The organism is Micromonospora ureilytica (assembly GCF_015751765.1).
Classification (GTDB): Bacteria; Actinomycetota; Actinomycetes; order Mycobacteriales; family Micromonosporaceae; genus Micromonospora; species Micromonospora ureilytica.
On sequence record NZ_JADOTX010000001.1, the window covers coordinates 2,407,455 to 2,631,207 of the forward strand.

At 71.6% G+C, this 223,753-nt stretch carries 223 protein-coding genes and 3 pseudogenes (1 of these 226 running past the window's edge); 108 read left to right on the forward strand and 118 right to left on the reverse strand.

The annotated features are described in order from the left end of the window. The 6 genes from IW248_RS10675 to IW248_RS10700 form a co-directional block, all read right to left on the reverse strand. A protein-coding gene (locus IW248_RS10675; protein ID WP_307788369.1) for a diacylglycerol kinase crosses the window boundary here: on the reverse strand, positions 1-475 show its 5' portion. 449 nt of this gene lie to the left of the window's left edge; only the first 475 of its 924 coding nucleotides appear in the window; its start codon is at positions 473-475; the stop codon falls past the left edge of the window. A 135-nt stretch (positions 476-610) separates the two neighbouring features. Continuing rightward, positions 611-1,561, reverse strand: coding sequence for a twin-arginine translocase subunit TatC (gene tatC, locus IW248_RS10680; protein WP_196926837.1), 951 nt, complete (start codon positions 1,559-1,561; stop codon positions 611-613). A gap of 18 nt (positions 1,562-1,579) precedes the next feature. After that, positions 1,580-1,900 carry a Sec-independent protein translocase subunit TatA gene (tatA, locus tag IW248_RS10685; RefSeq protein ID WP_124821653.1) on the reverse strand — a complete coding sequence of 107 codons (321 nt, stop codon included), beginning with the start codon at positions 1,898-1,900 and terminating at the stop codon, positions 1,580-1,582. A gap of 159 nt (positions 1,901-2,059) precedes the next feature. Continuing rightward, a complete protein-coding gene (locus IW248_RS10690) occupies positions 2,060-2,305 on the reverse strand; it encodes a hypothetical protein (protein WP_196926838.1) in 246 nt (81 codons plus the stop codon). Positions 2,306-2,315: 10 nt separating this feature from the next. Further along, a complete protein-coding gene (locus IW248_RS10695; RefSeq protein WP_196926839.1) occupies positions 2,316-3,371 on the reverse strand; it encodes a helix-turn-helix transcriptional regulator in 1,056 nt (351 codons plus the stop codon). Next, positions 3,368-4,366, reverse strand: coding sequence for a helix-turn-helix transcriptional regulator (locus IW248_RS10700; protein WP_124821650.1), 999 nt, complete (start codon positions 4,364-4,366; stop codon positions 3,368-3,370). Before IW248_RS10700 ends, IW248_RS10695 begins: the two co-directional genes overlap by 4 nt. Before the next feature lie 117 nt (positions 4,367-4,483). Between IW248_RS10700 and IW248_RS10705 the strand changes: the two genes are divergently transcribed. Further along, positions 4,484-5,488 (forward strand): cation diffusion facilitator family transporter, encoded by a 1,005-nt coding sequence (locus IW248_RS10705; protein WP_196926840.1) that lies wholly within the window; start codon positions 4,484-4,486, stop codon positions 5,486-5,488. Between the two features lie 49 nt (positions 5,489-5,537). After that, entirely contained in the window at positions 5,538-6,623 is a 1,086-nt protein-coding gene (locus IW248_RS10710) for a DUF3866 family protein (protein ID WP_196926841.1), read from the forward strand. Positions 6,624-6,846: 223 nt separating this feature from the next. Here IW248_RS10710 and IW248_RS10715 read toward each other — a convergent pair whose 3' ends face one another. The 4 genes from IW248_RS10715 to rfbA all read right to left on the reverse strand — a co-directional run bounded on the left by IW248_RS10715 (position 6,847) and on the right by rfbA (position 10,058). Beyond that, a complete protein-coding gene (locus IW248_RS10715; protein WP_196926842.1) occupies positions 6,847-7,041 on the reverse strand; it encodes a hypothetical protein in 195 nt (64 codons plus the stop codon). A gap of 79 nt (positions 7,042-7,120) precedes the next feature. Continuing rightward, positions 7,121-8,479: a Pup--protein ligase gene (gene pafA, locus IW248_RS10720; RefSeq protein WP_124816920.1), complete on the reverse strand. Its 1,359-nt coding sequence runs from the start codon at positions 8,477-8,479 to the stop codon at positions 7,121-7,123. A 68-nt stretch (positions 8,480-8,547) separates the two neighbouring features. Beyond that, positions 8,548-9,171 (reverse strand): dTDP-4-dehydrorhamnose 3,5-epimerase, encoded by a 624-nt coding sequence (gene rfbC / locus IW248_RS10725; RefSeq protein WP_196926843.1) that lies wholly within the window; start codon positions 9,169-9,171, stop codon positions 8,548-8,550. Beyond that, a complete protein-coding gene (gene rfbA / locus IW248_RS10730; RefSeq protein ID WP_124816924.1) occupies positions 9,168-10,058 on the reverse strand; it encodes a glucose-1-phosphate thymidylyltransferase RfbA in 891 nt (296 codons plus the stop codon). The genes rfbC and rfbA overlap by 4 nt, the downstream gene beginning before the upstream one ends. Positions 10,059-10,143: 85 nt before the next feature. On the opposite strand from rfbA, the gene rfbB reads away from it, so the two are divergent. From rfbB to IW248_RS10760, 6 genes are read left to right on the forward strand one after another with little or no spacing between them, the layout of a single operon-like run. Continuing rightward, entirely contained in the window at positions 10,144-11,145 is a 1,002-nt protein-coding gene (gene rfbB / locus IW248_RS10735; protein ID WP_196926844.1) for a dTDP-glucose 4,6-dehydratase, read from the forward strand. After that, positions 11,142-12,029, forward strand: coding sequence for a dTDP-4-dehydrorhamnose reductase (gene rfbD / locus IW248_RS10740; RefSeq protein WP_196926845.1), 888 nt, complete (start codon positions 11,142-11,144; stop codon positions 12,027-12,029). The genes rfbB and rfbD overlap by 4 nt, the downstream gene beginning before the upstream one ends. Beyond that, positions 12,026-12,397, forward strand: a complete 372-nt coding sequence (locus IW248_RS10745) for a DUF2304 domain-containing protein (protein WP_124816929.1) — start codon at positions 12,026-12,028, stop codon at positions 12,395-12,397. The genes rfbD and IW248_RS10745 overlap by 4 nt, the downstream gene beginning before the upstream one ends. Further along, the gene (locus tag IW248_RS10750; protein WP_124816931.1) at positions 12,390-13,091 is read left to right on the forward strand and encodes a glycosyltransferase family 2 protein; all 702 of its coding nucleotides are present in this window, start codon (positions 12,390-12,392) and stop codon (positions 13,089-13,091) included. The genes IW248_RS10745 and IW248_RS10750 overlap by 8 nt, the downstream gene beginning before the upstream one ends. Then, on the forward strand, positions 13,088-14,401 hold the full coding sequence (locus IW248_RS10755; protein ID WP_307787901.1) for a lipopolysaccharide biosynthesis protein: 1,314 nt from the start codon (positions 13,088-13,090) through the stop codon (positions 14,399-14,401). The genes IW248_RS10750 and IW248_RS10755 overlap by 4 nt, the downstream gene beginning before the upstream one ends. Further along, positions 14,398-15,426, forward strand: coding sequence for a glycosyltransferase family 2 protein (locus IW248_RS10760; protein WP_196926846.1), 1,029 nt, complete (start codon positions 14,398-14,400; stop codon positions 15,424-15,426). Before IW248_RS10755 ends, IW248_RS10760 begins: the two co-directional genes overlap by 4 nt. Before the next feature lie 65 nt (positions 15,427-15,491). On the opposite strand, the gene prcA is transcribed toward IW248_RS10760, so the two are convergent. The 10 genes from prcA to IW248_RS10810 all read right to left on the reverse strand — a co-directional run bounded on the left by prcA (position 15,492) and on the right by IW248_RS10810 (position 24,971). After that, positions 15,492-16,313: a proteasome subunit alpha gene (gene prcA / locus IW248_RS10765; RefSeq protein ID WP_124816937.1), complete on the reverse strand. Its 822-nt coding sequence runs from the start codon at positions 16,311-16,313 to the stop codon at positions 15,492-15,494. A 64-nt stretch (positions 16,314-16,377) separates the two neighbouring features. Next, positions 16,378-17,217 (reverse strand): proteasome subunit beta, encoded by an 840-nt coding sequence (gene prcB, locus IW248_RS10770; RefSeq protein WP_196926847.1) that lies wholly within the window; start codon positions 17,215-17,217, stop codon positions 16,378-16,380. Then, positions 17,136-17,657, reverse strand: coding sequence for an endonuclease VII domain-containing protein (locus IW248_RS10775; RefSeq protein WP_307787902.1), 522 nt, complete (start codon positions 17,655-17,657; stop codon positions 17,136-17,138). Before IW248_RS10775 ends, prcB begins: the two co-directional genes overlap by 82 nt. Before the next feature lie 186 nt (positions 17,658-17,843). After that, entirely contained in the window at positions 17,844-18,059 is a 216-nt protein-coding gene (locus IW248_RS10780) for a ubiquitin-like protein Pup (protein ID WP_030332902.1), read from the reverse strand. A gap of 104 nt (positions 18,060-18,163) precedes the next feature. Next, a complete protein-coding gene (gene dop, locus IW248_RS10785; protein ID WP_372432136.1) occupies positions 18,164-19,681 on the reverse strand; it encodes a depupylase/deamidase Dop in 1,518 nt (505 codons plus the stop codon). Between the two features lie 142 nt (positions 19,682-19,823). After that, positions 19,824-21,383 (reverse strand): DUF2142 domain-containing protein, encoded by a 1,560-nt coding sequence (locus IW248_RS10790; protein ID WP_196926849.1) that lies wholly within the window; start codon positions 21,381-21,383, stop codon positions 19,824-19,826. A gap of 57 nt (positions 21,384-21,440) precedes the next feature. Then, positions 21,441-22,373: a glycosyltransferase family 2 protein gene (locus IW248_RS10795; protein ID WP_124816947.1), complete on the reverse strand. Its 933-nt coding sequence runs from the start codon at positions 22,371-22,373 to the stop codon at positions 21,441-21,443. A gap of 2 nt (positions 22,374-22,375) precedes the next feature. Then, the gene (locus IW248_RS10800; protein ID WP_196926850.1) at positions 22,376-23,323 is read right to left on the reverse strand and encodes a Gfo/Idh/MocA family protein; all 948 of its coding nucleotides are present in this window, start codon (positions 23,321-23,323) and stop codon (positions 22,376-22,378) included. Continuing rightward, on the reverse strand, positions 23,316-24,416 hold the full coding sequence (locus IW248_RS10805) for a DegT/DnrJ/EryC1/StrS family aminotransferase (RefSeq protein WP_196926851.1): 1,101 nt from the start codon (positions 24,414-24,416) through the stop codon (positions 23,316-23,318). The genes IW248_RS10800 and IW248_RS10805 overlap by 8 nt, the downstream gene beginning before the upstream one ends. Before the next feature lie 21 nt (positions 24,417-24,437). Continuing rightward, on the reverse strand, positions 24,438-24,971 hold the full coding sequence (locus tag IW248_RS10810; RefSeq protein ID WP_196930130.1) for an acyltransferase: 534 nt from the start codon (positions 24,969-24,971) through the stop codon (positions 24,438-24,440). A 108-nt stretch (positions 24,972-25,079) separates the two neighbouring features. Here IW248_RS10810 and IW248_RS10815 point away from each other — a divergent pair, with 108 nt between their 5' ends. Then, positions 25,080-25,493 (forward strand): GtrA family protein, encoded by a 414-nt coding sequence (locus IW248_RS10815; RefSeq protein ID WP_196926852.1) that lies wholly within the window; start codon positions 25,080-25,082, stop codon positions 25,491-25,493. 84 nt (positions 25,494-25,577) lie between these two features. On the opposite strand, the gene arc is transcribed toward IW248_RS10815, so the two are convergent. After that, complete coding sequence (gene arc / locus IW248_RS10820) at positions 25,578-27,362, reverse strand: proteasome ATPase (RefSeq protein WP_124816954.1); 1,785 nt, start codon at positions 27,360-27,362, stop codon at positions 25,578-25,580. Positions 27,363-27,540: 178 nt separating this feature from the next. Here arc and IW248_RS10825 point away from each other — a divergent pair, with 178 nt between their 5' ends. Further along, positions 27,541-27,834, forward strand: a complete 294-nt coding sequence (locus tag IW248_RS10825) for a ferredoxin (RefSeq protein ID WP_091408893.1) — start codon at positions 27,541-27,543, stop codon at positions 27,832-27,834. 49 nt (positions 27,835-27,883) lie between these two features. Here IW248_RS10825 and IW248_RS10830 read toward each other — a convergent pair whose 3' ends face one another. From IW248_RS10830 to IW248_RS10840, 3 genes are read right to left on the reverse strand one after another with little or no spacing between them, the layout of a single operon-like run. After that, positions 27,884-28,456, reverse strand: coding sequence for a hypothetical protein (locus tag IW248_RS10830; protein WP_124816956.1), 573 nt, complete (start codon positions 28,454-28,456; stop codon positions 27,884-27,886). A gap of 46 nt (positions 28,457-28,502) precedes the next feature. After that, entirely contained in the window at positions 28,503-29,504 is a 1,002-nt protein-coding gene (locus tag IW248_RS10835) for a tRNA (adenine-N1)-methyltransferase (RefSeq protein ID WP_372432140.1), read from the reverse strand. Next, a complete protein-coding gene (locus IW248_RS10840) occupies positions 29,501-30,592 on the reverse strand; it encodes a site-2 protease family protein (protein WP_372432760.1) in 1,092 nt (363 codons plus the stop codon). Before IW248_RS10840 ends, IW248_RS10835 begins: the two co-directional genes overlap by 4 nt. A 140-nt stretch (positions 30,593-30,732) precedes the next feature. Between IW248_RS10840 and IW248_RS10845 the strand changes: the two genes are divergently transcribed. From IW248_RS10845 to IW248_RS10865, 5 genes are all read left to right on the forward strand, one after another. Next, positions 30,733-31,647 (forward strand): RecB family exonuclease, encoded by a 915-nt coding sequence (locus tag IW248_RS10845; RefSeq protein ID WP_196926853.1) that lies wholly within the window; start codon positions 30,733-30,735, stop codon positions 31,645-31,647. Between the two features lie 167 nt (positions 31,648-31,814). Continuing rightward, positions 31,815-32,543 (forward strand): response regulator, encoded by a 729-nt coding sequence (locus IW248_RS10850; protein ID WP_372432142.1) that lies wholly within the window; start codon positions 31,815-31,817, stop codon positions 32,541-32,543. A gap of 352 nt (positions 32,544-32,895) precedes the next feature. Further along, entirely contained in the window at positions 32,896-33,663 is a 768-nt protein-coding gene (locus tag IW248_RS10855) for an ABC transporter ATP-binding protein (RefSeq protein WP_196926855.1), read from the forward strand. Continuing rightward, positions 33,663-36,218, forward strand: a complete 2,556-nt coding sequence (locus tag IW248_RS10860) for an ABC transporter permease (protein WP_196926856.1) — start codon at positions 33,663-33,665, stop codon at positions 36,216-36,218. Before IW248_RS10855 ends, IW248_RS10860 begins: the two co-directional genes overlap by 1 nt. Positions 36,219-36,388: 170 nt before the next feature. Then, a complete protein-coding gene (locus IW248_RS10865) occupies positions 36,389-36,766 on the forward strand; it encodes a carboxymuconolactone decarboxylase family protein (RefSeq protein ID WP_196926857.1) in 378 nt (125 codons plus the stop codon). Positions 36,767-36,781: 15 nt separating this feature from the next. Here the strand turns inward: IW248_RS10865 and IW248_RS10870 are convergent, their stop codons facing one another. Next, positions 36,782-37,438 (reverse strand): HAD family hydrolase, encoded by a 657-nt coding sequence (locus tag IW248_RS10870; RefSeq protein ID WP_196930131.1) that lies wholly within the window; start codon positions 37,436-37,438, stop codon positions 36,782-36,784. Positions 37,439-37,559: 121 nt separating this feature from the next. Next, entirely contained in the window at positions 37,560-38,303 is a 744-nt protein-coding gene (locus tag IW248_RS10875) for a neutral zinc metallopeptidase (protein ID WP_307787903.1), read from the reverse strand. Positions 38,304-38,868: 565 nt separating this feature from the next. Here IW248_RS10875 and IW248_RS10880 point away from each other — a divergent pair. Together IW248_RS10880 and IW248_RS10885 are read left to right on the forward strand one after the other, a co-directional pair. Further along, positions 38,869-39,261, forward strand: coding sequence for a YciI family protein (locus IW248_RS10880; protein ID WP_231397050.1), 393 nt, complete (start codon positions 38,869-38,871; stop codon positions 39,259-39,261). Position 39,262: 1 nt separating this feature from the next. Beyond that, positions 39,263-40,519 (forward strand): RNA polymerase sigma factor, encoded by a 1,257-nt coding sequence (locus IW248_RS10885; RefSeq protein ID WP_196926858.1) that lies wholly within the window; start codon positions 39,263-39,265, stop codon positions 40,517-40,519. 134 nt (positions 40,520-40,653) lie between these two features. Here IW248_RS10885 and IW248_RS10890 read toward each other — a convergent pair whose 3' ends face one another. Continuing rightward, positions 40,654-41,754: a calcium:cation antiporter gene (locus IW248_RS10890; protein WP_196926859.1), complete on the reverse strand. Its 1,101-nt coding sequence runs from the start codon at positions 41,752-41,754 to the stop codon at positions 40,654-40,656. Between the two features lie 113 nt (positions 41,755-41,867). Here IW248_RS10890 and IW248_RS10895 point away from each other — a divergent pair, with 113 nt between their 5' ends. Together IW248_RS10895 and IW248_RS10900 are read left to right on the forward strand one after the other, a co-directional pair. Beyond that, positions 41,868-42,230 carry a metalloregulator ArsR/SmtB family transcription factor gene (locus IW248_RS10895; RefSeq protein ID WP_307787904.1) on the forward strand — a complete coding sequence of 121 codons (363 nt, stop codon included), beginning with the start codon at positions 41,868-41,870 and terminating at the stop codon, positions 42,228-42,230. Beyond that, the gene (locus tag IW248_RS10900; protein WP_196926861.1) at positions 42,227-42,730 is read left to right on the forward strand and encodes an SRPBCC family protein; all 504 of its coding nucleotides are present in this window, start codon (positions 42,227-42,229) and stop codon (positions 42,728-42,730) included. Before IW248_RS10895 ends, IW248_RS10900 begins: the two co-directional genes overlap by 4 nt. Positions 42,731-42,742: 12 nt before the next feature. On the opposite strand, the gene mug is transcribed toward IW248_RS10900, so the two are convergent. Continuing rightward, a complete protein-coding gene (mug, locus tag IW248_RS10905) occupies positions 42,743-43,312 on the reverse strand; it encodes a G/U mismatch-specific DNA glycosylase (RefSeq protein ID WP_196930133.1) in 570 nt (189 codons plus the stop codon). Between the two features lie 62 nt (positions 43,313-43,374). On the opposite strand from mug, the gene IW248_RS10910 reads away from it, so the two are divergent. The 4 genes from IW248_RS10910 (at position 43,375) to IW248_RS10925 (ending at position 49,469) form a co-directional block, all read left to right on the forward strand. Further along, complete coding sequence (locus tag IW248_RS10910; protein ID WP_196926862.1) at positions 43,375-44,118, forward strand: SAM-dependent methyltransferase; 744 nt, start codon at positions 43,375-43,377, stop codon at positions 44,116-44,118. Positions 44,119-44,155: 37 nt separating this feature from the next. Further along, entirely contained in the window at positions 44,156-44,965 is an 810-nt protein-coding gene (locus tag IW248_RS10915) for a CPBP family intramembrane glutamic endopeptidase (RefSeq protein WP_196926863.1), read from the forward strand. 447 nt (positions 44,966-45,412) lie between these two features. Beyond that, positions 45,413-46,549 carry a ThuA domain-containing protein gene (locus IW248_RS10920; RefSeq protein WP_231397053.1) on the forward strand — a complete coding sequence of 379 codons (1,137 nt, stop codon included), beginning with the start codon at positions 45,413-45,415 and terminating at the stop codon, positions 46,547-46,549. Between the two features lie 88 nt (positions 46,550-46,637). Next, positions 46,638-49,469 (forward strand): PQQ-dependent sugar dehydrogenase, encoded by a 2,832-nt coding sequence (locus tag IW248_RS10925; RefSeq protein WP_196926865.1) that lies wholly within the window; start codon positions 46,638-46,640, stop codon positions 49,467-49,469. Positions 49,470-49,510: 41 nt separating this feature from the next. Here IW248_RS10925 and IW248_RS10930 read toward each other — a convergent pair whose 3' ends face one another. Further along, positions 49,511-50,278, reverse strand: coding sequence for a helix-turn-helix domain-containing protein (locus IW248_RS10930; protein ID WP_196926866.1), 768 nt, complete (start codon positions 50,276-50,278; stop codon positions 49,511-49,513). A gap of 80 nt (positions 50,279-50,358) precedes the next feature. On the opposite strand from IW248_RS10930, the gene IW248_RS10935 reads away from it, so the two are divergent. After that, on the forward strand, positions 50,359-50,745 hold the full coding sequence (locus IW248_RS10935) for a nuclear transport factor 2 family protein (RefSeq protein ID WP_231396267.1): 387 nt from the start codon (positions 50,359-50,361) through the stop codon (positions 50,743-50,745). Here IW248_RS10935 and IW248_RS10940 read toward each other — a convergent pair. From IW248_RS10940 to IW248_RS10950, 3 genes are all read right to left on the reverse strand, one after another. Next, the gene (locus tag IW248_RS10940) at positions 50,742-51,686 is read right to left on the reverse strand and encodes an acyltransferase domain-containing protein (RefSeq protein ID WP_196926867.1); all 945 of its coding nucleotides are present in this window, start codon (positions 51,684-51,686) and stop codon (positions 50,742-50,744) included. The genes IW248_RS10935 and IW248_RS10940 overlap by 4 nt on opposite strands. A 29-nt stretch (positions 51,687-51,715) precedes the next feature. Then, on the reverse strand, positions 51,716-52,300 hold the full coding sequence (locus IW248_RS10945; protein WP_231396268.1) for a hypothetical protein: 585 nt from the start codon (positions 52,298-52,300) through the stop codon (positions 51,716-51,718). A gap of 119 nt (positions 52,301-52,419) precedes the next feature. After that, the gene (locus IW248_RS10950) at positions 52,420-52,848 is read right to left on the reverse strand and encodes a VOC family protein (RefSeq protein ID WP_196926869.1); all 429 of its coding nucleotides are present in this window, start codon (positions 52,846-52,848) and stop codon (positions 52,420-52,422) included. Positions 52,849-52,943: 95 nt separating this feature from the next. Here IW248_RS10950 and IW248_RS10955 point away from each other — a divergent pair, with 95 nt between their 5' ends. After that, positions 52,944-53,861: an NAD-dependent epimerase/dehydratase family protein gene (locus tag IW248_RS10955; protein WP_196926870.1), complete on the forward strand. Its 918-nt coding sequence runs from the start codon at positions 52,944-52,946 to the stop codon at positions 53,859-53,861. Positions 53,862-53,981: 120 nt separating this feature from the next. On the opposite strand, the gene IW248_RS10960 is transcribed toward IW248_RS10955, so the two are convergent. The 3 genes from IW248_RS10960 to IW248_RS10970 all read right to left on the reverse strand — a co-directional run bounded on the left by IW248_RS10960 (position 53,982) and on the right by IW248_RS10970 (position 56,331). Further along, entirely contained in the window at positions 53,982-54,422 is a 441-nt protein-coding gene (locus tag IW248_RS10960; protein ID WP_196926871.1) for a VOC family protein, read from the reverse strand. Positions 54,423-54,566: 144 nt separating this feature from the next. Beyond that, positions 54,567-55,319, reverse strand: a complete 753-nt coding sequence (locus tag IW248_RS10965) for an MBL fold metallo-hydrolase (protein WP_196926872.1) — start codon at positions 55,317-55,319, stop codon at positions 54,567-54,569. Between the two features lie 46 nt (positions 55,320-55,365). After that, positions 55,366-56,331, reverse strand: a complete 966-nt coding sequence (locus tag IW248_RS10970; RefSeq protein WP_231396269.1) for an alpha/beta fold hydrolase — start codon at positions 56,329-56,331, stop codon at positions 55,366-55,368. A gap of 56 nt (positions 56,332-56,387) precedes the next feature. Here IW248_RS10970 and IW248_RS10975 point away from each other — a divergent pair, with 56 nt between their 5' ends. Continuing rightward, on the forward strand, positions 56,388-56,975 hold the full coding sequence (locus IW248_RS10975) for a TetR/AcrR family transcriptional regulator (protein WP_196926873.1): 588 nt from the start codon (positions 56,388-56,390) through the stop codon (positions 56,973-56,975). A gap of 109 nt (positions 56,976-57,084) precedes the next feature. Next, on the forward strand, positions 57,085-58,599 hold the full coding sequence (locus IW248_RS10980; RefSeq protein ID WP_196926874.1) for a cellulose binding domain-containing protein: 1,515 nt from the start codon (positions 57,085-57,087) through the stop codon (positions 58,597-58,599). A gap of 57 nt (positions 58,600-58,656) precedes the next feature. On the opposite strand, the gene IW248_RS10985 is transcribed toward IW248_RS10980, so the two are convergent. Further along, a complete protein-coding gene (locus IW248_RS10985) occupies positions 58,657-61,146 on the reverse strand; it encodes an ATP-binding protein (protein WP_196926875.1) in 2,490 nt (829 codons plus the stop codon). Between the two features lie 145 nt (positions 61,147-61,291). Next, positions 61,292-61,933, reverse strand: coding sequence for a DoxX family protein (locus IW248_RS10990; protein ID WP_196926876.1), 642 nt, complete (start codon positions 61,931-61,933; stop codon positions 61,292-61,294). Positions 61,934-62,122: 189 nt separating this feature from the next. On the opposite strand from IW248_RS10990, the gene sigJ (IW248_RS10995) reads away from it, so the two are divergent. Further along, positions 62,123-63,091 carry an RNA polymerase sigma factor SigJ gene (gene sigJ / locus IW248_RS10995; protein WP_307787905.1) on the forward strand — a complete coding sequence of 323 codons (969 nt, stop codon included), beginning with the start codon at positions 62,123-62,125 and terminating at the stop codon, positions 63,089-63,091. Between the two features lie 118 nt (positions 63,092-63,209). Here sigJ (IW248_RS10995) and IW248_RS11000 read toward each other — a convergent pair whose 3' ends face one another. Beyond that, positions 63,210-63,578 carry a DoxX family protein gene (locus IW248_RS11000; RefSeq protein WP_196926877.1) on the reverse strand — a complete coding sequence of 123 codons (369 nt, stop codon included), beginning with the start codon at positions 63,576-63,578 and terminating at the stop codon, positions 63,210-63,212. A gap of 120 nt (positions 63,579-63,698) precedes the next feature. On the opposite strand from IW248_RS11000, the gene IW248_RS11005 reads away from it, so the two are divergent. From IW248_RS11005 to IW248_RS11020, 4 genes are all read left to right on the forward strand, one after another. Further along, positions 63,699-64,616: a sigma-70 family RNA polymerase sigma factor gene (locus IW248_RS11005; RefSeq protein ID WP_196926878.1), complete on the forward strand. Its 918-nt coding sequence runs from the start codon at positions 63,699-63,701 to the stop codon at positions 64,614-64,616. Continuing rightward, positions 64,603-65,142, forward strand: coding sequence for a TetR/AcrR family transcriptional regulator (locus IW248_RS11010; RefSeq protein ID WP_196926879.1), 540 nt, complete (start codon positions 64,603-64,605; stop codon positions 65,140-65,142). The genes IW248_RS11005 and IW248_RS11010 overlap by 14 nt, the downstream gene beginning before the upstream one ends. Beyond that, a complete protein-coding gene (locus IW248_RS11015) occupies positions 65,135-66,841 on the forward strand; it encodes an FAD-dependent monooxygenase (protein ID WP_196926880.1) in 1,707 nt (568 codons plus the stop codon). Before IW248_RS11010 ends, IW248_RS11015 begins: the two co-directional genes overlap by 8 nt. A 155-nt stretch (positions 66,842-66,996) precedes the next feature. Further along, positions 66,997-67,350 (forward strand): DoxX family protein, encoded by a 354-nt coding sequence (locus IW248_RS11020; protein WP_196926881.1) that lies wholly within the window; start codon positions 66,997-66,999, stop codon positions 67,348-67,350. An 88-nt stretch (positions 67,351-67,438) separates the two neighbouring features. Here IW248_RS11020 and IW248_RS11025 read toward each other — a convergent pair whose 3' ends face one another. The 6 genes from IW248_RS11025 to IW248_RS11050 form a co-directional block, all read right to left on the reverse strand. After that, positions 67,439-69,928: an excinuclease ABC subunit UvrA gene (locus IW248_RS11025; RefSeq protein WP_196926882.1), complete on the reverse strand. Its 2,490-nt coding sequence runs from the start codon at positions 69,926-69,928 to the stop codon at positions 67,439-67,441. 26 nt (positions 69,929-69,954) lie between these two features. Beyond that, complete coding sequence (locus IW248_RS11030) at positions 69,955-70,500, reverse strand: pyridoxamine 5'-phosphate oxidase family protein (protein ID WP_196926883.1); 546 nt, start codon at positions 70,498-70,500, stop codon at positions 69,955-69,957. 157 nt (positions 70,501-70,657) lie between these two features. Then, complete coding sequence (locus IW248_RS11035) at positions 70,658-72,718, reverse strand: MMPL family transporter (RefSeq protein WP_307787906.1); 2,061 nt, start codon at positions 72,716-72,718, stop codon at positions 70,658-70,660. A 148-nt stretch (positions 72,719-72,866) separates the two neighbouring features. Next, positions 72,867-73,838, reverse strand: coding sequence for an RNA polymerase sigma factor SigJ (gene sigJ / locus IW248_RS11040; protein WP_196926884.1), 972 nt, complete (start codon positions 73,836-73,838; stop codon positions 72,867-72,869). Between the two features lie 174 nt (positions 73,839-74,012). Further along, positions 74,013-75,074 carry an amidohydrolase family protein gene (locus IW248_RS11045; protein ID WP_196926885.1) on the reverse strand — a complete coding sequence of 354 codons (1,062 nt, stop codon included), beginning with the start codon at positions 75,072-75,074 and terminating at the stop codon, positions 74,013-74,015. An 80-nt stretch (positions 75,075-75,154) separates the two neighbouring features. Then, entirely contained in the window at positions 75,155-75,802 is a 648-nt protein-coding gene (locus tag IW248_RS11050) for a TetR/AcrR family transcriptional regulator (protein ID WP_196926886.1), read from the reverse strand. 331 nt (positions 75,803-76,133) lie between these two features. On the opposite strand from IW248_RS11050, the gene IW248_RS11055 reads away from it, so the two are divergent. After that, a complete protein-coding gene (locus IW248_RS11055) occupies positions 76,134-77,693 on the forward strand; it encodes an OmpA family protein (RefSeq protein WP_196926887.1) in 1,560 nt (519 codons plus the stop codon). A gap of 292 nt (positions 77,694-77,985) precedes the next feature. On the opposite strand, the gene IW248_RS11060 is transcribed toward IW248_RS11055, so the two are convergent. Beyond that, on the reverse strand, positions 77,986-78,783 hold the full coding sequence (locus IW248_RS11060) for an NAD(P)H-binding protein (protein WP_307787907.1): 798 nt from the start codon (positions 78,781-78,783) through the stop codon (positions 77,986-77,988). A gap of 8 nt (positions 78,784-78,791) precedes the next feature. On the opposite strand from IW248_RS11060, the gene IW248_RS33010 reads away from it, so the two are divergent. Genes IW248_RS33010 through IW248_RS11070 form a run of 4 tightly spaced genes read left to right on the forward strand, consistent with a single transcriptional unit; the run spans position 78,792 to position 81,739 of the window. Next, on the forward strand, positions 78,792-78,893 hold the full coding sequence (locus IW248_RS33010; protein ID WP_307787908.1) for a helix-turn-helix domain-containing protein: 102 nt from the start codon (positions 78,792-78,794) through the stop codon (positions 78,891-78,893). A gap of 15 nt (positions 78,894-78,908) precedes the next feature. Then, positions 78,909-79,298 carry a hypothetical protein gene (locus IW248_RS11065; protein WP_196926889.1) on the forward strand — a complete coding sequence of 130 codons (390 nt, stop codon included), beginning with the start codon at positions 78,909-78,911 and terminating at the stop codon, positions 79,296-79,298. A gap of 54 nt (positions 79,299-79,352) precedes the next feature. Continuing rightward, positions 79,353-79,595: an aromatic-ring hydroxylase C-terminal domain-containing protein gene (locus IW248_RS33875; protein ID WP_372432156.1), complete on the forward strand. Its 243-nt coding sequence runs from the start codon at positions 79,353-79,355 to the stop codon at positions 79,593-79,595. Positions 79,596-79,597: 2 nt separating this feature from the next. Further along, positions 79,598-81,739 (forward strand): MMPL family transporter, encoded by a 2,142-nt coding sequence (locus tag IW248_RS11070; protein WP_196926890.1) that lies wholly within the window; start codon positions 79,598-79,600, stop codon positions 81,737-81,739. Positions 81,740-81,843: 104 nt separating this feature from the next. On the opposite strand, the gene IW248_RS11075 is transcribed toward IW248_RS11070, so the two are convergent. The 3 genes from IW248_RS11075 to metH form a co-directional block, all read right to left on the reverse strand. Further along, on the reverse strand, positions 81,844-83,295 hold the full coding sequence (locus IW248_RS11075) for a HAMP domain-containing sensor histidine kinase (protein WP_196926891.1): 1,452 nt from the start codon (positions 83,293-83,295) through the stop codon (positions 81,844-81,846). Next, the gene (locus IW248_RS11080; RefSeq protein WP_231396270.1) at positions 83,292-83,975 is read right to left on the reverse strand and encodes a response regulator transcription factor; all 684 of its coding nucleotides are present in this window, start codon (positions 83,973-83,975) and stop codon (positions 83,292-83,294) included. Before IW248_RS11080 ends, IW248_RS11075 begins: the two co-directional genes overlap by 4 nt. A gap of 309 nt (positions 83,976-84,284) precedes the next feature. Continuing rightward, positions 84,285-87,785 (reverse strand): methionine synthase, encoded by a 3,501-nt coding sequence (metH, locus tag IW248_RS11085; protein ID WP_231397061.1) that lies wholly within the window; start codon positions 87,783-87,785, stop codon positions 84,285-84,287. Positions 87,786-88,061: 276 nt separating this feature from the next. Here metH and IW248_RS11090 point away from each other — a divergent pair, with 276 nt between their 5' ends. Both IW248_RS11090 and IW248_RS11095 read left to right on the forward strand, forming a co-directional pair. After that, positions 88,062-88,931 carry a PAC2 family protein gene (locus IW248_RS11090; protein WP_030332815.1) on the forward strand — a complete coding sequence of 290 codons (870 nt, stop codon included), beginning with the start codon at positions 88,062-88,064 and terminating at the stop codon, positions 88,929-88,931. 123 nt (positions 88,932-89,054) lie between these two features. Next, positions 89,055-89,846 (forward strand): GntR family transcriptional regulator, encoded by a 792-nt coding sequence (locus IW248_RS11095; protein WP_196926894.1) that lies wholly within the window; start codon positions 89,055-89,057, stop codon positions 89,844-89,846. 212 nt (positions 89,847-90,058) lie between these two features. On the opposite strand, the gene mshC is transcribed toward IW248_RS11095, so the two are convergent. From mshC to IW248_RS11125, 6 genes are all read right to left on the reverse strand, one after another. Continuing rightward, positions 90,059-91,297 carry a cysteine--1-D-myo-inosityl 2-amino-2-deoxy-alpha-D-glucopyranoside ligase gene (mshC, locus tag IW248_RS11100; protein WP_196926895.1) on the reverse strand — a complete coding sequence of 413 codons (1,239 nt, stop codon included), beginning with the start codon at positions 91,295-91,297 and terminating at the stop codon, positions 90,059-90,061. 66 nt (positions 91,298-91,363) lie between these two features. Further along, a complete protein-coding gene (locus IW248_RS11105; protein WP_124822545.1) occupies positions 91,364-92,182 on the reverse strand; it encodes an SCO1664 family protein in 819 nt (272 codons plus the stop codon). Further along, positions 92,179-92,763, reverse strand: a complete 585-nt coding sequence (locus tag IW248_RS11110) for a DUF3090 domain-containing protein (RefSeq protein WP_196926896.1) — start codon at positions 92,761-92,763, stop codon at positions 92,179-92,181. The genes IW248_RS11105 and IW248_RS11110 overlap by 4 nt, the downstream gene beginning before the upstream one ends. A gap of 157 nt (positions 92,764-92,920) precedes the next feature. Continuing rightward, positions 92,921-93,634: an MSMEG_4193 family putative phosphomutase gene (locus tag IW248_RS11115; RefSeq protein ID WP_196926897.1), complete on the reverse strand. Its 714-nt coding sequence runs from the start codon at positions 93,632-93,634 to the stop codon at positions 92,921-92,923. Positions 93,635-93,736: 102 nt separating this feature from the next. Next, positions 93,737-94,573 carry an undecaprenyl-diphosphate phosphatase gene (locus IW248_RS11120; RefSeq protein ID WP_124822548.1) on the reverse strand — a complete coding sequence of 279 codons (837 nt, stop codon included), beginning with the start codon at positions 94,571-94,573 and terminating at the stop codon, positions 93,737-93,739. Then, positions 94,570-95,622 (reverse strand): LLM class F420-dependent oxidoreductase, encoded by a 1,053-nt coding sequence (locus IW248_RS11125; RefSeq protein WP_030332780.1) that lies wholly within the window; start codon positions 95,620-95,622, stop codon positions 94,570-94,572. Before IW248_RS11125 ends, IW248_RS11120 begins: the two co-directional genes overlap by 4 nt. Positions 95,623-95,808: 186 nt before the next feature. Here IW248_RS11125 and IW248_RS11130 point away from each other — a divergent pair, with 186 nt between their 5' ends. After that, positions 95,809-96,780 carry an aldo/keto reductase gene (locus IW248_RS11130; RefSeq protein WP_196926898.1) on the forward strand — a complete coding sequence of 324 codons (972 nt, stop codon included), beginning with the start codon at positions 95,809-95,811 and terminating at the stop codon, positions 96,778-96,780. A 105-nt stretch (positions 96,781-96,885) separates the two neighbouring features. On the opposite strand, the gene IW248_RS11135 is transcribed toward IW248_RS11130, so the two are convergent. Genes IW248_RS11135 through IW248_RS11145 form a run of 3 tightly spaced genes read right to left on the reverse strand, consistent with a single transcriptional unit; the run spans position 96,886 to position 99,195 of the window. Next, on the reverse strand, positions 96,886-97,794 hold the full coding sequence (locus IW248_RS11135; protein ID WP_196926899.1) for a hypothetical protein: 909 nt from the start codon (positions 97,792-97,794) through the stop codon (positions 96,886-96,888). 10 nt (positions 97,795-97,804) lie between these two features. After that, a complete protein-coding gene (locus IW248_RS11140; RefSeq protein ID WP_196926900.1) occupies positions 97,805-98,866 on the reverse strand; it encodes a WXG100 family type VII secretion target in 1,062 nt (353 codons plus the stop codon). Next, positions 98,863-99,195 carry a hypothetical protein gene (locus IW248_RS11145; protein WP_124822552.1) on the reverse strand — a complete coding sequence of 111 codons (333 nt, stop codon included), beginning with the start codon at positions 99,193-99,195 and terminating at the stop codon, positions 98,863-98,865. The genes IW248_RS11140 and IW248_RS11145 overlap by 4 nt, the downstream gene beginning before the upstream one ends. Before the next feature lie 92 nt (positions 99,196-99,287). Between IW248_RS11145 and IW248_RS11150 the strand changes: the two genes are divergently transcribed. From IW248_RS11150 to IW248_RS11160, 3 genes are all read left to right on the forward strand, one after another. Next, positions 99,288-99,707 carry a YbaB/EbfC family nucleoid-associated protein gene (locus IW248_RS11150; protein WP_196926901.1) on the forward strand — a complete coding sequence of 140 codons (420 nt, stop codon included), beginning with the start codon at positions 99,288-99,290 and terminating at the stop codon, positions 99,705-99,707. Next, positions 99,704-100,555, forward strand: coding sequence for an SseB family protein (locus tag IW248_RS33695; protein ID WP_196926902.1), 852 nt, complete (start codon positions 99,704-99,706; stop codon positions 100,553-100,555). The genes IW248_RS11150 and IW248_RS33695 overlap by 4 nt, the downstream gene beginning before the upstream one ends. 220 nt (positions 100,556-100,775) lie before the next feature. Then, entirely contained in the window at positions 100,776-100,967 is a 192-nt protein-coding gene (locus tag IW248_RS11160) for a DUF5703 family protein (RefSeq protein WP_013734349.1), read from the forward strand. A 57-nt stretch (positions 100,968-101,024) separates the two neighbouring features. Here IW248_RS11160 and IW248_RS11165 read toward each other — a convergent pair whose 3' ends face one another. Then, on the reverse strand, positions 101,025-101,687 hold the full coding sequence (locus IW248_RS11165; protein WP_124821703.1) for a hypothetical protein: 663 nt from the start codon (positions 101,685-101,687) through the stop codon (positions 101,025-101,027). Positions 101,688-101,745: 58 nt separating this feature from the next. Further along, positions 101,746-103,074 carry a M20/M25/M40 family metallo-hydrolase gene (locus IW248_RS11170; RefSeq protein WP_124821704.1) on the reverse strand — a complete coding sequence of 443 codons (1,329 nt, stop codon included), beginning with the start codon at positions 103,072-103,074 and terminating at the stop codon, positions 101,746-101,748. A gap of 148 nt (positions 103,075-103,222) precedes the next feature. Here IW248_RS11170 and IW248_RS11175 point away from each other — a divergent pair, with 148 nt between their 5' ends. From IW248_RS11175 to IW248_RS11185, 3 genes are all read left to right on the forward strand, one after another. Continuing rightward, positions 103,223-103,834 (forward strand): hemerythrin domain-containing protein, encoded by a 612-nt coding sequence (locus IW248_RS11175; protein WP_196926903.1) that lies wholly within the window; start codon positions 103,223-103,225, stop codon positions 103,832-103,834. Positions 103,835-103,917: 83 nt separating this feature from the next. Continuing rightward, positions 103,918-104,898 carry a LysR family transcriptional regulator gene (locus IW248_RS11180; protein WP_196926904.1) on the forward strand — a complete coding sequence of 327 codons (981 nt, stop codon included), beginning with the start codon at positions 103,918-103,920 and terminating at the stop codon, positions 104,896-104,898. Between the two features lie 60 nt (positions 104,899-104,958). Continuing rightward, complete coding sequence (locus IW248_RS11185) at positions 104,959-105,204, forward strand: hypothetical protein (RefSeq protein WP_124821707.1); 246 nt, start codon at positions 104,959-104,961, stop codon at positions 105,202-105,204. 57 nt (positions 105,205-105,261) lie between these two features. Here the strand turns inward: IW248_RS11185 and IW248_RS11190 are convergent, their stop codons facing one another. The 3 genes from IW248_RS11190 to IW248_RS11200 are packed head-to-tail and all read right to left on the reverse strand — an operon-like array spanning position 105,262 to position 108,379. Further along, positions 105,262-105,612 carry a DUF3140 domain-containing protein gene (locus IW248_RS11190; RefSeq protein ID WP_124821708.1) on the reverse strand — a complete coding sequence of 117 codons (351 nt, stop codon included), beginning with the start codon at positions 105,610-105,612 and terminating at the stop codon, positions 105,262-105,264. Then, positions 105,612-105,824, reverse strand: a complete 213-nt coding sequence (locus IW248_RS11195) for a hypothetical protein (protein WP_196926905.1) — start codon at positions 105,822-105,824, stop codon at positions 105,612-105,614. The genes IW248_RS11190 and IW248_RS11195 overlap by 1 nt, the downstream gene beginning before the upstream one ends. Further along, positions 105,821-108,379: an ATP-dependent Clp protease ATP-binding subunit gene (locus tag IW248_RS11200; RefSeq protein WP_196926906.1), complete on the reverse strand. Its 2,559-nt coding sequence runs from the start codon at positions 108,377-108,379 to the stop codon at positions 105,821-105,823. Before IW248_RS11200 ends, IW248_RS11195 begins: the two co-directional genes overlap by 4 nt. A 140-nt stretch (positions 108,380-108,519) precedes the next feature. On the opposite strand from IW248_RS11200, the gene IW248_RS11205 reads away from it, so the two are divergent. The 7 genes from IW248_RS11205 to IW248_RS11235 all read left to right on the forward strand — a co-directional run bounded on the left by IW248_RS11205 (position 108,520) and on the right by IW248_RS11235 (position 116,912). Continuing rightward, positions 108,520-108,912, forward strand: a complete 393-nt coding sequence (locus tag IW248_RS11205) for a PIN domain-containing protein (RefSeq protein WP_196926907.1) — start codon at positions 108,520-108,522, stop codon at positions 108,910-108,912. Between the two features lie 152 nt (positions 108,913-109,064). Further along, complete coding sequence (locus IW248_RS11210; protein ID WP_030332749.1) at positions 109,065-109,325, forward strand: hypothetical protein; 261 nt, start codon at positions 109,065-109,067, stop codon at positions 109,323-109,325. A gap of 6 nt (positions 109,326-109,331) precedes the next feature. Next, positions 109,332-110,444, forward strand: coding sequence for a hypothetical protein (locus tag IW248_RS11215; protein ID WP_196926908.1), 1,113 nt, complete (start codon positions 109,332-109,334; stop codon positions 110,442-110,444). After that, complete coding sequence (locus tag IW248_RS11220; RefSeq protein ID WP_196926909.1) at positions 110,437-113,112, forward strand: FtsK/SpoIIIE domain-containing protein; 2,676 nt, start codon at positions 110,437-110,439, stop codon at positions 113,110-113,112. The genes IW248_RS11215 and IW248_RS11220 overlap by 8 nt, the downstream gene beginning before the upstream one ends. Beyond that, positions 113,109-113,771, forward strand: coding sequence for a hypothetical protein (locus IW248_RS11225; RefSeq protein ID WP_196926910.1), 663 nt, complete (start codon positions 113,109-113,111; stop codon positions 113,769-113,771). The genes IW248_RS11220 and IW248_RS11225 overlap by 4 nt, the downstream gene beginning before the upstream one ends. A 77-nt stretch (positions 113,772-113,848) precedes the next feature. After that, positions 113,849-116,356, forward strand: coding sequence for a CHAT domain-containing protein (locus IW248_RS11230; RefSeq protein ID WP_196926911.1), 2,508 nt, complete (start codon positions 113,849-113,851; stop codon positions 116,354-116,356). Positions 116,357-116,396: 40 nt separating this feature from the next. After that, positions 116,397-116,912, forward strand: a complete 516-nt coding sequence (locus tag IW248_RS11235) for a trypco2 family protein (RefSeq protein ID WP_196926912.1) — start codon at positions 116,397-116,399, stop codon at positions 116,910-116,912. Positions 116,913-116,915: 3 nt separating this feature from the next. On the opposite strand, the gene IW248_RS11240 is transcribed toward IW248_RS11235, so the two are convergent. Beyond that, on the reverse strand, positions 116,916-118,190 hold the full coding sequence (locus IW248_RS11240) for a cupin domain-containing protein (protein ID WP_196926913.1): 1,275 nt from the start codon (positions 118,188-118,190) through the stop codon (positions 116,916-116,918). A 9-nt stretch (positions 118,191-118,199) separates the two neighbouring features. Further along, on the reverse strand, positions 118,200-118,505 hold the full coding sequence (locus IW248_RS11245) for a hypothetical protein (protein ID WP_196926914.1): 306 nt from the start codon (positions 118,503-118,505) through the stop codon (positions 118,200-118,202). On the opposite strand from IW248_RS11245, the pseudogene IW248_RS33020 reads away from it, so the two are divergent. Next, positions 118,483-118,887, forward strand: a pseudogene (locus tag IW248_RS33020) (DUF72 domain-containing protein); the annotation flags it as partial. The gene IW248_RS11245 and the pseudogene IW248_RS33020 sit on opposite strands and share 23 nt — an antisense overlap. A gap of 20 nt (positions 118,888-118,907) precedes the next feature. Here IW248_RS33020 and IW248_RS33025 read toward each other — a convergent pair. Both IW248_RS33025 and IW248_RS11255 read right to left on the reverse strand, forming a co-directional pair. Next, a pseudogene (locus IW248_RS33025) lies at positions 118,908-119,279 on the reverse strand (TerC family protein); the annotation flags it as partial. Positions 119,280-119,498: 219 nt separating this feature from the next. After that, positions 119,499-119,909, reverse strand: coding sequence for a DUF2267 domain-containing protein (locus IW248_RS11255; protein WP_196926915.1), 411 nt, complete (start codon positions 119,907-119,909; stop codon positions 119,499-119,501). A gap of 154 nt (positions 119,910-120,063) precedes the next feature. On the opposite strand from IW248_RS11255, the gene IW248_RS11260 reads away from it, so the two are divergent. Beyond that, on the forward strand, positions 120,064-120,336 hold the full coding sequence (locus tag IW248_RS11260; RefSeq protein ID WP_030332551.1) for a DUF2795 domain-containing protein: 273 nt from the start codon (positions 120,064-120,066) through the stop codon (positions 120,334-120,336). Between the two features lie 42 nt (positions 120,337-120,378). Continuing rightward, complete coding sequence (locus tag IW248_RS11265; RefSeq protein ID WP_196926916.1) at positions 120,379-121,047, forward strand: DUF1345 domain-containing protein; 669 nt, start codon at positions 120,379-120,381, stop codon at positions 121,045-121,047. 302 nt (positions 121,048-121,349) lie between these two features. Here the strand turns inward: IW248_RS11265 and IW248_RS11270 are convergent, their stop codons facing one another. The 4 genes from IW248_RS11270 to IW248_RS11285 all read right to left on the reverse strand — a co-directional run bounded on the left by IW248_RS11270 (position 121,350) and on the right by IW248_RS11285 (position 125,244). Then, positions 121,350-122,324, reverse strand: a complete 975-nt coding sequence (locus IW248_RS11270) for a pirin family protein (protein ID WP_196926917.1) — start codon at positions 122,322-122,324, stop codon at positions 121,350-121,352. 119 nt (positions 122,325-122,443) lie between these two features. Next, positions 122,444-123,406: a hypothetical protein gene (locus IW248_RS11275; protein WP_196926918.1), complete on the reverse strand. Its 963-nt coding sequence runs from the start codon at positions 123,404-123,406 to the stop codon at positions 122,444-122,446. A gap of 272 nt (positions 123,407-123,678) precedes the next feature. Then, the gene (locus IW248_RS11280) at positions 123,679-124,263 is read right to left on the reverse strand and encodes a hypothetical protein (protein ID WP_196926919.1); all 585 of its coding nucleotides are present in this window, start codon (positions 124,261-124,263) and stop codon (positions 123,679-123,681) included. Positions 124,264-124,920: 657 nt separating this feature from the next. Next, on the reverse strand, positions 124,921-125,244 hold the full coding sequence (locus IW248_RS11285) for a MazG-like family protein (protein ID WP_196926920.1): 324 nt from the start codon (positions 125,242-125,244) through the stop codon (positions 124,921-124,923). A 201-nt stretch (positions 125,245-125,445) separates the two neighbouring features. On the opposite strand from IW248_RS11285, the gene IW248_RS11290 reads away from it, so the two are divergent. Beyond that, entirely contained in the window at positions 125,446-126,813 is a 1,368-nt protein-coding gene (locus IW248_RS11290) for an alpha/beta hydrolase family protein (RefSeq protein WP_196926921.1), read from the forward strand. Between the two features lie 67 nt (positions 126,814-126,880). On the opposite strand, the gene IW248_RS11295 is transcribed toward IW248_RS11290, so the two are convergent. The 4 genes from IW248_RS11295 to IW248_RS11310 all read right to left on the reverse strand — a co-directional run bounded on the left by IW248_RS11295 (position 126,881) and on the right by IW248_RS11310 (position 130,377). Next, positions 126,881-127,594: a hypothetical protein gene (locus IW248_RS11295; protein WP_196926922.1), complete on the reverse strand. Its 714-nt coding sequence runs from the start codon at positions 127,592-127,594 to the stop codon at positions 126,881-126,883. A 496-nt stretch (positions 127,595-128,090) separates the two neighbouring features. Next, entirely contained in the window at positions 128,091-128,561 is a 471-nt protein-coding gene (locus tag IW248_RS11300; RefSeq protein ID WP_196926923.1) for a VOC family protein, read from the reverse strand. Positions 128,562-128,662: 101 nt separating this feature from the next. Further along, positions 128,663-129,292: an MBL fold metallo-hydrolase gene (locus tag IW248_RS11305; protein WP_124822558.1), complete on the reverse strand. Its 630-nt coding sequence runs from the start codon at positions 129,290-129,292 to the stop codon at positions 128,663-128,665. Continuing rightward, positions 129,289-130,377, reverse strand: coding sequence for an S-(hydroxymethyl)mycothiol dehydrogenase (locus IW248_RS11310; protein WP_196926924.1), 1,089 nt, complete (start codon positions 130,375-130,377; stop codon positions 129,289-129,291). Before IW248_RS11310 ends, IW248_RS11305 begins: the two co-directional genes overlap by 4 nt. Positions 130,378-130,562: 185 nt before the next feature. On the opposite strand from IW248_RS11310, the gene IW248_RS11315 reads away from it, so the two are divergent. Genes IW248_RS11315 through IW248_RS11325 form a run of 3 tightly spaced genes read left to right on the forward strand, consistent with a single transcriptional unit; the run spans position 130,563 to position 132,564 of the window. Further along, a complete protein-coding gene (locus tag IW248_RS11315) occupies positions 130,563-130,982 on the forward strand; it encodes a DoxX family membrane protein (protein WP_124822560.1) in 420 nt (139 codons plus the stop codon). Between the two features lie 24 nt (positions 130,983-131,006). After that, on the forward strand, positions 131,007-132,188 hold the full coding sequence (locus IW248_RS11320; protein ID WP_196926925.1) for a low temperature requirement protein A: 1,182 nt from the start codon (positions 131,007-131,009) through the stop codon (positions 132,186-132,188). 34 nt (positions 132,189-132,222) lie between these two features. Next, complete coding sequence (locus IW248_RS11325; protein WP_196926926.1) at positions 132,223-132,564, forward strand: cupin domain-containing protein; 342 nt, start codon at positions 132,223-132,225, stop codon at positions 132,562-132,564. On the opposite strand, the gene IW248_RS11330 is transcribed toward IW248_RS11325, so the two are convergent. Continuing rightward, positions 132,561-133,016: a hypothetical protein gene (locus tag IW248_RS11330; RefSeq protein ID WP_196926927.1), complete on the reverse strand. Its 456-nt coding sequence runs from the start codon at positions 133,014-133,016 to the stop codon at positions 132,561-132,563. The two genes, IW248_RS11325 and IW248_RS11330, sit on opposite strands and share 4 nt — an antisense overlap. Beyond that, the gene (locus IW248_RS11335) at positions 133,016-133,495 is read right to left on the reverse strand and encodes a hypothetical protein (protein WP_196926928.1); all 480 of its coding nucleotides are present in this window, start codon (positions 133,493-133,495) and stop codon (positions 133,016-133,018) included. The genes IW248_RS11330 and IW248_RS11335 overlap by 1 nt, the downstream gene beginning before the upstream one ends. Positions 133,496-133,539: 44 nt before the next feature. Here IW248_RS11335 and IW248_RS11340 point away from each other — a divergent pair, with 44 nt between their 5' ends. From IW248_RS11340 to IW248_RS11370, 7 genes are all read left to right on the forward strand, one after another. Then, a complete protein-coding gene (locus tag IW248_RS11340; protein WP_196926929.1) occupies positions 133,540-134,517 on the forward strand; it encodes a helix-turn-helix transcriptional regulator in 978 nt (325 codons plus the stop codon). A gap of 92 nt (positions 134,518-134,609) precedes the next feature. Then, positions 134,610-135,242: an ATP-binding cassette domain-containing protein gene (locus IW248_RS11345; protein WP_196926930.1), complete on the forward strand. Its 633-nt coding sequence runs from the start codon at positions 134,610-134,612 to the stop codon at positions 135,240-135,242. Next, a complete protein-coding gene (locus IW248_RS11350; protein WP_196926931.1) occupies positions 135,239-136,519 on the forward strand; it encodes a type 2 periplasmic-binding domain-containing protein in 1,281 nt (426 codons plus the stop codon). The genes IW248_RS11345 and IW248_RS11350 overlap by 4 nt, the downstream gene beginning before the upstream one ends. Continuing rightward, a complete protein-coding gene (locus IW248_RS11355; RefSeq protein ID WP_196926932.1) occupies positions 136,516-138,282 on the forward strand; it encodes an ABC transporter permease in 1,767 nt (588 codons plus the stop codon). Before IW248_RS11350 ends, IW248_RS11355 begins: the two co-directional genes overlap by 4 nt. After that, positions 138,279-140,663 (forward strand): tetratricopeptide repeat protein, encoded by a 2,385-nt coding sequence (locus IW248_RS11360; RefSeq protein WP_196926933.1) that lies wholly within the window; start codon positions 138,279-138,281, stop codon positions 140,661-140,663. Before IW248_RS11355 ends, IW248_RS11360 begins: the two co-directional genes overlap by 4 nt. Positions 140,664-140,703: 40 nt before the next feature. Next, positions 140,704-141,327, forward strand: a complete 624-nt coding sequence (locus IW248_RS11365) for an ABC transporter ATP-binding protein (protein ID WP_196926934.1) — start codon at positions 140,704-140,706, stop codon at positions 141,325-141,327. Beyond that, positions 141,324-142,745 carry a DUF6297 family protein gene (locus tag IW248_RS11370; protein WP_196926935.1) on the forward strand — a complete coding sequence of 474 codons (1,422 nt, stop codon included), beginning with the start codon at positions 141,324-141,326 and terminating at the stop codon, positions 142,743-142,745. The genes IW248_RS11365 and IW248_RS11370 overlap by 4 nt, the downstream gene beginning before the upstream one ends. Positions 142,746-142,769: 24 nt before the next feature. On the opposite strand, the gene pdxR is transcribed toward IW248_RS11370, so the two are convergent. Beyond that, a complete protein-coding gene (gene pdxR / locus IW248_RS11375; protein WP_196926936.1) occupies positions 142,770-144,242 on the reverse strand; it encodes a MocR-like pyridoxine biosynthesis transcription factor PdxR in 1,473 nt (490 codons plus the stop codon). 62 nt (positions 144,243-144,304) lie between these two features. Here pdxR and IW248_RS11380 point away from each other — a divergent pair, with 62 nt between their 5' ends. Further along, entirely contained in the window at positions 144,305-144,916 is a 612-nt protein-coding gene (locus IW248_RS11380) for a LysE family translocator (protein WP_196926937.1), read from the forward strand. A 7-nt stretch (positions 144,917-144,923) separates the two neighbouring features. Next, complete coding sequence (locus tag IW248_RS11385; protein WP_196926938.1) at positions 144,924-145,655, forward strand: B3/B4 domain-containing protein; 732 nt, start codon at positions 144,924-144,926, stop codon at positions 145,653-145,655. On the opposite strand, the gene IW248_RS11390 is transcribed toward IW248_RS11385, so the two are convergent. Further along, complete coding sequence (locus IW248_RS11390; RefSeq protein ID WP_196926939.1) at positions 145,628-146,230, reverse strand: MBL fold metallo-hydrolase; 603 nt, start codon at positions 146,228-146,230, stop codon at positions 145,628-145,630. The genes IW248_RS11385 and IW248_RS11390 overlap by 28 nt on opposite strands. A gap of 23 nt (positions 146,231-146,253) precedes the next feature. Next, positions 146,254-146,862, reverse strand: coding sequence for a hypothetical protein (locus IW248_RS33700; protein WP_196926940.1), 609 nt, complete (start codon positions 146,860-146,862; stop codon positions 146,254-146,256). A 72-nt stretch (positions 146,863-146,934) separates the two neighbouring features. Between IW248_RS33700 and IW248_RS11400 the strand changes: the two genes are divergently transcribed. From IW248_RS11400 to IW248_RS11410, 3 genes are all read left to right on the forward strand, one after another. After that, complete coding sequence (locus IW248_RS11400; protein ID WP_196926941.1) at positions 146,935-148,032, forward strand: DUF5919 domain-containing protein; 1,098 nt, start codon at positions 146,935-146,937, stop codon at positions 148,030-148,032. Positions 148,033-148,105: 73 nt separating this feature from the next. After that, complete coding sequence (locus tag IW248_RS11405) at positions 148,106-148,993, forward strand: pentapeptide repeat-containing protein (RefSeq protein ID WP_196926942.1); 888 nt, start codon at positions 148,106-148,108, stop codon at positions 148,991-148,993. A 72-nt stretch (positions 148,994-149,065) separates the two neighbouring features. Then, the gene (locus IW248_RS11410; protein ID WP_196926943.1) at positions 149,066-149,302 is read left to right on the forward strand and encodes a preprotein translocase YidC; all 237 of its coding nucleotides are present in this window, start codon (positions 149,066-149,068) and stop codon (positions 149,300-149,302) included. Between the two features lie 7 nt (positions 149,303-149,309). Here IW248_RS11410 and rnhA read toward each other — a convergent pair whose 3' ends face one another. The 3 genes from rnhA to IW248_RS11425 are packed head-to-tail and all read right to left on the reverse strand — an operon-like array spanning position 149,310 to position 152,410. Further along, positions 149,310-149,783, reverse strand: coding sequence for a ribonuclease HI (gene rnhA, locus IW248_RS11415; RefSeq protein WP_091406604.1), 474 nt, complete (start codon positions 149,781-149,783; stop codon positions 149,310-149,312). Between the two features lie 10 nt (positions 149,784-149,793). After that, complete coding sequence (locus tag IW248_RS11420) at positions 149,794-151,086, reverse strand: lycopene cyclase family protein (protein WP_196926944.1); 1,293 nt, start codon at positions 151,084-151,086, stop codon at positions 149,794-149,796. A gap of 55 nt (positions 151,087-151,141) precedes the next feature. After that, positions 151,142-152,410, reverse strand: coding sequence for an MFS transporter (locus IW248_RS11425; protein WP_307787909.1), 1,269 nt, complete (start codon positions 152,408-152,410; stop codon positions 151,142-151,144). A 145-nt stretch (positions 152,411-152,555) separates the two neighbouring features. Between IW248_RS11425 and IW248_RS11430 the strand changes: the two genes are divergently transcribed. The 4 genes from IW248_RS11430 to IW248_RS11445 all read left to right on the forward strand — a co-directional run bounded on the left by IW248_RS11430 (position 152,556) and on the right by IW248_RS11445 (position 156,164). After that, positions 152,556-153,389 carry an ArsR/SmtB family transcription factor gene (locus IW248_RS11430; protein ID WP_196926945.1) on the forward strand — a complete coding sequence of 278 codons (834 nt, stop codon included), beginning with the start codon at positions 152,556-152,558 and terminating at the stop codon, positions 153,387-153,389. 337 nt (positions 153,390-153,726) lie between these two features. Then, positions 153,727-154,212, forward strand: coding sequence for a hypothetical protein (locus tag IW248_RS11435; RefSeq protein ID WP_124821057.1), 486 nt, complete (start codon positions 153,727-153,729; stop codon positions 154,210-154,212). A gap of 86 nt (positions 154,213-154,298) precedes the next feature. Continuing rightward, a complete protein-coding gene (locus tag IW248_RS11440; RefSeq protein WP_196926946.1) occupies positions 154,299-154,910 on the forward strand; it encodes a class F sortase in 612 nt (203 codons plus the stop codon). 96 nt (positions 154,911-155,006) lie between these two features. After that, positions 155,007-156,164, forward strand: a complete 1,158-nt coding sequence (locus IW248_RS11445) for a magnesium and cobalt transport protein CorA (protein WP_231396276.1) — start codon at positions 155,007-155,009, stop codon at positions 156,162-156,164. A gap of 18 nt (positions 156,165-156,182) precedes the next feature. Here the strand turns inward: IW248_RS11445 and IW248_RS11450 are convergent, their stop codons facing one another. Next, positions 156,183-156,893: an MBL fold metallo-hydrolase gene (locus IW248_RS11450; RefSeq protein ID WP_196926948.1), complete on the reverse strand. Its 711-nt coding sequence runs from the start codon at positions 156,891-156,893 to the stop codon at positions 156,183-156,185. A gap of 88 nt (positions 156,894-156,981) precedes the next feature. Here IW248_RS11450 and IW248_RS11455 point away from each other — a divergent pair, with 88 nt between their 5' ends. From IW248_RS11455 to IW248_RS11470, 4 genes are all read left to right on the forward strand, one after another. After that, entirely contained in the window at positions 156,982-157,749 is a 768-nt protein-coding gene (locus IW248_RS11455) for an SGNH/GDSL hydrolase family protein (RefSeq protein ID WP_231397082.1), read from the forward strand. A gap of 24 nt (positions 157,750-157,773) precedes the next feature. After that, on the forward strand, positions 157,774-158,190 hold the full coding sequence (locus tag IW248_RS11460; protein WP_196926950.1) for a YchJ family protein: 417 nt from the start codon (positions 157,774-157,776) through the stop codon (positions 158,188-158,190). A gap of 188 nt (positions 158,191-158,378) precedes the next feature. Then, entirely contained in the window at positions 158,379-159,104 is a 726-nt protein-coding gene (locus tag IW248_RS11465; RefSeq protein WP_231396277.1) for a hypothetical protein, read from the forward strand. Beyond that, a complete protein-coding gene (locus tag IW248_RS11470) occupies positions 159,101-159,487 on the forward strand; it encodes a VOC family protein (protein ID WP_124821052.1) in 387 nt (128 codons plus the stop codon). Before IW248_RS11465 ends, IW248_RS11470 begins: the two co-directional genes overlap by 4 nt. 46 nt (positions 159,488-159,533) lie before the next feature. On the opposite strand, the pseudogene IW248_RS11475 reads toward IW248_RS11470, so the two are convergent. Further along, a pseudogene (locus IW248_RS11475) lies at positions 159,534-160,895 on the reverse strand (MFS transporter). Positions 160,896-161,090: 195 nt separating this feature from the next. Then, positions 161,091-162,095 (reverse strand): mechanosensitive ion channel family protein, encoded by a 1,005-nt coding sequence (locus tag IW248_RS11480; RefSeq protein WP_196926951.1) that lies wholly within the window; start codon positions 162,093-162,095, stop codon positions 161,091-161,093. Between the two features lie 196 nt (positions 162,096-162,291). On the opposite strand from IW248_RS11480, the gene IW248_RS11485 reads away from it, so the two are divergent. The 4 genes from IW248_RS11485 to IW248_RS11500 all read left to right on the forward strand — a co-directional run bounded on the left by IW248_RS11485 (position 162,292) and on the right by IW248_RS11500 (position 166,283). Continuing rightward, positions 162,292-163,422 carry a peptidoglycan recognition protein family protein gene (locus IW248_RS11485; protein WP_196926952.1) on the forward strand — a complete coding sequence of 377 codons (1,131 nt, stop codon included), beginning with the start codon at positions 162,292-162,294 and terminating at the stop codon, positions 163,420-163,422. Positions 163,423-163,509: 87 nt separating this feature from the next. Further along, positions 163,510-165,084, forward strand: coding sequence for an FMN-binding glutamate synthase family protein (locus IW248_RS11490; protein WP_196926953.1), 1,575 nt, complete (start codon positions 163,510-163,512; stop codon positions 165,082-165,084). 90 nt (positions 165,085-165,174) lie between these two features. Beyond that, on the forward strand, positions 165,175-165,699 hold the full coding sequence (locus IW248_RS11495) for a GNAT family N-acetyltransferase (protein ID WP_196926954.1): 525 nt from the start codon (positions 165,175-165,177) through the stop codon (positions 165,697-165,699). Then, the gene (locus IW248_RS11500) at positions 165,696-166,283 is read left to right on the forward strand and encodes a GNAT family N-acetyltransferase (RefSeq protein ID WP_196926955.1); all 588 of its coding nucleotides are present in this window, start codon (positions 165,696-165,698) and stop codon (positions 166,281-166,283) included. The genes IW248_RS11495 and IW248_RS11500 overlap by 4 nt, the downstream gene beginning before the upstream one ends. Here IW248_RS11500 and IW248_RS11505 read toward each other — a convergent pair. Beyond that, entirely contained in the window at positions 166,175-167,152 is a 978-nt protein-coding gene (locus tag IW248_RS11505) for a helix-turn-helix transcriptional regulator (RefSeq protein ID WP_196926956.1), read from the reverse strand. The two genes, IW248_RS11500 and IW248_RS11505, sit on opposite strands and share 109 nt — an antisense overlap. A 61-nt stretch (positions 167,153-167,213) precedes the next feature. Between IW248_RS11505 and IW248_RS11510 the strand changes: the two genes are divergently transcribed. The 3 genes from IW248_RS11510 (at position 167,214) to IW248_RS11520 (ending at position 169,417) form a co-directional block, all read left to right on the forward strand. Continuing rightward, positions 167,214-167,684, forward strand: coding sequence for a VOC family protein (locus tag IW248_RS11510; RefSeq protein ID WP_196926957.1), 471 nt, complete (start codon positions 167,214-167,216; stop codon positions 167,682-167,684). Positions 167,685-167,741: 57 nt separating this feature from the next. Next, entirely contained in the window at positions 167,742-168,929 is a 1,188-nt protein-coding gene (dinB, locus tag IW248_RS11515; RefSeq protein ID WP_196926958.1) for a DNA polymerase IV, read from the forward strand. 122 nt (positions 168,930-169,051) lie between these two features. Beyond that, positions 169,052-169,417: a hypothetical protein gene (locus IW248_RS11520; protein WP_196926959.1), complete on the forward strand. Its 366-nt coding sequence runs from the start codon at positions 169,052-169,054 to the stop codon at positions 169,415-169,417. A 66-nt stretch (positions 169,418-169,483) separates the two neighbouring features. Here IW248_RS11520 and IW248_RS11525 read toward each other — a convergent pair whose 3' ends face one another. After that, positions 169,484-170,146: a ThuA domain-containing protein gene (locus IW248_RS11525; RefSeq protein ID WP_196926960.1), complete on the reverse strand. Its 663-nt coding sequence runs from the start codon at positions 170,144-170,146 to the stop codon at positions 169,484-169,486. A 65-nt stretch (positions 170,147-170,211) separates the two neighbouring features. On the opposite strand from IW248_RS11525, the gene IW248_RS11530 reads away from it, so the two are divergent. Further along, the gene (locus IW248_RS11530) at positions 170,212-170,547 is read left to right on the forward strand and encodes an ArsR/SmtB family transcription factor (protein WP_196926961.1); all 336 of its coding nucleotides are present in this window, start codon (positions 170,212-170,214) and stop codon (positions 170,545-170,547) included. After that, the gene (locus tag IW248_RS11535; RefSeq protein ID WP_196926962.1) at positions 170,544-171,236 is read left to right on the forward strand and encodes a nitroreductase family protein; all 693 of its coding nucleotides are present in this window, start codon (positions 170,544-170,546) and stop codon (positions 171,234-171,236) included. The genes IW248_RS11530 and IW248_RS11535 overlap by 4 nt, the downstream gene beginning before the upstream one ends. Before the next feature lie 66 nt (positions 171,237-171,302). On the opposite strand, the gene htpG is transcribed toward IW248_RS11535, so the two are convergent. After that, positions 171,303-173,219: a molecular chaperone HtpG gene (htpG, locus tag IW248_RS11540; RefSeq protein ID WP_307787911.1), complete on the reverse strand. Its 1,917-nt coding sequence runs from the start codon at positions 173,217-173,219 to the stop codon at positions 171,303-171,305. A 161-nt stretch (positions 173,220-173,380) separates the two neighbouring features. On the opposite strand from htpG, the gene IW248_RS11545 reads away from it, so the two are divergent. Continuing rightward, positions 173,381-174,079: an SDR family oxidoreductase gene (locus IW248_RS11545; RefSeq protein WP_196926964.1), complete on the forward strand. Its 699-nt coding sequence runs from the start codon at positions 173,381-173,383 to the stop codon at positions 174,077-174,079. A 60-nt stretch (positions 174,080-174,139) separates the two neighbouring features. On the opposite strand, the gene IW248_RS11550 is transcribed toward IW248_RS11545, so the two are convergent. Next, positions 174,140-175,591 (reverse strand): M28 family metallopeptidase, encoded by a 1,452-nt coding sequence (locus IW248_RS11550; protein WP_196926965.1) that lies wholly within the window; start codon positions 175,589-175,591, stop codon positions 174,140-174,142. Positions 175,592-175,793: 202 nt separating this feature from the next. Between IW248_RS11550 and IW248_RS11555 the strand changes: the two genes are divergently transcribed. Next, positions 175,794-178,571, forward strand: a complete 2,778-nt coding sequence (locus IW248_RS11555; RefSeq protein ID WP_307787912.1) for an ATP-binding protein — start codon at positions 175,794-175,796, stop codon at positions 178,569-178,571. Between the two features lie 14 nt (positions 178,572-178,585). Here IW248_RS11555 and IW248_RS11560 read toward each other — a convergent pair whose 3' ends face one another. Both IW248_RS11560 and IW248_RS11565 read right to left on the reverse strand, forming a co-directional pair. Next, positions 178,586-179,344 (reverse strand): hypothetical protein, encoded by a 759-nt coding sequence (locus tag IW248_RS11560; RefSeq protein ID WP_196926966.1) that lies wholly within the window; start codon positions 179,342-179,344, stop codon positions 178,586-178,588. Continuing rightward, positions 179,341-179,841 carry a SigE family RNA polymerase sigma factor gene (locus IW248_RS11565; RefSeq protein WP_196926967.1) on the reverse strand — a complete coding sequence of 167 codons (501 nt, stop codon included), beginning with the start codon at positions 179,839-179,841 and terminating at the stop codon, positions 179,341-179,343. Before IW248_RS11565 ends, IW248_RS11560 begins: the two co-directional genes overlap by 4 nt. Before the next feature lie 138 nt (positions 179,842-179,979). Here IW248_RS11565 and IW248_RS11570 point away from each other — a divergent pair, with 138 nt between their 5' ends. Continuing rightward, entirely contained in the window at positions 179,980-180,810 is an 831-nt protein-coding gene (locus tag IW248_RS11570; RefSeq protein WP_196926968.1) for a DUF3152 domain-containing protein, read from the forward strand. Between the two features lie 17 nt (positions 180,811-180,827). Here IW248_RS11570 and IW248_RS11575 read toward each other — a convergent pair whose 3' ends face one another. From IW248_RS11575 to IW248_RS11585, 3 genes are all read right to left on the reverse strand, one after another. Beyond that, the gene (locus IW248_RS11575) at positions 180,828-181,481 is read right to left on the reverse strand and encodes a hypothetical protein (RefSeq protein WP_196926969.1); all 654 of its coding nucleotides are present in this window, start codon (positions 181,479-181,481) and stop codon (positions 180,828-180,830) included. Positions 181,482-181,606: 125 nt separating this feature from the next. Then, positions 181,607-182,893: a snapalysin family zinc-dependent metalloprotease gene (locus IW248_RS11580; RefSeq protein ID WP_372432184.1), complete on the reverse strand. Its 1,287-nt coding sequence runs from the start codon at positions 182,891-182,893 to the stop codon at positions 181,607-181,609. Between the two features lie 45 nt (positions 182,894-182,938). Continuing rightward, positions 182,939-183,919, reverse strand: coding sequence for an ArsR/SmtB family transcription factor (locus IW248_RS11585; protein ID WP_196926971.1), 981 nt, complete (start codon positions 183,917-183,919; stop codon positions 182,939-182,941). Positions 183,920-183,995: 76 nt separating this feature from the next. Between IW248_RS11585 and IW248_RS11590 the strand changes: the two genes are divergently transcribed. The 3 genes from IW248_RS11590 (at position 183,996) to IW248_RS11600 (ending at position 186,788) form a co-directional block, all read left to right on the forward strand. After that, positions 183,996-185,258 carry an MFS transporter gene (locus IW248_RS11590; protein WP_231396278.1) on the forward strand — a complete coding sequence of 421 codons (1,263 nt, stop codon included), beginning with the start codon at positions 183,996-183,998 and terminating at the stop codon, positions 185,256-185,258. Between the two features lie 130 nt (positions 185,259-185,388). After that, on the forward strand, positions 185,389-185,952 hold the full coding sequence (locus IW248_RS11595; RefSeq protein ID WP_196926972.1) for an AMIN-like domain-containing (lipo)protein: 564 nt from the start codon (positions 185,389-185,391) through the stop codon (positions 185,950-185,952). A gap of 101 nt (positions 185,953-186,053) precedes the next feature. After that, entirely contained in the window at positions 186,054-186,788 is a 735-nt protein-coding gene (locus IW248_RS11600; RefSeq protein ID WP_196926973.1) for a DUF8817 family protein, read from the forward strand. Between the two features lie 7 nt (positions 186,789-186,795). On the opposite strand, the gene IW248_RS11605 is transcribed toward IW248_RS11600, so the two are convergent. From IW248_RS11605 to IW248_RS11620, 4 genes are all read right to left on the reverse strand, one after another. Then, positions 186,796-187,995, reverse strand: coding sequence for an RNA polymerase sigma factor (locus tag IW248_RS11605; protein ID WP_196926974.1), 1,200 nt, complete (start codon positions 187,993-187,995; stop codon positions 186,796-186,798). A gap of 20 nt (positions 187,996-188,015) precedes the next feature. Next, the gene (locus IW248_RS11610) at positions 188,016-188,369 is read right to left on the reverse strand and encodes a YciI family protein (protein ID WP_196926975.1); all 354 of its coding nucleotides are present in this window, start codon (positions 188,367-188,369) and stop codon (positions 188,016-188,018) included. Positions 188,370-188,408: 39 nt separating this feature from the next. Continuing rightward, positions 188,409-188,822 (reverse strand): DUF6069 family protein, encoded by a 414-nt coding sequence (locus tag IW248_RS11615; RefSeq protein ID WP_196926976.1) that lies wholly within the window; start codon positions 188,820-188,822, stop codon positions 188,409-188,411. A gap of 240 nt (positions 188,823-189,062) precedes the next feature. Then, complete coding sequence (locus IW248_RS11620) at positions 189,063-189,395, reverse strand: L-rhamnose mutarotase (protein WP_196926977.1); 333 nt, start codon at positions 189,393-189,395, stop codon at positions 189,063-189,065. 146 nt (positions 189,396-189,541) lie between these two features. On the opposite strand from IW248_RS11620, the gene IW248_RS11625 reads away from it, so the two are divergent. From IW248_RS11625 to IW248_RS11650, 6 genes are all read left to right on the forward strand, one after another. Then, positions 189,542-190,222, forward strand: coding sequence for a response regulator (locus tag IW248_RS11625; RefSeq protein WP_196926978.1), 681 nt, complete (start codon positions 189,542-189,544; stop codon positions 190,220-190,222). 12 nt (positions 190,223-190,234) lie between these two features. Next, entirely contained in the window at positions 190,235-191,638 is a 1,404-nt protein-coding gene (locus tag IW248_RS11630; protein ID WP_196926979.1) for a sensor histidine kinase, read from the forward strand. Then, entirely contained in the window at positions 191,635-192,534 is a 900-nt protein-coding gene (locus IW248_RS11635) for a Gmad2 immunoglobulin-like domain-containing protein (protein WP_231396279.1), read from the forward strand. The genes IW248_RS11630 and IW248_RS11635 overlap by 4 nt, the downstream gene beginning before the upstream one ends. A gap of 136 nt (positions 192,535-192,670) precedes the next feature. Then, positions 192,671-193,300: a TetR/AcrR family transcriptional regulator gene (locus tag IW248_RS11640; RefSeq protein WP_124821018.1), complete on the forward strand. Its 630-nt coding sequence runs from the start codon at positions 192,671-192,673 to the stop codon at positions 193,298-193,300. A 34-nt stretch (positions 193,301-193,334) separates the two neighbouring features. Beyond that, positions 193,335-194,828 (forward strand): MFS transporter, encoded by a 1,494-nt coding sequence (locus IW248_RS11645; RefSeq protein WP_124821017.1) that lies wholly within the window; start codon positions 193,335-193,337, stop codon positions 194,826-194,828. Positions 194,829-194,938: 110 nt separating this feature from the next. Then, the gene (locus IW248_RS11650) at positions 194,939-195,727 is read left to right on the forward strand and encodes a maleylpyruvate isomerase family mycothiol-dependent enzyme (protein ID WP_124821016.1); all 789 of its coding nucleotides are present in this window, start codon (positions 194,939-194,941) and stop codon (positions 195,725-195,727) included. Positions 195,728-195,768: 41 nt separating this feature from the next. Here IW248_RS11650 and IW248_RS11655 read toward each other — a convergent pair whose 3' ends face one another. Beyond that, the gene (locus IW248_RS11655) at positions 195,769-196,968 is read right to left on the reverse strand and encodes an RtcB family protein (protein ID WP_196926980.1); all 1,200 of its coding nucleotides are present in this window, start codon (positions 196,966-196,968) and stop codon (positions 195,769-195,771) included. 367 nt (positions 196,969-197,335) lie between these two features. Here IW248_RS11655 and IW248_RS11660 point away from each other — a divergent pair, with 367 nt between their 5' ends. Continuing rightward, positions 197,336-198,301 (forward strand): helix-turn-helix transcriptional regulator, encoded by a 966-nt coding sequence (locus tag IW248_RS11660; RefSeq protein WP_196926981.1) that lies wholly within the window; start codon positions 197,336-197,338, stop codon positions 198,299-198,301. 37 nt (positions 198,302-198,338) lie between these two features. Here the strand turns inward: IW248_RS11660 and IW248_RS11665 are convergent, their stop codons facing one another. After that, positions 198,339-199,610, reverse strand: a complete 1,272-nt coding sequence (locus IW248_RS11665) for an RICIN domain-containing protein (RefSeq protein ID WP_231396280.1) — start codon at positions 199,608-199,610, stop codon at positions 198,339-198,341. Between the two features lie 194 nt (positions 199,611-199,804). Here IW248_RS11665 and IW248_RS11670 point away from each other — a divergent pair, with 194 nt between their 5' ends. Next, on the forward strand, positions 199,805-200,992 hold the full coding sequence (locus IW248_RS11670; protein ID WP_196926982.1) for a spore photoproduct lyase family protein: 1,188 nt from the start codon (positions 199,805-199,807) through the stop codon (positions 200,990-200,992). Here the strand turns inward: IW248_RS11670 and IW248_RS11675 are convergent, their stop codons facing one another. Then, complete coding sequence (locus IW248_RS11675; protein WP_307787913.1) at positions 200,993-201,841, reverse strand: M15 family metallopeptidase; 849 nt, start codon at positions 201,839-201,841, stop codon at positions 200,993-200,995. Positions 201,842-202,081: 240 nt separating this feature from the next. Between IW248_RS11675 and IW248_RS11680 the strand changes: the two genes are divergently transcribed. Further along, the gene (locus tag IW248_RS11680) at positions 202,082-203,119 is read left to right on the forward strand and encodes a LacI family DNA-binding transcriptional regulator (protein ID WP_196926983.1); all 1,038 of its coding nucleotides are present in this window, start codon (positions 202,082-202,084) and stop codon (positions 203,117-203,119) included. Positions 203,120-203,239: 120 nt separating this feature from the next. Here IW248_RS11680 and IW248_RS11685 read toward each other — a convergent pair whose 3' ends face one another. The 3 genes from IW248_RS11685 to IW248_RS11695 form a co-directional block, all read right to left on the reverse strand. After that, on the reverse strand, positions 203,240-204,088 hold the full coding sequence (locus tag IW248_RS11685) for a peptidylprolyl isomerase (RefSeq protein ID WP_372432191.1): 849 nt from the start codon (positions 204,086-204,088) through the stop codon (positions 203,240-203,242). Positions 204,089-204,158: 70 nt separating this feature from the next. Then, a complete protein-coding gene (locus tag IW248_RS11690; protein ID WP_196926984.1) occupies positions 204,159-205,367 on the reverse strand; it encodes a D-alanyl-D-alanine carboxypeptidase family protein in 1,209 nt (402 codons plus the stop codon). 47 nt (positions 205,368-205,414) lie between these two features. Further along, a complete protein-coding gene (locus IW248_RS11695) occupies positions 205,415-206,143 on the reverse strand; it encodes a MerR family transcriptional regulator (RefSeq protein WP_196926986.1) in 729 nt (242 codons plus the stop codon). A gap of 167 nt (positions 206,144-206,310) precedes the next feature. Between IW248_RS11695 and IW248_RS11700 the strand changes: the two genes are divergently transcribed. Then, on the forward strand, positions 206,311-208,605 hold the full coding sequence (locus IW248_RS11700) for an ATP-binding cassette domain-containing protein (protein ID WP_196926987.1): 2,295 nt from the start codon (positions 206,311-206,313) through the stop codon (positions 208,603-208,605). Between the two features lie 169 nt (positions 208,606-208,774). Here IW248_RS11700 and IW248_RS11705 read toward each other — a convergent pair whose 3' ends face one another. The 5 genes from IW248_RS11705 to IW248_RS11725 all read right to left on the reverse strand — a co-directional run bounded on the left by IW248_RS11705 (position 208,775) and on the right by IW248_RS11725 (position 213,964). Continuing rightward, positions 208,775-209,194, reverse strand: a complete 420-nt coding sequence (locus IW248_RS11705) for a protein-tyrosine phosphatase family protein (RefSeq protein WP_196926988.1) — start codon at positions 209,192-209,194, stop codon at positions 208,775-208,777. Positions 209,195-210,111: 917 nt separating this feature from the next. Continuing rightward, positions 210,112-210,672, reverse strand: coding sequence for a hypothetical protein (locus tag IW248_RS11710; RefSeq protein ID WP_196926989.1), 561 nt, complete (start codon positions 210,670-210,672; stop codon positions 210,112-210,114). 601 nt (positions 210,673-211,273) lie between these two features. Continuing rightward, positions 211,274-211,918, reverse strand: a complete 645-nt coding sequence (locus IW248_RS11715; protein WP_124815376.1) for a response regulator — start codon at positions 211,916-211,918, stop codon at positions 211,274-211,276. Beyond that, on the reverse strand, positions 211,909-213,069 hold the full coding sequence (locus IW248_RS11720; RefSeq protein ID WP_196926991.1) for a sensor histidine kinase: 1,161 nt from the start codon (positions 213,067-213,069) through the stop codon (positions 211,909-211,911). The genes IW248_RS11715 and IW248_RS11720 overlap by 10 nt, the downstream gene beginning before the upstream one ends. A gap of 112 nt (positions 213,070-213,181) precedes the next feature. Beyond that, positions 213,182-213,964 carry a DedA family protein gene (locus IW248_RS11725; RefSeq protein WP_196926992.1) on the reverse strand — a complete coding sequence of 261 codons (783 nt, stop codon included), beginning with the start codon at positions 213,962-213,964 and terminating at the stop codon, positions 213,182-213,184. On the opposite strand from IW248_RS11725, the gene IW248_RS11730 reads away from it, so the two are divergent. Both IW248_RS11730 and IW248_RS11735 read left to right on the forward strand, forming a co-directional pair. Beyond that, a complete protein-coding gene (locus IW248_RS11730; protein ID WP_196926994.1) occupies positions 213,963-214,778 on the forward strand; it encodes a carbon-nitrogen hydrolase family protein in 816 nt (271 codons plus the stop codon). The two genes, IW248_RS11725 and IW248_RS11730, sit on opposite strands and share 2 nt — an antisense overlap. A gap of 39 nt (positions 214,779-214,817) precedes the next feature. Next, on the forward strand, positions 214,818-215,318 hold the full coding sequence (locus IW248_RS11735) for a DinB family protein (protein WP_124815368.1): 501 nt from the start codon (positions 214,818-214,820) through the stop codon (positions 215,316-215,318). 43 nt (positions 215,319-215,361) lie between these two features. On the opposite strand, the gene IW248_RS11740 is transcribed toward IW248_RS11735, so the two are convergent. The 6 genes from IW248_RS11740 to IW248_RS11765 all read right to left on the reverse strand — a co-directional run bounded on the left by IW248_RS11740 (position 215,362) and on the right by IW248_RS11765 (position 220,238). Continuing rightward, positions 215,362-216,003 (reverse strand): histidine phosphatase family protein, encoded by a 642-nt coding sequence (locus IW248_RS11740; RefSeq protein WP_196926995.1) that lies wholly within the window; start codon positions 216,001-216,003, stop codon positions 215,362-215,364. A 33-nt stretch (positions 216,004-216,036) separates the two neighbouring features. Further along, entirely contained in the window at positions 216,037-217,485 is a 1,449-nt protein-coding gene (locus tag IW248_RS11745; RefSeq protein ID WP_196926996.1) for a serine/threonine-protein kinase, read from the reverse strand. 99 nt (positions 217,486-217,584) lie between these two features. Next, entirely contained in the window at positions 217,585-217,788 is a 204-nt protein-coding gene (locus IW248_RS11750; protein ID WP_231396281.1) for a hypothetical protein, read from the reverse strand. Positions 217,789-217,790: 2 nt separating this feature from the next. Continuing rightward, positions 217,791-218,834: a LacI family DNA-binding transcriptional regulator gene (locus IW248_RS11755; protein ID WP_307787914.1), complete on the reverse strand. Its 1,044-nt coding sequence runs from the start codon at positions 218,832-218,834 to the stop codon at positions 217,791-217,793. Positions 218,835-218,968: 134 nt separating this feature from the next. After that, complete coding sequence (locus IW248_RS11760; RefSeq protein ID WP_124816914.1) at positions 218,969-219,856, reverse strand: Sco1979 family transcriptional regulator; 888 nt, start codon at positions 219,854-219,856, stop codon at positions 218,969-218,971. 142 nt (positions 219,857-219,998) lie between these two features. Next, positions 219,999-220,238 (reverse strand): DUF397 domain-containing protein, encoded by a 240-nt coding sequence (locus IW248_RS11765; RefSeq protein ID WP_088947853.1) that lies wholly within the window; start codon positions 220,236-220,238, stop codon positions 219,999-220,001. A 264-nt stretch (positions 220,239-220,502) separates the two neighbouring features. Here IW248_RS11765 and IW248_RS11770 point away from each other — a divergent pair, with 264 nt between their 5' ends. Further along, positions 220,503-221,153: a GGDEF domain-containing protein gene (locus tag IW248_RS11770; RefSeq protein WP_196927000.1), complete on the forward strand. Its 651-nt coding sequence runs from the start codon at positions 220,503-220,505 to the stop codon at positions 221,151-221,153. 35 nt (positions 221,154-221,188) lie between these two features. On the opposite strand, the gene IW248_RS11775 is transcribed toward IW248_RS11770, so the two are convergent. The 3 genes from IW248_RS11775 to IW248_RS11785 form a co-directional block, all read right to left on the reverse strand. Then, the gene (locus IW248_RS11775) at positions 221,189-221,383 is read right to left on the reverse strand and encodes a DUF397 domain-containing protein (protein WP_196927002.1); all 195 of its coding nucleotides are present in this window, start codon (positions 221,381-221,383) and stop codon (positions 221,189-221,191) included. After that, entirely contained in the window at positions 221,374-222,117 is a 744-nt protein-coding gene (locus IW248_RS11780) for a helix-turn-helix domain-containing protein (protein ID WP_196930145.1), read from the reverse strand. Before IW248_RS11780 ends, IW248_RS11775 begins: the two co-directional genes overlap by 10 nt. A gap of 612 nt (positions 222,118-222,729) precedes the next feature. Next, positions 222,730-223,752, reverse strand: coding sequence for a phosphotransferase enzyme family protein (locus IW248_RS11785; protein WP_196927003.1), 1,023 nt, complete (start codon positions 223,750-223,752; stop codon positions 222,730-222,732). Position 223,753 lies beyond the last annotated feature (1 nt).

The following is a 223,753-nucleotide window of genomic DNA, read 5'->3' on the forward strand; positions in this document are numbered from 1 at the left end:
CGTCGAACCCGGCCGCGAGGACCGCCCCGTACCAGCGCTCGGCCCCGTCGACCCCGACCATCCGGGCCAGGTCGACCTGTCGACTGCGGCCGTCGCGCACCGCCTCGGCGATCACCGCCGCCGCCGCGAGGGGGTCGGCCGGGAAGCCGACGTCCAGGGCGAAGTCGTTGCCGGTGCCGGCCGGGATCGGGCCGAACGGCACGTCGGTGCCGGCGACCGCCTGCAACGCCCGATGCACGGTGCCGTCCCCACCGACCGCCACCAAGGCGCCGGCACCGTCGGCTACGGCGGCCCGGCACACCGCCTCCGCCTCGGCGGGGCTGGACACCGGCAGCAGCCGGACCGGCCGTCCACCGGCGGCCAAGCGCTCCAGCAGTTGGGGCAGCAGAGCGCGGTGCCGTCCGCGACCAGCGGTCGGGTTGGCGAGCACGGCGACCGGGCCGGGCAGGTGATCGTCTGCGGTCACGGGCAGCACCGTACCGGTCGGACACCTGTTGTTCACCATGGGCAGATGCCGTCACCACCGGTTCCGCTACCGGCGCTAAATGTGACGCAACGACGCCGCCCCCGGAGCGGGGACGGCGTCGGTGGACCGGGCGGCGCGGGGCCGTCAGGTCATGTCGTCGTAGCGGCGTTCGATCGGTGCCGGTGGGGCGATCGGATCGGGTACGCCGACCGGCGCCGTCGAGTCGACCCGCTGCCCGGCCACGACCGGGTCCGCGTCGAACTCCAGCGGCGACACCTCGTCGTCGTCGATGCCGGCGTAGATCTCCTTGCCCCGCCCACGCCGCCGGTCGTTCAGGAACGCGATGCCCACCGCACCGAAGTAGAGCGCGGAGAGACAGATCGCCAGGGCCGTCATCCCGAACGGGTCCGGGGTGGGGGTGACCACGGCGGAGAACGCGAAGAACACGAAGATCGCCACCCGCCACCAGCTGAGCAGCCGCTTCGCGCTGGCGATGCCCACGAAGTTGAGCATCAGCACGACAAGCGGGAACTCGAACGCCACACCGAACAACAGGATCAGGTTGGTGACGAAGGAGATGTACTTGGTGATCTCCAGTGTCGTGCTGATCTCGCTGTCCGAGATGCTGAGCAGGAACTCCAGGCCCTTGGCCGTAACGAAGTACGCCAGCACCGCACCGGCCGCGAACAGCGGCGCGGCAAGGGCGGTGAAGAAGTACGCGTAGCGCCGCTCGTGCCGGTGCAGGCCGGGCGCGATGAACGCCCAGAGCTGGTAGAGCCACACCGGTGCGGCCGCGATCAACCCGACCCAGAGCGCGACCTTCAGCTGGAGCAGGAACAGGTCTGCCGGCCCGAGCTGCACGAACTCACACTTGCCGTCGACATATCTGGCCTGCGGCAGGTCGCAGTAGGGCTGCTGGAGCAGGTGCAGCACCGGACCCGCCAGCCAGACACCGAGGCCGAACCCGATGAGGATGGCCACGGACGCGCGGAAGAGACGATTGCGCAGCTCACGGACGTGCTCGATGAGCGTCATCGAACCGTCGGCGGCCCGCTCGAAGCTGCTCGGGCCGCGTTTACGCAGTGCGAAGGCCACGGTGGTGGGGCCCTTCGGTCAGTTGTCGCGGACGCGGTGCACCGGGTCGACGACCGGCTGCTGCGGCGGCGTCTGCTGGTACGGCGCCTGCTGCGGCTGACCGGCGTACGGCGCCTGCTGCCCGGTGTGCGGCGGCAGCGGCTGGTAGCCGGCCTGCGCGTCGGCCTTCTCGGCGAGGTCGCGGTCGCGGTCGTCGTCCTGCAGGCTCTTGGTCTCGGCCTTGATGATCCGCAGCGACCGACCCAGCGAACGGGCCGCGTCGGGGAGCCGCTTCGCACCGAAGAGCAGGATCAGCACAACCACGAGAACAGCGATGTGCCACGGCTTGAGGGCACCCATGAGAAGCTCCAGTCGCTCTGTGTCCGGGGGGTGGTACGCAGCCCATCGTACGTGCGGATCGGCTGCCCGCCACCCGCTGGGTGGTGGTGGTCTGGCCGGAAGGGTGAAGTCTTGACCAACCCGCGATGATCCGTCAACCACCGCCGGGTGCGTGCTCGATCAGCCGCGCTTGGCCTTGATCACCGCGAGCCGCCGGGATGTGGTGTCGAGCCGATGTTGGACTTCCTCGGCACGCTGTTGCAGCGCCTCGGCGGTCTCCCGCAGCGCCTCGGCCTCGGCGGCCCGCCGTTGCAACGCCACGGCGGCCCGGCGCAGTCGGGGCAGCCGGGCCAGCACCGGGCGCACGGCCAGCGCGAGCGCCACGAGGGGTAGCAGCACCACCGCGAGCACGATCCAGATCAGCACGGCGGTCAGCCTACTGGGTGCGGCCGGCCACCGCCGGGTCACCCGACGGCGTGCGCTCCGGGTCGACCTCGGGCCGTCGCGGCACGGCCGCGGGCGTGGGCACGGCGTACGCGTCCAGCGCGGCGGCCGCCGTCGCCCGCACCTGATCGGCCAACTCGACCGGGGCGACCACCGTCACCTCCGGGCCGAGGCCCAGCACGAACCGGCGGGCCCAGCCCAGGTCGGTCACCCGCAGGGAGACCAGCCACTGGTCGCCGTCGCCGGCCTCCACCCGCTCACACGGGTAGTACTCGGTGATCCACCGCTCGCCCCGGCCGATCCGCAGGGTGATCAACGGCAGGTCGGCCGTGGGGCGGAACACGCCCTCGGTGAGGTCGTGCGGAACGGCCTGCGGCGGCACCGTGGCCGGCTCGTCCAACTCGGTGATCGCGTCGATCCGGTCGGCGCGGAACAACCGGACGGCCTCCGCGCGTCGACACCACGCCTCCACGTACGCCCGGCCGCCGACCATGAGCATCCGCAACGGGTCGATGACACGCTCGGTGGTCTCGTCCCGGGCGGCTGTGTAGTAGGTGATCCGCAGGGCCTTCCCGCCCTCCACAGCGGTGCGCAGCGCCTCGACCCGAGGGGTGTCCCCGGGCAACCGGACCGCCACCGGGGCGCCCACCAGGTCGCCCGCGGCCTCGATCTTGGCGAGGGCTCGTTCGACGGCCTCCCGGTTGGCCACTCCGGGCGTCTCGGCCAGCATCCGCAGCGCCACCACGAGCGCGAGGGCCTCGTCGGGAGTCAGCCGCAACGGCCGGTCGATGCCGGCGTCGTAGGTGATGGTCACCCGGTCACCGTCGAACGCCATGTCGATCAGGTCACCGGGGCCGTACCCTGGCAGCCCGCACACCCAGAGCAACTCCAGGTCCTCGCGGAGCTGACGCTCGGTGACGCCCAGGTCACCGGCCGCCTCGGCGATCTCGATGCCGGGCCGGGCCAGCAGGTAGGGCACCAGGTTGAGCAGTCGGGCCAGCCGGTCGGCGGACGCGCGTGAACCGTTACGGGCGGCCGGGCGGGTCACCGGGCACCCCCGCTGACGGCCAGCTCGTCGTGGCGCACGGCGATCTCCTTGAGTCGTTGGATGACCGCCTCGCGGACCTCCGGTGGGTCGAGGACCCGCACGTCCGGGCCGTAGCCGACGAGATGACCGGCCAGCCCGTCCGGGTCCGCGTACGGCAGGACCAACCGGTCGCCGTCCGGGCCTGCGGTCACCTCCACCGCCCAGCGGCGCAGCCCGGCGGCCCGCCCCGGCGCGGCCAGCACGGTGGCCCGACCGGTGCGCTCCACCGGACCCGACCAGCGGGCCACGTGGCTGATCAGGTCGACGTTGGGCGGTGGCTCGTACGCGCCGGGGGCGCCGGTCACCCGGACCGCGCCGACGACCCGGGACAGCCGGAAGCAGCGGGTCGCCTCCCGGTCCTGGTCGTGGCCGACCACATACCACCGGCCGCGCCAGCAGACCACGCCCCACGGCTGCAGGCGCCGCCGGCTGGGCGCGTCGCGGTCGGGCACCCGGTAGTCGAACCCCACCTCGCGGCGGTCCCGGGCGGCGGCGGTCAGCGGCGCGAACGCCGGATCGACAGTGACCATCGGCTCCAGGCCGAGGGTCGCCTGCGGGTCCACGTCCACCCCGGCGGCACGGAGCTTGGCCAGCCCGGACGACGCGGCGGCGGCCAACCCGGCGTGCTGCCACAGCCGTGCGGCGATGCCGACCGCGGCGGCCTCGTCCGGTTCGAGCAGGATGTCGGGCAGCGCGTATTCGCGGTGGGCGATCCGGTAGCCGGGCTCGGCGTCGAAGGCGCTCGCCGTGCCGGTCTCCAGTGGCACGCCCAGCTCACGCAGCTCGGCCTTGTCCCGTTCGAACTTGCGCTGGAACGCCTCGTGGTCGCGCGCGTCGTCCGGATCGTGCTCGTAACCGGGCACGGTCGCGGCGATCTGCGCGGCGGTCAGGAACCGTCGCGTGGACAGCAGGCAGATCACCAGGTTGACCAGGCGTTCGGTGCGGGTCCGCGACACGCGGTAGACGCTAGCAGCCGACACGCCCGCACCGTGCACCCACGCGGGCGTGCCGCACACTTGTTCGGATCGGGCCTCCTCCGGCGCGTCGCCGTCTCCGGTCATAGGGTGAGGCTCATGTCGCAAGCGGACGCCAGGCCCGAGAGCGAGAGCGTCGGCACCGTCGTCGTCGCCGGCGCCGCCAACCTCGCCATCGCGGTCGCCAAGCTGATCGCCGGGCTGATCTCCGGATCCGCCGCGATGCTCTCCGAGGCGGCCCACTCGATCGCCGACACCACCACCGAGGTGCTGCTCTTCCAGGCGTTGCGCCGCGGCGCCCGGCCGGCCGACCAGCGACACCCCTTCGGGTACGGCAAGGAGAGCTACGTCTGGGCGTTCTTCGCGGCCATGTTCACGTTCGTCGCCGGCGCCGGTTTCGCCGTCACCCACGGCGTCACCACGATCCTGGTGCACGAGCACAGCGGCGACTACCTCATCTCGTACATCGTGCTCGGGGTGTCGTTCGTCATCGAGTCGATCTCACTGGCCCGGGCCGTGCGGCAGGTCCGCCGCGAGTCGCGACGCTGGCAGACCACTCCTCGGCGGTTCCTGCGACTGACCGCCGACACCACGGTCAAGGCGGTCTTCCTGGAGGACAGCGCGGCCCTGATCGGTCTGGTGCTGGCCGGGCTCGGCGTCGGCCTGTCGCACGCCACCGGCGACGAGGTGTGGGACGGCGTCGCGTCGATCCTGATCGGGCTCCTGCTGCTGACCGTCGCCGGAGTCCTCGCCGGCAACAACCTGTCGCTGCTGGTCGGCCGGGCCGTCCCGGAGCGGCTGCGCCGCGAGATCGAGCAGGAGCTGGCCGGGCTGCCGGAGGTGGAGCGCATCGACACCCTGTTGACCATGCAGCTCGGCCCGCAGGACATCCTGGTCGCCGCGAAGGTCGACTTCCGCGACGAGGCCACCGGCGCGCAGATCGAGGCCACCGCCGACGACGCCGAACGGCGGCTCACCGAGCGCTACCCGGAGATCCGGTTCGTCTTCCTCGACCCCACCCGCTCGCTGCCGGGCGCCACCGGCACCGCCCGGGACACCCAGGCCGGGCCGAGCCCGGACGCCGGCGGCCCCGAGCCGACCTGAACCACACCCGGGCGCGGGCCGCCGGGCCCGCGCGGCTAGCGTGCCCGTCATGGTGCGATGGCGTACGGGGACGGTGGCGACGCTGCGACGGCAGTGGACCGGGGCGGTGGAGTTGGACGTCGACCTGCCCGACGGCACGCGGATGCGGGCGCTGGCCTACCCGGAACTGGTCGGCACGCCCGAGCCCGGCGACCGGGTGCTGCTCAACGCCGGCGCGCTGCTGATGGGGTTGGGCACCGGCGGGTACGCCCTGGTGGTCGCCCTGCCGGACCGGCTGCCGCCGGACCCGCCGGACGTCGCCGACACCCGCGACGCCGGGCACCTGGTCAAGGCCCGCTACACGCCGCTGCAGCCGATCCTCCTCGGCGTCGACGAGGAGGCGTCCCCGCACCGCGACGTGCTGGCCGACGCGGACGACCTGGGCGGCCTGCCGGTGGTCACCGCCGACCTGCACTCGGCGCTCCCGGCGATCCTGGCCGGAATCCGGGCCGACGCCCCGCGGGCGCGGGTGGCGTACCTGCTCACCGACGGTGGGGCGCTGCCCGCCTGGTTCTCCCGCACCCTCGCCGGGCTGCGGAGCGAGTTGGCCGGCACGATCACCGTCGGGCAGGCGTTCGGTGGCGACCTGGAGGCCACCACAGTGCACGGCGGTCTGCTCGCCGCCCGGTACGTGCTCCACGCGGACGTGGCGATCGTCGCCCAGGGACCCGGCAACCTGGGCACCGGCACCCGTTGGGGCTTCTCCGGCGTCGCCGTCGGCGAGGCGGTCAACGCGGTAGCCACGCTGGGCGGTCGACCGGTCGGCTCGTTGCGCATCTCCGACGCCGACGCCCGCCCCCGACACCGGGGCGTGTCACACCACAGCCTCACCGCGTACGGCCGGGTGGCGCTCGCCCCGGCGGAGCTGGTGGTGCCCGACGACCTCGACCCGGCCCTCGCGGCCGAGGTGGACGCGGCGCTGGCCCCCCTGGCGGCCCGACACCGGATCGTCCGGGTGCCCACCGACGGTCTCGACGCCGCGCTCCGCGCCAGCGCCGTACCGCTGTCCACCATGGGCCGTGGCCTCGACGCCGACCACGCGTACTTCCTGGCGGCAGCCGCCGCCGGCCGCCACGCGGCAACCCTGCTCCCCTAACGCCCGCCCCACTCCCGGAACCCGCGCCCGGCCCGGCCCCGGCCCGGCCCCGGCCCGGCCCCGGCCCGGTCCGCCCCGGCCCCGCCCCGTTGATCATGAGGTTATTGCGCGCCGCCTCGGCGTGTCGCCGCAATAACCTCATGATCAACGCGCGGAAGGCGCGGGCGCGCGGGCGCGCGGGCAGGGCGGGGTGCGGGGTGGGGGTGGGGGTGGGCAGCCGGGGTTAGGCCAGGAAGATCAGGGCTAGCCAGCCGCCCACGATGAGCGCCAGGGCCAGGGCCAGCACCCAGGTGGGCACCGTGTATTCACCGCGCCGGTTACGGTCGACCTCGGCGCGGATCTTCTCCCGCCGGCGCTCGATCCAGTTCTGCCGCTCGGTGCCGCGCTCGGGGCGGTCGGAAGGTCCAGAAGTCGTCATGGCGCGCTCAGCTTAACCGCTCAGCGCAGCGGGCCGACCGGCCCCGTCGGCGCAGAGCACCGCCGGGGCCGGCAACCCGTCACATGCTGGCGATCAGCCGCTCCACCCGCTCGTCGTACGCACGGAACGGGTCCTTGCAGAGCACTGTGCGCTGCGCCTGGTCGTTGAGCTTCAGGTGCACCCAGTCGACGGTGAAGTCCCGGCGCTTCTCCTGGGCGTGCCGGATGAACTCGCCCCGCAGCCGGGCCCGGGTGGTCTGCGGCGGCGTTTCCTTGGCCTCGAAGATCTCCGGGTCGGTGGCCACCCGGTCGACCTCACCGCGGCGCTCCAGGAGCCCGTAGAGGCCCCGGCCACGGCGCACGTCGTGGTAGGCCAGATCCATCTGCGCCACCCGGGGGTGCGACAGCGGCAGGTCGTGCTTGCGCTGGTAGCGCTCGATCAGCCGCAGCTTGCTGACCCAGTCGATCTCCCGGGAGACCGGCTCCAGGTCACCGGACTCCACAGCGTTGAGCACCCGGCCCCACAGTTCGACGACCCGCTTGGCGGCCTGGTCGCCACCGCGCCGCTCGACGAACTCGGTGGCCTTGGACAGGTACTCCTGCTGGATGTCCAGGGCGCTGACCTCCTTGCCGTTGGCCAGCCGCACCTTGCGCCGGCCGGTGATGTCGTGCGACACCTCCCGGATGGCCCGGATCGGGTTCTCCAGGGACAGGTCGCGCATCACCACCCCGGCCTCGATCATCCGCAGCACGATGTCGGCGGTGCCGACCTTGAGCAGCGTCGTGACCTCGTTCATGTTGGAGTCACCCACGATCACGTGCAGCCGCCGGTAGCGCTCGGCGTCGGCGTGCGGCTCGTCGCGGGTGTTGATGATCGGGCGGCTGCGGGTGGTCGCCGAGGAGACGCCCTCCCAGATGTGCTCGGCCCGCTGCGAAAGGCAGTAGACCGCGCCGCGTGGGGTTTGCAGAACCTTGCCGGCCCCGCAGATCAACTGCCGGGTGACCAGGAACGGGATGAGCACGTCGGCGAGCCGGCCGAACTCACCGTGCCGGGAGACCAGGTAGTTCTCGTGGCACCCGTACGAGTTGCCGGCCGAGTCGGTGTTGTTCTTGAACAGGTAGATCTCACCCGCGATGCCCTCGTCGTGCAGTCGCTTCTCCGCGTCGACGAGCAGGCCCTCCAGGATCCGCTCGCCGGCCCGGTCGTGGGCGACGAGATCGGTCACCGAGTCGCACTCCGGTGTTGCGTACTCCGGATGCGACCCGACGTCCAGGTAGAGCCGGGCCCCATTGCGCAGGAAGACATTGCTCGACCGACCCCAGGACACGACGCGACGGAACAGATACCGCGCGACCTCGTCCGGGGACAGCCGCCGCTGCCCGCGATAGGTGCAGGTGACGCCGTACTCGGTCTCGAGGCCGAAGATTCGCCGCTCCATGGTGTGACATTAGCCGCCCGGAGGCCCGGTTCGTCACTGTCGGACCACAGGTCGTGCCCCGAGCGCGGTCACATACCGGTTGAGTGCGACATTCCGTCCGCGCCGAGGCTCGCCACGAACCGCCGGCAGCTGTCGTACTCCGGGAGCAGCCCCCGCTCGCGGGCCTGCGCCAGAGTCGGCGCCGCGTCGTCGCGCGCGGACAGCAGCGGAACCTCGGCGGGCCACTCGATGCCCAACTCCTCGTCCAGCGGGTGCACCGCGTGCTCGCCGGTCGGGTTGTAGGTGGCCGAGCAGAGATAGTTCAACGTCGCGTCGTCGGTCAACGCGCAGAACCCGTGCCCCAGCCCCTCGCTGAGGTAGACGGCGCGCCGGTCGGTGTCGTCCAGCCGCACGCCCTCCCAACGGCCGAAGGTCGGCGAACCCACCCGCAGGTCGACGATCACGTCGAGGACCGCTCCCCGCACGCAGGTGACGTACTTGGCCTGCCCGGGCGGCACGTCGGCGAAGTGCACGCCGCGCACCACGCCGCGCGCGGAGACCGACAGGTTGGCCTGGGCCAGCCGCAGCGGATGCCCCACCGACTCGGCGAGCTTGTCGAAGCGGTACCACTCCATGAACATGCCGCGCGGGTCACCGTGCTGCTGGGGGGTGATCTCCCAGGCGCCCTCGATGCCCAGCTCCCGGACCTTCACCAGGAACCCCCGTCGCCGCCGGCCTGCTCGCTCAGCAGACGCAGCAGGTAGTCGCCGTAACCGCTCTTGGTCAGCGGCTCGGCGAGCGCGCGCAGCTGCGCGTCGTCGATCAGGCCAGCCCGCCAGGCGACCTCCTCGACACAACCGATCTTGAGACCCTGCCGCTCCTCGACCACCCGGACGAACTCGGCGGCCTGCATCATCGAGGTGAACGTGCCGGTGTCCAGCCAGGCGGTGCCCCGATCCAGCACGGTCACCGACAGCTCCCCGGTCTCCCGGTACACCTCGTTGACCCCCGTGATCTCCAGCTCGCCGCGGGCGCTCGGGGTGAGCTTGCGGGCGATGTCCACGACCCGGTTGTCGTAGAAGTAAAGGCCGGGCACCGCGTAGCGGGACTTCGGCCGGGCCGGCTTCTCCTCGATCGAGAGCACCCGACCATCGGCGTCGAAGTCGACCACGCCGTAGTCCTGCGGGTTGGCCACCTGGTAGGCGAAGACCCGCCCACCGACCGGGTCACCGTGGTCGGCGAGCTGCCGACCCAGACCCACGCCGTGGAAGATGTTGTCGCCGAGGACCAACGCCACCGACTCGGTGCCGATGAAGTCCGCGCCGAGGATGAACGCCTGCGCGATGCCCTCCGGGCGCTCCTGGCTGACGTACTCCAGCCGCAGCCCGAACTGGCTGCCGTCGCCGAGCAACCGACGGAACTGGTCCTGGTCGTCCGGAGTCGTGATCACCAGGATCTCCCGCACCCCGGACATCACGAGGGTGGAGAGCGGATAGTAGATCATCGGCTTGTCGAAGATCGGCATCAGCTGCTTCGAGACCGCCCGGGTGATCGGCCAGAGCCGGGACCCGGTGCCGCCGGCAAGTAGGATTCCGCGCACCGGGGAAGCCTAGCCGCACCCGGACAGGTTCTGTGGGGGTCGCATGGCAGGCGCCGCGCCGCCCGTCGCGTATACTTCCGGACCCGTGAGGATCCTCGTCACCGGCGGAGCCGGATTCATCGGGTCGGAGTACGTCCGCCTGCTGCTGGGCAAGCCCCTCGGCAGTGCCGACGGCGTGCCGCCGCTCGAGCCGGCCGTCGTGACCGTGCTGGACAAGCTGACCTACTCGGGCAACCTGGCCAACCTCGAGCCCGTCCGCGACGACCCGCGACTGCGGTTCGTGCAGGGCGACATCTGCGACCCGGTCGTGGTCGACCAGGTCGTGGCCGAGCACGACGTGATCGTGCACTTCGCCGCCGAGTCACACGTCGACCGTTCGATCGCCGGCGCCGCGCCGTTCGTCACCACAAACGTGCTGGGCACCCAGACGCTGCTCGACGCGGCGCTGCGCCACGGCACCGGCCGGTTCGTACACGTCTCCACCGACGAGGTCTACGGCTCGATCGACGAGGGCTCCTGGACCGAGACCTGGCCCCTCGCCCCCAACTCGCCGTACTCGGCGTCCAAGGCCGGCTCCGACCTGCTCGCGCTGTCGTACCACCGCACCCACGGCATGGACGTGGTCGTCACCCGCTGCTCCAACAACTACGGCCCGTACCAGTTCCCCGAGAAGGTCATCCCGCTGTTCGTCACCAACCTCCTCGACGGTGGCACCGTGCCCCTCTACGGCGACGGCGGCAACATCCGCGACTGGCTGCACGTGCACGACCACTGCCGCGGCATCGCCCTCGTCCAGCAGAAGGGCCGCGCCGGCGAGGTCTACAACATCGGTGGCGGCACCGAGTTGACCAACAAGGAACTCACCGGTCTGCTCCTGGACGCCTGCGGCGCCGGGTGGGACCGGGTCGTCCCGGTCACCGACCGCAAGGGCCACGACCGGCGGTACTCCCTCGACATCACCAAGATCAGCGAAGAGCTCGGCTACCACCCCAGCATCACCCTGGACCAGGGCCTCGCCGACACCGTCCGCTGGTACCGGGACAACCGCAGCTGGTGGGAACCCCTCAAGTCCGCGCCGACCGCATGACCCGACTCCTCGTCACCGGCGCGGGCGGGATGCTCGGCCGGGACCTGGTCACCGTGCTGAGGACACGGCCCGACCTCAAGGTGACCGCCGCCACCCGCGCCGACCTGGACGTCACCGACCGCGCGGCGGTGAGCGCCGCCGTCGCCGGGCACGACCTGGTGATCAACGCGGCCGCGTGGACCAACGTCGACGCCGCCGAGGCCGACGAGGCCGCGGCGACCGCCGTCAACGGCGACGCCGTGGCCAACCTTGCCGCGGCGTGCGCCACCGACGGAACCCGGCTGATCCAGGTCTCCACCGACTACGTCCTCGCCGGCAACGCGGACACCCCCTACCCGGAGGACGCGCCCACCGCGCCGGTCAACGCCTACGGCCGCGGCAAGCTGGTCGGCGAGCAGGCCGTCGCGCGGCTGCTACCCGACACCGGGTACGTCGTACGCACCGCCTGGCTGTACGGCGCCCATGGCCCGAACTTCGTGGCCACCATGCTCCGACTGGCCGACCAGCGCGAACACCTCGACGTGGTCGACGACCAGCACGGCCAGCCCACCTGGTCCCACGCGCTCGCCGAACGACTCGTCGCGCTCGCCGACGCGGCGCTGGCCGGTCACGCCGCGCCCGGCGTCTACCACGGCACCTGCGCCGGGCAGACGACCTGGTACGGGCTGGCCCGCGCCGCGTTCACGCTGGCCGGACTGGACCCCGAGCGGATCCGACCCACCACCAGCGACCGGTATCCGCGTCCCGCCCCCCGGCCTGCGTACAGTGTGCTAGGGCACAGCCGCTGGGCAGCCGTGGGTCTGCCCCCGCTTCCGGACTGGCACAGCGCCCTGGTTGACGCGTTCCACTCCCCCGCTCCACCCGCCCCGTGGAAGGTCGCATGAAGCTCACCCTCGTCACCGGCCTGACCGGCCTGCTGCTCCTCGGCACCATCGTCGAGCTGTTGCGCCGCCGTCAGCTGCGCGAGAAGTACGGCATGCTCTGGCTCGCCGTGCTGATCATCGTGATTCCGCTGTCCCTGTTCCCCCGGCTGCTCGACAACGTCGCCGAACTCCTCGGTGTCGCCTCCGGTGTCAGCCTGGTGCTCTTCCTCGGCATCGTCTTCCTGCTGCTGGTGTGCGTGCACCTCAGCTGGGAGGTCAGCGCCCTCGAAGAAGAGACCCGCACCCTGGCCGAAGACTTCGCCCTGCTCCGCGCGGAGATCAACGCGGACCGGGCGGCCCGTGACGAACTGGTGTCGACCGATGGTTAACGGCAAGCGCACACTGATCATCATTCCGGCCCTCAACGAGTCGGGTTCCATCGCCGACGTCGTCGGCGAGGTCCGCGGCGAGCTGCCCGGCGTCGACGTGCTCGTCGTCGACGACGGCTCCACCGACCGCACCGCCGCCGTCGCCGCCGCCGCCGGCGCGAAGGTCGCCAAACTGCCGTACAACCTCGGCGTCGGTGGGGCCATGCGCCTCGGTTACCGCTACGCCCGCGACCACGACTACGAGGTCGCCATCCAGATCGACGCCGACGGCCAGCACGACCCCCGGTACGTGCCGAAGCTCGTCGACCTCCTCGACGACAACGACCTCGTCATCGGCGCCCGCTTCGCCGGCGAGGGCGACTACATGGTCCGCGGCCCCCGCCGCTGGGCCATGGTGATGCTCTCCGCCGTGCTGTCCCGGGTCGCCCACACCAAGCTCACCGACACCACGTCCGGTTTCCGGGCCGCCAACCGGCGGGTCATCGAAATGTTCGCCACCTGGTACCCGGCCGAGTACCTCGGCGACACGGTGGAGACCCTGGTACACACCGCCCGCCGGGGCTACCGCATCCGGCAGGTGCCGGTCGCCATGCGCAAGCGGATGGCCGGCACACCCAGCCACTCCCCCGCCCGGGCGATGATCTACCTCGGCCGCGCGTTCGCCGTCCTCACGCTGGCGCTCATTCGCCGGTGATCCAACGCCTGCTACGCCTGATCCCGCCCGGCACCATCGCTGTTGGTGCCGGGCTGGGCCTTCTTGGCCTCGCCTCCTACGTCCACCTCGCGGTCGCCGGCCACAGCCTCAGCAAGGCCGACTACTCGTCCCTGTCGGTGCTCTGGTCGATCGTGTTCACCCTCGGCATCGGCGTGTTCATGCCGATCGAGCAGGAGGTCGCCCGGGTCGTCGCCGCCCGGCACAGCCAGGGGCTGCCCCCGGGCCCGGTGCTGGCCCGCGGCGTCACCGTCGCCGCCGTGCTGCTCGCCGTGCTGGTGTTGGCAGTCACCATCGGTCGTCAGCCGCTCGCCGACAAGCTCTTCGCCGGTGACGGCAACCTGGTCACCGTGCTGATCGGCGCACTCGCCGCGATGGCCGTCGCCTACGCCACCCGCGGTGTCCTCTCCGGCCTGCAACTGTTCCCCTGGTACGGCACCCAACTCGGGATCGACGGCGGCCTGCGCATCATCATGGTGGCCCTCCTCGGGCTGGCCGGAGTGACCTCCCCCGTCTGGTACGGGCTGGTGCTCGTCGCCGCCCCACTGGTCAGCGTCCTGCTCACCCTGCCGCCGGTGCTACGCGTCATCGGTGCAGGCCCGCCGGTCGCCTGGGCCACCCTGCTGCGCGGCCTCGGCCTGCTCACCGCCTCCAGCCTGCTCTCCCAGGTCGTGGTGAACATCGGCGTGATCAACGTGCAGCTGCTCGCCCCCGCCGACGCGGCGGCCGCCGGCGCGCTGCTCTCCGCCCTCGTGCTGGTCCGCATCCCCCTGTTCGTCTTCGGCTCCCTCCAGGCGTCACTGCTGCCCGGCCTGGCCACCACCGCCACCACCGGCGACCAGGCCGGCTTCCACAGCCTGCTGCGGCGGGCGCTCGGCATCGTCACCGCGCTCGGCCTCACCGGAGCCCTCGGCGCCGTGCTGCTCGGCCCGTGGCTGGTCGGCACACTCTTCGACGCACCAGGCGTTCTCGGCCACGGCGACTTCGCCTGGTTGGCGGCCGCCACGCTCGCCTACCTGTGGGCGATGGTGCTCGGCCAGGCCCTGCTCGCCCTCGACCGGCACCGCGCCCAGGCCCTCGCCTGGACCGTCGGCGTCGCCGCCCTGATCGCCGTGACGCTGACCCCGGCTCCGGTCACCCTGCGAGTCGAGTTGGCGTACACCATCGGCTCCGTCATCGTCGCCGCCACCATGGCGACACTGCTGCTACGCGGCGGCGTCCACCGACCCACCACCCCCACCCGGCCGATCGCCGAGGCCGTCGCCCCTGCCACATCCGGAGGCCTCCGATGACCCGCCCACAGGTGACCGCCGTCATGCTCGCCTACGGCGCCGAGCCGTACCTGGTCAACGCCGCCCGAGCGGTCCTGGCCAGCACCGACGTCGACATCGAGCTCGTCGTCGTCGACAACGGTTGCACCGGCGACGGCATCGACATCGTCAAGGGCTTCCCCCAGGTCCGGGTGGTCCGCCCCGAACAGAACACCGGCTACTCCGGCGGCTGCCGGATCGGCGCCGCCGAGGCCACCGGAGACTGGCTCGCCTTCGTCAACTCCGACGCCGTCGTCGCCCCCGACGCCATCGCCAAGACGGTGGCGGTCGCCGCCGAACCGGGCGTCGGTGCCGCCATGGCCTCCATCCGGCTCGCCGACACTCCCGAGCTGATCAACACCTCCGGCAACCCACTGCACTTCACCGGGCTGTCCTGGGCCGGCGGCAACGGCGAGCCGGCCACCGCCCACGCCGTACGCAGCAGGGTGCCGTCGCTCAGCGGCTGCTGCTTCGTGATCAGCCGCCAGCGTTGGCAGGAACTCGACGGCTTCGCCGCCGAGTACTTCGCCTACCACGAGGACACCGAGCTGAGCCTGCGGCTCTGGCAACGCGGCCTGCGCCTGGAGTACGTACCCGACGCCGTCGTGCGCCACCACTACGAGTTCTCCCGCAACGACCTCAAGCTCTACCTGGTGGAACGCAACCGGCTGGTCACCCTGCTCACGGCGTACCAGACCCGGACGCTGGTGGTGCTCGCCCCGATGCTGCTGCTCACCGAAGCCGCCATGCTCGCCGCCGCGCTCGCCGGCGGTTGGACCCGGCAGAAGACCCGCGGCTGGGGTTGGCTGTGGCGCAACCGGTCCTGGGTCGGCGCCCGCCGCCGTCAACTCCAGGCCGAACGCACAGTGCCCGACGGGGTGATCGCCGAGCTGATGACCGCCCGGGTCGCCCCCTCGAACGTCGACTCGCCGCCCGGCATGGGCGTGTTCAACGCCGTCGCCGCCGGCTACTGGGCCCTCGCGCGGCCCCTGCTCCAGCGCCGCTGACCCCCCGACAGACAACAGCGGCGGGGCCCGCGCGTGCGGGCCCCGGGCGCTGTCTCGTCACCTGATCAGCTGTCGGGTTGACCCGGCCGGTCCTCCAGGTCAGCGGAACCCGCGGAGCTGGTCGGCTTGCCGGCATCCCCGGTCGGCACGCTCGGCGTGTCCGGCCGGTCGCTGGTCGGCGGCGCCGACTCCCCGTCCAACAGCGCGGTCAGCGCAGCCCCGGTGATCCGCCGGAACGTCCGGCCGACCCGCTGCCGGTCCAGCACCGCCACCTCGAGCTGGTTCGCGGCGATCGTCCGGGCGGCGCCACCCTCACCACCGACAGTGCTCAGTGCCTGCACCGCGACCTGGACCGCCTCCCCGAGCGACATGTCCGGCCGGTGGTTGGACTTCAGCACACCGGTGATGGCCTCAGCCTGACCACCCATCGCCATCCGCCCAGGCTCGTCGTTGACCGAACCGTCGTAGGTGAGCCGGTACAGCTCGTCGTCAGCGGCAGTGGCCCCGACCTCCGCCACACAGATCTCCACCTCGAACGGCTTCGACTGCTCGGTGAAGATCGCGCCAAGGGTCTGCGCGAACGCGTTGGCCAGGGCCCGACCGGTGACGTCCCGTCGGTCGTAGCTGAGCCCGTTCAGGTCGGCCATCCGCACGCCGGCCCGCCGGAGGTTCTCGAACTCGTTGTAACGGCCGACCGCGGCGAAGCCGATCCGGTCGTAGATCTCACTGACCTTGTGCAGGGCGCTGGAGAGGTTCTCCGCGACGAAGAGCACCCCGCCGGAGTAGCTCAGGACCACTGCGCTCCGCCCGCGAGCAATGCCCTTACGGGCCAACTCGGAGCGGTCACGCATGATCTGTTCGGGCGAGGCGTAGAACTGCATGGCCACGGCGGCGGTTCTCCTAACGGCGCTGTGCTGACGACTGCTGGCTGGTGGGGGTGGTCGGGCGGAACTAACCGCCCGGGTTTTCCATCCGGCCGGCGACCACGCCCTCGGCGATCGTCGCCGTCTCGGCGTCGGTGAGCCGGTAGGTGCCCTCGGCAGTCGCGGTCATCACCACGGGGTAGATCCGCCGGGTCAGGTCGGGCCCGCCGGTCGCGGTGTCGTCATCGGCCGCGTCGTAGAGCGCCTCGACCGCCAGCCGCGTCGCGTCCTCGACGGACAGCCCCACCCGGTACCGCTTCTTCAACGCGGACTTCGCGAACAACGACCCGGACCCGATCGCGTCGTAGCCGGTCTCCTCGTACGGGCCACCGGTCACATCGAAGCTGAAGATCCGACCGGCCCGCGCCGGGTCGGCGGCGGCCAGGTCGAACCCGGCGAAGAGCGGCACCACTGCCAACCCCTGCATGGCCGCCCCCAGGTTGCCCCGGATCATCGAGGCCAACCGGTTGGCCTTACCGTCCAGCGAGAGCATCGCGCCCTCGATCTTCTCGTAGTGCTCCAACTCCACCTGGAACAGTCGCATCAGCTCGATGCCGATACCGGCGGTGCCCGCGATGCCGACCAGCGAGTACGCGTCGGCCGGATGCACCTTCTCGATGTCGCGCTGGGCGATCAGGTTGCCCATGGTGGCCCGCCGGTCACCCGCCATCACCACACCCTCGGCGGCCGCGATGGCCACGATGGTGGTCGCGTGCGGCGCCAGGTCGGCTGCCATGCCCGGCGGCAGCGGTCGCCGACCGGGCAACATCTCGGGGGCCACCCGACTCAGAAACGTCGTGAAAGAGGACGTCCCCGCGTTGGTGAAGACATCTGGTAGACGCCCGGATGGATCAAAGCCCGCTGCCACGTGGTTCCTCTCAGGTACGTGATCGCCCTGGCCAGCCTCATGGGACTGTCACGGAACTGGCCAAGACCACCGTTGCAGTTGAAGCAGAGTATCCCGCGCACCCACCCGGTGCGATGATCGTGGTCCAGATGTTGCGGGTCGGCACCGCCACAGACCGCGCAGACGCCGCCCTGCTCGGCCAGGAGCTCCTGAAACTCCTTCTCACCCACGCCGTACCGCTGCCGCAGGTGGTACTCGCGATTGCCTCCATAGAGGCGTTCTTTGGTCTCCCTGGTCTTCGTGTTGTGGCAGGGCTTGCAGTAAGTGGCATAACCGGAGGCATCCGCCCGGTTACGGGGAAAGGCATCGAACGGCTTGACCGCGTTGCAGGCCGGACAGAACCTGTGCCCCTCCGGCACGACACGACCTTCGCGCACCTCGCGGTCAAACTTGGCTCTCACCCGACGCGCGTAACTCGCCTTGGATCGCTCGTTGAAGCAGAGCTTGCAGTAACTACCCCGACCGCCTGGCCGCTTGGAGCTCGCGCAGAACTGATCGAGGGCCTTCCATTCGCTGCAATCTCGGCAACGGCGGAGTCCGTCTCGATCATCGTTCGTTCTAGGCATGTCCGAATTGACCTTATATGCTCACTGACCTCCTTTTTGTACGTAGCCCCTCACAAATTCCTCTGCGTTTTCCTCGAGGACGGAGTCGATCTCGTCGAGGAGGTCGTCGACGTCCTCGGTGATCTCGGCGTGCCGCTCGGCCACCTCGGGGTTGGCCTCGGTGGTGACGTCCTCGATTTCCTCGCCCTGACGGGACTTGCCGGACTGCGACTGGCCGCCGCTGTCATGAGTGGCCACTGCTGCCTCCTCCACGATCGTCTGCGATGAACTTACCTCGCGCGGGCGACGAAAAGCCCGCCGCGCGCCGGCTTGCGGCACACGACGGGCTGACGAATCCGGAATCAGCCCCCGGTCAGTGTCTCCAACAGGTCCTTGGCGCTGGCGCAACGGTCGAACAGCGCCCCGACGTGCGCGCGGGTGCCCCGCTCCGGCTCCATCATCGGGACCCGGACCAGCGACTCCCGGCCCACGTCGAAGATCACCGAGTCCCAGCTCGCGGCGACCACCTCGGAGGCGTACTGGGCGAGGCAGCGACCGCGGAAGTAGGCCCGGGTGTCCTCCGGGGGCTCGGTCATCGCGGTGCGGGTCTCGTCGTCGGTGAGCAGCGTCTTCATCGCCCCCCGGCTGACCAGGCGGTGGTAGAGGCCCTTCTCCGGCCGGACGTCGGAGTACTGAAGATCGACGAGCTGGAGCTTGTGCGAGCCCCAACCGAGCTTCTCCCGCTCCCGGTAACCCTCCAGCAGCCGCAGCTTGGCCACCCAGTCCAGCTCGTCGGCGCAGAGCATCGGATCCCGTCCCAGCCGGTCCAGGACGCTCTCCCAGCGGTCGAGCACGTCGATGGTCTGCTCGTCGGCGTCGGTGCCGTACCTGTCGTCGACAAAGGACCGGACCCGCTCCAGGTAGGCCCATTGCAGGTCCAGTGCGGTGAGCCGGCGGCCGTCGCGCAGTCGCATGCGGTGCGTCAGGGAGGGGTCGTGGCTGACGGCGCGCAGCTCGCTGACCGGGTCGGCGATGCCGAGGTCGGCGCCGAGCACCTTCTCCTCGATCATGGTGAGGATCAGCGCGGTGGTGCCGACCTTGAGGTAGGTGGAGATCTCGGAAAGGTTGGCGTCGCCGATGATGACGTGCAGCCGGCGGTACTTGTCGGCGTCGGCGTGCGGCTCGTCGCGAGTGTTGATGATCGGGCGCTTGAGGGTGGTCTCCAGCCCCACCTCGACCTCGAAGAAGTCGGCGCGTTGGGAGATCTGGAAACCGCTCTGGCCGCCGTCCTGGCCGATGCCGACCCGGCCGGCGCCGCAGACGATCTGCCGGGTGACGAAGAACGGCGTCAGGTACGCCACGATGTCGGCGAACGGCGTCTGCCGGCGCATCAGATAGTTTTCGTGGGCGCCGTAGCTGGCGCCCTTGTTGTCGGTGTTGTTCTTGTAAAGGTGGATCGGCTGGGTGCCCGGGATGGTGGCGGCCCGGCGGGACGCCTCGGCCATCACCCGCTCGCCGGCCTTGTCCCAGCGCACGATGTCCCGGGGGGTGGTGACCTCCGGGGTGGAGTATTCGGGGTGGGCGTGGTCGACGTAGAGGCGTGCGCCGTTGGTGAGTATCACGTTGGCCAGGCCGAGGTCTTCGTCCGCGAGGGCCTCGGCGGGGTCGTACGCGGCACCGGAGTAGGTAAAGCCGCGGGCGTCGCGCAGCGGCGACTCTTCCTCGTAGTCCCACCGTGCCCGGCCGCCCCGGTTGAGCTCCGGACGTGCCCCGTAGGCGTTCACCACCTGCGATGAGGTGACCATCGGGTTGGCTCCGGCCTGCCCGGGCACGGAGATGCCGTACTCGACCTCGGTGCCCATGATTCGCCGTACGCTCATGCCGCGCCCCGCTTCAGCTCGCTGACGTACCGGTCGACGCCCACCGCCGGCCGGCGCGTTACCGCTCGATCGGCCCTGCATCCCAGCCTAGTCCGAATTCGACAGCAACGCCCGCACCGGGCGTGGTCGGCCGGTCGGCCGATCAGCGCAGATCCGTCGCCGGTGTCTGCTCGGCGATCGCGGGCGTCGGCTCGTCAGGCTCGTTCAGTGGGCGCATCGAGACCCGCCAGGCGAGAACGCCGAGCAGGGTCAGGCCGAGCACGCTCGCCAACAGGGGCGTGATCGAGCCCAGTGGCGGGTGCCAGTCGCCGGCGAACGGGTTGAAGGTGCGGAAGGTCAGGTATCTGGGCAGCCCGTCCTGCCACCGCACCATCGTCAGGATCAGCGTGAAGAGTTGGATCGGCATGAGCAGGATGACGCTGAGGCGGACCAGGGTGCGGCTGCGGGCGGCGTCGAGCCCTCGCTCCTCCCAGACGTACGCGGCGAACAGCATCACCCCGCCGAGCATCGGCAGCATGTAGCGGCCCTGGGTGACGAACCCGGTCTGCTTGACCAGGGCCACCTGCATCAGGGACGGCACGACGGTGCCGGCGACGACCAGGACGAACAGGCGCCAACGGTCGACCAACCGGCCGAAGACGAACGCCCCGATCAGCAGCGTCACGGCGACGAACTGCCAGGTCAGGTAGATCGGCGCGGGCATCCGGGTGTCCAGCCATGACGTCACTCCGACCATCTGGTCGAGGTAGCTGCGCCACCGGTCGGCCTCGGCGAGGGCGGCCTGGCCGTAGGTGTACACGTGGCCGCCGTAGTTGCCGAGGTCGGAGGACTTCATCACGACGCCCCAGCCGACCGCGGTGAGGGCCGCGACGGCGATGCCGCCAACCCACCACCAGACGGCCTTCTCGCGCACCAGCCGGCCGACGTTGCTCTGCCGCCACGGGAAGGCGAAGGCGACGAACGCCGCGGCCAGCCAGAGCGGCCCGGTCTGCCGCAGCATCGCGAGGAGCAGGCCGCTGATGCCGGCCAGGACGAGCAGCCCGTGGTGCGGCTTCGGCCGGCGGTCCAGGAACAGCGGGATGGTCGCCGCGAAGAACGCCACCCCGGCGGCGATCTCCACGCCGTTGGGGTTGACGGCGCTGGCCATCTGGGCGGCCATCGGGGTGACGGCGACCAGGAGGCCGGCGACCATCAGACGACGCCGGGACCAGTTCACGGCCACGACGAACGCGCTGGCCAGCAGCGCGGCGGCGATGCCGGCGCTGATGAACCGGGCGAGCAGCACCCCGGACCAGCCCGGCCAGAGGTCGAGCGGCCAGCCCACCAGGGCGTAGTAGACGGGGTGGTAGCGACCGGCGCCGGTGCCGGCGCGTACGGGGGTGTCGTCGCTGCCCGGTGGGACCGCGCAGGCGGCGGAGACCGCCGGCTTGAACTGCCAGCACTGTTCCCTGACCAGGCCGGCGGGCACGTCCTGGAAGGCTCCGGAGCCCTTCTTGGCGGCTGCCGGCGGCGGGGCGATCTCCCCCGCCGCCACACCGGCGGCGCGGATGATGTGTTCCCGCTCGTCCGGTGTGCCGTCGTAGGGGGCGGCGACCGACCAGGCCCCGATGGTCAGCAGGAAGCCGACGAACGCCAGGATCCAGACCCGGCGGGCGACGGCGACCGCGCGGTCGCCGTCGCCGGCCGCAGGTTGTTCGGTCATCGCGGTTCTCTGCGCTGCCTTTCAGGGGGCGTGGATCGGATCAGGGCCCGGTACCGGTCAGTCCGGCGTCGACTGGATGTCCAGGGTGAGCGCGGAGATCAGCATGTGGATGCCGGTCAGCAGCGGCCCGACGCAGAGCAGGACGCTGCCGGTGGTGGCGACCGGTGGGCCGAGCGTCTCGGCCAGCACCCAGATCCCCCAGCCGCCGCCGAACAGGATGAGGAACAGGCCGGTGAAGAAGAGCAGCGCGACGGCGGAGAAGGAGGCGAGCACGTGCTTGAGCAGCATCCGCCGCCAGAAGCCGCGGAACAGGAGGCTGGCGATGCGGGGGGCCACCCGGTGGATGCGCATCGTCGACACCTCCTCGCCGTAGCTGGCGGGGATCGGCACGTCCTTGGCTCGGGCGTTGGCGATGTTGAGCCAGATCAGGAGGTCGTTCTCGAATTCGTAGCCGCGGGCCACGGCGGCGACGTTCAGCCGCAGCAGGGCCGAGCGGGACACCGCGGTGTAGCCGTTCTGCGGGTCGAAGAGGTTCCAGTAGCCGCTGGCGACCTTGGTCGCGAACGACAGGGCGACGCTCCCCAGCATCCGTACGGCCGGCATGTCGGCGAACGACGTGCGGGAGAAGAAGCGGTTCGCCTTGGTGAACTCGTAGCCGTCGTCGCAGATCGGGTCGAGCAGCGCCGGCAGGTAGGCCGGGTCCATCTGGGCGTCACCGGCCATCACGACGTTGATGTCGGCGCCCAGGGCGAGGGCCCGCTCGTGCCCGTCCATGATCGAACCACCGACACCGGTGTTCTTCACGTGGTCGATGACGACGACCCGCGGGTCGCCCACCGCGCGGGCACGCTCGGAGGTGTCGTCGGTGGAGCAGTCGTTGATCACCACGATGAAGTCCACGAAGTCGGGCATCGTGGTGATCGTCTTGCCGATCAGCCGGCTCTCGTTGTAGGCCGGGACGACGGCGGCGACCTTCTGACCCTTGTACATGCTCAGCCGACCAGGGCGGTGTCGCGGATCTGGAGGCACACCTCGAGCGCGGCCAGACCGTCTTCGCCGCTGACAACGGGTCGGCGACGGTTGACGACGCAGTCGGCGAAGTGCCGCAGCTCGTGCATGAGCGGCTCACCGTGCTGGGAGAGGAAGGGGATCTCGACCCGCCCGCTCTGCCGGTAGCGCACGCCGCCTTCGGAGAGGAACTCGGAGTGCTCGATCCGGTGCACCTCGACCTGCTGGCGCAGCAGGTCGGCGATGACGCAGTCATTGCGCTGGGTGAGGGTGACGCGGCGGATCTTGTTCTGGCTGACTCGGCTCGCCGTGATGTTGGCGATCATGCCGTTCTCGAACATGAGCAGGGCGAAGGCCAGGTCCTGCTCGGCGGAGCGGACGATCCGGGTCGCCGCGCGGTGCGCGACGATCTCCGAGCCGGCCACCGTCCGTGCCAGGTCGACGTCGTGGATCATGAGGTCCAGCAGGACGTCGGCGAGGGCGCGGTTGGAGAACGGGCCGACCCGGGTGATCTCCAACGACAGCGGGTCGTCCACCAGTTGGAGGAGCTCGGTGACCGCCGGGTTGAAGCGCTCGACGTGGCCGACCATCAGCACCCGATTGTGCTTTTCCGCGAGGTCGATGAGGTGCTGCGCGTCGGCGACGGAGGTCGCGATGGGCTTCTCGACGAGCAGGTCGCGGCCGCTGCGCAGGATGCGCGCGCCCAGCTCGCCGTGCGTCTCGCTCGGGGTCGCCAGGATGGCCGCGTCCACGCCGACCAGCGCCTCGTCGAGGTCGGTCGTGTACTCCGCGCCGATGGCCTTGGCCAGGGTGGCGGCCCGCTGGGGGTCGGGGTCGCAGACGGTGGTGACGGTGACGTCCGGCGTGGCGCGGGCCACGCGACCGTGGTTCGCGCCCATGATGCCCGCGCCGATGATCGCCAAATTAGGCATTGAACGCACCTCGTACGGCCTCGATCACCTGGTCGACGTCGTCGTCGGCCAGGTGCTGGTGAACAGGAAGGGAGAGCGCCTCTTCGGCTGCGCGAAGGGCACGAGGGGTCTCGTCGGTGCCGATCTGGGGGTGACCCACGTAGCAGTCGTAGTGGTGCATGAGGCGGGGGTAGTACAGACCGTAGCCGATCTCCCGCTCGTCGAGCCGCTTGCCGAGGTCGTCGCGGCTCAGTGGCGCGTCGGCGCCGATACGCACCGTGTACTGGTGCCAGACGTGGCTACGCCCGGCCGGCACCGACGGGGTGGTCAGCCCGGGCAGGTCGGCGAGGCCGGCGGTCAGCCTCGCGGCGTTCGAGGCCCGCCGGGCCGTGGTCTCGGCCAGCCGGCCGACCTGCGGCACGGCGATGGCCGCCTGCAGGTCGGTCAGTCGCCAGTTGTGGCCCGGCGCCTCGTACTGGTAGCGCACCCGCATGCCCTGGTTGCGCAGCAGCCGGAGCCGGTCGGCGATGGCGTCGTCGGAGGTGGTGATCAGGCCGCCTTCGCCGCACTGCAGGTTCTTCGTGGCGTACATGGAGAAGCAGCCGACGCCGAACGAGCCGACCGCCCGGTCACCGACGCGGGCGCCGTGCGCCTGGGCGGCGTCCTCGACGATCGCGAGCCCGGCGGCGTCGGCGATCGCGGTGAGGGCCGTCATGTCGGCGGGCAGGCCGTAGAGGTGCACCGGGAGGATCGCCTTGGTCCGTGCGTTGACCAGCGCCTGGACCGAGTCCGGGTCGATGGTGAAATCGTCACGGATGTCGGCGAAGCGGACCGTCGCTCCGGACTCGAGAATCGCGTTCAGGGTCGCCGCGAAGCTGAAGGGAGTGGTGATCACCTCGTCGCCGGGCTGCAGACCGAGCGCTTCGAGCGCGGCCACCAGGGCCACTGTGCCGTTGCTGACGGCCACGGCGTGGGGGACGCCGCACAGTTCAGCGAAGGACCGCTCCAATTCGGCGACCATCGGCCCCTGAGCCAGCCTGCCGGACCGCAGGACCGAGAGGACCGCGGCCTCTTCCTCGGGGCCGATGACCACCGAAGTGATGGGAATAGACATGGGGGTTATCTCCTGAGAGGTTCAGCGGCCTTCGAGTACGTCGGCGGGCACCTGCTCGTCGCCGCGGGCGACCACCTCGCCGTTGCGGTTGACCCAGCCGAGATGCCGGGCCGGGTTGCCGGCCACGAGTTGGTACGGCTGCACATCCCGCGTGACGACGGCACCCGCGGCCACGAGGGCGAACTCCCCGATCTCGGTGCCGCAGACGATCGTGGCGTTGGCGCCGATCGAGGCGCCCGTGCGGACCACTGTCGGCGTGACCTTCCAGTCCGGGTTCTGGGCGCGCGGGTTGAGGTCGTTGGTGAAGACCGCGCTCGGGCCGACGAACACCTCGTCCTCGAGCGTGACACCGTGGTAGACCGAGACGTTGTTCTGCACCTTGACGCGGTCGCCGATGGTGACCCCGGCGTCGACGAACACGTTGCGGCCGAGCGTGCAGTCGGCGCCGATGCGGGCGGTCGACCGGACGTGCGTCAGATGCCAGATCCGAGTCCCGGCTCCGACCTCGGCCCCGGCTTCCACCTCGGCTGTCGGGTGGACGGAGACGCTCGGCATGTCGGTCACTGAACACCTTCGGGGGGTCTCGGGGCGATCGCGGGACGGGGAGACGATAGCGTGCTCCACCGTGACGACACATGGCGGGTCCGCAGCCAAGGTTCAGCGATGAAGGCGGCGGCCTCGGCGACGCTCGCCGGCCTGACACGCCGCAGCGAGGTGCGGTTTCTGATCGTCGGTGGTCTCAGCGCGATCACCGACACCAGCGCGCTCTACCTGTTCCACGGTGTGCTGGGGGTGTGGCTGCCGTTCGCCACGGTGCTCGCCTTCGCCGTGGCGTTCGTGGTCAACTTCGGGCTCAACCGCGCATGGTCGTTCGGCTCGACCGGCGACGTCGGCGGTCAGGCCTGGCGGTATCTACTGCTGGTGATCGTCAACCTGGCTCTCACTGTCGCCCTCGTGCAGGGGTTGACCTGGGCCGGCCTTCCGTACCTGGTCGCGAAGGTGCTCACCACCGGGGGCCTGGCGGTGCTGAATCTCTTCGTCTCCCGCAGGTGGATCTTCACCGACGGTCGGGGCTGACCCCCCAGCACAGCCCGCCGGACGCCGACGGAACGACAACCGGGGCGGCGCGTCGAAACGCGTCGCCCCGGTTGAACGCTGGTACTACAGGTACTGGCCGGTGTTGCTGGCGGTCTCGATGGACCGGCCGGCCTCGGCGCCCTTGCCGCCGGAGACGAGCGTGCGGATGTAAACGATCCGCTCGCCCTTCTTGCCGGAGATGCGCGCCCAGTCGTCGGGGTTTGTCGTGTTGGGGAGGTCTTCGTTCTCGCGGAACTCGTCGACGCAGGCGTCGAGCAGGTGCTGCAGGCGCAGCCCCTTGCGACCCGAGGTGAGGAACTCCTTGATGGCCATCTTCTTGCTCCGGTCGACGATGTTCTGGATCATCGCGCCGGAGTTGAAGTCCTTGAAGTAGAGGACTTCCTTGTCACCGTTGGCGTAGGTGACCTCGAGGAACCGGTTCTCCTCGGTTTCGGAGTACATCCGCAGCACCACGGCGTCGATCATCGCCGCGACGGTGGCCTGGGCGTCGCTGCCGTGCTCGGCCAGGTCGTCCGGGTGCAGGGGCAGCCCGGAGAGGATGTACTTGGAGAAGATGTCCTTGGCCGCTTCGGCGTCCGGTCGCTCGATCTTGATTTTCACGTCGAGGCGACCGGGGCGCAGGATCGCCGGGTCGATCATGTCTTCCCGGTTGGAGGCGCCGATGACGATGACGTTCTCCAGCCCCTCCACGCCGTCGATCTCGCTGAGCAGCTGCGGGACGATGGTGTTCTCCACGTCGGAGGAGACACCGGAGCCGCGGGTCCGGAAGATCGAGTCCATCTCGTCGAAGAACACGATCACCGGCGTGCCCTCGCCGGCCTTCTCCCGGGCGCGCTGGAAGATCAGCCGGATGTGCCGCTCGGTCTCACCGACGTACTTGTTGAGCAGCTCGGGGCCCTTGATGTTGAGGAAGAAGCTGGTGTGCTTCTCCTTGCCCTGGCGCTCGGCGATCTTCTTGGCCAGCGAGTTGGCCACCGCCTTGGCGATGAGCGTCTTGCCACAGCCAGGCGGGCCGTAGAGCAGGATGCCCTTGGGTGGGCGGAGCTGGTGCTCACGGAACAGGTCCGCGTGCAGGAACGGCAGCTCCACCGCGTCGCGGATCTGCTCGATCTGCGACTGGAGGCCACCGATGTCGCCGTAGTCGACGTCGGGCACCTCCTCCAGGACCAGCTCCTCGACCTCGCTCTTCGGGATCCGCTCGTACGCGTACGCCGAGCGGGGCTCGATCATGAGCGAGTCGCCGGCCCGGATCGCCGAGCCGATGAGCGTCTCGGCGAGGTGCACGATGCGCTCCTCGTCGGAGTGGGAGACCACCAGCGCCCGGTCGCCCGGCCCGCCGTCCGGCCCCTCCAGGATCTCCTTGAGCATCACCACTTCGCCGACCCGCTCGTAGCCGAACGCGTCCACGATGTTGAGCGCGTCGTTGAGCAGGACCTCCTGGCCGCGCCGCAGGTCACCCACGTCGAGCGAGGGCGAGACCGCGACCCGTAGTTTGCGGCCGCCGGTGAAGACGTCCACCGTGCCGTCCTCGTGCTTGGCCAGGAAGACGCCGTACCCACTCGGCGGTTGCGCGAGCCGGTCGATCTCCTCCTTGAGCGTCACGATCTGCGTGCGAGCCTCCTTGAGGGTGCTCACCAGCCGGTCGTTGTTCTCGGTCAGCCGCGACAACTGTGCCTGGGTGGCCGCCAGCCGCTCTTCGAGCTGCCGGACGTGTCGGGGGCTTTCGGTCAACTTGCGCCGCACCAGGGCGAGTTCCTCTTGCAGGAACGCGACCTGCGTGGAGAGATCGTGGGCTTCCTTCTCCCACCGTGCGGCGCGCGAGTCCGCGTCGTCGCTACGTGCTGCCACGTCCCACCTCCCCGGGGGGCTTGAACGTTCTGCCCTAACACTAGCCGCTATGAGGCCGATTCGGTCCCACGCAACACCCTCGTCACCGAACCTTGATCGCCAAGGGTGGCCTGACGGGCCGTTACCGGCGTTCGGGTACCGTCGGAGCGTGGCACGGGAGAACATGGGGGGTGCACAGGTGGCCGAGGTCGCGACCGACGAGTTGCAGGTCTGGGTCGACCAGGATCTCTGCACGGGCGACGGGCTCTGCGTTCAGTACGCGCCGGAGGTGTTCGAGTTCGACATCGACGGCCTGGCCTACGTCAAGGGCGTCGACGGTGAGCTGCGAATGGCGCCGGGCAGCCGGGTCGACGTCCCCGCGCACCTGCGACTCGAGGTGATCGACTCCGCGAAGGAGTGCCCGGGCGACTGCATCCACGTGGTGCGCGGCGACGGCGTCGAGGTCGCCGGCCCGGACGCCGAGGAAGACTGACCCACCGGCCGGGCCGCGCGGCCCGGCCGGCCCCAGAACGGGGTACGCCTCAGAGCATCGGACGGCCGACCACCGAGGCGACCAACCGCGCGAACTCCTCCAACCGGGCGATCTGCCCGGCCCCGCCGTCGTCGAGGGTCTTGCCGAAGCGCAGCGCGTCGTGCCGGGGCGTGCCGACCATCTCCTCGCTCGGCGGCGCCTCGTCCAACGAGGTGAGCAACAGGTAGACGTCGATGCTGTCGACCCGGATCTCGCCGCTCTCCGAACGGTTGAGCCGCCGCCGGCAGCCCACCTCGGTGACTGTGGAGATCGGCACCACCCGCAGCGACGATGTCATCGAGCCCGGCGGGCCCTCCTCCGGCGGCACGTCCTCGCCGTGCCAGAGGATGAGCCGGCTGCCGTCGCACACGACGACCTCCTGCCACACCCCGTTGACCTCGTTGACGAAGCGTTCCAGGGTGAAGCCGAGCACCGACGCGCCGCGCAGCACGCCGCCGAGCGCCTCCAGGGCGACGTCCGGGTCGCGCAGGTAGGCCCGCGCCGCCGACTCCAGGTCCTGGTAGGGCGACCAGTCGGGAAAGACCGCGGGGAGGTCTCCACCGCCGTAGCCCGGTCGGCTCATGCCAGCGTCTCCCCCTGCTCGGCGGTGCCGACACCCAGCTCGATGGTCACGGCCTGTCCATCTCCCCCGTACCGTTGGGCTGCGCGCCTGCCGCCTGGGCGGCAGCGGCCTGTCGGGCCGCCTCCGCCTCGCGCAGGTCCTGGCGGCGCTGCACGTACGCCTCGGTGCCCTTGCTCGGTTTGCGGCGGCGCGGCGGCGCGGTGACCCCCGGGGCCAACTTGCGCGCGGACACCAGGAAGGCGGTGTGCGCGATCATCCGGTGGTCCGGGCGGACGGCGAGGCCCTCGGCGTGCCAGTCGCGCACCAGCGACTCCCAGGCCCGCGGCTCGGTCCAGCCGCCGCGCTCGCGCAACGCCTCCACCAGCTCGGAGAGCTGCGGTGTGGTCGCGACGTAGCCGATGAACACCCCACCGGGCACCAGCGCCCGCTCGACCATGTCGAGGGTCTCCCAGGGGGTCAGCATGTCCAGGATGATCCGGTCGAAGCCGGTCTCCTGGCATTGCGCCACGTCACCGACGTGCAGGTTCCACGAGGGGTGCGGCCCGTTGAAGAACGCCTCGACGTTGCGCTTGGCGATCTGGGCGAAGTCGTCGCGCAGCTCGAACGAGTGCAGCTCGCCCTCGGTGCCGACGGCACGCAGCAGGGAGCAGCTCAGCGCGCCGGAGCCGGCGCCGGCCTCGAGGACCTTGGCGCCGGGGAAGATGTCGCCCATCGCCACGATCTGCGCCGAGTCCTTCGGGTAGATCACCTGGGCGCCGCGCGGCATGGACAGCACATAGTCCGACAGGAGCGGCCGCAGGGCCAGGAACGCGGTGCCGCCACCGGAGGTGGTCACCACGCTGCCGTCGGGGAGCCCGATCAGCGCGTCGTGCGCCAGGATGCCGCGGTGGGTGTGGAACTCCTTGCCGGGCTCCAGCGTCACGGTGTGCATCCGCCCCTTGGGGTCGGTCAGCTGGACCCGGTCGCCGGGCCGGAACGGCCCCCGGTGCACGGGTGTCAGCGCCGGGGTGGTGGGGTCGGCGGCGACGGTGGAGGGAGTTGCGGTCACGGTGTCATCTTCCGGTTGGGTTCGAGGAGCTGTGCCAGGTCCGCGATGTGCAGAATGCCGACGACATCTTCGCCTGACGTCACCACGTACTGCGCGCCCGGGTGGGTCTGTACGGCCTCCATCACCCGCTCGCCGTCCCACCCGACCGGCAACGTGGGAAGTGTGCCCAGCGACCGGGCGACGGCGTCCACCGCCAGCCACGGTCGGCGCTCGACCGGCACCGCGTCGGCGGCGACCGGGTCGACCAGCGCCACCGGTCGACCGGTGGAGTCGGTGACCAGCAGCGCCGCGTCGGGCTGCCCGCTCTCGGCGCGTCTGCGCTGGGCCTCGGCCAGGGGCGTACCGGTGGCCACGGGCCAGACCGCACGGGCCAGCCGGGCGAGGTCGATCAGTGGGAATCGGCGGCTGACCCGGGCGGCCCGGATCGACTGCCCGGCGCCGCGCCAGAGGGTGACGGCGACCAGCAGCATCAGCGGCAGCGCCAGCGGCGCCAGACGCCGCTCGACGGTGAGGAGCACGACCAGGGCCGCGGTGCCGACGGCGACGATCCGGCCGGCCCACCCGGCGACCTCGGTGCCGAGGTGCCGGTCCTGGGTCAGCCCCCACACCGCGGCGCGCAACGCCCGACCACCGTCGAGCGGCAGCCCGGGCAGGCTGTTGAACAGCGCCACGATGACGTTGCTGACCGCGAGCTGGAAGGCGAGCTGGTGGGCCACGGTCCCCTCGGGCAGGGCGAGCGTGGCGGCGACCGCCAGGACGCCGAGCACCGCGGAGACCGCCGGGCCGGCCAGCGAGACCAGCAGGTCGACGCGGGGCGACGGGGCGTCCCGGTCCATCTCGGTGTAGCCGCCGAGCAGCTCCAGGGTGATCCCGCGCACACCGATGCCGTACCGGCGGGCGGTGAGGGCGTGGCCCAGCTCGTGCAGCAGCACCGAACCGAGCAGCGAGACGACGAACCCGAAGCCGATCAGGTAGCCGCTGAGCTGCGGCAGGTCCAGTTGTCGGCGGGCGAACTCGCCGTACAGCACCGCGATGAGCACCGCGAGCAGGACCATGGAGCCGTTGAGGTGCAGCGGCACCCCGAACACCCGGCCGACGTTCAGGCCGAGGCGTCGGTCTGGTCGGCGCGGCGGCCGGGTTGTCTGCTCCATCGCCACGATGCTACGGACCATCCCTGTGCGGGGCGGGCGGCGGTCGGTGTCACACCGGTGCCCTAACCTTTGCCGACATGACGGCGGAATCGGTCACCACCTCCCAACCCTCCCCCGCGGCGCAGGCGCCGCCGACGGTGCGGGCCTCGCTGTCCCCGTCGCGGGCGGCGGATTTCAAGACCTGCCCGCTGCTCTACCGGTTCCGCAGCATCGACCGGCTGCCCGAGCGCACCACCATCGAGCAGGCCCGGGGCACGTTGGTGCACGCGGTGCTGGAGCGCCTGTTCGACCTGCCCGCCACCGGCCGCACCCCGGAGGCGGCCGGTGACCTGGTGGCACCCCAGTGGGACCGGCTGGTCGCCGAGCAGCCGGAGCTGGCCGCGATCTTCGACGGCGCGGAGCCGGCCGGCCCGGTGGAGTTCCTCCGCTCCGCCGCCGGGCTGTTGCAGGGTTACTTCGCGGTGGAGGACCCGACCCGGCTGGAGCCGGCCGAGCGCGAGAGCCTGATCTCCGCGGTCGTCGACGAGGAGTTGCTGATCCGGGGCTACCTCGACCGGCTCGACGTCGCTCCGGACGGCGCGCTGCGGGTGGTCGACTACAAGACCGGCGGCGCTCCGCGGGAGGCGTTCGAGGCGCGGGCGCTGTTCCAGCTGAAGTTCTACGCCCTGGTGCTGTGGCGCACCCGGGGGGTGGTGCCCCGGGTGCTGCGGCTGCTCTACCTGCGCGACGCCGAGGTGTTGGATTACACCCCGGACGCCGACGAGCTGGTCCGCTTCGAGCGCACCGTGGTGGCGCTGTGGCGGGCGATCGAGCAGGCCACCGCCCGGCAGGATTTCCGGCCCCGGCCGAGCCGGCTCTGCGACTGGTGCAGCCACCAGGCGCTGTGTCCCAGCTTCGGCGGCACCCCGCCGCCGTTCCCGGTCGCTGCGGCGAGCGCCGACCCGCTGCGTGACTCCCGGTCCACCCCGGTGGTGCCGGGCGCCGACGAGTGACGGTCCGCTGACCGACGCGCACGCCCGGCGCGGCGATTCGGGCCGCCGGGGTCGCCCGCCGCGGGCCGACGCCGGAGACCCGACCGCAACGGTGCCGCCGCGGTCGGGACAGGGCGACCGGCCGGCCTCTACGGTGATCCGCGACGCACCTGCTCCGGTACGCGAGGATGACCGGTGCGCGCCACGACGTCGGCGGGACGGAGGACGAGATGAGCGATCAGGCGCCCTCGGCGCGGCCGGTACGGATCCTGCTCGCCGACGACCAGCCGCTGCTGCGGACCGGGTTCCGGATGGTGCTGGGCGCCGAGAGCGACCTGGACGTGGTGGCGGAGGCCGGTGACGGCGTGGAGGCGGTGGAGTTGTCCCGCCGGCTGCTGCCCGACGTCGTTCTGATGGACATCCGGATGCCCCGGATGGACGGGGTGGCGGCGACCCGGGCGATCGTCGACGCCCGACTGCCGGTACGGGTGTTGGTGCTCACCACCTTCGACCTGGACGAGTACGTGGTGGGCGCGTTGCGGGCCGGTGCCAGCGGGTTCCTGGCCAAGGACGTGCCGGCCGAGGACCTGATCGCGGCGATCCGCACGGTCGCCGGTGGGGACGCGGTGGTGACACCTCGGATCCTGCGGCGACTGCTGGACCGCTTCGCCGAGCTGCTGCCTGACCCGGCGGCGACGCCGTCGGCGGCGCTCAGCGCGCTCACCGACCGGGAGCGCGAGGTGCTCGTGCAGGTGGCCCGAGGGCTGTCCAACGCCGAGATCGCGAGGGTCCTGTCGGTGAGCGAGACCACCATCAAGACCCACGTCGGGCACGTGCTGACCAAGCTCCGGCTGCGCGACCGGGTGCAGGCGGTGGTGCTGGCGTACGAGTCGGGACTGGTCCGCCCCCGGGCGTAGCCGAACCGGCCCGGGTACCTCACCCGGCGTACTCGAAGATCCCTCCGTGGGGGGACGGCCGCCGTTGCCATCGTCACCTACCGTGACCGGAGATGGCTCAGTTCGGTTGACCCTCCTGTGGCGTCAGGTGCAAGTGTCGGTGCTGCCGCCCGCCGTGGGGAAAAACGGTCGACCGGCCGTCGACTCAGGGGCAACCCTGATTCGACATGGGGGTGCACCCGCAGCGGGAAATCCGCGCCGGGTCCCCCCTGGGTCGGACGGGGCGGGCCTTTGCAGCACCGATGATTGAACAGTCGCGCCGGACCATCGGGGGGCGGCGTGCATTTTCGGACAGACGGAAGAGGTAGATGACGTGACCGCGACGGTAGGCCAGCATGCGCAGGCCGCGGCCCGGGCGAACGACGTGTGGAAGGTGTACGGCAGCGGCGAGGCTCAGGTCATCGCGCTGCGGGGGGTCAGCGCCGAGTTCGAACGTGGCCGCTTCACTGCGATCATGGGTCCGTCGGGTTCCGGTAAGTCGACGCTGATGCACTGCCTGGCCGGCCTGGATTCGGTGACCCGGGGGACGGTGGCGATCGGTGAGACGACCGTCACCGGGCTGGGCGACGCGGGGCTGACGAAGCTGCGGCGCGACAAGGTGGGCTTCATCTTCCAGCAGTTCAACCTGCTGCCGACGCTGACCGCCAAGGAGAACATCCTGTTGCCGCTGTCGATCGCCGGGCGCAAGCCGGACCCGGCCTGGTACGACACGGTGATCGAGACGGTGGGTCTGAAGGACCGGCTGGACCACCGGCCGGCGCAGCTCTCCGGTGGGCAGCAGCAGCGGGTGGCGTGCGCGCGGGCGCTGGTCTCCCGCCCCGAGGTGATCTTCGCGGACGAGCCGACGGGCAACCTGGACTCGCGCTCCGGCGCGGAGGTGCTCAACTTCCTGCGCAACTCGGTGCGGGAGCACGGCCAGACCATCGTGATGGTCACCCACGACCCGACGGCCGCCGCGTACGCCGATCGGGTGGTCTTCCTCGCCGACGGCGAGATCGTCTCGGAGCTGATCGAGCCGACCGCCGAGACGGTGCTGGACACCATGAAGAAGCTGGACACTGCGGCCGAGGTGGGCAACTGATGTTCCGCGCGACGCTGAAGAGTCTGCTGGCCCGTAAGGTCCGGCTGATCCTGTCCGGCCTGGCGGTGGTGCTCGGGGTGATGTTCGTCTCCGGCGCGTTCGTGCTCACCGACACGTTGGGTCGTTCCTTCGACTCGGTCTTCGCCGACGGTTTCTCCGAGATCGACGTGAACGTCGCGGCGAAGCCGAAGGTGCAGGTCAACGAGATGGAGGGCGAGCAGACCGTCGCCCCGTTGCCGGCCGCGCTGGTGGACCGGGTGAAGCAGGTGCCGGGGGCGGCCTCGGCGACCGGCATCGTGAACGCCGACGGCGCCCGGGTGATCGGCAGCAACGGCAAGGTGGTCACCTCGTTCGGCCCGCCGCAGTTGGGCGAGAACTGGACCGGCGAGAGCGAGCTGCTGCGACTGCGCGAGGGGCGCGCGCCGCAGGCCGAGGACGAGATCGTCATCAACAAGGCGTTGGCCACGGCCGCGAAGGTGCAGGTTGGCCAGAAGGTCGGCGTGCTCACCGCGTTCGAGTCGAAGAAGCGGGATTTCACACTGGTTGGCGTCTTCGGTTACAGCGGTGACCGGGACTCGATCGGCGGGGTCAACGAGGTCTTCTTCACCACGCCTGTGGCGCAGCGACTGATGCTGGGCGAGCCGGATGTGTACAGCAGCATCACCGTGCAGGCCGCGGGCGGGGTCTCCGACGAGACGCTGCGCGACGACGTGGCCCGCACCCTGGGCGCGGACTTCGAGGTGAAGACCGGTAAGCAGGTGGCCGCGGACGCCTCGGCCAGCCTGAAGGAGGGCCTGGCCTTCTTCAACAAGATCCTGCTCGGCTTCGCCGCGGTGGCGCTGCTGGTGGGCACCTTCCTGATCCTGAACACCTTCTCGATCATCGTGGCGCAGCGGACCCGGGAGTTGGCGCTGATGCGCGCCATCGGGGCCAGCGGCCGGCAGATCATCGGTTCGGTGGTCCTGGAGGCCATCGCGGTGGGGTTGATCGCGTCGGTGCTCGGCCTGGCGGCCGGCATCGGGGTGGGCGCGCTGCTGGCGTTCCTGTTCGGCAAGCTCGCCGGTGGGCTCACCCTGGCCGGGATCGGCGTGCCGGCGGCGGCGGTGATCGGTTCGTTCGGCGTCGGTCTGGTGATCACCGTGGTGGCGGCGTTGCTGCCGGCGCTGCGGGCGTCCCGCATCCCGCCGATCGCGGCCATGCAGGACGTGGCCACCCCGGACCGACCGCTGACCAAGATCACCGTGGCCGGCTCGTTGGTCACCGGTATCGGCGCGGTGCTGCTGTTCCTCGGGCTCAGCGGCAACGCGGGCGGTCAGACGCTGTCCACCATCCTCGGTGGGGTGCTGTTCGCCTTCATCGGGGTGGCGCTGCTGACCCCGCTGATCAGCCGACCGGTGGTGAGCCTGCTCGGGGCGATCTTCTCCTGGTCGGTGCCGGGCAAGCTGGGCCGGCTCAACTCCGGGCGCAACCCGCGCCGGACGGCCATCACGGCCGCCGCGCTGATGGTCGGCATCGCACTGGTCACCGGCGTCACGGTCATCCTCGACTCGGCCAAGGGCAGCATCAGCGCCCTCGCCCAGGACACCATCAAGGCCGAACTGGTGATCGCCGGCCAGCAGGGTGGCCCGCGTCCGCCGACCTTCGACCCGGGTGTACTGGACCGGGTCAAGACCCTGCCCGGTGTGCGGATGGTCGACGGCGAGTACGGCGACATGGGAAGGATCGACGGCGAGAGCACCTGGGTGGCGGCGAGCAGCGACGTGGCGTCGCTGCGGCAGATCTTCGGCGCGAAGGCCACCGCCGGTGACATCGACCGACTCGGGCCGACCCAGATGCTGGCGAGTTCCGACACTGCCACGTCCCGTGGCTGGTCCGTGGGCTCGACGGTGAAGGTGCAGCTGACCCGGGGCGAGGAGCGCACGTACACGATCAGCGGCATCTACGAGTCGTCGCAGCTGACCAACCCGGTGACGTTGCCGGCGACGGCGGCGAAGGACTTCGCGATCCCGCAGCCCATCCAGGGCTTCATCCAGCTGGCCCCGGGCGCCCGCGTGGCCGACATTCAGCCGCAGGTGGAGACGCTCCTCGCGGACAGCCCCGAGGTGTCGGTGGCCGACCGGGACGCGTTCATCAAGCAGCAGACGAGTTCGCTCGACGGCCTGCTCACGATGATCCAGATCCTGCTCGCGTTGGCCATCGTGATCGCCGTTCTCGGCATCATCAACACCCTGGCGCTGTCGGTGCTGGAGCGGACCCGCGAGTTGGGTCTGCTGCGGGCGATCGGCCTACGCCGGTCGCAGACCATGGGCATGATCACCGTGGAGGCGGTGGTGATCTCGGTGTTCGGCGCGCTGCTCGGCGTCGCTGTCGGCACCGGCCTCGGCGCCGCGGTGGTCGAGGCACTCAAGGACGAGGGCATCACCGACCTGATCCTGCCCTGGGGGCAGATGGGAGTCTTCCTCGGTCTCGCCGCCATCATCGGCGTGGTGGCCGCGGTGCTCCCGGCCATCCGGGCGGCCCGGATCAACGTCCTGGGCGCCATCGCCCACGACTGAGCCACGAGCTGATCGGCACTGCCGAGGCCCCCGGTCGCCATCCGCGCGACCGGGGGCCTCGGCCTGTCCCATTCGGCCACGACTGCCCGCACGCGACTGCCAGGCTGGTGCTGCCGGCAGGGCGCCGGCCCGCCCGCCACCCGGGCGGCCGGAGAGCCGGGGCCGGTGACATGACCGATCAGGACCCGTACCAACGGGCACTCGACAACGCCGAGCGACTGCTCGGGCAGCCGCTGGTCCTACCGCTCGGCGAGGGCGAGCCGTCGGTGGGGCACGACTTCCGTCGTCTCGCCACCGTGCAGACCTTCGGCGCGGCGTGGCCCCGGGAGGGCCTGGACCTGCGCAGCCGGTGCCTGGTCTCGGTGGCGATCGCCGCCGCCCTCGGCACCCACGAGCCGCTGCGCGGGCAGTTGCGCATCGCCCTGACCTCGGGCGTGACCAGGGAGGAGATCGTCGAGCTTTTCATCCACCTGGCCGCGTACGCGGGAGCCGCGCGGGCGTTCGACAGCTACCAGGTGGTCGCCGCGGTCTTCGCCGAGCGCCCCTGACCCGCGCCGGGCGCGTCAGCCGGTGGCCGCGGCCCGATCGGTCAGCAGCGCCGCGAGCAGGTCGAGGTCCGCGCCGGTCAGGCTCTCCATCTGGTGTACGCCCACAGTGCTCGGCAATGCCACCTCCGCCGGTACGGCCAGCACCGCCGCGCCCGAGGCGAGCGCGCTGGCCACCCCGGTCGGTGAGTCCTCGATCGCCACGCAACGCTCGATCGGCACGCCCAGCAGCCGGGCCGCGGTCAGGTAGGGCTCGGGGTGCGGCTTGGCCGCCACCACCTCGTCGCCGGCGACGACTGTGTCGAAGTTGTCCCGACCGAGCGTGTCCAGGGCGATCTCGACAAGCGCCCGAGGGCTGGAGGTGACCAGCGCCGTGGGGATTCCCGCCGCGCGAACCGCGCGCAACAGGTCGAAGGCTCCCGGCCGCCAGGGCAGACCGCTACGGAACAGCTCCAGGATCCGGGTGTTGATCCACGCCGCGCTGATCTCCGGATCCCGTTCGGGCTGCCCCAGGTCGTCGTGCAGGATGCGCATCGACTCGGCCATGGCGGTGCCGATGATCGACTGGCGGGCGTCGACGGAGAGTTCCCCGCCGTACTCCTTCGCGAGTTCCTGCAACGCGACGTCCCACAGCTTCTCGCTGTCGACCAGCGTGCCGTCCATGTCGAAGAGCACAGCGGCGGGGTGATGGCTGCTCAGCGGAACCTCCAGGGTCGTGACCGACACCGGCGATCCTGCCAGCACCGCCGGTGGCGGGTGGCGGCAACGGGCGCCAGGGTGATCCGGGCAACCCCGCTCAGCCCAGGTCGCACTCCTTCAGGGAACCCTCGTACCCCCGGAAGAACATGTCGGTGCGCTGCTCGGCGGTGCCGTGCGCCCCTTCCGCGAACCACGGCTGGTCCGGGTCGTCACCGACCGCCGCCACCCCCTCCCGGAACTCGTCCAGGTCGCCCTCGGCGAGGGTCAGGGCACCCGAGCGCACCGAGTCGCCGAGGTACGCCCCGGCCATGCAGTCGGCCTGCAACTCCTGCTGGATGGTGAAGCTGTAGTTGATGCCGAGCCGCACCTGGATGGCGTGCGCGTACTCGTGCCCGAGCAGGTAGAACACGAACGCGTCGCCGACCTGGCGGAACGCCGCCACCGACCAGGCGACGTCGTACGCGATGAAGTCGCCCTGCGAGCAGTAGACGGCGTTGTTACGGGGCAACGGCTGGCCGCCGCAGGACACCTCGCCCTCGCGCTGGTACGGGGTGATCCGTCGGATCGGTCGGAACCGCTCCCCGGATTCCTTGAACTGGGCCGCCCAGTACCGCTCGGCGACCGCCTGCGCGTCGGCGACGTCCTGCTCGAACTCGGCGACGCTTGTGGTGCTGTCGGCTCGGGTGGTGCTCGGCCCGGGCGAGGCGGCCGGCGGCTTCGCCCCGGGGCGCTCGGCCTCGGGCTCGGCCAGCCCACCGCCGGCGCAGGCGAGCGAGACCAGGGCGGCGATCAGCAGACCCGCCAACGGGCCCCGCGTGTCGCGTCCGAACCGTGCCGCCACTGTGCCTCCCCAGACGTCGGTGCTCGCGCTGCGCTGTACCCCGACGATACGACCGCCACGCCCATCACCGATTCACGCACGAGGTGGCCGAACGGTTCACGCCCGGTGGGTCCGAGCCGGCTGCGCCTCTCGTACGGCCAGTAGGGTCGCTCAACCGCCCGACTCCCGACCGCGCTGCCACGTGTCACCCTGGTCGCCGTGCCGCTCGGCCTCGTACCGCTGCTGCCGCGCCCGAGCGTCCCGCCCAGCCCCACGATCGAAACCAACCCCGCCCGACTCCCCCCGCCCCCGCAAGACCAGAACTCCCCCAGCCAACCCCGCCACCACCACAAAAAACCCGACCACCACCCACACCACAGTCATCCCGCCAACCTAGGCCCCACCCACCACCCCCGAACCTCGTTGATCATGAAGTTAGCGTCATCCCGCCCGGCGTGTCGTGACGCTAACTTCATGATCAACGGTTCGGGTGGGGGTGGGGTGTCCGGGTTGGGGGGTGGGGTTCGACGTTTCTTGTGGGCGCTGGGGTGGCGCCTTCAGGAGGAAGGGGAGAACCGTGAAGTACATGATTTTGCTCTACGGGTCGCAGCAGGACTATGACGTGCTGTCCGGGCGGGCTTCCGACCGGCCGGCGATGTCGGCCGAGCAGATCGCGGCGATGCACCGGCACATGGAGACCTTCCACCAGGCGCTGGCCGAGTCCGGGGAGCTGGTCGACGCCCGGGGTCTGAGCGAGCCGGTGCACGCCCGCCGGGTGCAGGTGCGCGAGGGAGCACCAGTTGTCACCGACGGCCCGTACCCGGAGACGCAGGAGGTCCTCGCCGGTTACACCATCGTGGAGTGCGCCAGCTTCGACCGGGCCACCGAGATCGCCGCCGGCCTGGTCGACCCGGACGCCCCCGGTGGGTACGTGGACGTCCGGCCGGTGCTCGACGGTGTCGAGGACCTGGCCGGCTGACGTGCCGGAAACACCCGCCGAGGACCTGCTGCGCGAGCTGGCGCCGCAGGTCCTCGGCGCGCTGGTCCGCCGCTACGGGCACTTCGACACGGCCGAGGACGCGGTGCAGGAGGCGCTGATCGCGGCAGCGGACGGGTGGCCGCGCGACGGCGTACCGGAGAATCCGCGCGCCTGGCTCATCACCGTGGCGTCCCGTCGACTGACCGACCTGCTGCGTCGCGAGCAGGCCCGGATGCGGCGGGAGGACACGGTCGCGCGGTGGGTGCTGCCGGAGCAGTGGCGCGCCCCCGCCGCCGATCGTCCGCCGGCGGACGCCGACGACACGCTCATCCTGCTGTTCCTGTGCTGCCACCCGGCGCTGTCGGCGGCGTCGCAGATCGCGCTCACCCTGCGGGCGGTGGGCGGGTTGAGCACCGCCGAGGTGGCGCGCGCGTTCCTGGTGCCGGAGGCGACGATGACCCGGCGGATCAGTAGGGGCAAACAGCGGATCCGCGACAGTGGGTTGCGGTTCGCGCCACCCACCGGCCCGGAGCGCGCCGACCGGCTCGCCGCCGCGCTGCACGTGCTCTACCTGATCTTCACGGAGGGGTACGCCCGCACGGCCGGGCCGGGGTTGCTGCGCGCCGACCTGACCGCCGAGGCGATCCGGCTGACCCGCCTGCTGCACCGGCTGTTGCCCGAGGACCCCGAGGTCACCGGGCTGCTGGCGTTGATGCTGCTCACCGACGCCCGTGCGCCGGCGCGGATCGGCCCGCACGGCGAGCTGGTGCCGATGGCCGAGCAGGACCGCTCCCGGTGGCGGGCCGACCAGATCGCCGAGGGGGTCGAGCTGATCACCGGGGCGCTGCCGCGCGGGGTGGTCGGCGCGTACCAGGTCCAGGCCGCCATCGCGGCCGTGCACGACGAGGCGCCCAGCGCGGCGGCCACCGACTGGGCGCAGATCACCGCCCTGTACGAGGTGCTCCTGACGATGTCCGACAACCCGGTGGTGGCGCTCAACCACGCGGTGGCGGTCGCGATGAGTCGGGGCGCGCCGGCCGGGTTGGCGCTGCTCGCCGACCTGGCCGACGACCCCCGCCTCGCCGACGACCCTCGACTGCCGGCCGCCCGCGCCCACCTGTGGGAGTTGGAGGGTGAGCGGGTCGCGGCGCGGGAGGCGTACCGCATGGCGGCGGCGCGCTCGACGAACCTGGCGCAGCAGCGCTACCTGAACGCCCGCGCGGAGCGTCTCGCGGGCGACCCACCGCCCGCCGGCTGAACCGGCGGGCCATGCGGGTCACGGGCACAGCCGGCGGGCCGTGCGGGTCACGGGCTGAGCCGGCGGGCCGTGCGGGTCACGGGCTGAGCCGGCGGGCCGTGCGGGTCACGGGCTGAGCCGGCGGGCCATGCGGGTCACGGGCTGGCGGCCAGGAAGACGAAGGCGGCCATCAGCACCAGGTGTACGCCGCCCTGCAACACGTTGGCCCGGCCGGGGACCACGGTGAGTACGGCGGTCACGGCGGTGAGCGCGAGCAGGGCGAGTTGGGTGCCGCCGAGGCCGAGCAGCAGCGGGCCGTCCAGCCAGATCGAGGCGATCGCGATGGCCGGGATGGTCAGGCCGATGCTGGCCATCGCCGAGCCGAGCGCGAGGTTCAGGCTGATCTGCACGCGGTCGCGGCGGGCGGCGCGGGCGGCGGCCAGGGTCTCCGGCAGCAGCACCAGCAGGGCGATGATGACGCCGACGAAGGCGTGCGGGAGGTTCGCCGCGGCGACGCCGGCCTCGATGGTCGGGGAGACCGTCTTGGCGTCGCCGACCACCGCTACCAGCGCCACCAGCAGCAGCCCCAGACTGACCAGCGCCGCGCGGGTGGTCGGCGGCTTGGCGTGCTCCTCCGCGTCGATCACCTGGCCCCGGCTGTCGACAGGCAGGAAGTAGTCGCGGTGCCGGCCGGTCTGCACGAGCACGAAGAGCCCGTAGAGCGCCAACGAGGCGACGGCGGCGAAGGCGAGCTGGGCCGGGCTGAACTCGGGGCCGGGTCGGGCCGTGGTGAAGGTCGGGATGACCAGACTCAGGGTGGCCAGGGTGATCACGGTGGCCAGGGCCCCGCCGGTGCCCTCCGGGTTGAACACCGCGACGCGACGGCGCAGCGCCCCGAGCAGCAGGGACAGGCCGAGTATCCCGTTGCAGGTGATCATGATGGCGGCGAAGACGGTGTCCCGGGCGAGCGACTGGGTCTTCTCCGGCCCGCTGATCATCAGCGTGACGATGAGGGCTACCTCGATCACGGTGACCGCGACGGCGAGCACCAGCGACCCGTACGGCTCCCCCACCCGGTGGGCGACCACCTCCGCGTGGTGCACGGCCGCGAGCACGGCACCCCCGAGGAGCACCGCGACCACCACGATGATCGGGCCGGGCAGGCTCCGTCCCCAGGTCACGATCAACACCAGGACAGCGAGCACGGGTACGGCGATGGTCCAGTCGGTCAGGCGGGAGCGAAGCAGGGCGGCCATGCCGTCCAGCGTGCCAGGTCAGGTGATCATGTGCCCACCATCGACGCAGGGACCCGCGCGGTGTCGCAGGTCCACAACGGGCAGACCCGTAACCTATGGGTTACGCTTCGGGGGTGGACGAGGTGGCCGTCGCGATCGCGGACCCGGTGCGGCGGCACATCCTGACCATGTTGCGCGACGAACCCCTCTCCGCCGGCGACATCGCCCAGCGGTTCACGATCAGCCGGCCCGCCATCAGCCGCCACCTGCGGGTGTTGCGCGAGAGCGGGCTGGTCCGTGACGAGCTGGTCGGACGACAGCGGATCTACCGGCTCGACCCGGGCCCGCTCGCCCCACTGCTCGACTGGCTCACCGGGCTCACCACAGTCGACAGGTGGGAGCGGCAGCTCGACGCGTTGGAAACCGAGGTCTATCGCACCCGCCGAGAGCGCCGCAGCCGCGGCCCGGCGGAACACCGAAGGGAGCACACGGCATGACCCGCACACCCGCCGGACGCCTGTTTCGCACCGCCACCGGGCACGATCTCGTCCTCACCCGGACCTTCCGCGCCCCGCTCGCGGACGTCTGGGCCAGCCTGACCGAATCGGAACGCACGGCCCGCTGGTTCGGCCCGTGGGAGGGCGAGGCCGGGCCCGGACGGAGCATCCGGGTCCAGATGGCGTACGAGGAGGAGAAGCCCTGGTGTGAGGTCCGCATCGACGCGTGCGAACCGCCACAGCGCCTCGCCGTTTCGATGATCGACAGCTACGGCACCTGGCTGCTGGAGCTGTCGCTGACCGAAACCGACGGCACCACCGAGCTGCGGTTCGTGCAGCACCTGAGCAGCGTGGAGGGCATCGCCGAGGTGGGCGCCGGTTGGGAGTACTACCTGGACATGCTGGTCGCCTCCCGGGACGGTTCGCCCCGCCCGGAGTTCGACGACTACCACCCGGCCATGCAGCCCTACTACCAGGGGCTGGCCGCCGCGGCAGGCTAGGAGTGCGGCCGGCTAAGGGTCGAGCTCCCGCCGCAGCTTGGCGAACTCGTCGGTCAACGCCGGCAGGGGGAAGTGCGCGTTCAGGCCACTGGGGTTCGGCAGCACCCACACCTGGGCCGGGCCCAGCAGATCCGGTCGCGGACCCAGCCCGGCCTTCGGTCGGGCGAAGGCGATCCGGTACGCGGTCACTCCCAGGATCGCGACCCAGCGCGGCCGGTAGCGCTCGGCCTTCACCGCCAACCCGGTGACCCCGGCCACCAGCTCCTCCGACGTCAGCTCGGCGGCGCGGGCGGTGGCACGGTTACTCAGGCTGGTGATGCCCAGGCCGTGCCGCAACAGCTCGTCACGCTCCCACGAGCGCAGCTGGCGGTCGGTGAAGCCGGCCCCGTGCAGGGCCGGCCAGAAGCGGCTGCCCCGGCGGGCGAACGGCTCTCCCACCGCGGCCGAGTAGAGGCCGGGGTTGTAGCCGCAGAACAACACGCGCAGCCCGGGGCCGATGATGTCCGGCAGACCTCGGCCAGCCGCCGCCGCCACCTCCTGCGGGGTCGGCCGCCGCGCCGGCCCCGCACGCTCCGCGTCCATCCCACCGATCCTGCCGTACGCCCCGGTGCCGGCACCGGCACACGCCTTGACACCATCAACGGATGCAGTCAACCGACCACCTCGCCGCCAGCCGTTACGCGCGGATGCGCTGGAACACTCCGCTCTCGCCGGAGCACGCCGCGCTGCTGCTGCAACGGCTCGACGTCCGCCCCGGCACGCGCGTGCTCGACCTCGGCTGCGGCTGGGGTGAGCTGCTGCTGCGGGCGGTCGCCGCCGGCGGTGTGTCCGGCCCGGTCGCCACCCGGGGCGTCGGCGTCGACACCGACGACGCCGCGCTCGCCCGGGGTCGACGGCTGGCCGCGAGTCGGTCACTCAACCGGCACGTCGCCTTCGTGATGGGGGAAGCGGCGGCCTGGCAGGAGCCCGCCGACCGGGTCCTCTGCATCGGCTCGGCACATGCCTTCGGCGGCACCGAGGCCGCCCTCGACGCCCTCGCCGCCGTGGTCCGGCCCGGTGGGCGGCTGCTGTTCGGCGACGCGTACTGGGAACGGTCCCCCACCGCGGAGATCGCCGAGGTCTTCGGCCCGGACGTCCCGACCCTTCCCGGTCTGGTCGAGGCCGCCCGCGAGCGAGGCTGGCGGTTGCTGCACCTGAGCACCGCCGACCAGCGGGAATGGGACGACTTCGAGTCCACCTGGCTCGCCGGCCGGCAGGAGTGGCTGCTGGCGTACCCGGAGGATCCTCGTGCGGCCGAGGTCCGCGCGGAACTCGACGACCGGTTGCGCGAGTACGTCGGCGGTTACCGGGGTGTCCTCGGCCTTGGCTACCTCGTCCTCGGCCGCTGACCGTCCGCAATTGACGCCGCTGGCTACGCTGCGCGTGGTGAGCGCCGGATCTCGTCTCGCAGTGCCCTGGCGGGTCCTCGTCGTGGCCACCGGCGCCGTGCTGGTGTGGCTGTTCCTGGGCGCCCTGCTCGACAGTGACTACGACCGACCCACCCATGCGGTCGGGGCGGTCCTCACCTCCGCTGTCGTCGTACCCCTGGTGGTTGTCGCCCGTCGCGTCCTGGACCGACGCCCGTGGGCCGGCCTCGGGCTGCCGTCGCTGCGCTCCGGCTGGCGGCGTCTGCTGTTCGGCATGGCCTGCTGGCTCGTGCCCGCCGCGGCGGGGTTCGCGCTCTGCCTCGGCCTCGGCTGGGTCGAGATCAGCGTCCGGACGTCCGTCGGGGACGCGCTGCGCGTGGCGGCGCTGCTGGTCGTCCTCGTCTTCCTGAAGGAGGCGCTGCCGGAGGAGCTGATCTTCCGGGGGTACCTGCAACACAACCTCGCCACGCGGCTGCCGGCCTGGCAGGCGGCCGTCGGGCAGGCCGCGCTGTTCACAGTGTTCGGCTTCCTCGTCGGGGCGGCCCGATCCGTCGACCGACTGGCGCTCTTCTTCGTCTTCGCGCTGCTGCTGGGCGCCTTTCGCGCCGCCACCGGCGACGTCTGGGCCGGCATCGGCCTGCACGTCGCCTTCCAGACGGTCGCTCAGCTGTTCGGCGACGTCGGGGCGGTCTTCGACGTGGTCGGCGCGAACGTCCTGGGAGTGGTGGCCATGGGGGCGATCCCGTTCTCGGTCAGCTGGATCGTCCTGCGGCACCGCTACCGGGACTACCTGGACTGGCGGGCCCTCGCGCCGGAGCCGGTGCGCTGAGCGGCTGAAGCCTGGGCGTCTGGCCCACCTGCGGGGGCCGATCGCCACAGCCCCGCGAGCCGTTCTCGATCTTCGTCGATAACCATGCCATCGACCATACGTCATACGTCTCACCTCCACACCACCGAGGCCCGTTCGCGGGCCCACTCGGGACCGAGCACGTGGGCTTGACGGGGCACAGACATCGGAGGTTTACTGCGTCAACGATGCCAGTCGATGAATTCTGACCGTCCATTTTGAATGGTTCGAATCGTCGGTTGGTTTCACCGCCCCATCCCCCACCACCCCGCACCACCTCAGCCGAGCATCGGCGGCCCGGCTTCCGCACCACCGCCACTGTGGCCTCCGGCCTGCCCGTGTGCACAGCCTGAGGTCGACGCTCAGCAGAGGAGCAAGACCATGCGTTCCCGTCCCCGCCTGTTGGCACTCGTCACCGGCTTGGCCGTCATGCTGGCCAGCCTGGTCGCCATGCCGACCCCCGCCTCGGCGGCACCGCTGACCAAGGTCCTGGTGTTCAGCAAGACCGCCGGTTTCCGGCACTCGGCCATCCCCAACGGCATCGCCGCGATCCAGCAGCTCGGCTCCGCCAACGGCTTCAGCGTGACCGCGACCGAGGATGCCGGCCAGTTCACCACCTCCAACCTGGCCCAATACCAGGCGGTGGTCTTCATGTCGACGACCGGCGACGTCCTCAACGCCAGCCAGCAGACGGCCTTCGAGTCGTACATCGCCGCCGGCGGCGGGTACGTCGGCGTGCACGCCGCCGCCGACACCGAGTACAGCTGGCCGTGGTACGGCGCGCTGGTCGGAGCATGGTTCGACTCGCACCCGGCGATCCAGACCGCCACCGTGAAGATCGAGGACCAGACCAACCCGTCGACCGCGCACCTCGGCACGACCTGGGTCCGCTCCGACGAGTGGTACAACTACCGCACCAACCCCCGGTCCAGCGCGCGGGTCCTGGCCAGCCTCGACGAGTCGTCGTACAGCGGCGGCAACATGAGCGGCGACCACCCGATCACCTGGTGCAAGGCGTACGGCGGCGGGCGTGCCTGGTACACCGGCCTCGGGCACACCGAGGCGTCGTACACCGACCCGAACTTCACCAAGATGCTGCTCGGCGGTCTCCAGGTCGCCGCGGGTTCCGTGACGGCCGACTGCTCGCCGCGCACGACCACCCCGCCGCCCGCCAGCGGCTCCACCCTGCGGGCCCGCGCCAACAACCAGTACGTGAGCGCGCCGAACTCCACCACCGCGCTGATCGCCAACAAGACCTCCGTCGGGACCACCGAGCGGTTCGACCTGGTCAACCTCGCCAACGGCAACGTGGCGCTGCGCGCCAAGGGCAACGGGCAGTTCGTCGCGGCCGAGAACTCCGGGTCCTCCCCGCTGATCGCCAACCGGGCCAGCGCCGGCGCCTGGGAGACGTTCCAGCTCGTCCGCAACTCCGACGGCACGGTGAGCCTGCGGGCCACTGTGAACAACCGCTACGTCGCCGCCGACAACGCGGGCTCGTCCCCGCTGATCGCCAACCGGACCTCCATCGGTCAGTGGGAGAAGTTCGACCTGGTCACCACCAACTGACCTGGTTCCCCCGCACGTTCTCCACCACCCCACCTGGTCGTGGTGCGCCCCTGCGCGCCCGTCCCCCGGTCGTCGAGAAAGGACGATCATGCTCTCGTACCCCCGGCGCTGGCCCCGGGCGCTCTTCGCGGCGGTCCTCACCGTCGCGAGCGCGGCCCTCGCTGTGGCTGCTCCGTCCACCGCCCAGGCGGCGGTGATCCCCGCCTCCGACTATCAGCAGGTCAAGCTCGCCACCGGTTCGGGCGAGCTGGGTGAGGCCATGTCCCTGGCCGTCCTGCCCAACCGCTCGGTGCTGCACACCGCCCGCAACGGCGTGCTGCGGGTGACCGACGTGGCCGGCAACACCAAGACCTCCGGCACCCTGTCCGTCTACACGCACGACGAGGAGGGGTTGCAGGGCGTCGCCGTCGACCCCAACTTCGCCACCAACCGGTGGATCTACCTGTACTACTCCCCCACGCTGAGCACCCCGTCCGGGGACGCCCCGACCACCGGCTCGCAGTCCGACTGGGACCGGTGGAAGGGGCACCTGCGGCTGTCCCGGTTCACCCTGAACAGCGACGACACGCTCAACCTGGGCAGCGAGAAGATCGTGCTCCAGGTCGCCAACGACCGTGGGCAGTGCTGCCACGTCGGCGGTGACCTGGACTTCGACGCCGCCGGCAACCTGTACCTGACCACCGGCGACGACACCAACCCGTTCGAGTCGTCCGGCTACGCGCCACTTGACGAACGGACCAACCGCAACCCGCAGTTCGACGCCCAGCGCACGGCGGGCAACACCAACGACCTGCGGGGCAAGCTGCTGCGGATCAAGCCGCAGGCGGACGGCACGTACACCATCCCGTCGGGCAACCTGTTCGCCCCCGGCACGTCGGGCACCCGCCCGGAGATCTACGCCATGGGCCTGCGCAACCCGTTCCGGATGAGCGTCGACAAGGCGACCAGCGTGGTCTACCTCGGTGACTACGGCCCCGACGCCGGCAGCACGAACTCCAGCCGGGGCCCCCAGGGTCAGGTCGAGTTCAACCGCATCGCGTCGCCGGGCAATTACGGCTGGCCGTACTGCACCGGTGCCAACACCAGCACCGAAACATACAATGAATACACCTTCCCGTCCGGGCCGTCGCAGTCCAAGTACAACTGCTCGGGCGGGCCGACCAACAACTCGTTCCGCAACACCGGGCTCGGCACGCTGCCCGGGGCGAGGGCGGCCTGGATCAAGTACGCCGGCGACTCCGGCTCGCCGTCGGAGTTCGGCAGCGGCTCGGAGTCGCCAATGGGCGGGCCGGTCTACCGGTACGACGCCTCGCTCAACTCCAGCATCAAGTTCCCGTCGTCGCTGAACGGTCAGTTCTTCGCCGGCGAGTACGGCCGCCGCTGGATCAAGGCCATCGCGGTCAACTCCGACGGCTCGCGTGGGGAGATCTCCAACTTCCCGTGGACCGGCACCCAGGTCATGGACATGGCCTTCGGCCCGGACGGCGCCCTGTACGTGCTGGACTACGGCACCGGCTCGAACAACCAGGCGCTCTTCCGGATCGAGTACATCGGTGGTGGCAACCGCAGCCCGATCGCGGTCGCCTCGGCGAACCCCACGTCGGGGGCCAACCCGCTGACTGTCAACTTCTCGTCGGCCGGCAGCTCCGACCCCGAGGGCGGCGCGCTCAGCTACCTGTGGACCTTCGGTGACGGCACCACGTCGACGGCGGCCAACCCGACGAAGACGTACACCACGAACGGCACGTACTCCCCCACGTTGAAGGTCACCGACCCGACCGGCCTGTCCGGAACGGCGAGCCTGATCGTCACAGTGGGCAACACCGCGCCGACGGTGTCGCTCACCACGCCCGCCGACGGGCAACTGTTCACCTTCGGTGACACGGTGCCGTACCAGATCTCGGTGAGCGACCCGCAGGACGGCACGATCGACTGTTCCAAGGTGAGCCTGACGTACGCGCTGGGCCACGACAGCCACGCCCACCAGATCACCTCGAAGACCGGTTGCAGCGGCTCCATCACCGTCCCGACGGACGGGGAGCACGACTCCGCGGCCAACATCTACGGAGTCTTCGACGCCGCCTACACCGACAACGGTGGGCTCACCACGCACAGCATCAAGACTCTGCAACCCAAGCACCGCCAGGGTGAGCACTTCGGCGCCCAGTCCGGTGTCCAGGCCACCGACCACACCAACGCCGAGGGTGGCCGCACGGCCGGGTTCATCGAGAACAACGACTGGATCTCCTACCAGCCGTACAACCTGGCCAACGCCAACCGCATCACCGTAAGGGCGTCGTCGGCCGGCGCCGGTGGCACCATCGAGGTCCGGGCCGGGTCGGCCACCGGCACCCTGCTGGGCACCGTCACGGTTCCGGTGACCGGCAACTGGGAGACCTTCGTCGAGGCGTCCGCCACGATCAGCAACCCACCCACCGCGTCGACGACGTTGTACCTGGTCTTCAAGGGTGGGTCCGGCTACCTGTTCGATGTCGACGCGTTCACCTTCGCGACCGGCACCGGTAGCAGCGCACCGGCGAGCACCCTTCGGGCGCAGGTCAACAGCCAGTACGTGTCGGCGGTCGGCAGCACCGCGTTGATCGCCAACAAGGCCAGCGTCTCGACGACCGAGCAGTTCGACCGGGTGGACGCTGGCAACGGTGCCATCGCCCTTCGGTCGCGCGCCAACGGGCTCTACGTCTCCGCCGAGAACGCGGGCGCGGAGCCGTTGATCGCCAACCGCACGTCCGTGGGTGCGTGGGAGACCTTCCAGCTCATCACCAACTCCGACGGGACGGTCAGTCTGCGCGCCACGATCAACAACCAGATCGTGGCCGCCGAGAACGCCGGAGCGGGATCGCTCATCGCCAACCGCACCTCGGTCGGCGCCTGGGAGAGGTTCATCCTGACCACCAGCTGACGAGTGGTGGGGCCCGGTCTGGTCGGTGACCAGGCCGGGCCCTACCGTGTGAAGTAGGCGGCGCTCTCCGGGTCTGCCGGGTAGTAGGACTCCACCGCGATCTCCTCGATGGTGATGTCCATCGGGGTGCCGAACGTGGTGATGGTCGAGAACAGCCGCAGCTCGCGTCCACCGATCCGCAGGATCATCGGGATCACCACGTCGGCGTCGACCCGTTGGCCCATCGGGTCCTCGGGCAGCGGGTTCAGCAGTTCTTCGTAGAGCGCCGCGAGTTCCGCGTCGGGAGCCGCGGCGAGCTGGCGCGAGATCCGACTGCGGAACACCGCCCGCACGTCCGCCAGGTTGACGACCAGGGGGGCGAGCCCGCGCGGGTCCAGGCCCAGCCGGACCAGGTTCACCGGCGGCCGCAACAGGTCGGGCGCCGCGTACGCGAAGAAGGGGTCGACCGCGCGGTTGGTCAGCACGATGTTCCACCGGCGGTCGAAGACCAGCGCCGGGTACGGCTCGTGCGCCCGGAGCACCCTGCGGACCGCGTCGAGGGCACCCGACAGGGCGGTGTCGTCGAGCGGACGCCGCGCGTACCGGGGCGCGAAGCCGGCGGCGAGCAACAGCTGGTTGCGATCACGCAGCGGCACGTGGAGCTGATCGGCGAGCCGCAGGATCATGTCCGCGCTCGGCGTGGACTTGCCGGTCTCGACCAGGCTGACATGCCGAGCCGACACATCCGCGGCGATCGCCAGGTCGAGTTGGCTGAGCCCCCGGCGCTTGCGCCACTGGCGTAGGAGCTGCCCGACCGCGTGCACGATCATGAGCCTACTCATCGTCGCTCGGGACGCCATGAAGTGCGATGTCATCGACAAGCATCCGGGCCGGAGAAACACTTGCGGCCATGACCACCGAGAACAAGAGCATCGTCGGACGTGCGTTGGCCGGGCTGGTCGACACCGGCGACGTCGACACGCTCGCCTCGTACCTGAGCGAGGACTTCACCCATCACCGGTCGGATTCGACGACCTCGACCAAGGCGCAGTGGCTCGCCGCGGTCCGCGCCGCGCTGGGCCCGACCGCCGGCATGCGTGTCGACATCCTGCACCTGCTGGCCGACGGTGACCACGTCGTGGTGCACTCCCGGCGCCGACTCCCCGACGCGGAGCCGGAGATCGTGGTCGTCGACGTCCTGCGGATCGCCGACGGATTCATCGCGGAGGTGTGGGAAATCATCGAACCGGCAGGCCAGGCGACCGCCAACGGTGCGTGGTGGGCCGCGGCTGCCTAGATCGGGAAGCGGCCGTGGCGCCAGTGCCAATGACCGCCGGCCCGCAGGTGGTCGACGATCGCGCGCTGGAGCAGCGTACGGCGCGGCAGCTCGTCGAGCGGCGTGGTCAGGGTGCGGAACCCGAACCGCAGCACCTCGACGTCGGCGTCCGGCCCGTCCGACTCCTGGTAGGGCTCCAGCTCGAACCGGCGCTGGAACCGCACGATGTTGGAGCTCTCGGGAAGGTACTCCCGCAGCTGCGGGTCGAGCAGCCACGAGGCGCAGGAGAACGCGGTGTAGCGCTCGTCCGGGAAGTGTCGGGGGAAGAACGCCCGGGCCTCGTCGAGCGACGCCTCGACGGCCTCCGGGGTCAACGGCCCCGAATCGGGGACGTGCAGACCGATCGCGCCGTCGCCGCGCTGGTGCTGGAGCCGGCCCAGCTCGTAGACGCTGCCGCGCGAGTGCAGCGTCAGCCAGCTCTGCATGATCGGCCAGCCCTCGCCGCGCATCCGTCGGTCGATCGCGAGGTTGCGGCCCAGGTCGGCGAGGGTCACCCAGGACACGGTGTCGGGGACGCCGTGGTCGCGGTGGTACCCGCGCACGACGTCGACCAGGGCCAGGTACGCGTACACGTAGAGGTGCCGCCAGGCCGGCCCTCGCTCCCGCGGCAACTCCGGGCCGGGCGACATCCAGTCGTATCCCGCGAGGTCGGCGCGGACCAGGGCGATCGAGCGGTCGAGCAGCCAGCGCAGCTCCGGAGTCCACAGCGGGGAGCCGGGGTCGGGCCAACCCGCCATGATCTCGGCGGCGTCGTCCGGCCGCACGGCGAGCCGGTCGAGGATCGCGGGCGCGTCGGCCTTGGCTGGCAGCGGCGCGGACGGCCCGTCACCGGCGAGCCGGTGCACACGGTCGACCTCCTCGACGGGCACCCCGAGTCGGGCGGCGATGTCGTCCAGATCCACGCCGACGACCCTACCGGCCGGCGGGCAGCTCAGGAGTCCGCCGGCACTCCGGCGTCGAGCTGCCCGATCATCGGCGCGAGGAGGTCGTTGAGCTCCCGGGCCAGCACCACCACGGCCCGGCGCGCCGCGGCGGCGACGTCGTCGTCCGGACCGCCGGGCGACGGCGGCAGATCGCCGAGCGGGACCGGCGCCTCCACCTGAAGCAACGCGCGCAGATGCGGGCGACGCGTCTGGTCCTGCTCGGTGGGTGTGGTGAACTGGCCGAACAGCTGCGGCCAGTCCTGCCAACCACGGTCGCGCTGCCACTGCTTGGTCCAGGTCAGCTCGGCCGGCCAGCGGGAGGCCACTGTCACCGCGCAGACCAGGCTGCCGTCCCACGGGCTGCGCGCGCAGGTCGCCGTGATGATCCGCCGGTGCCAGCGGACGAAGCCCGGCGACAGTTCGGTAGCCAGCCGCCAGGCCGTCACCGCGAACGCCACCGGCGCGAAGTCATCCCAGGTGTCGGCGAACTCGTCGATCCGCCGAAACACCTCGGCCTCGTACCGGCCGCGCCCGTCGACACCGTGTTCGCGGTCGAACTGCTCGTCCAACCAGAAGGCGCGCGACTCCGGCATGCTCAACCCCGTTTCACAGCGATGGTGTTGCGTACCTCGAACCTATGCGAATGTCGGGGTTGCGGACGCCATCCTCGCCCGTTGTCAACCTGCGCTCCGGCGAGGTCGCGGCAACCCGCTCAGCCGACGAGGACGCAGAAGGGATGCCCGGCCAGGTCGGCGTACACGCGAAGAGGCTCGTCCGGGTCGTCGATGCGGTCGTACAACAACCGGCCGCCGAGGCGCAGCACGCGCTCATGCTGGACCAGCAACTCCTCGACGGACTCCACGGTCAGGTCCAGGTGCAGCTGCTGGGGCACGGTGTTCGTCGGCCACGTCGCCTGCGGCAGATGCTCCACCTGCTGAAACGCGACCTGGGGTCCGCCGCCGGGTGACCGCAGCACCAGCCAGTCACGGCCGCGTTCGTCGGCCTGGCCGGCCTCCGGCGGTTCGTCACCGGGCCGGTAGACGAGGCCCAGTAGCTGTCGATAGAACTCCGCCAGCGCCCTCGCATCGGTGCAGTCGAGCACCACCGAACACAGCTTGGGCACGCTCTCCTGGTCAACCACGCTCGATCACCTCCGGGTGCCATTCTGGTCGAACCGCACCGCCGCCGCAGCGGCGGCGCTTGACAAACAGCCTGCTCCAGAGTGGACGATGCATCGTGCGAATTCTTGTGGTGGGTGGCAGCGGTCTGATCGGCGCTCACGTCGTGGACGTGCTTCGGGGGCGTGGTCACGCCGTGACCACTGTGGCGCGTACCGCCCAACTGGGCGTCGACCACCTGCTCGATGTCGGGTCCGCCTCGATCGACGAGCTGCGGCCGCTGCTCGCCGGTCACGACGGCGTCGTGTACGCCACCCGCACCGAGGAGCAGCGGCCGCTGCCCAAGCCGATCTATCCCGAGTTCCGCCGCGACAACGTCGACCCGGTGGTACGCCTGTTCACCGCCGCCCGCCTCGAAGGTCTCACCCGGGGCGTCCTGATGGGCTCCTACTACACCTACTTCGACCGGCTCCACCCGCAGTGGCGCCTCGCCGAACGGCACACGTACATCCGGTGCCGGCTGGAGCAGGCCCGGGAGGGGCGGGCGGCCGCCGGCGAGGGCCTGCCGGTCGCCGTACTCGAACTGCCCTTCGTCTTCGGTCGGGCCGGTGACCGGCTGCCCAACTGGTCCGGTCCGCTGGACCGGTGGGCCCGCTCGCGTACCCCTCTGGTCGCCCCGACCGGCGGCAGCGCCGCAGCCTCGGCCCGCAGCGTGGCCGAGGTCGCGGTCGACGCCCTGGAGCAGGCCAGCGGCGCGGACATCCCGGTCGCCGACGAGAACCTCACCTGGCACGACATGATCGCGCGCATCGCCGCGGCGGTCGGCCGGCCCCGCCGGGTCAGCCGCCTACCGGCCGGCGCGGCGCGGACCGCGCTGCGACTCGGCGGCGCGGTGCAGGCCCTCGGCCGCAAGGAGTCGGGTGTGAACCCCAGCTACCTCGCCGACCTGCTGCTCGCCGACCTGTTCATCGAGCCGACGAGCGGCCGCCCGCTGGACCCGGCCCTCCGCGAGACCTTCCCGACCGGCACCGCCTGACCCCCCTTTGACGTCGATCATGGAGTTGTGGTGCCTGAAAGGTGGTAGGGGGTCACTTTTGTCACCCACCACAACTCCATGATCGACGCCGGGCCTGGGGCAGGGACCTGGTGGCGGTCCTCAGCGGAGCTGTTCGGCCAGGCCGACGACGATGCCCTCGGGGCCGCGGACGTAGCAGAGCCGGTAGATGTCCTCGTACTGCGCCAACTCACCGACGAGTTCGGCGCCGTTGCCGCGCAGCCGGGCGATCACGTCCTCGATGTCGTCGACGGCGAACATGATGCGCCGAATGCCCAGCGTGTTCGTCGGCGCGTTCTTCGGTGCCGCGCTGATCGCCGCCGGCCGGTGAAACATCGCCAGCTCAACCTTGCCGTGGCCGTCCGGGGTCCGCAGCATCGCGACCTCCTGCCGGACGTCGTCGAGCCCGATGACACGCTCCACCCACCGCCCCTCGACCGGGCCTCGCCCCTCCAACTCCATGCCGAGTTCGACGAAGAACGCGATGACCGCGTCAAGGTCCTCGACAACGATGAGGACGTTGTCCAACCGCTGGATCGCCATGCTGGATCTCCCTGCTCTGGTGCGGTCACAGTGACCGCATCCTCCCCGAGGACGGAGCCACCCGGCCGTTCTCGACATCCAGGGCGCACTGCCTTTTCGCGTGGAGGGCCCGAAAGCCGTCGGCGAGCCTCAAACGAGGGGCGTTTAGCTGTCCGGCGTCCCGAGGATCAGGGTGAGCCCTTCCTCAGCCGCCAGCACGGCATCGCCGAACTCCACCCGCGCGGCGGCCACCGCGGCCGCCCGGTCGTTGCCCGGCCAGAAGTGGGTGAGCATCAGACGGCGGGCACCCGCACGGCGAGCCCACAGACCGGCCTCGGTGGAGGTCAGGAGGTTTCGGGTGGGACGGCTGGTCTCACCGTCGTAGTCCGTCGCCTCGACGATGAACAGATCCGCGCCACGACCCAGTTCGGCCAACGCGGAAGTCGGCCCCGTGTCCCCCGAGTAGGCCAGGGCAATCCCGTCGGCCTGAATCCGGATGCCGGCGTTGGGCACGAAGTGCGGCAGGGACAGCCCGGTGAGATCGAACGGCCCGACCCGGTAGCTGCCGGGTAGTGGGTGCACGTCGAATACCGCATGCAGGTCGACATCGGGCTCCAGGCCGCCGAGCCGGTCGAGCACACCAGGCGGGCAGAACAATGGCAGCCGTGGTCCCCCGGGCTGACCGTAGAACCGCATCCTGAACAGACCGTGCAGGTCGATGCAGTGATCCGGGTGTTCATGGGTGATGACGACAGCGTCCACCGCGCCATCCGGCCAGTGCCCGAGCAACCGCGGCAGCGTGGCGTAGCCCAGGTCAAGCACCAAACGGTAGCCGTCCCAGTCCACCGCGAAGCCGCTGCAGGCACGGCCTGGCTCGGGAAAGGCACCGGAACTGCCGAGCACGGTGACCTGTCGCATCGATACAGCGTCTCACCTGGCCGGGCCTGCCTCCGCCACGAATGTGTCAGCCGTTCGACACGTGTGCCACCGGTTTGCCACCGAGGAAGTCCTCCAGGATCTCGGTGAACCGCGCCGGTTGCTCCTCGGCCACGTAATGGCCGCAGTCGTCGATGATCACCCCGGTGACGTCGTCGGCCGCCAGCCGCATCGTCTCGGCCGGCGCCGCGCCGCTGTAGCGCGCGCCGCCGACGGCGAGCACCGGCAACGCCAGGCTGGTCTTCCTGCGCTGCTCGTTCTGCGCGATCGTCTCGTCCAGCGCCCGGTAGTACGCGAAGCTCGCCGGCAGCCCGCGAGGGTCCGCGACGATCGCGTCGACGTACACGTCGATGGCGTACGCGGGGATCGCGTCCGGAGTGGCTGCCTTCTTGGCGAACTGGTAGCCGAAGAAGAGCCTCTCCCGCCCCCGGACCAGCTCCTCGTTGAGGTCGGTGAGCCGGTTGAAGCCAAAGTGCCAGAGCCGCTGGTTGACCGCGTCCGGGCTGAAGAACGACGGGGTCGGCGTGAGACCGGGGATGATGGCGTCGACGACGGCGAGCCGGCCCACCCACTCGGGGTGATCGGCAGCGAGGGCGTATCCGGTCCACATGCCGATGTCGTGGCCGACCACGTCGAATCGGTCGTGCCCGAGCGCGGCCATCAGAGCGACCAGATCGGCGGCCAGGGTGCCGGCGTCGTAACCGTCGTCGGGCTTGTCGGAAAGTCCGGCCCCGCGCGAGTCGACGGCGACGACTGTGTGTTCGCGGGCGAGCGCGGGCATCACTTCCCGCCAGGCGTACCAGGTCTGTGGCCACCCGCCGACCAGCAGCAGCGGCGGGCCGTCCCCGCCGGTGACCGCGTGCAGCCGCAGTCCGTTCACTTCCACGAGCCGGCTGGTGAAGACGTCGGTGAATCCGTCGGGCAGCCGCAGCGAACTCAAGCCTGTCGTACCGTCGGCCGTACTCATCATGGAGCGATCGGTGCAACTTGTCATGCCGGTGACCGTACACATGTTGGAACGATCGGTGCAAGATGTGTAGGCTGCGAACCATGGCGGGCCGTAAGCAATTCGACGTGGACGAGGCGCTACGACGCGCGATGCACGTCTTCTGGCGCTGGGGCTATTCGGAGGCCTCGATCGACCGCCTGACCGAGGGCACGGGCCTGGGCCGGAGCTCGCTCTACGGCACCTTCGGCGACAAGAGCACCCTCTTCCGCGAAAGCCTCCGACGGTACGCGCAGACCTACCACCCGCTGTACGACCAGGCACTGTCCGGCCCCCACCCGAGCCCGAGCGCCGTTGTGGCCGCCTACCTGCAGGTCACCCTGAACCGCATCGCCGACCCGACGGTCCCGGATGGCTGCCTGCTCACGGTGTCGGCAACACAGTTCCCGGCCCTCGACGCGCAGGGCCAGGCAATGGTCCGATCCATGATCGACGGTTTGCGGGCGATGCTGCACCAGGCGTTGCTGGCGGCGGGGGCCGATGAACGGGAGGCGGCAGAGCTGGCGCTGTGCACGCTGGCAACGAACAAATCCCTGGCGGTGCTGAGCCGCGCCGGCTTCTCCAGCGAAGACCTGGCAACCGTCGCCGCAGCCGCCGCCCGCATCCCCGGAAGACCACACCCACTACCTTGAGCAGTCCGATCGGCCCCCATGGACGACTGCCGGCAGGATCGCCGGCATGTTGACTCCTGCCGGGCGTCCTGCCTGTCTCCCGGCAGCGGACGTTGCTTGACTCAGCGGCATGACATCAATACGGAAAGCGATCACCCGTACGGTGGTCGTCGGGGCACTGATCGGCGCGACGGCGCTCACCGGTCCCACCTCCGCGTACGCGGAGTCCGGCCAATCGGGGGCCGCCGGGGGCGCCGAGTCCCTCCTCGACATCATCCCGGCACAGATCCTGGACCAGATGGTCGCCCAGGCCCCACTTGTCGACGCGGCCAATGTCATCCGCACCGCTGTGGAACGCGCGCCGGCACGCGGCTATGCCGGCATCGGCCTGGTCGACGACCACGTCACCCTGTGGTGGAAGGGTGCGCCGCCCACCGACATCGCCGCAGCCGTCACCGCCGCCCGCCGCGCCGCGCCGGTCGAGGTGGCCAACGCCACCTACTCCCGCGCCGAACTGCGCAAGGCGGCCGCCAGACTCACCCCGGTGGTGGAAGCCGACCCGGCGGACGCCAGCCACGCGGTCAGGCTGCGCACAGATGGCACCGGCATCGAGATCGCCGTTGACCACACCCCGGGCGCCAAGCTGCCGAAGCTACCGGCCACCGGCGTCCGTACCAGCGTGGTCGAACGCGACCGGATGGTCGAACGGTCACGGGCCAACGACTCCGCGCCGTTCGACGGCGGGGCGGGCATCGGGTTCACCACGCCCGGGTGTACCGCGGGGTTCGGCGTACGCAACGCGGACACCAACGCCGGTTACCTCCTCACCGCCGAACACTGCGGAGCCATCGGATCGCCCTGGCACGTCGGCTGGAACACCACCACCGGCACCGGCACCCTGGTCGGCTACGCGGTCGACAGCAACGACAACCACGACACGATGATCATTTCGACGTCGACGCCCGGCGGTCACCTCTACGTCGGCGGTCAACATGACGAGGTCCGCACCCAGGTGGTGGGCTGGACCGAGGTCTTCCCCGGCCAGCTGCTGTGCCAGTCCGGGTACACCTCCGCAGGTGCGATCGGCGGTCCGGTCTGCAACCTGCGGGTCGACTTCCACTACGACGACATCGAGGACCTCGTCGAGGCCACCCAGCTCGACGGCCAGGAGTCCGCACGGGGCGGCGACAGTGGCGGCCCGGTCTACTCGGTCAACGCCAACGGCACCGTGCTCGCCGCCGGCACCACCACCCGGTCGGCCGGTCGGGGCTTCGGGTTCCAGGACTTCGCCACCGCCCGCGACGACTACGGCAACATCGTGCCGGCGACGCCGATCGTCAGCACCTGCCGGGTGTCCTTCGTCGTCACCAACTCGTGGGGCACCGGCTACAGCGCCAGCGTCACCGTCTACAACGACGGCACGGCCACCAACGGCTGGTTGCTGGGCTTTGCCTTCCCGGGTGGACAACTCGTCCAGGGCCACTGGAACGGCATCTTCCAGCAGACCGGCGCGGCGGTGACTGTCACCAACGAGAACCACAACGCCAGCATCCCGACCGGCGGCGCCGTCAACTTCGGTTTCACCGCGAACGGCTCCCCCGCCACCCCGGCCCCGTTCACCCTCAACGGCACCACCTGTAACTGACCCCGTCCACCGACACCGGGCCCCGCCGCATCGCCGGCGGGGCCCGGTGCGTGTCGGTCAGAACTCGGCCAGTTCCCGTCGCAGGGTGGCGCGCAGGGTCCGCACCTCCGGTGCGTCCAGTTCGCCGCACCGGTCGAGCGCCCGCTCGCGCAGCTGGCGGGCGTCGGCGGCCCCGCCCGCAGCCGAGCCGGCCAGCGCCGCGAGCGCGTACAGGGTCTGCGCCTCCCACCACGGGCAGGACAGCGCGGCATACAGGGCCAGCGCCGCCCCCAGCGCCTCGGCCGCCGCGTCGACCTCACCCAACGCCTGGAGCGCGAGCCCGTACCGGTGGATGGCGTTGGCCTCGCTGAACGTCGCGCCGCACCTGTGGAACAGCCGCCGGGCGTGGGCGTACTCGTCGGCGGCGGCCCGCCACTGGCCCATCCCGGCCAGGTCCGCCCCGAGACTCATCATCGCCCCGGCCCTGGCCACCACCGCGCCGGTACGGCTGAGACCGCTGCCGTGGCCGTAGAACGCCAGCACGTCGCGGTGCAGGTCGGCCGCTTCGGCGAACCGGCCGAGCGCGGCCAGCGCCCCGCCCTGCACGCTCGCCGCGCCGTTCTCGCCGAGGGCGTACCCGATCTCGCGGAACAGACCGACGGCCCGCCGGCAATGGTCGACGGCCAGCACACCGCTGCCGATCCGAATGAAGATCGCGGCGGTGTAGGTCAGCGCCCACGCCTCCTCCCGGCGGTCCCCGATCAGCCGGGCCAACTCCAGCGCCCGATCCAGGGCAGCCAGCCCGTCGGTGTTGCGGTCCCGGCAGAAGTACCGGGCCCAGCCCAGGAAGTTCAGCAGGACGGCCTCGTCGCGAGGGCTACCGGCGGCCCGGGCCGCGGCCACTCCCAGCGAGAAGATCTCGTCCCAGGAGTGCCGGTGACTGTTGGCGTCCGAGTACCAGTGCAGAGCCCTGGTGACCGCGACCACGTCGGCGTGCCGACCGCGCCGCGCCGCGTCGCGCAGCGCCGCCAGCCAGTTGCCCGACTCCCGATCCAACCAGTGCGCCGCCGCCCGATCGTCGTCGAACGGGGAATCGACCCGACAGGCGACCGGTTCGAACATCAAGCCGGCCTGCCGGGTACGCCGCAGCAGCCAACCGACCATCTGATCGTGCGCCCTCGTCCGGCAGTCCTGTTGTTCCTCGGCGTCGAGGCGTTCCTGGGCGTAGAGCCGGACCAGGTCGTGGAACTGGTACCGGTCTCCCAGGGTCAGGAGGACACCGGCCTCGACCAACTCCTCCAGGGCCGCCGCCGCGGTCTCCTCGGCGGTGCCGGCCACGGCGGCGACCAGCGCGGGTTCGAAGTCGGTGCCGGGAATCAGCGAGGCCCGCCGGAACACTCGCGCGGTCATCGGGTCCAACTGCCGGTAGGAAACCTCGAACGCGGATCGGACGCCCAGGTCTCCAGCGGTCAACGCGGTCAGCCGCTGACGCTGGTCGTGGAGCAGGTCCACCAACCAACCGACCGACCATTGCGGTCGGCTGGCGAGGCGGTTGCCGGCGATCCGGACGGCCAGCGGCAGCCGGCCGCAGAGTTTGACGAGTTGGTCGGCCGCGACCGGCTCGGCGGCGATCCGGTCGGCACCGACGATCGCCGCGAGCAGCAGTCGACCGGCTGCCGGGGTGAGCAGGTCGAGCGGCAGGCGGACCGCACCGGCAAGGCCCGTCAGTGGACGCCGGCAGGTGACCAGCGCGAGGCATCCCCGCCCGGCCGGCAGCAGTGGGCGTACCTGTGCCTCGCTTGCGGCGTTGTCCAGGACCACCAACAGCGGCCGGTCCCGGGTGAGGGTCCGGAACAGACCGCCCCGCTCGGCCAGCGACACCGGCACCCGGTTGTCCGGCACCCCGAGCGACCGCAGCAATCCGGCCAGCGCCTCGGCCGGGTCGACCGGCCCGTCCGGCGAGACGCCCTGCAGGTCGACGAAGAGCTGCCCGCCGGCGAAGGCCGGGCTGAGTCGATGTCCGGCGACGACGGCGAGGCTGGTCTTGCCGATCCCCGGCGGCCCGTGCAGCACCACCACCGAGGCCGTGTCCGGCCGCCCTGCTGTGACGTCGGCGGCCAGCGCCGAGAGCCGTTCCAGGATCTCCGCCCGGCCGGCCAGGTCCGGAACGGCGGTGGGCAGTTCCCCGGGTACGACCACCGCCGGGCGGTCGTGCGGCACCGGCACTCGATCGTCCGGCACCTCCGCGCGGTCGCCCGGCACCGCGACGCGATCGTCCGGCACCGCCGCTCGGTCGTCCGGCACCGCCCCTCGGTCGTGCGGCTGCCGCTCGACCCGGGCCAGGGCGACGAAACGGTCGCGGTCCGCCCCGGCCAGCCGCAGGGCGTCGGCGAGCAGCACCACCGTCCGTCGTTGCGGGCTACGCACCCGGCCGCGCTCCATCTCCCGGATGCCGCGGACACTGGAACCGGCCGCTTCGGCAAGCTCCTCCTGGGTCAGCCGCCGCTCCAAGCGGAGGGTCCTGAGGAGCCCTCCGAACTGGTCACGCTGCACCTGACTCTTGGGCATGTTCCCCCAACCACCCAACGGCCGCACTTACGTAGCGTGCGTCGATGCTCGCATATGCGTGACGGATTACCGGCCACTGTGCACCGAGTGTGAGTATCGCCATGGCGAATCCTCGATGAGTCAGCGTGACGCGGTCGACCCGGTCCTACTCGTTGATCCAGCCGAGCTCGACTGCCTGCTCGCGCATGACGTCTTCCATCACGGGCAGCGTGAGGAACGAGACGGCATACAGCACAACGAGGAGCCCGATTGGAACAACCCAGGCGCGAGGACGGATGTCCGGCGAGGTGGCGCCATCCTGCCCAGCGCCGGCAGAGCGGTCGCGACGGAGCCGCGTCTGCGGGAGCCGACGGTCGGCTGGCCTCAACACCCAGGACGCGACAGCGCACGCACCGAACATCAGCGGCACCCCCCACGATTGAAGACCGTCACCGACTGACAGGTGCGACACCACCGCACCCGACCACAGGAAGAAGGCACCCACGTAAGCCCATTCCTTGAGCAGCGGGAGCCCGGGCGCGATGATCGCGACGGCCGCACCCGCCTGCCACGCGCCAAGGACGTAGGCGAAGAAGTGCGGGTATCCCAGGTGGTGTAACTGGACCTCGATCCATTCGATCGTCAGAAGGTTCCACACCGATCCGGCAGTCAACTCGAAAACGATGACGAACGTGGTGACCCAGAAGGCGACGGAGCGGATCCGGCTCCAGGTCCAGCCGCTTCGTGTGATGGTGGCCGACTTCCCGTCGGCGGAATGCTGGAGAGCTTTGGCCAGGTGAGTCTGCATCTCATCCTTCTCGTCACATCGATCTCATACGTGCAAAGAACTTCTCGCCTGCTCGCTGGATGTGTTCGTCTCAGTAGTACGACAACAGAGCCCCTCGGAATGTGAGGCGATGCGCGAACCTCACAGTTCGCTGTGCTGTCTTGTCGAACCAACTGAGGGCAGACGCGACCAGAAGGAGCCGGCGACATCGTGACCACCCGATCCGAGCCAGGACATGCTCGACCCGATCCGAGCCTGACCGCGGTCATGAACGAACGGCGTCAGCTGATCAATCTTGCCTACCGACTCCTCGGCTCCCTGGCCGACGCCGAGGATTCAGTCCAAGAGACCTACGCTCGCTGGTACGCCATGCCCCGAGAACAGCAGGAAGCCATCAAGGCCCCCGGCGCCTGGTTGACAAAGGTCGCCAGCCGCATCTGCCTCAACGTGCTCTCCTCGGCACGAGCCAGGCGAGAGACCTACGTGGGCGAATGGATCCCCGAGCCGCTACCCGAACCTACGGAGTGGATCACCGGACGGACGGACGTCGCCACCATCGACCCGGCCGACCGAGTCACCCTCGACGAATCGATCAACATGGCCTTCCTCGTCGTGCTCGAATCGATGACCCCGGCCGAGCGCGTCGCGTTCATCCTGCACGATGTCTTCCGCTACTCCTTCGCGGAAGTCGGCGACATCGTCGGCCGTACCCCGGCGGCATGCCGCCAGCTCGCCTCCTCGGCCCGCCGACGCGTTCGCACGGCGCAGGCCCCCACGACCTCGACAGTCCGGCGCGCCGACATCGTCAGGCGCTTCAAGCAGGCCTGGGAAGCCAAGGACATCGACGCCCTCATCGGCCTTCTCGACCCCGACGCGACGGCGATCGCCGACGGCGGTGGCGTCGTCGGCGCCCTGCTTCGCCCGATCGAAGGCGCCGAGGAGATCGTGCGTTCCCTGGTCCATCTCGAGGGCAGGCTTCGCGTCCTGACGATCCTGGAGCGCACGGTCAACGGCCAACCTGGCCTGATCGCCCAGCAGGACGGCGTCACCGTCTCGGTGTACGCGTTCGAGGTCGTAGGCGACCGGATCAAGCGCATCTGGGCGGTACGCCACCCCGACAAGCTCCGGCCGTGGACGGCTCGTCGGCCGGGAGGTAGCGGTCGCGCAGGATCGGCGTGAACTCCGCCCCTTCGGGCACGTGCAGGGGCGTACAGCCGTTTCCCCTCCAGCGGCACGGATCGGCGAGCCCGGCACGCGGACCCTCAGCCCCGCACCGCAAAGGCCGAGCGGCGATTGATCAGGCGGTCGTCGACGCGAAATGCCCCACAGCGGCGACGGCGAGGACGAGGAAGACCGCGGGAAACGCGATGTTGTGGAACACCCGCGCGCGGGTGTGAGCCAGGATCGCGCCGACGAAGAACAGGACGAGGCCGACGGCTGCGGCCAATCCGAGGGGACGTACGCCGAAAAGGCCGAGCAACAGACCGGCGACGCCGGCCCCCTCGACCACCGCGAGGTAGGGGATCCATCGCGCGGACAGCCCGACCTCGGTGCAGTTGCGCATCACGAAGTCCGCCCTGATCGCCTTGGCGGTCACCTCGATGGCGTTGGCGAGGGCGCAAAGGATGGTCGCGACGACCAGGACGCCCTCCAGTACGGCGATCATGACGCGCGCTGGCGCGATCGAGCAATCGGTAAGCTCATAGGTGCCTCCACGTGGACGGGTTCATCAGGTTGTGGTCTCTCGCCCCTTCTGACGCCCGGCACGTATGAAAGGTGACCAGACGTGGAACTCGTCGAACACTTCGAGGCTTCGAGGGCCCGACTGATGTCGTTGGCCTATCGCATCGTCGGCTCGCACAACGATGCCGAGGACGCGGTGCAGGCCGCCTGGTTGCGGGCGCGGTCGGCCGACCCGGCGCAACTGGTCAACCCCGAGGGCTGGCTGACCACGGTGACGGCACGCGTGTGCCTCGACCAGCTTCGCGCCCGCCATCGCCGGCGCGAGGTCCCGTTCACGGCCGACGACATCCCCGGCGTGCAACTGGCGGCCGACGAGGCGTTCGTCCGTCGTGAGGACGTCTCCCGGGCGCTGCTGGTCGTGCTCGACGAACTGTCTCCCCCGCAGCGGGTGGCCTACGTGCTGCATGACCTCTTCGCCGTGCCGTTCGACGAGATCGGGCCCGTGCTCGACACGACGGTGGCCGCGGCGAAGAAGCTCGCGAGTCGAGCGCGGATCCGGCTCAGGGACGCTCGTGCGGCCGACCTGCCGGGGTCCGCCCACCAGATGGAGATCATCGATGCGTTCCTCGCCGCGGCGCGTGGCGGCGATATCGCGCGGCTCGTCACGCTCCTGGCGCCTGACGTCGTCCGTACGGCCGACCTCGGATTCCTCGCGGACGGCACCGCGCCTGTCGTCCGGGGCGCCTGGGCGGTCGCGAAGGAGACCAGGTCGTTCGTGGACCGCATCGCCGCCGCCGCCCCGGTCCTCGTTGAGGGTCGCCCGGGAGCGGTGATCGCCCCTGGTGGGCACCCGTTCGCGTTGATCCGGATCGGCGTCCACGACGGCCTCGTCAGGAGCATCGACATCACGCCCTACGAGCGCGGGATCGTGTCCCTCCCGGCTGCCTCGGTGCGTGATTCTCAGTTCACTCAAGGCTGCATACCATACCGTATGGTACGGTCGATTGATGGGAACACGTGAACTCTGGCTCGACGAGGGCGTCGTGGTACTGGCCGACGAGGGGCCGGCGGGTGTGCGGATCGACCGTCTGGCTGCCCGCCTCGGCCTGACGAAGGGGTCGTTCCATCACCACTTCACGGGGGTCGCCGACTACCACGCGGCGTTGTTGAGTCATATCGAGCATGGACAGGTCACTCTGCTCGACGGGCTGTCAGACGAGCTCGCGACCGTCGATCCGGTCGACGCCCTGCGGGCCCTTCCCTCGCGGCTCGACGAGCTGTTCGACGCCGAGCTGGATCGGGCCCTGCGGGCGTGGGCGATCGGGAACGACGGTGCGCGTGGCGTGGTCGAACGCGTCGACAGCGCACGGCTCACTTTCCTCGAGACCCTCTGGAACCGCGCTGTGCCCGACCCGACCCGGGCGCGCGCCGCCGCCCTGCTGCCGCATCTTCTCCTGATCGGAGCGAACGCCACCCGCCCGCCGCTCGACGCCGCCAGTCGACGTGCGGTGTTCGACCTGCTGCCAGACCTGATTCCCCATGTCTGAGGTCCCGTTCGGGCGTCCCCACCTGCGGACGGACGCCGTGCCCGCCGTCGATGTGTTGATCGTCGGGGCCGGCCCGACCGGGCTCACCCTCGCGGTCGATCTGACCCGCCGTGGAGTTCGCGCCGTGCTGATCGAGGCCGCGCCCGCACTGCCTCGTCAGTCCCGAGGCAAGGGCCTGCAACCTCGAAGCCTGGAGGTGCTTGACGATCTCGGTGTTGTCGACGCGGTTCTGGGACACGGCCAGTCGCGCCAGGACATCACCCTGTACCGCGATGGCCGGCGCCTTGCGCGGATACCCGCCGGTCTCGCCGAGCCGCGCGCGGATCTGCCGTACCCCAACATCGTGATGATTCCCCAGTGGCGCACCACCACGCTGCTCGCACGACGGCTGCACGAACTCGGTTCCGCGATTCGGTTCAACACCCGCCTCGAGTCCTTCTCCGCTGGTAACGACGCGGTGCGCGCCGTCGTCACCACACCGGACGGCGGCCGGGAGGATCTGACCGCCCGCTACCTCGTCGGCTGCGACGGCGCGCACAGCATCGTGCGCCGCACACTCGACCTGGAGTTCGCCGGCTCGTCCGACGAGACGCAGCGCTACCTGCTCGGTGATGTCACAGTTCCCGGCTGGCACCCCGAAGTCGACGGAGCCGTTCGCTCACACGCATGGCTCGGCACGGACGGATCGTTCCTCGGCCTGGCTGGCCTGCCCGAGACCGGGCAGTGGCAGATCGGCGCGAGCATCACCGCCGGCGACGACCTCGAGCCCACCCTGGAGGCCCTCCAGCGGCTTTGGGACGAACGCACCGGCCACCCGCAGGTCCGCCTGTCCGACGCGACCTGGTTGTCGAACTTCCGGGTCAACGTTCGCATGGTCGAGGACTACCGCCGCGGCCGAGTCCTGCTTGCCGGCGACGCCGCGCACGTGCACCCGCCCACTGGAGGGCAGGGAATGAACACCGGCATCCAAGATGCCTACAACCTGGGATGGAAGCTTGCCGCCTGCCTCAACGGCCACGACGACACCCTGCTCGACACCTACCCGGCCGAACGCCTTCCCGTCGCCCGTCGTGCGTTGGCGCAAAGCACCAACATCCTCGACGTGGTCACCAACCGCAACCCACTCGTCCGGTTCGCCGTGCAACGACTGCTCCTGCCGCTACTCAGCCGACCCTCGATCAACCGCAGGCTCACCGCTCGTGTGTCCCAGATCGACATCGGCTACCACGACGGGCCCCTGGCAGACGACGAGTTGTCCGGCGGCCGCGTCCGACCCGGCGATCGGGCCCCCGATGCCCACCTCGTCGATACCGCCACCGGGCAGCCGCTGCGGCTGTTCGACCTGCTCCGCGGGCCACAATGGACGCTGCTCCTCGTCGGCGACGCCTCCGCCGGCCGCCTCGACTGTGATGCTCTTCCCGACGAGGTGCACACCTGCTTGATCACGCCCGCGCGATCGACGTCGTTCTCCGGCCGGGTGGTCATCGACCGCGACGGGACGTTTCGCCGGGCCTACCGAGCAAAGCCCGGTACAGCGTTGCTCATTCGCCCGGACGGCTACCTGCACTGGCGCGCGCACACCCCCCGCGCCGACGCGGTGGCCAAGCACGTCCTCGGCGCGGGCGCGCACCCCCCACCCGCTGCCGCTACCCGACGACAGGCGGGCACCGGAGAAGGCCACGACACGGAGGAGGGCTGAGCCTTTCCGCTGAGGCAGGGTGGCTGACTGGCACGGCAGCAGGAGTCGGGAACGGGTCGCAGACGATGGCGGATCACCGTTGTCCGAACTGGTGAGGCTCCCATTCACGTCCGGTGTGGTTGATTGCGACCCATTTACCTGAGGAGTCCTTCGAGATGGTGCAACCCTGGTGGCCGCTGGCCTTGTTGGCAGTGATCCAGCTCTGCGACGCGGTGTTATGCGTAAGGCCGGTCGCCTTCATTCGGCAATGTTTGATCGACGTCCGGTTCCCCGAATACTTCTGGAAGTTTCTCCCTCCGCTCAAGGCTGCCGCAGCGGCTGGGCTCATCGTCGGGATCTGGGTTCCGCCGTTGGCGGTGCTCGTGTGTGCGGCGCTGGTCTGCTACTTCGTGGTGGCGGTCTCGGCGCATGTCCGCGCCCGCGATTTCGGCCGCAATCTGTTCCTGAACGCGACGGCGATGTTGGTCATCTGCTCGGCGACGCTGGCCTTCACCGTCCAGTTCGCGTGATCGAACACACGACGGCGCGGGGGTTGGGTCATCGCGCGGAGAGAGGCGGGAGACAGCGCAGCCATGACGTAATGCGCGTTCCGACCCCTCAGCAGCGTGCACCGTCCCGCGCCGCCAGGAGCGGAAGGCCCGCCGCGTACCGCCGGAAGAAGCCTGCGGTCGGAGTGTCCGCCGTCGCGACGTCGTCCGGGGTGCCCTCCGCGACCACCGCGCCCCCGCTCGGACCGGCTCCCGGCCCGAGGTCGATCACCCAGTCCGCCGACGCGGCGGCGGGGATGTCATGTTCGGCCATGACGACGGTGTTGCCCGAGTCCAGCAACACATCGAGTGCGTCCACCACTCGCTGGATGTCGGACGGGTGCAAGCCAGAGACCGGCTCGTCGAGAATGACGAGACCGGCCTTGCGGCTCGCCGCGCCGCGCTGGATCGCGGAGGCCAGCTTCAGCCGCTGCGCCTCGCCGCCGGACAACTCTGTGGCGCTCTGCCCGAGTTGAAGGTAGCCAAGCCCGACCCGGTCCAGTGCCCCCAAGGTCTCGGCGAGCTGCCGGGGCTCGGAGAACCGCTGCACGGCCTCGGCGACAGTCAGGTCGAGCACCTCGTCGATGACCAACCCGTTGTACCTGATGTCCAAGGCCTCCGGCTGGTAGCGCCGGCCCTCGCACGCGTCACAGACCACCCACACATCCGGCAGAAAGTGCATGTCGACCAGCTTGCGACCATAACCGGTGCAGCTCTCGCAGCGACCGCCGCCCGCGGCGTTGAAGCTGAACCAGGAGGCGTTGACCCCGCGCCCACGTGCGATGTCGGTCTCGGCGAACAGCTTGCGGATGATGTCGAACGCCTTGCTGTAAGTCGCCGGGTTGGACCGCGGCGTCCGCCCAAGCGGTTCCTGATCGACGACGGCGACCCAACTGAACTCCCCGACGCCGGTGACCTCCCGCACCGTGTCCGTCACCGTCCCGTTCAGAACGGCCTCCACACCCGACCCGAGCGCACCGAGCAAGCTGCTCTTGCCGCTGCCGCTCACCCCGGTCAGGCAGGTGAGCCGATTGGCCGGGAAACTCACCAGGTCCGCAGTCACGTTGTGCGCACGCAGACCGTGCAGCTTCACCCAGCCGGTGTCGTCCCCGGCCGGGCGGCGGGTCCGGTGCAGCCGCGGCCCCCTACCGGCCAGATAGCGCCCAGTCAGCGACGTCGGGTGGGCGGCCACGTCGGCGGGAGGCCCCGACACGAGGACCTCACCGCCGAGACGGCCCGCGCCGGGGCCCATGTCGATCACCCAGTCGGCTCGGGCGATCAGCTCGGGGTCGTGCTCGACGAGGAGCACCGTGTTGCCAGCCCCACGCAGGTCCAGGGCGATGTCGAGCAGGTGCGCCTTGTCCGCCGGATGCAGCCCGGTCCCGGGCTCGTCCAGGACGAAGATGATGCCACTCAACTCGGTGCTGAGCTGCGCGGCGAGCCGGGTCCGCTGCAACTCACCCGCGGACAGCGACGCCGCGCTCCGGGACAGCTGGAGATGGGCCAGGCCGAGCCGGTCGAGGATTCCGAGCCTGCGACCGAGGTCCTGCAGCAGCGGCTCACCCACCTCCCGCTGCCGGGCGCCCAGCTCGTCCGCCATGCGCTTCGCCCAGCGGCGCACCTCCCGTACTTCCACCTCGAGCAGGCCGGGGTACGTCAGCCCGCCGAACCGCACCGACCGCGCCACCTGGTCGTACCCGCTGCCGTCGCAGGTGCCGCAGGGCTGCTTGCGCATGTACGGCAGGTAGCGCTGCTTGGCGCTGGACGTCTGGGCGTTCACGAACACCCGCTCCACCTCAGCGAGCGCGCCCCGCAGCGGCTGGCTCGACGTGTAGGTCACCAGGGCCGTCTCATTCTTGTTCGTCATTTCCACGGTCGCCTCGATGTTCTCGACACCCGTGCCGTGGAGCACGCAGTGACGGAACTCCTCGGGCAGCGACTGCCACGACCGGCCGAGGTCCACGCCCCGCTTCTCGGCAAGCGCCGGTACGAACGCGTGTTCCCCCGAGCGCCATTTCGCGTACCAGGGCGAGGCCCCCTCGAAGAGCGGAAGCTCCGGGTTGGTGATGATCAGGTCCTCCGCGGCCTGCCAGCGCCCACCCACACCGTGGCAGTCCGCACAACTCCCTTCCGGAGTATTGCGGTCGAAGTGAGCGGTCGTCAGATACCCGTCCTCGACCGCCGCCGCCGAGTCTGTGCCGATCCCCGGAAGGCGCGAGTACAGCAGCCCCAGGTGCCCGTCGATGCCGGTGATCGTCGCAACCGTGGAGCGGGGATTGCGGTTCAGACGGCGCTGGTCGACCGCGAGCGTCGCGCCGAGGCCCAGGATTCGATCGACCTTCGGCCGATTACGCTGGGTAATATATTGTCGTACGAACGGCGACAGTCCCTCCAGGTACCGCAGTTGGGCTTCGTTGTGCAGGGTGTCGATGGCCAGCGAAGTCTTGCCGCTGCCACTCACGCCGGTGAAGGCGACGAGCCGCCCCTTGGGGATACTCACGGACACGTCCCGCAGATTGTTGGTCCGAGCCCCCACCACGTCGATCGTCTCGCGTCCCATACTCGCGAGGTCCCGTGCGAAGGCAGTCAACCTTTGTTCACCCTCTCGCTACGCGCCGCAGTGAGCTTCGCGGTGTCGGGGGCGAAGACGGTCATCCAGTGCGGATGCAGCCGGTAGTAGACGACGTCGTTGTCCCAGTCGAAGAAGTCATCGCCGTAGAAATCCTTGAGGTACCCCAACAGTTCCGGCCAGGCCGCGGCCGGTTCACTGTCCCGAGGGTTGAGGGTCTCCACCCTGCCGTGCGTGAACACGCCCAGGTCCTCACCGCGCATGTGTGCGGCGCTGACGGCGGACCGCGCCGCGAGGTGGCGAGCCTTGGCAGCGTCGCGCGCCGTGCCGAAGTGCCACTTCCCGTGCAGGAAGTGCCCATCCACACCGCTGATCCGGGGCTCGCCTTTCGCCGTCACGGTGGACAGGGCGAGAGTGCACATGCCGGTGAGGACCTGGGTGAGCTGCTGCGCGGTCAGGGTGCGCTCGGTGTTGATGATCGAGCGGAGGTGCGCAGCGGAGCGGGAGAGGGAGTCGTCAAGGAGGGCCTGAAGTTCATCGAGCTCTTCTGGAGTTTCGCGCACGGAGTTCCTCATCTGTCTGTCCGTCCATGGTGTCGGACCACGCGGACCGTCGACGCCGGCCCGATGAACCCCATCCTCAATCCGAACCCTGACACCTTGTGTCACATATCCTCATCCACCTTGCGGATGCCAGCGGAACGCCGGTGCCGGACGGATGTCACCCGCCCGCGCCCGCGAGAGCGGGTTCGGGGTTGGATCCGCCCGCCGCCGGCAGGGGCTCGCGGCGCTTGGACAGCTTGCTGGGCCACCACATCCATCGACCCACGTCCAGAGTCAGCGCGGTGACCAGGACCGAGCGGACGATCATGGTGTCCAGCAGCACGCCGAACGCCACCGCGAACCCCAGCTGCGCCGCGAAGACCAACGGCAGCGATCCCAGCGCCGCGAAGGTACCGGCCAGCACCAGACCCGCCGAGGTGATCACACCGCCGGTGGCGGACAGTCCGGTCAGCGCGCCGTATCGGGTGCCCCGCAGCTGTGCCTCTTCCCGCACCCGGGTAACCAGGAAGATGTTGTAGTCGATCCCGAGGGCGACCAGGAACACGAACACCAGGAGTGGGAAGTTCGCGTCCGCCCCGGCGAAGTCGAACACATGGTTGAACATCAACGCGCTTACGCCGAGGGCCGCTCCGAACGACAGCACCACAGTTGCCATGAGCAGCAGAGGTGCGACGATGGCCCGGAGCAGCAGCACGAGGATGAGAAAGACCACGATCAGTACGACGGGAATGATCACCTTGGCGTCGCGGGCCGCCGCCTGTTGTGTATCGAGTGCGATCGCCGTACTGCCGCCGAGCCGGGCATCCGCGCCCTCGATCTGGTGAATCGCGGTTCTGGCCCGCTCGACGGTACGCATCGCGGCCTCGCTGCCGGGAGGGTCGTTGAGCGTCCCGAGCACGAACACCTGTCCATCCCTGATCGTTGGCGCCGCGACGTCGGCGATCCCCGGGATGCCTGAGAGCGCACTCCTGACCTGCTCCGCCGAGGCGGCCTTGGCCACGACGTAGATGGGGTCACCCGATCCGGCAGGGAAGTGCCTGGACTGGATCTCCTCGCCCACGACCGCCTGCGCCTCGTTGGTGAACTGGCCCTTGCCCGGAATCCCGTCGGCCTTGAGCCCCGTCACGCCGATCGCCATCACGCCGAGGACGAGTGCGGTGCCGACCCACACCATTCGCGGCCGGCTGGAGATGGCGGTGCCGATCCGCGTCCAGATGCCGTTCTTAGTCGTCCCGACCGAACCGTACGACGGCTTGGCTGGCCAGAAGATCCAACGGCCACAGATGACCAGGAGGGCCGGCATCAGGGTGACCATAGCGAGCAGCGCGATGAGTATGCCGATGGCGCAGGCCGGGCCGAGACCTTGCGTGGAGTTGAGGGTGGCAAGCACCAGCACCAGCAGACTGACAGCGACCGTCGCTGCGCTGGCGACGATCGCGGGGCTGGAGCGGTACAGGGCCTCAGCCATCGCCTCGTGCCGGTCCTCGTGTCGCCGCAACTCCTCCCGGTACCGCGAGATGAGAAGCAGCGCGTAGTCGGTGGCGGCGCCGAACACCAGTACGGTCAGGATGAGGCTGGTCTGCGTGTTGACGACGAGTCCGGCGTTCTTTGCCAGCAGGTAGATCACCGCTTCTGCCGTGACCAGGGCGCCGCCTGCGGTCAGGAGCGGCAGCAGTGGTAGCAGCGGACTGCGGTAGGTGAGCAGCAGGATGACGACCACCACCAAAGCCGTGATCATCCCCAGGGCCCCGCCTCCACTGAAGGCCGTTATGGAGTCGGATGCGTAGCCGGCCGGTCCGGTGACGTGGAACCCGAGACCGTTGGCGCTCTGTCGACCTACCGTGGTCATTTCTCCGACCACCGTGTGGGCCCCGTCCCAGCCCTCATTACCGTCGTCGACCTGGACCACGGTCAGGATGGCCTTGCCATCCTGGGACATCGACGGCCCCTGTGGCTGCCCCACGACCTTCTCGATGCCCTGGAAGGCTTCGGCGTCGGCTTGGGCCTTGGCCATGTCCGCAGAGGTGACGCCCTCGGGCCGGTCGTAGATCACAATCGCGGGCAGGGTCTCGGCGGGCTGGAACTTCTTTGCCTGGTCGAGGACCCTGGTCGCCTCCGCGTTGCTGGGCAGCCAGGCAGAGTTGTCGTTCTTCTCAACATCGCCCAGGTTGCCCGCCAGCAGGAAGGCCGGCACCATCAGGGCGGCCCAGACGGCCACGATTGCCCACTTCGCAATCCTGCCACTGGGCAAGGTCATTACTTTTCGCAGCATGAATTTCCTTAGTGTTCGATCGACGTGGGAGAGCTTTTCGGAATGGATGGCGGCATGGATCTCCGCGCACCGGCTGCCGCCCGACGTGAGAGCGTTACCTGCTGATCTGACGCGGGACCGTCATCGCCACGAGCTTGTCCGGGTTGCGGATGACGTAGAAGTTGGTGATCATCCCGTCGATGGCCTCGATCAGGAGGACGCCCTGAGGACGGTCGCCGATGTGGGCGACCACCGCCGGCGCGCTGTTGCAGTTGGCCATCCGGATATGCAAGGCCGCCATCTGTCGGCTTGTGCGGAAGAGGCGCATGAGGAGATCGGCCACGTTCTGCGCACCGACCACCGGATGGCGCGCCGCGGTGGCCTTGCCGCCGCTGTCTGCGGTCCAGACGATGTGTGGAGCGAGCAGGGTGAGCAGCCCTGCCATGTCACCGGTGGCCGTCGCGGTCATGAACTGCTCAGTGATCTGCGCGGCCTTCCTGGCGTCGAGGGGTTGGAATCGCCTGCGTCGCGCCTGCACATGCTCGCGGGCACGATGCGCCACCTGGTGCACCGTCGGCACGGACTTGCCCACCGCCGCGGCGATTTCGTCGTAGTCGAAACCGAACACCTCGCGCAGTACGAAAACCGCACGCTCATCGGGGGTGAGGGTTTCGAGCAGTACGAGCATCGCCATCGACACCGACTCGGCGAGGACCACATCGGCGGACGGGTCGTTCTCATCGAGCAGCAGCGGTTCGGGCAGCCACGGGCCGACGTAGTCCTCCCGACGACGCGCGCTCGCCCGCAAGGCGTTGAGCGCCTGCCGGGTCACCAGCCGCGCCAGGTACGACCTGGTGTCTCGCACCGTCGCCAGATCCACCTGGGACCACCGCAGATAGCTGTCCTGCAGCACGTCGTCGGATTCGGTGGCCGAGCCGAGAATTTCGTACACGATCGTGAACAGCAGCGGCCGCAACAGGACGAACCGCTCGGCATGCTCGTCAGTGGTCACGGGACGGGACCACCCGTACTCGTTCGACGAGGTCTGGCCGGGCGTTGAAAGAGTGATGTCCACGCCGGCACCCATGCGCAGATGGTTGACCGCGTGCGTTGCGGCATGACCACCGCCGATGACAACGACCTTGTGGCGTGCGTTGTGCTGTCATGCCCCCAAGACACCGCGGAACACCGACACCTGACACGACGTGACACGCGTCACCCCAGGTCATGACGCCGCTGAACAGACGGTCCACAGTGGCGATCACGGGATCCGTCTCTCCCCGTTGCCGGATTGGACGAGTCGGAAGAAGAGCCGGGCGGCGCCCCGCTGCGCTGCCCGTTGCAGGCGCGCGGCCACCCCATGGTCGGGGTCTGCCGTGCCAGCGGTGGCAAGGCGCGGGAAGAGGGCTTCGGCGTTGGTGCGGTTGACCGCCCGCAGTTGCCCGAGTCCGAGGCAGGTGTCGATTCCGTTGGCGAAGTACTGCCCGGCCGGGATGGGCGCGAAGGGCCAGTCACTGCCGAAAAGCACATGCCCGGGTCGGGCGAAGGCAAGCAGGGTGGGCAGGGCGGCCGGGCTCGAGGACAAAGCGGTGTCGAAGTAGAAGGCGCGAAAGTCGTCCAGGATGTCCAGCGGGCTGCGTGCCGTGTCGGCGGCGATGGCCAGCGCCATGCGGTGCGAGGCGTAGGGCAGGAAACCTCCGGCGTGGCTGAGGACGAACCGGATTCTGGGGTATCGCCGGAGGACGCCGGTTCGGACGAGGAGGTAGGCCGCTCGGGTGGTGTCGAGCAGGAAGTCGGCGGCGAACGGAGGGATGCCGTCGATGGCTGGTCCGGGCAGGTCAGCGGGGTGGACGAAGACGACGGCCGCACGCTCGTCCAGGGTCTGCCACAGCGCGTCCTGGTCGGGGCCACCAAGGTAGTCGCCGTTGCTGTTGGCGAGCAGAGTGACGCCGTCGGCGCGGAGTTCGTCGAGGACGCGACGGGCCTCGGTGGCGGCGGCCGTGATGTGGGGCATCGGCAGGGTGGCGAAGTACCCGAATCGGGTTGGATGCTCGGCGGCCAGCCCCGCGGCGTAGTCGTTGAGCTGCCGCGCAAGGTCGCCGGCTTCGGTCGGGCTGGCGAGGAAGCTGGTGCCGGGGGTCGAGACGGAGAGCAGGGCCACGGCGGTGCCGAGCAGGTCCATCTGGTCCAATGCGGACTCGGGTGTCCAGGTGGGCAGCGCCCGACCGCCCGCCGCCGCAATGCCAGCCTCGGCGAGCAGGGCGCGGTAGAAGGGCGGCAGGATGTGCTGATGGACGTCGATCCTGGTCAACTGGCCGGTCATGCTGCGGTTCCTCTCGACGCGCCAGACACTGCTGCTGCGGGACGGCCGTGAACTCCATCCCCCACCACCGCTGACCGCAGCTACGGCTTGGTGTGGTCGTGGGAAGCCCCTGGGGCCATCCGGAGGGCCGCCTCGTAGACCAGCCGCGCGTGCAGCTCGAACATCGCCGTGAGATCGACGGCATCGCCGTGGATCTCACGCTGCAGGAACAGTCCGTCGGCCCCGGCCAGGGCGTACGTCACGACGGTCCGCACGTCCGCCGGATCGAGGTCCGGCAGCAGTGTCTCGATCACCTCGGTGAACTTCTGTCGGGCGACCTCGCGGACCTGGAGAAACACGGCCCGCCCGCGGGGCTCCTCGGGCCGCCGCTCCAAGGCGAGCATGAGGCCCAGGCGCAGGAAGTCGGGGGCGGCGACGAGCGATGCGGCCACCGCCGCGCCGACGGCGACGACTCGCTGCAGTGGCGTACCGGTCTCCTCGCCGGGCAGGTCGACGGCCGCCAGCCAGGTTTCGAAGCTGCGCTCGATCACTGCGGCGAGCAGGTCGTCCTTGTCCCTGAAATGCCAGTAGATCGAGCTCGCGGGCAACCCGCAGCGGGCACTCACCGCCGCGATCGAGGTCCCCTCATACCCGCGCTCACTCGCGATCTGCACGGCGGCGTCGAGGATGCGTTGCCGCGACTCCACGCCGTTGGCGCGCTTCCTGCGCGTGGGCCGTGTCCCTGTCATTCCGCACACCTCTCGCCTCACCGCGGCCTTGACGATGCCGCCGCCACAAATCTACCGTAGCGATCGTTCTAGTTGTAGTGGGCGCTACAGGATGCGCCGGCAATTCCGCCCTGGACAGTCCCGCCGCCGCCGGAGGCGGTCGTGGCTCGTGGCTGTCACAGAACGGGGTGGGGCTCCGTCCAGTGCATGTGGTGAGACCAATGTTGGAAGGCAGGAGTCGGGCACAGCCCGGACAACGGACGCCGCCGATCCGAGCAACCGCGTGCGCTACAACCTGCTGAGCCACCGTGGGTCCACTCGCGACCAACCGCATCGACCGCAAACGAGGATCATGACCAAGCTCCGTCCATCCCGATCTCAGAACGCCTCCCCCAGGTCTAGCCGGAGGCTGGCCCTGAGCGCCGTACTCACCCTGGCGATGGTCGGGTGCGGCGGACCGCCGAACAAGGACTCCCCGTCCCCGCCCGCCTCCAACACTCCGGTCGTCACCGCCACCGCCACCGTCGACACCGGCACAAGCACCGGCACGGCTCTGGCCGAGACTCGCAGCACGATGACCGAGAACCTCAAGGTCGAGGTTGTCGGTCTCAACCGCGTCAAGGGCAGGCACCTCGTCGTTCAGGTTCGTCTGTCCAACACCGGTACGGACAGGCGTCTGTCCTGGGCCGGTGAGTTGGGTGACCACACGCGCCCGCTCGGCGAGATCACGTGGGCTTCCGGTATCGGCGTCCTGGACGCGTTGGCCCGCACCTGGCTCCTGCCGTACAAACCCGCCGGCGCTGCCTGCCTGTGCAGTAACCGCGACCGCGACGGCCTCGGCCAGTTCATCGACCCCGGGAGGTCGATCACCGTCTACGCGGTGCTGCCCGCACCGTCGGGCAACCCCACGACGACCACCGTCGTCACCCCGGTGGGCCCGCCGATGCTCGACGTGCCCATCACCGACGACCCTCCGGCCGGTGACTTCCCCGACCCCGACGCCGAACCCGTCACCCCGATCACCCGCCGCCTCATCCTCGCCTCCGAATCCCTGGACAAATCCGAGGAGACCGCCGACGACGGCAAGGACCTCCAGATCAACCTCTCCGCCGACGTGCTGTTCGCCGTGGACAAAGCCACCCTCACCCCCAAAGCCCGCTCAGTCATCGCCCGCACGGCGAAGCTCATCGACGCTTCCCCCGCCACGGTGGTGACGGTGGCGGGCCACGCCGACTCCTCCGGCACCGACGCCATCAACAACCCACTCTCGCTGCGCCGCGCCCACGCCGTCCAACACGCCCTGACGGCCCTGCTGACCAGAAAAGGCGTCCGCTTCCACACCGAGGGACACGGCTCACACCGCCCGCTCTACCGCAACGACACCGACGAGGGAAAACGCCGCAACCGCCGCGTCACGGTGACCTTCCCCAAACCTCAACCAGCTGCCCAGGAACCCGGGGCCACGACCACCACCGGCACCACCGACCTGACCGGCACCACCACCGCCGACGGCCAACCCATCACCATGAACGTCACCGGCCTACGCCGGCTACCCGCAGGCCTCGGTCTACTCACCTACACCATCACCAACGAAGGCTCATCCGAAGCCTGGTTCAGAGAACTCCACCACGCCCAAGACTGGGAGGCCTACAAGTACCAGGCCGCCACCAACGTCCGCCTGACCGACGTCACCGCCCGCCGCCAATACCTCCCCGGCCGCCTCGAAGTCCCCACCGACAACCGCACCGACTTCTACTGCGCATGCACAGCCGTCTCCGGCGTCCGCATCAGCACCGAAAAGTTCGCACCAGGCCAAACCCGCGAGTTCTGGAACCTCTTCGCCCTACCCGACACCACCACCATCAACGCCAAGATCGGCCCATTCCGCGACCTCCACATCCCCATCCGATGAGGACACGGTTCGTAGGCGACAGCCGCTCGACCGACACCCCGCTGTCTCCGGTCGCCGGCGCTGCCACACCGGCCGCCGCAGTTCATCGCGTAGCCGGCACGCATGTGGTCCAGACCAGACGCTCACGACAAGCGATCTACGCACCGCCATCAGCACCCACGACCACTTCCAGGTCATCGCCACGGCTCGCAACGGTGCTGGCGACAGGGTCTCTCATGATCTTGACGGTCGCAGTGGCGAATCCGCCAAGATCATGAGAAGCGGCTCGATTGCGGCGACCCGGTGGGGTTGTTCAGTTTGTCGGGTGGGGGTCCTCGGTGAACGCTGTGGCGTGGTCGGTGGCCCACTGCCGGAACGTTCGCGGTGACGTTCCGAGGATGTCTGCCACCGTGGAGGTGACGTACGCCGGCTGCCCCATCGTGGCGTTCCATGCGGCCAGGAGCATGTCCACCGCCGGGCGCGCGGCTTCCGGGGTTTCGCGCCGGAACTCGTCGGGCGGCAGTTCCTCGAACACGATCGGGCGGCCCAGGACGTCTCCGATGATGCCCACCTGTTCGGCCTGACTGACGGACTCGGGGCCGGTCAGGACGTAGTCGCCGCCGGCGTGTCCGTCCTCGTGCAGCGTCCGCGCGACAACCGCCGCCACGTCTCGATCGTCGATGGGGGCCGTCTCGGCCGCGCCATACGGCCACCGGACCGGGCCGTCGGCACGGATCGCGGCAGCCCACCAGAGCAGGGTGTTCGACGCGAACATTCCCGGCCGGATGATCGTCGAGTCGAGTCCGGTGCCGGCGATGAGCCGCTCGATCTCGGCGTGCAGCGCCGCCATCGGGTTCGGTTGCCGGAAGAACGGGTGCGGGGTCCGGTGCGGCGCGGACAGGTAGACGACCCGTTGCGCGTGGGCGGCCAGTCGGTCGACGACGGCCGCCGCGGTCTGCGGCGGGGCGGTCCAGACCAGGAAGACCGTGCTGACGGCGCGCAGCGCGGCGTCGAGCGATTCGGGCTCGGTGAGATCGCCGGTGACGATCTCGATGTTGGTGGGCAGCGTCGCCGCCGCCTCGGAGCGGCGCACGAGGGCGCGGACCGGCACGGGTGTCGGTGTCCGACATCGCCGCGGCGGCCGAGGTGTCGAAGCCGACCCTGTTCCGCTACTTCGCGACGAAGGAAGACCTGATCCTGCACCGGTTCGTGGACCACTAGGGCGAGGCCGCACGCGTGATACGCGACCGCCAGTCCGACCTGGCGCCGATGACGGCGTTGCACAGGCGCTTCCGAGCCGGTCTCGATCGCTTTGAGCCGGTCACCGGCCTCAACGATCACCCCGAGGTGGTGGCGTTTCACCGGCTGGTGTTCACCACACCGAGCCTGGCGGGACGGCTCATGCAGTACATGCTCGACGACGAGGACGCGCTGGCCGCCGTCCTCGACGGAAGCATCGGGGCCCGACTACAAGCCGCCCAGGTGATCGCGGTTCAACGCGTACTGGCCCGGACCAACTGGCAGAAGATCGCCGACGGGCGGACCGCACGCGATGTCCAGCCCGAGGCAGTCGCCGACGCGGACCGGGCCTTCGCCCAACTACGCCAGGGAACGGGCGGCTCCTAGCCCCGCTGCGGCAACAGCTCACGATCGCGCGGAGGTCCGCGACGCCGCGGCCGGGTGGACCGGACGGGTCAACACCGTCACCGCCCGCACGGACCGGGTGACGTCGACGCGTCGCTCATCATCCGGCCCGACGGCTGCGTCGCCTGGGCCTTGCCGACCGGGCAGGGCCTCGTCGCCACCACGCTGGTGCGTGCGCTGGGCACCTGGATCGGCCGCGCCGCATTAACGGTCGTCTCAGATTCGCTCGGTATGAAGCAGGCATCAGATGAGCGATGCAACCCGTATGTAGGAGGCTAGTGATGGCAGTCAACGCAGCGCCGTCCGGGGAAGCGCCGGCCGGTCGGTTGGCAGGCCGATGGGTGCCGTGGTTGGTGATTGGCTTGTGGGTGGCGCTGGCAGCGGTCATGGTGCCGTTGAGCGGAAAGTTGAGCTCGGTCACCACCGACAGTGCCGTGGACACCCTGCCGGCCAGTGCCGAGTCCACCAAGGTGGCGGTGCTGGAGGACAGTCTCCCCGGCGGGGACGACAACACGTTCGTCTTCGTGTACCACCGCGCCGGCGGCATGAACGACGCCGACCGCGCGACGGTCGAGCGCCACTACAACACCCTTGCCGAGCGGTACCCGCCGAAGATGGCGGCCGGCGAGGACGACGAGGACCCGGCGACGAGACTTTCCACCGACGGCAAGGCGATGATGTTCACCCTCGACGTGAGCACGACCTACGGCGCACCGGAGGCCATCGTCGGCCCGTTGCGTGACGCCGCGAAGGACCGCCCCTCCGGCCTGGAACTCGACGTGACCGGCCCGGCCGCGATCGACGGCGACATGGACGCTGTCTTCGACGGCATCGACCTGCAGGTCTTCCTCACCACCGTCGTCGTCGTCACGCTCCTGCTCATCCTCACCTACCGCAGCCCGGTGTTGTGGTTCATCCCGCTGGTGGCCGTGGGCGCGGCCGCACTGACCGCGATGGCGACCGTCTACCTGCTCGTCAAGGGCTTCGGCATCGTGGTCAACGACCAGAACTCGGCGCTGCTGACGATCCTGGTATTCGGCGTCGGCACGGACTACGCGCTGTTGCTCATCGCTCGATATCGGGAGGCACTGCACCACCACGAGAACGTCCGGGTTGCGATGGTCCACGCGCTACGCGGCGCGGCACCGGCCATCGTCGCGTCCGCGGCCACCGTGGTCGCCGGCCTACTCTGCCTGCTCGTCGCGGACCTGAACAGCACCAGCGGGTTGGGCCCGATCGGCGCGGCCGGCATCCTGTGCGCCTTGGTGGCCATGCTGACGCTGTTCCCGGCGGTACTCGTGGTGCTCGGCAGGCGGATCTTCTGGCCGGCCATCCCGCGGTTCAGCAAGGCCGTGGAGGAGAAGCCGGGGCTGTGGGGACGGCTTGGCACCGCCATCAGCCGCCGCCGGTGGGTGGCGACGCTCGGCTCGCTCGGAGTCCTCGGCGTTCTCGCCATCGGGCTGGCCGGCAACACCGGCGCCCTGCGGGAGCAGGACCAGTTCCTGTCCGCGCCGGAGTCGGTCACCGGCTTCACCGTTCTCCGCCAGCACTTCCCGGAGCTCGGCGGCCAGCCGATGACGATCTTCACGCGGCCGGCGTACCAGGAGCGGGTGCTCGACCTCGTCAAGGGCACTCACGGTGTGGCCCTGGCCGTCCCGGGTCAGACCAGCGGTGGCTGGGCCGACATCTCCGTGTTCCCGACGGACGCGCCGGACACCGTCGCAGAGTACGACACGATCAAGCGGGTGCGCACCGCCGTGCACGCGGTGAGCGGGGCGGAGGCGATCGTCGGCGGGCCGAGTGCGGAGAACCTCGACACCGAGGTGACCACCAGCCGCGACGAGAAGCTGGTGATCCCGCTGGTGCTCGCCGTCGTCCTGATCATCCTCGGGCTGCTGCTGCGCGCGATCGTGGCCCCCCTGGTCCTGATGGCCACCGTGATCGTCTCATTCGCCGCAGCCTTCGGCGGCAGCGTGTTCGTCTTCGACACGATCCTCGGGTTCAAAGGTATCGACTATTCGGTGCCGCTACTGGCATTCCTGTTCCTGGTGGCGCTCGGCGTCGACTACAACATCTTCCTGGCCAGCCGGGCCCGGGAGGAGACCGTGCGTCTCGGCACCAGAGAGGGCATGCTCAAAGCCCTCTCCGCCACCGGTGGCGTCATCACCTCGGCAGGCGTGGTCCTGGCGGCCACATTCGCGGTCCTCGCCACACTTCCGCTGGTGATGCTGATCGAGGTCGGGTTCCTGGTCGCCTTCGGCGTGCTGCTCGACGCCCTGCTGGTGCGGTCGGTCCTGGTGCCCGCCCTCACCCTGCTGATCGGTCGGCGGATCTGGTGGCCGAGTCGGCTATCACGTCCGACGGTGGAGCCGCCGGACGGTCAACAGTCGCTCGCCGACGAGGAGCCCGCGCTGCGACGGTGAGCGCGGCGGCACGGACGAGATCCGGGACGGGGACCCAGTCCCGTCCCGGATCTTTCCATGGGCCCGACGGTCGCCGCCCTTTGGTCCTGCGCCGCCGGGGCGGGTCAGCTCACCGCGGTGTCCTCCCCGGCGGTGAGCCGCGCGATCGGGGCGGGCGGGGCCGCGGCCGGAAGGTCGACCCGAAGCAGCGCCCCACCGCGTACGGAGCGGGCGACGGTGGCCCGACCGCCGTGAGCGTCGACGACCCGCTGCACGATCGACAGCCCCAAACCGGATCCCGGCAACGCCCGGGCGCTGTCGGCACGGTAGAACCGGTCGAACACCCGCGGTACGTCGGCGGCGTCGATGCCCGGCCCGGCGTCGTCGACCTCGAGCACCGCCGACGCGCTCTCGGCACGGAGCCGGACCTGGACCGGCTGGTCCGCGGGAGACCACTTGCCGGCGTTGTCGATGAGGTTGAGCACCGCCCGCTGGAGCGCGGCGGGACGCCCGCTCACCCACACGGAGGTCACGTCGAGCGCGACCTCGATGTCGGGCAGGCGGGAACGCGCCCGGGTCGCGGCGGCCACCACCACGTCGGCGAGGTCGAGCAGCTCGGTGCTCTCGTCGCTGACGTCACCGCGCGCCAGGTCGGTCAGCTCGGCGGCAAGGGTGCTCAACTCGGCGACCTGGGCACCGAGATCGTTGAGCAGCCGGCTCCGACTCTCCGCCGGCAGTGCGCTGTCCAGGGTGCCGCGCCGATCGAGCCGGATCAGCAGCTCGACGTTGAGGCGCAGGCTGGTGAGCGGGGTCTTGAGCTCGTGGGCGGCGTCCTCAGCGAGCAGCCGCTGGGCCCGCCGGGAGTCCCGGAGCGCGGTGAGCATGTCGTTGATCGACTGGATCAGCCGCCGTATCTCCCCACCGCCCTCATCCGGGATGTCGGCGTCGAGATCCTGGGTGCGCGCGACACGTACCGCGGCGGCGGTCAGCCGGTCGATCGGTGCCAGCCCGGTCCGCGCCACGGTCCGCCCGACAAGGGCGCCACCGACCACGCAGAACAGCCCGATCAGCAGCACGCCCAACCCGAACCGGGTGATCGGGCTGTCGTCGGCGACGCGGGCCACCTGGACCGCGCCGTCGCCAGCCCGCAGCGTGTAGATGAGGTAACCGTCGTCGTCGCTGTCGTTCGACTCCATCAGGTCGGCCGACGCGCCCTGCGCCACGCGTCCGGCGTGCGCGCTGACCGGGGGCAGCGCGGGTTGGCCGGCCGGCGTCCGGGTCGAGCCGTCGGGCAGGACGACCCGCACCAGCCGACCGGATCCGGGATACGGGGGTAGCTGGACCTGCGTCAGACCGGCCCGCTCCGCGTTCGTCGCCAGGACGCGGGAGTCGGCGCGCAGCTGATCCTCGGCGGTGTCCTGCAACTCCCAGTCCAGCAGCTCGATGGCCACCTGCAAGGCCACGAACACGCTGACCGCGATGGCCGTAGCCGCGATCACCGTCAGCCTGGTCCGCAGAGACCGCCGCCGCCACCATCGGGTCAGACCGCGCGGTTCCCGGCCGGCGGGCCTGCTCACGGAGGAGTCTCCCGCAACGTGTATCCCAGGCCGCGCAGCGTGTAGATCAATCGCGGCTCACCCTCAGCCTCCATCTTGCGACGTAGGTAGCTCACGTATACCTGGAGGTTGTTGGCGGTGGTGCTCATGTCGAAGCCCCAGATCGCCTCGAACAGCGCGTCGCGGGTCAAGACCCGGGTCGCGTTGCGCAGGAGGACCTGCAGGAGGGAGAACTCGGTCCGGGTCAGGCGCAGCGGCCGCCCGCCACGCCACGCCTCGAACCTGTCGGGATCGAGCCGGACGTCGGCGAACGACAGGATCTGCGACTCCCCGTCGGTCGGCGTCCGCCGGCGCAGCAGGGCCCGCACCCGGGCCAGCAACTCCTCGGTGGCGAACGGCTTGGGCAGGTAGTCGTCGGCGCCCGCGTCCAGCCCCGCGACCCGGTCGGCGACCTGGTCACGGGCGGTCAGCATCAGCACCGGCAGATCCCGACCCGCGGCCCGCAACCGCCGGCAGGTCTCCAGCCCGCCGAGGCGGGGCATCATCACGTCGAGGATCAGCAGATCCAGCGTGTCACCGCCGGCCTCACCGACCCCGTCGAGCACGGCGAGACCGTTGGCGACGGTGCTTGTGTCGTAACCCTCGACCTGAAGCACCCGCTCCAGCGACTCACGGATGGCCGCGTCATCATCCGCGATCATGATCCGCACGCCGGACCGCCCCCTTCCAGCCGATGCTTTTGCCGCTCATCGTCCCCGATCAACCTGAGGCCAGGATTAGAGCGTCGCCGGGGACCGCGCTCTTACGGAACCTGAGAAATGGACCAGGCTTCACCCTGCGGACCTACACGCATCTCCTGCCGACCAGCGAGGACCGAACGCGGCGCGCCATCGACACCGCGTTCGGTGCGGACCAGGCCGCCGAGGACGGCCCGGAAGCCGCTCACGGCCTGATCATCGTTCAGCGGCCTTCCGGACGACCTCAGGTGCAGGTCAGGCCACCTGCCCCCGTTACTTGGCGTTGAAGTAGTTGGCCTCCGGGTGGTGGACCACGATCGCGTCGGTGGCCTGCTCCGGCATGAGCTGGAACTCCTCGGACAGCTCGACCCCGATCCGGTCCGCGCCGAGCAGGTCCACGATCTTCGCCCGGTCCTCCAGGTCGGGGCAGGCCGGGTAGCCGAACGCGTACCGGCAGCCCCGGTAGTCGTTGTGCAGGATGCCGGCCAGATCCGCCGGGTCGTCGTGCCCCAGCGGACGGCCGTCGGGCAGGGTCATCTCGGCGCGGATGCGCTGGTGCCAGTATTCGGCGAGGGCCTCGGTGAGCTGCACGGAGAGCCCGTGGACCTCCAGGTAGTCGCGGTACTCGTTGCGGGCGAACAGCTTCGCCGCGTACTCGCTGACCGGCTGGCCGACGGTGACCAGTTGCAACGCGACCACATCGAGCTGGTCGCCCTGGGGTTTGAAGAAGTCCGCCAGGCAGAGCCGCCGCTCCTGCCGCTGGCGGGGGAAGGAGAACCGGGCGCGCTCCGCGTGCCCGTTCTCATCGAGCACCACCAGGTCATTGCCTTCGGAGTACGCGGGGAAGTAGCCGTACACCACGGCTGCCTCAAGGACCTGGTCGGCGATCAGCCGGTCCAGCCAGTACCGCAGGCGCGGCCGGCCCTCGGTCTCGACCAGTTCATCGTAGGAGGGTCCGCTACCGCCCCGGGCGCCGCGCAGCCCCCACTGCCCGGAGAAGGTGGCCCGCTCGTCGAGCAGCGCCGCGTAGTCGGCCATCGGCACGCCCTTGACGACGCGGGTGCCGAAGAACGGCGGGGCGGGCACCGCCACGTCGGCGGCCACGTCGGAGCGGACCGAGGAGTCGTGCAGCTCCGGCAGCGACGTGGTGACCATCGAGCGCTGCCGTTCCCGGCGCGCCCGCCGGGCCGCGAGAGCCGCCTCCCGCTCCGGGTCGATCACCGGGGCGCCGCCGCGCTTTGCGGTCATCACCCGGTCCATCAGGGACAGACCCTCGAACGCGTCGCGCGCGTAATGCACCTGCCCGGGGAACGTCGACCGCAGGTCGTCCTCGACGTACGCGCGGGTCAGCGCCGCCCCGCCCAGCAGGACGGGCCAACGTTCCGCGACCCCGCGGGTGGCCATCTCGGCCAGGTTCTCCTTCATGATGACTGTGCTCTTCACCAGCAGCCCGGACATGCCGATCGCGTCGGCTCGGTGCTGCTCGGCGGCGTCCAGGATGGCGCTGATCGGCTGCTTGATGCCGATGTTCACCACCTCGTAGCCGTTGTTGGACAGGATGATGTCGACCAGGTTCTTGCCGATGTCGTGCACGTCGCCGCGCACGGTGGCGAGCACGATGCGGCCCTTGCCGCCGTCCTCGAGGGTCTCCATGTGCGGTTCCAGGTAGGCGACCGCGGTCTTCATCACCTCGGCGGACTGGAGCACGAACGGCAACTGCATCTGGCCGGAGCCGAACAGCTCGCCGACCACCTTCATGCCGTCCAGCAGGATGTCGTTGATGATCGACAGCGGGGATCGGCCGCCGGCCATCGCCTCGTCCAGGTCGGCCTCCAGGCCGTTGCGCTCACCGTCGATGATCCGCCGCTTGAGCCGCTCGTCCAGTGGCAGCGCCGCCAGCTCCTGTGCCCGGCTGGCCCGGGCGCTTGTCACGTCGACGCCCTCGAAGAGCTCCAGGAAACGCTGCACCGGGTCGTACCCCTCGCGGCGCCGGTCGTACACCAGGTCCAGGGCGACCTCGCGCTGCTCGTCGGGGATCTTCGACATCGGCAGGATCTTGCTGGCGTGCACGATCGCCGAGGTCAGGCCGGCCTGCACGCACTCGTGCAGGAACACCGAGTTGAGCACCTGCCGGGCCGCCGGGTTGAGCCCGAAGGAGATGTTCGAGATGCCCAGGGTGAAGTTGACACCCGGGTAACGGCGGGAGATCTCCCGGATCGCCTCGATCGTCTCGAGGCCGTCGCGGCGGGTCTCCTCCTGCCCGGTGGCGATCGGGAAGGTCAGCGCGTCGATCAGGATGTCGGCGCGGTCCATGCCCCACCGGCCGGTCAGATCGTCGATCAGCCGGGCCGCGACCCGGACCTTCCACTCCTGGGTACGGGCCTGCCCCTCCTCGTCGATGAGCAGCGCCACCACCGACGCGCCGTGCTCGCGGACGATCGGCATCACCCGCGCGTACCGGGATTCGGGGCCGTCGCCGTCCTCGAAGTTCACCGAGTTGACCACACAGCGGCCGCCGAGCATCTCCAACCCGGCCTCCACCACGTTCGGCTCGGTGGAGTCCAACATGATCGGCAGGGTGGACGCGGTGGCGAACCGGCCGGCCAACTCCCGCATGTCCTGCGTGCCGTCGCGGCCGACGTAGTCCACGCAGAGGTCGAGTAGGTGCGAGCCGTCGCGCGCCTGGCTGCGGGCGATCTCCACACAGGCGCGCCAGTCGCCGGCGAGCATCGCCTCCCGGAACGCCTTCGAACCGTTGGCGTTGGTCCGCTCCCCCACCATCAGCACCGACGCGTCCTGGGCGAACGGCACCGGGTGGTACACCGAGGAGACGCCCGCCTCGTGCTGGGGTTCGCGGGCCGGGGCGGTGACGCCGTGCAGCCGCTCGGACAGCACCCGGATGTGCTCCGGGGTGGTGCCGCAGCAGCCGCCGACCAGCCCCACGCCGTACTCGGTGATGAACCGGTCCAGGGCCTCGCCCAGCTCCACGGGGCTCAGTGGGAAGTACGCCCCGTCGGCGGTCAGCACCGGCAGGCCGGCGTTCGGCATCACCGACAGCGGGATGCGGGAGTGTTGCGACAGATAGCGCAGGTGCTCGCTCATCTCGGCCGGGCCGGTCGAGCAGTTGAGCCCGATCAGGTCCACGCCGAGCGGCTCGATCGCCGCGAGGGCCGCCCCGATCTCGCTGCCGACCAGCATCGTGCCGGTGGTCTCCACTGCCACGTGACAGATGATCGGCACCGACTGACCCAGCTCGGCCATCGCCCGCTTCGACCCGACCACGGCCGCCTTGACCTGGAGCAGGTCCTGGCAGGTCTCGATGATCAGCGCGTCCGCGCCACCGACGATCAGACCCGCGGCGTTCTCCTGGTAGGCGTCGCGCAGCGTCGAGTAGTCGGCGTGCCCCAGGGTGGGCAGCTTGGTGCCAGGCCCGATCGAGCCGAGCACGAACCGGGGACGCTCCGGGGTGCTGGCCGCGTCGGCGGCCTCCCGGGCGATCCGGGCGCCCGCCTCGGACAACTCCCGGATGCGCTGCGGGATGTCGTACTCGGCGAGGTTGGCGAGGTTGGCGCCGAAGGTGTTGGTCTCCACGCAGTCCGCGCCGGCGGCCAGGTAGGCGTCGTGCACCCCGCGCACCACGTCCGGGCGCGTGACGTTGAGGATCTCGTTGCAGCCCTCCAGCCCGTCGAAGTCGTCGAGCGTGAGGTCTGCGGCCTGCAGCATCGTGCCCATCGCGCCGTCGGCGATGAGAATTCGCTCGGCCAGCACATCCATCAATGAAGTCCGCACCCGTTCAGGTTAGTGCGATTCGGCCGGACTCCAGGCCCACACTCGGGCGATCCCCTATTGTGTCAGCGGGATCACCCTGTCTGGTTCGTTCGGGTATGACCGGCTGTCGGAGCGGCCGACCGGCGCGGCCAGCGGGCCGCACCCTCGCCCTGCACGTAGGCTGGCGGACGTGAAGGACAACAGGGACGCCGCCGTGCCCCACGGTATGACGACCGGGCACGGTCCCGGCGCCAGCCGCGACGAGCAGGGTGAGGTGACGGCGTGACCGAGTTCGACGGACTGCCGGTGCTGCGGTCCCCGGTGGCGATCGCCGCGTTCGAGGGCTGGAATGACGCCGCCGACGCGTCCACCGCGGCGGTCGAGCACCTGGAGCAGGTCTGGAACGCCCGGCAGATCGCCGAGCTGGATCCGGAGGACTTCTACGACTTCCAGGTCAGCCGGCCCACCATCACCATGGCCGACGGGGAGACCCGCCGGGTGGAGTGGCCGACGACCCGCTTCATGGTGGCCAGCCCGGAGGGCACCGACCGGGACGTGGTGCTGATCCGCGGCATCGAGCCGAGCATGCGCTGGCGGACGTTCTGCGAGCAGGTGCTGGAGATCTGCCACAGCCTGGAGGTGGAACGGGTGGTGCTGCTCGGCGCGTTGCTGGCCGACGTGCCGTACACCCGGCCACTGCCGATCAGCGGCAGCGCCTCCGACGCACAGGCCGCCGAGCGCTACCAGCTCACCCCCACCCGGTACGACGGGCCGACCGGCATCGTCGGCGTGCTGCACGACGCCTGCACCCGCGCCGAGGTGGACGCCGTCTCGTTCTGGGTGCACGTGCCGCACTACGCCAACAACCCGCCCTGCCCGAAGGCCACCCTCGCGCTGCTGCACCGCGTCGAGGAGGTCGTCGACCTGCCGGTGCCGATGGCCGACCTGGCCGAGGAGTCGGCCGAGTGGGAGCAGCGGGTGCGCAGCGCCGCCGAGCAGGACGCCGAGCTGGGCGAGTACGTCCGTGAGCTGGAGGAACGGGTCGGCGACGAGGGGATCACCCCGTTGACCGGTGACGAGATCGCCCAGGAGTTCGAGAAGTACCTGCGCCGCCGGGGCGGTTCCGCCGGCCCCACCGCCGGCTCCTGGTAGCACTGTTTCGCTGCGGGCCTTCGGACCTTTTGTGGTTCGAAGGCCCGTTTTCGCGTGTCCGGGGTAGCGCCGTCACACCCGCTGGGGCATCCTAGGAACCTAGATGTGATCAAGGAGGCGGGTGTGCAGATCAATCCCGGGGCCGCCGAGTTCCCGCACCGACAGATCGCCGCGCAGCTCAAGGCCCAGGTCCGCCGCGGCGACTGGGGGCCGGGCGAGCGGCTGCCGTCCATCCCGGCCATCGCCGAGATGTTCGGCGTCGCCAAGCAGACCGTGCAACGCGCCGTCGACCAGCTGCGGGTCGAGGGCATCCTGATCACCAAACCCGGCTCCGGTACGTACGTCCGGGGCACCCGCCGCCGCCTCAACCGCCTCTCCCGAGGCCGGTACGGCGGCTTCCGCGGCTACCACACCGATCTGGCCGCCCGATACCGTCAACAACTCGTCTCCGTCGGGCACGCCCCCGCCCCCGCCGAGGTGGCCGACGCCTTCGGCGTGTCCGACGGCACCAACCTGCTCTGCCGCCGACACCTCGTCCGCACCGACGACTCCCCCGTCGAGGTGGGCGCCTCGTGGTTCCTGCCCCGCGACACCGCCGGCACCTCGCTGGAGCGCACCGAGGCGTTCGGCCGGCCGCTCTACCAGGAGGCTGAGGAAGCCACCGGACGGCGGTACGCCTCGGCCACCGACACGATCAGCGCCCGCCAGCCGAGCCGGGAGGAGGCCGAGACCCTCCAGATCCGACCCGACACCCCCGTGCTGCACCTGCTGCACGTCGCGTACGACGCGCACCACAAGCCGATCGAGGTGTCCCAGGCGACCTGGCCCGGCCCGATGACCACCCTCACCGAGGAGTACAAGATCCCCGGCCCAACGCCCGACCCGGAACCCGACCCCGGCCTGGTCCTGGGCTAGCAAGCGCCCCGCTGCCACTCCCGTTGATCATGAGGTTGACGGGGCCCGCAGAGATCGAAATGACCGCCAACCTCATGATCAACGGAGGTCTAGGGGATCGGCGCGGGGTCTTGGCCGGGGTGATCGGCTCGGTTTTCTGGAAGTCGGGGCATCGCACCGCCCTGGACACCACTACTTCCTGCAAGCCGAGTCGATCAGCGGGCGCGCGGGGGCTAGAGGCGGATGCCCAGGAGGGCGTCCACCGTCTTGGCGAAGAGGGCGGGCGCTTCGGGGTCGTCCGTGGCGCCGGCGAGGGTCGCCTCGGCCCAGCGGTCGGCTGCGGCCAGGGCGCCGGGGGTGTCCAGGTCGTCGGCCAGGCGTGCGCGTACCTCGGCCAGCAGCTCAGCCCCGGACGGCCCGGCGGGCGCGGCGGCGGCCCGCCGCCAACGGTCCAGGCGCTCGTACGCGGCGGTGAGCAGGTCGTCGGTCCAGGTGCGGTCGCTGCGGTAGTGCCCGGAGATCAGCGCCAGCCGGATCGCCATCGGGTCGACCTTGTCGGCGCGCAGCCGGGACACGAAGACCAGGTTGCCGCGGGACTTGGACATCTTCTCGCCGTCCAGGCCGATCATGCCGGCGTGGACGTAGTGCTCGGCGAACGGCGCCTGGCCGGTGAGCCGCTCGGCGTGCGCGGCGGACGCCTCGTGGTGCGGGAACAGCAGGTCGTTGCCGCCACCCTGCACGTCGATCCGGTCGCCGAGCAGGTTGAGCGCGATCACCGCGCACTCGATGTGCCAGCCAGGGCGGCCCGGGCCCAGCTCGCCGCCCGGCCAGGACGGCTCGCCCTCGCGGGCGCCGCGCCACAGCAGCGGGTCCAGTGGGTCGCGCTTACCGGCCCGGTCGGGGTCGCCGCCGCGCTCGGGGAAGATCTCCAGCATCTGTTCACGGGTCAGGTTCGACTCGTAGCCGAAGCGGGGCGTGGCGGAGATGTCGAAGTAGACGTCGCCGGTGCCGTCGTCGAGCCGGTACGCCGCGCCGTCCTTGAGCAGCACCTCGACCTTGTCGGCGATGTCCGGGATCGACTCGACAGCGCCCACGTAGTGCGCCGGCGGGATGATCCGCAGCGCCTCCATGTCCTCCCGGAACAGCGCCGTCTCGCGCATCGCCAGGACCACCCAGTCCTCGCCGTCGCGGGCGGCCCGCTCCAGCAGCGGGTCGTCGATGTCGGTGACGTTCTGCACGTAGCGCACCGGGCGGCCGGCGTCGCGCCACATCCGCTGCACCAGGTCGAACGTGATCATGGTGGCGGCGTGGCCGAGGTGGGTGGCGTCGTACGGGGTGATGCCGCAGACGTACATGCTCCCCGCGTCGGCTGGCTCACTCGGGTGGACACCCTGCCGTGCCGAGTCGTACAACGCCAGCGGCTCGCCCCTGCCCGGCAGCCGTGGCACCTCGTGTCCCGCCCAAGACTCCATGGGATCAGCCTAGCCAGCCCGGCGACGACGCCGGAGCACCCCACGGGTGATCAAGATGACAGCGGATCACATGGGCGGCCAGGGCATCGCCGGCCAGTCCTCCGGAGGCTGGGGGAAGCTGCCGGTCTCGCGCAGCCTGTCGACCCGGGCGGCCACCTCGGCCACCTCGCTGATCGTCAGGTGGTCGGCCAACTCCGCGCCGAGCGCCCCGGCGACCTGCCCGGACAGCGCGTCGAGCATCTCCACGGCGTCCGGGGGCAACTGCTTACCGGCCCAACCCCAGAGCACCGTACGCAGCTTGTCCTCCACGTGGAAGCTCACCCCGTGGTCCACGCCGTAGATCCGGTCGTCGGCGCCGACGAGCACGTGACCGCCCTTGCGGTCGGCGTTGTTGAGCACCGCGTCGAGCACCGCGAGCCGGGCCAGCCTCGGGTCGTCGGCGTGGGCCAGGGCGTACGCGGCGCCGTCGTCGTCCCGGGCCGCGGCGATCGGGATCCAGCGCGGCGGCAACTCCCCGGCGGGCAGGAAACCGACGAGCGGTTCGGCGTCCTCCGGCTCGTCGATCCACAGCTGGCAGGAGCCGGGGCCGAACGGGCCGTCGCGCAGCACTGTGGGCGGCACGAGGCCCCACCCGGTGGCCCGGGAGACCAGGTACGCCGAGACTTCCCGACCGGCCAGGGTGCCGTCGGGGAAGTCCCAGAGTGGGCGCTCGCCACGAACCGGCTTGTAGACGCAGCGGGCGGTCACCCCGTCCAGGGTCAGGATGCCGCGCAGCGTCGTGTTCGACGCGTCGACCAACCGACCCTCCAGGTCGAGGACGCCGTCACGCAGCAGCCGCAGCGCGGCGTCGCCGTCCTGGCGAGGCTGGAGGCCGGACGAGGTCACCGGTGATAACCGTTGTGCCGCGGGCAGAGGTGCCCGGCGGGGTCCAACGGTTGGCCGCAGAGCGGGCACGGTGGCCGGCCCGCGTTGACCACTCGCCGGGCCCGCTCGATGAACTGGCGGGTCGCCTGCGGGGTGAGCCGGACCCGGAGTCGATCCAGGTCCTCGTCCGGCTCGTCGTCCTCGTCGTCGTCCTCGTCGTCCTCGTCCTCGTCGCCGAGCTCGACCTCGGGCTCCACCTCGCCCGCCGCGATCGCCTCGATCACCACGGTCGCGGTGTCCACGTCGAAGGCCAGCCCGAGGGTCCCGACCCGGAACTCCTCGTCGACCGGAGTGTCCAGCGGCTCGTTGTCGCCGATCACCGGCGCCAGCTCGGGCAGGTCCACCCCGAAGCGACGCTGCGCCTCGGTGAGCAGCTCCTCCAGCTTCTCGGCGAGCAGGGACACCTGGACCTTCTCCAGCGCGACGCTGACCAGCCTGCCGCCGCCGCGGGCCTGCAGGAAGAACGTGCGCTCCCCCGGCGGCCCGACAGTCCCGGCGACGAACCGCTCCGGCGGTTCGAAGGCGTGCACCTGGTGGGTCATACCCACGACCCTATCCGGCCCGCCTTGGCCTCGCGCACCCCACCGACGCGAATCGCCGCGGCGACGGCGCGCCCGGCGTACCAGGGGCTATACCCGGGCGTGGCGGCCTCTGTGGCGTGCGTTGACGCCCCGGCCGGGGGTGCTGTCGTGACGCGCCTCACCGCGACCCACCCGCCCCGCCGCCGACGGCCGCGTCCGAGTCGGCCACGCGGTTCGCGCGCCGGCGCCGCTTGGCCGGAGGCGACACCAGCGCCGCCAGGTCGCCACCGGTGTCGTTGAGCCGCACCAGAAACGGACGCAGCGGCGTGAACCGGATCGCCGTCACCGACGCCGGGTCGGCCACGATCCGCTGGAAGGCATCCAGGTGTACGCCGAGCGCGTCCGCCACGATGGCCTTGATCACGTCGCCATGGCTACACGCCAGCCAGACCGCCTCCGGCCCGTGTTCGGCGCTCACCCGGGCGTCCCAGGCGCGCACCGCCGCCACGGCACGCGCCGCCATCGCCGCCATCGCCTCCCCACCCGGGAAGACCGCCGCGCTGGGGTGCTGCTGGACGACAGGCCAGAGCGGCTCCTTGGCGAGCTTCTTCAACGGCTGCCCCTCCCAGCTGCCGTAGTCGCACTCGATCAGCCCGTCCTCGACCACCGGGGCGGCCTGCGGGAGCGCCAGCTCCAGGGTCTGCCGGCACCGGATGAGCGGGCTGGTCACCACGGCCGCCAGTGGCACCGCCCGCAGCCGCTCGCCGACCGCGGTGGCCTGGGCACGGCCGGTGTCGTCCAACTCGACCGGCTGGCGGCCGGCGAGGCCGCCGTCGGCGTTCGCCGTGGTTCGGCCGTGTCGCAGAAGCAGAAGGGTCGCCACGGGGACCACCCTATGACCTGGGCTCCGCCCCGGGCCGCCGCGGGCCGCGACCCGACGACCGCGGCCCCCGGCTCCGCCCGCAGGCGGAGCCGAGGGCCGTCGGCAGGTCGGTCAGGTGGCGTCGATCGTGCCGGTCAGCAGCAGGGCCAGGACCAGGGTGCCCAGCGCGACCCGGTACAGCACGAAGACGTACAGGGTGTGGTGGGCGACGTAGCGCAGCAGCCAGGCGATGGCCGCGTAGCCGATGGCGAACGCGATGACGGTGGCCACCAGCGTCTGGGCCACGGTGGGCACGGACGTGCCCGGGGCGGACGGCTCGAAGACGTCACCGAGGCTGAACACGCCGGACATCACCACCGCCGGGATGGCCAGCAGGAACGAGTACCGTGCCGCCGCCTCCCGGGTCAGGTTGAGCAGCAGGCCGGCGGTGAGCGTGCCGCCGGAGCGGGACACCCCGGGGACCAGCGCCATGGCCTGGGCGAAGCCCATCACGACGCCGTCCTTCATCCGGAAGTTCTCCAGGGTGCGGGTCTGCCGCCCCCAGTACTCGGCGAACGCCAACACGAACGCGAACACGATGAGCGTGGTCGCCACCACCCACAGGTTGCGCCCGGCGGTCTTGATCTGGTCCTTGAACAGGAAGCCGAACAGCCCGATCGGAATCGAGCCGACGATCACGTACCAGCCCATCCGGTAGTCGAGGCTGGAGCGCACCGACTTGTCCCTGATGCCGACCAGCCACGTCCGGGTGATCCGCCAGATGTCCTTCGCGAAGTAGATCAACACGGCCGCTTCCGTGCCGAGCTGCGTGACCGCTGTGAACGACGCGCCGGCGTCCCGGTCGAAGAAGATCGCCGAAGTGATCCGCAGATGCCCCGACGAGCTGACCGGAAGAAACTCGGTCAGTCCCTGGACGATGCCCAGGACGATGGCCTCGACCCAGGTCACTCGCCGACTCCCGAGAGGTCGAGAGCCTCGGCGACGGTACGCAGGGTCTGCACACCGCTGTCCCGGTCGGCCACGAAAAGGGTCACCGACAGCGTGGTGACGCCGGCGGCGGCGTACTCCCGCATCCGCTCGGCGATGCGCTCCTTCGGGCCGAGCAGCGAGGTGCGGTCGATGAACTCCATGGGCACGGCGGCGGCGGCGTCGCGCTGCCGCTTGGCCAGGTACAGGTCCTGCACCTCGCGGGCGGCGTCGCCGTAGCCCATCCGGGTGGCGAGCTGGTTGTAGAAGTTCTGCTGCCGACTGCCCATACCGCCCACGTAGAGCGCGGCGTACCAGCGGACGAGTTCGGCGCAGGAGGCCACGTCGTCGCCGATCACCACGGGCACCGACGGCACCACGTCGAACCCGGCCAGCTCCTTGCCGACCTTCGCCCGGCCGGCGCGCACCGAGGCGAGCTGCTCCTCGGCGAACTCCGGGGCGTAGAACACGGCCAGCCAGCCGTCGGCGATCTCGCCGGCCAGCTCCAGGTTCTTCGGGCCGACAGCGGCCAGGTAGATCGGTATGTGCTCGCGTGGTGGGTGGAAGCCCAGACGCAGGGCCTTGCCCGGGCCGTCCGGTAGCGGCAACGTGTAGTGCTCGCCGTCGTACGCCACCTCCTTGCGGGCGATGGCCAGCTTGACGATGTCGACGAACTCGCGGGTCCGGGCCAGCGGCTTGGCGAAGCGCACGCCGTGCCAGCCCTCGGACACCTGCGGGCCGGAGACGCCCAGGCCGAGCCGGAACCGGCCGCCGGAGAGCGCGTCGATCGTCGCGGCGGTCATGGCAGTGGCCGCCGGCGTACGGGCGGGGATCTGCATCACCGCGGCGCCGACGTCGATCCGTTCGGTCTGCCCGGCCATCCAGGCGAGCATGCTGGGCGAGTCGGAGCCGTACGCCTCCGCCGCCCACACCACCGAATAGCCCAGCCGGTCCGCCTCCTGGGCCAGCGCCAGGTGATCGGCAGGTGTGCTCCACGCCGTCTGGTATCCAAGACTGAGCCCGAGTCGCACTGGTCCTCCCCCATCCGTGGCACAGGTCGCCCCAGGTTACGCAATGCCGATAACGGACTCGATCACCGGCTCGACCCCTTTGATCCCCCCTCCATCGGGGCAGCCCGGGGCGGCGGAACCGGCAGAACCGGCAGAGATACGGGAGCGAGGATATCGGTGGCGGCAGGTTCGAAATAAGGTTCACCCATGCAACAGCGACCGCTCGGCCGAAGCGGGCTGGCGGTTTCCCGGCTCGCGCTCGGCACCATGACCTGGGGCCGGGACACCGACGCCGACGATGCGGCCGCTCAGCTGAAGAGTTACCTGGACGCGGGCGGCAACCTGATCGACACCGCCGACGTGTACGGCGACGGCGACGCCGAGTCGGTGATCGGCTCGCTACTGGGCTCCCTCGTCCCCCGCGAGGAGCTGCTGATCGCCACCAAGGCCGGGTTGCGCCCCGGCAGTGGCCGACGCCGGGACGGCTCCCGGGGGCACCTGCTGCGGACGTTGGACGCGTCGCTGCGCCGGCTCGGCACCGACCACGTCGACCTGTTCCAGGTGCACGGGTACGACCCGGACACCCCCCTCGAAGAGACCCTGGCCGCCCTGGACCACGCGGTAGCCAGCGGCAAGGTCCGTTACGTCGGGGTGTCGAACTTCTCCGGCTGGCAGACCGCGCGGGCCGCCGCCTGGCAGGCCGCCTGGCCGGGGCGTGCGCCAGTGGTCGCGTCCCAGGTGGAATATTCGCTGCTGGAGCGGGGCGTGGAGCGGGAGGTGCTGCCCGCGTGTGACGCGCTCGGCCTCGGCGTGCTGCCCTGGTCCCCGTTGGGCCGGGGAGTGCTCACCGGCAAGTACCGGCACGGCCGTCCGGGCGACTCCCGGGCCGCGTCGCCGCACTTCGAACGGTTCGTCTCGACCTACCTGGAGCCGCGCTGCTCCAGCATCGTCGAGGCGGTGGCCACCGCGGCCGGCGGGCTGGGGGTGTCGCCGCTGGAGGTGGCGTTGGCGTGGATCCGGGACCGGCCCGGCGTGACCGCGCCGATCCTCGGCGCCCGCACGGTGGGGCAACTGCTCGGCGCGCTCCAGGTGGAACGGATCACCCTGCCCGAGGAGATCACCACCGCGCTGGACGACGTCTCCGCGGTGCCGGTCGGCTACCCCGAACGCGACGGCTGACCGGCCGACCGGGTCACGGCTGGCCTGCGCGCCGGGTCACGGCTGGCCCACGCGCCGGGTCACGGCTGGCCTGCGCGCCGGGTCACGGCTGGCCTGCGCGCCGGGTCACGGCTGAGGGCGCTGCCCGGGGAGGTCGTGGATCGCGGTCAGGAAGCGCGACTGGTCGTCGCGGAGCGCGGGCTGGGTGAGCCGGATCCACGAGCCGTCGTCGAAGACGATCGTGGACGTCAGCTGCACGAGCCCGGTCGCGCCGCGCTCCGAGTCGACCCGGGCCACCCGGTCGCGTCGCACACTCCACAGCACCCGCGGTTGCCGTCGGTCGGGCCGGTCGGCGTCCGGCCGGGGGCCCATCCGCAGCAGGTGCAGGTGGGTGTCGGTCACCGCCAGCGGGGTGCCGCTGTAACGCTCCAGGAAGAGCAACAGGCTGCCGGCGAGGGTGGCGAGGTCGCCGCTGAAGACGAACCGACGACGGTACGCGATCTCGGCCAACTGCTCGGCCAGCGGGCGGTACAGGCTGAGCCGGAACAGGGCGCGGAACGCCTCCTGCTCCTCGGTGAGCGGAATGGGATCCCGCTGCACCAGCTGGTGCGGTGGGGTCGGCTCCGGTTCGGCCGCCTCCGGCACGCCGGCGGCGATGGCGCCGGCGTTGCCGGGCAGCAGCAGCACGCCCGCGGCCAGCCGGACCGGCGTCAGCACCGCGTCCACCCAGACCACCGGGTTGACGATGTTGAGCAGACCGAACAGCACCTTCGGGTCGAGCGAGTGGACGAACTCGTCGGCCATCACATCGGCAAGCTGCCGACCGGCCTTTGCGGTCTGCGGGGCGCGGACCGGGCCGAGCCCCACATAACGCAGCTCCTGACCGGGCAGCAGTGGCGCGACGAGAGCGCGTTCTGGTTCGTCGCTGGTGCGGAGTTCATCGCGCAGCTCACGGGCCTTGTCCCGGGCGGCCCGCGCGCCGCCGAGCACCGCGTCGGTGAACCGACCGAGCCGGCCTCGCTCCCCTGCCGTCACTCGTTCCTCCCTAACGGCCCGCCGGCTGACCCGCCGGCGGTTGCCCGAAGACATTCTGGTCGATCCAGTCCGCCCCGCCCTGCACCGCCTGGTCGACCTGGTCGCCGATCTGCTCGCTGCCGGGAACGGAGAGCCCGCTGGTCAACGCGACGGTCCCCCAGGTGACGCCGTGCACGACCGAGTTCGGCACGTTCCACGGCAGGTTCGTCGCCCAGTCCCGGGCGATCACCCGGGCGCCGTCGGCGACCCCGTGCGCCCGCAGCGCGGCGGCCCGATCGAGGGCGCCCATGTCGAACGGGGAACCGGACTTGCCCAGCTTGTAGGTGCCCTTGGTGGGGTCGAGAATCTTGTGGAACCACTTGTCGGCCTTGCCGGCGGCGTGCCGCTTGTCGGCGTACTTCTGGCCGGTGCGCAGCTTCTTCTGCATGTCGACAAGCTTGTCGAGGTGCGTACGCAGCTTGCGCAGATACAGCATGACCCGCTGGAGCAGACGGATGACCTTCTGTAGATGCGTCGCCAGCGGCCGGATGACCTTCAGCATCCGGGTGAGCACGATCAGGCCCCTGGCTACGGCGACGCCCATGCCGGCCACCCAGGACGCCCCGGCGGTGAACGGCGCCATCAGCAACGCCGTCACCAGCGTGACCAGCAGGAAATTCACGAATTCGACGCAGAGGTCGACGAGCACGTCGTGCACGGTCTGCAGGCCGTCAGCGACACTGCGCAGGTACTCGGCGGTCGCGGCGAACTGCTCGGCGACGTCGAGCATCTGCTGTTCGACCTCGGCCAGCCGCTGCCCGTACGCCACCCCGGAGGGTGAGCGCCACCCAACCTGCGCGGACTCGCGGACGCCGCGGTGCCCCTGCGCCAGGTCACGCACCTGCGCGGCCAGCGCGTCCCACTCGGCGGCCTTCGCGCGCAGCACGGCGGGCTCGCCGTCGACCATGTCGACGAGCTGGATGAGTGGCCAGGCCAGGGTCCGGCAGACGCTGTTGACGGCGTCCTCCACCCCGGACAGCGCGCTGTCCAGGCCGTTCCACAGTTGGACGGCGCTGCCGGCCGGCCCGCTCATCCGGGCAGCCCCGACTGGATGGCCTTGAACCCGGCGTCGAGGTCCCGTTCGTTGTGCTCGTACGCCTCGGCCGTGTCGGCCAATGCCGTGGCGACCCGGCCGAACGCGGCGTTCGCGGCGGCGAACAGCTCCTTGCCGCCGGTGACCTGCTCGGCGTACTTGTCGCGGAGCATGTCGCTGGCGAACGGCAGGTGACCGAAGGCGTCCGACGGCACGTCGCCGGCCGAGACGATCTGCCCCTCCAGTGCGGCGAGCGAGCTGGCGACCTGCTTGGCGGCTGTCTCCAGTCGACGGACCGCCTGCACGTCGACATCGATATCCGGTGGCATGCCGTTCCTCCCCCATGAGTCGAGCGCACCGACGATACGATCTCCCGGCCGCCGGGCACCACCCGGTCGCACGATTCACGGGGAGGAATCTCATGACGGACCCGACGTCAGCGTTCGACGCGCTCGCCGGGCGGATCGCCGACATCGAGCGCCGGTTCGCGGGCCTCCGCGACGACCTGGCCGAGCTGTCCGGCACCGCGGCCGACGAGAGCGGACTGGTCTCGGCAACCGTCGACGCCACCGGCGCGCTGACCGGCCTCACCCTCACGCCCGCCGCCCTGCGCACCGGCACGGAGGGGGTGGCCGAGTTGGTGCTCGACGCGTACCGGCGGGCACGCGAGGTCGCCTCCGGGCACGTCGACGAGCACACCGAGGGGTTGGACGTTGCGCTCGGCGCGGGGCTCGGCGACCTGTTCGGCACGCCTGGCGACTTCTCGGCACTGGGCCGGCTGGAGGAGACCGTGGCCCGGCTCGGGAGGCTGGACGACCGCCTGCCCGGCCCACCGGCGTGACGTCGCCGTCGCCGACCTGGCCGGAGATCGCCGCTCGGCTGCGGGACACCGTCGCCCGCTGCGACCGGGACACCGACCTGGAGCTCACCGCCGGTCCGCGCGGGATCCGGCTGCTGGTGCGCCGCCACACGGTGCGGGTGGTCTGCCCCGGCCACGACGACGCACGCCTGGCCGCGCTCGGCTGGCGCCGCCCGACCGGCGACGAGGGCTGGTGGTACGAGGCACCGCGCACCCCGGAGCAGGTGGAGCGGCTCAGCGCGTTCGTGGCCCGTACCGCCGCCGAGGTGTTGACCGACGACCCCGGCGCACTCTCCTGCCGGGCGGTGCCACCGGCTGCGAGCCCTGGCCCGGCGATGCCACCGGCCCGGCCCGGCCCGACGGCGCCGACCGGGCGACCTGGCCCGGCGGTGCCGGCCGCACGACCTGGCCCGGCGGTGCCGGCCGCACGACCTGGCCCGGCGCCCGCCGAGGCGGCGGAGCCGGCGGTGGTGGCGGTGCTCGCCGCGGCCGTCGGCCGGCGTGACCTGCCCGGCTACCTCGCAGCGTTGGCCGGCGCCCCGGTGTGCGTGCCCCTCTCCGGGGAACCGGCGCCGGATGCCGGCTTCCCGTGGACGGTGGTCGGCGACGCGACCGGCGCGCCGCTGCTGCCGGTCTTCACCTCGCCCGGGGCGCTCGCCGCGTTCGCCGGGGACGGGGTGCCGTTCGTCGCGCTGCCCTGCGCCGAACTGTTCGAGGATTGGCCGGACCCGTCCTGGGGGCTGGCCGTCGACCCGGGCAGCAGCCGGGCGGTCGCCCTGGCCGCGCCGGCCCTCGCCGCCCTGCTGACGGCCAACACCCCCACCGACTGACGTCCCGGCTCAGCCGCACTGCCTCGGCGGGCCAGGGGCGGTCCTCTTCAGCGATCTTGCACTTGCGGTGGCGACATAGGGGGCGTTCCACTCATGTCGGCGACCGGAAGTGCAAGATCGGCGCGGCGGGGGGCACGGAGGCACGGACCGGGCGGGGTGGCGTTGTTGGTCACCCTGGAGGGGGTGGCGAACGGCTGCTGGGCTGGGCAGCATGGAGGGCATGGACTACGAGTACGCGCCACTGCGGCTGCCGCCGAACGTCGACCGGTTGACCGCCGCGGCGCAGTTGGCGATCCAGGCGGAGTTCTCCGGATGGGAGTTGGCCCGGGTGCGGCTGTACCGGGACGGCACGCGCCAGGTGGTGCTGCGCCGTCGGCGGGTCAACCAGCCGCAGCCGGGTCTGTCGTACTGACGACCGGGCGGTGCCGCCCGGGGCCGGAGTCGGCCCCGGGCGGCACCCGGCCAGTGGCTAGTGCTGGTGCCCGGCGTGGTCGTGGTCGTCGTCGAGTTCCAGGAACGGGTGCTCGTCGAGCCGACCGACCAGCCGGTCGTCGGCCGCCGGCTGGAACGGGCCGACCGCGTCGTCGTCGTCGAACGACTCCAGGTCGACAGGGGTGCCGACCTCGCTGACCATGACCACCCCGTCGAGCGGCTCCAACTCGGGGACGTCCAACGCGCCGAGCGAGCCGTCGCCGCTCTGCAGCAGCTCCAGCACCGCCTCGCCGACGCCCTCCACCGGCGCCGGCTCGTCGTCCTCCGGGGTGCCCTCGCGGCGGGCCGCCTCGGCCACGCGCAGCAGCGCGGACACGCTCGGCACCCGGTAGTCACGACGCTGACGCACCGAGATCACCCGGGGGTGCGGGTCGCTGGCCTCGGCTCCCTCGCCGCCGCCGAAACGCTCGTCGGCCTCGTCCGGGTCGATCGAGTCGACATCCCACGGCGTCACCTCGCCGAAGGCGTCGAGCAGCCGCTCGTCGTACGCGAAGGAGGCGTTGTTCAACGCCACGTACGCCTGCCAGACGTCGTCGTCGTCGACGCGGCCCTGGGCGGCGCGTACGGCGGCCAGGTGGTGGCGGGCCGCTTCGATCACCCGCTCGAGAGCGGCGTCCAGCTCACCATGCTGGTCGGTCATGTGGGGCAGTCCCTTCACGTTGGGGAGGTTGCGCGCCGGCGGACACGGCCGGACACGGCTAGCAGGTGCGGAGGAACCGGTCGAGAACCCGCACGCCGAACTGTAGTCCGTCCACCGGAACGCGCTCGTCGATGCCGTGGAACAACGCCGAGAAGTTCAGGTCGGCGGGCAGCCGGAGCGGGGCGAACCCGAAGCAGCGGATGCCGAGCTGCGAGAACGCCTTGGCGTCGGTGCCCCCGGAGAGCATGTACGGAACGGGCCGCGCCCCCGGGTCCTCCGCGCGCAGGGCCGCCGACATGGCCTCGACCAGGTCACCGTCGAAGGTGGTCTCCAGCGCCGGCTGCCGCTGCACGTACTCGATCGCGATGTCCGGGCCGACCAGTTCGCGCAGTTGCCGCTCCAGCAGCTCGGACTGGCCGGGCAGGCTGCGGCAGTCGATGGTGGCGGTGGCCCGGCCGGGGATGACGTTGTCCTTGTAGCCGGCGCTCAACCGGGTCGGGTTGGCGGTGTTGCGGATGGTCGCGCCGATGATGTTGGCGATGGGGCCGAGCTTGGCGATGGCCGTCTCCGGGTCGTCCGGGTCCAGCTCGATGCCGAGCAGGTCGGAGACCTCGGTCAGGAAGGCCCGCACGGTGTCGGTGACCACGACCGGGAAGCGGTGCCGGCCGATCCGGGCGACCGCCTCGGCGAGCGCGGTGACGGCGTTGTCGTCGTGCATCATCGAGCCGTGCCCGGGGCGGCCCTTGGCGTGCAGCCGCAGCCAGTCGATGCCCTTCTCGGCGGTCTCAATGAGGTAGAGCCGCTGGTTGTCGTTGACCGAGTAGGAGAAGCCGCCGACCTCACCGATCGCCTCGGTGCAGCCGTCGAAGAGGCCGCGGTGGTTGTCCACCAGGAAGCGCGCGCCGTAGTCGCTGCCCGCCTCCTCGTCGGCGGTGTACGCGAGCACGATGTCGCGCGGGGGTCGTACGCCGGTGCGCTGCCAGTGCCGCACCACGGCGAGCACCATCGCGTCGAAGTCCTTCATGTCGATCGCGCCCCGGCCCCAGAGGTAGCCGTCACGCAGCTCGCCGGAGAACGGGCCCACCGACCACTCGTCGGCGTCGGCGGGCACCACGTCCAGGTGGCCGTGCACCAGCAGCGCGCCCCGGCTCGGGTCGGTGCCCGGGATGCGGGCCACCACGTTCGCCCGGCCCGGCGCGGACTCGTGCAGGACGGACTCCACGCCCACCTCGGCGAGCTTCTCCGCCACGTACTCGGCCGCGTGGCGCTCGCCGACGCTCGTGTCGTTGTCGCCCGTGTTGGTGGTGTCGATGCGCAGCAGGTCGCGGCAGAGGTCCACGACCTCTGCGGTGGGGTCGGGTCGGGCGGAGGCGGCATCGCTCGTCATCGCCTCTTCATACCAGCCCGAGCTGGTCGACAGGCCGGCGCGGGGGGACGCATCGACGGGTCGGTTTCGCCGTGGCCGCGTTCGGGTACCGCCGCCCACGACCGTACGTCCCTGCCGGAGCTTCCGCCCGCCAGTCGAGGAGGGCACCATGTCCGCCGTTCCCCTGCCGCCGCTGCCGCCCGCGCCCGCACCCGAGGAGGGCTACCGGCCCGCCGGTCCCAGCATCGCCGACATCGTGGACCGGGAGCACCGGCAACTGCTGGCGCTGCTGGACCAGCTCTCCGGCCCGGACACCACGCCGCAGGAGGGGTTGACGGTGCTCACCGCCGCGCTGTCGCGGCACCTGTCCGCCGAGGAGCAGTACCTGCTGCCGGCGGTGCGGGCGGCGCTGCCGACGGCCGCCGAGCGGGTGGACGCGGAGATCAACGCCGACGCGGCCCTGCTGAGCGCCCTGAAGGGGCTCACGGACGAGGCGCTGACTGACATCGCCGAGCGGGTCCGCCGGCATGTCGACGGTGTGGGCGAGCTGGTCACCGAGCTGCGCGCGGTCGCGACCGAGGAGGAGCTGGTCCGGCTCGGCAACCGGCTGGAGATCGCCGAGGAGGCCGCGCCGACCCGGCCGCACCCGGGAACGCCGGCCACGCCTCCGTGGAACCGGATCGTGGAGCCGGCGGTCGGGGTGGTGGACAAGGTCCTCGACGTGGTGACGCGGCGGCCGACGTACCTGGCGGACCTGCCGGAGCAGCCGCGCGACAAGTGACCGGCGCCAGCCGGCAATGCATTCATTATCACCGATCCACTCGGGCTATTCCGCCAGCAGACGCGTAGTCCTACCGTCACCCTATGAACCTGGAGCTGCGTCACCTGCGGGTTGTCTGCGCGATCGCGGAGACGGGAAGTGTGACGAAGGCGGCGTCGGCGCTCGGCCTGGCCCAGCCGGCGCTCACCGCCCAGCTCCAACGCATCGAGCGGACGCTGGGCGGCCCGCTGTTCGACCGGGACCGGCGCGGTGCCCGGCCCACCGCGCTCGGTGAGCTGGTGCTGGCCCGCGCCCGGGTGCTGCTGCCGGCGATGAAGGGGCTGCAGGATGAGGCCGCCCGGCTGGCCGGGGCGGGCGACGCCCCGCCGTGCTACCGGTTCGGTGGGGTGAACAGCCCGATCCTGGGTCGGCTGGTGCACCGGTTGGCGGCCGAGCAGCCGCCCGCCCAGATCACCACGTACGCGTCCTGGTCGGTGGACGAGTTGGCGCAGTTGGTGGCCGGCGGTCGACTGGACTTCGCGCTGGCCGGGGTGTGCGGCGACGCCAGCCCGTCGGCCGGGTTCGGGTTGAGCTGGCAGGAGGTGGCCGTCGACCCGGTGCTGGTGCTGCTGCCGGAGACCCATCCCCTCGCGGCGCAGGACGAGGTACGTCTGGCGGACCTGCGCCACGAGCAGTGGGTCGCCGCGCCGGGCGACGGTTGCTTCGCCGACTGCTTCGCCGCCGCCTGCGCCCGCGCCGGCTTCACCCCCCGCAAGGTGTACGAGACCGACATCCGCGGCTGCGTCGACCTGGTGGAAGCCGGCGTGGCGGTGGCCCTGTGCCAGGCGACGTTCCGCCCGGTGAGTGGTCTGGTCACCCGTCAGGTCGCCGGGACGCCGCTGCGCTGGCGGCTCCTGCTCGGCTGGCATCCGGACTCCCCCGCCGCCCAGGGCGCCGAGTTGGTGCTGGAGACGGCCAAGGCGGCGTACGTCGACTCGTTGGCGCCGCATCCGGCGTACCTGGCCTGGCTGCCCCGCAACCCGGGGTTCGGCGTCCGGCAACCCACCGGGGTCCGACCGGGCTGACCGGCAGGTATTCCCGGCCGCTGGCGGTGCGAACCGCCGTGGGCCGGGTATCTGGCGGACATGACCGACCTCTACCCGCCCGCCGACGACCGTGAACTGCTACGCCAGGCGGCTGCCGCGCACACCGCCGCCACCCGTGCGGTGGAGGCGTTCCTGCGCCGCCTGCCGACGGTGCCCGACCCGGCCGACGTGACCGAGTACGCGAACCTGCTCACCCGGGAGGACCAGACCCGTGGCGACCGGGACGCCGCCGCCGACGCGGCCGGCCTGACCATCGGCAGTCTGGAGCCCGACCAGGGTCAGTAGCACGCCGCGACGGTGCCGCCCCGGGTTCGGGACGGCACCGTCGCGGACTACCTTCGCTCAGAGTTCGACGAGCGGGTCGTGACCCAGGTCCAGCAGGGAGTGCCGCCAGGTGTCGTCGGCGTTGCCACGCGACGGCTTGGCGTCCATCAGCTCGCGGATCCGCTCGACCGCCTCACGCATCACCTCGATGTCCTCCGGGGTGAGGTCCACCTTGCGCTTGTTGAGCACCTTGAGGATCTCCCGGCCCGGCTGGGGCAGGTCGAGGTTCGGGTTCGGACTGAACGACTCCTCTCCCGAACCTCGGGTCAGCAGCCAGGTCCGCAGCTGCTCCGACGGGACGTTGACCTCGGCGTGGAAGTCATCCCAGAGCACTTCCACCTCGGGGTCGAGTCGCGCTTCGCGTACCATCAGGTCTCCTCTCCGGGCGGTGGCCCGGACCTCTCCGGGTCGTCCTGGTCGGTCTTCGGATGCAGGCCCTCCGCGGGCACCCGCGTCCGGCGGGGGTTGGCGGTGGGCGGCGCCAGGATCGGGTCGGGATGGTCGTCCTCGTCCCGGCTCTTCGCGGGCTCCGCGGGCTCGTGCGGGTCCTCCTGGTCGTCCCTTCGCCCCGACCCGCTCATCGCGGGTGGGTGGTCGTGGCGGCGGTGTACCCCCGCTCGCCTGCGGTCACGTCGAAGGTGAGCGCGCCGTCGCGGACGTCCACCGTGACCTTCTGCCCCGGCGAGATCGCCGACTCCAGCAGCATCCGGGACAGGTGGTTGTCCACCTCCCGCTGGATCACCCGGCGCAGCGGGCGGGCGCCGAACTCCGGCTGGTAGCCGTGCTCGGCGAGCCAGTCGATGCCGGCGGTGGTGAACTCCACCTGGAGGTCCTGGGCGTGCATGCGGCGGCGGGTCTCCTCCAGCAGCAGCGCGGTGATGTCGCGCAGCTGCTCGGCCTCCAGCCGGCGGAAGATGATGACCTCGTCGATGCGGTTGAGGAACTCCGGGCGGAAGTTCTCCTGCAGGCGACGCATGAGCCGCTCCCGCAGCTCGTTGCTCTCCTGCTCGCTGCCCACGTCCCCGGTGCCGAAGCCGACCGAGCGCTGGGCGCCGGTGATCAGCTCGGAGCCGAGGTTGCTCGTCATGATCAGTACGGTGTTCTTGAAGTTCACAGTGCGGCCCTGGCTGTCGGTGAGCCGCCCGTCGTCGAGCACCTGGAGCAGGATGTTGAACACGTCCGGGTGGGCCTTCTCGATCTCGTCGAGCAGCACCACCGCGTACGGGCGGCGGCGCACCGCCTCGGTGAGCTGACCGGCCTCCTCGTAGCCGACGTATCCGGGCGGCGCGCCGACCAGCCGGCTGACCGTGTGCCGCTCCTGGAACTCGCTCATGTCCACCCGGACCATCCGGTCCGCCTCGCCGAACAGCGCCTCGGCCAGGGCTCGCGCCAACTCGGTCTTGCCGACACCTGTCGGGCCGAGGAACAGGAAGCTGCCCATCGGCCGCTCCGGGTCGGCCAGCCCGGCCCGGGAGCGACGGACAGCCTCGGCGACAGCGGTCACCGCGTCGTCCTGCCCGACCACCTTCTGGTGCAGGTGACCCTCCAGGCGCAGCAGCCGGTCCCGTTCCTCCTCGGTCAGCTGGCTGACCGGGATGCCGGTGGCCCGGGAGACCACCTCGGCGATCTCCTTGGGGCCCACCTCGGGCACCTGGGAGCCGGACGAGCCGTCCTCGCCGTTCGCGCGTCGGATGTCCTCCTCCAGCTCGGCGATCCGGTCACGCAGCGCGGAGGCCCGCTCGTACTGCTCGTCGGTGACGGCCTGTTCCTTGTCCCGGCGTACCTCGTCGAGTTCCTGCTCCAGCTCCCGCACGTCGGACGCGGGGGTGCGGGTCCGCAACCGCACCCGGGCGCCGGCCTGGTCGATGAGGTCGATCGCCTTGTCCGGCAGGAACCGGTCGGTGACGTAGCGGTCGGACAGCTCGGCGGCCGAGACCAGCGCCTCGTCGGAGAAGCGCACCTGGTGGTGGGCCTCGTACCGGTCGCGCAGCCCGCGCAGGATGGCGATGGTGTCGTCGACGCTCGGCTCGGGCACCAGCACCGGCTGGAAGCGCCGGGCCAGGGCGGCGTCCTTCTCGATGCTCTTGCGGTACTCGTCCAGCGTCGTCGCGCCGATCACCCGCAGCTCGCCCCGGGCGAGGGCTGGCTTGAGCATGTTGGACGCGTCCATCCCGCCCTCGCTGCCGGCGCCACCGGCCCCCACCAGGGTGTGGATCTCGTCCATGAAGATGATCAGCTCGTCCCGGTGCGCCCGGATCTCGTCGATCACCTTCTTCAGCCGCTCCTCGAAGTCGCCCCGGTAGCGGGTGCCGGCAACCAGGCCGGCCAGGTCGAGCTGGACGACCCGCTTGCCGAGCAGGGTCTGCGGCACGTCGCCGTCGCAGATCCGTTCGGCCAGCCCCTCGACGATGGCGGTCTTGCCGACGCCGGCCTCGCCGATCAGCACCGGGTTGTTCTTGGTCCGTCGGGACAGGATCTCGATGGCCTGCTCGATCTCGTCGGCGCGTCCGACCACCGGGTCGATCTGGTCCATCCGCGCCAGCTCGGTGAGGTCCTGCCCGTACTGGTCCAGGGTGGGCGTGCCGCGGTCCGGCTTCGGCCCGGTCATCGGCCCGCGCTCGGCGTTGGCGGCCTGCAACGACTCGGGTTGGATCCGGCCGGCGGCCAGCATGCGCCCGGCCGGCGACTCCGGGTTGAGCGGCAGCGCCATCAGGATGTGCTCGGGGCCGATGTAGTTGGCGCCCATCGCCCGGGACAGCTGATGGGCGTCGAGCAACGCCCGCTTGGCGGCGGGGGTCAACGACAGGTTCGGCGGCACCTCCCCGCGCGGCGCGCCGTCGCCCTTGCCGCCGAGGGCGTTGAGCAGGGTATCCGGGTCGGCGCCGGCGCGGCGTACCAGGTCGCGCAGCGGTTCGCGTTGCAGCGCCGCCCAGAGCAGGTGGTCGGTGTCCAGGTCGCTGCTCTGCCGTTGCGCGGCCCGCCGGGCCGCGTCGGCCAGCATCTCCCGGGCGTCGGCCGTCATCAGTCGGGTGATGTCGACCCGGTGCGGCGGTCGGCGCCCTCCCTCGCCCCGGCCGAAGTACCTGGCCAGGAATTCGTCCCACGGGTCGGAGCCGATGTCACCGGGTCCCATCATGTCTGTCCTCCGCAGTAGGGCTCGGCACGGTCGGCAGGGGCTACCCGGCGCGCGCCCCGACAAACGCCGCAGGTAGCGGAGGACCGGTATTCCGGGAGTGGCGTCGGGTCAGGGCCGGCCGATGGTGGCAGGCTGACGGGATGGATGAGACCCCGCTGCTGATCGTGGACGGCGCCAACGTTGTCGGCTCCCGCCCGAACGGGTGGTGGCGTGACCGTGCCGGCGCCGCGGCCCGGTTGCGCGACTCGCTCGCCCCGGTGGCGACCGTCGGGCTGCCCGCCCGGCTGCCCGCCCCGGTCGAGGTGGTGCTGGTGGTCGAGGGCGCGGCGCGGGACGTGCCGGGCACCGAGGGCGTGCGGGTGGTCTCCGCCGCCGGCTCCGGTGACGACACGGTGGTCGAGCTGGTGGCCGACGCGCCGCAGCGCCGCCGGCTGGTGGTCACCGCGGACCGCGAGTTGCGCGGGCGGGTGACGGCGCTGGGCGCCGAGGTGTACGGCCCGCGCTGGCTCCGCGAGAACCCGACCAACAACTGAGAAGTTCTCGCACTGGGACTCCCACAGATCGGACTCCCGGCACTTCACAGGGCCTTCCGGACAGGCGGGCAGGAACACCGACAGGGCGGATGTTCTTTCGGAACCGCCGATAGGCTCTAATGGAGATCTCCCCGCCCCCAGGAGGTTCCACCGTGGCGAGCGTCGCCGAGCTGAAGGCTGCCATCGATGTCGCCCTGCAACAGATCGGGGACGGGCAGACAGCCGTGCAGGCGGCCGGCGAGAAGCTGTCCGAGGCACAGCAGACACTGGCCGGGGCGCTGGAGGGCAGCGGGCACGAGACGGTCGAGGCGGCCCAGGCGTCGTTGACCCAGGCCAGCCAGGAGCTGGAGGAGTGTCTCGCCGCGACACTTGTCGCGGTGGAGCAGGCGCAGCTCTACGTCTCCACCCTGTAGGCCGCCGTGTCCATCATCGAGGATGTCGGCGGGCAGGTCCGTGCCGCCACCGAGGAGTTCCCGATGGCGCTGCTCGGGCAGGCGCTGGAGAAGTTCGGCCTGGCCGCGGAGCGCCTGCGCTGGGTACGACAGGAGTCGGCCAACCCGATGGGGGTGCCCGAGCTGTCCGCAGCCACCGAGCACGCCGAGAGCGCCGGCTACGCGCTGCGGGTGGCACAGGAACAGCTGTCGGCCTATCTGACGGCGATCGGTCTCGGCGCGGACGGCGCCCCGGCGCCCCGCCCCGAGCAACGCGCTCCCCGACACGACACGCCACCGGCGTCCGGGCCCACAGCTGTCGCCCCGGAGCCGGCCGAGCAGGTACGACTGAGCCGCTGGTGGGCGGTGCGGGTGGCCGAGCTGACCGGCGGGCGCGAGAGCACCGACGACGAACCCGACGAACGGGTGGACGACTCCCAGGAGCTGCTGCGCCGAGTGGTGGGTGGTGTCCGCTCCGGCGACCGGGACCGGCTCCGCAAGGAGTTGCGCCGGGCCCCGGCCGACGTGGGGCTGGGCATGGCAGCGCTGGCGCCGCCGCTGCTGCGCGAACTGGCCGGTGAGCTGCTGGGGCACCCGCCGCGTGCCACCGACCTCGGGCGGCTGCGCGGCGAGTTGGACGGACGCGTCCGTGACCTGCTGCCCGGGCTGCCGCCGCCGGTGCTGGAGACGCTGCTGACCCGGGTGTGCCGGATGCCGCCGCCGCGTGCCTCCGGGGAGCCGTCGCACGCCGCCGACTCCGCGGTGACCGCCGGGGTGGCGACCGGGCTGCTGCTCGCCCGACTCGGCCGGGACCTACCGGCCGGCGGCGCGAGAGGACCGGCGGGTGCCAGCGAACCGACGGGCGCGGGGCAACCGCGCGACGCGGGGCAGCGGAGCGGGTCGGGGCAACGGGGCGGGGCGGGGCAACCGGCGCGGGCCGGGCAACCGGGCGGTTCCGGGCGGCCGGCGGGGGCGGTTCCCCGCGCCGGCGGTGCGGTCCAGCCTCCGGGCACTGCCGGTGCGCAGCGCTCCGGTGGGCTGCCACCGCGCTCGGGCAGCCCCTGGCGGGACGCGCCGACGCGTCGGGGCTCCGATGGCTGACCGGCGCGGTCAGCTGGCCAGCCGGGTCCGGGACACCCTCGCCGAGGCGTTGGGCGCCACCCGTACCCGCCTGTCCGCAGCCCAGGCGGACCTGACCGCCGGGCGGGAACGACTGGCCCGGGTTCAGCGGGCGGCGGCCGCCGTACCGGAGCGGGTGGGCGCCCAACGGGACCGCCGCATCGCCGAGATCGACGCCCGCTACTCCACCCGGATCGCGGAGCTGGCCCGGCGGGCCGCCGACGCGGCCCGCCAGGAGGCGCCCGGCTGCGCGGGGGCCGACTGGGCCGGGTGGACGCCGACGCCCGCCCGCCGGGCCGAACCGCCCGGCGCGCTGCGGGTCGGCACGGTCCGGATCGACGGCGTCGACCCGGTGCCCGCGCTGGTGCCGCTGCTCGACGCCGGGCACGTCCACCTCTCCGGTGACGACCGCGCCGGCTGCGACGCTGTGGTGTCCGCGTTGCTGCTGCGGGCCGTCGGCCGCGCCGACCCCGGGGCGGTACGACTGATCGGGTACGACCCGGACCAGCTCGGTGGTGGCCTGGCCGGGTTCGCTCCGTTGGGCACGGCGGGGCTGCTCACCTTCGTCGGTCCGGGCGGGCTGGGCCCGCTGCTGGACGACCTGGTGGAGCAGATCCGCCGGATCAACGAGACGGTCCTCGCCGGTGAGTACGCGTCGCTGCGTGAACTGGCGGCGGCGACCGGCCGACGACCCGAACCGTGGCGGGTGGCGGTGCTGCTCGGTGGTGAGGAGCTGAACCGGCACGAGCGCGGGCAACTGGACCGGGTGGTGCGGGCCGGCGCGGCGTGCGGCGTACACCTGGTGGTGCTCGGTGTGCCGTTGCCGGAGGATCCGACGGTGACCCGGGTGGTGGCCGGGGTGTCCGGCGCGCGGATCGGCGGTTCGGCCGGGCTGGCGGTCCGGCTGGACCCGCCGCCACCGGCGACGCTGGTCACCGAGACCTGCCGGGACGTCGCCGCCCGGGTGAACGCGGGCCCGCCGCCGACCCCCTTCACCGACCTGCTGCCCCCGCCCGAGCTGATGTGGCGGGAGGACTCCGCCGACGGGTTGACCGCGCCGATCGGTGAGGGTCCGCACGGCCGGCCGGTGCGGTTGACGCTTGGCGACTATCCGCCGCACGCGCTGATCGGCGGGCCGTCCGGCACCGGCAAGACCAACCTGATCTTCGCGTGGATCGGCGCCCTGGCGGCCCGCTACTCCCCCGCCGAGCTGGAGTTCTACCTGCTGGACTTCAAGGAGGGGGTCTCCTTCGCGCGGTTCGCGCAGGGCCGACGTGACCCCAGTTGGCTGCCACACATGCGCCTGGTCGGCATCAACGTCAACACCGACCGGGAGTTCGGGCTGGCGCTGCTGCGCTTCCTCACCGACGAGTTGCGCCGACGCGCCGACGCGGCCAAGAAGCACGAGGTGACCAAGCTGGCCGAGCTGCGGGCTGTCGACCCGACCGGGCACTGGCCACGCATCGTCGCGGTGGTGGACGAGTTCCAGATGTTGCTGGCCGGCCGGGACGTGGTCGCCCGGGAGGCGGCCGACCTGCTGGAGGACCTGGCCCGGCGTGGCCGGTCGCAGGGCATCCACCTGGTCCTCGCCTCGCAGGACGTGCGGGGCATCGAGGCGTTGTGGGGCCGCCCCGCCCTGGTCGCCCAGTTCACCCTGCGCATCGCGTTGCCCAAGGCGTTGCGCATCCTCGCCGAGCGCAACGACGCGGCGCAGTCGCTGCCGCGCTGGCACGCCGTGGTCAACGCCGAGTCGGGCATGGTGGAGGGCAACGAGGTCGCCCGCATCCCGTCGGCCAGCGACTGGGAGACCTGGAGCGGGTTGCAGCACCGGCTGTGGCGGATGCGGTCCCCCGACGCGGCACCCGCCCGGCTCTTCGACGGCGACGCGATCCCCCGACTGGCGGACGCCCCGGACTTCCGGGCGCTCGCCGTACCCCCGGACGGGACCGCGCCGCGCAACCCGGTGGCACTGCTCGGCGAGATCATCGACGTGCAGTCCCGCTCGGCGTCGCTGCGGCTGCCGCGCGCCCCGGGCCGCAACCTCGCGGTGCTCGGCACCCGCGTCGACGAGGCGTGCGCGGTGCTGGACGCCGCGGCCCGGTCGCTGGCCCGCCAGCACCCGCCGGGCACCGCCCGGTTCTCCATCGCCTGCCTCGACCCGGACGCCGACCCGATGGCCCGCGCCCTCTACGAGGACCTCGCCGACGACGCCGCCTGGTACGACGAGGAGACCGTCGGTGAGCTGATGGCCGAGACTGCCGACGGGCTGAGCGGCCCGGGAAGCCCGCACTATCTGCTGCTGTTCGCTGTCGACGCGGCAGCGGGTGCGCTGGCCGCCCGCATGGGTCGGCGCACCGGCCTGGAGCAGCTGCGCCGGATCATGCACGACGGGCCGGAACGCCGGACGCACGTGCTGGCCTGGTGGCGGGGCGTCGCCCGGATGCGCGCCGACCTCGGTGGGCCGGGCGCCCGGACCGACCAGATCGGCGCCTGGGTGGCCCTGGACGCGCACGGCGACGAGCTGGGCTCCTCGCTCTACCCGGGCACCGGCGGCCCGGACTGGTATCCCCGCCCCTGGCGGGGGCTCTTCTTCGACCGGGCGGTCCAGCGCACCGGACAGGTGATCATCCCCTATGGACCGAGCCGATGAACGAACCGGTGACCAGCGAGACGTACGCGGCGCAGCTGCGGCGACTGGCCGACCTCACCGCGCGGGTGCGCGAGCAGCGCGCCGAGGCGCACACCTGGCACGAGCGGCAGTGCGCTGCCGCCGAACGGGCCGTCGCCGACGCGGCCGAGCAGCTCCAGAACGCCGAGGAGGAGCTCGTCGCCGCCCGTGAACAGCAGGAACGGGTCGACGCCGAGGTGGCCCACCTGTGGCAGCAGGTCCGCTCGCGCCTCGGTGCCCGCCGCCTCGGCGGCCCACCCGCACCTGCGGCCAGCGACGGGACCACCGACCCGGTGCTGCTGCTCGGACGGGCCCGGGACCTGCTCGACCGGGCCGGGCAGCCGGGTGAGCTGCCGGGCTCGGTCAACCCGCTGCTGGCGCTCTGCGGGGTGGCCGGCGGGGTGCTGGCGTACGGGCTGGGCGCCGGTGCCCGGGCGCTCGGCGTCGGGTACGGCGGCGACCTGGCGGTCGGACTGCCGGTGCTGGCGCTCGTGGTGACCCTGCTCGGGCCCCTGGTCGGCCTGGTGCCGGCCCGGGTGCTGGCCGACCGCCGGCACGCGGTGCTCGGGCCGCGACCGATCACTGTGGTCCTCGGCGCCGGCCTGCTGACCACAGTGCTGCTGCTGGTCCTCGGCCGCTGACCGCGGTCCACAGTGGTGTCGACAAACCGACCGTCCACGCAGCGGATCGGGGTCGGATCTTCGATACGGTACGTGAAATGGTCAGCATATTCCTCAGTTACCCCGCCCGCGGCGACAGCGTCGTTGCGGGCATGCTCGATGATGCGCTGACCGCTCGGTTCGGCGACGACGGCGTCGCCCGCAGCCTGCCGAGCGCGAACGACAGCCACGCTGAGCTGCGGCACCGCCTGGCGGCCTCGGCGGCACTCATCGTGGTGATCGAACCGCGCGCCCGGGCCACCGTGGATGCGTCGTTGGACACCTATTCGGGCTTGGTCAGCTGGCAGGTCAGGACGGCCACCACGCTGGAGGTCCCGGTCATTCCGGTGCTGGTGACGGGCCCGGAACTGCTGTTCGAAACTGACGTTCCCGAAGCGCTTCGGCCGCTGAGCCACCAGCGGTCTCGACGGATCCGCCTGGGCAGGGTCCGGGAGGACATCCGCCGCCTGATCGACGACCTCGGGGCACGATTCGACCCGGAGACGGGCGCGGCCGAGGCGCGCATCCCCCTAATCCTCAGCGAAGAGCCCGTGCACGTCGCCATGCCGCGCCGCACGCACGGGCCGTCGGTGGCGACCGTGTACCGGACACGCGACGGTGAGCTGGTGGAGGCCCCCTACGGTGACCTGCCGAACTGGTCACCTGAGATTGACGCACGGTATGCGGTCCGCTACGAGGTGGACACCCGTCAGCACAGCATCGGCGTCAACCTCCGACTGCCCTCCAATGACGCCAGGTTCACCTTCGAAGCGTCGATCGTCGTCGGCTTCCAGGTGACCGACCCGACGGAGGCCGTCCGGCACCCGGTCCGGTTTGCCGTGCCCCTCCTCCGTGACTTCCTGCAGGATTTTTGTGAGGCGATCACCCGGCGTTTCAGCGCCCAGGACGGGTTCGAGGCCATCCTGTCCGTCGGCCAGCGGCTCGAGCGAGCGACACTCCCGGCGGGCATCGCCCTCGACTACCTACGCGTGCGACTGACCGCCGACGGTCACACTGACGAGTATGTGCGGGCGCTCGAGGAGGTGAGACTCGAGCCGCTCGGGCACGAGAAGACCACCAGCGGATCGATCAGCTTTGGGAATCTCCCCAACCGGTCCAGTCCGGGCTCGCGGCCACCACCGGATCGAATGCTCGTGGCGCGGGCCCCCACTCAGGTCCCGACGGGCCAGGACCTGAGCGTCGACGTCCGGCTCGTCACCGAGGGCCGGTCGGTGCACCCTGATGCCGTCACGGCATGGCTGCCGAACCTGCACGTCGCCGACGCCGGCACACCCGTCACCGTGACCGTCCATGGACCCGCCGGCCTGCACGCCGAGGGCCCGCTCCAGCAGACGCTGCTGGTCACGCCGGGCGAGGACCCAGCGCCGATCCGGTTCGGTTTCGGGGCGCGTACGCCGGGTCTGCATCGTATCGACGTGACGGCCTGGGCCGGCGGCACGTTCCTCGCCGAGGTCTCCGTCGAGGTCTCCGTCGCGGACAGCGGGCCGTTCCGCGACGGGCGACCACAGACGGCGTTACTGGGCGCCCCGCGGGCGCGGCCGGGCGAGGTCACCATGGAGGTGCGGTTCGACGGCAGCAGGTACACCTTCCAGTTGCGGTCCGACACGGCGCTGTTCGCCCCGGTGGTCGAGTCGTTCACGAACACGCCGAACGCGGCGGTGGAGAACGCGATCAGAGAGTTGCAGCAGCTGGCCGGAGGTGGTTCCCGCTACAGCGCGACGATGACGCGCGAGGTCATCCGGTCGGCGGGCATCCAACTGTGGTCGGAAATGGTGCCGGCCGACGTGCGGGACCAGTTCTGGCAGGTCGGCGCGGGAATGAGCGCCTTCACGATCGCGACCGACCACGATGTGGTCCCGTGGGAGCTGCTCTATCCACTCAGTGCCCAGCGGGATGCTGGTTTCCTCGTTGAGCAGGTCCCCGTGGTGCGCCGCACCTACGGCCAGCACCGCGCCGCGAAGGTCGGCCTGCGCAACCCCCGCTTCGTGGTGCCGAGGAAGGCGCCCACCGGGGCCCACGAGGAGATCGCCACCATTCGCGCGATCCTCGACGCGGCCGACAGCGAGCCGATCACCAGCGCGGACGAGCTGCACGCTCTGATCACGTCCGGCAGGTTGGGCGCGACGCACTTCGCCTGTCACAACACCTTCTCGTCGGACGGCTCGTACATCGACATGGATGACGGACGATTCACGCCGTCCCTGCTCACCGAGGCCAGAGTCCGGAAACTGCTGACGGAAACCAGCCCTCTGGTGTTCATCAACGCGTGCCGCAGCGCGGGCGTCGCCCCGACGTACACCCGGATGCTCGGCTGGGCGCAGCAGTTCATGTCGTCCGGCGCGGGCGCGTTCGTCGGCACGCTCTGGGCCGTGCGCTCGGACAGCTCGGCTCGTTTCGCGACCGCGTTCTACCGCTCCCTCGCCGAGGGTGCCACGCTCGGCGCGGCAGCCCTCGCCGCACGCACCGACCAGCAGGACGATCCGCTCGACCCGACGCGGCTGGCGTACACCGTGTACGGCGACCCGTTCGCCACCGCGGCCGTCTGACCGGTCGACAACCCCACTTACGCAGAAGGGCAGGTGCGGCATGTACGTGATCGACGACAGCGTGCCAGTCGAGGAACTGGTGTCGGCGGTGAAGAACGCGGTAAAGCAGGCCGGCATCTCCACGACCGACGAGGGCCGGGACCTGCGGGTCAGCTCGGTTCAGCTGATCTTGAGCGCGGTCGTCACCACGAAGCTCGGCGGCGGCCTCGATCTCCGGGTGCCGGTGATCGGCTGGAAGGTCAAGGTGGGCGGCAGCCGCTCCCGCCAGAAGACTCACACGATCGACATCACGCTCGTCGCCGAGGAGCTCCAGGAGCGGCACGAGCTACGGCACAGCGCGGTCGAGGCGACCCTCGTGGACGCGATCACCACGATCCGCTCGGTCGTCGCCGCCGGCACCGGGGGCGACGACCCGCTGGTGTTACAGGCTGGCACGGTGGAGCTTGTCTTCGGCGTCACCGACCAGGGAACGATCTCGTTCGGCATGGAGGGCGAGCTGACCGACGAGGTCACCAACACGCTCAGGATCGAGCTGGTCGGCGCCATGGCCGGCTAGCCTTCAGGCCGGGACGACGACGGCCTCGCGGAGCAGTCGGCGGGCCAGGGTGACCCGGTCGGCGTCGTCGGGCAGCCCGGGCAGGTCACCGACGCGGGTGACCGTGCCGCGGAGTAGGGCGCGGGCGGCCGGCTCGCAGCTCGCCGGCAGGGTGATGGTGCGGTCGAAGAGCCGCACCGCCACCGTGTCCGCGTCGTGCGGCACCAACTGCCAGCGCAGGCCAGGCCGCACTGTGACCCGGGAGTCGGCGTCCAGGGTGGCCAGCGCGTCGGCCTGGGCGAGTGGTCGGATCGGCGCCGGGCGGGCGGCCGGCCAGGCCCGCTGCCGCAGCCGCGCGGCGACCGCCCCAGGGTCGGCGCGCAGCAGCCAGTCCCGCAACGCCTCCACGGTCTCGGTCAGCTCCGGCTCGATGGCGTCCGGGTCGGCCACGTCGGTGCCGAATGGCAGGCTGGCCCGCAGCCGCTGGTCCTCGGCGGCCAGCGCCAACAACTCCTCGACCAGGGCGTACCGGGTGAGCGCGCGGATGCCCACGGTCAGGTGCAGCGAGCTGGCGTCCTGCGCCTGCGCGCTGTGCAGCCAGCCACGGGGCAGGTAGAGGGCGTCGCCGGGGGCGAGCACCACGTCCAGCGCGGCAGGGCCCTGCGCGGTGGCGCCGACCTCGTCGGCGCGTCCACCCCACTGCTGCTTCTCCAGCGGGTCGGGCAGCACCGGCGGGTGGATCCGCCAGTGTTTGCGGCCGTCGACCTGGAGCACGAACACGTCGTGGGTGTCGTAGTGGGTGGCGAAGCCCTGACTGCCGGCCGGGGTCAGGTAGGCGTTGATCTGCAGGGGCTGGTTGAGCGCGAGGCCCAGGTCTCGGGCGAAGTCGACGAGCGGCGGCCAGATCCGGTGCAGACCCTGCAACACCAGCGTGGCCCCGGACGCGTACTGCTCCAGGACCCGCTCGTCGAGCACCTGGTCGCCGATCTCGGCGCCCGCGCCGCCGCCGCCGGTCCAGCGCGCCGCGGCTACCAACTGGCCGTCCTTGGCGACGCGCAGGAACGGGGTACGCAGACCGCGCCGGCTCAGCAGCTCGTCGGCGTCGGCGGGGCTGAGCAGGTCGGTGAAGCCGGCCGGGTCGGGCAGTTCGGCGGCGCGGGACAGCAGCGGCGTGTGCCCCCAGTGCGCGGCGGCGAACTTGGCCGGTTCGACCGAGACGCAGCGGGCCAGTGCGGCGGCGGCCTCAGCTGACGGAACCGCCGGGCGGCCGTGGCCGCCCGGCGGGTCGAGGTACGTCATGGCGTGCCGCTACCGGGCGCTGCCGTCAGCGCCACCGTCCTGCTGACCAGGAGTGGCACCACCGTCGGCGGGACCCTCGGCGCTGCCGTCGGCGCCACCGTCGTGCTGACCGGGAGTGGCACCGCCGTCGGCGGGGCCTTCCGCGCCGCCGTCGGCGCCACCGTCGTGCTGACCGGGAGTGGCACCGCCATCGGCGGGACCCTCCGCGCCGCCGTCGGCGCCACCGTCCTGCTGACCGGGGGTCGCGCCGCCGTCGGCCGGGCCCTCCATGCCGCCGCCGCTGGTGGTCTGCATGTCGTCATCGTTGAGTGCCATCGGTACTCCCTCGGGTGTGCCGCCCCGCCGTACGCCGGGGTCCGTCGTGCTGCGGGTGGTACCCCACGCGCGATCTTCTCTAACCCTCACCGTAGACGCCGGACCGGGGCGACACGGGCAGTTCGCGGGCGGCGGCGCAGAGTGCCAGGATGGGGTGGTGATCCTGGTGGGCACGTCCGGCTGGCAGTACCGGGACTGGCGCGGCCGCTTCTACCCGCAGCGGCTGCCGCAGCGCCTCTGGCTGGAGCACTTCGCCGCCGGGTTCGCCACGGTCGAGGTCAACAACGCCTTCTACCGGCTACCCGAGCGGGACACCTTCGCCGCCTGGCGGGCACGAACCCCGGCGGACTTCTGCGTGGCGGTGAAGATGAGCCGCTACCTCACCCACATCAAGCGGCTGCGCGACCCGGCGGAGCCGGTGGCCCGGTTCCTCGGTCGCGCCACCGCCGGCACCGCGAACGCCGCCAACAGCAACATGAAGACGAAGAGGTTGTCGACCGAGAGCGACTTCTCCACCAGGTAACCGGTCAGGTATTCGACGCCCTGCTGGGAGCCGAATCGCCACCAGATCCAGCCGCCGAACGCCAGCGGCAGCGCTATGTAGAACGCCGACCAGCCGATGGCCTCCCGCATGGACACCTCGTGCGGGCGACGGGTGACCAGGAAGTCCAGCACCAACAGCAGGACGACCCCGATGATGGTCACCGCCCACAGTGTGGGCGTGCCCACCGACGACAGGTCACTTGCGGCGGACAGATACGACAATTGGCTCATGTGGGGTCTCCTCGAACACCGTCATGTTCGAGGTCTCCTTCACCCACCACCTGGTGGGCAACCACCCGAGGCGCGCCGGGCGCGCCGTACTGACCGGAATGGTTCGTGGGAAGTACTCCCCTCGCACGACAAGGTTAGGCCAGGCGGAATCGCCACGCCAAGCGGGACATCGATGGTTGCCCTGGTAAACCGCTGTGCGTGCCCGGTACGAGCGCTGTGTCAGGCGCGGCGCAGCGTCGCGCCCGGGGCCATCGCCTGCTCGACCAGACCCCGATAGTCACGTGGCAGTTGGGTCACCACGTCGTCGAACTCACCGCCGGTGATCGCCTCACGCAGGGTGGTGAAAACCGCCCGACTGGCGTCCTCGGCGGCGGGCTCCTGCACACCGGCGCGCGACGCGACCCGGGCGACGAACTCCGCCGCGCCGAACCGGTCCGCCTGCTCGGTGCTCGGGCTCGGTTTGAGCACGAGTTGCAACGGTTGGGGCATCTGGGCGGCCAGGTCCAGGACCTCGCCGCCGGTCAACCGCTCGGCGAACGTCTCCAACACGGCCCGGGTCAGCTCGACCGCCCGCTCGGACGACGTGGCGGTGCGCTGGGAAACCTGGTCGATGAAGGTGTCGTAGTTCATCGCGTACTCCCTTGGCTCGCGTCGGCGTCTGCGGGTACCCGCGGCGGAGGAGGAGAAACGGCGCCGGGTTTCCTCCGCCGGGGGGCTTGACCGGCCGGCGGGCGGGTAACCGCCGCCGGTCGTCACCACATCGATGCCCGAGGGAGCCCACGCCATGGCGAGCTACGCCGACGTCCTGCAGTACCTGTCGAGCCTGGACTACCCGGCCGAGAAGGACGACGTGGTCCGCGAGGCCGAACGGGAGGGTGCCCCGCCGGACGTGCTGAAGGCGCTGCGCGCCCTGCCGCCCGTCGACTACGCCAACGGGACCGAGGTGGCCCGGTCGGCCGGGATCGAGGCGGCGCCCGAGGTCGGCCCCGCCCAGCGGGCCGAGCAGGCCCGGGACAAGAAGCACAACCGGGTCTCGCAGCACCTGCGCGGCATCTGAACCGGCGGTGACGCCCACCACCCCGACCCGGGAGCGGCCGGGATGACCCAGACCGGCCCCGACCGGCCAGCGGACGTGCGTTTCCCGGCTGCTGCTAAGCAGCTCGCCGTGGTGGCGGTGGTCGGCGTCATTTCCGGCTGCGCCTTCGCGCTGCTGCTGCCACTGCCGCTCGCCGCGCTGGCCGGTTGGGACGTGGGCGCGCTGAGCTGGCTCGCGCTGGTCTGGCACAAAATCTGGCCGATGGACGCCGAGCGGACCGCCCAACTGGCCGTCCACGAAGACCCGAATCGGGCGATCCGGGACGCTCTGCTGCTCGTCGCCTGCCTGGCCAGCCTGCTGGCCGTGGGGTTGGTCGTGGCCAGCGCGCAGAGCGCGCCCCCCGGGACGGCCCGGGAACTGCACAGCGGCCTGGGCGTGCTCAGTGTGGTGCTCTCCTGGTTCGTGGTGCACACCCTGTTCGCCGCCCGGTACGCCCGGATCTACTACACGGGCCCCGACGGCGGGGTGAACTTCAACCAGCCCGAACCGCCGCGCTACTCCGACTTCGCGTACGTGGCGTTCACCATCGGCACGACGTTCCAGATCTCCGACACCAACCTGACGAGCAACGAGATGCGTCGTACGGTGCTGCGCCACTCGATGGTGTCGTACCTGTTCGGCGCGTTCATCATCGCCGTCACCGTGAACCTGCTGGCGGGCCTGGCCCGCTGAGGGTGCTGGCTTTGTATCCCTTTCGGCCGCGCGGTCCCCGGAGTGCGACACGGGGCGGGGCCGATCGAAGGGCCGGGACAGGCGGGCGCCCCTGGTCACGAACCGCGACCCAGGGCGCCACGCAAGCCTGCCCAGGCGGTGAACCGCATCCGAACCGGTCGCGGGTCACCAGGCGGTGGAGGTGCGCTCGAACCGAGCGGCCAGCACTGCCGGGTCCAACCATACGGCAGAACATCCTCCGTTTGGTCAGAATTTGGGGAAGTGTGGGCCAGCGCACGTCACGGCTGGGTGCCCCGGTGTGGTCAGCCGTGCAGGCCGCCAGTGCGGTCCCGGGCCTTCAGGCGGGTCGTGGGCAGGGCGGGCGCCGGCAGCGGCGGCGCCGCATCGTCGGCGACCACACCGAAGCGTCCGTCGCCGGCCATCCAGTCCTCCCGGGCGGCGGCGACCTCCTCGTGCGACCGGCCGACGAAGTTCCACCACATCACCAACGGCTCCTCGAACGGCGTACCGCCCAGCAGCAACAACCGGGCCCCAGCCCCGCCCCGCACGGTCAGCTCCCGGCGGCCCGAGCCCAGATACAGCAGCGCCCCCGGCTCGAAGCCGACCCCGGCCGCCTCCGCGGACCCGGACATCGCCAGCACCGCGTACTCGAAATCCGGCCGCAACGACATCGTCGCCGGCGCCTCGCCGCGCAGCTCCAGCTGCACCCCCACCAGCGGGGTGTGCACCACCGCCGGTGACCGCTCCCCGGCGAACTCGCCGACCAGCAGGGTGACGTCCAGATCGCCGTCCCGCCAGCGCGGCAGGTCGGCGTGGTGCGCGAAATCCGCCGCGCCGGCCCGCGCCGGGTCCGGCAGCGCCACCCAGAGCTGCACACCGTGCATCACCGGAGGGTGGGTGGCCGGCGAACGCTCCGAGTGGGCGATACCGTTCCCGGACGTCATCACGTTCAGCTGGCCGGGCACGATCGGCTGCACGTTGCCGAGGCTGTCCCGGTGCAGGATCTCACCGTCGAGCAGCCACGTCACCGTCTGCAGCCCGGTATGCGGGTGCGGCGGCACCTCCATACCGGGCCGCTGCGCCACATCGTCCGGGCCGAAATGATCCACGAAACACCACGCGCCGACCATCCGACGAGCGCGCTGCGGAAGCAACCGCCGCACCGTGGTGTAGCGACCCAACGGCACGTCGTGGCCGGGCAACAACACACTGCCGGGATCGACGTCGGCCACGCCAGGCGGTCGGGTCTGCGCCAGCATCGATTCAGTACGCTCCACCGCCCGACTGTACGCGCACGCCCACCCACGACAGCGGCGCTTCGAGCCAGGGCGGGCAGGGTTCGGTGTGGGCTGACCCGGCGTGGGGCTGACCGGGGCGGGGCTGACCCGGCGAGGGTTCACCGGTTGCTGGAGGACACGATCACGCTGTTGGCGCCGGCGACCAGGTCCAGGTACAGGCGCGCCGCCGACCGGTCCCAACCCGGCGTACCCAGCACCGAGCCCGCGGCCACCCCATCCCAGCGGTCCTCGCGTACCACTACCGAGCCGGCCCCGGCTCCCACCCGAACCCGTACCGGAGTCTCCCCGGGAACCCGGATGTCGAGCTGGCTGGTCCCACCGGTGAGTCGTACGGTCAGCATGCCGGCGGGGTTGCCGGAGACGGCGGCGGTGATCGGTGGCAGGAGAATCTCGGTGCGGCTGGAGCCGCCGGCGAGTTCCACCCCCAGCAGCCGGGCCCGGGTCAGGTCCAACACCTGACTGCTCACCCCGCCAACGAGGTGGAGACGCCAGGCGACCCGCTCGTTGAGCAACACCCGCACGGCCCGCGGCCCGCGCGTCCCGGACTCCACGAGGTCAAGCCGCACGGTCTCCCCCTGCACCGCCGGTCGGCCCGCCACACCCGAGCCGGCCGGGGTACTGATCCGGTACAGGTCGTCGCCCAACTCGGCCACCCGCAGCTCGAACGAGGACAGCCCATCCGCGAGCACGAAGGTTCCGTTCTGCCGACCTGCCAGCGGAGCTGTCAACAGTTGCTCGTCCGCGGCACCCGCACCACCGCGGCGGTCCCCAGCCGCGTCCGGGTCAGCGACGCCTCCCGGACGGCCGCCGTCACCGGGCCGAGCGCCGTCGGGTTGGGTGCCGTCGGGGCGAGTGCTGTCGGATTGGCCGGAGTAGGTCATGCCGAGACGGTCGGGATCGGCAATGATCACGCCCACCGCTGCCGCACCCAGGAGCAGCACGACGGCGGCGGCAGCCACCAGCAGGCGAGCACCGCTGGACCACCGTCGTGGTACGGCCTCGCCGGAGGGTTCCGGCTCTGATTCCGGTCCGCGATCCGCGCCGTACCCCACTGCGGCCATGCCTTTATCCCTCCGCCGGTCCCCGTCCAGGGGTACGTACCCGCCAGCCGATCGGATCACCCGCCGCCGATCACGTCACTCCGCCACGTTCGCCAACGTGAATCTTGGACACTTTCCGTTAGCGCGGAACGGAAAGTGTCCAAGATCTACGGATAACTCGTCGACCAGACGACGTCGTCCGCCCGGCGACAGCAGAAAGGCCGCTGGCCGGCACCCCGGGTTGCGGAGTGCCGGCCAGCGGTCGGTGTACTGCGGTGGTGCGGTGACGCGGGTCAGCCGTTCCAGTACTGGCCGACCAGGTCGGCGGCCTGCTGCTCCCACTGGGCGTACGCGTCCGGGTACGCGGAAACCTGGACGGTCTGCGCGGCCTCGGTCAGCGGCATGTCCTGCCAGCCGTCGACCTGCTTGAGGCCCTTCAGGAACGCGGTCGTGGAGTACTCAGGGTCGGTGATCTGCTCCGGGGTGCCCCAACCACTGGACGGGCGCTGCTGGAACAGGCCCAGCGAGTCGTGGTCGTTCATGTCACCGAGGTGACCCAGGTTCTCCAACTTCGACTCCTGCAGGCTCGTGGCGATGGAGATGACCGCGGCCCGCTCCGGCAGACCCGCCTTCTTCGTGGCGGCGATGATCGCCTTGACGTTGGCGGTCTGCTCGTCGTTCAGGGTGATCCGGGACTGGTCGCCCTGGGTGCCGTGCGGGATCAGCTTGCTCGTGTCGGGCTTGTCGGCCTGGACCGCAACCGCGACCGGCTTGGTGTCGACCGGGTTGGCCACGTGGGCGATCGGGCCGGCGAAGACACCACCGGCGAACGCGAGACCCGCAACGGACAGCATGCTCTTACGCATGATCGTGTTCATGGGGGTAGCTCCTTCGGGGGTAGGACACCCCGACCACCAAAGGGGGGCGGCGGCAGGGGTGTGAGCACCTCGTCCGGCGCTGCACAAAACAGGGGGAAAAGTTTTGGGCGGTGACGCCGAGTAGGGCGTCGGGGTCGGCGACCTAACGAGCGAGGGCTCGTGGCGCCGGGTCCATGTGTAACGACCGGGGGCCGGGGGTCATTCCGGGGTCGGCCCATCCATTGGCACCCGCGTAGTGGCGGTGCCTGCGGTCGCTCGTAGGGACTGTAACGACCGTGCCGGGGCTGGCATTCCGACCTGCGCAACCAGCCGGGGGGCCGGGCGGCGGGTCGGTGGTACTGCGATCGTCAGGGTATGTAACGACCCCGGCCCGGCCATGATTCCGGCCCACGGGTGGGACCGGTCACCACCCACAAACTCCCACGACCGGACAAATCACCCACTCAAGACGGGTCCATGGCGTCGAATCGCCTCCCCCTCGCGTGATCGACGCGGGTTCACGGAATTCGGGGCATCCGGGACGCCAGGACACCCCGACATCAAGGAAACCGAGTCGATCACGAATTCGGCGACCGGCGAGACTCATCCGATGCCGCAACGTTCACACAGCGCCCGGCATGGCGACTGGCGGAGAGGACGGACGGAGGCGGCCGGACGCTAGGGGCGTTCCTGGCTTGTCAGGCGGGAGCGCACCTTTGCGGCGCAGGTGTCCAGGGCGGTTTGCGCGTCCAGCCCCAGGCTTTCGATGGCCACCAGCGCGGTGAAAGCGACGTCGGCCAACTCCGCCGCGACGTCCTCGCGGGTGTGGGTGACACCCTTGCGTGGATTCTGCCCGAGCAGACCGATCCAGGCGGCCGACGCCTCCCCCGCTTCCTCCGTCAGCTTGAGGATGCGACAGGTCAGTTCGGTCTGCCCGGTGCCGTTCGCCGCGTCCAGCCAGCTGCGCGACGCGCGGGCCGCCTCCCAGATCGACTCGTTCACGACGACCAGTCAACCCGATCGGCCTGCCGACCCGAACGACCGGGTACGGCAGGGCCACGACGAATGGTCAGTGTCTGACCGACCGATCAGCACACCCATTGACACTGATCGAAGGCGGTTCTAGGTTCAGGACGCTACCGGCCGGTAGGCAACCGTCCCGCTGGTCGCCCCCGGGCGACAACCGTCCGATGGGGAGCGTCGATGCTGTCCACACCCGTTCGTAGCCTTCGCCGGCTGCTGGCCGCCACGGCGACGCTGACCCTCGCGGTCGGGCTGGCCGGTGCCGCGCCGGCCGGCGCCACCGGTCGCGACGCGCGTGGCGGCAAGCCGCTGCCCGGCTACACCATCGAGAATCCGCCGGTGGCCCCGCTGGTCGTGGGCGGCAAGCCGACGACGGTACGCCAGGGCGTGCACCGCCACGCCGGGTACATCATCGAGGTCCCCGCCCGGTGGAACGGCGACCTGGTGTTGTGGGCGCACGGCTACCGCGGCCAGGGCACGGTGCTCTCGCCGGAACCGCCGGCGTTCGGGCTGCGCGAGCGTCTGCTGGGGCAGGGGTACGCATGGGCATCGTCCTCGTACGACCGTAACGGCTTCGACATCCGCTCCGGGGTGCTGGGGACGAAGGATCTCGCCGACCACTTCGGGCGCACGGTCCGTCGGCCGCAGCACACCTACGTCGCCGGCGTGTCGATGGGTGGGTACGTCATCGGCCGTTCGCTGGAGCAGTACCCCGGCTTCTACGACGGCGGGTTGCCGATGTGCGGGGTGCTCGGCGATCAGACGTTGCTCGACTTCTACCTGGACTACAACCTGGTCGCGCAGGCGCTCGCCGGGGTGCCGGCCTATCCCACGCCGGCTGACTATCTGACCAACGCGGTGCCCCGCATCCAGGTGGCGCTCGGCCTGGCCGGGCTGACCCCCACCGGGCCGGACACCACCACGGACCGGGGCAAGCAGCTGCGGGCGATCACGGTGAACCGTTCCGGCGGGCCCCGTCCGGGGGCGGACGCCGCGTTCGCGGTCTGGAAGGACTTCCTCTTCTCGATCATGGTGACCAGTGGTGGGGACTCCCCCGCGCAGCGGCCCGGCCAGCTCGCCACCAACCTGCTCACCCGCTACACCCCGAACAGCCCGGTCAACGTCAACGCGACGGTGCAGCGGGTCGCCCCGGAGAACGTGTGGCAGCGGCTCCTGCCGACGCTGACCGAGGTGCCGCGGATCGCCGGCCGCCCAACGGCGCCGGTGCTCAGCCTGCACGGTCTCGGCGACCTGTTCGTACCGTTCAGCATGGAGCAGGCGTACGCCACCGACGTCGCGCGGAACGGTCGCGGCAAGCTGGTGGTGCAGCGGGCGATCCGCGCCACGCAGCACTGCGAGTTCACCCCGGCGGAGGCCGGCGCCGCCTGGGACGACCTGGTGTCCTGGGTACGCGCCGGGAAGCGCCCGGCCGGCGACACCGTGACCGATCCGGCGGTGGTGGCCCGACCCGACTACGGCTGCCGGTTCAGTGACCGGGACGCGTACGCGGCCGGGGTCGGCACCCGCCGCCTCTACCCGGCCTGCTGAGGTACCTGAACAGCAAGAAACCGGCCGGCTCCCGTCGAAGGGAGCCGGCCGGCCTCGTGTGCGGGTGTCACCAGAGCTGCTGGACGACGTCCGCCGCCTGCTCTTCCCACTGCGCGTACGCGTACGGGAAGGCGGAGACCTGTACGGTCTGCGCGGCGGTGGTCAGCGGCAGGTCCTGCCAGCCGCCGACGTTCTTGAGTGCGGTGAAGAACGCCGTGGCGGCGTACTCCGGGTCGGTGATCTGGTCGGGCGTGCCCCAACCGGACGACGGACGCTGCTGGAACAGGCCCTGCGAGTCGTGGTCGTTGTAGGCGCCGAGGTGGCCGAGGTTGTACAGCTTCGACTCCTGTAGCGAGGTGGCGACGCCGATCACCGCGCCCCGGTCACCGACGCCTGTCTTCTTGGCGGCGTCGACGATGGCCCGGGCGTTGGCCAGCTGCGCGTCGTCGAGGGGTACGCGCGACTGCGCGCCCTCGATGCCGTGCGGGATCAGCTGGGCACGGCTCGGCTTGCCCGCCGGCGGCTTACCGGTGGCGGAGCCGGTGGTAAGGCCCGACTCGACTGGCTGCTCATCCTGGTGTGCCGAGGTCGCGGCCTTGCCGGTGGCGAGGTCGATGGCGGCGACGGCGCCCTGGTGCGGTCCGGAGGTGACCGGGGCGGCGGCTGCGGTCGGCGCGAGCGCCAAACCGCCGAGGGCGGCCACACCCGCCACGCTCAGCGCGGTCTTGCGGTACGAGTCCTTAGCGATGGCGGGGAGCCATCGAGTGAAGTCGAGCTTCACGATGGTTGCCCTTTCGATCGTGCGGAACGCTCCGGGGTGAACGCTCCTCGGGAGATGACCGCGGAAAGGGTTTGGGCTCCGGCGGTACGGGGGACACAACCGGGTTCACCTGTCGGGCATTCCGGAAATGCCCCGCGCGTCGGCCGGTGCGGTCCCGGTCACGGCGCAGAGTCGGACATGAGGGCTCGCTCGACATCAGGTCAGACAGCCGTGACGGTGGGTGTTTTCGGAGCCCGGGGGCAATGTCCGAACGCCAGCCTTTGCTCTGCTTACTTATACGCACCGGCCACTTTCCGTGACCACGGTGAGGAACCTCCGTGGCTGGCGGAAAGGGTCCATTCGCAGCTCACGGGACGTGGTGCGTATAGGTAAGCAGAGCAAAGGGCCATGGAAGGGTGATGGGGAGGCAGGCGGCTAGGAGTTTGTAGCTACCGTGAGTGGGCGTTTAGGCCAGCACCGAGGGTCAGGTGGGGCACCGGTCCACCCGCCACCTGGCTCAGTTGTCGCCGTCACCTTCGGGCTGCTCATCCCGCGTCCCGACACCCTCGTCCGGAGTGACGAGTTCCTGGAAGATGGTGATGTGCAGGTCGGCGGGGGCGTCGAGGCGGGAGTTGAGCGACTGCCACGGCGTACGCGTCGGCGGCGCGATCTCGCTCGCCCCGGCGGCCACCAGTCGGGCCGTCGTCGCCTCCGCGTCGTCCACCTCGAAGGCCACCCGGATGCGCGGTGCGACCTGCCGACCCACCTCGACCTCGTCGATCAGGCGTTTCTGCGCGGGGTTGGCGATCTCCAGGGTGGCGCGCCCGGCGTCCAGGATCACCACTCGCGCATCCCCCTCCCCGCTGAACGCCGCCTCCTCCGGCAGGCCCAGCGCGTCACGGAAGAACGCGACGGCGGCCTCGTGGTCGGCGGCCTCCACCACGAGGCGCAGCTGACGGACGACGGGTGCGGGCGAGTCGGCGGCCATGGGCGCGATCCTAGCGTCGCCGCTAGGTATTCGGTCGGGACCGTCCAGGAGGGAGCGAAAGCCAATCCTGGACGGGCCCCAACCGAGAACACCCACAGGGCTCAGTGGCCGCGGGCCAGCCACTCCTGCAGGTGCGGCGCCTCCGCACCGATCGTCGTGTCGTCGCCGTGGCCGGTGTGCACGACCGTCTCCGCCGGGAGGGTCAGCAGGCGGGTGCGGATCGACCCGACGATGGTGTCGAAGTCGCTGTACGAGCGGCCCGTCGCGCCCGGGCCACCGGCGAAGAGCGTGTCACCGGTGAACACCGCGCCCAGCTCCGGCGCGTGGAAGCTGCACGCGCCGGGGCTGTGCCCGGGGGTGTGCAGCACCCAGAGCGTGGTGCCGCCCACCTCGATGCTCTGCCCGTCGTGCAGCTCGCCGTGCGGGGGCAGGTGCGGGTGGACCATGTCCCAGAGGACCCGGTCCTCGGCGTGCAGCAGCACCGGCGCGCCGGTGGCCTCGGCCAGCTCGGGCGCCACCCGGACGTGGTCGTCGTGGGCGTGGGTGGCCAGGATCGCCCGGACCTGCCGGTCGCCCACCAGGGCGAGGATCGCCGCCACGTCGTGCGGCGCGTCCAGGATGACGCACTCGTGGTCGTCACCGATCACCCAGACGTTGTTGTCCACGTCGAACGTCTGCCCGTCCAGGGAGAACGTGCCCGAGGTGACCGCGCGGTCGACGCGGGCGGTCACGGGAACACCACCACCGAGCGGAGCACGTCGCCGTGGTGCATCCGCTCGAAGGCGTTCTCGACCTGGTCGAGCGCGATCTCCTCGGTGACGAACGCGTCGAGGTCGAGCCGGCCCTGCAGATACAGCTCGGTGAGCATCGGGAAGTCCCGGCTGGGCAGGCAGTCGCCGTACCAACTGGACTTGAGGGCGCCCCCGCGCCCGAAGACGTCGAGCAGCGGCAGCTCGATCTGCATCTGCGGGGTGGGTACGCCGACCAGCACCACGGTGCCGGCCAGGTCGCGAGCGTAGAAAGCCTGCTTCCACGTCTCCGGTCGGCCCACCGCGTCGATCACCACGTCCGCGCCGAAGCCACCGGTGGCGGCACGGATCGCCTCGACCGGGTCGGTCTCGGAGGCGTTCACGGTGTGCGTGGCGCCGAACTTGCGGGCCCAGTCGAGCTTGCGGCTGTCGGTGTCCACGGCAACGATCGTGGTGGCGCCGGCGAGGGCCGCGCCGGCGACCGCCGCGTCCCCGACGCCGCCGCAGCCGATCACCGCGACCGAGTCGCCCCGGGTGACGTTGCCGGTGTTCATCGCCGCGCCCAGCCCGGCCATCACCCCGCACCCGAGCAGACCCACGGCGGCGGGACGGGCCGCCGGGTCCACCTTCGTGCACTGCCCGGCGTGCACCAGGGTCTTCTCGGCGAACGCCCCGATGCCCAGCGCCGGGGCGAGTTCGGTGCCGTCGGAGAGGGTCATCCGCTGGGTGGCGTTGTGGGTGTTGAAGCAGTACCAGGGCCGACCCCGGCGGCAGGCGCGGCAGACTCCGCAGACCGCCCGCCAGTTGAGCACCACGAAATCGCCCGGGGCTACATCCGTCACGCCCTCGCCGACCTGCTCCACGATGCCGGCCGCCTCGTGACCGAGCAGGAACGGGTAGTCGTCGTTGATGCCACCCTCGCGGTAGTGCAGGTCGGTGTGGCAGACACCGCACGACTGGATCCGGACGATCGCCTCACCGGGCCCCGGATCGGGCACCACGATGGTGGTGACCTCGACCGGCGCGCCCTTGCTGCGGGAGATGACTCCCCGGACTTCCTGGCTCACTTCGCCTCCTGCTGGTGGTCTGCGGCAGGGCCGGGCGCCGGGGTGGGCGGGTGTGCCACGGGCCCGGCGGTGGGCCCCCCGGCGAACCTACCGCGACCACCACGGCCAGCCCAGCCGGCCCGGCGGTTATCGCGGGCGGTCCGGGGTACGCGGGCCGCATTCGACCACGGCCAACGGGAGTGACAATGAAATTCGCGCACCTGCCACTGCGGGTCAGCATCGGCGCGTACTTCCTCAACTCGGGTCTGGGCAAGCGCACCCTGGAGGGCACCGCCGCGGAGGGCTTGCACGGTATGGCGGTCGCCGCCATGCCCCAGCTCGGCCAGTTGGAGCCGGCGCGCTTCGCCAAGCTGCTGGCGTACTCGGAGATCGCCCTGGGGGCCGCGCTGATCGCACCGTTCGTCCCGGCGCCCCTGGTCGGGCTCGGCCTGACCGCGTTCGGCGCGGGCCTGGCGCAGCTGTACCTGAAGACGCCGGGGATGCGCGAACCCGGCAGCATCCGCCCGACCCAGCAGGGCGCGGGGCTCGCGAAGGACGTGTGGCTGGTGGGGGCGGGCCTGACCCTGGTGCTGGAGGGGCTTACCCACGGCCGTCGGCGCGGCTGACCGGCGGGCGCCGGAGGATCTGCGGTGACCCAGTCTCGGTCGCTGCGGCCGTTCTACCGGCCGATGCGCCCTCATCGTCGCGACGAGCCGCACCGCACGGCCACGCCGCTGGAACTCTTCTTCGACCTGTGCTTCGTGGTGGCCGTGGCGCAGGCCGCCGGCAACCTGCACCACGACGTCTCCGAGGGCCACCTCGGCCACGCGCTGACCAGGTACCTGATGGTGTTCTTCGCGATCTGGTGGTCGTGGATGAACTTCACCTGGTTCGCCTCGGCCTACGACACCGACGACGACCTCTACCGGATCACCACGCTGGTGCAGATCGCCGGGGCGTTGATCATTGCCGCCGGGGTGACCCAGGGGTTCACCGACGGCGATTTCACCGTGATCACCTACGGGTACGTGGTGATGCGGCTGGCCGCCGTCGTGCAGTGGAGCCGAGCGGCCATCGGCGACCCGGCGCACCGGGCGGCGGCGCGCCGCTACGCGATCGGCGTGACGGTGGTGCAGCTCGGCTGGCTGCTGCGATTGCTGCTGCCCGCCGAGTGGGGCATCGCGGCGTTCGTGCTGCTCGCTCTGGCCGACCTGCTGGTGCCGGCGGTGGCCGAACGCCCCGGGATGACCCCGTGGCACCCGGCGCACATCACCGAGCGGTACGGCCTGTTCACCCTGATCGTGCTCGGTGAGGCGGTGGGGGCCGTCTCGTTGACGATCCAGGACGGGCTCGACGCCGGGGAACACGACCTCTGGTCGCTCGCGGCGGCCGGCGCGGTCGTCGTGTTCGCGCTCTGGTGGCTCTACTTCGACCGGCCGAACGAGGCTCCCGACCGGCAGCCGTACTCCCTGATCTGGGGTTATGGCCACTATCTGATCTTCGCGGCGATCGCCGCGGTCGGCGCCGGCCTGAGCGTGTCGGTGGACTACGAGCGGCACCTCGCGGACATCTCGGAAAGGATCGCCGGGTACGCGGTGGCCGTCCCGATCGCCGTCTTCCTGCTCACGGTCTGGGTGCTGCACGTACGCCGGCAGCAGCACGGCGCGGTGGTCGTCGCGTTCCCGGTCGTCGCGCTGCTGGCGCTGCTCGCGCCGCTCGGCCCCGCCCCGGTGTACGTACTCGCGGCCCTGCTGGTCGCCCTCGTGGCGCTGACCGTGGTGTTACGCCGCCGCGACGTCCGCCCGAGCGCGACGGTGGGCGACCCGGCCTGAACTCCCCTCACGCCACAGGCTCTAGGCTTCCGCCATGCTGATCATCGAAGGCGCGGGCCGGTGGACCGCACCCACCGGGGTCGCCAACGACTGGGTCGAGCACCTGAGAGTGCCGGACCTGTCGGTGGGCACGTACTGCATCCCGGTGGGCGGACTCGACGATCAGAGCCCGCACACCGAGGATGAGATCTACGTGGTCACCGCGGGGCGGGCCCGGATCGTGACTCCGGACGGCGCGGCCGAGGTGGGCCCGGGTTCGGTGATCTTCGTGCCGGCCGGCGAGGAGCACCGGTTCGACGAGGTGACCGAGGACCTGGCGCTGCTTGTGGTGTTCGGCCCCGCGTACGGCTCGCGGGGTCCGGGTCTCCGCGGCTAGGACGCCCGGGTGAACTCCATGATCCAGTTGGTCTCCCAGGTCTGCTCGCCGTCGACCGAGAACGCCTGCTCCCAGCGTGCCGTGGTGGCGCTGATGTCCGACCAGATGAACCGACACCGGACCGGGCGCCCCTCGTGCTGGTCGTCGGCGTAGAAGTGGCCGACCCCGTCGACGAAGCGACCCACCATCGGGGGCAGCCCCAGCACACCGGTGTCGCTGCTCATCCAGTAGATCGACCACTCCTGCCGGGCCGGGTCGAAGACCCGGATCGTGGCGCCGGCGGAGCCCTTGGTCGGGAACGTGATCTCGTCGAAGTGACCGCCGCCGGCGAAGAAGCCGTGCGCCACCGACACCCCCGGGAACTCCTCCCACTCGTCGGAGCCGACCAGCCGCTTGCGCAGCCGCCGGTTGACGACGTTCCAGGTGCCCTTGAAGAAGTCGAAGTCGCCCATCAGTGGCCCACCGGCCCTTCCACTCGTGAGTCGTTCAGATATCCAGCCAGGTTGGGAGCCTCCGGCGCAAGCATGTGCCGCACCCAGGCGGCCCGCTCGTGCTCCAGCACCGCCAGCTCCCAGACGCAGCCGACGGCGGGTCGACGTACCTCGACGAAGTGGGTCGGGTCGTCGTCCGGGCAGTCCAGCGCCGGCTGCCCGGCCGCGGCGACACGGACCTCCACCGCGTTGTCCCACACCCAGGTGTACGCCAGCAGGTAGGCGCCGGTGTCCGCGCCCCGGTGCAGCACCACCCACCCGGCGGCCGGGGTGCCGTCGTCGACGAGGTCGACCAGGAGTAGGGGCAGCTCTTCGTACGCGGCCTTCTCCACCTCGGGTTCGATGGGTCGCTCCGGCTGGTCGATGTGGTAACGCTTGAGGTGCCGGCCGTCCACCAGCACCGATCCGGGCGTTCGTAGTTCCTTGTCGCGAAATGCCATGTCGGGACGGTAGGACGGGTCCCCTGACAACTAGTGTCAGTGAAGTGCGCGCCAGTCGACTTCTCTCCCTTCTGATGCTGCTCCAGTCGCACGGGCGGTTGACCGCCACACAACTCGCCGAACGGTTGGCCGTCTCCCCCCGCACCATCTACCGGGACGTCGAGTCACTGCACGCCGCCGGCATCCCGCTCTACGGCGAGGCCGGGCACGCCGGCGGCTACCACCTGGTCGACGGCTGGCGGACCCGACTGACCGGGCTGACCGCCGAGGAGGCCGACCGGCTGTTCCTCGCCGGGCTGCCCGGCCCCGCCGACGAGCTGGGCTACGGCGACGTGGTGGCCGCGCTGCAACTCAAGCTGCACGCCGCTCTCCCCGAGCCGCTGCGCGGCCGGGCGACCCAACTGCAACAACGCTTCCACCTGGACACTCCCGGGTGGTATGCCGACGGCGACGCCTCCCCCGAGCTGGCCCGCACGGCCGAGGCGGTCTGGCGACAGCACCGCGTCGAGGTGCGCTACCGCGGCTGGAACGGCGAGGTGACCCGGGTCCTGGAGCCGTACGGCCTGGTGCTCAAGGGCGGCCGTTGGTATGTGGTGGCCGACCAGCCCGGCCGGGGCGCGCCGGCGACCTACCGGGTCAACCAGATCCTCGCGTTGACCCCACTGGCGCAGGAGTTCGACCGACCCGCCGACTTCGACCTGCCGTCCTGGTGGCGGTCGCACGTGGTGCAGTTCCGGGCCCGGCTGCACCGCGACGAGGCCCACGTCCGGCTCTCCCCGGCCGGGCGGGAGCGGCTGCGCGAGATCGGCAGCGATCCGGTGGTGACAGCGATGGACACCAGCGCCGGGCCACCGGACGCGCGGGGTTGGGTGACCGCGGTGCTGCCGATCGAGTCACTCACCCACGCCCACGGCGACCTGCTGCGCCTCGGCGCCGACGTCGAGGTACTGACCCCGGTGGCGCTGCGCGAACGGTTGGCGGCCACGGCGGCCGGGCTCGCCGCGCTCTACTCCCCCGCCTGAACAGCCCCGGCCCTCTCCACAGTGGAAGCGTCGGGGGCGTCGATTGTCGGCACGGTGTGCCACCCTGGGACGGTCATCAATGGTTACCGGAGGTGAGGGCCACGTTACGGCTACGCGCACTGGTCGCCGTCCCCGGCACCGGGCCGGTGACCCTCGACGTTCCCGCCGGCACGCTCGCCGCCCTGGTGGCGCCGCCCCGCTTCGGCACGGCGGTCGCCCGGGTGCTGGCCGGGCTCGCCCCGCCGGTGACCGGGCGCGTCCTCGTCGGCGACCGGGACGTCACCGGCCTGCCGCCGCCCCGCCGGCAGATCGGCTACGTGCCCGCCGGCGGCGCGCTGCTGCCGCAGCTCACCGTGCGGCGCAACATCGAGTACGGCCAGCGCAAACGCGAACGGGTGCACGAGGTGGCCAACGACTGGACGGCCACCGTGGTCGACCGGCTCGAGTTGGCGCTCTCGCTCGCCCTGCTGCCGCACCAGATCTCCGCCGCCCAGCGGTTCCGGGTGGCGCTCGCCCGAGCGGCGGCCTGCCTGCCCGAGGTGCTGGTGGTCGACCTGCCGGCCGGCTCGGCGGGCGACAGCCGCCTCGGTGACCTGATGCCTCGACTCTCACCACCGGACGCCCCCGGCGTGGCGGTGCTGGTCTGCACCGCCGACCCGGCCACCCTGGCCGAGATCCCGGTGCGGCACGAGCTGATCACCGAGCCGAGCGAGGCGCCCCGATGAGGCCGGCCGCCCGAACGAGCCGTCGTACGCTGCTACGCGCCGCCGCTGCGGGCGCCACCGCCCTGGCCGCGGGCTGCTCCGGCGGGGCGCGGTCGGTGCAGGTCGCGGTGGTCTGGAGCACCAGCGAACTGGACCGGTTCCGCGAGGTCGTCGCCGGCTACCCCGCCCCCGTGCAGGTGGTCAGCGCCGGCAACGACATCGACGCGTTCCTGCGCGCCCGACACCTGGCCGGCACCAGCCCGGACGTGGCGATCCTGCCGCGCCCCGGCCTGGTCACCGAGTACGCCCAGCGCGGATGGCTGAGCCCGGTGCGCGGTTCCACCGAGTACGCCGTACCCGCCGGGCTGGGCGAGCTGCTGACGGCCGAGGGCGGCCAGCGCTACGGCGTCTGGGTCAAGGCGGCGCACAAGTCGCTGGTCTGGCACCTGCCCTCGGTGCTGCCCGTGCAGCCGGCCAACTGGGACGCGCTGGTCCGGCGTACCCAGGAGCTCGGCGCGCTCGCCCGGCGCGCCGGCGGGCCGGCACCCCTGGCCATCGGCGCCGCAGACGGCTGGGTGCTGACCGACTGGTTCGAGAACGTCCTGGCCGACGTGGCACCCGAGAGCTACAGCGCCCTCGCCCGAGCGGACGCCGACTGGCAGGGCAGACCGGTGCGCGACACGCTGGACCGGCTCGCCGGGCTCTGGAGCATCAACGGGGCGTTCGTCGGCGGCGGCCGTCGTGCCCTGCTCACCCAGTACGAGGAGTCGGTGATCCAGGTGGTGCACACGAAGCGGGCGGTGATGCTCGTCGGGGCCGACTTCACCGCCGACGTCGCCGACCCGTTCCAGCGCGGCCCGGAGGCGCCTGTCACATTCCGGTTCCCGGGCGCCGAGCCGGGCGGCGGCCCACTGATCGTCGGCGGGGACGCGGCCGTGGCGTTCGCCGACGCCCGGGGCGGGGTCGAGCTGGTCGAGTGGCTCACCAGGGCCGACTCGTTCCAGCCGTGGCTGCGCGCCGGCGGCTACCTCTCGCCCAACACCAACGTCGCGATCGGCAGCTACCGGGACCGCGTCGGCCAGGGGCTCGCCGAGGAGATGCGGACTCCTGGCACCCTTCGTTTCGACCTCTCCGACCAGTTGCCCGGCGCGTTCACCGGCTCGGACGGGGTCGGCATCTGGCGGATCATGCAGGGCTTCTTCGCCGACGTCACCGACGGGGTCCGCGCCAGCGAGGCGATCCGTCGGGCCACCGGCCTGCTCGCCGCGGCGGCCCGCAGCGCGGGGGGCGGCCGATGAGCCAGGTGCGGGTCCTCGGTGAGCTGGCGGTCCTCGACGACGTCGGCCCGGCCCGGCGGGGCCGGGCGTATCCGGCAGCCGGCGCGACGTCGGCCCTGCTGCTGCCGGCCGCGGTGCTGCTCGGCGGGCTGGTGCTGTGGCCGGTGCTGCGGACCATGCACGCCAGCGTCACCACCGACGGTCGCTGGGTCGGCGCGGCGCACTTCCGGACCGCGCTCGCCGCCCCGGGCACCGGCGCGGTGGTCGGCCGGACGGTCCTCTGGGCCCTGCTGGTGCCGGCGGTGGTGACGGCGCTGGGTTATCTGCTCGCCGCCGCGTCCCGCCGCTCCCAGGAGGGCGGGCTGGTCCGGTTGATCCTCCTGGTGCCGGTGGCGTTGCCGCTGGTCGTCACCGGGGTCACCTTCCGGCTGATGTACGACCCGGACCCGAGCCGGGGCCTGGCCACCCTGATCGCGACCCGACTGACCGGCCGTCCGGTCGAGGACGCGCCGCAGTTGCTCGGGCCGGGGATGGTCACCGTCGCGTTGATGTCGGCGTTCGTCTGGGCCTGGGTCGGGTTGGCGGTGCTGGTCTTCCGGTCCGCACTGGACGCGGTGCCGCCGAGTCTCGCCGACGCGGTCCGCGCCTACGGCGGTGGACGCCGCCATGTGCTGTGGGACGCACAGTGGCGGCCACTGCTGCTGCGGACGACAGCTGTGGTCTTCGCGTTGGTGGCGGTCGGCACCAGCCGCACGTTCGACCTCATCCTGGTGATGACCCCCGGTTCGGTCCGCGACGAGGCCTCCGTGCTGGCGCTGCGGATCTGGCAGACGTCCGGGGGCACCACCACCGGCGACGGCGCCGCCCTCGGCGTGGTGTGGCTGGTGGCGGTCATCGGCGGCATCATGGTGGCCGCGCTCTTCGTCCGGCAGGCCTGGCCCCCGCCGCGCGTCGAGGCGGCACCGGAGCCCGCCCCGGTCGCCCCGCCCCGGCGGGTGTTCCGGCTGCTCGCTGCGGGTGCCGCGATCGCCTGGCTGGTGCCGCTGGCGGTGCTGGTCGCCACGTCGGCGCACGGCAGGGTGGACGCCGCCGCGCGCGGTTGGTGGTCCGCAGCGCCGAATGGCGAGTCGTACCGCAACCTGGTCACCGGCACGGAGCTGTGGCGCACGCTGGGCTTCACCCTGCTGCTGGCCACCGCGGTGACCGCCACGGTGCTGGTGGTCGCGCTGCTGGCCGCGTACCCGTTGGCCTGGTTGACCGGGCCGGCCGCGCAGGCCACCGGGCTGCTGCTGCTGGCGGCCAGCGTCGTGCCGATCCAGGTCATCGCCGGCCCGGTCAACGAGGTGCTGGGCCTGGTGCTCTCCTCCGGCACGGCTCAGGGCCTGGCCCTGGTGCACATCGCGCTGGGCGTGCCGTTCGCGGTGCTGGTGCTGCGTAACGCGTTCGCCGACCTGCCGGTCGAGCAGGTCCGCGACGCCCGGCTGGGTGGGCGCCGGTGGTGGCACACCCTGCGCCGGTTGGCCCGGCACAACCGGTCGGCGGTGGTGGCGGTGTCCGTGCTGGAGTTCGTCCAGGTCTGGAACGACCTGGTGGTGGGTCGGCTGTTCGGTGGACCGGGGGCGTCGCCGCTCGGGCCGTTCCTGGCCGAGCAGACCCGCAGCTTCGTGAGCAACAGTGGCGCGCTGGCCGCCAGCTCGGTGCTCGCCTCGGTGCTGCCGGTGGTGCTCGTGGTGCTCTCGCGGCGGCACCTGGTCGCCGGGCTCGTCTCCGGGGGCGTCCGGTGACCGGGCCGGGTGGCGCGCGCGGTGGCTCCCGTTGGCCGGCGCTCATCGCGATCGGCGGCGTGGTCGGCAGCATCCTCGCCAACGTGGCCAGCAACCTGGCCGGCAATCTCCTCTCCGAGCTGGCGGCGAGCGTGCTCGGGCCGGTGACCATCGTCCTGGCCGCCAGCGGGGTCGTGGGTTACGTGGTGTACGAGGTGCGCCGCCGCCGAGCCGGCCGCGAGGTCGGCCCCGAACCGACGGATGTGCTCACCACACCGGCCACCGGGGCCCCCACCCTGCCCTACACGGCCGAGTTCACCGGTCGCGGCGAGCACGTCGACGCGGTGGTCGGTCTGCTGGCGCGCGAGCACGCAGTGGCGGTGCTGGGCCGACGCGCTGTGGGCACCTCCGCGTGCGCGGTGCAGGCCGCGAACCAGTGCCGGGAGGACTTCCCCGACGGGCAATATTATCTGGACCTGCGGCGGCGGGGCCGACCCCGCTCGGCCCGGCAGGTGCTCACCGCGTTGGCCCGGATCCTGGGCACCGCCCCGCCGACCTCAGGCCGGCCGGACGCGCTCGCCGCCGCCGCCGACGCGCTGCGCGGCCAGCTCGACGGTCGCAAGATCCTGCTGGTGCTGGACAACGTCGACCGTCCCGACCAGGTCCGGCCACTGTTGCCGCCCACCGCGCGTACCTGCCGCCTGCTCCTCGCCGGCGGTCCGGCGCTTGTCGGTCTGGAGGGTGTGGTCGCGCACTGGATCGCCGAACCGGGCACGTCCGAGGCGGTGGGGCTGTTCGCGACGGCGGGCGGGGCCGCGCCCGCCGCCCGGGTCCGTCGCGCCGACCCGCGCACCGACCCGGCGGTACGCGACATCGTCGACCTGTGCGGGCGGCAGCCGCGCACCGTCCGCGCGCTCGGTTATCGCACGGCCCAGCACGGCTGGCGGCACTCCGACGTGTTGGACGCGCTGCGCCGTGCGGTGCAGACGCCACCGCACCAGCGGCTCGCCGTCTCACCGGCGGCCCGCCTGGTCACCGAACGCGACATCGCGTACCGGGCGCTACCCCGCCAGGCTCGACGGCTGTACCGGCTGATGTCGCTGGTCCCCGCCCCGGTGGACCGGCCCACCATCGCCGCGCTGGCCGGGCGGCACCCCGAGCTGGTGACCGCTCTGCTCGACCGGTTGGCCGCCGCGGCGTTCGTGGTCGGCGCGCCCGGCGACCGGTACGAGATCCGTCCCCTGCTGGCCGGCAGCGCCCGGCTGCACCTGCGGGACGCGGATCCGGCCCGGGCCCGGGTCGCCGCGCAGGCCCGGCTGACCCGGCACCTGGCCCGCCGAGCCGAACGGCACGCGGCCAACCTGGCGGTGCTCGGCTCCCCACCGGACCGGGAGTGGTCCCTGCCGCTGGACGACGACCCGTACGGCTGGTTCGACCTGCACCAGGAGCTGCTGCTGGCGGTGGTGCGGGTGCCGGCCGGCGCGAAGGAGACCCTGCCCCGCCGGGTCCGCCGGTGGTGGTTCCGGCTGGCCGTGGCGCTGTGCGGGTGGCTGGCGTACGCCGAGCGGCTCGACGAGTGGGAGCAGGTCTGCCGCACCGTGCTGGCCACCCCGACCGCCGACGACCGCCCGGAGATCGCCGGGTGGGCGCACAACGAGCTGGGGGTGCTGCGCCGACGCCGGCACGACCCCCAGGGGGCGGCCGCCGCTCTCACCCTCGCGGTCAACGAGCGGGGGCGGCGGGGCAACGCCCAGGCGCGGATGAACCTCGGCCTGGCCCTGCTCGACCTGGGGCAGCTCGACGACGCGGTGGAGCACCTGGAGATGTCCCGCCGGCACCGCTCCGGCGCCGACCGTGCCGGCCACGCCCTCACCGAGCTGGGCCTGGGCGCGGCCCAGCTGGCCCGGGGAGAACCGGACACCGCGCACCACCACCTGGTGCGGGCGGCCAACACGTTCCGGTCGGTAGGCGACGCGCGCGGGTACGCTGCGGCGCTGACCAACCTGGTGCTGGTGCACGCGGCGCTCGGCGAGCACCTGGACGCCGCCCAGGCGTGGCGCGCCGCGCTCCGCGAGTACGAGTCGGTCAACGATCCGACCAGCCGGGCGACGGCACTGCTCAACGCCGGGGCGACTCTGCTGAGCAGCACCCCGGGGCAGGCACGGACGGCGTACGAGCTGCTGGCCGAGAGCCGCCGGCTGCGCGAGGAGACGCGGCCGACCGCCGGGCTGGCCCGCACCCTGCTCTACCTGGGTGACGCCTGCGCCGCGCTGGGCGACCGGGCCGACGCGCGGCGGCACTGGGCGGACGCGGCGGCGGTGGCCGAGGAGGTCGCCGACGCCCAGGGGTTGGCCGCCGCCGACGGCCGACTGGAGGACGACGCCGACAGCCGCGTGACGTAGGTCGCTCGGGTTGGTCGGTGGCACGGCTCTGGGAGACTCTGTGATCGTGGACGCGCTCTCGGTACGGGGACTCAGCCGCAACTTCGGCAACCTGGTCGTGCTCGACGATGTGAGCTTCTCGCTCCCGGCGGGCCGGATCGCGGTGGTGCTGGGGCCCAACGGCAGCGGCAAGACCACCCTGCTGCGCTGTGTCGTCGGCGCCGACCGACCGGACTCGGGCGAGGTGCTGGTGCAGGGCCGACGGGCCGACGAGACCGATCCTCAGGTGCGGGCGCTGGTGGCGGCCGCCCTGGACGACATCGACTTCTTCCCCGACCTGTCCGTGGTCGAGCACCTGGAGCTGGTCGCGTACGCCCACGGGGGTGACGCCGAGCCGGTCGAGGAGGTCCTCGCCGAGCTGGGTCTGGAGCCGGCCCGCGACCAGCTGCCGGTGACGCTGTCCAGCGGGCAGCGTCGCCGACTGGCGCTGGCGTCCTGTTTCGTCCGGCCACGCCGGGTGCTGATCCTGGACGAGCCCGAGCAGCGGCTGGACGTCCGCGGGCGACAGTGGCTCGCCGACCGACTGCTCCGGGAACGGGCGGCGGGTACGGCCGTGCTGCTGGCCTCGCACGACCCGGAGCTGATCGACGCGGTGGTCGACGAGCGCATCGAGATCGGCAAGTGACCGCCGCGCCGGCCACTATCGCCGACACGCCGGCCGGGGTGCCGACCGCCCGTCAGGTGCGGACGCACCTGCGCAAGGCCCGCAGCCGGCACCACGACCATTCGCTCGGCGACGTGCTCGGCGACGCGTACGTCATGGTCCTGTTCGTGGGCATGTACGGCTGGTTCGCGATCAGCGCCAGCCGCGACCTGCTGGACTCCCCCACCGTGGGGCGGGCCGAGCCGGGCGTGCGGTGGTGGCTGGCGGTGGCCGCGCTGCTGGCCGGCGCGGGGCTCGCCTGGCGTGGTCTGCGCGCGCTGGGCCCGCTGCTGGTCACCCCGGCGACGCAGAGCTGGGCGACCAGCGCTCCGATCGACCGGCGGGCCTGGTTGGCGCCGCGTTTCGTCCTGTTGATGCTGGGCGCGGCGGCCGGCACCGCAGCGCTCGGAGTGGCCGTGGCGGCGCTCGGCGGGGTCACCGACCTGTCCGCCCTGGGCTGGGCGGCGGCGGCCGGCGCGGGGTGGGGCGCCGCCGCGCTGGCGCTCAGCGTCGTCGCCCAGAGCAGCCGATCGGGGCGACGCTGGCCGACAGTGGTCGGGGCGGTGCCGATGGTGGCGGCGGCCGTCATCACCGCCCTGGTGGTGCTCGTCGGTCGCCTCGGCGACGGGCTGTCCCGGCCGGGGACGACGCCGACCGTCGCGTTGTTCGCCGCTGCGGTGCCCCTCGCGGGCGTGGGCATGATCCTCGCGGTACGCGCGCTGCCCCGGGTCGACCGGGCCACCCTGACCACCGGCGCGCAGTTCGCCAACGCCGCCGCCACGGCCACCATCCTGCTGGATCCGAGCCTGCTCGCCGGCCTCGTGGAGAGCCGCCGCTGGCGCCGGATCGGCCGGGTTCGCAGCCGCCGGTTCCGGCCCGGCCCCGGCTGGTGGGCGCTGCTCCAGGCCGACGTACGCCGGCTGCGCCGCCACCCGAGCGCCGTGCTGATCTGGGCGGCGCTGATCGGGGTGCAGTACGCTGCCGCGCTCGCCCTGCCCGGGTTGGCCGGGGCCGCGCAGGTGGTGTTCGCGTACCTCGCCGCCAACCGGCTGACCGGCGGTCTGCGGTCGGTCAGCCGCTCACCCGGGCTACGCCGGGCGCTCGGCGGCAGCGACAACCTGCTGCGCGGGATCCACGTGGTGGTGCCGGCCGTCGGCGCGGGCGTGTGGTGGTTGCTGACCCTGCCGACCGTCGACCCGGGGCCGGCCTGGCTGGCGCCGACGCTGGCGCTGGGGGTGGTGGCCGCCGCGTTCCGGGCCGGCACCCGCCCGCCGATCGACTACGGCGGCGCGACTGTCAACACACCGTTCGGCATGATCCCGGTCGACCTGATGCGGCAGGGGTCACGAGGGCCGGCGCTGCTCGCCGTGCTGGTCCTCGTCCAGCTGTTCCTGGGCTGATTCCCGGCACTGCGCTGCCGATGGTCAGCGGTCGCCGAGCGCGGCGGCGACAGCGGCGACGCCGTCCTCGATCTCGGTGGGCGTCCGGGCCGCGTAGCCGAGCACGAGGCCGGGCCGGTAGGGACGCTGGCAGTGCCAGGACAGCGGTTGCACCTTCACCCCGCGCGCCAGCGTCGCCGCGGCCAGCTCGGTGTCGACCACGGCATCGTCCAGCGTGATCATCAGGTGCAGACCGGCGGCCGCGCCGTGCACCGTCGCCGACGGCAACGCGCGGGCCAGCGCGGCGATCATGGCGTCCCGTCGGCGGATGTGTCGACGGCGCAGCAGCCGCAGATGCCGCTCGAAGGCGCCGGAGGTCATCAACTCCGCCAGCACCAGTTGCGGTAGCACGGCGTTGCCCAGGTCGGCGTTGCGCTTGGCGGCCACCACCGCCTCGCGCAGTCGCGGCGGCACGAGGAGCCAGCCGACCCGCAGGGCGGGGGCGAGCAGTTTGGAGACGCTGCCGGCGTAGCAGACCTGCTCGGGCAGCAGACCGCGTAGCGCCGGCACCGGAGGACGGTCGTAGCGGTGCTCGGCGTCGTAGTCGTCCTCGATGATCAGACCGCCGGCCCGGGCCCAGGCGACGAGTTGGCGGCGACGGTCACCGTCGAGCACCACGCCGGTCGGGAACTGGTGCGCGGGGGTGAGCATCACGGCCGGTGTGCCGCTGGCGGCCAGCTCGTCGACCCGCAGCCCGGCGTCGTCGACGGTGATCGGCGGGGTGTCCATCCGCCAGTTGTTCAGGTGCTGCCGTACCCCGAGCGAGCCCGGGTCCTCGACCGCGATGCGGTCGACGCCGGCAGCGGTGAGCGCCTGGGCGAGCAGCCCGAGCGCCTGGGAGACGCCGGCCACGATGATCACGTCGGCGGGGTCGACGCTGATGCCGCGATTGCGGGCCAGCCAGGCGGCGACGGCCTGCCGCAGCGCGGGCGTGCCAACCGGGTCGCCGTAGCCGAGGTCGGCCGCGGCGAGGTGGCGCAGCACGGTCCGTTCGGCGCGCAGCCAGTCCGCGCGCGGGAAGGCGGCCAGATCGGGTACGCCGGGCGTCAGGTCGATTGTCGCGTGCGCCGCGCGTACCGCGTCGAAGATGTCGGTGCCCGGTGTCGGTGGGAAGGTCGTGACCGGTGCCGGCGCGGCGGCCGGGGCGGATGTGGGCGTGGCCGGCGCGGCGACGACCACAGTGCCGGCCCGGCCCCGACCGGCGACACGCCCCTCCTCGGTGAGGCGCTGGTACGCCTCGGTGACCACGCCCCGGGAGACGCCGAGGTCGGCGGCGAGCACCCGGGTGGGGGGCAACCGGTCACCGACCGGCACCCGGCCCTCGGCGATGGCCTGCCGCAGCCTGTCGGTCAGCCAGTCGGCGCGCCCGCCCGGCGCCGCGTCGCTGACGGTCAGGTGCAGGAAGTCTGACCCGGCCGATATGGACCTCTCGGACGCCGTCGCTTTGGCTCTGCCCATCGGACCATTGTGGCAGCAGAGTGAGCAGGAGCCAGACCTGCCAACTCCGCCGGAGGACGATCGTGACCATCCCGTTCCTGATCACCACGCTGATCGTGGTGGTCACCCCCGGCACCGGGGTGATCTTCACGCTCTCCGCCGGCCTGTCGCGGGGTGCGCGGGCCGGAGTGCTGGCCGCGTTCGCCTGCACGCTGGGGACGTTGCCGCACCTGCTGGCCGCGATGACCGGGCTGGCCGCGCTGATGCAGACCAGCGCCGCGGCGTTCGAGACCGTCCGCTACCTCGGCGTCGGCTACCTGCTCTACCTGGCCTGGTCCATGGCGAGGGACCGCGACGCCTTCGCGGTGACGACCGACGCCCCGCCCCGATCGGCGATCCGGGTGATCGTCTCCGGGGTGCTCGTCAACCTGCTCAACCCGAAACCGACGATGTTCTTCGTCGCGTTCCTGCCACAGTTCGTGGACACCACGGCACCGGGCTCGACCCGGGCGATGCTCGGCTGCGGCGCGGTGTTCATGCTGCTCACCTTCGTGGTGTTCAGCGGCTACGGCGTCTTCGCGGCCCGGGTACGCGACCGGGTGCTGACCCGACCCCGGGTCACCGACTGGCTGCGCCGATCCGCCGCCGGCACATTCGTCGCGCTCGGCGTGACCCTCGCCCTCACCGAACGATAGGACCACAGTGCACTTCGAACACTCTCCGCAGCTTCGCGACGCGTACCCCGACCTGGTCGCCGGCGTGGTGCAGGTCGCCGGGATCACCGCCACCGCCGACGTGACAGGACGGACGGCCGATCATCTCGCCGACGCGCGACGGCGGTTGGCCGGCGGCGCCGAGAGCGGGTTCCCGGAGATCCAGGCGTGGCGGCGGGCGTACGCGGCGATGGGGCTGCGGCCCACCAGGTACCGGTGCGCCGCCGAGGCCCTGCTGCGTCGGCTGCGCCTGGACGGCGAGCTGCCCCGGGTGCACCCGCTCGTCGATCTCTGCAACGCCATCTCGGCCGCGTACGCCATCCCGGTCGCGGTGCTCGACCTGGACCGGGTCGACGGCGACCTGGTGGTCCGGCCGGCACACGGCGACGAGGCGTACCTGAGTTTCACGGGCGACACCGAACATCCCGAGCCGGGCGAGGTGACCTTCGTCGACTCCGCCGGGCGGGCACACGCCCGACGGTGGACGAACCGGCAGAGCGGCTGGTCGGCCGTGCGGTCGGGCACCTCGTCGGTGCTGATCGTCGCCGAGGCGCTGCACCCGGGTGGCGAGCCGGCCGTGACCCGGCTGGTCGCCGACCTCGTCACGGAGCTGACCGACGGATGGGCCGCCCCGACGGCCGCCGCGGTGCTCACCGCCGCCGCGCCCCGTTTCCGCACCCCGACGGCAGGTGGTCAGGCGGTGTCGCCGGGCACCAGATGACGGTAACCGGGGATCGTCTCGGCGAACCAGCCGGCGACGCTGGCCAGGCCGCGTTCGTTGAGCTGCGCGTCGTGGATCGGGTACGCCGCCGCCGCGCCCACGGCGCCGGCGAACCGGATCGCCTCGTCGAGGCGCAGCCAGGACCCCTGGGCCGGGACGAGCAGGGTGCGCACCGGCTCGTCCGGCACGTGCAGCGCGTCACCCGGGTGGTAGAGCTCGTCGCCGATCAGGTAGCCGAGGTTCGGGCAGTCGGGCTGCCCCTGGTGGATCGCGGCGTGCCGGCCGCCGTGCGCGCTGACCGGAATGCCGGCGGCCGTGAACCGTTGCCCCGCGCGCACCCGGGTCACCGGCAGCGGGGCGAGATCCGGCAGTCGGGCGCCCTCCGGGGCGTACACGGGGACGCCGAGACCGGCGAGCCGCAACACGTCCACGTGGTCGGTGTGCTCGTGGGTGACCAGGACGGCGTCCGCGCCGACCAGGGCCCGCGGCTCGCTCCACGTTCCCGGGTCGACGACCAGGACCCCGCCGTCGTGCTCGACCCGCACGCACGAGTGGGTGAATCGGGTGATCCGCACCCCGCCGACGGTACGCCCGTCGGTCAGCGTCGCCGCCCGGCCGACATCCGCACGATGTACACGAACTGCACGGCGAACGCCACGACCGCGACCAGCACCCCGACCACTACCGTCACCACGCCCCCGGCCCCGACGGTCGCGGCCACCAGGGCGATGCCGAGCCCGCTCAGCACGGCGTTGACCGCGCCCACGAGTGCCGCAGTGGTCAGCAGGAACTCCCATCGCCCCGGTCGGGTGCCGACCAGGTTCCAGGCGGTGCTCATGGCGTCGTCGGCCACCACCGCGTCGGCGAAGAAGTCGTGCTCGCCGGCGAGCTGGTGTTGGTAGTAGGCCCGGATGCGCTGGATCCGCCGCAGGTCCAACGAGTTCTCGACGGTGGTCTCCACCAGCCGCAGAAACGTCAGCACCCCGATGATGACCAGCGTCGGCAGCACCGCGGCCAGGTACGGCCGGACCAGCTTGTCGTTGCTGGCGACGAAGCCGAGGCCGATCAGCGCCGCCGACAGGACGGACAGGAAGATCGTGGCGCGGCCGGTGGCCTCGGCGATGGTGCCGGCGCGGGACGTCTGCAACGCGTAGTGCTCGGTGGTCAGCACGGTGAGGAGCGCCTGCTCGCGTTCGCTCTCGTCCACCCCGCCACCCTCCGTGGTCGCACGGCTCCGTTACCGTCAGCCTACGAGCGACCGACGGCGGAAGGGGACCGGATGCCCGGGTGGGCTGGTCGGGGCAGGCGGCAGCGACGCGCCTTCGTCGTCGGTGGGGCACTCTTCGCGGTCGCCGTCGTCATGCTGCTGGCCGCCTGGCGCAGCAGCGGCTTCCTCAGCGATCTACTGCTCAACCTCGGAGCCAGCGTGGTCCTCGCGGCCATCTCGTACGTCATCTTCGACCCGATGTTCGAGGAGGCCCGCAAGGCGCGGGTGCAGGAGCACCTCAGCTTCGACCAGCAGGCGTTCGTGACGCGGCTGCACCGCTCCGGTCGCCGGGTGCGCATCCTCGACACCTGGACGATCCTGCTGGAGCAACGGCACCGCGAGGAGACCCTGAGCGCGGTGCGAGCGGCGCTCGCCAACGGCGCCCAGGTGCAGTTGCTCCTCCTCGACCCCGACTGCACCGCCGCCCAGCAACGCTCCGAGGAGCTGGAACGGCAACGGGTGGACGTGCCCCGACAGATCCGCACCAACCTGCGCCACCTGGCCGCGTTCGCCGACGCGCTCGACTCGCGGCTGCGGCACCGCCTACAGGTCCGGCTCTACGACGCGTCCCCGTCGATCCAGCTCTACCAGTGGGACGGGCGGGCGCTGATCTCGTTCTTCCCGATCGGGAAGTTGTCGTTCAACGTGCCGCAACTCGAGGTGGACATGGACAGCCCGTGGGGCGGGTTCGTGCACGCCCGATTCGAGGAGCTGTGGGAGCACGAGCAGGCCACCCTCGACCTGGAGCGGTACTGGTCAGTCACGGTCACGCTGCGCCACGACGAGTCGGACGTGGTCGAGGTGCGCGTGCCGTACGTGACGGTGGACGGGCAGCACTACGTCGACTGCCGGGGGTTCCGGGTCACCGGGCCGCTGACGGTGCGCGCCGTGCTGCCGCCCCGCGCGCCCGGGGCGGCCCCTGGCGTGTTCGCGCTGGCCGAGCCCGCCGACGGGGACCGCACCCCGGCCGCCGTCGTGAAGCGGCACTTCGACCAGAAGTACGGGCCCGGCGACGGCGAGCGCGACGTCCGCCGGCTGGTGCCGCCGCCGGGCGACACCCGTACCCCGGCGCCCCGCCCCGCGACGGCCGACGACACGCACGCACGGTGACCCCCGACCTGCCCGGTCGGCTCGGCACAGGAAACAATGGTGGTCCACCCTGATCGCCAGGAGGACCGTCGGCGTGTCGCACCGCACCGCACCGCCGTCCGGGGCGGCGCAGCTGCGCGCCGACTGCGGACGCTGCTTCGGCCTGTGTTGCGTGGTGCCCGCCTTCGCCGCGTCGACGGACTTCGCCATCGACAAGCCGGCCGGCTCGCCCTGCCCGAACCTGCGCCCCGACCACCGCTGCGGCATCCACACCGAGCTGCGGCAACGCGGGTTTCCCGGCTGCACGGTGTTCGACTGCTTCGGCGCCGGGCAGCAGGTCGCCCAGGTGACCTTCGGCGGACGGGACTGGCGGGACGCACCGGAGACGTTGCCGGCGATGGCGGAGGCGTTCGCGGTGCTGCGACCGCTGCACGAACTGCTCTGGTACCTCACCGAGGCGGTGGCGCTGCGCCCGCCGGCCGACCTGCGCGGCGAACTGGAACGCGCCCGCGCCGAGACGCTGACGCTCACCGAGGGTGACCCGGCGCAGCTTCGCGCGGTGGACGTCGCCGGCCACCGGGACCGGGTCAACCCGCTGCTGTCCCGGGCCAGCGACGCGGCCCGCGCTCCCGGCAGCGCCGACCGTCGGGGCGCGCACCTGCTCGGGGTGGACCTGCGCCGCGTCGACCTCCGCCGGGCCAACCTGCGCGGGGCGCTGCTCATCGGCGCCGACCTGCGCGGAGCGGACCTCGGCCTGGCCGACGTCACCGGCGCGGACCTGCGCGGGGCCGACCTGCGGGGCGCGGACCTCCGCCGCACTCTCTTCCTGCACCAGACCCAACTGGACGCCGCCCGGGGTGACGTACGCACCGGGCTGCCGCAGACGCTCACCCGGCCGACGCACTGGACGGCGCTGCCGCTCACCCCGGTCCGCCAGCCGGCCCGATCCTCCGCACCCGCCCGCCGGGGCCGACGCCGCTGACCGCGAGGTTTCGGCCGGGACGACCCCGGGTAGCCAGCGCCGACGCGGACCGGCATCGACGGGGGGCACGGCGTGGGCTACCGAAATCGCCAAGGTGAGCAGCCGGGCGACCCGCAGCACAGCGAGGACGAGGCCGGCCAGGCGAAACTGGTGCAGGTCGAGGCGGACACCGAGGTCCCCGCACCGGCGGACACCGACGTCCAGCCGGACATCGTGACCGAGCCCGACAACTCGGGCGTCGCCGGTGGCTCGTCCGGCAGCAGCGGCGGCGGGTCGACCATGCCGGGGCACCCCGACGCGACCCGCTGACCCCGGCTCAGCGGCTGGTCAGCGCGCCCCGAGCCTCGGTCATGCCTTTGTTGGCGAGCCCGTCGGCCCGCTCGTTCTCCGGGTGCCCGTTGTGCCCCTTGACCCACAGCCAGGTGACCTCGTGCCGCTCGCAGGCCGCCTCCAGCCGCTGCCACAGGTCGGCGTTCTTCACCGGCTGCTTCGCGGCGGTCCGCCAACCGTTGCGCTTCCACGACGCCAGCCAACTGGTGATGCCGTTGCGCACGTACGTGCTGTCGGTGTGCAGCTCCACGGTGACCGGCCGGTTCAGGCTCTCCAACGCCTGGATGGCCGCCATCAGCTCCATCCGGTTGTTGGTGGTGGGTGTGGCCTCACCGCCGCACAACTCGCGCTCGTGATCGCCGTAGCGCAGCAGCGCACCCCAACCACCCGGCCCGGGGTTGCCACTGCACGCCCCGTCGGTCCAGATCTGCACGCCCCTGCCGGCCGCCGCGTCCACCATGCCCGGCAACCTACCGGGCGCGGACGTCGTCCTCCCCGCTCGGGGGGCCGCCGCGCCGAGTCGTCAGCGTCGCGCCCGGCGCGTCGCCCACCACGGCGGGTGGGACCGCCGGCGCGGGCCGGGTGGGGCGCAGCCGGTCACGGACGCGGTGTACGGCGTCACCGGCGGTGGCGGCGATCATCGGCAACAGCCGGGTCGAATTCATGATCGCGACCTCCTCGGCCGGGGTGGTGCCGCCGTCGAGGAAGCGCAGCACCCGCTCGGCCGGATTGCGGTCGAAGAGCCTGTCGAAGAACTCGGGGCCGCCCACCCCGCCCCGGTGCAGGGCGCGCAGCGCCACCGCGTCCATCCAGCGGTGCCGGGCCGGGTACGCCGGCGCGGGCACCGGCGCGCGACCCGCGGCGAGGGCGCGGGCCACCTGGTCGGCCTGGCGGTACATGGCGGAGAAGGTGAAGCCGGTGGAGGGGCGGGTAGCGCCACCGGCCGTGCCGAGCCGGACCACGCGGGGCGAGGGCCGGGCCGGGAACGGCGCGTCGGTCATCGGGATCACCCCGTTCTCCACCTCGCGCACCCGCAGCCCGGCCGGGTCCAACCCGAGCAGATCCCGGTAACCGGCCAGCGCCGAGTCGTACCCGGCGTCGGTGAGCAGGTCCGGCGAGAACTCGGTGTACTCGACCAGGGCGTAGCGGTCGCTGACCGGCAGCACGTACCCGAAGGAGACGCCCCGGGGCGGCTGCGGGGTACGGAAGTCCATCAGCACCGCGCGCGTCGGGTCGAACACCTGCCGGTCAGCCTCCAGCCACCACCCCCGGAAGTGCTGCAACCAGGTGGTTCGCCCCGCTCGCGCCGGCGGGCGGGGGCGGGAGTCGAGCACCCAGGCGGCCCGTACGGCGCGCCCGTCGCCGGTACGCACCAGCACCCGGGTGCCGTCGTCGCGCACCGTCTCGGCGGGCGCGACGATGCGGGTGGCGTCGAGGCGACGCTCGGCGTCGGCAGCCCGGTCGTAGACCGGGCCGGAGCGGAGCATGGCGTACCGCAGCGGGGTGAGGTCCAGGACGCGGCGCCGCGCCGCCGTCGCCACCTCGACCTGCCGCCAGCTCGCGCTGAGCAGCGGGTCCAGGTCGGTGTCGGGGTGGCCCCAGAACGCCCAGGTGCGGTCCTGGCCGCGTCGGCGCACCGGGTCCACGATGGCGATCCGCAGGTCCCGGACGCCGTGCCGGTCCAGTGCGGCGAGCAGCAACGACGCCGCGCCGCCGCCACCGAGCAGCGCGAGGTCGACGACGAGCGGCGCGGAGTCGGTCACCCGCACCACGCTGCCACACCGCCGCCCGCCACCACCGGATGGGCCGGATCGGCGCTCAGGCCACCGGGGCGGGCGACTCGACCGGGGGCGGGTCGGCGTAGGCGCGCGCGACCGTCGCGCGGTTGAAGACCCGCCAGGTGGCGGCGGAGACGCCGATCGCTACCACCAACCCGACCCAGTACGGCGCGGTGATGCCGAACCGGGCGGCGAGCAGCCCGCCCAGCAGTGCGCCCAGGCAGTTGCCACCCGCAGCCACGAAGAGGGTCGTGCTGGCCACCCGGCCCTGCAACGTCGGTGGGGTGAGTCGTTGGCGCAGGGAGTTGGCCACGATGTTCCACAGCCCGCCGTGCACGCCGAAGGCGAACAGCGCGAACCCGACCACGATGGTGCTGCGGGACGCGGCCAACGCCAGGTGCAACCCCGCCTCGATGAGCAGGCCGACCCGGATCGTCCAGGTGGGGCTGATCCGGGCGATGATCCGGTCGCCGAGGAGCGCGCCGAGCACCCCACCGGTGGCCATGCAGGTGAAGAGCAGGCCGTAGCCGACTGACCCGAGGCCCAGCCGCTCGCCGGCGAGCAGCACCAGCACCGCGAGCGCGGCGGTGAGGGTCACGTTGAGCAGACCGATCAGCACGGCCATCGTGCGCAACAACCGCTGGTTGGCCAGCCAGCGCAGTCCCTCGACGATCTCGCCGCCCATCGAACGGGTACGGCGTTCGTGCGTGTCACCGGCGGCGGCCCGGAAGTCCCCGCCGATCAGTGCCACCAACACGGCGCTGAGGGCGTACGTGACGGCGTTGACCAGGAACGGGCTGCCCGCCGAGAGGGCGAACAGGAAGCCGCCGAGCGGGCCGGCGAGCATGCTGTGCATGAGGGTGGCGCCACCGCTGAGCCAGCCGTTGGCGCGCTCCAGGCGGTGCCGTGGCACCACGCTCGGCACGATGGCCTGGCTGGCCGCGCGGAACACGATCTCCCCGGTGTTGACCAGGAACAACACCGCGTACAGCAGCGCCACCCCGCCGTGGCCGGTGAGGATCGCCGTGGCCAGAACGGCGAGCGCGACCACCCGGACCAGGTCGATGACGATCATCAGGCGGCGCCGGTCCATCCGGTCCACCAGCACCCCGCCGGGCAGGGCGAAGAGCAGCCACGGCAGCCACGCCACGGCGGACGCCCCGGCGACCACGAGCGGGTCATCGGTGCGCGACGCGACGAAGAGTGGCGCGGCGACGGTGGCCAGGCCGCTGCCCAGGGCCGAGAGGGTGGTCGCCGCCCAGAGTCGGGCGAACGCCGGTCCCAGGCCAGCTCCCGCGTTCGGTGTCACGGCGAGCGAACCTACCAGCGACTCCCGTTGGCGCCAGGGGATTTATCCGTCCGGCAGAAGGCTGGCCGCGGTCAGGTTGACAGGCATCCCATTGGTTGCCTAAATTGACAAGCAACCAGACGGTTGCCTGTTACGGGGAGGGTCGATGGACGACGCGTTTCGGGCGCTGGCCGACCCCAGCAGGCGTCGACTGCTGGACCGCCTCAACGAGCGCAACGGCCAGACCCTGCGGGAGCTGTGCGACGGGCTGGCCACCACCCGCCAGGCCGTCAGCAAGCACCTGTCGGTGCTGGAGGCGGCCGACCTCGTCACGACCGTTCGGCGCGGCCGGGAGAAGCTGCACTACCTCAACGCCGCCCCGATCAACGCCATCGCCGACCGGTGGCTCAGCCGCTACGACCGCGAGCGCGCCGCCACCCTCGCCGACCTGACCACCGCATTGGAGCGACAACCCATGGAGAGCCCGACCTTCGTCTACACGACCTACGTCGCCACCACCGCGCAGCGACTGTGGTCCGCGCTCACCGAACCGGCGTTCACCCGTCGCTACTGGGGTGGAGTCGCGCTGGTTTCGGACTGGCAGGTCGGGTCACCCGTGCTGTGGCAGGACGCACCGGACGGCGAGCCGCGCGACCTCGGCCAGCGGGTGCTCGTCGCCGAGCCGTACCGCCGCCTCTCCTACAGCTGGCACGGTTTCCAACCCGAGCACGCCGAGCACTTCGGCTGGTCCGCGGAGGAGTTGGCCGCCCGGCTCGGCGAGCGCCGGTCGACGGTGACCTTCGAGATCGAGCCGCACAGCGGGTCGACCGTCCGGCTGACCGTCATTCACGACGATTTCTCCCCCGACAGCGAGATGCACCGGGCGATCAGCGGCCAGCTCGACGGCAGCGGAGGCTGGCCGGAACTGCTGGCCAGCCTCAAGACCCTGCTGGAGACCGGCGAGCCGATGCCCGACCCGACCCAGGCCCAGGCCCGCTGACCCGGGCGCGCCCTGGTCCAAGATCCGCACCCCGCCCGATCGCGTCGGCCAGGCGGGTGCATTTCCGCCGTCTCCGGCAATACCTCGCCATCGACCCAGCGGCGACAGCCCGACCGGATGGACATCGATGGGAGCACCGGTGCCGGTCGGGCCGTCCGGGCTTTTCCGCAGCTCTCCCCGCCTTCGGGTGGACACGTGACGGCAACGAGGATTTCTCATTTTCACCTGATCGAGGACCCAACCCACCTAGTGTTGGGCACACCGGTGCTAGTCACGGAGTTGGCCACCCGAACGACGTCCCACGCAGTCAGCGGACGAAAAGTGAGGGAAGACGCGTATGAAGGTCTCAACAGCACTCTGCTCGGCGGCGCTCGGCGTGGGCCTCGGCACGCTCCTGCTGCCAGGCGCCGCACTGGCCGACACCACTGTGTCACCGGCCACCACCCCGGTCGGTGGGACCGTCGTGCTCACCGCGACGACCTGCAACCCGAAGTCGGGTGACGCCATCTTCCGGGTCACCGGCCCCAACCGCGACCAGAACGTCCGATCCACCACGGCCGCCGCCGGCGGCGGACTGAGCGCCGAACTCTTCACCGCCGGATTCACCCTGGGCACCTACACGGTGGCGGCGACCTGCGGCGACGGCAGCTCGGCCGGCACCGCCACGTTCGCCGTCACCCCGATCGGCGGCGCGCCGGCCGGCTCCGGCGGCGACAACCGTGACACCGGCGCTCTCGCCGCCGGCGGCACACTGCTCGGCACCGCCCTCGCCGGCGCGGTGGTCCTGATCCGCCGGCGTCGTCCGGTGTCCACTGTCGCCTGATCGGCGACCGCTCCATCCCTGAGACGGGTGCCCGCGCCGGTGACACCGGTGCGGGCACCCCGACGATCCCGTACGGAGGTGCACACGTGTGGTGGCGGCGGACCCTACCGGCCGTGGTCGCCCTGCTCGGCGTGACCGGGCTCGGGCTGATCACCGTCAGCCTCACCGCCGACCCGGCGCGGCCACCACGCCCGTCGGCCGACGCGCCGACACGCACCCACCCCGCACCGGACCTGGCACCGCTGCCACACGCCGCGCCGGTCCGGGTGCAGATCCCCGCCATCGACGTACGCGCCGACATCGTCCCCGTCGGCGCGGACGCCGCCGGCGTGCTGGAGGTGCCGCCACTGGATCGGCCCACCCTCGCCGGTTGGTACCGGCACGGGGTCAGCCCCGGAGAGACCGGCAACGCCGTCCTGGTCGGACACGTCGACTCGCCGGCCGGCCCGGCGGTCTTCTTCGACCTCGGTCGGCTCCGTGCCGGGCAGCAGGTACAGGTCACCCGCGCCGACGCACGGGTCGCCACGTTCACAGTGGACGACGTCCGGGCGTACCCCAAGGAGCACTTCCCCACCACGCTGGTCTACGGCCCGGCGGACGCCGCCGGGCTGCGCCTGATCACCTGCGGCGGCCGGTTCGACGCCGCGACCGGCAACTACGTGGACAACGTCGTCGTCTTCGCCACCCGCACCGCCTGAACCGGACCGCACTGCCTGAACCGGACCGCACCGCCTGAACCGCCGCACCCACCGAGTCGCCGCCCCGCTGTCGGGAGCCGGACCCTGCTCGGCAGAATGCGGTGGCACCATCCCCTGATCGGGGCGGTGCGCCGGCGACGGGGAGGCACAGCGGTGGATCAGCGACCGGTACGGGACCGGACCGGTCGAGGCGTACGCGCCCTGGCCCGTCGACTGCTCGGACGGGTCGAGGGCGACTCCCCCACCCCCCGCCGGTCCAACCCGGACGCCGTTGTCGACTGCGCCGTCTACGTCAACGGCCGCCGGGAACCCGGTCAACCGCACTACGCCGACGCGTACGCCCGGACGCGGCACGGCCGCGACGCCTTCGTCTGGCTGGGACTGCACGATCCGGGCCCGGCCGTGCTCGCCGCGGTCGGCCAGACCTTCGGCCTCGACGAGCTGACCGTCGAACAGGCACTCGCCGACGGGCACCGGCCCACAGTGCAGCGCCACGGGCCGGTCACGCTGCTGGTCCTGCGCACCGCCGGGTACGTGGAGCACGACGAGCTGACCGACACCTCCGAGGTGATCGACACCGGGGACGTCATGGTGCTGCTCGGTGACCGATTCGCCATCACCGTGCGGCACGGCGCCGCCGGGGCGCTGCGCAGCGTCCGCGCCGACATCGAGCGCCGCCCCGCGCTGCTGGCCGCCGGCCCGTGGGCGGTGGCGTACGCGGTCTGCGCCCGCATGGTCGACTCCTACCTGGAGGTGGCCGGGCACGTGGAACGGGACCTGGAGCGGGTCGAGGAGGCGGTGTTCGCCCGCGACCGCTCGGCCGACATCCAGCACATCTACCAGCTCAAACGAGAGGTGGTGGAGTTCAAGCGGGCGGTCCTGCCGTTGCAGGCGCCGATGCGTACGCTGCTCGAACCCGACGGCCCACCGCGTTCCCTGCACCGCTGGTTCGTCGACGTCGACGGCCGGCTGAGCCGGGCGGTGGATCGGGTCGCCGCGTACGACGACCTGCTCACCTCGATCGTCCAGTCGCGACTGGCGCAGCTCGCCGTGGAGCAGAACAACGACATGCGCAAGATCGCCGCATGGGCGGCCATCGCGGCCACCCAGACCGGCATCGCCGGCATCTACGGCATGAACTTCGACCACATGCCCGAGCTGGCCTGGCGCTACGGCTACGCCGGGGCCCTCACCCTGATGGCGGCGGCGGCCCTGTTCCTGTACCGCCTGTTCCGCCGCTCCGGCTGGCTGTGAGGCCCGCCGACGGGCTGCTCAACGGTACGCGGAGAGGAAGGCGCGGATGCGGTCGCGGGGCTTGTCGGTCAGCTCGGGGCCGTGGGTGAAGGCCGCGAGGTCGTAATCCAACTCGCCGAGGACGTGCGCGGTCTCCCGGGTCATCTGGAAGTCGCTGCACAGCCACTTCATCGGCCACCGGACGCCGAACATGTTGAACAACGCGTCCCCGGTGATCAACAGGCGGGTCGGCTCGTGCAGGAGCGACACATGCCCGGGCGAGTGCCCGGGGGTGTGCACCACCCGCAGGCCACCACCGACGTCGAGCAGGTCCCCGTCGGCCAGCGGCTGGGCCACCTCGACCGCCGGAAACCGGCCGCTGTTGAGCCGGGCGAACAGCCGCCCGCCAGTCACGGTCGGGTCGCTGACCGGCGCGCGGCCCGCTTCCGCGTACGGCACGTCGGCGGCGTGCGCCGCGACCGGGGCGCCGGTGCGGCGGACCAGCTCCGCCGCGCCGCCGGCGTGATCGGGGTGCGCGTGGGTGAGCACGATCCGGGTGACGTCCGCCGGCACCTTGCCCATCGCCGCGAGCCCGCGCACGATCCGGGCCGGCGCCTTGGCCAGCCCGCAGTCGACCAGCGTGACACTGCCGTCGTCGTCGACGAAGGCGTACGAGTTGACGGCCGCGCGGCCCACCGTGGGGATACGCCAGACGTTCGGGGCCAGTGGCACCGCAGGGGCTCGCGTCATGTCGCGAGTCTAGGAAGGATCGTCAACTGTCGTTCTCGACCGACCGGCGGTCCGCCTGAGCAGACGGAGGGCTAACCTCGCGCGGGTGATGTGGCAGCGGTACGTGGCGATCGGCGACAGCACCACCGAAGGGCTCGACGACCCGGACGGCGTCGGCGGCTACCGGGGCTGGGCCGACCGGTTCGCCCTGGCGGTGGCCCGCGCCCAGGGTGGTCTGGAATACGCGAACCTGGCCATCCGTGGCCGGACCACCGCATTGATCCGCGCCGAGCAGCTCCAGCCCGCCCTCGACCTGGCACCCGACCTGGCCACCGTGGTCGCCGGCATGAACGACGTGCTGCGCCCCTCCTTCGACGCCGACCAGGTCGCCGGGGATGTCGCGGCGATGCAGCAGGCACTGGTCGAGCAGGGGGCCACCGTGCTGACCTTCACGATGCCGGATCCGGCACCCGTGATGCCGTTGGCCCGGCCGCTCCGTGGTCGCATGCTGGCGCTCAACGAGGCGCTGCGGGCCGCCACCGCACGGACCGGCGCCACCCTCCTCGACCTGGGCGCCCACCCGGTCTCCTCCGATCCCCGGCTGTGGAGCGACGACCGGCTGCACGCCAACAGCGCCGGGCACGAGCGGATCGCCGCCGCGCTGGCGTACACGGCGGGTCTGCCCGGGTTCGACGACTCCTGGACGCACCCGTTGCCGCCGGCAGTCCGTCGGCGCCGCGGCGAGGTGTTCGGCACCGAGCTGGCCTGGACCCGTCGGCACCTGCTGCCCTGGCTGGTCCGGCACCTGCGCGGCCAGTCGTCGGGCGACGACCGGGTGGCCAAGCGGCCGGTGCCGCTGCCGGTGCCGCTCGACTAGAACGGGTGCGGCAGGATTGGCGACGTGGGTAAGGGTGCGGGGCGTCGGCGGGCGAACGGGACGACGGGACGGGTGTGCCCGTGCGGCTCCGGCCGGGCGTACGCGGACTGCTGCGCCCCGGTGCACGGCGGCGACGCACCGGCGACGGCCGAGGCGTTGATGCGCTCCCGGTTCAGCGCCTTCGCCCTCGGCGACTCCGGTTACCTGCTGCGCAGCTGGCACTCCTCGACCCGGCCCACCTCGCTGGAACTCGACCCGGGGCAGCGGTGGACCCGCCTGGAGATCGTGGAGACCGAGCGGGGTGGCCTGCTCGACGCCGCCGGCACTGTGACGTTCCACGCCCACTACCGGGACGCGGGCCGGCCCGGCACGATGACCGAACACAGCAGGTTTGTCCGCGAGGACGGCCGGTGGGTCTACGTCGATGGTGACCAGCCCTGAGGGCTGGTTTGGCGTAGGATGACGTCGGCGTAGTCCTGCGCCGCACCTCCCTCCCGGCGCTCACGCCGCCGGCAACGCGGAGGCAAAGGGGGCCTGGAGCCCTCGGGACGTGGTGCCACATGCCCCACTCCGGCGGGGTCGGCGGGAGCGTGAGTCCCGGTGACCGTGCCGTTGACCGGGAGCATGTGATGACCAACCAGAGATCGTTCAAGGCCCGGGTCCGAACCCGGATGGAGAAGACCGGCGAGAGCTACACCACGGCCCGCCGGCACCTGATCAATCGGACCGCCGAGCCGGGTCCGGCGTCCACCGCCGCGGCGCAGACAGCGCAGACCGAACCCGCCGCCGCCGCGGCGCAGACCGAGCGGATCGCCGACGACCTGATCCGCGCCCGGACCGGCCGCGGCTGGGCCGAGTGGTTCGCTCTGCTCGACGACGCGGCCGCCACCGAGTGGACACACACCCGGATCGCCCGTCACCTGGTCACCGACCACGAGGTGCCGGGCTGGTGGGCGCAGACCATCACCGTCGGGTACGAGCAGGCACGCGGCCTGCGCGCCCCGGGTCAGCGACGTGGCGGCGGCTTCGAGGCCAGCGCGAGCCGGACGGTGGCCGTGCCGGCGCTGCGACTGTTCGAGGCGTTCGCCGACGAGGCGGCACGCGCCCGCTGGCTGCCCGACGTCGAGGTGCGCGTCCGCACCGCCACCGCGCCGCGCATCTTTCGAGCCGACTGGGCAGGTGGTCCCACCCGGATTGTCGTCGGCATCGACGCCGTCGGCGAGTCGAAGGCCCGGGTCAGCATCCTGCACGAGAAGCTGACCGGAGCCGAGCAGGCCGCGGAGCTGAAGACGTACTGGCGGGACCGGCTCGCCGCGCTGAAGGCACTGCTCGAAACGGACGGAGACCACCGATGACCATCACGTTCATCAACCTGCCGGTGCGCGACCTGACCACCGCCACCGAGTTCTACCGGGCGATCGGCTTTACCAGCGACCAGGCCGAGCCGGACGGCGACAGCACGGTGCTCACCATCTCCGACACCGCCCGGCTGGTGCTGCACCTCCGCTCGGGCTTCGAGGCGTACACCGGGGTCGCCACGACGGACACGGCGACCAGCCGGGAGGTCGTGGTCGGGCTGTCGGCGTCGAGCCGGCGACAGGTCGACGAGCTGGTCGACCAGGCGGCGGTCGCCGGTGGGGAGTCGCTCGGGCCGGGGATGGCCAACGGGCCGATGTACATGCGCGGCTTCCGGGACCTCGACGGCCACCAGTGGTCGTTCCTGCACATGGCCGGCTGACAGTGCGGCCCGGCGGCGGCCTCCTCGGGCCGCCGCCGGGCCCCGGTCAGTCCGGCACAGCCGCGGCCACGCCGGTGGGCACGGCCGTTCGGCGCCGGCGGCCGGTCAGCAGCACCAGCGCCACCACGAGGTACGCCCCGGCGGTCAGCGCGAACGCCACCGCGTTGCCGGCCGCCGTGGCGAGCAGACCGTAGCCGGCGTACGTCACGATGATCAGCACGTCGGTGGCCATCCCGGCCAGGGACGTGACAGTGGCGCGGCTGGTGCCGGTGATCCGGGCCTGGAGCCGCGCGTCGGCCAGCACGGTGGCCAACTGCGCGGCGCCGAAGGCCACCGCGAGCAGCACGAACCCCGCCGGGTGCCGGAGCAGGGCACCTCCGGCCAGCGCGACGCCGACCAGCCCCAGCAGCGCGGCGTACCCTCGGCCGCCCAGCCGCTCCCCCACCGGGGCGAGCAGCCCGCCGACCGTCACCCCCGCCCAGAGCAGCAGGAGCAGCAGGGGTGCGGCCTGCGCCCCGACGCCGGTGTCCAGGGCGAGCAGCGGGGTGTACTCGTCCAGGGCACCCCAGTCGGCGGCGACCACGGCCACCAACAGCACGGCGGCCCGCACCGGCGGACGCGTACGGACCTGCGACACTCCGGCCCGCAGCGTGTCCCACCACCCCAGGTCACCGTCGTCGTCCGGGTTTGCGGGTGGGACAGCGTCCGGCTCGTCCGGCCGGGCGCCGCGGCACCCACGGCCCGAACAGCGATCGCAGACCCGTAGACCGGTACACGGGCGGCGGTCGGCGCGCGGTGCTCCGGTAGCCGGGTGGCGACTGTCGTGGCGAGCAGGCAGGCGAGCACGCTGGCCGCGCCGACCACCGGGTAGCCGCCGACCGCGAGCACCGGGCCGGCGAGCACTCCGGAGACCACCACACCCAGCACACCCGCCGTCCGGGCCCGCCCGAGCACCCGGGCGTACCGGCCGACCGCGCCGAGCCGGTCCAGCTCGGTCCAGACCAACGCCTCCAGGGCACCGGAGACCAGTGCGCCACCGGCGCCCCAGAGCAGGAAACCGACAGCGAACGCCGGGTACGACGGCACCAGCACCCACAGCGCGAACCCGGCGGCGGCCACCAGCGGGGCGAGGCACAGCAGCAGCCGGCGGGACAGCACGTCGGCCCAGGCGCCGGAGGGCACCTCGAACAGGACACCGGCGGCCGACCAGATGACGAAGAGCGACGCGATCTGCCCCACCGTCAGCCCGGTGTCGGCGAAGAACACCACGTACAGCGGGTAGAGCAGGACCAGGTCGCTGAGGAACGCGTACCCGTAGAGGGTCGTCGTCAGCCGACGGACCGCCGGGTCGGGCACGCGCGAAGCGATGGGGAGCATGGGACCTTCCCGTGGGAGTGAAGACGGACACCGGACGTGCGGTGCCCGTGGTGGCCCACGGGATCGGCCTAGGCTGCTGGATCAATGTCGCCAGGTCATGCCGCGATGCTAGACAACCCGCACGGCTGCGGCGAGCGCTTTCGGCGCGACGGGCGAGCGAGGCGGGACGGGCAACGCGAGGCGGGGCGGGATCAGATCGATCCCGCCCCGCGCCGTAGCGCTGGTGTCAGCGCCGGTCGACAGGCGGAATGACAGTGGTGGTCTCGCTGTCGTCGCTGGCGCGCTGCCCGGGCACCGGGCGGTCGATGCCACCGGTGACCACCTGGGTCGCCTCGGGGTCGGCACCGACGCCCACCACAGGGGTGGCGTCGGAGCTGGACGGGAAGTGGACGACCTGGGTGGCCTCCGGGTCGGTGGGCCGGGTCACCACCTGGGTGGCGTCGGCGTCGGCCGGCCGGGTCACCACCTGGGTGGCCTCCGCGCCGCTGGTGGTGGTGGTCGACGCGCGGGCCAGCTCGGCCTCGGCGTCGCGGCGACCGGCCCGGTACGCCTGGGCGTGCTCGGCGATCAGCTGCGACTCCTGTTCGGCGCGGGTCAGCCACGACTCCCAACGACTCTGCATCGGACGGATCAGACCGCCGCCGACACCGACGACGAGGATGCCGCCGATCGTGGCCAACACGGCGATCAGCACCGGAGTGGTGACAGCGGTGGCCACGCCGATCTGGTTCAGCGCGGCGATGACACCGAGGCCGAGGATGAACACCGAGGCGATGGTGGCCAGAACCCGGCCGTACGACAGGCCGCCGAGCGCGCCGCTGATGATGTCCTTGACCGCGTTGGCGATGGCGGCGGCGACCACGACGATGACGATCGCGACGAAGGCCCGGGGCAGCCACGAGATCACCGCGCCGAGCAGGTCGGAGATCGGGTTCGGCCCCCAGATGCCGAAGGCGAGCTGAAGGGTGAACAGCAGCACCGCGTAGTAGACGAGTTTCGCGACGATGTCGCTGGCGTCGTACCGGGAGCGGCTCAACGCGCGGCGGATGCCGCCGCGTTCGACGGCGCGGTCGAAGCCCACCCGTTCGAGGACCTTCTCCACGATCTTCAGTACGGCCTTGGCGATCAGCCATCCGGCCACCAGGATCGCCAGGAAGGCGACGGCCTTGGGCAGGAAGAGCATCACCGAGCGGAGAGCGTCGCCCACCGCGTCGCTGACGTTGTCACTCATCTGGTCATTCCTTAAGAGGGGCAGCCGGAACGGTCAGCTCCGGACCTACCCTCGACCCGATGCACGGAAACACGGGTGGTCATGTGGCCTGCCGGCCCTCTAGCGCGCGGGCGAGTCTTGGCAATATTCTTCGGAGTGCATGCGGCCGCTGGAGCTACTTTTCATCCCCCCGCCGTCGGCCGCAGGAGGAGATGCAATGCACGTCGACCATTCCGAAGTGGATCGCCGGACGCTGCTGCGGGCCGGTCTCGGCGCCGCCACGGTCGCCGTCGTCGGGAGCGAACTCGCCTTCCCGGGCGCGGCGCAGGCCGCGCCGGGCACCGACCTGGACTGGATCATCAGCTGTGACGAGTGGGGCGCCCGCCCGCCGACGGACCCGCTGTCGGTGAGCGCCATCGCCACCAACAAGATCATCGTGCACCACATGGCGTTCCCGAACGTCACCGACTACTCCCGCGAGCAGGCGGTCAAGCTGGCCCACGACTGCCAGGACCTGCACATCGACGGCAACGGCTGGTCGGACACCGGTCAGCACTTCACGGTGAGCCGGGGCGGCTACGTGCTGGAGGGCCGCCGGGGCAGCCTGGAGCGCCTGGAAGCCGGCGACCGGCAGATGATCTCGGCGCACTGCCCGGGTGAGAACGGTCGGGCCATCGGCATCGAGAACGAGGGCACCTACGTCACCGAGACCCCGCCGAAGGCGTTGACCGACTCGCTGGTCAAGCTCTGCGTCGCGATCTGCCGCCAGTACGGGCTGCACGCGCACGACATCTTCGGCCACTGGGACTTCCGCACCACCGAGTGCCCGGGCGCGGCCTTCTATCGGCAGTTCCCCGAGCTGCGGCGGCGGGTGCACGCCGCCCTGGGCACCAAGCTCGGTGACGTGCCGGCACGCCGCTGGCCGGACCTGTGGCGTTTCGTCAACTCCCCCTCGGTCCGGGTGGTGCAGCACCTGCTCGCCCACCGCGGCTACCCGGTGACCGTCAGCGGCACGTTCGACGCCGCGACCGTCGCGGCGGTGCAGGACTGGCAGGCCCGCAACGGCATCGCTGTGGACGTGGACGCCACCCTCACCACGCCGACCTGGGAGACCCTCGCTCCGGAACTGGACCAGCACGCCGCCGGAGCGCCGGTCACGGCCGTGCAGGAAATCCTCGCCACCAAGGGGTACGCGGTCACCGTCACCGGGGCGTACGACCACGCCACCCGGAAGGCGGTGCAGGACCTGCAGGCGCTGCACGGGCTGCCCCGCAACGGCAAGCTCAGCACGAGCACGTGGTGCACGATCGTCGGCGGGTCGGTCCGCGAGTCGTTCCGGCACCGCTGAGCCCATGGTGGCGGTGCGGGGCGCACCCGCACCGTCACCAGCCAGCTCACCGGTTTGATCCGTGGCCGGGGCGGAAAGAGTTCCGGCATGACCTGGGCCCGTCGAGCCGTACCCGCTGTCGCCGCCGCCGTCGCGGCGCTCGCCGCGCGGGACCTGATCCAGCGCGACCACGCGCTGCTGCGCAACTATCCGGTCCTCGGCCGGGCCCGTTACCTGTTGGAGACGATCGGGCCGGAGCTACGGCAGTACATCGTGGCCGGCAACAACGAGGAGCGGCCGTTCACCCGCGACCAGCGTCGCTGGGTGTACGCGTCGGCCAAGCAGGAGAACAACTACTTCGGTTTCGGCACTGACAACGACATCGAGTACACCCCCGGGTACCCGATCATCAAGCACCGCACGTTCGGTCGTGCCGTGCCGCCGTCGTCACCGACCGCCGGTCACGACGTGCGGTTGCCCAGCGCGAAGGTGCTCGGCGCGGCACGGGGACGCGCCCGGGCGTTCCGACCGGAGTCGGTCGTCAACATCTCCGGCATGAGCTTCGGCTCGCTCTCCGGCAACGCCATCACCGCGCTCAACAAGGGGGCGGCGCTCGCCGGCTGCCTGCAGAACACCGGCGAGGGCGGCCTGTCGCCGTACCACCGCAATGGTGGTGAGCTGGTCTTCCAACTCGGCACCGCGTACTTCGGCTGCCGCGACGAGCACGGCCGGTTCAGCCTCGACCGGCTGAAGGACCTGGTCGCCGGCGCGCCGGTGCGGGCGCTGGAGATCAAGCTGAGCCAGGGCGCCAAGCCGAGCCTCGGTGGGCTGCTGCCCGGGGCGAAGGTGTCCGCCGAGATCGCCGCCACCCGAGGCATCCCGGCCGGTCAGGACTGCGTCAGCCCGTCCCGGCACGCCGAGTTCTCCGACTGCGACAGCCTGCTCGACTGGGTGGAGTTGCTGGCCGCCGAGACGGGACTTCCGGTCGGCATCAAGTCCGCGGTCGGCGACCTGAGCTTCTGGCAGGAGTTGGCCACCCTGATGCGCGACACCGGCCGGGGTGTGGACTTCGTGACGATCGACGGCGGTGAGGGCGGCACCGGCGCCGCGCCGCTGATCTTCACCGACTCGGTGTCGCTCCCGTTCCAACAGGGCTTCTCCCGGGTATACAAGATCTTCGCCGAGCACGACCTGCACGAGAAGGTGGTCTTCGTCGGTGGCGGCAAGCTCGGCCTACCGGACAACGCCATCGTGGCGTTCGCGCTCGGCTGCGACCTGGTCAACGTCGGTCGGGAGGCGATGCTGGCGATCGGCTGCGTCCAGGCGCAGAAGTGCCACACCGACACCTGCCCCACCGGCGTCGCCACCCAGAACGCGTGGCTCGCCCGGGGCCTGGACCCGGCGTCGAAGTCGGTCCGGGCGGCCAACTACCTGCGGACGCTGCGCCGGGACCTGACCAAGGTCGCCGAGGCCTGCGGCGTCGAACACCCCGGCCTGATCGGCACCGACGCCGTGGAGATCCTGGACGGCCGCACCGGCTCCACCCCACTGCACCAGGTGTACGGCTACCGACCGGAATGGGGGCTGCCCTCGCCCGCCGACCAGGCGGAGATCATCCGGTTGATGGCCCCCGAGGCACCTCAGGGCGGCAGCGCCCCACCCTCAGCCACCGCCGTCGGCTGAAACCACAGACATCAAACGTCTCCCGCCATGTCCGCGAAGCGCCGCGATAAACGCGTGGAGCTGGTGACACGCCGCGTCTATGGTGGCGCGGTGCTGATCAGACGCGAGACACCCGCCGACGTCGACGCCATTCGGGCGGTGCACTCCGCAGCCTTCGCCAAGGCCGACGGCGGTGACGGCGTACCGGTCGAGGCGACCCTTGTCGACGCGCTGCGCGCCGACGAGGGCTGGCTGCCCGCGTACTCCCTGGTGGCGACCGATTCGGACGGCCGGGTGGTCGGGCACGTGGTGGCCACCCGCGGCCTGGTGGCCGGTGCGCCGGTGGCGTTGGGTCTGGGACCGCTGGGTGTGCTGCCCGACTGGCAGCGGCGCGGGGTCGGCAGCGCGTTGATGCACGCGGTGCTCGGTGCCGCCGACGCGCGCGACGAACCGCTGGTGGTGCTGCTCGGGCACCCCGACTACTACCCGCGCTTCGGGTTCCGGCCCGCCGTCGAGTTGGGCGTCACCCCACCACAGCCGTGGGGGCCGCAGTACTTCATGGCTCGACCGTTGCACGGGTGGCGCGAGTCGATCCGGGGCGAGTTCCGCTACGCCGGCCCGTTCGACGACCTGTGAACCGACCCGCTATCCGTCGGCGGCGCGCCACCGACCTGGACGGCTGCGTCGCAGCGCTCGCCGAGGTTCACCGGGTCGACGGGTACCCGCTGAACTGGCCCGCCGACCCACACCGCTGGCTGCGCGAGCCGCACCCGGCGCGAGCCTGGGTCGCCGTCGACGCCGACGCGGCCGTTGTCGGACACGTCGCGGTGCATCGAATTTCCGGTCAGGTGGACGGGCGGCCGACAGCGGAGGTGGCTCGTCTCTTCGTGGTGCCGAGAGCCCGTGGGTTGGCGCTGGGCAGCGCGCTGCTGAACCGGGCCCGCCAGTGGGCGGACAAACGGGCAACGGACCTGGTGCTGGAGTTGGCCGGCGGTGGCACCGCGGCCGCTGCGCTGTACGAGCGCGCAGGATGGCGGTGTGTCCGCACCAGCACGGCACCGTGGACCGCTCCCGACGGCAGCCAGGTGACGCTACGCCACTACGCGCTGCGTCACCGCGCGCCAGGCCCCGACGTCGCACCGGCCAGCACCGCGAGGCGACGGGCGAGCCGGCCTGCGGCCTCGCGCAGCTCGGGAGGCTCCAGCACCTCCATCTCGTGATCCAGGCGGGCGAGGTGAGCGGCGAGCCAGTCCAGGTTGTCGCCGCCGACGACCAGCACGGACCACCCGTCGTGGTCATCCGCGACCCTCCCCACCTGGGGCGGGACCACCGCACGCACCCGGTCGGCCGGGGCGCGCACCCGCACCCGGGCGAGGTACCGGTACGGCGCACCGGTCACGGCCCGCTGCACGAAGGCGACCGGATCCGGGTGCTCGCGGGCCGGGAAACGCCAGGTCGTCGCCACAGCAGCCCGCATCCGGTCCAGCCGGAACGTGCGCCAGTCGTCGCGGTCGACGTCCCAGGCCATCAGATACCAGCGGCGGCCGGTCGTGACCATCCGGATCGGCTCGACCCTCCGCTCCTGCTCCCCACCGTCGCGGCCGGGGTAGTGGAATCGCACGCGCACCCCGTCCCGACAGGCCCGCGCGAATGTCACCAGCAACTCCGCGTCGATCTCGGCGACCGGGCCGATGAGGGTGTCGGTGGAGCCGTGCACCGCCCGCACCTCGGCGCGTAGCCGCGACGGCATCACCTGGTCGAGCTTCGCGAGTGCCCGCAGCGCCGCCTCGCTCGCCCCGGCGACAGTGCCCCCGGAGGCGAGCCGCAGAGACACCGCGGTGGCGATCGCCTCCTCGTCGTCGAGGAGCAACGGCGGCAGCCGGGTGCCCGCACCGAGTTGATAGCCGCCGCCGACGCCCGACACCGCGTGCACGGGATAGCCGAGCGTACGCAGACGCTGCACGTCACGGCGCACGCAACGGCCGGTGACCCCCAGCTCGGCGGCGAGTTCCGCAGCTGTCCAGGACAGTCGTCGTTGCAGCAGCGCCAACAGGCGCAGCACCCGCTCGGTCGTCGCTTCGACTGTCACTCGTCGATCGTTGCACGGATAGCGGAACGACCCTGTCCGCTATCAGCGAGAGGCTGGGACCATGACCGACCAGAGCAGGAAGCAGGGATCCGCCGTGATCCGCGACGTCCAGATCACGTTCGACTGCGCCGACCCGGCGGGGTTGGCCACCTTCTGGGCCGAGGCGCTCGGCTACCAGGTGCAGGCCCCACCCGGGAACTTCGAGTCCTGGGACCAGGCCCTGGACGCGATGGGCGTGCCGCCGGAGAACCGCAACGACGCCTCGGCGGTGGTCGACCCCGAGGGCTCGCGGCCACGGCTGTTCTTCCAGCGGGTGCCGGAGCGCAAGCAGGTGAAGAATCGTGTCCACCTCGATGTCCGCGCGGCCCCCGGGCTGGAGGGTGACGAGCGCATGGCGGCCCTGGAGGCGGAGGCCGAACGGCTCATCTCGCACGGTGCCAAGCGGCTCAGTCGGCACGAGCCCACTCCCCCGTTGGGCGCCGGTCATCTCATCATGGCCGACCCCGAGGGCAACGAGTTCTGCCTCGACTGATCGACCGTTCGCCCAGCTCACTGCCGCACTGGCCGGGCGTCATGCGAACATGTGTACGTGTCGCCCGGCGCCAGCATCCTGCACGCCGACCTGGACGCGTTCTACGCGTCGGTCGAGCAGCGCGACGACCCGCGCCTGCGGGGGCGGCCGGTGATCGTCGGTGGTGGCGTGGTGCTCGCGGCCAGCTACGAGGCGAAGGCGCGGGGCGTCCGCAGCGCGATGGGCGGCCAGCAGGCGCGTCGGCTCTGCCCGGATGCGATCGTCGTGCCGCCCCGGATGTCGGCGTACACGGCGGCGAGCCGCGCGGTCTTCGAGATCTTCCGGCAGACCACACCGCTGGTCGAGGGGCTCTCCATCGACGAGGCGTTCCTCGACGTGGGTGGCCTGGGGCGGCTGGTCGGGCCACCGGCCGAGATCGCCGAACGACTGCGGCGGGAGGTCAGCGACCGGGTCCACCTGCCGATCACGGTGGGGGTGGCCCGCACAAAGTTCCTGGCCAAGGTGGCCAGCGGGGTGGCGAAACCGGACGGCCTGCTGGTGGTCGCACCGGACGCCGAGCTGGCGTTCCTGCACCCACTGCCGGTGGAGCGGCTCTGGGGCGTCGGCCCGGTCACGGCCGCCAAGCTGCGCGAACGCCGGATCCGTACCGTCGGGGAGGTGGCCCGCCTCGGTGAGGCGGCGCTGGTGTCGCTGCTCGGGGCGGGCACCGGCCGGCACCTGCACGCGTTGGCGCACAATCGCGACCCCCGGGCGGTGCAGGTGGGACGGCGGCGCGGCTCGATGGGCGCGCAGCACGCGCTGAGTCGCACCCCGCACGCATCGACGGAGCTGGACGCCATCCTCGCCGGCCTGGTCGACCGGGTCAGCCGGCGGATGCGGGCGGCCGGGCGGTCCGGCCGCACTGTGGTGTTGCGGTTGCGCTTCGGCGACTACACCCGGGCGACCCGCTCGCACACGGTCGGCAAGGCGACGGCGGACACGACGCCACTGCTCGCCGCCGCACGTGCCCTGCTGCGCACCGCGCTGCCCGAGATCGATCGCCGTGGTGTCACACTGATCGGTGTCTCGGTGGGCAACCTCGACGACAACCCGGTGCAGCCTGAGCTGCCGTTCCAGCCGGACCCGGGTTCCAGTCTGGACGCTGCGGTGGACGCGGTCCGCGACCGGTTCGGATCAGCGGCACTCACCCGGGCGGTGTTGCTCGGCCGGGAGCCGGGTGTGGAGATGCCGCTACTGCCGGATTGACCGATACGCGTGCGGCGTCCGCGGTCGAGTTGCGACCAGAGACACATCACAGCAGGTCGGCGGTTTAGCCGGCGGCTGACGGGTGACCCTTGAGGGGTACAGCCTGACGAGGGGGGCCCACCATGTCCGAGGACACCAGCAACCGACCGAGCCGCACGGCCGAACGGCCACACGACGTGACCGACCCGCTGCTCTGGCAGTTGGCGATCGACGTGCTCAGCGCACACGAGCCGGACGACGAGGGCCAGTGCCGCAACCTGCAGTGCGCCGGGCAGTCCTGGCCGTGCACGGCCCGCACCGGCGCCGAGCACTCACTGCGACTGGCCCGCAGCGCGCCCACCTCGGTCGGGCTGACCATCGACGGAACGGACAGCGACGACGTCGACACGGACGGGCGCCGCGAGGCTGCCGTGCCGGCGCCGCGCTGGGGCTGGAACGCCGGCCCGGTGGCGTCGCACCGAGGGTCGAAGGCGGCCTCCGCGGCGTGACGGGACGCCAACGGTGAGCTGATCCGCCACACGGGCGAACGCTCGGCCGGTGATTCGGCCGAGCGTTCAGCTGTCGTGGCGCAGCCAGGCCACGATGCGGCGCAGCAGCGCCTGATGCCCCGGCGACTCGTACGAGCGGGCGTCGTGGCCGAGTGCGTTGTAGACGATCCGGCTGCTCCCGACGGTGCGCGCCCAGACCAGCGGGTGGGCGTCACCGCCCTCGTCGTGAACGTAGAGGGGCTCGACGTCGACGCCGTCGACCAGCTCCAGGTCGGTGTAGCGCTCGTCGTGCACCTCGAAGTCCCCGAGCCCGGCGCTGATCGGGTGTTCCACACCGCTGCGCCGGATGAGACTCGGGCCGATGGGCGGGTGGAAGGTCCGACCGTGGGCCCAGGCGGCACCGACCGTGGAACGCCAGCTTGGCAGCTGGGGGAACGCGATAGTGGCACTGTGCACGGCGAGCAGGCTGCCGCCACGGGCCAGGAAGTCGTCGAGGACGCGGCCGAAGATCTCGTCCTCGGGGATCGGGGTGGTGCGGTCAGCGCTCGCGTTCACCACAAGTAGGCGCGCGCCGTCGAGTGCGACGTCGAGCTGGTCGACGGATGTCACGACCGCTACCGAACCCTCGTCGCCGATCAGCCGGGCCAGCGTGGCACTGGTTTCGGCCAGCGGGTGCCAGGGATCGGCGTGCGGGCCCTCCCCGCTGAAGATCACAGTGTCGACGGGCATGCCGGTGCTCCACTCATCATTTGGATAATTTTCGAAATCACGAAATCAAAGCTAGCATGGCGTCCATGAGAGCCCTGCATCATCCCGATCTCGCCTCGGTCGACCTGGCTACCCTGCTCGGCGCCCTCGCCGACCCGGTGCGCCTCAGTGTCGTACGGCAGTTGGCGCAGGCCGGTGGTGTCGTCTGCGGCAAATTCGACGCCTTGTCCGAGGTGAGCATCTCCACGCTCTCCCATCACCTGAAGGTCCTGCGGGCCGCTGGCGTCCTCCGTGTCACGCCGAACGGCAGTTTCCGCCGCCACGAGTTGCGGGCCGACGATATCAACGACCGGTTTCCGGGCATCCTCTCCGCGATCGTCGCCAACCTCGACCTGCCCGAGCGAGTGGGAGTGCCCGCATGACCGACGCCACATCGGCCGGAAAGAACCCGCCGAGCACGCTGGGCCTGTCCGCCGACGAGGTCCTGAGCACGACCCGCGCCGTCCGCAAACGTCTCGACCTGGGGCGCCCGGTCCCCCGCGAGGTGATCGAGGACTGTCTGCGCATCGCGCTTCAGGCACCCAGTGGCCGCAACAGGCAGCGCTGGGACTTCATCTTCGTCGAGGACCGCGAGACCCGGGCAGCCGTCGCCCGACTGTGGCGACTCGGCCTGATGGCGCCGCCACCGGCGTCGGGCGGCACCGGGGCCGCCTTCAGCCGGATGAACTTCGCCTCCGAGCAGTGGGGTCGGATCGCCGGCAGTCTGGCTCACCTGGCGGACCACCTGCACGAGGTTCCGTTGCTGCTCATCCCCTGCCTCCGCGTCGAGTCCCGCGCCGAACTGGACACCGTGCGCGGGCAGGCCGGGGCCTGGGGTTCGGTCATCCCGGCGTTCTGGAGCTTCATGCTGGCCGCCCGGGAACGCGGGCTCGGCACCGCGTGGACCACCAGCCACCTCAGCTACGAGCGGGAGATGGCCGAACTGCTCGGCATCCCCTACGACACTGTCGTGCAGGTCGCCCTCACCCCTGTGGCGTACACCCTGGGCACCGACTTCAAGCCCGGTCCGCGGGCCGACGCGGACGCGTTCGCCCACTGGAACCGCTGGTAGCCGCCCACCCCCAGCGGCGGGCCGCCCGGTGATCCGGGAAGCCCGCCGGCCGGAGGGGTACGGCGATTACAGGGTGCGCGCCAGCCGGTCGGCGAGCGTCCGGGTGAAGCGGGCCGGGTCGGTCAGCTCACCGCCCTCGGCGAGCACCGCCAGGCCGTAGAGCAGCTCGGCGGTCTCGGTCAGGGCGGCGGAGTCGCTGCCCTGCTCGTGGGCCTTGCGCAGGCCGGACACCAGCGGGTGACCGGGGTTGATTTCCAGGATCCGCTTGGTCGGGGGGACCTCGTGCCCCATCGCCCGGTACATCTTCTCCAGGGTCGGGGTGAGGTCGTGGGCGTCGCCGACGACACAGGCCGGTGAGGTGGTCAGCCGCGACGACAGGCGGACCTCCCGGACGCTGTCCGTGAGGGTGGTCCCCAGCCAGTCGAGCAGCGCGGCGAACTCCTGTCGCTGCTGCTCGCGCTCGGCCTCGGCCTGCTGCTTCTCCTCGTCGGTGTCCAGGTCGATCTCGCCCTTGGCGATCGAGCGCAGCGGCCGACCGTCGTACGTGCCGACCCGCTCGACCCACACCTCGTCGACCTGGTCGGTGAGCAGCAGCACCTCGTGCCCCTTGGCCCGGAACGCCTCCAGGTGCGGAGAGTTCTCGATGGCGGCCCGGGACTCGCCGGTGGCGTACCAGATGTCGCTCTGGCCGTCCTTCATCCGCGACACGTAGCCGGCCAGGTCGGTGGGCTCGGCCGGGTCGTTGGTGGAGGCCACCGACAGGATGTCCAGCAGGGTGTCCCGGTTGTCGGTGTCGTCGATCAGCCCTTCCTTGACCACCGCGCCGAACTCGGTCCAGAAGGTGCGGTAGCGCTCGGCGTGGTTGGCCTTGAGGTCCTTCACCGTGGCGAGGATCTTCTTGACCAGGCGGCGGCGGACGATCTGGATCTGCCGGTCCTGCTGGAGGATCTCCCGGGAGATGTTCAGCGACAGGTCGTGCGCGTCGACCACGCCCTTGACGAAGCGCAGGTAGGTCGGGATCAACGCCTCGCAGTCGTCCATGATGAAGACGCGCTTGACGTAGAGCTGGACGCCACGGCGGCCCTGCGGGGAGAACAGGTCCAGTGGAGCGTGGCTGGGCAGGAACAGCAGCGCCTCGTACTCGAAGGTGCCCTCGCCCTTCATGTGCACGACCTCGAGCGGGTCGGCCCAGTCGTGACTGACGTGCTTGTAGAACTCGTTGTACTCGGCGGCGTCGACCTCGTCGCGGGGCCGCGCCCAGAGCGCCTTCATCGAGTTGAGGGTCTGCACCTCGCTGGTGGCGGCCTCGCCGTCGGCACCGGGCCGTTCGACGCCCATCCGGATCGGCCAGGCGATGAAGTCGGAGTAGCGCTTGACGATCTCCCGGACGGTCCACTCGGCGGTGTAGTCGTGCAGGTTGTCCTCGGCGTCGACCGGCTTGAGGTGCAGGGTCACTGTGGTGCCCTGCGGCGCCTCGTCGACCGCCTCGATCGAGTAGGTGCCCTCGCCGGTGGACTCCCAGCGGGTGCCGCCGGTCTCGCCGGCCTTGCGGGTCAGCAGGGTGACCCGGTCGGCCACCATGAAGGCGGCGTAGAAGCCGACGCCGAACTGGCCGATGAGGTCCTGCGAGGCGTGGGCGTCGGCGGACTCGCGCAGTTGGCGCAGCAGCTCGGCGGTGCCCGACTTGGCGATCGTGCCGATCAGCGCGACGACCTCGTCGCGGGTCATCCCGACGCCGTTGTCCCGCACGGTGAGGGTGCGGGCGTCGCTGTCGATCTCCAGGGCGACGTGCAGGTCGTCGGTGTCGGCGACAAGGTCCTTGTCGACGAGGGTGGCCAGCCGGAGCTTGTCCAGTGCGTCGGACGCGTTGGAGATGAGTTCCCGCAGGAAGACGTCCTTGTTCGAATAGATCGAGTGGACCACCAACTGGAGGAGCTGACGCGCCTCGGCCTGGAACTCCAACGTTTCGGCCTGGTTGCTCACGCCGTCTCCCATCTCGGCTCGTACGGAGGTTCGCGGAAAGGATACGAGTCGTCACCGGTCCGGGTGTGGGCGCGTCCGGGTCGTATTCCCGATCCGACCGGCCGCCCCCGTGACCTAGCTGACTTTGCTTAACCGAAGTCAGGTCGGATAGCGTGGCGGCCATGAAGATCGCTGGAAGCACCGCCCTCGTCACCGGCGCCAACCGTGGCCTCGGCCGACACCTGGCCGCCGAGCTCCTCGCCCGGGGCGCCACCGTCTACGCCGGCGCCCGCAACCCCGACAGCGTCGACCTGCCCGGCGTGACGCCGGTGCGGCTGGACATCACCGACCCCGCCTCGGTGGCCGCGGCCGCCGAGTTGGCCGGCGGTGTGAACCTGCTGATCAACAACGCGGGCATCGACACCCGGACCGACCTCCTCGACGGCGACCTGGACCTCGTCCGGCTGGAGTTGGAGACCCACTACATCGGCACCCTGTCGACGATCCGGGCGTTCGCGCCGGTCATCGCCGGCAACGGCGGCGGAAGCATCCTCAACGTGCTCTCCGTGCTGTCCTGGTTCGGCTCCCCGACCCACGCGGCCTACAGCGCCGCCAAGTCCGCCGAGTGGGCGATGACGAACGTGCTGCGCGTCCAACTGGCCGACCGGGGCGTCCGGGTCGCCGGCCTGCACGTCGGCTACCTGGACACCGACATGGCCGCGGACATCACCGGCCCGAAGTCCGACCCGGCGGCCATCGCCCGGATCGGCGTGGACGGCATCGAGGCCGACGCGTACGAGATTCTCGCCGACGACCTCAGCCGCCAGGTGCAGGCCGGGCTGGCCGGCGGCGTCGCCGCGCTCTACCCCCAGCTCCCCTGATCCACGACGCGACGGGCCGCCACCGGGAAGACCGGTGGCGGCCCGTTTTCGGGTACGCGCTCAGCTCGCCTGCAACGCCACGTCGTCGATCACGAAGGTGGTCTGCAACGACGAGTCCTCGGTGCCGGTGAACCGCAGCGTCACCGTCTGCCCGGCGAACCCGGCCACGTTGATGCTGCGCTGCACGTAGCCGGTAGCGGCGTGGAGATTCGAGTACGTCGCCAGCGTGGTCGAACCCAGTTGCACGGCGAGCCGGTCGTACGCCGTGGATCCGGTGGTCTCGGCGGTGTCGATGTGCAGCCAGAACGACAGCGTGTACGTGGCACAGCCGGCCGGCAGGGTCACCGACTGGTACAGGCTCTCGGTGCGGGTGCTGCCGTACCCGTTGAGCCACGCCTTGTACGACCCGGTCCGGGCCGGCTGGCCGCTGGCGTTGGTGATCACGCCGGAGGACGCGGTCCACGTCGTGTTGCCGCTCTCGAAGCCACCGTTTCCGACCACCTGACCGCCGACACAGGTTGGGGCGCCGCCGCTCACGGCAAGCTGCCACAGCGCGTACGCGACGCCGTCGGCGGCCCGGTTCAGCACTGTGGCGCTGACGTTGGCGGTCGTGTCACAGGAGCGGTGGTAGCACGGGTCGTACGCCGAGTTGGCGGTGCCGCCCCACTTGGCGGCCTGGGAGCTGGTCTTGCGGGCGCTCGCGCCGGCGGCGTAACCCGAGGTGGGGATGCCGGCCTGTTGGAAGTAGTAGTCGTCGGAGCGGCCCTGACCCTCGACGTTCTCCTCCGGTTGCAGACCCAACGAGTCCCAGTACGCCTTCAGCGGCGCGGCCGTGGTCGAGGTGACCCGGTTGATGAAGTAGCCGCCGTTGATCGAGCCGACCATGTCGAAGTTGTAGTAGCCCTTGATGTAGCCGCGCTGGGTGCTGTTGAGCGAGTTGACGTAGAACCGGGAGCCGTTGAGCCCCTGCTCCTCGTCGGTCCACCAGGCGAACCGGACCCGCTTGGTCATGGTCGGGTTCTGCGCGGCCAGGACCAACGCGTTCTCCAGCAGGGTGGACGAGCCGGTGGCGTTGTCGTTGATGCCGGGGCCGGCCGAGACGCCGTCGAGGTGGGCGCCGAACATGACCACCTGGTCGGTCGGGCCGCCGGGCCACTCCGCGATCAGGTTGTTCGAGGGGTACGTGCAGCTGGAGCAGTACTGCTCGCTGACGGTGTAGCCGGCCGACTGGAGCCTGGTCTTGACGTAGCTGAGCGAGGCGGTGTAGCCCGCCGAGCCGGCCCTGCGGTTACCGCCGTTGCTGGTGGCGATGCTGTTGAACTGGGTGAGGTGGGCCTGGACGTTGCTGACGGAGATGTCCGGTGCTGCCAACGCGGCGGCGGTCGCGGCGATCGGCCGGGCCTCCGTCATCGTGGTCGTAGGCGACGCGGCTACCGGCTGGGCGGCCAGCGTCACAGTCATCCCGGCGAACACGGCAAGCGCGATTCCCGCGCTCAGCGTTCTGCCTCTCATGGGGGCTCCTCGGGGTTGGAGAGATACCCGAGACACTTACAGATATCTATTTCTTGAGCATCGGTCGTTCGTCCCGAACCGCCGCCGGTTCGACGGTGGGTACCGGCGTCAGCACAGGTGAGTAGAGGTGTCAGGATGGGTAGGTAATGCGGCACGGGTCGTCGGGCCCGGAACGGGGGCTTGCGATGGGGTCGGATTGAGCGTGACACGACCCAGCAGTGACCTGTTCAGCGGCGGCGGTGACACCGGTCGGCTGATGGCGGAGCTGGACTGGGCCCACACGCCACTCGGCCCGGTCAGCGGATGGCCACAGAGCCTGCGCGCCGCCGTGCGGATGGTGCTCTCCTCCCGCTACCCCATGCTGCTGCTCTGGGGCGACGACTTCTCCCAGCTCTACAACGACGCGTACTCCGCGCTGATCGGCGACAAGCACCCCGCCGCGCTCGGCGACGACGTGCGGGTGACCCTGGCCGAGGGCTGGGACGTGCTCGCCCCGCTGATCGAGGAGGCCATGGCGACCGGGGTGGCCAGCTGGGTCCCCGCGCTGCAACTGCTGCTGGAGCGGGCCGGCTACCGCGAGGAGGCGTACTTCAGCGTCTCGCACGCCCCGGCCCGCGACGACGACGGCCGTACCGTCGGCGTGCTGACCGTGTGCAGCGAGGTCACCCAACAGGTGGTCGGCGAACGCCGGCTCCGCCTCCTGCGCGACCTGTCCGTGCTCGGCGACGGGCGCACCGTCGACGTGGACGCCACCGGCGCCCGGCTGATCGACGTGATCGACGGCCATCCCCTGGACGTGCCGTTCGCCGCCATCTACCTGCGCGACGGCACGGCGCTGCGACGGGTCGCCTGCACCGGCGGCGACCGGGGGCACGCCGGCGCCCTGCCGGACACCGTCGAGCTGACCGACCCGGGGCCGCCCGCTTACGCCTGGGGGCTGACGGACGCCGTCGAGGGCCGTACGACCCAGGTGACCGACGTCGCCGACCGGCTGCCGCTGCCCGCCGGCCCCTGGGACGACCCGGTCCGCAACGCGCTGGCGCTGCCGCTGCCCTCCGCCGACGAGGATCAGCCGCTCGGCGTCCTGCTCGTGGGGGTCAGCCCCAGCCGAGGGCTCGACGAGGCGTACCGCTCCTTCCATCAGCTCCTCGCCCAGCAGATCTCGGTGGCGGTGCGCAACGCCCAGGAGTACGAGGAGGAGCGACGCCGGGTCGAGGCGATGGCGGAACTGGACCGGGTCAAGACCGACTTCTTCGCCAACGTCAGCCACGAGTTCCGCACCCCGTTGACCCTCATCCTCGGCCCGCTGACCGACGCCCTCACCGACGCCACGGCGCCGCTGGCGGCGGTGCAGCGGGAGCGGGTGGAGACCGGCTGGCGTAACGCCACCCGACTGTTGACGCTCGTCAACAGCCTGCTCACCTTCTCCAGCCTGGAGGCCGGGCGCGCACGCAGCGACGCCCGCCTGGTCGACCTGGCCGCGCTGACCGCCGAACTCGCCGGGGTGTTCCGGGCCGCCGTCGAGCGGGCCGGGTTGACTCTCGAGGTGAGCTGCCCGCCGCTGCCCCGGCCGGTCGCGGTCGACCCGGTCAACTGGGAACGCATCGTCACGAACCTGCTCTCCAACGCCCTGAAGTACACGTTCATCGGCCGCATCCGGGTCACCCTCGACGCCGATGACGAGGAGGTGCGGCTCACCGTCACCGACACCGGCATCGGCATCGCGGAACGGGACCTGCCGAAACTCTTCGAACGCTTCCACCGGGTGCGGGGCGCCCGCTCACGCAGTCACGAGGGCACCGGCATCGGCCTGGCCCTGGTGCACGAGTTGGCCCGGCTGGAGGGTGGCGACGTTCGAGCGACCAGCCAGGTGGGCGTCGGCAGCAGGTTCACCGTGACGCTGCCCTGGTCGGCGACGCACCGCACCGCGGTCAGCGGGCCGGCGGTGGATGAGCGGGGTGACGCGGCCCGCGCCGCCGTCGAGGAGGCGATGGGCTGGCTCACCGAGCCGGGCGACGCGGTGACCGAGCCCGATCCCGCGTCGGGGGCGGCCACGGACGAGCTGGCCGGAGCCCGGATCCTGCTCGCCGACGACAACGCCGACATGCGGGCGTACCTCATCCGGCTGCTCACCGGGCAGGGCTGGCGGGTGCGGGCCGTCACCGACGGCCGGCAGGCCCTCGACGAGATCCACCGCGACCTGCCCGACCTGGTCCTGACCGACGTGATGATGCCGGTGCTGGACGGCTTCGACCTGGTGCGCCGGCTACGGGCGGACCCGACGACCCGGGCGCTGCCGGTGCTGGTGCTCTCCGCCCGTGCCGGTGGAGAGGCCAGCGTGGAGGGCTTGAGCCTGGGCGCCGACGACTACCTGGTCAAACCGTTCGCCGCGGCCGAGTTGATCGCCCGGATCCGGGCCAGCATCCGCCGAGCCCGCGGCCGTACCCCTGCGGCGGCCGGCGGCGGCGGCCCGGCGACGGTCGCTACCCCAGCCCCGTCGGCGCGACAGGCCCCGGTCGGCCCGATCCCGTCGGCCCCTGCGGTCGAACCCGTCCACGACGCGTCAGTGGTCGCGGAGACACCGGTCGACCCGGACGGGCTGGGCGACCTCCTGGACGTCGGGTGGGCGTACCCGTCCGCACCCACGTCGGCAGCGGCCATGCGTCGGGACGTCCGCGGCGCCCTGGGCGACCTGGACGTCGACCCGGACGTGCTGGAGGATCTCCTGCTCGCCGGCTCCGAGGCCATGAACAACGCCGTCGAGCACGCGCAGCGGCCCAGCCGTCCGGAGGTGCGTGTGCGCGTCCAGATGGGTGGCGACCTGATCCGGATCTCGGTACGCGACTTCGGCACCTGGCGGGACCGCCGGCCGGCGATGGACCGGGGGCGCGGCGCATTGCTGATGAACGCCTACGGCGACGTGCGGCTGGTCTCCACCGCCGAGGGGACGACGGTGACCATCGAGCGTCGACTGGCCTGAGTGCCGGCGGCGCGTCAGAGTCGGCGGCCGCTGGCGTCGCGGGCGATGATGCCGTCCAGCCGCTCCCCCGGAGTGAGCCGCGCCGGGTCGAACCAGAAGACCAGCACCTGCTTGTCGCCACTCCATGGCACCACTCGGGCGTCGACCTGCCGACCGTCGACGGTGCCGATGATCCGCTTGGCGGGCCCGACGAAGTAGCCGAAGGTGGGCACCGGCGCGGCAAAGCCCTCGTCGTAGCCGATCTGGTGGAACCCGGCGCTGCGGTCGCTGCCGTAGACATCGTTGACCAGGATGTCGGTGCTCAACGAGCCGTCCGGAGCCTGGCGACCGGCGGCCAGTCCGATGGACACCTTGGGCTCACCGGGCAGGGACACCGGGACGAAGTAGTAGACCCGACGCTCGGCGCCGTGCCGCACCCCGCTGTCCACGATCTGGCCCAGGGGCTTCGGTGGCGGCTCGTCGCGGCCCACCGTCGGCGGCGGCGTGGAGCCCAGCGACTTCTCCGCCCACGGCGAGACACCCACCGACGGTGGAGCGACGGCGACCGGCGGCGGGTGCTCGGCCGGCGCCGGATCGCCCGGCCCGGACGCGCCGACCGCCACCACGACGACCACGGCGGCCAGGCCGGTCGCGAGCGTCGCCGCCCCGGCCCCGGCGACGCGTCGACGGGTACGCAACCGACGGCCCTCGCGCATCACAGTGTCCAGATCGAGCACCGCGTCGGGGCGCTCGGTCGCCCGCATGGCGTGGCGGAGTCTTTCCAGCTCGCTCATCGGCGCGCCTCCTCGTCGGCCGTGCGGGGCGCGGCGGTGCGCAACTTCTCCAGAGCTCGCGAGCTGGTGCTCTTGACAGTGCCGACGGATACGGAAAGTTCCCGGGCCACCTGCGCCTCCGGCAGGTCGAAGTAGTAGCGCAGAACGACGATGGCGCGCTCCCGGGGGCTGAGCGCACCGAGGATGGTGATCAACCAGCGCCGGGTGGCCACATCGTCGGCCACGTCGCCACGCCGCTGCTCCGGCACCTCCTCGGTCGGATACTCCCGCATCGGCCGTCGCCACCCGTCGACCAGATGGTTGACAAGCGTGCGGCGGGCGTACCCGTAGGCGTCGTCGTCGTGGATCCGCGACCACGACGCGTAGGTGCGGACCAGGGCGGTCTGCGCGGCGTCCTCGGCCTGGTGGTGGTCGCCGGTCATCAGGTACGCGGCATGCACCAGTCGCGCGGACGCCGCCCGCGCGAACTCGACGAATTCCGCGTCACCCCGCGCCACCGCGAACCCTCCCCGTGCCACAGAGCTACAGACGGGTGAGGCCGGGAAAAGGTTGAGCCCTGGGTCACATCAACTTTTGGCCACGGTCACCCGTCTTCTCCTCCGCGCCGCCGCCGAGCGACGCGCGAGGGGAGAGACATGTCGACGAAGGTTACCCGCCGCTGGGGTCCCGCTTCGATGGCGTCGCTGCTGGTGGTGGCGCTGCTCACCGGATGCGGCCTACCGGCCGCCGGGCAACCCACCGCCGACCCGGTCGCCGCCGGACCGCTGCCCGGCGGACCGGCGACACCCACCGGCCGGCCGACCGCAACCAGCGCGGTTCGACCCAGTTCCGCGCCCGTCGCCCCGGTCAGCTACCCCGCCACCGGCGGTAACCGCTGGTCGGTGGCGCCCGGCGAGGCAACGCCCGGACGCGCGACGGCCGGCCGGTTGCTGCGCTACCGGGTCGCCGTGGAGCGCGACATCCGGGGCCTGCCGGCGACCGACATCGCCACGGCGATCACCACGACGTTGAACGACAGGCGCGGGTGGACGGCGGGCGGGGCGTGGCGGCTGCGCCGGGTCGGCGCCGGCGAACCGACCGACTTCACCATCTACCTGGCGACCCCCGGCACCCGCGACACCCTCTGCCAGGACGTGCCGGACGCCTACACCTCCTGCCGCAACGGTGGCCGGGTGGTGCTGAACGTGGCGCGTTGGGTCAAGGGGGTGCCGGGTTACGGCGCCAGCCTGGACAGCTACCGGCAGTACATGGTCAACCACGAGGTGGGGCACAAACTCGGGTACGGCCACGAGCGGTGCCCCGGGCGGGGCCGGCCGGCGCCGGTGATGCAGCAGCAGACGCTGGGGCTGCACGGCTGCGCCGCGAACGCCTGGCCGTACCCGAAGGGCAAGGTCCGCTACAGCGGGCCGGTCGGGGCGTACGACGACGCAATCCCCCGGCGTGAGGGCGCCTACTCGGCGCACTGAGACCGACGCCGGGGCCCTCAGGTTCGCCGACGGCGCTCCTGTTCGAGTCGCTCGTCCAGCCGGCCCATCTCGTAGATGGCGTTGAGGCTGGTCGGCAACCGGCTGACGTTGTCCGGCACCGGCCCGAGGTCCGGCGGCGGGCCGGAATCCGGTACGGGACCGGGGTCGGGCGTCCGCGTGGCGGCGGGGACCGGGGCCCGGCGGCGCAGGATCAGCAGTGCCAGCACCGCGAGGACCGCCACCACCAACAGGTACGACACGGGTGGCCAGGCGTTGCGGGTGGGGCTGGCGAGCGCCGGCGCGGCGGCCGGCGCGGAAGTGTCGCCGTCGCGCTGCGGCACGGCGGCCTCGCGGGTGCCGGTGCCCTCGTCAGCGGTGCGCGGATCGGGGGCGGCGGGTGCGGGGACACCGCCCGCCGAGGCGGCGGGCACGGGGATCGCCACGGGCTCCACCGGGCTGGGCTGACCGGCGACCGGTGGCCGACTCGGCGTGGACGGCCGGGTGGGCGTGACGCTCGGCGCGGGAGCAGCACTCGGCGTAACGCCGCCGAGCAGGTCGTCGACGATCTGGCCGACGCCACCGATGATGTCACCGAGCGGATCCGAGGTGACCGACGGGGACGGCGCGGGCGCGAGGGCGAGGGTCAGCGCGAGGACGACGACGGTAGGCATGAAGCCACCTCCGATGTGCCGAATATGCACGCACCGTACCGCATCGTGGGATGGCGTGGGTGACACCGGCACACTGGGGCGGGGGCGCGTCTGCCGCTCGCCCCCGCCCGCGATGTCAGTGGCGGTCAGACGGGCAGGCCACCGACCTGAGTGGAGATCCACGATCGGATCGACGGCAGGTCGACGTAGATGGACGGGCCGGTGGCGCAGGTGGAGTTGTTGTTGCCGGCCCGGCTTGTCGCACCGATCAGGTTCCACACTCCGTTGACCTGGCGCACCTGCGGCCCGCCCGAGTCGCCGTAGCAGGCGCCGGAGTTGCCGTTGGTGTTGTTGGTGCAGATCTCGTACGTGCCGTTGATGCCGGAGCACCTGCTGTCGGCCACGATGGACGTGTCCAGTTCGTTGGCCACAGCCGGAGCCGACCCGCAGCCCCGCGGGGCACAGGTCTGGCCCCAGCCGATGATCCGGGTGGCGGTGCCGACCGCGCCGGAGGTGCTCGGGATCGGGGCCTGCGCGTACGCGACCGAGCTGGCCAGTTGCAGCAGCTTGACGTCGACGCTCGGGTGGTTGACCGCACGGGTCACCCGCACCACGGTCCCGCCGCTGGAACGGTTGACGCTGCCCACCCGTACCGAGGACGGCGTCGAACAGTGCTTGGCGGTGACCGCCCAGTTGCCCTTGATCAGGGTGCCGGTGCAGCCGGAGACGTACACCATGAAGGGATAGTTCTCGGTGGCCGGCCGGCCGCCGACCACCAGCGGGCCGATGTCCGAGGCGCCGTTCCAGGTGTACGTCGTGCTGGCCGGCGCGGCCAGGGCGCCGGCGAACAACGAGTTCACCCGGGTCGCCTCGGCCGCGCTGGGGTTCGCGTTGCGACAGGACACCGGAGCGCTGCTGCCGGACATCAGGTCGGAACAGAGGCCGGTGCGCCGGTCCGGCAGGCCCAGGATGTGGCCGACTTCGTGGGTGGCGATGCGGGTGCGGTCGTAGCCCTGGTTGACGGCCGTGCGGCCCATCCAGATCCGGCCCGAGCCGAGACCGGTCGGCTGCGCGCGGGGCCAGCCGTCGTCGACGTAGATGGTGATGCTGGCCGGGGTGCCGGCCAGGAGCCGGACGTTGCTGACCCGGCTGTTCCAGATCTGCGCCGCCTGGTCGAAGTTGGTACGGAACTCGCCGGTCCGGCTCGCGTCGTAGTAGACGGTCCGGACAGCGGCGGCCGGCGCACCGGTGGCGAGCTGCATCCCGGCCGCCGCCAGGATAGCCACCAGCATGGCCAGCGCCGCGCGTCTCAGTTGTCCTCGGAACATCGGGTACTCCCCTGCGGTCGTCCGGCGGCCGTCGGTCACCGGCTCATCGATACACGTAGATATTAATGTGACGGCGAGCGATGTTCGGCATAGCGGAAGCGTCATACCGCCGAGACTCGCCAGCGTCCTGGTGGGTCCCGTCGACCGGTCTCAGGTGACAGCCGTACCGCTGGCGGCGAGCAGCGCCTCGGCCGCGGCTGTGCGGGCATAGAGGACGAAACGTCCGACCCGGTGTGTGCCGACGAGGCCGACGTCACGCAGCGCGCCGAGGTGCTGGGACACGGTGCCCGGGGTGAGCCGGCACCGCTCGGCGAGTTCCAGTGTCGACGTCGGTACGGCCAGCTCGTGCAGCAGCGCCGCGCGGGTCCGACCCAGGACCCGGGCGAGCGCGTGCCCGTGCGAGGTCCGATCCCGTTCCCAGAGGGTGGCCACTGCCCGCGCCGGGAAGCGCAGCACCGGTTGTCCAGGAGAGCCAAAATTCGACCACACCCGGCGTCCGATGAATACCGACGGTACGAGCAGCAGGCCCCGCCCGTCGAGTCGCACCGTGCCGCTCCGGGTCAGGTGCTCCACCGACAGCGTGTCGGCTTTCAATTGGACGAAGGGATCAAGGTGGTTGAGCAAGCCATGAACTCCGTCGGTGGCCATGCGCTGTGCGCCGAGGAGCACTTCCCGCTCCAGCAGAGTGTGCATCCGGGGCCAGTAGGGTGCGATGACCGCGTCGACATACGCCCGGACCGCCTCGGCCAGCCGAGTCAGGTGACCCGGCGGGTCGGCATAGAGCGCCACCAGGAGCGACGACCGCGGGCCGGACAGCGCGTCGAGGCTGGCCCGCACCGCTTCGGCAGGGGTGGCAACGAGGGACGCCAGCTCGATCTCAAGGGTGGGCTGTGAGGTGGCCGGCGGCGGACAGACGAAGGTCGGGATGATCGGCGTCGGCATCTGCACCAGATCGGCAAGGAGCTGCCACCGCACGCCGGCCAAGCGTGGCTGGACCCGCTCGTACCAGGCCAGATGCTCCGGAAACTGATGCGGCCGCTTGATGATCCGCACGCTCGCCACAGCTTCCCACAGCGGTGACACCGCGAATCGGGTCATCGCCAGGTCCCGCACGTTCAGACCGACCAGCATCATTGGACGCCCCCGACGGATTCGGCGAGAGTCAAATCTATCGGTTCGAGGTGCTGCCGCCGGCAGCGTGGGCGGCATGACCACCGCCTCGATGACGACCGGATCCAAGGGCCAGCCCAACCCCTGGCCGCGTTCCTTCCGACTGCTCTACGCCGCCGCCCTCATCGATGGCGTCGGCTTCCACATCGGCCAGTTGGCCGTGCCGGTGTTGGCGGTGTCCCTACTCTCGGCAAGCCCCGGCGAGGTGGGGCTGCTCGGTGCGCTGAGCACCGCCGCGTTTTTACTGATCGGTCTGCCGGCCGGAGTCTGGGTCGACCGGCTGCCGCGTCGCGCCGTCCTGCTCACCGCCGATCTCACCCGGGCTGCGCTGGTGGCCTCGGTGCCGGTGGCGTGGTGGGCCGGGTGGCTGACCATCCCGCAGCTGTACCTGGTGGTACTGCTGACCGGAGTCGGCACCGTCTTCGCCGACGTCGCTGCGCAGAGCTATCTGCCGGAGCTGGTCGGCCGGGGCCGGTTGGTGGCGGCGAACGCACTGATGATGAGCACCAATGCGACCGTGCAGATTGCAGGTCGCGGGCTGGGCGGGATCGTCGTACAGGTGCTCACTGCGCCGGTCGCGATCGTGCTGGACGCGGTGACCTTCGTGGTGTCCGGTGTGATTCTGACCCGGATCCGTGCCGAAGCACCCCGCCGACGTCCGCCGCGGGTGCCGGGCGGTTTCGTCCAGCAGCTCGGCGCGGGGGTCAGGCACGTGACCGGCAACCCCCTGCTCCGCCCGCTGGCCCTCTCGACCGCGAGCATCAACCTGAGCATGCAGCTCACCACCACTCTGCTTCCGGTGGTGTTCCTACGCGAGTTGGGGCTGGGCGCCGCTGCCCTCGGCCTGTTCCTCGGCGTGGGCGGGATCGGCGCCTTGCTCGGAGCAGTGACCGCGCGCCCGCTCGCCGAGCGGATAGGCCATGGTCGCGCTCTCTGGCTGCCCGGGCTGCTCGTTGCGCCGCTCGGCGGGTTGGTCACGCTGATCGACACCGGGCCGATGCTCTGGGTGGCGGCTGTCGGTTGGCTGGCTTTGGCCTGGCGGACGGGAGTAGGCAACGTGATCGGGGTCAGCCTGCGCCAGGGCGCCACCCCCGACGCGTTGCTCGGGCGGATGAACGCCACCTTCCGGTTTCTGCTCACCGGGGCGCTCACCATCGGCGCAGTGCTCGCCGGAGTACTCGGACAGTACGGAGGCGTCCGTACCGCGCTGGTGGTCGGCGCGCTCGCGAACGCGGTGACATGGCTTCCGGTGTTCTGCTCCCCGCTACGCACGCTCCACCGGCCGCCCACAGTCGACTGAACATCGACCACTGTTACTCAGCGGTTACCCGGCAGCGAAGTTCCCGCGTCGAGAGGAGACAACTGTGGCGGCAGAGGGTCACCGGCAGCGCCGCCACCACGTGGCCCCGAGTCTCGAACGGAGAACCACGATGAGGATCAAGAGCGCACTGACAGCGGTGGTGGTCGTCCTCGCCGGCTTGGTCGTCGGCGCGGGCAGCAGCTCCGCAGCCGGCACCACGACCGGGACGGCGTACTGCGGGATCACCTGGGGCAGCGCGGAGAAAACGGCCGGCGCGCTCAGCGACGCCCCGCTGGTCGACGTACGGACCGGCCGGCACGACTGCTACGACCGGGTGGTGTTCGAGTTCGCCGGCCCGGTCGACGGATACGCCGTCGGTTACGGCGAGACGTGGACCGAGGGCGAGGGGTTGGCGCTGTCGCCGTACACCGCCGGAGGCGCGCTGCTGCGGGTCTCGCTGCGGGCCCCGGCGTACGACGACGACCACCTGGGCACCGTGCCCTACGCGGTCGGCGAGCACGTGGCGAACCTGTTGCGCTACCCGACGCTGCGCGACGTGGTCTTCGGCGGCAGCTTCGAGGGTTACAGCACCTTCGCGGTCGGCGTACGGGCCCGGTTGCCGTTCCGCACGTTCGTGCTGGCTGGGCCGGGCACCCACAGTCGGATCGTGCTCGACGTGGCCCACCAGTGGTGACCTAACGGGAACTCGGCCGTCATCGGCCGATTGGATGGACTGGAACGGCGATCGGCCATTTCCATGTGCGACGGGCACCTCGCTACGCCTAGGAAGGAGCCATGACCAACGAGGTGACCGTTCCCCTGCTGCCCTGCGCGTCCATCGACGACATCGTCACCTTCTACGAGGTGCTCGGCTTCCAGACCACGTACAAGCAGCGCAAGCCCAACCCATACGTGGCGTTGCGCCGCGAGGATCTGCATCTGCACTTCTTCGAGATGGCCGGTTTCGACCCCGAGCAGTCCTACGGCTCCTGCCTCGTCCTCACCTCGGACATCGCGGAGTTGCACCGGGCCTTTGCGGCGGGCATGCGGGCCGCGTACGGCAAGGTGCTGGTGTCCGGAACGCCACGGATGACGCGTCCCCGGGTGCGACGGAACTACGACGGGCTGGGCGGGTTCAGCCTCATCGACCCAGGTGGCAACTGGATCCGCGTCGTCCAGAACGCCGCCACGACCCCCGCCGTGGCGGCGGCTCCCTCCGGGCGGCTGGCGAAAGCCCTCGCGAACGCCATCGTGCAGGGCGACTCCAAGGGTGACGTCGGGCAGGCCATCCGAATCCTCGACAGCACACTCGCCCGCCCGCAATCCGGTGACGACCCGGTCGCACTGGTAGAGGTCCTCGTCTACCGCGCCGAACTGGCAATGGTCCTGCGGGACGAGGAAACCGCACGGGAGATGCTGGCCCGCGCTAACGCCGTCGTGCTCAGTGCCGACGAGACCCAGCGGGCGGCACCGACGTTCGAAGCCGCAGCCGACCTCTTGAGGTCCTGCGCACCCACGTCGACGGTGTAGGTGGCGGTCATGGTGTCCTCCGTTCACGGGTTAGTTCGTTGCGACGGGTCTGCAAGTAGGCCCGCTCGGTCTCGTTGGTGGCCAGGGCCGCGGCCTGGTCGTAGGCGGCTCGGGCCTCCTCGTCCCGTCCGAGCCGGGCGAACAGTTCGGCCCGGGTGGCGGGCAGCCGGTGGTAGCCCGGGAGGTCGACGCCCTCCAGCGCGGCGAGGGCCACCGCCGGTCCGTGCACCTCGGCGACGGCAACCGCACGGTTGAGCGCCACGACCGGGGTTGGTGAGAGTGCGAGGAGCTGGTCGTACAGTGCCAGGACCTGTGGCCAGTCGGTGGCGGCACCGTCGGTGTGCACGGCGCTGATCGCGGCCTGGATCTGGTACGGGCCGGGGCGGTTGCGGCGCAGGCAACGGCGGACCAGGTCGTGGCCCTCGGCGATCAGCGGCCGGTTCCACAGTGACCGGTCCTGGTCGGCCAGCAGCACCAGTTCGCCGTCCGGGTCGAGCCGGGCCGGGCGGCGCGCCTCGGTCAGCAACAGCAGGGCGAGCAGGCCCAGGACCTCGGGCTCGTCGGGCATCAACGCGGCGAGTTCGCGGGCGAGCCGGATCGCCTCGGCGCACAGGTCCGTTCTGATCAGCGGACCGGCGGTGGACGCGTAGCCCTCGTTGAACATCAGGTAGAGCACGGTGAGCACGGGCGGCAACCGGTCCGGCAGCTCGTGTTCGGCGGGCACCCGGTAGGGGATGGCGGCGTCGCGGATCTTCTTCTTGGCGCGCACGATCCGCTGGGCGACTGTCGCCTCCTGGACCAGATAGGCACGGGCGATCTCCGGCACGTCGAGGCCGCCGAGCAGGCGCAGCGTGAGGGCGGTCCGCGCGTCCGGGGCGAGCGCCGGGTGACAGCAGGTGAAGATGAGTCGTAGCTGGTCGTCCCTCACCGGTCCCACCTCCCGGGGCTCGTCCTGGTGATGCAGCAGCAGGGCCTGGGCGTGCCGGGCCTCGCGGGTCGACTCCCTGCGAAGCCGGTCGACGGCCCGGTTGCGGGCGGTGGTCACGATCCAGGCGCCCGGGTTCGGCGGCAGGGTCTGCCACTTCTGCAGCGCGGTGGTGAAGGCGTCCTGGACCGCCTCCTCGGCGAGGTTGATGTCACCGAGGAGGCGGGCCAGCGTGGCGACGCAGCGGCCGTACTCCGCGCGGTAGATGCTCGCCAGGTCCATGTCGGGTGACCGGCTCCTGGTCAGGCCTGGGACAGGTCGTCGAAGGGGCGCACCTCGACCGGCCCGCAGGCCGCCGCGCACCTCTCGGCCCAGGCCAGCGCCGCGTCCAGGTCCGCGCACTTGATGACCCAGAACCCGGCGATGTGCTCCTTCGTCTCGGCGAACGGCCCATCGCTCATGGCGGTGGCGCCGTTCTCGACACGGACGACGGTGGCGCTGTCCGGTGACGTGAGCCCTCCGCCGAAGACCCAGGCGCCCGCGGCCTGCATGTCGTCGTTGATCCGACCGGTCTCCCTGAACATGGTCTGCATCTCCTCGTCGGACGGCGTCGGCGCGCCCTCGACGAAGTGCACGGACAGCAGGTACTGCCTCATGATGATCCTCCGGTAGCTCGATTGTGGGATGGCGACAGGTCAGGCGGCCAGGCGGCGCGCGACAGCGGGGATCACGATCGCGGCCGCGACCAGGTGGGTGAGCATCAGCAGCGCCTTGGTGGCCGTCGAGGCGTCGGCGATCAGATCCGGCACCAGGGACAGGACCGTCAGCACCACAGTCGTACGGACGAACGCGCGCCGCGGGCGCCGGGCGAAACGCGCCAGCAGCGCGGCGATGATCAGGCCGATCAGCGAGAAGGCGGCGGTCAGCACGCCGAACCCCAGGACGGGGATCGGAGCGCCGCCCACGTCGAGGCTGACCCCGGCCAACTGGCCGACGGCGGCGACGGCCATGGTGGCGGCGCTCGCGGCTACCGTGGCGACGGCGCCGGCCCGGATCAGCGCCCCGACGGTCGACGTGGTGGCGCGTGTCGTGTTCGCAGTGGCGGTCATCGTGCCCTCCAGTGGGTGTGCGGCCCGTCGCGATGCCGGGCTCTCACCAGGGCTACGAACTGAACCGATCCCAATCGACAGCACGCCCAAAATTTTTGTCGACGATTTTCAACCTCGGCGTGACACGACCCAGTCTCGGGACCTCGTCGATCATGGAGTTGTGGTGGGCGACAAAGCGACCATCTGTCGCCACGTCGGGCACCACAACTCCATGATCGACGCCGTCGAACGCTCCAGGGGCTAGGCCTCGTCGGCCAGGTGCCAGATCTCTCGCATCGGGGCCCACCAGTCCCCCGAGCCGGGCTCGGCGATCGACTCCTGACACGGGTCGGTCAGCTTCCACCACTCCTGCGTCTGCGGGTCCGCGGCGATCAGCCGCAGGTCGGCCTCGTAGTCGTCGCCGACGTACTCGTAGTAGCCGAAGAGCAGATCGTCGTGGAGGAAGATGGTGTAGTTGCGGAAGTTCGCCTCGCGCAGCGTCTTCTCCACGCTCGGCCAGACGGTGGCGTGCAACCGCAGGTAGGTCTCCCGTTGCTCGGGGCGGAGTCGGATCACGCAGCCATGACGTTTCACGTCGTGCCCTTTCGTCTGAGCTGGTTCAGGGGTGCCGAAGGCACTGACCGTAGCGGTTGGACGGCGTCGGGCAGAGGCCAGCCGGCCGTCGATGTCGACCGTTCTGCCAGGACTACGCACGGTCGCGCCGGGTCTACCCTCGGGTGATGGAGGGCCGCGTGTTGGTGGTCGAGGACGACTTCTCGATCCGGGAGGTCACCGCCCTCGGTCTGCGCCGCGCCGGTTTTCGGGTCGACACCGCGGTTGACGGGGGGCAGGCCCTGGCCGCGTTCCGCGCTCACCCGGTCGACCTCATCGTGCTCGACATCATGCTGCCGGGCGTGGACGGTCTGGAGGTCTGCCGGGAGATCCGGCGGACCAGTCAGGTGCCGATCCTGATGCTGACCGCGCGCACCGACACCATCGACGTGGTGGTCGGGCTGGAGTGCGGCGCGGACGACTATCTGCGCAAGCCCTTCGACCTGCCCGAGTTGGTGGCCCGGGTCCGCTCGGTGCTGCGCCGGGTGAACGTGCCGGCCCCGTCGACAGTCATCGAGGTCGACGGCTTGGAGATCGACCCGGGCGCCTTCGTGGTCCGCCAGCACGGCCGGGAGGTGACGTTGACCTCCACCGAGTTCCGCCTGTTACTGGAGCTGGCCCGCCGACCCGGCCAGGTCTTCACCCGGCAACTGCTGTTGGACCTGGTCTGGAACCACGACTTCCTCGGCGACTCCCGACTGGTCGACGTGGCCGTGCAGCGGCTCCGCGCCAAGATCGAGGACGACCCGGCGCAGCCACGGCTGATCCGGACCGTGCGCGGCGCCGGCTACAAGTTGTCTACGGGCTGACGGGGGTCGGCGATGGCCGGACGCGGGGTGCTCCCCGGCCGCCTGCGGCGCCGGCTGACGATCGCGTTCGTCCTGGTCGCCGGCGTCTCGGCCGGCCTGCTCGCCGGCGGGACCGGGCTGCTGCTGCGGCAGTCCTGGTTGGACGCGTCGCTGCACGAGGCCGCCGCCGACGCCCGCTACCACCTCGTTCTCGCCGGGCAGTTCCTGCCGCTGACCGAGCAGCGCAGCACCGAACTGCTCACCAGCTTCGAGGCCAGCGGTCGGCACGTGGTGCTCGTCGACGGCCCGACCCGTGCCTCGCACCCCGCGTACGCCCCGGTGCTGGGCAGCCCGTTGCGGGCCGTCGTCGCGGCCGGCCGGCTCGGCTATCAGCGTTCCGCGCCGGCGGAGCGTCCTCGGCTGCTGGTGGTCGGCGGGCGCATTCCCGGCTCGACCGCCGAGCTGTACGTCCTCACCGTGGAGGACGATGTCGCCACCGACCTGGGTCAGCTGCGCGGCGCGCTGGTGGCCGGCTGGGCGCTCGTGGTGTTGCTCGCCGCCGCGGTGGGTCACGCGCTGGCCCGCCGCACGTTGGAGCCGGTGGGCCGGGCCAGCCGGGCGGCGCGAGCCCTCACCGAGGGCCTGCTCGCCACCCGCCTGCCGGTACGCGGGCGCGACGAGTTCAGCGTCTGGGCGGCGACGTTCAACGAGATGGCCGAGGCACTGGAGTCGAAGATCGCCGCGCTGTCGGCCGCGCAGGCCCGCGAGCGGCGGTTCACCGCCGATGTCGCGCACGAGCTGCGTACCCCGGTGACCGCGTTGGTGGCCGCGGCGTCGCTGCTGCGCGAGCACCTCGACCAGTTGCCCGACGACGCCCGGCCGGCCGCCCGGCTGCTGGTCGGCGACGTGGTCCGGCTACGCCGGTTGGTCGAGGACCTGATGGAGATCTCCCGGCTGGACGCCGGGCGGGAGCAGCTGGCCGTCGGGCCGGTCGACGCGTTGGCGCTGCTGCACGGCATCGTCGTGGCGCGTGGCTGGTCGCCGCGGGTGCGGGTCACCGGCGACCCGGTCGTGTTGCGCACCGACAGGCGTCGGCTGGAGCGCGTGCTGGCCAACCTGGTCGCCAACGCGGTCGAGCACGGCGGTGGGGAGATCACGGCAAGTGTGGCGGGCGCCGGCCCCCTGGTCGTCTTCGAGGTCAGCGACCAGGGGCCCGGCATCCCGGCCGAGCATCTGCCCCGCGTGTTCGACAGGTTCCATCAGGTCGACAGGTCCCGCTCCGCGCCGGGCAGCGGGCTCGGGCTGGCCATCGCGCGGGAGCACACCGATCTGCTCGGCGGCGCGCTGGGCGTGCGCAGCGAGCCGGGCGAGGGCACCCGGTTCCGGCTGGAGTTGCCCACTGACGCTCCCGCCGGCACGGCGGACGGTGTGGGATGAACGGCCGCGGCACGGCCGGGCTGGGCGTACCGGTGCTCGTCGCGGCCCTCCTGCTCGGCGGCTGCGGCACTCCCCGCTCCGGCGATCTCGGCCCGGCGCCCACCGCGCCGCCAACGAGCGCCACGCCCACCGACCGTCCGGAACCTACAGGGACCCCGGCCGTGGAGCCGACGCCGCCACCCGCCGACCGACCACCGGGTCCGTCGGCGCCGGCGTCCGTCGGCACGCGCCGGCCGGACCCGGTGACCATCGAGCTGTGGTACGTCCGCGCCGGGCTGCTCGTGCCGACCCGACGCACCCGGCCGGCCACGGTCGCGACGTCCCGGCTGGCGCTCACCGAACTGGCCGCCGGGCCGACCGCGGCCGAGGCCGCCACCGGGATGACCACACTGCTTCCGGCCGGCGTCGAGGTCACCCGCATCGCCGACGGCGTGGCGACGCTGCGGGTACCGTCCGTCGGCGACCCGGCCACCCGCCGACTGCGCGAGGCGCAGGTGGTGTGGACTCTCACCCAGTTCCCGAGCGTGCGGCGGGTCCGCCTCGACGGGGCGGCCCCTGTCGAACGGGCGGATTACGCGGACCTGCTGCCACCGATCGTGGTCACCGCCCCGATCCCCGGTGCGCGCGTCTCCGCCCCGCTCGTCGTCGCGGGCACCGCCACCGTGTTCGAGGCCACGGTGAGCGTCCGGGTCCTGGACGCCGCCGGCCGGGAGGTGGCCACCGGTTTTGGCACCGCCAGTTGCGGCAGCGGTTGCCGCGGTGGCTACCGGGTGGTGGTCGGCTGGCGCACGGTCCGCGAACAGAAGGGCACGATCGAGGTGTACGAGGTGTCCGCCCGGGATGGCGCGCGGATCAACACGATGGCCGTGCCGGTGGTCCTCGCCCCCGGTGGCTGACCACCCCGTTCACCCGCCGGACTCCGGCTGGAAACGCAATCGTTTCGTGGACTCAGTGCGAGGCAACTCACGAAACCCTGCACGATCAGCCAACTGCGAACTAGGGTCAGTACGACATCGTTTCGCGGGGGGTCGGATGCTGGGTGGTCAGCAGGTGGGCGCGGGCGCCGGGGTGCCAGCGGCCCGGGGTCCGCGGTGCACCGACAGCGACCTGTTCACCGTCGTCATCGACACCCTGCGGGAGGTCGGCTACGACCGGATGACCATCGACGCCGTCGCCGCCCGCGCACACGTCAGCAAGGCCACCATCTACCGACGCTGGGACGGCAAGGCCGAGCTGGTCGTCGCCGCCCTGCGCGACAGGCACGTGGGTGTGCACAACCCGCCCGACACCGGCTCGCTCCGCGGGGACCTGATCGAGTTGCTGCGGGCCACGGCCGCGATCTGCACGGCCGACTGCGACCTGATGCAGGCGTTGACCTTCGCCATGCGGACCAACCCCGAGCTGGAACGCCTGGTGCGTCACCAGGTGCTACCGGCCGGGCGGGTGGCCAGCACCGCCATCCTGGTCCGCGCCGCCGCCCGCGGGGAGATCCCGCCGGAGGCCGGGGAGCGGGAGTTGTTCCACGATCTGGCGCCCGCGCTCACCATGTCCCGCATCGTCGCGCACGGCCTACCCGCCGATGACGCGTTCCTCACCCAGGTCGTCGACCAGGTGCTGATCCCGGTGCTCCGCTATCAGCACCACCGTCCGTCTCCGGCCTGACTCACCGAAAATTCGCAACACGGAAGGCTTCACCATGCCCGGAACCACCTCGACCGCGCCCGGCGCGCCCAACGCCGGGCCGTCGACTGGCGCACCGCACCCGCGGCGCTGGATCGCGCTGGCGGTCATCGCGGTCTCACAGCTGATGGTCGTCCTGGACGCCACGATCGTGAACATCGCGCTGCCGCAGGCCCAGGCCGACCTGGGGATCACCGACGCGAACCGGCAGTGGGTGATCACCGCCTACACGCTGGCCTTCGGTGGTCTGCTGCTGCTCGGCGGTCGCATCGCCGACTACTGGGGGCGCAAGCGCACCTTCCTGGTCGGCATGACCGGTTTCGCGCTCGCCTCCGCCCTGGGCGGTCTGGCCACCACCGGTGAGATGCTCTTCGCCGCTCGCGCGTTGCAGGGCGCCTTCGGCGCGCTGCTCGCCCCGGCCGCGCTGGCGCTGCTCACCGTTCTCTTCACCGAGGCCACCGAGCGGGCCAAGGCCTTCGCGGTGTACGGCGCGATCGCCGGCGGTGGATCCGCGGTCGGCCTGCTGCTCGGCGGGGTGCTCACCGAGTACGCCGACTGGCGCTGGTGCCTGCTGGTCAACATCCCGGTCGCCGCCATCGCCATCGCCTTCGCGCTCCCACTGGTGCCGGAGAGCCGGGCCCACGGCAACACCCGCTACGACGTACCCGGTGCGATCGTGGTGACCGCCGGCCTCGTCTCCCTGGTCTACGGCTTCACCAAGGCCGCCGAGGACGGCTGGGACGCCACCGCGACGCTCGGTTTCATCGCCGCGGGCGTGGTGCTGCTCGCCGCCTTCGTGGTGATCGAGCTGCGCTCCAGCCACCCGCTGCTGCCGCTGCGGATCATCCTGGACCGCAACCGGGGCGGGGCGTTCCTCACCTCGACGTTGATCGGCGCCGGCCTGTTCGGGGCGTTCCTCTTCCTCACCTTCTACTTCCAGGTGGTGCTGCAGTACAAGCCCCTCGAAGCCGGTCTCGCGTCACTGCCGGTCACCGCCGGTGTGCTGATCGCCGCGGGTGGCGCCAGCCAGCTGATGCCCCGCTTGGGTGCCAAGCCGCTGATGGTCGCCGGTGCGGTGCTCGCCGCCCTGGGCATGCTGGTGCTGACCCAGATCGACGTGAACACCTCGTTCCTCACCCACCTGCTGCCCGCGCAGGTCATCCTGGGCCTGGGGCTGGGCTTCACCTTCGTCCCGCTGTCCAGCCTCGCCCTGGTCGGGGTGCCGGAGCACGACGCCGGCGCGGCCAGCGCGACGCTCAACGCCACCCAGCAGATCGGTGGTTCGCTCGGCACCGCGCTGCTGAACACCTTCTACACCAGCGCTGTCGCCGCCTACCTGGTCGGCAAGGCGCCGAACCCGGTCAACCAGGTGGACGCACTGGTGCACGGCTACCGGGTGGCCTTCGCCTGGGGCGCGGCGCTGATCGTGCTCGCCGGACTGGCCACCCTGGTCCTGGTGAAGGTCCGCAAGGAGGACATCCCGACCGGCAACACCGTGCACATGGGCTGAGCTGACCGAACGCGCCCGCCGGCCGGTGCGCCCCGACCGTGGAATGGGCTGGCCGGCGGTAACGTCCGGTAACGTCCCGATCAAAGCTGAAAATCCGTTTGAGGAGATTCATGTCGACAGCAGCTGACCAGATCATCACAGCTCTTCGAGCGGGCCACGAGGAGCTCGCCGCCCTCGTACGGGACCTCAAGGAAGACGACCTGCTCCAGCCGTCGGGGGCCAGCGAGTGGCAGGTGTCCCAGGTGCTGAGCCACCTGGGCAGCGGCGCCGAGATCAACCTGGCGACGCTGGACGCCGCCCGCACCGGCGCACCCGGCCCGGACGGGGACTTCAACCGTGGCGTCTGGGCACGCTGGGACGCGATGTCCCCGGCCGAGCACGCCGCCGGGTTCCTCGCCACCAACGAGCGGCTGGTCGAGGCGTACGAGGCGCTGGACGCCGAGACCCGGGCCTCGATGCGGATCGACCTCGGCTTCCTGCCGGAGCCGGTCGACGTGGCCACCGCGGCCCGGTTCCGGCTCAGTGAGTTCGCCCTGCACCAGTGGGACGCCGAGGTGGCGTTCAACAGGTTCGCGGCGGTGACGCCGGGGGCGGTGGCGCTGCTGCTCGACCAGGTCGGCGGCATGCTGGCCTGGACCAGCCGGCCGCAGGAGTTGGCCGGGGAAGCCACCCTGCTGGTCCGCCTGCACGCACCCGAGCGGACGTTCGGGCTGCGGCTGGGCGAGAAGGTCGAGGTCGTCGACGCGCCGGAGCGTCCCGACGGGGAGCTGGTGGCCCCGGCCGAGGCGTGGTTGCGGCTGGCCACCGGACGGCTGGGCCCCCAGTACACCCCCGACGGGGTGCTGGTGACCGGCTCGGTGACCCTCGACGACCTGCGCCGGGTCTTCGTCGGCTTCTGAGATCGCGCCGCGCGGGCCGGTGACCCGGCCCGCGCGGCCTCTCAGCCCTTCACGCAGACCACCTGCTTGAGGTGCGCGACCACCTCGACCAGGTCCTCCTGCTGGGCCATCACCTCGGTGATGTCCTTGTACGCGCCGGGAATCTCGTCGACCACCCCGGCGTCCTTGCGGCACTCCACCCCGGCGGTCTGCGCGGCCAGGTCCTCGGTGCTGAACGTCCGCTTGGCCTGCGCCCGCGACATCCGACGCCCCGCCCCGTGCGACGCCGAGCAGTACGCGTCCGGGTTTCCCCGCCCCCGCACGATGTACGACCCGGTGCCCATCGACCCGGGGATGATGCCCAGGTCACCCAGGCCGGCTCGGATGGCGCCCTTGCGGGTCACCAGCAGGTCCACCCCGCCGTAGTTCTCCTCGGAGACATAGTTGTGGTGAGAAGATATGGGCTCGTCGTAGCCGACCTGCGGGAAGTGCTCACGCACCACGCCGCAGAGCAGGGCCAGCATGACCGCCCGGTTGCGCCGCGCGTACTCCTGCGCCCACCACAGATCCCGCCGGTACGCGTCCATCTCCGGCGTCCCGGCGAGGAACACGGCCAGGTCCCGGTCCGGAAGGTCGACGTTGTGCGGCAGCCCCCGGGCCACCCCGATGTGCCGCTCGGCCAGCTCCTTGCCGATGTTGCGGGACCCGGAGTGCAGCATCAGCCAGACTCGCCCCTCGTCGGCGCCGCCCTGCTCCAGGCAGACCTCGATGAAGTGGTTGCCCCCGCCGAGGGTGCCGATCTGCCGCTGCGCCCGCGTCTCCAGTTGCGCCACCCGCCGGTCCAGGCCGGCGAACCGGTTCCAGAAGTCGTCCCAGCCGGCCTGCTCCAGGCCCCGGATCCGACGGGTGTCGACCGGGTCCTTGCGCTGGGCGAAGCCGACCGGGATGGTGGCCTCAATCGCGGAACGCAGCCCGGCCAGGTCGTCCGGCAGGTCGGCGGCGGTCAGCGAGGTACGGACCGCCGACATCCCGCAGCCGATGTCGACGCCGACCGCGGCCGGCGAGACGGCCTGCCGCATCGCGATCACCGAGCCGACCGTGGCGCCCTTGCCGAAGTGCACGTCGGGCATGACGGCGACACCCTGCACCCAGGGCAGCGCGCCGATGTTGCGCAGCTGCTTGGCGGCCTGCGGCTCGATGGCGTACGGGTCGGTCCAGACCCGGACCGGTGCCCGGGTACCGGCGAGGGGGGTGAATCCCATGATGGACTCCTTCTGTCGTGCGGTGACCGTTAATGATCAGACTTGACGGCCAGCGGCAGTGCGCGGATACGAAAGGGCCGCCCGATCCCGGTGGGATGGGCGGCCGACGGACGCGTCAGCGTCGGCGTCAGTCGCGCCACCCCGGCTCGTTGCGCCGCGATGGGCAGCAGGCACGGGTTTTGGCGGTGATCTGCAAAGGGGTGCCGGTCGGGAGCAGGCACCAGCGGGCATCGGTGCGGACGCGTCGCGACATGGCGTACTCCCTCCGGGTTGATCGGTTGACGGTGCACCGCCGAGAGTAGGAGGGCCGTGGCGGGTCCGCAATGGATATCCCCGTCAGTCGGGGCCGTAGGGCAGACTCGCGGACATGGTGGAGACCTCCGTGCGCCTGCTGCGGCTGCTGACTCTCCTGCAGGTGCGCCGGGAGTGGTCCGGCGCCGAGTTGGCCGAACGGCTCGCGGTCACCACCCGCACGATACGTACGGATGTGGAGCGGCTGCGGGTGCTGGGCTACCAGATCGAGTCGCACCCGGGAGTCGCCGGCGGCTACCGGCTCGGTGCCGGGTCGGCGCTGCCGCCGCTGCTCCTCGACGACGACGAGGCCGTGGCGGTGGCCGTCGGCCTGCGGGCGGCGGCGGGTGGCTCGGTGACCGGCATCGAGGAGACCTCGCTGCGGGCGCTGGCCAAGTTGGAGCAGTCGCTGCCGTCACGGCTGCGGCACCGGGTGGACGCCCTGCGCTCGGCGACGGTCTCCGCCGCCGGCGGTGGCCCGACAGTGGACGCCGACACACTCACCACCGTCTCCACGGCCGCGCACCGCCGGGAGCGGCTGCGGTTCGACTACGCCGGGCACGACGGCACGGTCAGCGTGCGCGATGTCGAGCCGTACCGTCTGGTCTACACCGGGCGGCGGTGGTATCTGCTGGGGTGGGACACCGACCGGGGCGACTGGCGGACCTTCCGCGCCGACCGGATCCAGCCCCGGGTGCCGACCGGCCCACGCTTCGCGCCCCGGGAGCCGCCCGGTGGTGACGCGGTCGCGCACGTGCTGCGCGGCGTCGGCTCCACGGCCTGGCCGCACCCCGCCCGGGTACGGCTGCACGCCCCGGCCGAGACGATGGCGCAACGGATCCCCACCACGGCGGGCCTGCTGGAAGCGATCGACGACCGGGCCTGTCTGCTGCACACCGGCGGCGAGTCGCTGGGCAATCTGGCCGCCTTCCTCGGCACCCTGGCTGTCGACTTCGACGTGCTCGACCCACCGGAGCTGCGCGCCGTCGTCCGGGACGTCGCCGTGCGGTTCGCGCGCGCCGCCGGTCCCGCGCCGGGGTGAGTCGCGGTTCACCCCGGCACGGGACGCGGTAGTGCAGCTATGCCTGCGGCACCAGGCGGAAGGACTGGGCCGCGGTGCCGTTGCAGGTGTACTGGATGAGCTGGACGCTGTCCGCCGTGGACGCTCCCGGCACGTCGAGGCACTTACCGCTGGAGCGGTTGACCAGGCGGTAGTAGCCGCCCCCCTCGGACTCGGCCCGCCACTGCTGGTTGTTGCCGCCGCTGTAGGACCAGAGCTGGATCTTCGCCGAGTCGGCGGTCGACCGGTCGGTCACGTCGATCACCTGGGCGCTGTTGTTGCGGTTGTTGACCCGCAGGTACCCGCCGCTTGTCGGCACGAACTGGTACTGCTGCGCGGTGCTGCTGTTGCAGGCGTACTGCTGGATGGCCGTGCCGTTCGCACTGGCGGCGGCGCGGGCGTCCACGCACTTGCCGCTGGCCCGGTTGACAGCGGTGTGCCAGGCGGTCGGCGAGATGCCGTCGGACGGCGGGGGCGTGGTCGGCGGGACGCTGCCCACGCCGGCGAGCCAGTGCAGCCCGTCGATCAGCAGTTGGTTCTGTTGCGCGCTGTCGAAGGTGGAGGACAGCCCGGTGTTGGTGCTGTAGTTCATCGCGTTGTGGCCGAAGTTGGCGTAGAGCATCTTGTACTGCCGATTGCTCCAGACCAGCGGGTAGTAGCCGCCGTACCAGGACTGGTTGGGGTCCGTGCCGACCGGGAAGCTGGACGGGTCGACCGAGGCCAGGATGTCGATGTTGGGGTTCTGCCGCAGGTCGTTGCTCCAGGAGTACCACTCGCTGATCGACGACGGGAAGGTCGCCGGGAGGTTCCGGGTGGCGGCGTGGGTGCGGTTGTCGGCGCGCATGGTGACCCGGGTGGGTCCCCAGGTGTTCGTCTGGAACGAGCCGGTGCCGAGGAAGGTGTTGTAGTACCAGCTCCAGCTCGACGGGTTGTCGGTCCACGCGCTGACGTGGAAGCCCAGCCACGCCCCGCCGTTCTGCATGTACTGCTGGAACGCGGCCCGCTGCGCGGTCGGCGGGGCGTCGTCCAGGAACATGACGACCTTGTACTGGGCCAGGTTTGCGGTGTTGAGCAGGCCCCAGTTGTTGGTGGCCTCCCAGGAGAAGCCGTGTTGGGCGGCGGCCTGCGGGAACCAGGCGCGGGCGTCCTTGACGAAGTCGATGTGCGCGGCGTCCCAGGTGCCGTTGTAGAAGGCCAGGACCTTGAACGTCGGCGCGGCCTGGGCGCTACGCGAGGCGTTGACCGCGAGGCCGGCGGTCAACGCGACGACCAGGGCGACGAACAACGACAAGATCTGTCTGGTACGGGAGGAGAGTTCTGCGATCACCTGATCGTCCCTTCGGTCGGGACGCGCGCCGCCGCGTCGATGTGCATCTGTTCACAAGGTTTACAGATAGATGAGAGGTTATGCGCTCCGGTTGGGCGGCGTCAATCGCGGGGCCGCCGATCGGGTGGGATTCCTGCGGCAACGGGTACCCCGGCCGGATGACCAGCCCGGACGCCGTCGACGTAGACCAGCCGCTCGCCGTTGACGTGCCCGCCGCGCCGCACGACGCCAGCGGCGAGCGGGTGCCGACCCGCGACCTGGCCGGCCTCGCGCCGCCGGCCCGGTCGGCGCGCCGCTGGACCCCGAGCCGGGTGGTGGCCACCCCCGCCGCGCTCGACCACCCGCACGGCCAACGGATCGTCGAGCGGGTACGGGCACTCGGCATCGAGGTGGAACACCTGCGCGCGAACCGGCTCACCGGGGTACGCGGGCAGACCGACCGGGAGACGTACGCCCGAGCCAAGTCGACAATGGCGATCGTGGTGAGCCCACCCTCGCGGCGTGTCCTGCAACCCATCGCGCCCAGCGCCGACTGGCGGGTCGATCTGGCCGAGGGCTGCCCCGCGCACTGCCAGTACTGCTACCTCGCCGGATCCCTGTCCGGCCCACCGGTGACCCGGGTGTACGCGGACCTCGACGACATCCTCGCCGGGCTGAACGCGTACGCCGGGCGCGGGACGGTGACCAGCCGCAACGCGCGGCGCGCCGACGAGGGCACCACCTTCGAGGCGTCCTGCTACACCGACCCGCTCGCCCTGGAACACCTGACCGGCAGCTGGCGGCGGGCGGTGCAGCACTTCGCCGACTGGGACGCGCCAGTGCAGTTGCGCTGGACCACCAAGTACGCCGACGTGGACACCTTCGTCGGGCTGCCGCACGCCGGCCGCACCCGGGTCCGCTTCAGCGTCAACTGCGCCCCGGTGAGCGAACGGTTCGAGGGCGGCACCGCCCGGGTGCCGGACCGGCTGGCCGCGCTGCGGCGGCTCGCCCTCGACGGCTACCCGGTCGGGCTGACCATCGCACCGATCATCGCGCTGCCCGACTGGCGGGAGCACTACGGCGAGTTACTCGACCAGGTCCGCGCGGCGGTCGACGGGGTGCCGGGCCTGGACCTGACCGCCGAGCTGATCACCCACCGGTTCACGCCTGGCAGCAAGGAGGTGCTGCTCGGCTGGTACCCGCGGACCCGACTGGAGATGGACGAGGAGTCCCGCACCCGCAAGCACGGCAAGTTCGGTGCGGTGAAGTACGTCTACCCCCGCGAGCAGATGACCGAGCTGCGCGACTGGTTCACCGCCGAGCTGACCGCCCGCGTCCCGGCCTGCCGAATCCTCTACTGGACCTGATCACCCGACCGAGGGGCGGGCGACCGGGGCCGCGAAGAACGTGTCCGGGTACGGCTCGTCGCGCAGGCTGTAGTGCCACCACTCACGGTCGTAGTTGACGAACCCGGCGTCGGTCATCAGCCGCTGCAACAGCCGGCGGTTGTCCCGCGCCGGCCCGGTGATGCGGGGGTCGGCGGTGTGCGCCCGGGAGTCGAAGCAGTCGAAGCCCGTACCCATGTCGATGCTGTTGTCCGCGAAGCGCTGCCCACGCGGCGCGGTGCAGGCGACCAGCGGTTGCCCGACCCGGTACGGAGGTTGGCTGGCGGCGGGCTCGTCGACCAGTGTCAGGTCCAGGGTGCTGCCGCGGCTGTGCGCGGTGGGCGCGCCGATGTAACCGTCGGCGAAGAGCCGGTTCTTGGCGAGGTCCGGGTAGAACTCGGCCTTGGTCTGCTGCTCAGCGGGGCGCTTCGACCAGGCGACGAAGTCGTCCACCGCTGGCTGCGGGCGGTAGCAGTCGTACACCTTGAGGCTGTGCCCACCGGCCAGCGCGGCGTCCTGTACGCGGCGCAACGCCTCGGCCGCCTGCCGGGTGAGCAGGCACAGCGGCTCGCGGTAGCCGGTGATCGGCCGGCCGACGAAGTTGTGCGGTGTCGCGTAGCGGATGTCGGCGTGGATGCGCGGGTCGAGGTCGGTCAGCACCACGAACCCTGGCAGCGGTGCCGCGGCGGAGGTGGACGGGGTCGGCGCGGGTGTGGGGCTCGCCGACGTCGGTTGCGGCGCGGCCGGCGCGGGTCGGGGCTCCGGCCGCGAGCAGCCGCCGAGCAGCGCGGCGAGCGCGAGCACGAGCACGGCGGCCAGGCGGTAGCGCACGATTCCTGTCTATCAGCCCAGCTGGGGTCACCATCCCAGGATCCAATCGGCCCATCGGCCGAAAGTAACCGGAAAAGCTCCGGAACTTTTCCGCAAATCTAACGAAGCTTCGGTCGACCTGGCATGTCGTCGACCCCCGTCCGTGAGGCAAGATGACCCGTGGAGCGGGCACGCCGTTTCGGGACACACGGTGGGCGACCGTCTTGTGGTCGTCCCTCCGGCTCGGTGAAGGAGACGCGGGTGGGCGCGGACGACGGACGCAGGGTGACCATCACCGCGATCGCACGGGAGGCCGGAGTGTCGGTGCCGACCGTGTCACGGGTGCTCAACGGCCGCTCCGATGTGGCCCCGGACACCCGCGAGCGGGTCGAAGAGTTGTTGCGCCACCACGGCTACCGGCGTCGCACCAGCCGCAGCGTTCGTCGTGCCGGTCTCGTCGACCTGGTCTTCAACGACCTGGACAGCCCCTGGGCCGTGGAAATCATCCGGGGCGTGGAGGATGTCGGGCACGGCGCGGGCGTCGGCACCGTGGTCTCCGCGATCCACCGGCAGCCCACAGCGGCCCGGCAGTGGTTGCAGAACCTGCGCACCCGGGCCACCGACGGCGTCATCTTCGTGACGTCGCACCTGAGCCCACCGCTGCACGCGCAACTGCGTCGCCTCAACGTGCCGGTGGTGGTCGTCGACCCGGCCGGGGTGCCGGCCATGGACGTGCCGACGATCGGCGCCACCAACTGGGCCGGCGGGCTCGCCGCGACCGAACATCTGCTCGCGATCGGGCACCGGCGCATCGGTTTCGTGGCCGGGCCGACGCACCTGCTGTGCAGCCGTGCGCGGCTCGACGGTTACCGGGCCGGGCTGGAGGCCGCCGGGGTGCCGGTGGACGACAAGCTGATCTACCCGGGCGACTTCTACCACGCCTCCGGCTTCTCCGGCGGGACCGCGCTGCTCGACCTCGCCGACCCGCCGACCGGCATCTTCGCCTCCAGCGACCAGATGGCCTTCGGTGTCTACGAGGCCATCCGACGCCGCGGGCTCCGCGTCCCGGACGACGTGAGCGTTGTCGGTTTCGACGACCTGCCGGAAGCCCGCTGGGCCTCACCGCCGCTGACCACCGTGCGCCAACCGTTGGTCGAGATGGGACGGTTGGCCGCCCGGACCGTGCTACGCCTGGCCCAGGGCGAGGGCATCGACTCGCCCCGGGTGGAACTCGCCACCGAGATGGTCGTTCGCGACAGCACCGCCGCCCCGACGACCGGGTCGCCCGCCTCGACGTGACGGCCGGAACCGCGTCGGAAACCGGTTGGACCCGTTCCGGTCCGTTCCCGATAATTCCGGCCGGCACCGCCCGGCCGGTGGCGCGGTGAGCGCCCGACGGTCACCCACCGCGCCGTACGGTCAGTGGTGGTGGTGCCAGCGGACGGCCTTGCGGATGGTCACCGGCAGCGCGGGCGCGCCGTCGACCGGTGCCGGGTCCTCGGCGGTCGGCGCCACTCCCCCGGCGGCGATCCGGTCCAGGGTGGCCAGGCCGGCCCCGTCGACCTCGCCGAAGATCGTGTAGTTGGGGCGCAACGCGGAGTTGGCGTAGACCAGGAAGAACTGGCTGCCGTTGGTGTCCGGCCCGGCGTTGGCCATGGCCAGCACGCCCCGGGCGTACACCCGGCGCTCCCCGGTCGGGTCGGTGGGCGCGGGCGGCAGGTCGGTCGGCAACTCGTCGCGGTACCGGTAGCCCGGGCCGCCCTCACCAGTGCCGGACGGGTCACCGCACTGCAACACGCTCAGCGTCGGGTACGCGGTGAGCCGGTGGCACGGGGTGCGGTCGTAGAAGCGCTTGCTCACCAGGTGCAGGAAGCTCTGCACCGTGCACGGCGCGGCGGCCCGGTCCAGAGTCAACCCGATCGGCCCGTGGTTGGTCGCCACTGTCACCCGGACGCTGCCCCGGGCCGGGGTCCGTCGCGGGTCGGGCGGCAGCGGCACCGGCCGGGCCGCGGGTTCGTCCGGGGTCTCGGTGTACGCGCACGGGCCGTGGGTGGTGCGCGGCGGCCGGGCGGCGGTGTCGACAGCGGCCAGCGGCGCGGCGGACACGCGCTCCGCGCCGGTCGACGGGCCCGGCGCGGCGAGCGCGGTGGCGGACGCGCCGACGACCAGCGCCCCGGCGAGCACTGTCACCCCCGCGAGGCGGGTCAGGGCGCGCACCGGCCGGCGGGGTGCCGCCACTGCGGGGCGCGGTTCGAGTTCACTCGACACAGGGATCCTCCTGGACTGGTGGTGCCAGAAAGACCGGAGTCTATGGATGGCAGCGCCCGATGTCGATCCGTCAGGGCATCCGACGGCGCCGACGCCACAGCAGGCCGCCCCACAACGCCACCACCGTCGCGCCGCTGACCACGATCACCGACCAGAGCCACCCCGAGCCGGTACGCGCGGGTCCGCTGGCCGCCGCCGGCCGGGGCGCGCCGGGTGCCGCCAGCGCGGACGGTGCCGCCGACGGGGTGGCGGTCAGCTCGCCGGGCTCGACCAGCCGGCCCACCGCGGCGTCCCGGGGCAGCGTGAAGCCCCAGTCCAGGAGGGCCGCGCCCTGCTCCCAGCCGCGTACCGGTGCCGATTCGGCGCCCAGCACTGTCACCACCAGCCGCCGTCCGCCGCGTTCCGCCGCCCCCACGTAGGTGTGCCGGGCCAGGTCGGTGAAGCCGGTCTTGCCGCCGAGCGCCCCCGGGTACCGGTAGATGAGCTGGTTCTCGTTCTGGATCTCGAAGCCCTTGGTGCGTTGCGCCGGCTGGGCCGGAATCGACGTCTGCTCGGTCAGCGCGTACCGGCGGAAGGTCGGCTCCGCGAAGCAGGCCCGCGCAATCAGCGCCAGGTCGTACGCGCTGGTGAACTGGCCCTTGCCGTCCAGCCCGGACGGGGTGACCGCGTGCGTCTGGAGCGCGCCGAGCTGGTGTGCCCGCTCGTTCATGGCGCGTACGCCGGCGGCGCTGTCCGTCCCGCTACCGAGCCGGGCCAGCGCGTTGGCGGCCTCGTTGCCGGAGTTGAGCAGCAACCCGAGCCAGATGGTCTCGATGGTGTACCGGCCGCCCGCGACCAGGCCCACGGCCGACGAGCCGGGCTCGATGTTCATGTCCGCGTCGGTGACGGTGACCATCTGCTTCGGGTCGAGCCTGGGCAGCATGGTGGCCGCCAGCAGGAGCTTCTGCACGCTCGCCGGCGTGCCGTACTCGTGGGGGCCGCAGCCGCCGAGCACCTGGCCGCTGTCCAGGTCGGCGACGAGCCACGACGTGGCGGTGACCCGCGGCGGCGCGGTGGCGCCGGCCGGCACGACCAGGCCGGCCGTGTCCAGCGCCGCGCCGCCGACCACCCGTTGCGCGGGGACGGCGGGCGGGGGCGACGGCCGGGGCGGGCGGGACGCCGCCGACGCCGGGACCCGGGGGCAGCGCACCGTCGGCGCGGCGGACGCTCCCGTCGCACCCACCGGCACGGGAGCGAGCAGGACGGCGGACGTCGTGGCCGCCAGCAGCGCAGCTCTCATGTGCCCGACCCTAGTCAGGACGATCGCCCGACGGGACGGGATGGCGGTCAACCCACGTCGCCGCGGCCGCGCAGGTAGTCGTGCAGGGCGGCGCTGCCCCGCAGTCGACGCAGGCTACGGGTGTGCAGCTCCTGCTCGCGGCGGCCCAGTTCGGCGCGGACCCGCTGAGCACTGCCGGTGGTCCGCAGTTCGCCCAGCACCGCCGCGATGATCTCGAACGGGTACGCGCCTCGGCGCAGCAACGCGATGACCTGCGCCGCGCGTAGCTCCGCCTCGTCGTACACCCGGTAGTTGGTGCCCGGGGTGCGGCCCGGCCGCAGCAGCTCGCGCTCCTCCCACAGACGCAGCTGCGAGGTCCGGACCCCGACCAGGGCGGCGACCTCGCCGATGCGGGCGCCGTGGCGTGGCGCGGGCCGGGCCGCCGGTGGACCGGCCAGCACGGTCTCGAACGCGCCGAGCACCCGGCGGATCTCGGCGCGCTCCCGGTCCAGCTCGGCGTGGCCGCCGTCGAGCGCCGCCAGGGCCGCCGGCAGGTCACCCCCGTGCACCGCCGCCATGATCTCCCGGGTACGGCTCCAGCCGTGCCCCTCGGCCAACCGCCGCGCCACGGTCAGCGCCCGTGCGTGCTCCGTGGTGAAGATCCGGTAACCGCTCGCGGTGCGGCGCACCGGCGGCAGCACCCCCAACTCGACGTAGTTGCGCACCTGCTGCACCGAGATCCCGACGGTGGCCGCCAGGTCCACGGCGCGCAGTCGATCCTTCGAGGCGACGTCCACGCGAGCCACCGTACCGCTTACGACGTGATTTGAGACTTTACGGGGCGTAGTGCCTTCGTGTGCGCTTGCCGTTCACCAGAAGTATCTACATGAGGATGAATGAGACAATGGAACCCGCCAGTGCCCGGCGGGGCCAAAGTCCCGCCACAATTCCGTGAAGGGTTCGCATGTCGCAGCCAGCATGGTCCGCCGCCGACAGCCACGACATGATCGAGGTACGCGGAGCGCGGGAGAACAACCTCGCCAGTGTCTCGGTCGACATCCCCAAACGCCGGCTGACCGTCTTCACAGGTGTCTCCGGGTCGGGCAAGTCGTCACTTGTCTTCGGCACCATCGCCGCCGAGTCCCAGCGCATGATCAACGAGACCTACAGCGCGTTCCTCCAGTCGTTCATGCCGAACCTCAACCGGCCGGACGTCGACTCGCTCCGCAACCTCAGCGCCGCCATCGTCGTCGACCAGGAACGGATGGGCGTCAACTCCCGCTCCACCGTCGGCACCGCCACCGACGCGTACGCCATGCTGCGGATCCTCTACAGCCGCCTCGGCCAGCCGTCCATCGGCGGCGCCGGAGCGTTCAGCTTCAACCTGCCCGAGGGCATGTGCCCCACCTGCGAAGGACTCGGTCGGGTCTCCGACCTCGACATCAACGAGTTGGTCGACGTCGAGCGCTCCCTCAACGACGGCGCGATCACCGTGCCCAACTTCGCTGTCGACTCCTGGTACTGGCAGACCATCGTCGGCTCCGGCCTGTTCGACCCGGACGTCAAACTCCAGGACTTCACCCCGCAACAGTGGGACGACTTCCTGCACAAGCCGGCCACCAAAATCAAGGTGGGCAGCAACAACTGGACGTACGAGGGTCTGGCGGTCAAGGTCAAGCGGCTCCTCCTGGCCAAGGACCGCGAGTCGATGCAACCGCACATCCGCGCCTTCGTCGACCGCGCGGTCACCTTCACCAGCTGCGGCGACTGCGGCGGCACCCGACTCAACGCGGCAGCCCGGTCGTCGCGGATCGCCGGACACAACATCGCCGACTGCTCGGCCATGCAGATCAGCGACCTGGCCGCGTTCGTCCGCACCGTCGACGACCCGGGGGCCGCGCCACTCGTCGCCAACCTCCGCGACCTACTGGACTCCCTGGTCGAGATCGGTCTCGGCTACCTCAGCCTGGACCGTGAGTCGGCGACCCTCTCCGGCGGTGAGGCGCAACGGGTGAAGATGGTCCGGCACCTCGGCTCCAGCCTCTCCGACGTCACGTACGTCTTCGACGAACCCACAGTCGGCCTGCACCCGCACGACATCGCCCGGATGAACGACCTGCTGCTGCGGCTACGCGACAAGGGCAACACCGTGCTGGTGGTGGAACACAAACCGGAGACCATCGCCATCGCCGACCACGTGATCGACCTCGGGCCGGGCGCCGGCACCGACGGCGGTCGGATCTGCTTCACCGGCGACATCCCCGGCCTGCGCCGCTCCGACACGCTCACCGGTCGGCACCTGGACCACCGGGTGACAGTGCGCGACGCCGTACGCCAACCCACCGGGCAACTCGCCATCCGCCAAGCCGACCTGCACAACCTCCGCGACGTGGACGTCGACATCCCACTCGGGGTCCTCACAGTGGTCACCGGCGTGGCCGGCTCCGGCAAGAGCTCGCTGATCCACGGCTCGCTGCGCGGCCGGTCCGGGGTCGTCATCGTCGACCAATCCCCGATCCGCGGCTCACGACGCAGCAACCCGGCCACCTACAGCGGACTGCTCGACCCGATCCGCACCGCCTTCGCCAAGGCCAACGGGGTCAAGGCCGCGCTGTTCAGCGCCAACTCCGAGGGCGCCTGCCCGACCTGCAAGGGAATCGGGCTCATCTACACCGACCTGGCGATGATGGCCGGCGTCGCCAGCGTCTGCGAACGGTGCGAGGGACGACGCTTCACCGACGAGGTGCTCACGTACACGCTGCGCGGCAAGAACATCCACCAGGTCCTCAGCATGTCCGTCACCGAGGCGTACGCGTTCTTCCCTGGTGGTCCGGCGCACGTCGTCCTCGGTCGGCTGGTCGACGTCGGGCTGGGCTACCTCAGCCTCGGCCAGCCACTGACCACCCTGTCCGGCGGGGAACGGCAACGACTCAAGCTCGCCATCCACCTGGCCGAGAAGACCACCACGTACGTCCTGGACGAGCCGACCACGGGCCTGCACCTGGCCGACGTGGACCAACTACTGGCCCTGCTCGACCGTATGGTCGACGCCGGAAACACGGTGATCGTCATCGAGCACCACCAGGCGGTCATGGCACACGCCGACTGGCTCATCGACCTCGGCCCCGGCGCCGGCCACGACGGCGGCCACATCGTCTTCACCGGCACACCGGCCCAGCTGGTCGCCACCGGCGACACCCTCACCGCCAAGCACCTCCGCGAGTACGTCACCGGCCCAGTGGCGGTCGGCCACGGCTGAACCGCTGCCCCGCTACCGGCCGGAGCACAGCAGCGACGGGCGCGCCGTGGTCCGGCGGTGCCAGCGGCGGCGGTCGGCTGACGCGGCGTCACGGGTGGCTGGTACGAGCGGCGGCGGTCTGGCGGCGATCAGGCGGCGGCGGTCTGGCCGGCAGCCGCCGGCGGCAGCGTCAGGGGACGCGGCGCAGCCAACGCCGCTGCCAGGGGGTCTCCACCGCCTTCGGGTGGTAGCCGGCCCGCACCCATGGCACCGCCCGCTCGACCGGCAGACCGTCGAGGATCGCCAGCGCGGCCAGGGCCGTTCCGGTACGACCCACCCCACCCCGACAGGCCACCTCGACACGTTGACCGTCGTGGGCGCGTCGCAGCGCCTCCCGCAGGGCGTCGAGGGCTTCGGCGCGGTCGAGCGGCACCCAGAAATCGGGCCACCGGATCCGACGGTGCGGCCAGGCCGGCTCCGCACCAGGTGCCAGCAGCACGGCGAAGTCGGCGGGCGAGGTCACGGCAGCGACGCGGCGTCCGCGCACCGTCGCCCCACTGGGGAGTACGAGTACGCCCGACTGCTCGGACCACGGCTGCGCGTCAGTCATCCGGACATTGTGCCGCGACGCTCTGACTGATGAGCACAGACACCGCCGCCCCCGGCCGGTGGGCCGGGGGCGGCGCTGGTGTCGGTGTGCAGGTCGCCTCTCGGCGAGTGGCACGACGCGGCTCCAGCCGAACGGTATTCCGCGAGGGCGATATTAGGTGAGGCCCGGGGACACTGAGTCACACCGACACCCTCCACAACCAGCCCACCCCCAACGTTGTTCCCGCACCCACCCCGGCCGCCGCACCCTAGCGGCGGCGGGCGGCGGCCCGGCAAGGCCGCGGCCCGGCAAGGCCGCGGCCCGGCAAGGCCGCGGCCCGGCAAGGCCGCGGCCCGGCAAGGCCGCGGCCCGGCAAGGCCGCGGCCCGGCAAGGCCGCGGCCCGGCAAGGCCGCGGCCCGGCAAGGCCGCGGCCCGGCAAGGCCGCGGCCCGTGGCCGGGGCCGGGGGCCGGGGGCCGGGGGCCGGGGGCCGGGGGCCGGGGGCCGGGGGCCGGGGGCCGGTGGCCGGGGGCCGGGGGCCGGTGGCGCACCGCGTTGCCGCACCGTCGGATGTTCCACCGCCGGGTCCCATCGCTGTGCCGCGCGGATCGCCCTCATCACCACGACACCCCACGCCACGCCGCGCCGCGCTTCGGTCCGGTTCCGCGAGATCTTGGACAGTTTCCGTTCGCGCGGAACGGAAACTGTCCAAGATCTACGGGCAACGACCACCCGGACCGCGCCATCCGCTTACGCCGGGCACCGGGCCGCGCGGCGTCCGCAGCCAGCACCATGTACCTGCCGCAGGAAGCGGAAAGGCCGCTGGCCGGCACCCCCAGGTTACGGAGTGCCGGCCAGCGGCCGGTGTCGTGCGGCGGTGCTCCCTCGCGGGCGCGGTGGCACGTTGGTGCTGGCGTGCGGGTGGTGCGGTCTCGCGTGTCAGCTGTTCCAGTGCTGGGTGACGAGGTCGGTGGCCTGCTGCTCCCACTGGGCGTAGGCGTCCGGGTAGGCGGAGACCTGGACGGTCTGCGCGGCCTGGGTCAGCGGCATGTCCTGCCAGCCGTCAACCTGCTTGAGGCCCTTCAGGAACGCGGTCGTCGAGTAGGCGGGGTCGGTGATCTGCTCCGGCGTGCCCCAACCCGAGCTCGGGCGCTGCTGGAACAGGCCCAGCGAGTCGTGGTCGTTCATGTCGCCGAGGTGACCCAGGTTCTCCAGCTTCGACTCCTGCAGGCTCGTCGCGATGGAGATGACCGCGGCCCGCTCAGGCAGACCCGCCTTCTTCGTTGCGGCGATGATCGCCTTGACGTTGGCGGTCTGCTCGTCGTTGAGGCTGATGTGGGACTGGTCGCCCTGCGGCTTCGGCGCCGCCGACTGCACGGCCACCGCGACCGGCTTAGCGTCAACCGGGTTGGCGTGGGCGGCGATCGGACCGGCGAACACACCACCGGCGAACGCCAGACCAGCAACAGACAGCATGCTCTTACGCATAATCGTGTTCATGGGGGTAGCTCCTTCGGGGGTAGAACACCCAACCCGCCAACGGGGGCGGCGGCAAGGGTGTGAGCACCTCGTCCGGCGCTGCACTAACAAGGGGAAAGTCTTTGGGGTCGGCGACCTGCGAGCGGGGGGCTCGTGGCGCCGGGTCCATGTGTAACGACCGGGGGGCCGGGGTCATTCCGGGGTTGGCCCATCCATCGGCACCCTCGTCGTGGCGGTGCCCGTCGGTCGTTCGTGGGGACTGTAACGACCGGGTGGAGGCCGGCATTCCAGCCTGCGCGACAAGCCCTCAGGGGCCGGGCGGCGGGTCGGTGGTGCTGCGATCGTCAGGGTATGTAACGACCCCGGCCCGGCCATGATTCCGGCCCACGGGTGCGACCGGTCACCACCCATAAACACCCACCACCGGACAAACCACCCACCCACGCCGGACCACGACGGCGCGAATCGGCCCACACCACACGATCCACTCGGGTTCACGGAAGTCGCGGTGTCCCGGACGCCCGGACACCGCGACTTCATGAAACCCGAGTCGATCATGCCGGCCCCGGCCCCCGCCCGCGGGACCAGCTGCGCGGGACCGACCTCTGGTCGGCTGGGCGTGTCAGGTGTCCAGGTAGCGCAGGATGGCCAGGATTCTCCGGCTGTAGCCGGTCGTGTGAGCGAGGTCGAGTTTGTCGAAGATGGCGTTGACATGCTTCTCGACCGCGCTCTGCGATACGTGCAGCCGCTGGGCGATGGCGAGGTTCGTGTGCCCCTGGGCCATCTCGTGCAGTACGTCCCGTTCCCGGGGAGTGAGCCGACCGAGCGGGTCGGGCCGCTCCGAGCCGGCCACCACCTGACGGATCACCTCCGGGTCGAGGGCGGTGCCTCCGGCGGCGACCCGGTCGAGTGCGTCGAGGAAGTCGTCGACCTGGGCGACCCGGTCCTTGAGCAGGTAGCCGACCCCCTCGGGGCGGTCCGCGAGCAGCCGCCCGGCGTAACGCCGCTCCACGTACTGGGAGAGCACGAGCACGCCGGTGTCGGGCCAGCGACGACGGATCTCCAGGGCGGCCCGCAGCCCGTCATCGGTGTGGGTGGGTGGCATCCGGACGTCGGTGACGACCACGTCGGGACGTGATCGTCCGACCGCCTCGACGAGCTGGTCGGCGGTCCCGACCGCCGCGAGTACCTGGTGGTCCTCGTCGGCGAGCAGCCGCGTCAAGCCCTCCCGGAGCAGCGTCGAGTCTTCGGCGAGGACTAGCCGCACGGCAACTCCGCCAGGACGGTCGTCGGACCACCGGCCGGGCTGGTGACCAGCAGCCGGCCGTCCAGAGCGGCGACCCGTCGCGCCAGCCCGGACAACCCGCGTCCGGTCGGCTCCGCCCCGCCGACGCCGTCATCGTGTACGCGCATCCGGATCCACCCATCCCGTACGCCGATATCGACAGTGACCAGGGTAGCGGCGGCGTGTTTCGCGGCGTTGGTGAGCGCCTCGCAGGCCACGAAGTACAGCACCGTCTCGACCTGCCGCTCGGGGCGGACCGGCAGCTCGCAGCGGATCCGCACCGGCACCTCGGATCCGCGGGCGACGATGGCCAGGACCTCGCCCAGATCGCTGTCGTCCAGCGCTGACGGGTAGACCCGCCACGCCACCTCGCGCAACTCTTCGATGGCCCGCTGCACATCCTCGTGTGCCTGCGCGAGCAGTGCGTGTGTGCGGTCGGTGTCGCGGGCGCGCCGGGCCCGGCCGAGCAGCATGCCGAGGGCGACCAGCCGCTGTTGGAGGCCGTCATGCAGATCGCGTTCGATGCGTTGCCGTTCGGCGTCGACGGCGGCGATGACCCCGGCTCGGCTGGCGGTCAGCTCGTGGACGCGCCGCGTCAGCTCCGCCCGACTTCCCGGGCCGAGGAGTCGTCGCGCCAGCCGGATGTCCAGCGCGGCGATACTGGCAACGGCCTGAACGTTGAGCAGTAGCAGCACCGCCCCGACGGCGATCTGGGACAGGGCGTCGAGAACTGTCAGCTCTCCGCGCACCGCCGCGCGCAGCACGATCCCGGCCAGCACCACGCCGACGCCGAGCACGGCGTACGCCAGCAGGCCGAGCGTGCCGGGTAACAGTCGGGCGGCCAGGTAGCCGATCTGCCGCCGGGTCGCCACGGTGTTCGGCGCGGGCAGATCCTCTGCGGCGAGCAGCCCGGCGAGGCGGCGATGTTCCATCCGCACCAGCCGCCCCCCGTACCGGTCGGTCAGGCCAGCAACCCGACGGCCGGCCGCAGGCGCTACTGCGCGCACGCTGGATGCGACGGCCGCGACGGCGAGGAAGGCGAGCTCGACGGCGGCCGTCGCGATGCCGACGGCGACGCCGAGCGGCAGCCGGAGCCGGAGCCACCACCTGCCGGTTCGCCGCTCCCCCACCATCTCGCCCCCTTCCGCACCGAGTCTGTTCCCCCTGTTCTGCGTCATCTGACCCGCCCGCACGTGACCCCGGGGTGGCGTGGGCGTGCGGGGTGAAGTAGAGAAGACGGACTGACTAGCGCTCGTCCGAGGCCCACGATCCGCTTCGGTAGAGGGTGCCGCGACCGCCCGGGTCGGGCATCCCGTTCAGCGCGCTCTGCTCGGGTTCGGTCGGCTCGGGGTTCCGCGCGGCGCGGCGGGCTTTCAGCACGCGGGACCCGACGAACCAGGCGACCGCCGCCACGCTGACCACGATCACCACCTTCTGGAGTGTGCCGACGTAGCCCTCGACGAGGTGCCAGTTGTCGCCGAGCAGATAGCCGGCGAGCACGAACGTCGTGTTCCAGATCAGGCTGCCCAGCGTGGTGTAGAGCAGGAACGTTGTCACCGGCATCCGCTCCACGCCGGCCGGAATCGAGATCAGGCTCCGGAAGATCGGGATCATCCGACCGAAGAAGACGGCTTTCACACCGTGCCGCAGGAACCACGCCTCGGTCCGGTCCACGTCGCTGAGCTTCACCAGTGGGAGTCGGGCCACGATGGCGCGCATCCGGTCGCGCCCCAGCGCCGCGCCGATCAGGTAGAGCGCGAGCGCGCCCACCACCGAGCCCAGCGTGGTCCAGAAGATCGCACCGACCAGACTCATCCGGCCCTGCGCGGCGACGAACCCGGCCAGCGGCAGGATCACCTCGCTGGGGATCGGCGGGAAGAGGTTCTCCAACGCCACCGCCAGGCCGGCACCCGGCCCGCCGAGTCGTTCCACCAGGTCAGTGACGTAGCCGACCATCCCGTCCTGCGGTGGTTCCGCTGCGGCGGAGGGGGTTCCGGTGGCGAACACGGCGTGGGACGTTCGAATCATGCGCCCACGTTACGAAGTCATCCTGAGAGTCGACCATGAGGCCGACCACCCGACCGCGCGGGCCGACCACACCGGCGGGGGTGCGGAAAACCGCACCCCGTTGCGGCTCGCAGTGGTGCAGCCACCGTGCGTACCCCTTGATGTCGCGGAGAACGCGCGGGCGCACGCCGCCGCGGTCCGCGCGGCGCGCGCCCGGGTGGTGGTCTTTCCGGAGCTGTCGCTGACCGGGTACGAGTTGGACGCGCCGGTCGTGTCGGTCGACGACCCGCGGTTGGCGCCGCTGGTCGAGGCGTGCGCCGAGGCGAACGCGCTGGCCCTGGTCGGTGCGCCGGTCGCGGGCGACCACATCGCGATGCTGGCGGTGACCGGCGGCGGTGCGACTGTGGCGTACCGGAAAATGTGGCTGGGGGACGCGGAGGCCCGCCGGTTCCGGCCCGGCGACGCGCCGGTCGTGCTCGATGTGGACGGTTGGCGGGTGGGGTTGGCGATCTGCAAGGACACCGGCGTGGCCGCGCACGCGGAGCGGACCGCCGCGCTCGGGATCGACGTGTACGCGGCGGGCGTCCTGGAGTCGGCCCGCGACACCACAGTGACGGACCGGCGGGCGCACCGGATCGCCACCGCCCACCGGGTCTGGGTGGCGGTGGCCAGCTTCGCCGGGTCGACCGGCGGTGGCTACACCGAGGCGGCGGGCCGGTCGGGTGTCTGGACGCCGGACGGCGAGGTGTACGCCCGCGCGGGCACCGACCCGGGCGAGTCGGTAAGCGTCAGCCTCACTCGGCCCGACCGTGGCGGCGACGGGCGCGGTCCATGAGTGTTTGCGCGCCGGCGGTGACCTTGAAATGCTTCGGGGATGACCTCCTTTCCGGGGACCTTCGCCGATGATGTCGTCGGCCAGTCAGCTCAGACGCAGTTCGAGGCGTTCATCGACGAGCACCGCAGAGCGCTCAACGGCTACCTGGACGGGCTGACCGAGGAGCAGGCGCGCCGATCGTTGGTGCCGTCCCGGACCACGCTGCTGGGTCTGGTGAAGCACGCCACGTTCGTGGAGAAGGTCTGGTTCGACGAGGCCGTCACGTGTCGGTCCCGGGCCGAGATCGGCCTCCCGGCCACGCCGGACGAGTCGTTCATCCTGGACGACGGCGACACGATCGCCACCATCCAGCGCGCACACCGGGAAGCCTGCGAAGCCTCCCGCCGCGCCGCGTCCACCCTGGGCCTCGACGACCTGCTTCGTGGCAACCGGCGCGGCCCGCTGCCGCTGCGCTGGGTCTACCTGCACGTGCTGCGCGAGCTTGCCCAGCACTGCGGGCACGCGGAGATCCTGCGCGAGCAGATCCTGGCCGCCGAATAGCATCGCCGCATGCCCGAGCCGGTCGCATCGGGCGCGGGTTGGGTCACCCCCTGGTCCACCCGCCGATGTCGGCGAAGCGACGCAGCGTCCAGCGGGCCGGAGGCCAACCGCCGGGGTCGTGGTCGGTGGTCCACTCGGTGATCGACGCCGGCGGCACGTCCAGGTCGAACGCCCGGAAGACCGGCTGCGCGGCGAGCGCGTGGAACGCGCCCTCGACGGTTTCGCTGTGGCCGACCAGGACCACTGTGGAGCCCCGGTGCCGGTGGGCGATCTCCATGATCGCGCGGCTGACGCGGACCACCAGTTCGGCCCAGCTCTCGTTGCCCTCCTCGAACGGTCGGAACACGCCGCCACCCGGCACCGCGTGTTCGGTGCGGAAACGGGCGGTCGGCAGGCCGTCGGCGTACGGGGGCGTGTGCCAGGTGCAGAGACCACAGTCGGCCACCGGCCGGACGCCGAACGCCGCCCCGATCGGTTGCGCGGTCTCGACCGCCCTGCGCAGCACGGACGAGTAGACCGCCACCGGCCCGTCGGCGGCGACATCACTGGTGAGCCGGTTTGCCAGGTCGTGTGCCTGCTCGTGGCCGAGGGCGGTGAGGCCCCGACAGCCACGTGGCCCACCGACGATTCCCTCCAACTGGTGGACCGACTCGCCGTGTCGCACGAAGATCAGACGTGTCCGCATCGGGACATCATGCCAGCGGTATCGACGTGGTTATCAGTCGTCCGTACGGCCGGAGGAGAAGCCGCCGGCCCGCGTGAGCAGAGCGTCCAGTTTCGCGCCCGTCTGTGCTGGTAGACGGTCGCGCCGCACCAGCTCGGCGATGTGGTCCCGCAGGTCGGCGACGCGCCTGGCGCGGTCCCTGGTGCGGTGGTCGAGGTCGGCGAGGTCGTCCCGCAGATCCTCGGCGGTCTTCGGGTCGACGTCGCCGCGGGCGACCGCGCTGGCGAGGACGGCCGCGAACTCGCTCGTCACCTCCCGGAAGCTGACCGGTATCTGCTGCCCGACGGTCGGCGGCGCGGTGCTGGCGGCGGAGGATGGCGAGGACGGTGCGGCCGGCGTCGGCGAGTGCGTCGTGGGCGCGGGGGCCGGGGCGGACGTCGACGGCGCGTCGGCGATCTCGACCGGGTCGGGTGCGCCCGGGTTGCCGAGCGGATTCTCCGCGAGCAGGGCGCCGACGCCGATCAGCACGGCGAGAACGGCCGCGACGAGCGCGAGGGGCCGACGCGACCGGCGTCGGACCGGCGCGGCGGCAGCCGGACGGGCCACCACCGACCGGTCGATCAGGGTGGGCGGGTGGGCGGCCGGGCGGATGCGCAGCAGCTCGGTGGGCGGCTCGATCGGCTGACCGGCACCGAAGCGGCGGGCGAGGTGCGCGGCGCTCGGACGGTCGGCCGGGTTGGCGGCCAGGCAGGCGACGGTCAGTTCGGCGATGTCGGCGGGTAGGCCGGGCACCCGCAGCGGCGGCACCGGGGTGCCCCGCCGGTGCACCTCCAGCGCGTCCTCCCAGCTCTGCACGGGCAGTGGCGCCCGCCCGGTGAGGGTGCGGTAGAGCAGTGCGCCGAGGGCGTACACGTCGCTCGCCGGGTCGGGCGGGCCGGCGGCCAGCCGTTCCGGGGCGAAGTAGGCGGGGGTGCCCATCAGCGGTTCGCCGGACTGACCGTCGAGGCCGCCGAGCGCGGCGATGCCGAAGTCGAGCACCTTGGCGCCGGTGTCGGTGAGCATGACGTTGCCGGGCTTGACGTCGCGGTGCACGACGCCGATGCGGTGCGCGGCGGCCAGCGCGGCGGCGATCTGCCCGGCCACCCGGACCGCTTCCGGCCAGGGCAGCGGCCCGGTCCGCAGCCGGTCGGCCAGGTTGTGACCGTCGACCAGCTCCATCACCAGGTACGGGACCACGACACCCCCGGCCAGGGTCGCCTCTGCGTAGTCGTACACCTGGGTCACGTGTGGGTGGGTCAGCCGGGCGGCCGCGCGGGCCTCGCGTTGGATGGTGGCCCGCAGCTGTGGGTCGGTGGCGAACTGCCCGGCGAGCACCTTGATCGCGACCGGCCGACCGAGCACCTCGTCGTCGCCTCGCCACACCTCGGACATGCCGCCGAGACCGATCCGCTCGTGCAGTACGTAGCGGTCGTGGAGGCGGAGAGTGGGCGTGAGCGGTGACATGGCTTCACCAGTCTGCCTGGCAACGCCGCTCTCGACCACTCTCCGTGCCCGGCCCCACACTGTTCGTCCCGTGCGTACCGGAATGGGGTGGGGTTCGGGTCAGGAGCAGCGGGGGGTGCTGGGCAGTGGTCGCGGCTGGATGCGGTCGGCGAGCCGGCGCAGGGCGAGGGCGGTGGCCTGCCGGGTCGGGGCGAGCAGGGCCCGGCGGGGGTGTTCGACCTGGACCGGGGCGTTCGGTCGGGCCGAGTTGACGTGCCGGTTCATGGCGTCGAGCGCGGTGAGGTATCCGGTGGGAAGTTCCATGGTCAACTCCTCGGGACAGGTCCGGTGGAGCCCCGGACGATGAGTGCGGTGGGCAGCAACACGTGACCGGCCGCGGCGTCCGCGGGCGGGTCGAGCAGCAGTTCGGCGGCGATCCGGCCCTTCTCCTCGGCCGGCTGCCGGACGGTGGTGAGGCCGGCCGCGGCGGCCTCGGGGACGTCGTCGAAGCCGGTCACCGAGACGGTGGGACGATCATGGGCCGGCCGCGCGGCCAGGGCGTCCAGGACACCGAGCGCGAGGACGTCGGAGCAGGCCAGCACGGCGGTCGGCGGCGCGGGTTGGTCGAACAGCCCGGCGATGGCTGTGGCTGCCGCCGGGCGGCTGTTGCCGGGGACGTTGACCACTGTCAACTCGGCCCAGCCGAGGCCGACCTCGGCGAAGGCGTCGGCGAACCCGCTGAGCCGACCTCGGGTGGTCGGATGCGGCACCTGGTCGACCCCGGCCAGGGTGAGCGGGCCGGCCGGCGCGTCGGGCAGCACGGAGTCGGCGAGCAGCGCCACCCGACGGTGCCCGAGCCCGGCGACGTGCGCGGCGGCGCTGCGCGCGGCGGCCCGCTCGTCGATGCCGACGAACCGTTCGTCGGCGCCGGCGTCGTCGCGGGCGGCCGTGCTGACGAACGGCAGCCCGCGTTGGCGGATCACGTCCAGCGCCCATTCCTCGTCGGCGACGCAGTAGACGCAGAACCCGTCGACGGCGGCGTTCTCCACCGCCCGTCGGGCGTCGGTCACCGCCGGCGGCAGCGGCACCAGCAGCATGCTCGTGCCGCGTCGCTCGATCGCCGCGCCGACACCGGCGAGGAAGCGGACCGCGAACGGGTCGGTGAAGGCGTACGACAGTTGCGAGGTGAACAGCACCCCGATCGACCCGACGAAGCCCCGGCGCAGGGAGCGCGCGGTGGGGTTGGGTCCGGCGTACCCGAGTTGCCGGGCAGCGTCCATGATTCGCTCCCGCAGGGTGGCGGAGAGCTGGTCGGGGCGGCTGTAGGCGTTGGAAACGGTGCTGCGGGAGACGCCGACGGCGTCGGCCACGGCTTGCAGTGTTGGCTTCACCGGCACCTCTCTGCATCGATTCAGTCTGTATCGATGCAGAGATTAGCCCGACCAGTCGGCGTCGGTCAATACGTGAGCTGCAAGTCCCGCCTGCGACGGCTACGCGGTCGAGGTCAGGCCGGGTAGCTGTCGTCCAGCAGTCGGCCGAGGATCTCCGCAGTGCGCTCCGGCGGCTCGGCCTCGACGCAGAGCCGCTCCATGGCCACCGCGTAGTAATCCAGATCGTCGCGCTTGTCGAGGTAGATGGCGCTGGTGAGCTGTTCGATGTAGACGATGTCGGGTAGCTCCTGGTCGCCGAAGCGCAGGATGGTGAAGGCGCCCCCGGCGGCGGCGTGGCCACCGGCGGCGAACGGGATGACCTGGAGCCGGATGTGGGGCGACTTGGTCGCCTCGATGAGCGCGGTGAGCTGACCGCGCATGACCTCGGCGCCGCCGATGGGCCGGCGCAGCGCCGCCTCGTCCACCACTGCCCACAACTGCGGCGGATTCTCCCGCTGGAGCAACTGCTGACGTTGCATCCGCAGCCCGACGCGTCTGTCGATCTCGCCCGCACCGGCCGCGCCGTGCCCGAGCAGCACGACCGCCCGGGCGTACTCCCGGGTCTGCAGGAGGCCGGGCACGAACTGCACCTCGTAGCTGCGGATCAGCGCGGCGGCGGCCTCCAGGCCCAGGTACGACTGGAACCAGGACGGCAACACGTCGCCGTAGCGGTGCCACCAGCCGGGGCTGTTCGCGTCCCGTGCGAGCTTGAGCAGCGCGTCGCGCTCGTGTTCCTCGGTGACGCCGTAGAGGGTCAACAGGTCGGCGACGTCGCGCTCCTTGAAGCCGACCCGGCCCAGCTCCATCCGACTGATCTTGGATTCGGAGGAGCGGATCTCCCAGCCGGCACCCTCCCGGGTCACCCCGCTGGACTCCCTAAGGCGGCGCAGTTGGGCGCCGAGCAGCATGCGCAGCACGGTCGGCCCGGTTGTCGGGCCGCCCTCGGCGGGAACCATCGTCACGTGCGGACCTCCGGACACCGACCCACGGCGGCCGGGCGCCCCGGCCCGGCCGACGTGTAAGCATGCCATGGACCGACAGTGAGGTGAACTCCTCCACACCGGTGAATAAGTCCCGTCGCCGGGACGACCCTGCCCGGGACGGTCAGTTGATCAGATGGTCGAAATCTCCGTCCCGCGCACCGAGAACGAAGGCGGCGATCTCATCCACCGTGTAGATCAGCGCCGGCCCCTCCGGGTGTCGTGAGTTGCGAACCGCGATGCCCGCTCCCCCGGGCAGCTCGGCGAGTTCGACGCAGTTGCCGCTCGGGTTGCTTCGGCGGCTCTTCTGCCAGCTCAGCGGAGGCAACTGGTGGATCGGTACGCCATTGGGTGGCTGATGCATGGAGGCGTCTTTCTGTTACGAGCCCGCCGGTGGCCGTGGGAGGAGCGGTGACGGCGAGGGGGTGCGGTATCGACATTGGACGGTTCTGCACGTGCATCTGCTATTGCATCTGCATCCGACGGCGAGCATGATAACGCACATGATCGGTGCCCATCCGTTCACTTTGCGTTACCCCCACACGGGCAACGATCAGGCAAAACTGGGCCCGACGCGGCGCGCCGCGTCAACCGAAGGCTGGAGGCGGTCGCGGCGATGGGAGGGTTCGTGCCGGATCCGATGAGTGTCGCCTCCGGCGTCTGCGCCGCCGGCGCGCTGCTCTCCTCCTGGCAACTACGCCGACGGGCGGTGCGCGCCGAGGCCGAGATCGACCACCTCCAGGCCGAGTTGGCCGCCGAACGGCACGCCGCCAGCCACGACCCGCTCACCGGGCTGCCCAACCGACGCGCCTTCTACCGCCTGGCAGCCGCCCTGCTCACCGACGCCGCCGGTCAGCCGCTGATCGCCGTCGTGCTCGACCTGGACGACTTCAAACAGATCAACGACCGGTACGGGCACGCTGCCGGCGACCAGGTGCTGATCAGTGTGGCCGAGCGGCTCGCCGGCTTCGCCGGGGACAATCTCGTCGCCCGCCTCGGCGGCGACGAGTTCGCCGGTCTGCTCTCCAGCCCCACCGTCGACCGGCGCTGGATCGAGCACTCCACCCGCCGGCTCAGCGAGACCGTCGCTGCGCCGATCCGGCTCAGCGGGTGCAGCGTCCGGGTCACCGCCTCCGTCGGGCTCGCCCCGGTGACCGGCCCCGCCCAGCTCACCGACGCGCTCAGCCGCGCCGACGCGGCCATGTACCAGGCGAAGAGCCTCGGCGGCGCCCGGTCACCCCGCCAACTTGTCGACAGCGCGTTCCTCACGGAACGCTGACCGTTTCAGGCCACGGGCGCGCCGCCCCGAGTGGATCAGCGGCCCGGTGTACGCACTTCTCGAACGAACGCCGTCCAGGCGGTCGGCGCGAAGGTCAGGGTGCCGCCGTCACGGTCCTTGCTGTCGCGCACCAGCACCCGGCCGGGCAGATTGTCGGCCACCTCGACGCAGGCACCACCGTTGTTGCTGCTGCGGGTCGCGGTGCGCCAGCGGGCGTCGGTCATGTCCATGTCGTGGCCACTTCCCTGATCAGCTCGATCGACCGTCGTCGGGGGAACGCCTCACCGGTGACGCTCTCCCACCTGCGTCCCAGGCTAGCGACGTCGAGGGGATCGGTCACGACCTGACCGCGGAGCTGGTTGTCGAGATATGCCAATTCGGTCCCGTCGGGCAGCCGACCCAGCACGAAGGGACCGGCCAGACCGGTGTGCCACGGGCACTCGGCCGGGATCACCCGCACCTGCACGTGTTCCCACTCGGCCACCCTCGCGAGGTGGGCCAGTTGGCCGGCCATCACGGTGCGGTCGCCGACCGACCGGCGCAGCACCACCTCGTCGATCACCGCCACCAGCTGCGGTGGGGCGTCGCGGCACAGGACCGCCTGCCGCTCAATGCGGCCCGCCACGATCTGGTCCACCTCGGACGGTGCGACCAGCCCACCGGTGCCCAGGATCGCGCGAGCGTACCCCTCGGTCTGGAGCAGACCCGGCACGAGCAGCGGCTCGTACCACCGGAGCGAGGTGGCGTCCTGTTCCAGCTCGGCCCACGGTCGGAACCACGGCAGGTCACGGCGGCGGAACGGCTCCGGCCAGAGGTCGGCCGCGTCCCGGCGCAGTACCTTGGCCACAGCGACCCGGGTGCGCGGATGCGGGATGCGCCCCGACGCGAGCCACCGCGCCGCCGTCTTCGGGTCGACGTGGACCTTCTCGGCCAACGACTCGACGGTCTCGCCCGCCTCGGCCATCGCCACCCGCAACGCCTCGTTCGCCACCAGATCCTCCCGCCGCTCTCGGTGCCGTGGCGGACGACCTGGAAGCCCCGCCCAGCAGGCGTGCTGCGACGCCGCTCGATGCACGTTGCGGCGGACGATAACCACGCTGCGTGCCCGTGTCTGCGGCCTACCGGCGTGTTGCGGTGTGACGTGTTGGCGCGCATGTCGGAGGCCCCCCGACCGCCCCCGAGATGCCCCGCCAGCGTCCCAAGGCCCGCGTCCTGTCCCACCCTCGCTTGATCCACTCGACGAGGCGGCGCCCGTGCGGGGGGAGTAACCGGGGGGGACCACCGGGCTGGCGCTTTGGAGCTGATGTCACAAACGATTCGGCCGCCAGCAGCCCCGCCGACGAGCCGTCGTGGCTGAGCGGCGCGACCCGGCAGGACCGCCAACGCGACCCTCGGCACGACAGCCACGTGCGACGCCAGCAGGGACACCAAGCGCGATCCCGGGTGGGCCGTGATGTCGCAAACGATTCAGCTCTAAAGGCAACCAACCGCACACCTTCGACTCCCGCACACGTCGCCAGCCCACATCAACCGAGTGCGGATTCCGTTGTTACACCTCTGCCGACACGGTGGCCGCTCAGCACCGTCGGTCACTGTCGCGCAACGCCGCGTCGGCGAGGGTGACCAGACCCACCTGTGACACCAGCCCTCGCACGATCCGCGCCGCCCGGTCCCGGTCGGCCGGCTCGGCGTCGAGGTCCAACGCCTGGCGGGTCCAGTCGCTGAGGTCGTCGAGCGCGCGGACCGCGAGGAACCAGGCCAGGCGCACCGGGTCGACGTCGGTCCTGCCGTAGCCGGCGAGCACGGCCTGCTGCTGCTCGGCAGTGATCGGCGCGAAGGCGAGCACCCCGCCGAGGACGAACATGAGGTCACACTCGGGCGGGGCGAGCACCGCGTCGTCCCAGTCGATCAGCCAGACCTGCCCGTCCGTGCCGAGCAGCAGGTTGCCCAGGTGCGGGTCACCGTGGCAGACGACGTTCGCAGCGGGCCGGTCGCACATGTCGACGGCGCGGCGCTCGACCTCGCGGGTCAGCACCCCCAGCCGGTCGGCCACCGCGGACCACACCCCCGCCAGCTCCGTGACCAGCGGGTCCGCGAGGTCGGCCGGGTCCGGGTCGCGCAGCCGCGCAGCCGTCGCGCGGGTCGCGGCCACGATTGAGGGGTACGCGGCGCCGCCCGCCGGCAGCAGCCGGCTCAGCTCGTCGGTCACCGGCGCCGCGTGCACGGCGGCCAGCACCTCGCCGTACGCGTGCCAGTGCGCGTCGGTCATCGGGCCGTCGAGCGCCCGCTGGTCGGACACCCACGGCACCACGGACAGCCGGCGGCCGTCGTGGTCGACGGACAGCCGCCCGTCGTCGGCCCGCAGCGGCGCGACGATGCCCGGCACCCCCTGTTCGGCCAGGAACGCCGTCACCACCAGGCCGGCCGGGGTGCCTCCACCGCTCAGCTTGACCGCGTACCGACCGCCGTCGGCGGCCTCGGCCAGCCACAGTCGGGCGTGCTGGTCCGCGCCGGAGGTGACCGGCTCCATCGTGGACAACCGTAGGCCGAAGCCCGTCCGCACCTGCTCGGTCACCTGCCGTGCGACGTCCTGCACCATG

What these genes read in the sequence shown, in the direction of transcription:
- IW248_RS11435 (WP_124821057.1), top strand. Translation starts at nt 153,727, where the DNA reads ATGAAGGTCTCAACAGCACTCTGCTCGGCGGCGCTCGGCGTGGGCCTC.
- IW248_RS11000 (WP_196926877.1), bottom strand. Translation starts at nt 63,578, where the DNA reads ATGATCGCCGTACTGGAGGGCGTCCTGGTCGTCGCGACCATCCTTTGC.
- IW248_RS11175 (WP_196926903.1), top strand. Translation starts at nt 103,223, where the DNA reads ATGTCCGCCGTTCCCCTGCCGCCGCTGCCGCCCGCGCCCGCACCCGAG.
- IW248_RS10745 (WP_124816929.1), top strand. Translation starts at nt 12,026, where the DNA reads ATGAAGCTCACCCTCGTCACCGGCCTGACCGGCCTGCTGCTCCTCGGC.
- IW248_RS11590 (WP_231396278.1), top strand. Translation starts at nt 183,996, where the DNA reads ATGACCACCGCCTCGATGACGACCGGATCCAAGGGCCAGCCCAACCCC.
- IW248_RS10965 (WP_196926872.1), bottom strand. Translation starts at nt 55,319, where the DNA reads ATGCGACAGGTCACCGTGCTCGGCAGTTCCGGTGCCTTTCCCGAGCCA.
- IW248_RS10790 (WP_196926849.1), bottom strand. Translation starts at nt 21,383, where the DNA reads ATGACCGAACAACCTGCGGCCGGCGACGGCGACCGCGCGGTCGCCGTC.
- IW248_RS11600 (WP_196926973.1), top strand. Translation starts at nt 186,054, where the DNA reads ATGACCAACGAGGTGACCGTTCCCCTGCTGCCCTGCGCGTCCATCGAC.
- IW248_RS11145 (WP_124822552.1), bottom strand. Translation starts at nt 99,195, where the DNA reads ATGCCACCGGATATCGATGTCGACGTGCAGGCGGTCCGTCGACTGGAG.
- IW248_RS10920 (WP_231397053.1), top strand. Translation starts at nt 45,413, where the DNA reads ATGCTGGCCAGCCTGGTCGCCATGCCGACCCCCGCCTCGGCGGCACCG.
- dop (WP_372432136.1), bottom strand. Translation starts at nt 19,681, where the DNA reads ATGAGCGTACGGCGAATCATGGGCACCGAGGTCGAGTACGGCATCTCC.
- IW248_RS10760 (WP_196926846.1), top strand. Translation starts at nt 14,398, where the DNA reads ATGACCCGCCCACAGGTGACCGCCGTCATGCTCGCCTACGGCGCCGAG.
- IW248_RS11470 (WP_124821052.1), top strand. Translation starts at nt 159,101, where the DNA reads ATGACCATCACGTTCATCAACCTGCCGGTGCGCGACCTGACCACCGCC.
- IW248_RS11745 (WP_196926996.1), bottom strand. Translation starts at nt 217,485, where the DNA reads ATGTCACCGCTCACGCCCACTCTCCGCCTCCACGACCGCTACGTACTG.
- IW248_RS11045 (WP_196926885.1), bottom strand. Translation starts at nt 75,074, where the DNA reads ATGACCGGCCAGTTGACCAGGATCGACGTCCATCAGCACATCCTGCCG.
- IW248_RS11530 (WP_196926961.1), top strand. Translation starts at nt 170,212, where the DNA reads ATGAGAGCCCTGCATCATCCCGATCTCGCCTCGGTCGACCTGGCTACC.
- IW248_RS10800 (WP_196926850.1), bottom strand. Translation starts at nt 23,323, where the DNA reads ATGCCTAATTTGGCGATCATCGGCGCGGGCATCATGGGCGCGAACCAC.
- IW248_RS11730 (WP_196926994.1), top strand. Translation starts at nt 213,963, where the DNA reads ATGCGCCCACGTTACGAAGTCATCCTGAGAGTCGACCATGAGGCCGAC.
- IW248_RS11520 (WP_196926959.1), top strand. Translation starts at nt 169,052, where the DNA reads ATGTCCGAGGACACCAGCAACCGACCGAGCCGCACGGCCGAACGGCCA.
- IW248_RS11550 (WP_196926965.1), bottom strand. Translation starts at nt 175,591, where the DNA reads ATGAGAGGCAGAACGCTGAGCGCGGGAATCGCGCTTGCCGTGTTCGCC.
- IW248_RS10960 (WP_196926871.1), bottom strand. Translation starts at nt 54,422, where the DNA reads ATGGCGATCCAGCGGTTGGACAACGTCCTCATCGTTGTCGAGGACCTT.
- IW248_RS11780 (WP_196930145.1), bottom strand. Translation starts at nt 222,117, where the DNA reads ATGGCCGAGGCGGGCGAGACCGTCGAGTCGTTGGCCGAGAAGGTCCAC.
- IW248_RS10980 (WP_196926874.1), top strand. Translation starts at nt 57,085, where the DNA reads ATGACATCAATACGGAAAGCGATCACCCGTACGGTGGTCGTCGGGGCA.
- IW248_RS10710 (WP_196926841.1), top strand. Translation starts at nt 5,538, where the DNA reads ATGGTGCGATGGCGTACGGGGACGGTGGCGACGCTGCGACGGCAGTGG.
- IW248_RS11450 (WP_196926948.1), bottom strand. Translation starts at nt 156,893, where the DNA reads ATGACGCGAGCCCCTGCGGTGCCACTGGCCCCGAACGTCTGGCGTATC.
- IW248_RS11290 (WP_196926921.1), top strand. Translation starts at nt 125,446, where the DNA reads ATGCTGTCCACACCCGTTCGTAGCCTTCGCCGGCTGCTGGCCGCCACG.
- IW248_RS11400 (WP_196926941.1), top strand. Translation starts at nt 146,935, where the DNA reads ATGCCCGGGTGGGCTGGTCGGGGCAGGCGGCAGCGACGCGCCTTCGTC.
- IW248_RS11110 (WP_196926896.1), bottom strand. Translation starts at nt 92,763, where the DNA reads ATGACCCACCAGGTGCACGCCTTCGAACCGCCGGAGCGGTTCGTCGCC.
- IW248_RS11245 (WP_196926914.1), bottom strand. Translation starts at nt 118,505, where the DNA reads ATGGCACTCAACGATGACGACATGCAGACCACCAGCGGCGGCGGCATG.
- IW248_RS11315 (WP_124822560.1), top strand. Translation starts at nt 130,563, where the DNA reads ATGAAATTCGCGCACCTGCCACTGCGGGTCAGCATCGGCGCGTACTTC.
- IW248_RS10945 (WP_231396268.1), bottom strand. Translation starts at nt 52,300, where the DNA reads ATGCCGGAGTCGCGCGCCTTCTGGTTGGACGAGCAGTTCGACCGCGAA.
- IW248_RS11720 (WP_196926991.1), bottom strand. Translation starts at nt 213,069, where the DNA reads ATGGTGGGGGAGCGGCGAACCGGCAGGTGGTGGCTCCGGCTCCGGCTG.
- IW248_RS11230 (WP_196926911.1), top strand. Translation starts at nt 113,849, where the DNA reads ATGGTCAGCATATTCCTCAGTTACCCCGCCCGCGGCGACAGCGTCGTT.
- IW248_RS11055 (WP_196926887.1), top strand. Translation starts at nt 76,134, where the DNA reads ATGACCAAGCTCCGTCCATCCCGATCTCAGAACGCCTCCCCCAGGTCT.
- IW248_RS11465 (WP_231396277.1), top strand. Translation starts at nt 158,379, where the DNA reads ATGACCAACCAGAGATCGTTCAAGGCCCGGGTCCGAACCCGGATGGAG.
- IW248_RS11010 (WP_196926879.1), top strand. Translation starts at nt 64,603, where the DNA reads ATGGGAACACGTGAACTCTGGCTCGACGAGGGCGTCGTGGTACTGGCC.
- metH (WP_231397061.1), bottom strand. Translation starts at nt 87,785, where the DNA reads ATGGATGTGCTGGCCGAGCGAATTCTCATCGCCGACGGCGCGATGGGC.
- IW248_RS11640 (WP_124821018.1), top strand. Translation starts at nt 192,671, where the DNA reads ATGCTGGGTGGTCAGCAGGTGGGCGCGGGCGCCGGGGTGCCAGCGGCC.
- pafA (WP_124816920.1), bottom strand. Translation starts at nt 8,479, where the DNA reads ATGGAGCGGCGAATCTTCGGCCTCGAGACCGAGTACGGCGTCACCTGC.
- IW248_RS11575 (WP_196926969.1), bottom strand. Translation starts at nt 181,481, where the DNA reads ATGCCTACCGTCGTCGTCCTCGCGCTGACCCTCGCCCTCGCGCCCGCG.
- IW248_RS11525 (WP_196926960.1), bottom strand. Translation starts at nt 170,146, where the DNA reads ATGCCCGTCGACACTGTGATCTTCAGCGGGGAGGGCCCGCACGCCGAT.
- IW248_RS11765 (WP_088947853.1), bottom strand. Translation starts at nt 220,238, where the DNA reads ATGCATCAGCCACCCAATGGCGTACCGATCCACCAGTTGCCTCCGCTG.
- pdxR (WP_196926936.1), bottom strand. Translation starts at nt 144,242, where the DNA reads ATGGGCAGAGCCAAAGCGACGGCGTCCGAGAGGTCCATATCGGCCGGG.
- IW248_RS11570 (WP_196926968.1), top strand. Translation starts at nt 179,980, where the DNA reads ATGTCGACGAAGGTTACCCGCCGCTGGGGTCCCGCTTCGATGGCGTCG.
- IW248_RS10900 (WP_196926861.1), top strand. Translation starts at nt 42,227, where the DNA reads ATGACCCGCACACCCGCCGGACGCCTGTTTCGCACCGCCACCGGGCAC.
- IW248_RS10715 (WP_196926842.1), bottom strand. Translation starts at nt 7,041, where the DNA reads ATGACGACTTCTGGACCTTCCGACCGCCCCGAGCGCGGCACCGAGCGG.
- IW248_RS11645 (WP_124821017.1), top strand. Translation starts at nt 193,335, where the DNA reads ATGCCCGGAACCACCTCGACCGCGCCCGGCGCGCCCAACGCCGGGCCG.
- IW248_RS11445 (WP_231396276.1), top strand. Translation starts at nt 155,007, where the DNA reads ATGCGGTGGCACCATCCCCTGATCGGGGCGGTGCGCCGGCGACGGGGA.
- IW248_RS10975 (WP_196926873.1), top strand. Translation starts at nt 56,388, where the DNA reads ATGGCGGGCCGTAAGCAATTCGACGTGGACGAGGCGCTACGACGCGCG.
- IW248_RS10845 (WP_196926853.1), top strand. Translation starts at nt 30,733, where the DNA reads ATGACGGCGGAATCGGTCACCACCTCCCAACCCTCCCCCGCGGCGCAG.
- tatA (WP_124821653.1), bottom strand. Translation starts at nt 1,900, where the DNA reads ATGGGTGCCCTCAAGCCGTGGCACATCGCTGTTCTCGTGGTTGTGCTG.
- IW248_RS11220 (WP_196926909.1), top strand. Translation starts at nt 110,437, where the DNA reads ATGGCTGACCGGCGCGGTCAGCTGGCCAGCCGGGTCCGGGACACCCTC.
- IW248_RS11635 (WP_231396279.1), top strand. Translation starts at nt 191,635, where the DNA reads ATGAACGGCCGCGGCACGGCCGGGCTGGGCGTACCGGTGCTCGTCGCG.
- IW248_RS11260 (WP_030332551.1), top strand. Translation starts at nt 120,064, where the DNA reads ATGGCGAGCTACGCCGACGTCCTGCAGTACCTGTCGAGCCTGGACTAC.
- IW248_RS10750 (WP_124816931.1), top strand. Translation starts at nt 12,390, where the DNA reads ATGGTTAACGGCAAGCGCACACTGATCATCATTCCGGCCCTCAACGAG.
- IW248_RS10805 (WP_196926851.1), bottom strand. Translation starts at nt 24,416, where the DNA reads ATGTCTATTCCCATCACTTCGGTGGTCATCGGCCCCGAGGAAGAGGCC.
- IW248_RS11660 (WP_196926981.1), top strand. Translation starts at nt 197,336, where the DNA reads ATGGTGGAGACCTCCGTGCGCCTGCTGCGGCTGCTGACTCTCCTGCAG.
- IW248_RS10935 (WP_231396267.1), top strand. Translation starts at nt 50,359, where the DNA reads ATGACCACCGAGAACAAGAGCATCGTCGGACGTGCGTTGGCCGGGCTG.
- IW248_RS11330 (WP_196926927.1), bottom strand. Translation starts at nt 133,016, where the DNA reads ATGGGCGACTTCGACTTCTTCAAGGGCACCTGGAACGTCGTCAACCGG.
- IW248_RS10850 (WP_372432142.1), top strand. Translation starts at nt 31,815, where the DNA reads ATGACCGGTGCGCGCCACGACGTCGGCGGGACGGAGGACGAGATGAGC.
- IW248_RS10910 (WP_196926862.1), top strand. Translation starts at nt 43,375, where the DNA reads ATGCAGTCAACCGACCACCTCGCCGCCAGCCGTTACGCGCGGATGCGC.
- IW248_RS11140 (WP_196926900.1), bottom strand. Translation starts at nt 98,866, where the DNA reads ATGAGCGGGCCGGCCGGCAGCGCCGTCCAACTGTGGAACGGCCTGGAC.
- IW248_RS11690 (WP_196926984.1), bottom strand. Translation starts at nt 205,367, where the DNA reads ATGAGAGCTGCGCTGCTGGCGGCCACGACGTCCGCCGTCCTGCTCGCT.
- IW248_RS11650 (WP_124821016.1), top strand. Translation starts at nt 194,939, where the DNA reads ATGTCGACAGCAGCTGACCAGATCATCACAGCTCTTCGAGCGGGCCAC.
- IW248_RS11785 (WP_196927003.1), bottom strand. Translation starts at nt 223,752, where the DNA reads ATGGTGCAGGACGTCGCACGGCAGGTGACCGAGCAGGTGCGGACGGGC.
- IW248_RS11185 (WP_124821707.1), top strand. Translation starts at nt 104,959, where the DNA reads ATGACCGACCTCTACCCGCCCGCCGACGACCGTGAACTGCTACGCCAG.
- IW248_RS11205 (WP_196926907.1), top strand. Translation starts at nt 108,520, where the DNA reads ATGGATGAGACCCCGCTGCTGATCGTGGACGGCGCCAACGTTGTCGGC.
- IW248_RS11705 (WP_196926988.1), bottom strand. Translation starts at nt 209,194, where the DNA reads ATGACTGACGCGCAGCCGTGGTCCGAGCAGTCGGGCGTACTCGTACTC.
- IW248_RS10830 (WP_124816956.1), bottom strand. Translation starts at nt 28,456, where the DNA reads ATGAGCCGACCGGGCTACGGCGGTGGAGACCTCCCCGCGGTCTTTCCC.
- IW248_RS11235 (WP_196926912.1), top strand. Translation starts at nt 116,397, where the DNA reads ATGTACGTGATCGACGACAGCGTGCCAGTCGAGGAACTGGTGTCGGCG.
- IW248_RS11020 (WP_196926881.1), top strand. Translation starts at nt 66,997, where the DNA reads ATGGTGCAACCCTGGTGGCCGCTGGCCTTGTTGGCAGTGATCCAGCTC.
- IW248_RS10930 (WP_196926866.1), bottom strand. Translation starts at nt 50,278, where the DNA reads ATGATCGTGCACGCGGTCGGGCAGCTCCTACGCCAGTGGCGCAAGCGC.
- IW248_RS11325 (WP_196926926.1), top strand. Translation starts at nt 132,223, where the DNA reads ATGCTGATCATCGAAGGCGCGGGCCGGTGGACCGCACCCACCGGGGTC.
- IW248_RS11350 (WP_196926931.1), top strand. Translation starts at nt 135,239, where the DNA reads ATGAGGCCGGCCGCCCGAACGAGCCGTCGTACGCTGCTACGCGCCGCC.
- IW248_RS11625 (WP_196926978.1), top strand. Translation starts at nt 189,542, where the DNA reads ATGGAGGGCCGCGTGTTGGTGGTCGAGGACGACTTCTCGATCCGGGAG.
- IW248_RS11265 (WP_196926916.1), top strand. Translation starts at nt 120,379, where the DNA reads ATGACCCAGACCGGCCCCGACCGGCCAGCGGACGTGCGTTTCCCGGCT.
- IW248_RS11740 (WP_196926995.1), bottom strand. Translation starts at nt 216,003, where the DNA reads ATGCGGACACGTCTGATCTTCGTGCGACACGGCGAGTCGGTCCACCAG.
- IW248_RS11195 (WP_196926905.1), bottom strand. Translation starts at nt 105,824, where the DNA reads ATGAGCGGGTCGGGGCGAAGGGACGACCAGGAGGACCCGCACGAGCCC.
- IW248_RS11455 (WP_231397082.1), top strand. Translation starts at nt 156,982, where the DNA reads ATGTGGCAGCGGTACGTGGCGATCGGCGACAGCACCACCGAAGGGCTC.
- IW248_RS11560 (WP_196926966.1), bottom strand. Translation starts at nt 179,344, where the DNA reads ATGAGCGAGCTGGAAAGACTCCGCCACGCCATGCGGGCGACCGAGCGC.
- IW248_RS10970 (WP_231396269.1), bottom strand. Translation starts at nt 56,331, where the DNA reads ATGACAAGTTGCACCGATCGCTCCATGATGAGTACGGCCGACGGTACG.
- IW248_RS10810 (WP_196930130.1), bottom strand. Translation starts at nt 24,971, where the DNA reads ATGCCGAGCGTCTCCGTCCACCCGACAGCCGAGGTGGAAGCCGGGGCC.
- IW248_RS11735 (WP_124815368.1), top strand. Translation starts at nt 214,818, where the DNA reads ATGACCTCCTTTCCGGGGACCTTCGCCGATGATGTCGTCGGCCAGTCA.
- IW248_RS11535 (WP_196926962.1), top strand. Translation starts at nt 170,544, where the DNA reads ATGACCGACGCCACATCGGCCGGAAAGAACCCGCCGAGCACGCTGGGC.
- IW248_RS11775 (WP_196927002.1), bottom strand. Translation starts at nt 221,383, where the DNA reads ATGGACATGACCGACGCCCGCTGGCGCACCGCGACCCGCAGCAGCAAC.
- IW248_RS11280 (WP_196926919.1), bottom strand. Translation starts at nt 124,263, where the DNA reads ATGAACACGATCATGCGTAAGAGCATGCTGTCCGTTGCGGGTCTCGCG.
- IW248_RS11580 (WP_372432184.1), bottom strand. Translation starts at nt 182,893, where the DNA reads ATGACGCTTCCGCTATGCCGAACATCGCTCGCCGTCACATTAATATCT.
- IW248_RS11490 (WP_196926953.1), top strand. Translation starts at nt 163,510, where the DNA reads ATGACCTGGGCCCGTCGAGCCGTACCCGCTGTCGCCGCCGCCGTCGCG.
- IW248_RS11610 (WP_196926975.1), bottom strand. Translation starts at nt 188,369, where the DNA reads ATGAGGCAGTACCTGCTGTCCGTGCACTTCGTCGAGGGCGCGCCGACG.
- IW248_RS11130 (WP_196926898.1), top strand. Translation starts at nt 95,809, where the DNA reads ATGCAACAGCGACCGCTCGGCCGAAGCGGGCTGGCGGTTTCCCGGCTC.
- IW248_RS11355 (WP_196926932.1), top strand. Translation starts at nt 136,516, where the DNA reads ATGAGCCAGGTGCGGGTCCTCGGTGAGCTGGCGGTCCTCGACGACGTC.
- IW248_RS10985 (WP_196926875.1), bottom strand. Translation starts at nt 61,146, where the DNA reads ATGCCCAAGAGTCAGGTGCAGCGTGACCAGTTCGGAGGGCTCCTCAGG.
- IW248_RS11630 (WP_196926979.1), top strand. Translation starts at nt 190,235, where the DNA reads ATGGCCGGACGCGGGGTGCTCCCCGGCCGCCTGCGGCGCCGGCTGACG.
- IW248_RS11485 (WP_196926952.1), top strand. Translation starts at nt 162,292, where the DNA reads ATGCACGTCGACCATTCCGAAGTGGATCGCCGGACGCTGCTGCGGGCC.
- IW248_RS11225 (WP_196926910.1), top strand. Translation starts at nt 113,109, where the DNA reads ATGAACGAACCGGTGACCAGCGAGACGTACGCGGCGCAGCTGCGGCGA.
- IW248_RS10925 (WP_196926865.1), top strand. Translation starts at nt 46,638, where the DNA reads ATGCTCTCGTACCCCCGGCGCTGGCCCCGGGCGCTCTTCGCGGCGGTC.
- IW248_RS10990 (WP_196926876.1), bottom strand. Translation starts at nt 61,933, where the DNA reads ATGCAGACTCACCTGGCCAAAGCTCTCCAGCATTCCGCCGACGGGAAG.
- IW248_RS11070 (WP_196926890.1), top strand. Translation starts at nt 79,598, where the DNA reads ATGGCAGTCAACGCAGCGCCGTCCGGGGAAGCGCCGGCCGGTCGGTTG.
- mshC (WP_196926895.1), bottom strand. Translation starts at nt 91,297, where the DNA reads ATGGAGTCTTGGGCGGGACACGAGGTGCCACGGCTGCCGGGCAGGGGC.
- IW248_RS11335 (WP_196926928.1), bottom strand. Translation starts at nt 133,495, where the DNA reads ATGGCATTTCGCGACAAGGAACTACGAACGCCCGGATCGGTGCTGGTG.
- IW248_RS11430 (WP_196926945.1), top strand. Translation starts at nt 152,556, where the DNA reads ATGGACGACGCGTTTCGGGCGCTGGCCGACCCCAGCAGGCGTCGACTG.
- IW248_RS11200 (WP_196926906.1), bottom strand. Translation starts at nt 108,379, where the DNA reads ATGATGGGACCCGGTGACATCGGCTCCGACCCGTGGGACGAATTCCTG.
- IW248_RS11605 (WP_196926974.1), bottom strand. Translation starts at nt 187,995, where the DNA reads ATGGACCTGGCGAGCATCTACCGCGCGGAGTACGGCCGCTGCGTCGCC.
- IW248_RS11585 (WP_196926971.1), bottom strand. Translation starts at nt 183,919, where the DNA reads ATGCTGGTCGGTCTGAACGTGCGGGACCTGGCGATGACCCGATTCGCG.
- IW248_RS11710 (WP_196926989.1), bottom strand. Translation starts at nt 210,672, where the DNA reads ATGAACACGATTATGCGTAAGAGCATGCTGTCTGTTGCTGGTCTGGCG.
- rnhA (WP_091406604.1), bottom strand. Translation starts at nt 149,783, where the DNA reads ATGGTGGACGCGGCGGCCGGCAGGGGCGTGCAGATCTGGACCGACGGG.
- IW248_RS11300 (WP_196926923.1), bottom strand. Translation starts at nt 128,561, where the DNA reads ATGGCCGCCGACTCGCCCGCACCCGTCGTCCGTCAGCTGCGCCTCGTG.
- IW248_RS11170 (WP_124821704.1), bottom strand. Translation starts at nt 103,074, where the DNA reads ATGACGAGCGATGCCGCCTCCGCCCGACCCGACCCCACCGCAGAGGTC.
- sigJ (WP_196926884.1), bottom strand. Translation starts at nt 73,838, where the DNA reads ATGGGTGCCGGCGTGGACATCACTCTTTCAACGCCCGGCCAGACCTCG.
- IW248_RS11015 (WP_196926880.1), top strand. Translation starts at nt 65,135, where the DNA reads ATGTCTGAGGTCCCGTTCGGGCGTCCCCACCTGCGGACGGACGCCGTG.
- IW248_RS11750 (WP_231396281.1), bottom strand. Translation starts at nt 217,788, where the DNA reads ATGGAACTTCCCACCGGATACCTCACCGCGCTCGACGCCATGAACCGG.
- IW248_RS11190 (WP_124821708.1), bottom strand. Translation starts at nt 105,612, where the DNA reads ATGGTACGCGAAGCGCGACTCGACCCCGAGGTGGAAGTGCTCTGGGAT.
- IW248_RS10860 (WP_196926856.1), top strand. Translation starts at nt 33,663, where the DNA reads ATGTTCCGCGCGACGCTGAAGAGTCTGCTGGCCCGTAAGGTCCGGCTG.
- IW248_RS11670 (WP_196926982.1), top strand. Translation starts at nt 199,805, where the DNA reads ATGACCAGCCCGGACGCCGTCGACGTAGACCAGCCGCTCGCCGTTGAC.
- IW248_RS11160 (WP_013734349.1), top strand. Translation starts at nt 100,776, where the DNA reads ATGGACTACGAGTACGCGCCACTGCGGCTGCCGCCGAACGTCGACCGG.
- IW248_RS11255 (WP_196926915.1), bottom strand. Translation starts at nt 119,909, where the DNA reads ATGAACTACGACACCTTCATCGACCAGGTTTCCCAGCGCACCGCCACG.
- IW248_RS10890 (WP_196926859.1), bottom strand. Translation starts at nt 41,754, where the DNA reads ATGGCCGCCCTGCTTCGCTCCCGCCTGACCGACTGGACCATCGCCGTA.
- IW248_RS11595 (WP_196926972.1), top strand. Translation starts at nt 185,389, where the DNA reads ATGAGGATCAAGAGCGCACTGACAGCGGTGGTGGTCGTCCTCGCCGGC.
- rfbD (WP_196926845.1), top strand. Translation starts at nt 11,142, where the DNA reads ATGACCCGACTCCTCGTCACCGGCGCGGGCGGGATGCTCGGCCGGGAC.
- IW248_RS11655 (WP_196926980.1), bottom strand. Translation starts at nt 196,968, where the DNA reads ATGGGATTCACCCCCCTCGCCGGTACCCGGGCACCGGTCCGGGTCTGG.
- IW248_RS11240 (WP_196926913.1), bottom strand. Translation starts at nt 118,190, where the DNA reads ATGACGTACCTCGACCCGCCGGGCGGCCACGGCCGCCCGGCGGTTCCG.
- IW248_RS10795 (WP_124816947.1), bottom strand. Translation starts at nt 22,373, where the DNA reads ATGTACAAGGGTCAGAAGGTCGCCGCCGTCGTCCCGGCCTACAACGAG.
- IW248_RS11275 (WP_196926918.1), bottom strand. Translation starts at nt 123,406, where the DNA reads ATGGCCGCAGTGGGGTACGGCGCGGATCGCGGACCGGAATCAGAGCCG.
- IW248_RS11150 (WP_196926901.1), top strand. Translation starts at nt 99,288, where the DNA reads ATGACGGACCCGACGTCAGCGTTCGACGCGCTCGCCGGGCGGATCGCC.
- IW248_RS11480 (WP_196926951.1), bottom strand. Translation starts at nt 162,095, where the DNA reads ATGAGTGACAACGTCAGCGACGCGGTGGGCGACGCTCTCCGCTCGGTG.
- IW248_RS11545 (WP_196926964.1), top strand. Translation starts at nt 173,381, where the DNA reads ATGAAGATCGCTGGAAGCACCGCCCTCGTCACCGGCGCCAACCGTGGC.
- IW248_RS11025 (WP_196926882.1), bottom strand. Translation starts at nt 69,928, where the DNA reads ATGGGACGCGAGACGATCGACGTGGTGGGGGCTCGGACCAACAATCTG.
- IW248_RS11700 (WP_196926987.1), top strand. Translation starts at nt 206,311, where the DNA reads ATGTCGCAGCCAGCATGGTCCGCCGCCGACAGCCACGACATGATCGAG.
- IW248_RS11050 (WP_196926886.1), bottom strand. Translation starts at nt 75,802, where the DNA reads ATGACAGGGACACGGCCCACGCGCAGGAAGCGCGCCAACGGCGTGGAG.
- IW248_RS10880 (WP_231397050.1), top strand. Translation starts at nt 38,869, where the DNA reads ATGATTTTGCTCTACGGGTCGCAGCAGGACTATGACGTGCTGTCCGGG.
- IW248_RS11510 (WP_196926957.1), top strand. Translation starts at nt 167,214, where the DNA reads ATGACCGACCAGAGCAGGAAGCAGGGATCCGCCGTGATCCGCGACGTC.
- IW248_RS11165 (WP_124821703.1), bottom strand. Translation starts at nt 101,687, where the DNA reads ATGACCGACCAGCATGGTGAGCTGGACGCCGCTCTCGAGCGGGTGATC.
- IW248_RS10705 (WP_196926840.1), top strand. Translation starts at nt 4,484, where the DNA reads ATGTCGCAAGCGGACGCCAGGCCCGAGAGCGAGAGCGTCGGCACCGTC.
- IW248_RS10865 (WP_196926857.1), top strand. Translation starts at nt 36,389, where the DNA reads ATGACCGATCAGGACCCGTACCAACGGGCACTCGACAACGCCGAGCGA.
- IW248_RS11080 (WP_231396270.1), bottom strand. Translation starts at nt 83,975, where the DNA reads ATGATCGCGGATGATGACGCGGCCATCCGTGAGTCGCTGGAGCGGGTG.
- IW248_RS11615 (WP_196926976.1), bottom strand. Translation starts at nt 188,822, where the DNA reads ATGACCGCCACTGCGAACACGACACGCGCCACCACGTCGACCGTCGGG.
- IW248_RS11180 (WP_196926904.1), top strand. Translation starts at nt 103,918, where the DNA reads ATGAACCTGGAGCTGCGTCACCTGCGGGTTGTCTGCGCGATCGCGGAG.
- IW248_RS11725 (WP_196926992.1), bottom strand. Translation starts at nt 213,964, where the DNA reads ATGATTCGAACGTCCCACGCCGTGTTCGCCACCGGAACCCCCTCCGCC.
- IW248_RS10815 (WP_196926852.1), top strand. Translation starts at nt 25,080, where the DNA reads ATGAAGGCGGCGGCCTCGGCGACGCTCGCCGGCCTGACACGCCGCAGC.
- mug (WP_196930133.1), bottom strand. Translation starts at nt 43,312, where the DNA reads ATGGACGCGGAGCGTGCGGGGCCGGCGCGGCGGCCGACCCCGCAGGAG.